Genomic DNA, 223,759 nt, shown 5'->3' on the forward strand with positions numbered 1-223,759 from the left:
TGTTGAGCGTATAGAGCGTCCGCTCCTCATGGACCGCTGCCGTGTTGATCACGATACGCCGGGGCTTCGCGGGGAGCTGGGCGATGATTTCCGAGATGCGCAAGGGCAGGTACTGCAGGCTGCCTGATGCATAGAGCACGTCAAAGCCACTGGCATCGCGAAAGTCCGTGGTAAAGCTCAATTGGTCGGTTGCTTCACGCTGGACGGCCAGGTCCTGGCCGGTCTTCACGACACCGGGCACGTCGCAGACCGTCCAACGCAGGTCCGCCGGAAAGGGCAGCACGCGACGGAACGCGTAGTACTTGATGCCCACGTGCCCGCCCAGGTCGAACACGCTGCGCATGCCGTCGTCCAGCGCGCGGCTCAGCCAGAAGAGGCCCGGGTAGTCGTAGAAGTAAACCTGATGGCTGTAGAGCGCCTTGGCGGCCTCGGCGTTGTCGTAGCCGATCGCCTTGGAGGGGGGCGCGCCGGCTTCGGCGGCTGCAAAGCTCTCGAAGGAGCCCATGAAGAGGTTCTCTTCACGGTTCTCCAGGAACTTGCGACGGTAGGCGGCTTCCCGGACGGAGGAGGGCAGCAGACTCGACAGCATGGGACCCCTTTGGTGTCAATGTGAAATGCCGTACGCATTTTGCACTTTGAAACACAAAGTATTCAACTATTCGCCTCTTTTTCCACATTTCTTCGAGTTTTAGCTTGCCCGGTCGCCTATTGGGCTTTGTAGCCTGCGTTTTCGATCGCCAGGATGATGTCCTGTCGCGGGTGACCGCTCATCACGTCGACGTGGCCGGTTTCGAGGTCGACCGTGACCTGCGCTTCCGGATCGATGGTCTGTACCGCCTGCTCGACCATGCTGACGCAGTGGCCGCAGCTCATGCCCGTGACCTGGAACTTCTGGCTCATCGTGGATGCTCCTTCATGTAGACAAGGCCTCCAGTTTGAACCTTCTCACGATGTCAATGTCCAGCGAGGGGGCGCTGGGGGCAGAGGACTGACGGGCGTGTCCTCGATCAACTGGCAGAGGCGCCGCAGCGTGATGGAGCCCTGGCGCGGATCGAGTATGGCCCCGGGAATGCGAAGCCGGAAGGCGTCCTCGACGGCAAAGACCAGTTCCAGCTGATCGAGTGGCTTGAGGCCGAGGTGGGCCAGGGCCACGTCGGGTCGGAGCACCTCTCGCGGCAGGCGGAAGTCGTTCTCCAGGATGGTCGCGATAGTGTTGAAGGTCGGCGAACTCATGGTCTGGATCTCCTTGCTCCGCGGGCTGCGCTGTCGGCACGACGGTCATGAAAAAGGCCGCGCAAGCGGCCTGCTGTCGTATCCTGATCGGTCGTTTATCGCGTCGTTGTGCTGACGGCGTCCTGACCCTCGCGTGCGGTAAAAACACGTACCTTTTTTCACCTCACATCCCATGCGAATCCTCCTGGTCGAAGACGATGCCGTGCTGCGCAGCGTGATGCTGCGGAGCCTCGGGGATGCAGGCCACCGCGTCGATGTTGCTGCGAGCGTGGAGGAGGCCGACCACCTCTGGCGCGTGCAGACCTTCGATGCCGTGTTGCTCGACCTCAACCTGCCCGCGACGGCCAGCCCGACCAGCGGTCTTGCGAGCGGACTCACGGCTCTGCGCCATGCGCGCGCACGGGGCGACCGCACGCCGGTGCTCGTGCTGACGGCACGCGATCGCACGGAGGAGCGCATCGCGGGGCTGGACGCCGGTGCCGACGACTACCTGGGCAAGCCCTTCGATCTGGCCGAGGTCGAAGCCCGCCTCCGGGCACTGGTGCGGCGTGCGCAGGGCACGGAGGACATCGCCACGCTCGGGCAACTCCGGCTGGATCGCAGGGCCCGGCGCTTCGGAATCGGCGGCGTGCCGCTCGATCTTCCGGCACGCGAGTTCGAGGTGCTCTGGGAGCTGATGAGCCCACCGGGCCACACGATCAGCAAGCGGGAACTGTCGGACAAGCTTTCGACCTTCGACGAGTCGCTGGGCGACAACGCGCTGGAGGCCTTCATTTCGCGCTTGCGCAAGAAGCTGGTCGGCAGCGGCGCTGCGATCCGCACGCTGCGCGGGATCGGCTACCTGCTGGAAGCGGAAGTGTGAAGTTGCGCGCGACGGCAGGGGCCGGCGCAGGCCCGGCGCCCTCGCTGACCGCGCGTGTGCTTCGGCGCGTGCTGTTGCCGCTGGCCCTGACCTGGCTGGTCGGCACCGCGGTGGCGCTGTTCGTTGCCAGCTATTTCACCGAGCAGGCTTTCGATCGCGAGATGCTCGACGACGCCTATGCGGTTTCGGCCAATGTGCAGGCGGGCGAGCGCGACATCGAACTGCTGTTGTCGCCACGCGAAGTCAACAGCGTCCTCTTCGACCAATCGGAAACCGTGTTCTTCGCCGTGCTGCGGCCGGACGGATCATTGCTCGCCGGGCACGCGGGCCTGGAGGCGCCTGCGCCGGAAGAGGGCACGCGCTACCGGTTCTCGCGCGTCGTCTACCAAGGCAAGGAGCTGCGCGCCGTGGTGTTGAACCACGAGACACCCAACGCCTATCGCGTGGTGATCGCACAAACCACGCGCGCGCGCGCCGTACTGGTCGAGCGGCTGCTGATCTTTTCGCTGGCGCCGCAACTCGTGTTGCTGACCCTGCTTGCGGCCTGGCTGTGGCGCGGCATCGAACGCGAGCTTCGCCCACTCGGCGAACTGCGCCAGACGCTGGAACAGCGCGATGCCCACGACCTCGCGCCGGTGCCGGTGGCGCGCAGTTCACGCGAGCTCGAACAGTTGGGTGACACACTCAATGCGCTGCTGGACCGACTCGCCCAGAGTGCTTCCGCGCAGCGGGAGTTCGCGGGCAATGTCGCACATGAACTTCGCACGCCGCTCGCCGGCATTCGCGCGCTGGCCGACTACGGCCTGGCACAGCGGACGCCGGCAGTGTGGCGTGAGCAGCTGGAGCACATCGCCGCAAGCCAGGCGCGCGCCAGTCATCTGGTGGACCAGTTGCTTGCGCTCGCGCTGGCCGATGAAGGGCGCACAGGCCTTCAGCGCGAGCCGCTTCGGCTGGATCAACTGGTGCAGGAGGCGGTGCTTCGGCATCTCGCGCGCGCCGACGCGCGCGGCGTGGATCTGGGCGCCCTGGGCCTCGATGAACCCGTGACGGTGGAGGCCAATGCCGCGTTGGTCGAGGGCATCCTCGACAACCTGATCGACAACGCCCTGCGCTACGGCGGCCGCACGATCACCATCGAACTGACGGATTCCACGCTGGCCGTGGTCGATGACGGACCGGGCATACCGCCAGAGGCCCAGCGCGACCTGATGCAACGCTGGGCACAGGGCCCCGCCGGCCAAAAGCTCGGACAAGGCGCCGGCCTCGGCCTAGCGATCGTGGCCCGCTATGCAAAGCTGCTCGGCGCAGAACTCAGCTTCGCAAAGGCGTCCGACGAAGGCGGCCTGAGAGTCAGCGTAGCCTTCACCCCGAACTGAACCCACCTCTCCGTACGCAATACCAGGAACCCCGCGGAACCGGCTCGGCCGGGCCGCTGGGGTTGCCCCCGGCAGGGGGTGGCGGCCACACGAAGTGGGCAAGCCTGGGGGCGAGCCTAGAGTACAGGGTAGTCGATGTACCCGGCCTCGCCACCGCCATAGAAGGTGTTCTTGTCCCACGCGTTCAGCGGCGCCCCTTCGCGGAGACGACGCACGAGGTCGGGATTGGAGATGAACGGCTTGCCGAATGCGACCAGATCGTCGCCTTCCTTCAGTGCCTCTTCGGCCAGCGGCTTGTCATAGCCGTTGTTCACCATCCATGCACCCTTGCCGCCGGCCGCGCGATAGGCCGCCTTGAGGGCCTCGTAGTCGAAGGGGCGATCCTCGATCTCGCGCGGGCCGCCGGTCGCGCCTTCGATGACGTGGATGTAGGCAAGGCCGAGCGGGCCGAGCTGCCTCACGACGTAGTCGAACAGCGGCTGCGGATCGTCGTCGTGCACGTCGTTGGCAGGCGTGACGGGCGACAGGCGGATGCCAGTCTTGCCGCCGCCGACAGCATCGACTACGGCACGCGTCACTTCGAGCAGGAGGCGTGCACGGTTCTGGATGCTGCCGCCATAGTCGTCCGTGCGCTTGTTGCTCCCGGTCTTGAGGAACTGGTCGAGCAGGTAGCCGTTGGCTCCGTGGATCTCTACGCCGTCGAAGCCCGAGGTCTCGACCGCACTGCGCGCGGCAACCGCATAGGCATGCACGATGCCCGGCAGTTCGCTCGCATCGAGCGCGCGGGGCGCGGAGGTTTCCGTGAAGGTAGGGACGCCGTCCTTGATGAGCACGGTCTTGGTCCTGGCTGTGATCGCGGAAGGCGCGACGGGCTTGGCCCCTTCGGGCTGCAGCTCGGTGTGCGAGACGCGGCCCACGTGCCAGAGCTGCACGACGATCTTGCCGCCTTCGGCGTGCACGGCGTCGGTGACGCGCCTCCAGGCGTCGAGCTGCTCGGTGCCATAGAGTCCCGGCACGTCCGCATAGCCTTGACCCTGGTGACTGATCGCAGTGGCCTCTGTGATCAGAAGGCCGGCACTCGCGCGCTGCGCGTAGTAGGTGGCCGTGATGTCGCGCGGCACCGCATTGGGCGAGCGGTTGCGCGTGAGAGGCGCCATGACGATGCGGTTGCTCAGCTTCAGGTCGCCGGCCTGGACGGGGTCGAAGAGGGAGGACATTGTTGGTGCTGCTGGTTGATGTAAGGAACGACGGAGAGGGTAAACGGCGCACGTCAACCGCGCTGTCGCGGGGTTGTCGATTTGCTGGTAGGCGATGCCGCAGAATGGCTGCGGACCCATGACGCCGACCGCCGCCACGCTCACGCCTGCACAAGCATTGCGCCTGGCGCTCGCGTTGTCGCTGGGGGCCGCGGTGTCGCTGGGCATCACGCGCTTCTCCTATGGCCTGTTGCTGCCGCCCATGCGCGCGGACCTCGGGTGGAGCTACACGCTGGCGGGCGGGATGAACACTGGGAATGCCGCGGGGTATCTGTTCGGCGCGCTGATGATGCCGGCCTTGATGCGGCGCTTCGGGCCGGTTCGCCTGCTGGTGGGCGGTGCGGCATGGGCAAGCCTTTTCATGGTGGCGAGCGGCTTCTTCAATTCAGCGCCCGCATTGCTGATTCAGCGTCTGCTTGCCGGGCTGGCGAGTGCCTGGGTATTCGTCGCGGGCGGCTTGCTGGCGGCGCGGCTGGGCACCTTGCAGCCGTCGCGATCGGGCTTCCTGCTGGGCGTGTACTACGGCGGCACGGGGCTGGGCATCACGCTGTCGGCGCTGCTCGTGCCGGCGGTGTTGCAGGCCGCCGCGACGACACCGCACGGCTGGGCATGGGCGTGGTGGGCCCTGGCGGCGGCGAGCTTCATTGCGACGGCGGTGATGGCATTGGCGATGCGGGCGCTGCCCGAGGAAGCGCGCGCCCATGTGCCTGCGCCGTCGCCGGATGCAGCAGGGTCGACGCCGACGCCGGTGTACCGCTTCGGCTGGGCGCTCGCGGGCTACACGCTCTTCGGTGCCGGCTATATCGGCTATATGACCTTCGTGATCGCGCTCTTGCGCGAGCAGGGCGCGAGGCCGGGAGAGATCACGACGTTCTATGCCCTGCTGGGCGTCGCGTGCGTGGCATCGTCGCGGCTGTGGGCGGGGTTGCTCGATCGCTTCCGAGGCGGTGGGCCGCAGGCGGTGCTCAACGCCTTGCTCGGCGTCGCCACGATATTGCCGGTGCTCAGCCCCGCGTGGCCGATGGCGATGGCTTCGGGCCTGCTGTTCGGCGCGGTGTTCCTGTCGGTGGTGGCATCGACCACGGCACTCGTCCGCCACAACCTTCCTGCCGCGCAGTGGGCGACCGGCATCAGCGCTTTCACCATCGCCTTCGCGCTCGGCCAAATCGTCGGCCCGACCGTGACCGGCTGGATCTCCGATGGCGAAGGCGGCCTGGCCCGCGGCCTGATCGCCTCCGCAATCATGTTGTGGACCGCTGCCCTGATCGCATCACGCCAACGAGCGCTACGCGATCCGTGAAACACCGCGGAACCGGCTCCGCCGGGCCGCAGGTGTTGCCCCCTCGAAGGGGGTAGGCGGCCACACGAAGTGGGCAAGCCTGGGGGTGGGCCTATTTTTGGGGTGGGCTACTTGATCAGGCCTTCAGCCTTCATGGCCTCCTGGACCGCAGGGCGCGCGGCAACGCGTGCATGCCACGCCTTGAGGTTGGCGAATTCGGCGATGTCGACACCTGTCGGCTGCGCCCAGTTCGTGACGGTGAACAGGTAGCCGTCGGCAACCGTGAACTGCTCGCCCATCAGGTAGTCCTTGCTCGCGAGCTGGCCATCGAGCCATTCATAGCGCGACTTGAGCTTGGTCTTGAAAGTGGCCTTGGCTTCTTCGGGCATGTTCGGGTTGAACAGCGGCGAGTAGCTCTTGTGGATCTCGGTGCCGATGAAGGTCAGCCACTCCTGCAGGCGATAGCGCGACATCGTGCCATTGGCCGGCGCGAGATTCTTGCTGGGCGCCAGGTCTGCGATGTACTGCACGATCGCGGGGCCCTCTCGCAGGCGCGTTCCGTCGTCGAGCTCCAGCATGGGCACATAGCCCAGCGGATTGATGCCGTAGTAGTCGGTGCCGTCCTGCAGCTTGTGGCTCTTGGTGCTGGCCAGCATGGGTTCGAAGGCGACCCCGGCTTCACGCAGCGCGATGTGAGGGGAGAGCGAGCAGGCGCCCGGCGAGTAGTAAAGCTTCATGCGAAAACTCCAGTGAATGGCGACATGCGATTTTGCAAGCGGACGTCGATGCTAGCGGGTCCGGGGCACGCGTTTTTGTCCTACGGCTGCTCGCGCGCCGCGACTATGGGTGTCGGCGCGTCCGCTTTCTAAGCTTGCGCCGCTGTGGTGGATGGACCCATCGCCAGGAGTCGTTCATGTTGAAGTACGCCATCATCTTTGCCGTCGTCTCATTGATTGCCGGCGCGCTGGGCTTTGGCGGCGTTGCCGCGGGTGCGGCGGGTATTGCCAAGGTGCTGTTCGGTCTGTTCCTGATCCTTGCCGTGGCCTTTCTCGTGCTCGCAGCGTTGGGGGTGGGCGCAGTGAAGAAGGCGTTGGACTGACGATGGCAACGTCCCCGATGCGTGGCCGGGCGTGCGGCCCCTGGTGGTGCTGTTGCAGAGCCCCGCGCACCGCGTCATGCGGGTGCTCCACGTGACGCAATCTCGTTGGCAATTGCCTGTACGGCGCGAGCGCGCGCAATCCTGATTCATTCAACCCATCCAGTGGAGGCTGTGCCGCAGGTGCAGGGAGGATCATGCATTTTTCACACGTCGAAGCGGTGCTCGAGTACGAAGTCTCCGCACCCTCGCACTTGTTGCTCAACATCGAGGCGGCGCGCAGTGGCGCGCAGGCGCTGATCAGCGAGGATCTGGTGATCGAGCCCGCGGTCGAGATGCAGGCCTTCTGCGATGAGGGCAATGGCAATCGATTCATTCGCTTCGATGCCACGCCGGGGCTACTGAAGATTCGCTACAGGGCCAGCGTCCGGCGCGCGCACGTGGAGGTGCCGACCGATCTGCAGGAAGTGCCGGTGAACGAGGTGCCCAACGAAATCCTGCACTACATGATGCCGACGCGCTATTGCGAGTCGGACCTGATGTCGCGCTGTGCGCAGCAGTTGTTCGGCGACCTGCCGCCCGGGATCGGACGCGTGCAAGCGATCGTCGACTGGATTCACGAGAGCATCACGTACGAGCCGGGAAGCAGCGACTCGACCACAACGGCGTGCGAAGTGTTCGTCGAGCGTGCCGGCGTATGTCGCGATTTCGCGCACCTGGGCATCACGTTCTGCCGCGCACTCAATATTCCGGCGCGGCTGGTAGTGGGCTACGTCTGGTTCGATGAGCCGCCGCAGGATTTCCACGCCGTCTTCGAAGCCTGGCTGGGCGGGCAATGGGTGCTGTTCGACGCAACGCGCATGGCGCCGGTCGACCGCCTCGTGCGCGTGGGCACGGGGCGCGATGCGAAGGACGTCGCGTTCTGCACGATCTTCGGTCCGGTCACCATGACGGGCAAGACCTTGGCGGTGCGCGAACTCCAGGACGAAGGCGCGGCGGTGCAGGCGGAACCGGAGCCGAGCGGCCTGCTCGTCGGCATCGAAAAGCCCGTCCCTGTGATGCCGCACGATGCCGGGGACAAGGGGCAAGCTGCGGCACATGTCGTTGCCGTAGAGAGCTGAGGCTCGTCATGCTATCGAAATGATAGCACCAGATCGAGATTGGACGCCGGCCTCCGCGGGCTTTGCGAGTTCGGACCGCATGTCCCCAAAGGAGGCACGAAGCCGCTGCGGCGATTAAAATTGGCGCCCCTTTCCGCAGCGCACGCGACAGTGCGCCACTCCCATGCTCTATCCCGAAGAATTCGATGTCATCGTCGTCGGTGGCGGCCACGCCGGCACCGAAGCCGCGCTGGCTTCTGCCCGAATGGGCGCCCGCACCTTGCTGCTCACCCACAACATCGAAACCCTGGGGCAGATGAGCTGCAATCCGTCGATCGGCGGCATCGGCAAAGGTCATCTTGTCAAAGAAGTCGACGCGCTGGGCGGCGCGATGGCCATCGCGACGGATGAGGGCGGGATCCAGTTTCGTATCCTCAACTCGAGCAAGGGACCGGCTGTGCGGGCGACACGCGCACAAGCGGACCGCGTGCTTTACAAGGCCGCAATCCGCCGGCGGCTGGAGAACCAGCCCAATCTGTCGTTGTTCCAACAGGCTGTCGACGACTTGATGATCGAGGGCGACCGGGTGGTCGGTGCCGTCACGCAGGTGGGTATTGCATTTCGTGCGCGCGCCGTCGTGTTGACTGCCGGGACATTCCTTGATGGCCGCATCCATGTCGGACTTGACAACTACCAAGCCGGACGCGCGGGCGACCCGCCTGCGGTCAGCCTGTCGGCGCGGCTCAAGGAACTCAAGCTGCCGCAGGGGCGGTTGAAGACGGGGACCCCGCCGAGGCTCGACGGCCGAAGCATCGACTTTTCGAAATGCACCGAGCAACCAGGTGACGGAATGCCCGGCGGAGCCGGGCCGATGCCCGTATTCAGCTTCATGGGGCGGGCCGACATGCATCCGCAGCAGATGCCCTGTTGGATCACCAACACCAATGCGCGAACGCACGAGATCATCCGGTCCGGCTTCGATCGCAGCCCGATGTTCACCGGGAAGATCGACGGCGTCGGGCCGCGCTATTGCCCGAGCGTCGAAGACAAGATCAATCGGTTCGCGGACAAGGAAAGCCATCAGATCTTCCTGGAACCGGAAGGGTTGACCACGAACGAGTACTACCCGAACGGGATCTCGACCAGCCTGCCATTCGACATCCAATATCAGTTGGTCCGCTCCATGGCGGGATTGGAGAACGCACACATCTTGCGGCCGGGCTACGCAATCGAGTATGACTACTTCGATCCGCGCGAACTCAAGAGCAATTTCGAGACGCGTGCCATTCAGGGCCTTTTCTTCGCCGGTCAGATCAATGGCACGACCGGGTACGAGGAAGCGGCGGCTCAAGGGCTTTTCGCCGGCATCAATGCTGCGCTGCAGTGCAGGGGAGAGGCGGCTTGGCTGCCCCGTCGCGACGAGGCCTACTTGGGAGTGCTGGTCGACGACCTGATCACGAAGGGCGTGACCGAGCCTTATCGCATGTTCACGAGCCGGGCCGAGTTCCGCTTGCAGCTGCGCGAGGACAATGCAGACATGAGACTCACGGAAGCGGGGCGCAAGCTGGGTTTGGTCGACGACGCGCGTTGGGATGCTTTCTCGCGGAAGCGGGATGCTGTTTCACGTGAAACACAACGCCTTCGTTCCATCTGGGTGAATCCGCGGAATCTGCCGGCCGCCGAATCGGAGCGCGTCCTGGGCAAGGCCATCGACCACGAATACAACCTGGGCGATCTGCTGCGCCGGCCCAATGTGAGCTACGAGTCGTTGATGTCGCTGGACGGCGGGAAATACAGTTCGGGCGAGGCTCTTTGTGAATCTGAGATCGAGCAGATCGAGATCGCGGCCAAGTACTCGGGCTATATCGATCGTCAGCACGACGAGGTCGAGCGGGCCGCGCATTTTGAGAATCTCAGGTTGCCCGTGGATCTGGACTACGGTCAGGTGAAGGCATTGAGCTTCGAGGTGCGACAAAAGCTCACCAAGCACCGTCCCGAAACGCTTGGCATGGCTTCGCGAATCTCTGGTGTGACGCCGGCCGCCATCTCGCTGTTGATGATTCATCTGCGCAAGGGCGGTCACCGCGCATTCGTCCGTGACGCGGCGCCCGAGCCCCATGCCGCAGAATGAGCCAGGAACAACAATTGCGCGATGGCGCTGGGGAGCTTGGCATCGAGTTGACCGGCCAACAAAGCGAACAGCTTTTGGCGTACGGCGCGCTCATCCTGAAGTGGAACAAGGTTTACAACCTGACCGCACTTCGAGACCCTGCAAGTGTCCTGACCCATCATCTGCTCGATAGCCTCTCAATCATTGCACCTCTTCGGCGAGAGCGGGTAGATGGGGCCAGGCTTCTGGACGTCGGCGCCGGCGCCGGCCTGCCAGGCGTGGTAATCGCGATTCTTCGGAGTGATATCGACGTGACCTGTCTGGATGCAGTGGCCAAGAAGGCTGCATTCGTCCAGCAAGTCGCGTCCGAACTAAATCTGCGCAACCTCCATGGGCTGCACGCCCGCGTGGAGACATTGACCGGAAGCTACGACATCATCAGCTCCCGGGCCTTTGCGTCGCTGCCGGATTTCGTTGCTGGATCGTCGCATCTGCTGGCGCCGACTGGTCTCTGGCTCGCCATGAAGGGCAGGGCGCCCGACGACGAAATCACCCAGTTGTCGGCCGGGATCCAGGTGTTTCACGTGGAACAATTGTCCGTTCCGGGCCTGGATGCCGAGCGCTGCGTGGTCTGGATGCGAAAACCCGCCGCCTGACAGGCGTTCGCCGCGTCGACCTCGCTTAGACTCGACGCACTCCCTTCTGAGGCAATTCTTCATGTTCGGCATCGCTGACTACGGCGCGTTCGTCGCGGCCATCATCCTTTTTCTTGCGATTCCCGGACCGGGAAATCTGGCCTTGATCACATCGACCAGCAAGGGCGGAATTCGCGGCGGACTGGCCGCGACCATCGGCGTGATTGCCGGCGACCAAGTGCTGATGTGGGCAGCAGTCGCGGGCGTAGCAACGCTCCTGACCGCCTACCCTGCGGCGTTCAGCGCTGTCCAGTGGCTGGGTGCTGCTTACCTGGCATGGCTCGGCTTCAAGATGTTGCGTGCCAAGCCGGGAACCGCCCCCATCCTCAACATCAAGCCGCGTCAATATCTCCGCCAGGCCTTGACGATCACGCTTCTGAATCCGAAGGCCATCGTCTTCTATATGGCGTTCTTCCCGCTATTCGTCGACCCAGCCCGTCACCAGGGCCTCACGACTTTCGCCGTCATGGCGCTGACAATAGCGGTCCTGACCTTCCTTTACGGGTTCACCGCCACCTTGCTGACGCACTTCCTGGCCGAACGCATGCGCGCCAACCCACGCATCTCGGGGACGCTCAACAAGCTGGCGGGGGTCTTCCTGATCGCTTTCGGCGTCAAGCTGGCGATTTCCAGGTGAGCATGAAAAGCCCGCAAGCCTGCGTTTCCCCGTCCGCCCTCGAAAAGGGCATCTGACCATGGCAAAGATCTTCTGCATTGCGAATCAGAAGGGCGGTGTCGGCAAGACCACGACCACGGTCAATCTCGCTGCCGGCCTGGCGAAAGTTGGCCAACGCGTCCTCATGATCGACCTGGATCCGCAGGGCAACGCGACTATGGGCTCCGGCATCGACAAGCGCCAGCTCGAAACGACGGTGTATGACGTGCTGCTCGAATCGGCCTCCGTGGCCGAGGCGCGAGTGAACGCCGAGAAATGCGGCTACGACGTCCTGGGCGCCAATCGCGAACTCGCCGGTGCCGAAATCGAAATGGTCGCCCTCGACCGTCGCGAAAAGCGACTCCGGACTGCGCTGGCAGGCGTCGGCGCCGAGTATGACTTCATCCTGATCGACTGCCCGCCGAGCCTGAGCCTGCTCACGCTCAACGGGCTGTGCGCCGCACATGGCGTGATCGTGCCGATGCAGTGCGAGTACTTCGCCCTCGAAGGGCTGACCGACCTGGTCAACACGATCAAGCAGGTCCACGCCAACCTCAACAAGAACCTGCAGATCATCGGCCTGCTGCGCGTGATGTTCGATCCGCGTATCACGCTGCAGCAGCAGGTCAGCGAGCAACTCAAGGCGCATTTCGGCGACAAGGTCTTCGACACGGTGATCCCGCGCAACGTGCGACTGGCGGAAGCTCCCAGCTACGGACTACCGGGCGTGGTGTTCGACCCACCGGCCAAGGGCAGCCTGGCCTTCGTGGCTTTCGCTCAGGAACTGGTCGAGAAAATGCCTCCAGCAAGCGCGTTGGCGGCGGAGGCATCTGCGCCGGCGCCCGTGCCCATGGATCCGCCGCCGGTGGCAGTCCAGATTCCCGACGGTCCCTGAGGCCGTCGGCTCGGTCCATTTCCTCATTTCACCAGAGATGCCCGTCACCAAAATCCTGCTGCTTCCCGGTTGGCAGAACAGCGACCCGGATCATTGGCAGAGCCGGTGGGAAGCGATCTACGGTGATCACCGCGTCGAGCAACACGACTGGATGCGTCCCTTGCGCGGCGACTGGTCGGCCCGTCTCGAAGAAGAGATCCTCGCGGCGTCGGGACCGGTCGCCTTGGTGGCGCACAGTCTCGGATGCATCCTCGTTGCCGCATGGGCTGCCCATTCGCGAAACGCAGACAAGGTGCGCGCCGCGCTGCTGGTCGCTCCCGGCGACCTGGAGCGCGACGACGTCCGCCAGATGATTCCCGGCTGGGCACCTATCGTCCGCCAACCGTTGCCGTTCCCGACCTTGCTGATCGCCGCTCAGGACGATCCCTACTGCGACGCGGTCCGCTCCCGGCAAATGGCCCGCGACTGGGGCGCACGCTATCTCGATGCGGGCATGCGCGGCCACATCAACAGCGAATCCGGCCTGGGCGATTGGCCCGAAGGGCGCGCGCTATTGAACGACCTTTTGAAAGAAGACTGATCTCCATGGTCACCAAAAAACCCAAGGGCCTCGGCCGCGGACTCGAAGCCCTGCTCGGGCCGACCTTCAACGGGCCGGACAACGCGACGACTGAAGACACGCCGCCGCCCAACCCCACAACGCTGAACCTCGACCAGATGGTGCCCGGCGTCTATCAGCCCCGGACACGCATGGACGAGGGGGCGCTGTATGAGCTCGCGGAGAGCATCAAGGCGCAGGGCATCATGCAGCCGATCCTGGTCCGGCGCCTGGACGCGGAAGCTGCGCGAACCAAGAACGCCGAATTCGAGATCATTGCGGGCGAGCGGCGCTTCCGTGCGGCAAGCCTGGCAGGGCTCGAGAGCGTGCCCGTGCTGGTACGGGACGTGCCGAACGAGGCCGCCGCTGCCATGTCATTGATCGAGAACATCCAGCGCGAAGACCTCAATCCACTGGAGGAAGCCCAAGGCCTGCAACGCCTGGTAGCCGAGTTTGGGCTCACTCACGAATCGGCAGCGCAGGCGGTGGGCCGCTCGCGAAGTGCTGCCAGCAATCTGCTCCGACTGCTGAACCTCGCCGAACCGGCGCAGGCGATGCTCATGGCCGGCGACATCGACATGGGCCACGCCCGTGCACTGTTGTCGCTCGACAAGGGTACGCAGATCACGGCGGCGAACCAGATCGCCGCCAAGAAGCTGTCGGTGCGCGAGGCGGAAGCGCTGGTCAAGAAGCTGGCGGCCGAGTTCAGTCTCACGCCATCAACTCGCCGCGGCGTGGCCGAGAAATCGCGCGACCTTCTCCGCGTGGAAGAAGAGCTCGCCGACCTCCTCGCGGCCGAGGTCGAGGTTCGCATCAAGAAGCGCAGCCGTCGCGGTGGCCGCATCGAGGAGAGCGGCGAACTCGCGATTCATTTCGGGTCGCTCGATGCTCTCAACGGACTGATCGACCGCATCCGCCAAACGGCATAGCTCGCGCGCGTCTGATCCCTGGCTTTCCGGGCGATTGATTCATCCGGTTACTTCAGCATATTCTCTGGTTCAGTTTTTAACCAGAAAGTACTAAGAGGGATCCGGCCATGGACAACACGAGACTTTCGCTCGCGGCCTTCGCCTTGGGCGCCATCTTCCTGACCGGTTGCGAAACCACGGACATGCAGATGGGCAGCCAGAGCGCGAAGACGGTGGCGACCGGCAGCGCGGCGGGCAGCGCATCGGCCAACACGAACACCGCGCTCGAGAAATGCGCAACGCCGCTCGGCACGGTGTCCCTGGTCGAGAACCAGTCGGCCGGCTGGTACACCATCCTGCGCAACGAGTACAAGCTGCCGCCCACGGCCAACTTGCTGCGCCTGCTGGTGCAGCAATCGAACTGCTTCGTGGTGGTCGAGCGGGGCGCGGCCGGCATGAACGCCATGTCGCGCGAGCGCCAGCTGATGCAGTCCGGCGAGATGCGCCAGGGCAGCAACTTCGGCGCCGGTCAGATGGTCGCCTCCGACTACGGACTGTCGCCGGAGATCGTCTTCAGCAACCAGAACGCCGGCGGCATGGGAGGGGCGCTGGGTGGGCTGGTGGGCGGTCGCTACAGCGGCGTGGTCTCCGCAGTCGGCGGGAGCATGCAGACCAAGGAGGCGAGCGCGATGCTCACGCTCGTCGACAACCGTTCCGGCGTCCAGGTCTCGGCGTCGGAAGGCAGCGCGTCCAAGACCGATTTCGGCGCCTTCGGCTCGGTCTTCGGCGGAAGCGGCGCGGCAGGGCTCGGCGGCTACACCAACACGGCGGAAGGCAAGATCATCAGCGCGGCGTTCATGGACGCGTTCAACCAGATGGTCATCGCCCTGCGCAACTACAAGGCGCAGACCGTGCAAGGGCAGGGCCTCGGCGGGGGCGGGCGCCTGGGTGTCGATGGCGGGGCGGCGCCCTCGCAAACCTCGGCACCGGCCGCAAAGCGCACGGGCAACGGAAGCAGCACGAAAAAATAAGGCATCGCTCAGGGCGTGCGAAAGCCCGGCGGCTCTTTCGAGCCCCGGGCTTTTGTCTTGGTCGGCGGCGGTTGCTACAGACTGAAGATCTTGCCGGGATTCATGATGTTCTTCGGATCGAGCGCGCGCTTGATCGTCCGCATCATGTCGACCGCCCCCACGCCGGCTTCGGTCACCAGGAAGCCCATCTTGTGCAGGCCGACCCCATGCTCGCCCGTGCAGGTTCCTTCGAGGGCGAGCGCGCGCGACACCAGTGCGTGATTCAGCTTCTCGGCCGTCACGCGTTCTTCAGGCGCGTTGGGGTCGAGCAGATAGCCGAAATGGAAGTTGCCGTCGCCCACGTGGCCGACGAGGAAGTAGGGGATGCCGCTGGCATCGGCCTCCGCCACCGATTCGAGCAGGCAATCGGCCAGGCGCGAAATCGGCACGCAGGTGTCGGTCGAAATCACGCGACAGCCGGGGCGCGATTGCACCGCGGCGAAATAGCTGTTGTGCCGCGCGGTCCACAGGCGCGTCCGCTCTTCAGGCGTGCTGGCCCATTCGAAGGCATTGCCGCCGTGGCCACTCGCCAGCTCCTGCACGGTCTCGGCCTGCTCCTTCACGCCGGCCGGCGAACCGTGGAACTCCATCAGCAACATCGGTTCCTCGCGCAGGCCCAGCCTGGAATAGGCGTTGACCATGCGCACGGAGTTCTTGTCGATCAGTTCCACGCGCGCGATGGGCACGCCGAGCTGGATGATCTCGATGGTGGTGCGCACGGCGGCCTCGATGCTGGGGAAGGAGCAGATCGCCGCCGACACCGCCTCCGGAAGCGGGTAGATGCGCAGGGTGATCTCGGTGATCACGCCCAGCGTGCCTTCGCTTCCGACGAGCAGCCGCGTGAGGTCGTAGCCCGCCGACGACTTCTTCGCGCGCGTTCCGGTGCGGATCACTTCTCCGCTGGCGGTGACCACTTCGAGCGCGAGGACGTTCTCGCGCATCGTGCCGTAGCGAACGGCGTTCGTGCCGCTCGCGCGCGTCGCCGCCATGCCGCCGAGCGAGGCGTCGGCACCGGGATCGATCGGGAAGAACAAGCCCGTGCTCTTGATCTCCTCGTTCAGTTGCTTGCGCGTGACGCCGGGTTGCACCGTCACGGTCAGGTCATCGGCATTGACGGACAGCACCCGGTTCATGCGGCTCACATCGATGCTGATCCCGCCCTGTACGGCCAGCAGATGCCCTTCGAGCGAGGAGCCGACGCCGAAGGGGATCACCGGCACGCTGTAGTCGCTCGCGAGCCTGACGGCATCGGCCACATCCTGAGTGCTCTCGGCAAAGATCACGGCCGAGGGCGGCGGTGCATCGAAGGACGACTCATCGCGACCGTGCTGCGAGCGCACTGCCAGCGCGGTGGAGCATTGATCGCCGAAGCGGGACTTCAGGGCCTCGATCAGTGCATCCGGCACCTCGCGCAACGCGATCTCCGGCGTGAGATGGGAAAGAGCGGCGGGGGCGTTCATCGAGACGATCTCCTGAAGGGTCTAACATTCTACGAACCGCATTCCCAAAAGCTACAAAAGACACCCCATGGGCAATCGACTCACACAGATCGCGACGCGCACCGGCGACGACGGCACCACCGGCCTCGGCGACAACACCCGCGTGCCCAAGGACCACCTGCGCGTGCACGCGATGGGGGATGTCGACGAACTCAATTCGAACATCGGCGTGCTGCTTTGCGAGCCGATGCCGGCCGCCGTGCGCGAGCTCCTGGTCGACGTTCAACACCAGCTCTTCAACCTGGGAGGCGAGTTGTCGATGCCCGGCTTCACCCTGCTCAAGGCGGAGGCGCTGCTTCAACTGGACAACGCGCTCGCCGAACACAACGCCGCATTGCCGCGCCTGGCCGAGTTCATCCTCCCGGCAGGTACGCGCGCGGCCTCGCTCGCGCATGTGTGCCGCACCGTGGCCCGGAGGGCGGAGCGCGCTGTTGTCGCGCTGGGTGCAAATGAAGAAATCAACGACGCGCCGCGCCGCTACCTCAATCGCCTGAGCGATCTGCTCTTCGTGCTGGCGCGCGTGCTCAATCGCGTCGACGGTGGTGATGATGTGTACTGGAAGAGCGAACGCATGGCGCGAGCCGCTGCTGACGAGCCGGCCCCTGGCAACACACCCTGACCCCGCCAGGGTCCGCCCCGGCTTTACCTGGCTTCACCTTGCGCGTACATGCGCAGGGCGAGCGCGATACATGCGCATCCCACACTGGACTCCTCATCAACGCAGAAGGAGTTCCAGAATGAACAAGTCAAAGAGCATGGCCGTTGCCGCCGCAGCGCTCGCGATGTGCATGGCGGGCAGTGCCTTCGCGCAGGAGCCCCGTTTCGACCGCGGTCCCGATCGCAATGATCGCCAAGAGCAGCAATACCACCGCGACGACGGCCGGAACAACGGCGTCTACCAGCGTCACCAGGACTTCCGTCCCGGCCCACAATACAGCCGCCCGGCCTATCCGAACCCGCACGTGGAATGGCGCAGGGGCGGCCGCGTTCCCGGCGAATACCGCGGCCGGACCTATGTCGTCAACGATTGGCGCGGCCACCGCCTCTATCAGCCGCCGCGCGGTTACCAGTGGGTCGGTGTGGGCGGCGACTTCGTGCTGGCCGCCGTCGCCACCGGCCTGATCGCGCAGATCATCGCCGGGCAGTGATCAGCGGCTTCAGGCCGCAGTGGAGGGCGCCATCTGAGCGCACACGTTGCGCCCGGTGATCGTGAGGCGCAGCCCGCCGCCGTGCCATTCGAGCCAGTTGAGTCTCACGTAGGCATCGATGTCGTTGTCGTCGATCTGGTCGGCCTGATGCTGCTGCAGGTGACCGACCGTGGCGGGCAGGCCCTGCCGCAGTCGTTCACGGTCCGCAGCTTCGGCAGCCGCCTTGGGGGACACACGCGTCTGGGAATTCGATGCCATGGCTGATTCGATCTGATCGCTGAGGAAATCGCACCAATGTACGCTTCCTGCGAACTTCGTCACGGACCTTTTCCACGTTCTGTCGCAGGGCAAACACTGACACGCGTCTCCCAGGCGACCTACTTGGGCTGTTTCAGCAGCTTGCTGACCTCGTCCACGTTGTCCTGAATGCGGCGGCGCACCACGTCGAAAGCCTCGGCCTGCGACTTCGCCGCCATCTCCGACAGTTCCCGGATGTCATCGAGCGCCTGCTTGAATGCGGCCTTGCCCATGGCATCGAGCTTGGCAAGGCCCTCGCGCGGATCGGTGCCCTTCATACCCTTCATCGTGCCTTGCCATTCCTCGATCGAGGTCTTGAGCATCTCGGTCTGGCGCTGGACCACGGCCTGCAGACCCTGGTAGGACTTCTCGTTGGCCTGCACGAGTGCCTGCAGGTCCTTGCGCCCACTCTCGACGATCGCGCCTGCGGCGCCCGCCAGCGGGAGGTTCTGCAGCCGTTCCGCCATGCCCTTCAGCGGCTTGACGAACGCTTCCTGCACGTCTTCCACGCTCGGGCCGCCCATGGGCCGGGCTTTCTTGGCGGCGGTGGTGCTCGATTTGCTGGTTGCCATGGTGCGATGTCTCCAGTTTGGTGTTGGGACTTGGACGATACGCCCACACCGTGGTCGGATGGAAGCCCCGGTGCGGGAACTTGAGGTTTCGCACGCATGTGCTAAATTCCGCGCCATGGACGCAAAGACCCAGAAAAGCGAACTGACCCGTGCCGCCATCGTCGGTGCGGCGATGGATGTCGCCTCGGCAGAGGGCCTGGAGGCCATCACGCTGCAGGCGGTCGCCGGTCGCCTGGGCCTGTCCAAGAGCGGGGTCTTCTCACGCGTGGGCTCGCGCGAGGCCCTGCAGAAGGCGGTCATCGAGGAATATGGGCGCCGCTTCCTCGCCGACGTGTTCGTCCCCGCCATGCAGAAGCCGAAAGGCCTGGCGCGCCTGAACGACATCGTCGAGCGCTGGATCGCCCGCATGCGCGATGTCGAGATCGAGACCGGCTGTATCTACACCGCTGGCGCCTTCGAACTCGACGACCGTGAGGGCGAACTGCGCGACCACCTCTTGGCCGAAGTGTCGCGCTGGCGAGCCGCGCTACGGCGTACCGTGACCCAGGCCGTCGAGACCGGCGAACTCAAGCCCGACACCGATCCGGCCCAGCTGGTCGGTGAAATCTACGGCCTCGTGATCGGGTTGCTGCACGACGCGCGTTTCCTGCGCGACCCGCGAGCGGCGGACCGCGCCGCGCTGACCTGGCAGCGGCTGCTTGCCAGCTACAAGGCCTGAGCTTCAGGTTCGACGTCATTCGTTTTTGGCACGTACAGATTTCGCACGATCGTGCGATAAATAGGAGAAATACCATGATGATTGCCGCTCTCTTTCTCGGCGCCTGCGGGCTCGCAATGGGCACGCGGGCTCTTGTCGTAACGCTGCGCCGTCTTCCCGGAAGCAATGAGGACTCGGTCTGGTACTGAGGGAGCCGTCATGACCACCTCCGCCTCCAACACGGCGCCCGGCGCCGCTTCCAGTTACTACGGCGCGAGTCCGTGGGTCCGCACCTTGCGCCTGGGGCTCAGCGCCTCACAGCGCATCTGGCCGACGCTCGGCGTTCGCGCCGCCTACCGGCTCTTCGGCACACCCTTGCCGCCCAAATGGCTGAATCGGCGCCACGGCCCCGACGCGCACTGGCACCGCGAAGCCTGGTCGTACGAGAACGCCAGCATCGGCATCTACACGCCAGCGGTCGTTCCCATGGAAGCGCCGCAGGTGCTGCTGGTGCACGGCTGGGGTGGCCATGCGGGCCAGATGCTGCCGCTCGCCAGGGCAATGGCGGCCTCGGGCTTCACGCCGGTGCTGGTCGAGATGCCCGCCCATGGCCGCAGCGCCGGGACGGTGAGCAACCTGCCGCAGTTCGCTCGTGCGATCGACTACGTGGCCGCGCGCCTGGTTCAGCGGGGAGGCACGGTCAAGGCCGTGGTCGCCCACTCGCTGGGCGCGAATGCGCTGGCCTATGCGGCCAGCCGTGGCTTACCGGTCGAGCGGCTGGTCCTCGTGGCGCCGCCGGCGTCGCCGCATGAATTCACGCGCTACTTCGCGCAGGTGTTCGGACTCAGCGAAGGCACGCGGGCCGCCATGCAGCGACTGATCGAAGCGCGGGAAGCGATCTTGATGCCGCTCCTGGAGCCGGCAGCGGTGGGTCCGCGCATCGGCCTGCGGACCCTGGTGGTTCACGACCGCGAAGACCGGGTGAACCGTTTCGAGGACGGTGTGGCGTACCGCGACGCCATCCCTGGCGCGCAACTCGTCGCCACGCAAGGCCTGGGGCACCGTCGCATCCTGAAGGAAGCGGCAGTCGTGAAGGCCGTGGCCACGTTCGTCACGCAGCCCTGAAAAAGGGCGCTCAGCGCGCCGCGAGCGCCGCGTCGGGCAGTTCGATCTTGACCTCAAGCACTTCGAGATCGTCCTGCTTCTCGAGGTGCACCTTGATGTCCTCGGCCTTGATCGACACGTACTTCGAGATCACCGCGATCAGCTCGCGCTGCAATTCCGGCAGGTAGTCGGGGCGTTTGCTGCCGAGGCTGCTGCGTTCGTGCGCGAGGATGATCTGCAGCCGTTCCTTGGCGACGCTGGCAGTCTTCTTCTTCTCGCCGAGCAAAAAGGAAAAGAGGGACATTGGCTACCTCGTTCCGAAGATTCGTTTGAAGAAGCCGGGCTTCTCGGCATCGACGAAGCGCATGGGCTTCTCTTCGCCGAGGAAACGTGCCACCACGTCGGTGTAGGCCTGGGCCACGTCGGTGTCCTTGTCGTGGATCGCCGGCACGCCCTGGTTGGAGGCCTGCAGCACGCTTTCGGATTCGGGGATCACCCCGATCAGCTTGATGCGAAGGATGTCCTGGATGTCCTCCAGCGACAGCATCTGCCCGCCCGCCACGCGGTTGGGGTTGTAGCGCGTGATCAGCAGGTGTTCCTTGATCGGCTCGCCGCCTTCCTTCGCGCGCTTGGTCTTGGAGCTCAGCATGCCCAGGATGCGGTCGGAGTCGCGCACCGACGACACCTCGGGGTTGGTCACGATCAGCGCCTCGTCGGCGAAGTGCATCGCCATCAGCGCGCCGGTTTCGATGCCGGCGGGCGAATCGCACACGATGTAGTCGAAGCCCTGGTCGGCGAGCTCCTTCAGGATCTTCTCGACGCCCTCCTGGGTCAGCGCATCCTTGTCGCGCGTCTGCGAGGCGGCCAGCACGAACAGGTTGTCGCACTGCTTGTCCTTGATGAGCGCCTGGCTCAGGTTGGCCTCGCCCTGGATCACGTTGATGAGGTCGTACACCACGCGCCGCTCGCAACCCATGATCAGGTCCAGGTTGCGCAGTCCCACGTCGAAATCGATCACGGCCGTCTTCTTGCCCGCGAGCGCGAGCCCCGATGCAAAGCTCGCGCTCGTGGTCGTCTTGCCGACGCCGCCCTTGCCCGAGGTCACCACCACAATTTTGGCCATTGCCATTCCTTCTTATGTTCGTTCGTTTCAGTAATTCAGTTGGGCGCCCGTCGGGTCAGACGATCGGATCCATCACGATCTTCTTGCCGTCCAGCGAAATCTGTGCCGGCTTGCCCGCGATCTCGGGAGGCAGCGCGACTTCGACCGTGCGGTAGATGCCGGCAATGGCCACGAGCTGCGCTTCCAGGCAGGTCGTGAAAATGCGCGCCTCGGTGTTGCCGCGCGCTCCTGCGATCGCCTTGCCGCGCAACGGCGCGTAGACATGGACGTTGCCGTCGGCGATCACTTCCGCGCCGAAGCTCACCACGGCGGTCACGATGACGTCGCCGCCTCGTGCGTAGACCTGCTGGCCCGAGCGCAGCGGCTTGTCGATGATCAGCGTGCCGTTGGCCGGCACCGGCACTTCGCGGACGATCTGCGGCGCTTCGCTCACGGGCTCGGCCGGGGGAGCGGACGATCGGGGCGCAGGTGCGACCGGCATCGCGGTGATCGAAAGTCCGGCGGCGCGTGCCGCGGCATTCTGCGCATTGCCGCCGCCTCGCACGGCCACGGGCTGGGTCTGGTGGCGCGCGAGCAGTGCCCGCAGTGCCGTGAAGTCGAGTTCGGCCTCGGCTTCCGCCTCCTCATCCTGCAACAGCGAGAGGTCGATGACCACCGGCTCCTGTTCGAAGAAGTCGGGCGAGTCCGCCAATTGGGCGTCGAGCGCCTCCGCCAGCACGTCGAGATCAGCCGTCTTGAGGATGACCGCGATCAGCGGCAGCGTTGCGCTCTTGAATTCGAATACCGCCTTGGTGCGCGCGGCGGAAGCATCGGCCATGGAAAACGTAGGTTCGAAAAGCGTCCGAGTCTAACTGGCACTGGGCTCCGACGGCCTCAAACGCTCGAATGTGGCTCACGGTGCACAACAGCTCTTGCACGACGTTGCACTTTCCGTCGGTCGCGGCCCTCAGTCGCGCGACCGCCCCAGCAGCGCATAGAGCAGGATCGCGCCGAAGGTCGCCGTGCCGATGCCGCCCAGGGCGAACTGGCCGAACTTCAACGTGAAATCGCCCGTGCCGAGGATCAGCGTGATCGCCGCCACGATCAAGTTCTTGTTCTGCGAGAAGTCGACGCGGTTGTCCACCCAGATCTTGGCACCCGCGACGGCGATCAGGCCGAACACTACGATGCTCACGCCGCCCATGACGGGCAGCGGAATGGCCTGCACCAGTGCGCCGAACTTGGGGCTGAAACCCAGCACCAGCGCGATCAGGGCCGCGACCACGAACATCGCCGTCGAGTAGATCTTGGTCGCCGCCATCACGCCGATGTTCTCCGCGTAGGTCGTGACACCCGTGCCGCCGACCGCGCCGCTCACCATGGTCGCGATGCCGTCGCCGATGAAGGCGCGCCCCAGGCAGGGGTTGAGGTCGCGCCCCGTCATCGCGCCGACAGCCTTGAGGTGGCCGAGGTTCTCCGCCACCAGGATCACTGCCACCGGCGCGATCAGCAGGATGGCGTTGACCTCGAACACGGGCGACGAAAACGTCGGCATGCCGATCCAGGGCGCGGCGGCGAGCGCAGTCAGGTCGATCGGCTTGCCCAGCCCTAGGCCGTTGGTCAGCACCGCGTAGATCAGGCTCGCGACGATCAGGCCCATGAGGATCAGCAGGCGCTGGATCATCCCGCGCGTGTACACAGCGATCAGGCCCACGCACAGGAAGGTCAGCGCCTGGATCCACGTGTCGAAGCCCGTGGGCGCCATGTTCTTGATCGGAACGCTCGCCAGGTTGAGCCCGATCACCGCGACCACCGCGCCCGTGACCACTGGCGGCATCAGCCGCTCGATCCAGTGGACCGCGACGTCCTGCTCGACTTCCTCGACCTCGATGCCTTCGAGACCGCGCACCGGCGCGCGCTTGGTGTGTCGCTCGTTGGTGAAGTGCACCAGAACGCCGATCAGCGCGTAGATGAAGCCGCAGGCGATGATGCCGCCCAGCGCCACGCCCAGGTTGGCGTTCGGACCCGAGCCCGAATAGCCGCTGGCCGCGATCACCACGCCGATGAAGGCGAAGCTCGATCCCAGGTAGCTGGGCACCCGGCCGCCCGTGATAAAGAAGAAGAGCAGGGTGCCGATCCCGCTCATCAGGATCGCGATGTTGGGATTGAAGCCCATCAGGATCGGCGCCAGCACCGTGGCGCCGAACATCGCAATCACGTGCTGCACGCCCATCGCCGTGGTCTGCCCCCAGGAGAGGCGCTCGTCGGGCGCGACGATGGTGGCAGCGCTGGCAGTCACCTTGCGCCAGCGGGGAAGGTAGGAATCGCTCATGGTTTTCTTCTCCTCGGTTGTTTGTCTTGTCGGAGCGGGCGCGGGGTGGGCCCGATCAGCCGCCGCGCGGCGCCAGCACGGCCATGGTGATGCGCGAGACGCAGGTCAGCTCCCCGTCTTCATTCGTCAGGTCGATCTGCCAGACCTGCGTGGTACGACCGCGATGCACGGGTCGCGCAGTGCCGGTCACCCAGCCCTTCGATGCGGACTTGAGGTGGTTCGCGTTGATGTCGAGCCCGACTGCGCGATGGCCTGCCGGCGCCGAGTAGTGGGCACCGCACGATCCCAGCGTTTCCGCCAGCACCACCGAGACGCCGCCATGGAGGATGCCATAGGGCTGCCTCGTGCGCTGGTCCACAGGCACGCGGGCCCGGATGAAATCGTCCCCGATCTCGAGGAACTCGATGCCGAGGTTCGACACCGCGGTGTCGACGTGGCTGCGGGTGAGTTCGTCGATCGAAATCTCTTTTTGCCAGATGCGCATGAGGTGTCTCCAGTTCTGATGGGTCAAAACTATAGCGATTGGCGGCGGAACGTCGCGCCCATGGCTGACAGTGCGATCGCCCGCCGTCGGCCTAAGCTGCCGGCATGACCCGTGCTCGACGATGGATTGCCGGCCTGGCCGCGGCGGCGGCCGTGCTTGTGGTCGCTCTCGCGGTGCTGGTCCGAGCGCTCTTGCCGAGCGACGAACAGCTTGCGGCCGACCTGTCCGCGCGCTTCGAGAAGGCTTCCGGGATCGGCCTGCGTGTCGGCGCGGTGCACTGGGCGCTGCGGCCTTCGCCCGTGGTGATACTGGAAGACCTCGCCACCGTGCAGCCCAGGCCGATCACTGTGCGCCGCGTCGTGATCCGGCCGCATCTCGCTGCGTTGTGGAACCGCAAGATCGCCATCGACACCGTGGAGGTCGACGGGGCCGTGCTCCCGCGCGCCTCTGTGCGCGCGTTTCGCGGCCGCTGGCAGGCGGACGACACCACGGCCGTGCTGGCGGGCGCATGGACGCTCGCGGAGATTCCGGTCGAACGCGTGCGACTGCGCGACGTGGTGTGGATCGATCGCCGCGACATTGCGCTGGCCTACGACGCGGACATCCGCTTCGATCCGCACTGGCGGCCGCGCGAGGCGCGACTCAGTCGACCGGGGGTGACGCCGCCGGCGACCCTGCGCCTCGAGCGCGAAGGAGGGCAGGAGCGGTGGCGCACGCTCGTCGATGTGGGCGGCGGCACGTGGAACGGCCTGGCGGAGTTGCAGGACGCGGGCCAAGACCGTCTGCGCCTGACCGCCCAACTGGCGCCGAGCAACGTCGACATCGACGCGCTCGTGCGGGCCTTCGGGCGCCACAGCGTCGTCGAAGGCAAGATCCAGGGGCAGACCTCGGTCGATGCCCAGGGCGGCAACCTGACGGAACTCGTCGGTAGCCTCCATACGCGCACAAGATTCAGCGTCGCGCCCGCGACCCTGACCGGCTTCGACCTCGCCAGGACGGTCACCACCGGCCGCGGCAGCCGCGAAGGGCAAACGAAGCTCGACACCCTCACCGGCACGCTCGACACCCAGTCCACCGACGAGGGCGTCGTGTTGCGTTATATCGACCTGAAGGCGCATTCAGGCGCACTGGCCGCAAGCGGCAGCGCCACCGTGATCAACCGGCGCCTCGATGGCGAGGCGGCGGTCGACATCGTCGACGGTGTGGTCGGTGTACCGCTCAAGCTGGGCGGCACGCTCGATGATCCGAAACTCTCGCTCACCGGCGCAGCGCTCACGGGCGCCGCCGTCGGTACGGCGGTGCTGCCGGGCGTCGGCACCGCGATCGGCGCGCGCATCGGCCAGGAAATGGACAAGCTGCTGGGCAACGAAGACCCCGCAAAGAAGCGCCGCTGAGGGTTTCCGTCGCTTCCGGGGGTGGATCAAAATGCCGGGTTTCGACGATCCAGCCATCCAGAGGGCTCCCGCCATGCACGTCAGCTATTCGGTCTTCACGGAAACGAGTTTCTGGTTGATGGTGGTGGTTTCCGTCGTGCTCCCCTTCGGCATCTACGGCGTGCTGATCGCCAAGAAGGCGATCTCCCGCAAAACCGTGCTTGTGCTGGGCTTTTCGCTGGTGGCGATCGCGGGCGTGGACGTCTTCTTTCTGCAGCGGATGGCCAACGTCGCGGCGGTCACGCCCTCGCTGGCGGACGATGTGCTCTTCGTGTCGGAGTTGCGTGTGGCGCTGTACCTGCTGCCCGCGCTGTTCGCAGGCCTCGGCATCAACGTGATCTCCCACGTCCTGACGATGCACCTGGTCGCCGCGGAGAAGCGGTTCGCCGAACAGCAGGCGGACGAATCCGCCTCCGAGGTCTAGCCGAACGCTGCGGGCGTCAGAACGCTTCCCAGTCGCCTCCGGCCGAAACCGCAGCGGCCGCGACCGCAGGCTTGCGTTGCGGTGCCTTGATCGACTTCGGCATGGCGGGCGCTGCGGTGGCTACGGTGCGCTGCCTGGCCGACGCGGGCTGACCGCCCTCCAGCCTGAATACGCTCACGACCTGCGAGAGGCTGCCGGCCTGCTCCTGCAGCGATGCGGCGGCTGCGGCGGCTTCCTCGACCAGTGCCGCGTTCTGCTGCGTCACCTGGTCCATTTGCGTGATCGCCTGGTTGATCTGCTCGATGCCCGAGGTCTGCTCCTGGCTCGCCGCGGTGATCTCGCCCATGATGTCGGTCACCCGCTTCACGCTGTCGACGATCTCTTCCATCGTCTTTCCCGCTTCGGCCACCTGCTTGCTGCCTTCCTCGACCTTCTCCACCGAGTCGCCGATCAGCGTCTTGATTTCCTTGGCTGCCGCTGCGGAGCGTTGCGCGAGGTTGCGGACTTCGGAAGCCACCACTGCGAAGCCTCGGCCTTGCTCACCGGCGCGTGCTGCTTCGACAGCGGCATTCAGCGCCAGGATGTTGGTCTGGAAGGCAATGCCATCGATCACGCCGATGATGTCGACGATCTTGCGCGACGAGGCGTTGATCGAGCCCATGGTGTCCACCACCTGCGAGACCACGCTGCCGCCCTTGACCGCGACTTCGGAGGCCGAGACGGCCAACTGGTTCGCCTGGCGCGCGTTGTCCGCGTTCTGCTTGACGGTGCTGGTGAGTTCTTCCATCGAGGCCGCCGTCTGCTCCAGCGAACTGGCCTGCTCTTCGGTGCGCGACGACAGGTCCTGGTTGCCCGTCGCGATCTGTGTGCTCGCGCTGGAAACATTCGCGACCACCCCATGCACCTGCTGCAGCGAGCTCTTCAGCGCGGTTCGCATGCGGTCGATAGCGCGGAGCAGGTGGCCGGTCTCGTCATTGGCATAGCTCGTTTGCGGCGCGCCGGTCAGGTCCATCTCGGCGATGGCTTGGGCCATTTTCTCGGCCCGGCGAAGCGGCCGCGTGATGCTGCGCGTGAGGAACCAGGCGAGCAAGCTGCCCAGGACCAGTGAAAGCGCCGTGCAGATCGTCAGCAGCGTGCTCGTCTGCGCACGAAGATCCTGGCCGCGCTGTGCGGCGGCATCGAGCTGGGCGCGCTGCAGGTCCACCATCTGCTGGACCCCTGCGAGGTAGTTGACCGATGTCGGTTCGAAGCGAGAGGTGAACACGCGGTTGGCCCCCTCCAGGTCGCCCGCCAGCTTGAGCTTGCTGACTTCCTCGCGCGCCGAGAGGTATTCCTTGCGCAATTCGCCGACCTTCTGGAACAACTGGCGTTCCTCGGGCTTCACCATCTGGCCTTCGATGAATTTCTGAAGTTCGTTGGTGTCCTTGATGGACTGGGCCGTGGCCGGTGCGAAATAGGCGATCAGGCTCGCGTCGCTGCTCTTGGCGATCGCGGCGGCGCGTTGTACGCCGGACGTGGTGTGGCGCAGCCAGTCGGAGCCCGCGCGTTCGGTCTTGACGCTGTCGTTGACCATGCCGTCGATTTCGACGCCCAGCTGGCGCAGCTTCAGCACTGCAAAGACACTGCTCGCCAGGAACAGGGCGAGGATGGCGCCCAGCACAATGGCCAGGCGTCTGCCAATCGAAACATTGCTCAAAAACATGATCGTGATTCCAGAAGTGAAGCGGGAGGTCGCAGAGAGGGATATCGGCGGAAAGCCGACAAACTTGAGCGGACCTCCTCGCATGCTCCTCACGCATGTCGAGCGGGATGCGAACCTGCCGGTTCGCGCCGGCTTAGAACTTGTACGTGACTGCCAGGTACGGAACGATCGGATTGACCTTGAGGCTCGACTGGCTCGTGGCCACCGGCAGGCCCGCGACCGAGGTGGTGAGCTTGGCCGTCGTCTTCAGCGGGATGTACGACACCGAGAAGGCCATGCCCCAGTGCTGGTCGAACTGGTAGGCGGCACCGATGTTGAACACGGCGGAGAACGAGCTGTCGAGTTTGGCCGTGGTGGAGGACAGGGCGACAGGCGCGCCGATACGGGTGGCAAGCGCGCCCTGCAGCCCGGGCGTGAGCTTCACGTCGTTGTACGAGACGTAGGTCGCGCCGAGGCCGACGTAGGGGCGGAACTTGGCGTCACCTTCGAGGAAGTAGTACTTGGCGAGCAGCGTGGGGCTCCATTGGCGCGCTTCGCCGAGTTCGCCGATCGGGCTCAGCGTGCCGGCGCCCTGGAGCTTGAACTTCGGCGGAATGCCGATCACGCCTTCGACCGCCCAGTGGCTGTCGATGAAATACGTTGCATTGAGGCCCAGGGTGTCGGAGTTGTCGACCGTGGCGCCGGAGCCCGGCACCACGGCAGGGCGGGGCGCGGTGAAGGTCAGGGGTTCGCTGGAGTCCCTGGGCGCGAAATGCAGCCAGCCGGCGCCGACTTGCCAGTCGCCAGCCTTTTGCGCCATTGCACTGCCCGATCCGAACGCGGCAACGGCAGCCAGCGCAAACAGTTTTGTCTTCATCATGAAAGTCACATCTTGGTTGGGGGAGTCTTTAGGATGCGGTGCCGTTTAATTAATTGGCCTCGCCCCGTCACCTGTGCAGCACAGGCCGGCAAAGGCGTGCGGCAACCGAGCCAGCACTCACTTTACGCCCGCTGAAGGCGGAATGCCGCTACAGACTCGAAGATCCTGGACTCTCAATTTTTCCGAGCGACAGCCGATATGGAGACTGGTTCTCCAGGGATCTTCTGACCAGGGATCATTCGGCCCGCCTTCGTGCGGGCCTTCTTTTGCCTGCTGCCGGTTCAGGGTCGCCGTTCGGCCCAGCCGTGGCGGCGCACAGCCTCGTGTCGCGCCACCTTGCCTTGGCGGAAGAAGCTCGCCCAGTCGCTTCGCTCGCGCGCTTCGATGCTGATGAGTTCGTCGGCGACGGTTACCAGTCGCAGAGCGTCCTCGCCGGGCAGTCCCCGTGACGAATCGAGAAAGCGGAGCTGGCAGTCGCCCACGCCGATCGCATCGCCGTTCCGCAGGGCGCGTTCCACCACGCGCGCCTGGTTCACGAAGGTGCCGTTGCGGCTTGCCATGTCGCACACGACGAAGCGGTCGCCCGCCCAGCGAATGGCCGCGTGATGGCGGCTCACCCCGAGGCTGTCGATGTGCACCCCGCATGTCGGGTCGCGTCCGATCGTCGTGATCGGCCCTTTGATGTTGACCTGCCGAACGCTGCCGTGCGGTGTCAGGACGATGACTCTGGACATTTCATTCTCACTGCTCGATGGTTGGAAGTGCTTGCATTTCGGCTGTCTGTCTCGTTTCTTGAAGTCCCGCGGCCCATCGGTCGCGACGTTGCCGAAGGGAGTACCCGAAAGTGCGACATCCGTCGCGCTACGGCACGAAAAAGGGCCGCACGAAGCGGGCGGTAACATCGTTCGAGCGGCAACCCCTGCCGCCGGCTGGAAGCTCGCCGCGGAAGGCGACGTGCATGTAGCCGCGCACGTGACCCGGGTCCAGGGGCAGACCTACAACGCGGCCGTTGAATCGGCGCTCGACAGGCTGTTCGCGGGCTTTCCGCCGAAGGGCGCGACTGCGCGCTGACGCGAGATCAGTTCAGGCCGCGAGCCGCGAGTTCCGCCGACAGCGCGGGCGCGCTGGTGAATTCGCAGGCCTGCAGACCGGCACGAAGCGCACCGGTCACGTTCGCTTCGACATCGTCGATGAAGAAGGTCTCGGCGGCCGGCACGCCCAATGCCTCGACGCAGCGCAGATAGGCCTCCGGAGCCGGTTTCGTCGCGCCGAACGATGCCGTGGCGTGGATGGTGTCGCCGAACAGTGCAGCCACCTCGGGACACAACGTGTCCATGTGCAGGGCGAGCAGGCGGCAGTTGTTGGTGAGGATCGCAATCCGCCGACGCGTCGAGACGACCTGCGCAAGGCGCAGCACGTCGGCATCCAGCGTCATCGCCGCGCGCCGCGCATCCAGCCAGGCGCCGAGCGTGACGGGAGTGCCCAGGTACCGGCCCAGTTCGTCTAGATAGTCTTCGTCGCTGATCAGCCCCGCATCGGCACGCGATTCCAGGCCGGTGCCCCAGATGGCGTGGCGCACCGCCTCGGCACTTCGGTGCGTCGATGCCGCCAGGTGGCCGACCCGCGCGGCGCGGTCGTAGCGGCAGAGCACGCCATCCAGGTCGAACAGCACGAGGGAGATCGCTGCGCTCATGAGCAAGTCCGGCGTAGCGCGTGACGTCGACCGCTAACCCGTGGCCTGACAGGCCGCGCGAATGATGCGATTCGTGGGATTGGGCTCGACGTCGACGAACAGCATCGGACGTGGATTCCCCGCATAGTCGGTCACCTGGTGCGGCGGCCCCCGCCACAGCGGCACGGGGTAGAAGGTCGCGAACAGGTACTCCGCCTTTCGCGCACGGCAGTCGAAGACGACCCGCGATTCGTAGGAGCGGTAGGGCACCTTCTCCCAGTTCGTGCGCTGCTTCGCGCGACTCACGCGCACGTTCATGGTCTTCATCGTGCCATCCGCTCTGATCGCGACGGGGTCGACCTCCACCGTGTCCACCGACGCATCGCGTGGATTGCCCGTCACGGTGAACCAATTCGTCTGAGCCTGGGCCTGGCAACCTATCAGGCCAAGCAGCACGAGCCACCTTCTCACGTCGATTTCCTTTGCTGGCGATCTCGTGCGGATTCTAGCCAGCGGTCCGATGCACGACGCCGCTCAGTCGACCCGAACCACCTCCGGATGGGGGGCGCCATGCAGGCGCTCCACCTCGGCCGCGCGCCGCGTCAGCACGGCCCGCTGGTTGATGTAGCCCTTGTCGGTGATTTCGCCCGCATCGATGTCGGGCGGAGACCCAAGTACCAGCGCGCGAACGGGGCACTGCGAAGAGCCGCCGCCCGCGTCGCGCAGATCGCGCATCACGCGTTCCAGCGCGGCACGCCATTCCTCGCGCGGCCGCGGCGCCCCTTGCGGGCTGGGAAACACCAGCATGCCGATTTCATGCCGGTCGTGGCCGGTGATCACGACGTCCTGTGCGAGCGGCGCGAGCCGCGAGACCAGGTCGACGCGCAGGGTTCCCACCGACACCCAGGTCCCGCTCGTAAGCTTGAAATCCTCGGCCACACGCCCGTGGAACATCACGCCGCGTTCGGGGCGCTTCGTGTCCGTCAGGTAGCCGGCATCGCCGATCCGGTAGTAGCCCTCGTCGTCGAAGGCTTCGGATGTCTCGCGCGGCGCGTTGCGATAGCCGGGAAACACCGAAACGCCCTTGATCCGCATCTCCAGCTTGTCGCCATTGGGAACGAACTTCAGTTCCAGCCCGGGCAAGGGCACGCCGATGCACCCTGCGCCTTCGAGCCGCCAATGCGCGGAGGTGATGGCGGGTGAAGTCTCGGTGGCGCCCCATGATGTCGTGAGCCACAGCGGGCGTGCAGGCCGGGCGCGCCGGGCGACGGCCTCCAGGCGCTGCCACGTGGAGGGCGCGAGCGCCGCCGCCGCGTAGAAGGCCAGGCGCAGCCGCGACATGATTTCCGCCGCCAGTGCGTCGTCGGCTTCGAGGAAAGGCAGCAGCATGTCATAGCCGCGGGGCACATTGAAGAGCAGCGTGGGCCGCACTTCGCGCAGGTTGCGCAAGGTCTTCTCGATCAGTCCCGGCGCGGGTCGACCCTCGTCGATGTAGAGCGCGCCGCCGTGGCACAGCACCATGTTGAAGTTGTGGTTCGCGCCGAAGGTGTGGCTCCAGGGCAGCCAGTCGACCAGCACCGGCTTCTCGTCCTTCAGGAAGCGCCAGGTCTGGGCCATCATCTGCTGGTTGGCGCACAGCATGCGGTGCGTGTTGATCACCACCTTCGGGCGGCCCGTCGAGCCGGAGGTCAACAGGTACTTCGCGTGATCGTCGGGAAGGATCGCCTCGAAGGCCTGCAGGACGGCCGGCGTCTCCTGCGCCTGCGTCAATCGGTCGAAGGGCAGGGCGCCGCGATGCGTGTCGGCATGCCGGCTGAACACCTTCACCGCGTCGACATCGCAGCCCGACAGCGACGGGCCGTAGACCTTCGCGTCGGATGCGTAGATCAGCGCCGGATCGAGCGCGCGCAGCATGCCGTGCAGCCGCGTCGGATCCTTCGCCATGCGCGAATAGGCGCTGGACAGCGAGCACGCGGTGCGGCCGATATGCATCGTGGCAAGCATCAGCACGGCATGGTCGATCGCGTTGTCCGAGAGGATCACCACCGGCCGGTTCTTCGGGATTTCCAGGTCCAGCAGGCTCTGCGCGACTGCGCCCACCACGCGGCGCAATGCGCGGTAGTCGAGCGCGCGCCAGCCTTCGCCTGTGTCGTCGCGTTCCGCCAGCGCCAGTGCGCCAGGCGTCTCCCGCGCCCAGCGTTCCAGCCATTCGCCGATGCAGCGGGCATAGGGCTTGAGCGCGACCGGCGAGCGCAATGCGAAGGAGCCGTCGTCGAAATCGATGCGCACGGTGCGCGGCGGCGCGAGCTGGCTCTCGTCGTCCAGGAAGTCAGAAGTGGTCATTGTCTTGTTGTCTCCTTGAGGGCCACATCCTCCTCCAGAACGCTCGCGGAACCGGCTTCGGGGTCCAGGGCGGGGGCGAGCTTCTTCTCTTGAATCAGGTTCAGCAGCAGGGTGTCGCGCGCGGTTTCGAGGTCGCTTGTGCAGCGCTCGCCCAATTCCGCCGCCACGCCTTCAGTCACTTGCTGCTTGAGTTCGGCTGTCATGGCGGGCGCTCCAAGGTCGTGCCACCAGTCCTCGATCGGCCCGCCGAGATGGTCGAGCAGGTGCGCGATGCCGCCGGCGCCGCCCGAGAGATGGAGGTTCATGAAGGGCCCCATCACCGCCCACCTCAATCCGGGCCCATGCGCGATCGCCGTGTCGATGTCGGCAACGGACGCCACGCCCTGCTCCACCAGATGGAAAGCCTCGCGCCACAGCGCAGCCTGCAGCCGGTTCGCGATGTGGCCCTTGACCTCGCGCTTCACGTGGATCGGCCGCTTGCCGATCGCGCGGTAGAACGCCATCGTGCGTTCGATGGTCTCGGCGGAGGTGTGCTCGCCGCCGACCACTTCCACCAACGGAATCAGGTGCGGCGGATTGAAGGGGTGCCCGAGCACCACGCGCTCCGGATGCCGGCATCCGGACTGCACGCCCGTGATCGCCAGCCCTGACGAACTAGAGGCGAGCACGGTGCGTGGCGGCGCCGCCGCATCCATGCGGCGGAACAGTTCGATCTTGACGTCGATGCGTTCCGGGCCGTTCTCCTGCACGAAGTCGGCGCCGGCCACGGCGTCCTCGAGCCGATCGTGAAATCGCAGCCGATCGACCGATGCGCCGTCGGCCAGCCCGAACCGCTCCATCGTCGGCCAGTGCTGCGCGACAGCCGTACGCAGCCGCGCTTCGGCGTCGGGCGAGGGGTCGGTCGCATCCACATCGAGTCCACGCGCGAGGAAGTACGCCGCCCAGCTTGCACCGATCACGCCCGTGGCGACGACCGCCACGCGCTTCACCGGGGCCGTCGCCGTGCTCATCGCAGGTTCCGCTCGGACGCGGCGGAAGCGAACTCGGGCAATGGCAGGCCCCTGCGCGGCAGGCCCATCATCTCGCGCGCCTCGGCGGGCGTGGCCGGTTCCATGTCCATCTCGCGGATGACTCGCACGATGCGTTCGGTGAGCTGCAGGTTGGTGGCCAGTTCGCCATGGCGGTAGTACAGGTTGTCTTCCAGCCCCACGCGCGCATGGCCGCCCAGGAGCAGCGCGCTGATGTTCGCCTCGAGCTGCGACGGCCCGATGCCGCTGACGCAGAAGATCGCGCCCTTGGGCAAGGTGTCGACCATCATCTGCAGGTGACGCGGCGAAAAGGGCATCGCATTCTGGAAGTTGCGGTGCACGTTCATCACGAGGTTGATGAAGTAGGGCTCCTCGTCCAGCCCTTCGTTGATCAGCGTGGTCGTGTCCTGCAGGATGTGCGTGGGGCTGAACACCTCCCACTCGGGCTTGATGCCGCGCGCCTTCATGCCGGCTGCCAGCTCGCGGCCCTTGGACAGCGGCGTGTCCATCAGGATGTCGCGCCCTTCGAAGGAGAGATTGAGCGTGGTCGCGTCCAGCGTGCACATCTCGGCGCCGGCGTCCATGCCCTTGATGCGCTCTTCCCACGCGATCTCCCACCGATTGCCCGGCAGCGGCTTGACCATGTCCCCATGTACGCCGCCACCCGTGGAGTTGTTGACCACGATGTCGCAACCGGCCGCGCGGATGCGCGTGTTGATGTCGCGATACACGTCGGCATTGCAGGTGGCGCCGTCGTCGGGCCGGCGCGCATGGATCGCGGCCACGCTGGCGCCGGCATTCCAGCAACGCACCACGTCCTCCGCGATCTCGGCCGGCTGGGTGGGGAGGTGGGGGTTCTGCGACTTGTGCGCCATGCCGCCTGTGGGGGCGATGGTCACGATCACCTTGCGCTTCGACATGCGTTTTCTCCTGTGAACAGCGGGGTATTATTTTTGGCTGCCTCCACCCTGGCAGTCATCGCGACGACATTTGGGATCAGGGTTTACGAGGCGCCGGAGCGTTCATGCATCACCACAAGCCGACCGAGAGACAACAAGCGGCATCCCTTTCGCTTTCGATTTCCACGCTGCTGGAGTTGTCGGGCTGGTTTCCCCAACTCGAGCGCGAGGCGCAGGCGCGCGTGCTCGAAGACATGCGCGAAGAGCGCGTTGCCGCCGGCGCCGCGCTGTGCCGCCGCGGCGAGACGCCGCTGCATTGGTACGGCACGCTGGAGGGCCTGCTCAAATGGTCGCTCACCTCGGACGACGGCCGCTCGGTGACCTTCGGCGGGCTCTCGGTCGGCAGCTGGTTCGGCGAAGGCACGCTGCTGCGCGCCGTGCCGCGCACCGCCGACATCATCGCGCTGCGCGACAGCCGCGTCGCGGTCCTGCCGGTCGACACCTTCGAGTGGCTGCATCGCACGCAGATGAGCTTCAACCACTTCCTGCTGGTGCAGATCAACGAGCGCCTGCACTGGTTCATGGGCAACTATGCGGCGCAGCGCCTGCTGGATGCCGACAGCCAGGTGGCGCGCGCGCTGGCGGGGCTGTTCCATCCGTGGCTCCACCCGTTGGGGCAGACGCACCTGGAGACCTCGCAGGAAGAGATCGCGAACCTGTCGGGCCTGTCGCGACAGCGCTGCAACGCGGCGCTGAACCGCTTGCGCGAGGCCGGGCTCCTGCGCATCGAATACGGCGGGATCACCGTGATCGATCTTGAAGGATTGCGGCGGTTCATCGACCAGATCTAGGCAGCGGGCGCACCCGACGGGCGCGCCTGCAAGCATCGATGTTCCCGGCTATGCTGCGCCACTTCGCCTCCCCACGTCCTTGCCATGCCGCCTCGTCTGACTGCCCAGGATTTCGATCAGGAACTGCTCATACTCTTCGACGCCTACGTCCACGGCGATCTGGACCGACGTTCGTTCCTGAGCCAGGCCAAGGGGTTTGCGAAGGCGGGGGTCACCGCCACCGCGTTGCTGGCGGCGTTGAGCCCCGATTTCGCCGCCGGACAGCAGGTGCCGCCTGGCGATTCGAGGCTCAAGGCCGAGCGCGTGAGCTATCCGTCGCCTTCCGGCAGCGGCACCGTCCGCGGCTACCTGGTCCGGCCGGCGAGTGCCGGAGAAAAGCGCCTGCCCGCGGTGCTCGTCATTCACGAGAACCGCGGTCTCAACCCGCACATCGAGGACATCGCGCGGCGCCTTGCACTCGACGGCTTCATGGCGTTCGCACCGGACGCCTTGTCACCGCTGGGTGGCTATCCGGGCGACGAGGACAAGGCGCGCGAAGCCTTCGCCAAGCTGGACCAGGCACATGCCCTCAATGACTTTCTGGCGGCCGCGACCTGGCTGAGATCGCGACCCGATGCCACCGGCAAGCTCGGCGCCGTCGGCTTTTGCTACGGCGGCGGCATCGTCCACCAGCTTGCGATCCGGCTGCCCGACCTCGACGCGGGCGTCCCCTTCTACGGCAACACGCCCGTACCCGCGGAAGCGGCCAAGGTCAAGGCAGCGCTGCTCATCCAGCGCGCCGAGATCGACGATCGAATCAATGCGGCTTGGCCTGCCTATGAAGCGGCCTTGCGTTCAGCGGGCGTGCGTTTCACGGCCTATCAGTACCCCGGGACGCAGCATGGCTTCAACAACGACACCACGCCGCGCTACGACGCGGCGGCGGCGCGGTTGGCCTGGTCGCGCACGGTCGACTTCCTGAAGGCGCAGCTGGGAGGGGCCGGCTAGTACCTGCCTCGTCACTGCGTGATGGGCCTGGAGCCATCCGCAGGCAGGACGATCGTCGAATTGCCGTCGGGCGAGGTGATCGTGGTCGAGTCGCTTCGGGGGAGCGGTGCGTTGTCCGGAATGACGACTGTTGCGCGGTCGCCGGGCGAGGAGACATCGATCGTGGGGGCGACCCCGCCACCCTGGGCCTGATCCATGGCTCTTCCCGCATCGCGTATGCAGGCGTCGCGTGCCGGGCGGGGCAGGTTGCCGCTGTTGCAGTACGCCACCGCCCGGTTGTAGCGCTGCGTCGCTACGTCGGGGTCGTACTGGGCCAGCGCAGGCATGCTGGCCGTCAGGGCGGCGCAAGAGATTGCGGCATGCACAGGGAAACGGGTCATGGTGCTGCTCCTCGCGATACTAGATATAGCGCGCCACGGACATGCTAAGAGCCAAGCGTGATCGCCACAAGTCCGGCTCGCCCTAGCGGTAGATGACCGCGCGTCGATAGCCGCGGCGCGCAACGCCCGCATAGGACAGGGGCGTCAGCGGCATGCCGATGACGTCGATGAAGACCGACACTTCGGCCGCCTTGGCGGGGACCTTGCCCTCCAGCACCCGGATTGTGTAGGACAGCGTGTCGCCCTTCAGCACGGGCGACTGCAGCACCGCCACGACCTGGTGCAGCGAATTGCCCTCGACCATCGAGATGTCCGCATTGGGCGGATCCGAGAGAAAACTGTCCTTGCCCTTGCTCCAGAACGGCACGAAGGCAGCCGTCTGCATGTTGCCGGCAATCCGTTCCGGACGGTCGGTAAAGAACACGGTGACAGGGCTGACACCCTTCAGCGTCAACAGTCCGACGGCCTTGTCGTAGGTCATGCCCTTGGCCGTCTGAACGAACAGGAAGTCGGCCTGCTTCACGCCGTCGGCGGCTTGCGCCAGGGCGGACCTCAGCGTGGATGCCGAAGCGAGCAAGGACGCGGAAGTCACGATGCTGCGGCGAGTCGTCATGAGAAGCCCCTGTTGTGTTGCGCATTGTTGCATTCGTCCGTGAATTGTGGGCGGGCCTGCCGAGCAAGACAACTGGTTGCCGGCGCCCAAAGGTCGAGTTCGTCCCGCCGCTGTCACAAAATGGCGGTGCCGAACGTCTTGGCACTGATGAACGACCCCACCGACACCTTCACACGCCTTCGCCCTCGGCTGCAGGGCATCGCCTATCGCATGCTCGGCTCGACGGCCGAGGCCGAGGAAGTCGTGCAGGACGCCTGGCTGCGCTGGCACGAGGCGGAGCGGGAGCGCCTCGACAGCACCGAGGCATGGCTGGTCGCCGTCACCACGCGACTGGCCATCGACAGGCTTCGCTCCGCGAAAGTCCAGCGCGAGCACTACATCGGCACCTGGCTGCCCGAGCCCTTGCTCTCCGAATCTCCGACCACCCCGGAACAGATGCTGGAGCGCGCCGATGACGTATCGATCGCTTTCCTGGCCGTGCTGGAGCGGCTGGCGCCCGAGGCCCGCGCCGCCTACCTGCTGCGCGAAGTCTTCGACACCGACTATGGCGAGGTGGCCGCAACCCTCGGCAAGAGCGAGAGCGCCTGCAGGCAGCTCGTCCACCGAGCCAAGGAACAACTGAAGGACCAGCGGCCACGCCACGCCGTCCCGCGCGACAAGCAGCTTCGCTTGCTGCAGGGATTCGCCGATGCCGCGACACGTGGCGAGTTCGCCGCGCTGAAGGCGATGCTGGCCGACGACGCACAACTCATCGGCGATGGCGGCGGCAAGGTGCCCAGCTTCGGCGTGCCTTTGCTCGGCGGCCAGCGCATCGCGCAGCTCTATCTCGCGGCCAACCTGCGGCACGGCGACGCGGTGCGCTTCGAGGTCGTGATGCTCAACGGCGAGTGGGGCCTGCTGCGCTTCATCAACGGCGAGCTGGAGTCCGCCCAGGCCATCGAAACCGACGGCGAGCGGATCGTGCGCATCCATGCGCAGCGCAATCCGGACAAGCTGGCGCGTATCGTCGCGGCGCTTGGCCTCGGGGCTGGCGGCACCCCTCAGCTGCGCTAGAGATATTTCTTGTCATCCCGTCACATCGGGGCGCTGCGGCACGTCTTTCAGGTGTGGATGGCTGCAATGTGGCGCCGTCCTCGATCTCCCAACGAACCGAAGGACTGACATGAAGGTTGTGATCATCGGAGGCAGCGGCCTCATCGGGAAGAAACTGTCGGCACTGCTGCGGCAAGCCGGTCATACCGTGTCGACGGCATCACCCTCGTCGGGCGTCAATGCCGTGACGGGCGACGGGTTGGATCTGGCGCTGGCAGGGGCGCAGGTCGTGGTGGACGTCACGAACTCCCCTTCGTTCGAAGACGAGGCGGTGATGCAGTTCTTCCAGGCCTCGACCCGGAATTTGCTGGCTGCCAGCGCCAAGGCAGGCGTGCTTCATTTCGTGGCGGTGTCGGTCGTCGGTGCGGATCGACTTCCGGCCAGCGGCTACCTGCGCGCCAAAGTGGCCCAGGAGTCGCTGATCGAAAGCGGGAAGGTGCCGTACACCATCGTGCGCGCAACGCAGTTCTTCGAGTTCCTGATGCCCATCGCTCACGCGAACACCAGCGGGCAGACCGTGCGGGTGCCGTCCGCGAAGCTGCAACCGATTGCGGCGTCCGACGTGGCCGCGGCGCTCGCCGAAGTCGTGAATCGCGAGCCCCTGAACGGGACGCTGGAAATCGCCGGCCCTCAAGCCGTCCCGCTCGACGACCTGATCCGGCAGGTCGTGAAGGCCGAACGGGACGCCCGGGATGTCGTCACGGATGCCGACGCCACCTACTTCGGAACACCGCTGGACGACGACTCGCTGACCCCCGGCGGCAAGCCGTGGATCGGCGCGACCTCGCTCGCTACCTGGCTGGCGACGGAACCCGCCATGCGCTGAGCGCGAACGCGCCTCTCAGCCAGAGAAGGTCACGACCCCGTTCGACAGGTCGTACATCGAAGCGACGATCTTGATCTGCCCCTTCTTTTCGAGGTCGGCGAGGATGGGGCTGCCGCTGCGCAGGGTGTCGATCGTCAGTTGCACGTTGGAGCGCGCCACCGCATCGACGAAGGCGGGGTTGCTGCCGGTCCGTTCGCCTGCATAGGTGGTCGCGGCGATGGCCGGCTTGATCGTGTCGAGCAACCCGGTCAGGTTGCCGAGCTGCACGTTGTCGATCGCGCCACGAACGGCGCCGCAGGCGGTGTGGCCCATCACGAGCACGACCTTGGCACCGGCGGCCGCGCAGGCGAACTCGAGGCTGCCCATCAGGTCCTTGTTGGCGATATTGCCGGCGACGCGCGCGTTGAAGGTGTCGCCGATCCCCATGTCGAGCAGGATTTCGGCGGGCGCGCGCGAGTCGATGCAGCTCAGGATCACCGCGGCGGGATACTGGCCCGAGGCGCTCGAACGCTTCTGCGCGAGGTAGTCATGCGTCTGCAGTTTGCCGGCCCGGAAACGCTTGTTTCCCTTCTTCATCATCTCGATGACCTGATCGGGCGTCAGCGCATCGCGCTGGGCCTTGGTCAGCGATGCCGCCTGTGCATCCTCGGTCCGCAGGCCGATGCCGGCCATCAGCACCGCGGCGCCGGCACAGCCGCCGGCCTTCTTCAGCCATGCGCGCCGGCCGCCGGCGGTTGCGTTGTTGTCTGCCTCGCAGCAGCGATCTGTCGATGTCATGAAAGGTCCTTCTCGATTACCAACCGAACTGTTGCTGCCGTCCGCCGTGGATGTTGCCTGCGATACCCCCCGCGATGCCGCCGATGGCTGCACCCGTCCAGGCGTCGCCACCCGCGATCGCCGCGATGCCGGCGCCGCCCGCGGCACCCATGGCTGCGCCGCTCATCGTGCCCTGCTGCCTCGGCGTCATGTCCGTGCAGCCCGCGGCGAGCGCGACGGCCGCGACCACCATGGCCAGTTTGATGTGCTTCATTTCGGAACTCCTTATTTACTCTTCTGCAGGCCGGGCACGGCCATCTCGAACCAGATGATGTCCAGCACCGGATGCCGCATCTTGGTCGGGTTGGCCGCATACCAGCGGTCGACGCCCTCGCGCACGCTGTCGAGCGTCTGGCCCTCCATGCCCTTGGCGAGGCGCGGCAGGAAGCTCTGCGCGTCCGAGGGCGGATTGCCTGCGTGATAGGCACTCTGGACCTGGACCATGTTGGCCAGGCCGACGAGGTACGCCTTCTTGACGGCTTCGCTCGAGGTGCTCCATTGCTCACCCGTCACGATGGGGATCTCGCCCGCCTGCGCCGGGATCGACAGCAGGCCCAGCGACAGGCACGTTGCGGCCAGTGCTGCGCGCGCTCGCGTGTTCGATTTCATGCGTTCTCCGTTCGTATCGATGTGATGGAGCCCATCAGCTCTTGGGCGCCGGCACCGGCGTCTCGGTGCGACGGATCTTGCCGCCGCCTTGCACGCTACCCCGGACCTCGGTGTTGCCAGTGCCGAGGACGCGCTGCTCGCAAGCGGCGCGGGCGCTCTCCGGCTGGCGCTGGCAGCGCTTGAGTGCGTTCTGGTCATAGCCGCCCGTGCTGGTCAAGGTCCCTTGCCGCTGGGCTTCCTGCGCTGCCGCGGCTTCGCGGAAGCAGGCTGTGCGGTCGACACGGGGATCGTTGCACTTCGTGGTCGCGGCCGTCGTGTCGGGTTGCGCGGCGAGTGCGCTTCCGGCGCAGGCCCATGCGCCAAGCGCGAGCACCGCGGTCAGGATCGGGCGAGACAATGCGTTCATCGAGACCTCCAGGTTCAAGGGCCAAACAGGTTGGGAAAACTATCGGCCGCGACGGCGAGCGTGCGCGGCGTACGCACGAGTGTTCTCCTTGGAATTTTGTTTGTCCATGCATCTCACAGATATGCGTCATCCGTCATCCGCATAGTGATTGCCCGGAACGTCAAAGGCGCGCGAGATCCGACCCTGCGCGGCCGAACCGTGCGCGGTCGCAGACCGTGGATCAGACGCCCAGGAGTTCCTCGAGCACCGCCGGCGAAGCCAACAGCTCCGACGACGCGCCATGCCGCACGATGCGGCCTTTCTCCATCACGACGGCCTGGTCGGTGTGCCCGAGCACCTTGCGCCAGTCACGATCGACGATCAGCGTCGCGATGCCGGTTGCGCGAATGTCGCTGATGACGCGCCAGATCTCGGCCACGATCAGCGGCGCCAGCCCTTCGGTGGCTTCGTCGAGGATCATCAGGCGCGGATTGGTCATCAGCGCGCGGCCGATGGAGAGCATCTGCTGCTCGCCGCCCGACAGTTGCTGTCCGCCGTTCGAGAGGCGTTCCGTGAGCCGCGGAAAGGTCGCCATCACGCGATCGAAGGTCCACTCGCGCTTGCCGTCGATGCCGGCGCGCGCGCTCATCACGAGGTTCTCGCGCACCGAGAGATTGGGGAAGATCCCGCGGCCTTCGGGCACATAGCCGATGCCCCGGCGCGCCATCTTTTCGGGCACCCAGCCGGTGACCTCCTGCGCATCGAGCCGCACGTGCCCGGACGCGGGACGCACGTAGCCCATCAGCGATCGGATCAGCGTCGTCTTGCCCATGCCGTTGCGGCCGAGCAGGCCGACCGACGTGGCAGCGGGAATCTCGACATCCACGCCCCGCAGGATGTGGCTGTCGCCGTAGTAGGTGTTGAGGCCTTGGATCTGGAGCATTTCAGTGATCCTCGCCGAGGTAAGCGGTGCGAACCTCGGGATTGGTGCGGATCGATGCCGGATCACCCGTCGCGATCACCGTGCCGTTGACCATCACGGTGATGCGGTCGGCGATGCGGAACACCGCATCCATGTCGTGCTCCACCAGCAGGATCGCGTGCGAGTCCTTGAGGCGAGTCAGCAGCGCCAGCATGCGTTCGGTCTCCTCCGCGCCCATGCCGGCCAGAGGTTCGTCGAGCAGCAGCACGCGCGGATTCGTCGCCAGGCACATCGCGACTTCGAGCTGGCGCTTGGCACCGTGGCTCAGCGTGCCCGCGATGCGATCGGCCACCGCTTCGAGCCCGGCCGCGGCGAGGGATTCGCGCGCGGCCGAATTGCTGTCGGCGCAGCGCTTGGACGATTGCCAGATGGCCCAGGGCCGTGGCGTCGCAGCCTGCGCCGCGAGGCGGCAGTTTTCGAGCACCGTGAATTCCGGAAAGATCGTGGTGCGCTGGTAGCTCCGCCCCACGCCGGCCAGCGCACGGCGGAACTGCGCGCGCTTCGTGATGTCTTCGCCGTCGAGCGAGATGCGCCCGTCGGAGGCGCTGATCTCGCCAGAGAGCATGTTGATCAGCGTGGACTTGCCCGCGCCGTTGGTGCCGATCACCGCGTGCACCTCGCCGCGGCGCAGGTCCAGGCTCACCGCGTTGACGGCGACGAGCCCGCCGAAGCGGCGCGTCAGCGTGTTGACTGCCAATAGCGTGCTCATGCCGCGCCCTTTGGCGACACGCGGGCCGCAATGCCGATGATCCCCTTGGGCAGCAGGGCGACGAAGGCGATGATCGCGAGGCCGAGCGTGAGCTGCCAGTGATCGGCCAGCGGGCCGACGATGGCCTGTGTCGACAACAGCTCCTTCAGCAGCGTGAACGCCACCGCGCCGATCACGGCGCCGCGCAGGTGGCCGAGGCCGCCCAGGATGATCATCAGCAGCACTTCGCCGGAGTTGTGCCACGCCAGCAGCTCGGGGTTGACAACGCCGTCGCGCGACGCGACGAGAAATCCCGCGAGCCCCGCCAGCGCGCCGGCGATCACGAAGGCTGCAAGCTTGTAGCCGTAGACCGGAAAGCCGGCCGCGCGCATGCGCTGCTCGTTGACGCGAATGCCCGCCAGCGCGGCGCCGAAGCGCGAGCGCCGGATCAGCGCGAGAAGGCCGTAGGTCCCCGCGAGCGCGGCCAGCACGAAGTAGAACTGCACGTAGCGGTTCTCCATGTCGAGCGCACCGAGCGCAGGGCGGATGTACATGTAGATACCGTCGCTGCCGCCGCCGAGCGCAGTGTCGTGGAACACGAAGAAGGCCATCTGCGCGAAGGCCAGCGTCACCATGATGAAGTACACGCCGCGCGTGCGCAGGCTCAGTGCACCGACGAACAGCGCGTAGGCCGCCGCGGAGCCCATCGCCAGCGGCAGCAGCAGGGCGATCGAGCCGCCTTCCTTGCCCGAGCCGAGCACCGTCGCGTAGGCGCCGATGCCGTAGAAGGCCGCATGGCCGAGGCTCACGAGGCCGGTCATGCCGACCAGCAATTCGAGGCTCAGCGCGAAGATCGAGAGGATCATCACCTTCACGATCAGGTCCGACATGTAGGGGCTCAGCATCGGGCCGAGCACGGCCAGCGCGAGGGCGCAGACGAGAGGAACAACTTGGGAGAAGCGCTGCATGTCAACGAATTCCATTCCAGGAACACCGCGGAGCCGGCTTTGCCGGGCCGCTGGTGTTGTCCCCTGCGAGGGGGGTGGCGGCCACACGAAGTGGGCAAGCCTGGGGGTGTGTCATAGTTTTCGGCCCATCAAGCCCTCGGGGCGCCAGATCAGCACGATGGCCATCAGGACATACACGCCCATGCCGCTCAACTCCGCGAAGAACACCTTGCCGAAGGTATCGACGAAGCCCACCAGCAGCGATGCCACCAGCGCACCGGTGATCGACCCGATGCCGCCGATCACCACCACCACGAAGCAAATGATCAGCACGCTCGCCCCCATGCCCGGATACACCGACGACATCGGCGCGGCGATCATCCCGGCCAGCGCCGCCAGCGCCACGCCGGCCGCGAACACGATGCGGTACAGCCGGCGGATGTCGATGCCCAGCCCGCGCACCATGTCGCGATTGCTCGCACCAGCGCGGATCATCATGCCCAGGCGCGTGCGGTTGACCACGTAGTACAGCCCGACCGCCAGCACCACGCACGCCGCCGAAGCGAAGAGCCGGTACCACGGATAGCTCATGAGATCGCCCAGCGCGAAGCTGCCTTCGAGCCAGGGCGGCGCCTTCACGCCGTGCACGTCGTTGCCGATCAGCAGCGAGCGCAGTTCCTCGAAGACCAGGATCAGCCCGTAGGTCATCAGCACCTGCTGCAGATGGTCCCGTTGATAGAGATAGCTGAAGAACGCCCACTCCAGCACATAGCCGAAGATGGCCGCGAGCACCACGCCCGCCACCAGCATCACGATGAACTGGTCACCGAACAGCGGCGACAGCGCGAACGCCATGTAGGCGCCCAGCATGTAGAAGCTCCCGTGGGCGAGATTGATCACCCCCATGATCCCGAAGATCAGCGTCAGCCCGGAAGCAACCAGGAACAGCAACAGCCCATACTGAACCGAGTTCAGGCACTGAACGAGAAAGGTACCGAAGTCCAAGGTGCAGCTCTAGGTTAATTCGTTGAGAGACGTCGGCGCCCCTTCGAAAAACACCGCGGAACCGGCTCCGCCGGGCCGCAGGTGTTGCCCCCGGCAGGGGGTTGGCGAAGCGACACGAAGTGCGCGAAGCCTGGGGGCGAGCTACATCTTGCAGCCGCGGGCCGGGTCAGCCAGGTTCTTGACTGCGATGTTCACCACCTTGTTCTCGTTGCCTTCGACCTTGCGCAGATAGATGTCCTGCACCGGGTTGTGCGCCTTGTTCATCGTGAAGGTGCCGCGCGGACTGTCGATCTTCGCCTTCTCGATCGCGGCGGCGAACTCGGCCTTCTTCGAGATGTCGCCCTTCACGGCGGTGAGGCCGACGGCAAGCATCTGCGCCGCGTCATAGCCTTGCACCGCATACACATCGGGCTGCAGCTTGAAGGACTTGGCATAGGCGGTGCGGAAGCTGGTGTCGCGCGGCGTATTCAGGCCATCGGCATAGTGCAGCGTGGTCTGCATGCCTTGTGCGGCGTCCCCTTGCGCTTCGAGCGTGCCGTCTGTCAGGAATCCCGGGCCAACCAGCGGGATGGTCTTGTTGAGACCCGCCGCCGCGTAGTCCTTGACGAACTTGACCGCGCCGCCGCCGGCGAAGAAGGCATAGACCACATCGGGCTTGGCCGCCGCGATCTCGGTCAGCAGGGCCTGGAACTCGACGTTCGGGAAGGGCACGGTGAGCTGCTTCTCGACCTTTCCGCCGGCTTTTTCGAAGCCTTCCTTGAAGCCCCCCACCGACTCGTCGCCGGCCGCGTACTTCCAGGTGATGGTCATGGCCTTTTTCTTGCCCTGCTTGCCGGCGACTTCGCCCATCGCATAGGCCGGCTGCCAGTTCGAGAACGAGCTGCGGAAGATGTTCTGCGCGCACATCGGCCCGGTCACGGCGTCGGCGCCGGCGTTGGGCACGATCAGCACGGTGCCGCTTTCCTTGGCCGCCTTGGCCATCGCCATCGCCACGCCGGAGTGCACAGTGCCGATGATCACGTCGACGTTGTCGCGCTTGATGAGCTTGTTGACGTTGTCCGTCGCCTTGGCCGGATCGGATTCATCGTCGACCTTCACGAATTCGATCTCGCGGCCGCCGAGCTTGCCGCCCTGTTCCTCGATGCGCAGCTTGAAGCCGTTCTCGATGGCCACGCCGAGTGCCGCGTACGTGCCGCTGTACGGAAGCATCATGCCCACCTTCAGCTTGCCCGTTTGGGCATGTCCCAGCGTGGCGATGGTGGCCAGCGCCAGGGCTGTCAGCGTGGTGCGTGCGATGCGGATGCTCATGGAGGAACTCCTTGCGTTGAAAAATCAGGTGGTTGCGGCCGGGGCCGGTTCGAAAATCCAGGGACACCTCGCCCAATACCTGAGGCGTCAATACTTTACAGGTAAACTATTTATCTCTCAATTAAGAGTTTTCCCTGACAGCTCGTTCAGGAACGAGACGGTCGCAACTATCGCCGTTTCGGGCTGGTCGCGGTGCGGGGAATGCCCGCAGTCCGGGATCTCCACCAGCCGCGTTTGCGGCACCCGCTCGGCGATGCCGCGAATCTGCCGGAGCGTGCCGTACTCGTCGTCGATTCCCTGGATAGCAAGAACCGGGCAACGGATGGTGCCCAGCTCCGCCTCGATGTTCCATTGGCGGAAGGGCGGGTGCAGCCAGATGCGATTCCAGCCCCAGAAGGCGGAATCGACGTCGTCGTGGTAGCGGCCGAGCTTCTGCGGCAGGTCCGTGTCGAGGTAGGCCTGGCGTGCCAGCTCGATGTTGGCGACCGTCACATCTTCCACCAGGATGTGCGGGGCCAGCACGACGAGGCCGGCCACTCTCTCCGGAAAACGCGCGGCGTACAGCAGCGAGATGGAGCCGCCGTCGCTGTGGCCGAAGAGCCAGGGCTTTTCTTCGAGGCCGATGGCCTCGAAGAAGGCCGGCAGCACCTCGTGCGCCTGGCGGTGCATGAAGTCCACATCCCAGACCTCGTCGGCGTCGCGCGGCGTCGAGCGGCCGTAGCCGGGCCGCGAGAACACCAGGCCGCGGAAGCCGCCGGCTTCGCACAGCCGCTCGGGGAAATCCTTCCACATCGCGATCGAGCCGAGCCCTTCGTGCAGGAAGACGAGCAGCGGCGCATCGGTGCGTTCCGGGGCGATGCGCACATATTCGATGCGCACGTCCTTTCCCCGCCAGCGGATGGCGGCAAATTCGGAGCCGGTCGTCACGCCTTCTGCTCCCGCTCGCGAAGGCGGAAGCGCTGGATCTTTCCGGTGGCGGTCTTCGGCAGTTCGTCTACGAACTCGATGAAGCGCGGGTACTTGTACGGCGCGAGACGTTCCTTGACGAAAGCCTTCAGCTCATCTTCGCCGACCGACTGGCCGTCCTTGCGCACCACGTAGGCCTTGGTCTTGGTCAGCCCGTCCGCGTCTTCCTTGCCGATCACCGCCGCCTCCAGCACCGCCGGGTGCTGCATCAGCGTGGCCTCGACCTCGAAGGGCGAGACGTAGATGCCGCTGACCTTCAGCATGTCGTCGCTGCGTCCCGCGTAGGTGTAGTACCCGTCGGCATCGCGCGAGTACTTGTCGCCGCTCTTGGTCCAGCCGTCGCGGAAGGTGTCGGCGCTCTTCTCGGGATTGGCCCAATACATCAGCGCGCTGCTCGGGCCCTTGATGTAGAGGTCGCCCACTTCGCCGACGGCGACGGGTTTGCCGTCCTCGCCGCGCAATTCGATCTCGTAGCCTTCGACCGGCTTGCCGGTGGTGCCATAGCGGATGTCGCCGGGCCGGTTGGAGATGAAGATGTGCAGCATCTCCGTCGAGCCGATACCGTCGACGATCTCGCAGCCGAAGTGCTGCTTGAAGCGCTGGGCGATCTCGCCCGGCAGCGCCTCGCCGGCCGACGAGCACATGCGCAGCGCGACGGCTTCGCGCGCGGGCAGGCCGGGGGAGGCGAGCATGCCGGCGAAGCCTGTCGGGGCGCCGAAGAAGACCGTGGGCTTGCGCGCGCCCGTCCAGCGCTTGAAAGTGGCGTCGGGCGTCGGGCGCTCGGCCATCAGCAGGACGGTGGCGCCGACCGAGAGCGGAAAGGTCAGCGCGTTGCCCAGCCCGTAGGCGAAGTACATCTTGGCGGCGGAGAAGCAGATGTCGTCTTCCGTCAGGCCGAGCACCGGCTTGCCGTAGAGCTCCGCCGTCCACCACGGATTGGCGTGCGTGTGCACCGTGCCCTTGGGCTTGCCTGTCGAACCGGAGGAATAGAGCCAGAAGGCATGGTCCTGCGGCGCGGTGGGCGCCGGCGCGGCCAGCGGCTCGCTCGCCGCGATGGCAGAGTCGAGGTTGCGCGCGCCGTCGGGCAGTGGCCCGGTGGGTTGCGAGACGAACAGCGCGCGAACCGCGTTCGGCCCCTTCGACATCGCCTCCTGCAGCACCGGCAGCAGCGCGCCGGAAACCAGCGCCGCCGTCGCGCCGCTGTGGCTCAGCATGTAGGCGTAGTCGTCCGCGGTGAGCAGCGTGTTGACCGCCACCGGGACCACGCCGGCATAGAGGCTGCCGAGAAAGCTCACCGGCCAGTCGCTGCCATCGAGCATCAGCAGCAGCACGCGGTCCTCGCGTCGCACGCCCTCGGCGAGCAGTGCGGCGGCGAGGCGGCGCGAGCGGTTTTCGAGCTCGCCGTAGCCGAGCGCACCGCGGTCGTCGACGTAGGCGGTCTTCTGGGCGCGGCCGCGGTTGAGCGCGAACAGGTGCTCCGCGAAGTTGAAGGGGTTCGGCAAGCTCATCGTATGTCTCCTCGGGTCCGTCGCGAAAGTGGGCACGGGCTACTGCAGCCCGAGCTGCGCCAGCACGCCGGGGCTGGCCTGCACCGCACTGCGGCGGTGATAGAAATCCAGCGCGCGCAGGCCACCCAGTTCGGCACCGCCGCCCGCGCGGCCGGGTCCGCCGTGCAGTGACATCGGCATCACGTTGCCGTGGCCGGTCTGGGCCTGGGCGACGTCGGGCGTGATCACGTGGACGCGCCCATGGCTGGATGCAAGCTGCACCGACACCAGGCCGAGCGCGACTTCGTCGGCCCCGTAGAGCGATGTCACCAGCGAACCCTGCCCGCGATGCGCGAGCGCCATCGCATGATCGAGGTCACGGTAGGGCAGCAGCGTGGCGACCGGGCCGAAGACCTCGACGTCGTGCACGCGGTCGGCCGCGTCGGCATCGCGTGCGCCCAGCAGCACCGGGCCGATGCAGGCGGCGACGGCCGGGTCGGCATCGACCAGCGGCTTCGCGCTGCCGTCATGCAGCACGTCGGCTTGGGTCTTGAGCGATTCGAGTCCTTCGCGCACCGCGCCGAGTTGCGCCCGGCTCACCAGCGAGCCCATGCGCACCGTCTCGTTGCGCGGATTGCCGACCGTGATGCCGGCCAGCTTGGCGCCGATCGCCTCGGCCGCCGCGTCGTAGACCGAGGCGGGGACCAGGATGCGGCGGATCGCCGTGCATTTCTGGCCAGACTTCACCGTCATTTCACGGACGACTTCGCGCACCAGCAGGTTGAAGGCGTCCGAGCCCGGCGCGCCATCGGGCAGCAGGAGTGCGGAGTTCAGGCTGTCGGCCTCGATGTTCACCCGCACGGAGCGCTGCGCCACGGCAGCGTGCGAGCGGATCACCGCCCCCGTCCCGGCCGAGCCGGTGAAGGAGACCACGTCGAAGGGTTCGAGCTGGTCCATCAGCCCATTGGAGCTGCCGCAGATCACCGACAGCGCGCCGGCGGGCAGCACGCCTGCCTCGACCACGTCGCGCACCATCCGCTGCGTGAGCCAGGCGGTCGAGGTCGCGGGCTTCACGATGACAGGCACGCCGGAAAGCAGGGCAGGCGCCGCCTTTTCCCACAGGCCCCAGGACGGAAAGTTGAAAGCGTTGATGAACAGCGCGACGCCGCGCGTCGGCACCTGCAGGTGCTGCGACATGTACACCGGCTCCTTGCCGAGCTTCACCGCATCGCCGTCGCGCAGCGCGCGCACGTCGCCGAGCGCATCGCCCCACTTCGCGTACTGGCCGATCGTGAAGATCGCGCCGTCGATATCGACGGCCGAGTCGTTCTTCACGGTGCCGGAGTTCGCGGTGGCGATCTCGTAATAGCTGTCGCGATTCGCCTGCAGCACCTTGACGATGGCCCCCAGCAGGCCCGCGCGCTGGCGGTAGGTGAGGGCGCGCAGCGCCGCACCACCCGTTTCACGTGCGAAGCGGAAGGCTTCCGGCAGATCGAGCCCGGTCGCATCGACACGGGCCAGCTCGGTGCCCAGCACCGGGTCGAACAGCGGCGTCCCGCCGCCGCTGCCGGCCTGCCATTGGCCGGCGACGTAGTTGGAGAGAAGTTCGGTCATTTGGTGAACTGGATTTGCCCCTCGGGGAGCAGATAGAGAACCAAGGCGCGGCCTTGCGCGACAGTGGGGTGATGGGCGCTGCCCGGCGGGTAGACGCACCAGCCCGCCGGCCGGCCGTCGAAGGTGGCGTCGCCTTCCAGCGGCATGATCAGATCGATCTCGCCATTCGGATGCGTGTGGTGCGGCCCGGCGATATCGCGCATGTCGACCACGTCGACCGAGAAGCGGTTCAAAGCGTCCTCGGCCTTGAACACCCGCCCATAGCGGATGCCGCCACCTTCACGTTCGCAGAGCCAGCCCTCCGCCACGCCGTCGATGCAGGCGTGCTTCAGGTTGTCGAAGGTGGGGCTGCCGGCGCCGTGCTGTGAATTGAGCCAGCGGTCGAGTTCTTCATCGAGCGGTCGACCGGCGATCTGCGTCGCGACATCGGCGACGAGCTGATGGAAGGCTTGCTTGGACATGGCGATTTCTTCGTTGCGTGGGGAACAAACTTGCGGCAATCGGCTGTGTGCAGTATCTTGCCTGTGTACGAACCATAAGCATGCAGTCAAATGGTGTCAAGCAATATAGTGCATGAGACCGTGTTTACCCTGACGAACCCATCGACGACAGCCAGAGACGCCCAATGAACGAGCGAGCCGACGACGCGGTATTGACCGTGCCCACCGACGCGACCATCCCGCCCGAGGAGGCCAAGAACCCTCTGCTTGTCGCGCTGGGGGAGCGCGTGCGCAACCTGCGCGCGCGCCGCGGCCTCACCCGCAAGGCGGTGGCGCAGGCGGCCAACGTGTCGGAGCGACACCTGGCCAACCTCGAATACGGCATCGGGAACGCCTCGATCCTGGTGCTGCAGCAGGTCTCGACTGCGCTTCAGTGCTCGCTGGCCGAGTTGGTGGGCGACGTCACCACCATTTCGCCCGAATGGCTGCTGATCCGCGAGCTGCTGGAGCACCGCGGCGAAGCCGACCTGCGACGCGCGCGCATCGCGTTGGGCGAACTGCTCGGTACTGCCGCGGGCGATCCGGCCCGGCAGCGTCGCATCGCGCTGATCGGTCTGCGCGGCGCCGGCAAGTCCACGCTGGGCCAGATGCTGGCGGACGATCTCGACGTGCCTTTCATCGAACTGAGCCGCGAGATCGAGAAGTTCGCCGGCTGCAGCGTGCGCGAGATCCACGACCTCTACGGCACCAACGCCTATCGTCGCTACGAGCGGCGCGCCCTCGAGGAGGCGGTGCAGATCTACAGCGAAGTGGTGATCGCCACGCCGGGCGGCATCGTCTCCGATCCGGCCACGTTCAACCAGCTGCTCGCCCACTGCACGACCGTCTGGCTCCAGGCCGCCCCGGAAGAACACATGGGCCGCGTCGCCGCGCAGGGCGACACCCGTCCGATGGCGGCCAGCAAGGAAGCCATGGACGACCTGCGCCGCATCCTGAGCGGTCGCGCCGCCTTCTATTCGAAGGCCGACCTCAGCGTGGACACCACCGGGCACGACCTGCCGGAAAGCTTCCAACTGCTGCGCACCGTGGTGCACGAGATGATGAGCCACGAAGGCTGACCCGGCCTTCCAAGGAGCTGTAAAAAATCCATTCCAGTGTTGACGCGCTTCAAAACATGCAGCATGATGCATGTTCCGGCGATCGACAAATGCACTATTGTTCCTCGCCACCGAACCTTCAAGGAGACTTCGACATGGCCGAAACCGCTGCTCACCCTGCCCGCGTGGACTACCGCACCGACCCGACGCAATACCGTCACTGGAAATTGAGCGTCGAGGGCCCGGTCGCGCGCCTCTCGCTCGACATCGCGGAAGACGGCGGCATCCGTCCCGGCTACAAGCTCAAGCTCAACAGCTATGACCTGGGCGTCGACATCGAACTCAACGATGCGCTGAACCGCGTGCGTTTCGAGCATCCCGAAGTGCGCTCGGTCATCGTCACCAGCGCCAAGGACCGCATCTTCTGCTCGGGCGCCAACATCTTCATGCTGGGCGTCTCCAGCCACGCCTGGAAGGTGAACTTCTGCAAGTTCACCAACGAGACCCGCAACGGCATCGAAGACACTTCGAAGCACTCGGGCCTGAAGTTCATCGCGGCCGTGAACGGCGCCTGCGCCGGCGGCGGCTACGAACTCGCGCTGGCCTGCGACGAGATCGTCCTGGTCGACGACCGCTCTTCTTCCGTCTCGCTGCCCGAAGTCCCCTTGCTCGGCGTGCTGCCCGGCACCGGCGGCCTGACCCGCGTGACCGACAAGCGCCATGTGCGCCACGACCTCGCCGACATCTTCTGCACCAGCGTCGAAGGCGTTCGCGGCCAGCGTGCCGTCGACTGGCGCCTTGTCGATGCCATCGCCAAGCCGGCCCAGTTCGGCGCCGTCGTGCAGGAGCGCGCCGCCAAGCTCGCAGAAGGCAGCGACCGTCCGGCCAACGGCAAGGGCGTGAGCCTCACCCGCCTCGAGCGCGAAGAGGGCGCCGACAGCCTGCGCTACGAGCACGTGACCATCGAAATCGACCGCGCGCGCCGCACCGCGACGTTCACCGTCAAGGCACCGAAGGGCACGCAGCCCACGGACATCGCCGCCATCGAGGCGGCAGGCGCCGCATGGTGGCCGCTCGCGATGGCCCGCCAACTCGACGACGCCATCCTCAACATGCGCACCAACGAGCTCGACATCGGCACCTGGCTGCTCAAGACCGAAGGCGACGCGGAGGCCGTGCTCGCCAGCGACGCCACGATGCTCGCGAACAAGGACCACTGGCTGGTGCGCGAAACCATCGGCGCGCTGCGCCGCACGCTGGCCCGCCTCGACGTGTCGTCGCGCAGCCTCTTCGCGCTGATCGAATCGGGCTCCTGCTTCGCCGGCACGCTGGCCGAGATCGCCTTCGCGGCCGACCGTGCCTACATGCTCGCGCTGCCCGACGATGCCGAGAAGGCGCCGAAGATCACGCTCGACGAGTTCAATTTCGGCTTCTTCCCCATGGTCAACGACCAGAGCCGCCTGCAGCGCCGCTTCTATGAAGAGAGCGCACCCATGGAAGCCGCCCGTGGCGCTGCCGGCAAGCCGCTCGACGCGGACGCTGCACTGGCCCTCGGCCTGATCACGATGGCGCCGGACGACATCGACTGGGATGACGAGATCCGCATCGCCATCGAGGAACGCGCCGCCATGTCGCCCGATGCGCTCACCGGGCTCGAAGCCAACCTGCGCTTCGCGAGCCAGGAGAACATGTTCACCCGCATCTTCGGCCGGCTCACCGCCTGGCAGAACTGGATCTTCCAGCGTCCCAACGCCGTAGGCGAAAAGGGCGCGCTGAAGGTCTACGGCACCGGCGAAAAGGCCGGCTTCGATTTGAATCGGGTATGACCCCCAGGCTCGCGCACTTCGTGTCGCTCTCCACCCCCTTCCAGGGGGCAACGCCTGCGGCCCGGCAAAGCCGGTTCCGCGGCGTTTCCCGAATTGTTTGCCAACGTTCTTTCCATAGTTAAAGGCCCCGCCATGAGCACGATCAACTACAGCGAGAAGATCCCCAACAACGTCAACCTCGGCGAGGACCGCACGCTGCAGCGCGCGCTCGAAGGCTGGCAGCCGAACTTCATCAACTGGTGGGACGACGTCGGGCCAGACGGCTCGACCAACTACGAGGTCTACCTGCGCACGGCGGTGAGCGTCGACCCGCAGGGCTGGGCGCAGTTCGGCCACGTGAAGATGCGTGACTACCGTTGGGGCATCTTCCTGAACCCGGGCGATGCCAACCGCGAGATCCATTTCGGCGACCACAAGGGCGAAAAGGTCTGGCAGGACATCCCCGGCGAACACCGCGCCAACCTTCGCCGCATCATCGTCACGCAGGGCGACACCGAACCCGCGTCGGTCGAGCAGCAGCGCCACCTGGGCCTCACCGCGCCCAGCATGTACGACCTGCGCAACCTGTTCCAGATCAACGTGGAAGAAGGCCGCCACCTCTGGGCCATGGTCTACCTGCTGCACAAGCACTTCGGCCGCGATGGCCGCGAGGAAGCGGAGGCGCTGCTGCAGCGCCAGTCCGGTGACCAGGACAACCCGCGCATCCTGGGCGCCTTCAACGAGAAGACGCCCGACTGGCTGGCCTTCTTCATGTTCACGTACTTCACGGATCGCGACGGCAAGTTCCAGCTGTCGGCTCTCGCCGAAAGCGCCTTCGATCCGCTCGCGCGCACCACCAAGTTCATGCTGACCGAGGAAGCGCACCATATGTTCGTGGGCGAAAGCGGCGTGTCGCGCGTGCTGCAACGCACCGCGCAGGTCATGAACGAACTCAAGACCGATGATCCGCAGAAGGTGCGCGCGGCAGGCGCCATCGACCTCGGCACCATCCAGCGCTACCTGAACTTCCACTACAGCGTCACCATCGACCTTTTCGGCGCTGACCAGTCGAGCAATGCCGCCACCTTCTACAGCTCCGGCCTCAAGGGCCGCTACGAGGAAGGCAAGCGCACCGACGACCACGTGCTCAAGGGCCAGACCTACAAGGTGCTCGAAGTCGTGAACGGCCAGCTCGTCGAGAAGGAAGTGCCGATGCTCAACGCGCTCAACGAAGTGCTGCGCGACGACTTCATCAAGGACTCCGTGGCCGGCGTCGGCCGCTGGAACAAGGTGCTCGAGAAGGCCGGCATTCCGACCCGCCTCACCGTGCCGCACAAGGCTTTCAATCGCCAGATCGGCGCCTTGGCCGGCATCAAGATGTCGCCGGAAGGCCGCGTGGTGAACGAGCAGGAATGGGCCGCGAAGAAGGATGAGTGGCTGCCGACCTCCGAAGACTTCGCTTTCGTGGCATCGTTGATGGGTCGCGTGGTGGACCCCGGCAAGTTCGCAGGCTGGATCGCGCCGCCGGTGATGGGCATCAACCGTCAACCAGTCGATTTCGAATACGTCCGCTTCGGCTGACCGGATTGACTCCTTCCCCCTCTGGGGGAAGGCAGGGATGGGGGCACACGGCGTACCCACGACCAACCGAGCGTGCCMCCACCCCAACCCTCCCCCAGAGGGGGAGGGAGGAACAGGAGAAGAACATGGACATGGCCGTCGAAGTGAACGTCATCAAGCAGCACCTGATCGACCCTGAAATCTGCATTCGGTGCAACACCTGCGAGGCGACCTGCCCGGTCAACGCCATCACGCACGACGACCGCAACTACGTGGTGCGCGCCGACGTGTGCAACGGCTGCATGGCCTGCATCTCGCCCTGCCCCACAGGCTCCATCGACAACTGGCGCACCATGCCCGTGGCGCGCGCCTATTCGATCGAAGAGCAGCTGACCTGGGACGAACTGCCCGCCGAACTCTCGCCCGAGCAGCTCGAAGCCGAAGGCGTGGCCTCGCCGGACGATGCACTGGTGCAGGTCGCGGCCGCTTCGCCGCAGCCGCCGACCGCGCCGGGCGAAGTGGCCTTCAATTCCGCGCAATACGGTGCGACCGTGCCGCCGTGGTCCGCCGCGCACGCGTACACCAATCTGTTCCCGCCGAAGGCGCCGACCACAGCCACCGTCGTCGGCAACTTCAACTGCACCGAGGCCGGCTACGAGAACCAGACGCACCACATCGTGCTCGACTTCGGCACCATGCCCTTCCCGGTGCTCGAGGGCCAGTCGATCGCGATCATCCCGCCCGGGCTCGACGCCAACGGCAAGCCGCACTTCGCGCGCCAGTACTCGATCGCCAGCCCGCGCAACGGCGAGCGGCCCGGCTACAACAACATCTCCCTGACCGTGAAGCGCGTCCTGGAAGACCACCAGGGCAACCCGGTGCGCGGCGTGTGCAGCAACTACGTCTGCGACCTGAAGGTCGGCGACAAGGTGCAGGTCATCGGGCCCTTCGGCTCGTCCTTCCTGATGCCGAACCATCCGAAGTCGCACATCGTCATGATCTGCACCGGCACCGGCAGCGCACCCATGCGCGCGATGACCGAATGGCGCAGGCGGCTGCGCAAGAGCGGCAAGTTCGAAGGCGGCAAGCTCCTGCTTTTCTTCGGCGCGCGCACGCAGCAGGAACTGCCGTACTTCGGCCCGCTGCAGACCTTGCCCAAGGACTTCATCGACATCAATTTCGCCTTCTCGCGCACGTCCGGCCAGCCCAAGCGCTACGTGCAGGACATGATGCGCGAGCGCGCCGCCGACCTCGTCGAGTTGCTGAAGGACGGCCAGAGCCACTTCTACGTGTGCGGACTGAAGAGCATGGAAGAGGGCGTCGTGCTCGCGCTGCGCGACGTGGCGACCGACGCGGGCCTCGACTGGGACACGGTCGGCGCGAGCCTCAAGCGTGAAGGTCGGCTGCACCTCGAAACCTATTGATGTCCTGATGAAATTCGCCGACTTCCACGCGGGCCAGGTCATCGAGGCCGGCCCGTACCTCGTGACCGAGGCGGAAGTCGTGCAGTTCGCGCAGGCCTATGACCCGCAGTGGTTCCACACGGACGAGGTGGCCGCAGCGGAAGGTCCTTTCGGCGGCCTCATTGCGAGTGGCTGGCATACCAGCGCGATCGCGATGCGGCTCGTGACCGATGCCGCGCTCGCGGGGTCCGAATCCTTCGCTTCGCCCGGCTTGCAGTACCTCAAGTGGCCCAACCCGGTGCGGCCCGGTGACAGTCTGCGGCTCATGGCCGATGTGGTCGAGGCGCGGCGATCGGAGAAGCGGCCGACGCTCGGCATCCTGCGCTGGCGCTGGCGGTTGTTCAATCAGAAGGAAATGCCTGTGCTGGATCTGGAGGCGACCAGTCTGTTCAGGCTGGGCGAGGAACTTCGAACCGATCGTGCGTGACGCCGTATTCAGGCACGCGGCCTGAGTTCAACCCCTCTCGACGTAACCCCGCTCCATCGCCAACTCCTGATCCTCGAAGATCGCCATCGCCGTCTTCATCCGCTCGAAGCCGAACTTGCGATAGAAGTCTTCCTTGCCCGGCACCGCATACAGGATGATCTTTCGGTGCCCGCGCGAGAGGTCAACGAGCCGCCCAACGATCTCCTTGCCGAGCCCAGTGCCCTGGTGACTCGGCAGCACCGCCACATCGCAGATGTACGAGCAGTCGACCCCGTCCGCCAGCGCCCGTCCCACGCCGACGAGCTTGCCATCGTCGTACGCGAGGCTCCTGAACATGCTGTTCGCGAAGGCGATCTTCAGGCCCTCGGGGCTCTTGTCGCCCAGTGGCGCCGCCCGATAGAGGGCGCACAACTCATCCCAATCGAGCGTTTCCAGCGAATCGGACCAGACAAGTGACATGACGGGTTCCTGACGAAACCCGGCATCTTAGGTTCCTGGCGTCGCCACCGAGTCCGTATGGGCGATGGCCGCCTGCACCTATATCGTGACCAGCACCGCAGCAGGGACTCATCTATGCGATGGCCTAGCCGAAGCGCTACGCCATCGCCTGTGGCGCGTACACGTTCACGCTGATCGTCACGCTCGCCGCCAGTGGCGAGCATTCGCTTTCGCTGCTCACCGCGCGGTTCTGGGAGACGCTGATCGGCGGCGCACTCGGTCTTGCGGCGGCGTCCTACATCTTTCCGTTGCGCGAACGCACCACGCTATAGCGCTGCGGGATTCCACCAAGGATTTGATTCGCCCCGAGCGGCGCATACTGGCGGCAGACCCGCGAAAGCCCTAACCCCAAGAGCAGCGGGCAGCAGCCAGGAGACAAGCCTTGCAGCGAACCGATATCGCCAATCCGACCTACTTCCACAAGGTCGTGGATTGCCAGTACGCCTGTCCGGCGCACACCCCCGTCCCCGAATACATCCGGCTGATCGCGCAGCGCCGCTACGGCGACGCCTACATGGTCAACTGGGTCTCGAACGTCTTTCCCGGCATCCTCGGGCGCACCTGCGACCGGCCTTGCGAGCCCGCATGCCGCCGCGGACGGGTCGAGGAGAGCAACGCCAAGGACCCGGAGCCGGTGGCGATCTGCCGGCTCAAGCGGGTGGCCGCCGACATGAAGGAGGACGTGCGTTCGCGCATGCCGACCGTGGCGCCGCGGAATGGCAAGCGCATCGCCTGTGTGGGCGCCGGGCCCGCCTCGCTCACCGTCGCCCGCGATCTCGCGCCGCTCGGCTACGAGGTGACGGTGTTCGACGGCGAGGCCAAGGCAGGCGGTTTCATCCGCACCCAGATCCCGCGCTTCCGCTTGCCCGAATCGGTGATCGACGAGGAGACCGGCTACATCCTGGACCTGGGCGTCGAGTTCCGCAGCGGCGAGCGCATCGAATCGATGAAGGCACTGATGGCGCAGGGCTGGGACGCGATTTTCATCGGCTGCGGCGCGCCGCGCGGGCGCGACCTCGAGGTGCCTGGACGGCAGGAGGCCGCGGCCAGCATCCACATCGGCATCGACTGGCTCAATTCCGTCTCGTTCGGGCACGTGACCAGCATCGGCCGGCGCGTGATCGTGCTGGGCGGCGGCAACACGGCGATGGACTGCTGCCGCTCCGCGCGACGCCTGGGCGGCACCGACGTCAAGGTGATCGTGCGCAGCGGCTTCGAGGAGATGAAGGCCTCGCCCTGGGAAAAGGAAGACGCGCAGCACGAAGGCATTCCCATCATCAACTTCCATGTGCCCAAGGCCTTCGTCCATGAGAACGGCAAGCTGACGGGCATGCGCTTCGAGATCGTCCGCGCGGAGTACGACGCGCAGGGCCGCCGGTCGCTCGTGCCGACTGGCGAGGAAGAAGCCTTCTTCGAGTGCGACGAAGTGCTGGTGGCCGTGGGGCAGGAAAACGCCTTCCCGTGGATCGAGCGCGATTGCGGCATCGACTTCGACAAGTGGGGCTTGCCGAAGCTCGATGCGACCAGCTTCCAATCGTCGGTGCCGAACGTGTTCTTCGGTGGCGACGCGGCCTTCGGTCCCAAGAACATCATCACCGCCGTGGCCCATGGGCACGAGGCGGCGGTGTCGATCGACCAGTTGCTGCACGACGATCCGGTCCACCCGCGTCCGCCGCCGATGACCAACCTGGTGTCGCAGAAGATGGGCATCCACGAGTGGAGCTACGACAACGACACCTCCAACGACCTTCGCTACAAGGTGCCCTGGGCCAAGGCCGAGAAGGCGCTGGCCAGCATCCGCGTCGAGGTGGAACTCGGCTTCGATGCCGCCACCGCCTTCAAGGAAGCCGAGCGCTGCCTGAACTGCGATGTGCAGACCGTGTTCACCGAGACGGCCTGCATCGAATGCGATGCCTGCGTGGACATCTGCCCGATGGACTGCATCAGCTTCACCGAGAACGGCGACGAAGTGGAATTGCGCGCGCGGCTGAAGGCACCGGCGCTCAACCTCGCACAGGACCTGTACGTGTCCGGCGGGCTGAAGACCGGCCGCGTGATGGTCAAGGACGAGGACGTCTGCCTGCACTGCGGCCTGTGCGCCGAGCGCTGCCCCACGGGGGCGTGGGACATGCAGAAGTTCCTGCTAAAGATGACGCCGGCCGGGACGAGGCGGAAGGCGGCGGAGATCGCCGCATGAGCACAGTTCGCCAGATCGAGGCCGTCAACGACTTCGTCATCAAGTTCGCCAACGTCAACGGCTCGGGCTCGGCCTCTGCCAACGAGTTGTTCGCCAAGGCAATCCTGCGCATGGGCGTGCCGGTGAGCCCGCGCAACATCTTCCCGAGCAACATCCAGGGCCTGCCGACCTGGTATGAAGTGCGCGTGACCGAGAGCGGGCACCTGGGCCGGCGCGGCGGCACCGACATGATGGTCGCGATGAACCCGCAGACGTGGGACGCCGACGTGGCCGAACTGGAGCCGGGCGGCTACCTGTTCTACGACAGCACGCGGCCGCTGCCGCCGTCGAAATTTCGCGACGACATCCGCGTCATCGGCATGCCGCTGACCGAGATCTGCAACGCGGTCTACCACGACCCGCGCCAGCGTCAGCTCTTCAAGAACATCGTCTACGTGGGCGCGTTGGCGATCCTCCTGGGCATCGAGCCGGAGGTGGTCGAGAAGCTTTTCGGCGAGCAGTACAAGGGCAAGGAAAAGCTGCTGGCTTCCAACGTGCAGGCCCTGCACCTCGGCTGCGACTTCGCGCGCGAGAACCTGCGCGAGCCCGTGGGTCTCAGAGTGCGGCGCGCCGATCGCGTGGGCGACCGCATCTTCGTCGACGGCAACAGCGCCGCGGCGCTGGGCTGCGTGTATGGCGGCGCCACCGTCGCGGCCTGGTATCCGATCACGCCTTCGTCGTCGGTGGCCGAGGCCTTCCAGAAGTACTGCGCCAAGTTCCGCGTCGATCCGGCCACCGGCCAGAACCGCTTCGCCATCGTGCAGGCGGAAGACGAGATTGCCTCCATCGGCATGGTGGTCGGCGCCGGATGGAATGGCGCGCGCGCCTTCACCGCGACCTCGGGGCCGGGCGTCTCGCTGATGACCGAGTTCATCGGGCTGGCCTACTTCGCGGAGATCCCCGTCACGCTCGTCAACGTGCAGCGCGGCGGTCCCTCCACCGGCATGCCGACGCGCACGCAGCAGGCCGACATCCTGTCCTGCGCCTACGCCTCGCACGGCGACACGAAGCACGTGCTGCTGTTCCCCGAGGATCCGCACGAGTGCTTCGAGCACGCCGCCGCGGCGCTGGACCTCGCCGACCGTCTGCAGACGCCGGTGTTCCTCATGACCGATCTCGACATCGGCATGAACCAGCGCCTGTGCAAGCCCTTCGAGTGGGACGACAGCCGCGCCTACGACCGCGGCAAGGTCATGACGGCCGAGGAACTCGAAGCCGGCCGTGACTTCGGCCGCTACAAGGACGTGGACGGCGACGGCATTCCCTGGCGCACGCTGCCGGGCACGCACCCGAGCAAGGGCAGCTTCTTCACACGGGGCACCACGCGCGACCCCTATGCGCGCTACTCCGAACGCGGACCCGACTACGTCTACAACGTCGAGCGCCTGCTGAAGAAGTTCGCGACGGCCGCCACGCTGGTGCCGCAACCCGTGTTGCGGCCCGCATCCGCGAAGACCACGCTCGGTGTGATCCATTTCGGTTCGACCAGCCCGGCCATGCAGGAGGCGCTCGAAACGCTGCAGGCCGACGGCATCCACCTCGACGCGATGCGGCTGCGCGCCTTTCCCTTCCCGCAGAGCGTGCAGGACTTCATCGCGCAGCACGAGCGCGTGTTCGTGGTCGAGCAGAACCGCGACGCGCAGATGCGCAGCCTGCTGGTCAACGAGCTGGGCATCGACCCTGCCCGGCTGGTGCCGGTGCTGCATTTCGACGGCACGCCCATCACCGCGCGCTTCATCGCCGAGGCCATCAGCCGCACCATCGAGACCCAGGAACTCGCATGACCTACCTCGCCAAGCCCCGTCTGCGCCACCCCACGCTGGCCACCAACAAGGTCGGCTATACGCGGCGCGACTACGAAGGCAAGATCTCCACGCTGTGCGCCGGGTGCGGCCACGACTCGATTTCCGCCGCGATCATCGAGGCCTGCTGGGAGCTCGATATCGAGCCGCACCGCGTCGCCAAGCTGTCGGGCATCGGCTGCAGCTCCAAGACGCCGGACTACTTCCTCGGCGCCTCGCACGGCTTCAACACGGTACATGGCCGCATGCCCAGCGTGCTGACCGGCGCCAACCTGGCCAATCGCGATTTGCTTTACCTCGGCGTGTCGGGCGACGGCGATTCGGCCTCGATCGGCCTGGGCCAGTTCGCCCACGCGATGCGGCGCGGCGTGCGCATGGCCTACATCGTCGAGAACAACGGCGTCTACGGCCTCACCAAGGGCCAGTTCTCGGCCACGGCCGACCAGGGCTCGAAGAGCAAGAAGGGCGTCGTCAACACCGACAGCCCGGTCGACCTCGTCGCCATGGCGCTGCAGCTCGGCGCCAGCTACGTGGGACGCGGTTTCTCGGGCAACAAGGCGCAGCTCGTGCCGCTCATCAAGGGCGCGATCAGCCATGGCGGGGCCGCCTTCATCGACGTGATCAGCCCCTGCATCGCCTTCAACAATCATCCGGGCAGTACGAAGAGTTACGACTACGTGCGGGAACACAACGAGGCGGTCAGCCGCATCGACTTCATCAGCGGACGCGAGGAAATCTCGGTGGACATGGCGCCGGGCGAAGTGCTCGATGTGCGCCAGCACGACGGCACGCTGCTGCGGCTGCGCAGCCTGCATCCGGACTACAACCCCGGCGACCGCTTCGCCGCCATGGCCCACATGCAGCGCCACCAGGAGATGGGCGAGATCGTGACGGGGCTGCTCTACGTCGACCCCCTGGCGACGGACCTGCACACGGCGCTCAACACCAGCGACCGACCGCTCAACAGCCTGGGCCCCGACCAGCTCTGTCCCGGCGCGAAGGCCCTGCAGCGGCTCAACGACGCCTTGCGCTGAAAGCCGGCATGGCGCACCATTGCCGATTCTTCGGGGGAAGGACATGGCCGAACGCACTGTGTTTCAGTCCATTTCGCGCAAACACGTCACCAGCCTAGGCCCACAGGCGAGCGTGCGCGATGCCGCCTGCGTGATGACGCGTGCCAATTGCGGCAGCGTGCTCATCATGGAGCCGCCGGACATCCTGCTGGGCATCCTCACCGAGCGCGACCTGATGACGCGCGTGTTGGCGCGGGGCCTCGACCCCGAGCGCACCACGGCGCGGGAGGTCATGACGCCCAATCCGATCTGCGTGCCCCCGGAAACGCCGGTGTCCGACGCGGTCGTGCTGATGCTCGAACGGGGCTTTCGGCATCTGCCGCTGGTCGCGGGCAAGAAGATCCTGGGCGTGTTCTCGGTGCGCGACGCACTGCCGAGGGAGCTGGGCACCGCGCTCAGCCAGACCGAGTTCAACGAGCAGGTGAACGACGTCCTGGGTTAGGGGACCGCCCCAAAGGGCAATGCGAGATGTCCTTCGGGGCAATGGAGCAATGACGACTTCGCCCGTTAAGCTGGCGCGCTAGTTGCTGCCGTCGAAGGCAGTGCAATGGCAGCCGGTGAGGTGAAAGTTCAATGAAATTGTCTTCGGCAACGTCCTGGCGCCATCGGTGCGGCTGGGTGGCGGTCTGCGCGGCCCTGCTGCTGGCCGGTTGCAACTCCATGGCGCCGATCAATCCGCCGATCGATCGCGTGGACATCGACGGCGGCTACCGCGTGGCCAACATCCTCAAGCGCCGGCACGGCGTCAGCAACGACAGCAAGACGCTCTTCGTCCTGACCTTCTCGGGCGGCGGTACGCGCGCTGCTGCCTTCTCCTACGGCGTGCTGGAGGAACTGAGACGGACCGACGTCATGGTCAATGGCACGCCGCGCAACCTGCTCTCTCAAGTGGACCTGATGACGGGCGTGTCCGGAGGCAGCTTCACCGCGCTGTCGTATGCGCTGTACGGCGACAAGCTCTTCACGGAATACGAGCCGCGCTTTCTCAAGCGCGATGTGCAGGGGGGGCTGACCTCCCGCACGCTGAATCCGACCAACTGGTTCAAGCTGGCCAGCGCGGACTACGGCAGGTCGGAGCTGGCGGCCGACTACTACGACGAGATCCTGTTCAACGGCGCCACATTCGACGACCTGCTGACCAGGCCGACGCCCGCGACGGCCGTGACCGGCACCGACCTCTCGACCGGCGCGCGCTTCCAGTTCTCGCAGGAACACTTCGACCTGCTTTGCTCCGACCTCGGCAAGGTACGGCTGGCCCGGGCCGCCGCCACCTCGTCGGCGGTGCCGGTGGTGCTGTCGCCCGTCACCTACCGGAACTACGGCGGCCACTGCGGCGCCGTGATGCCCGCCTGGGTCAAGGACGTGACCGATCCCGCGGCCCAGGCGCGCCCCTCGGGCCGGGCGTTGCTGCGCTACCGCGACATGCAGGCCTTCGAGGACAGCGCGAACCGGCCGTACCTTCACGTCGTCGACGGTGGCGTCGCGGACAACCTCGGCCTGCGTGGCGTGATCGAGGCGCTCGAAGAGCTCGAAGCGAGTCCGGCCTTCCAGAAAGAGATCGATTTCAGGCACCTCCGGCGCATCGTCGTGGTTGTGGTCAATTCCCGGTCCGCGCCGGCCACCAACTGGGACCGCAGTCCCCGCGCACCGGGGATCATTTCCCAGGCGCTGCAGTCGTCGAGCGTGCCGATCGATCACTTTTCCTACGAATCGGTCGAACTCCTGAAGGACATCGCACAGCGCTGGGCCGACGCGCGCAAGTTCGAGATCGCCGACAAGCGGCTCGCCGGCATGTCCAAGGCACAGGCCGAGGCCGACGTGCCCGACCTTCGCTTCGATGCGATCGACGTGAGCTTCGATTCGATCACCGACCCCCAGGAGCGCCGCTATTTCATGGAGCTGCCGACCAGCTTCGTGCTGTCCAACGAGGAGGTCGACAAGCTTCGCGCACTCGCCGGGCGGCTGCTGCGCGAGGCGCCCGGCTACCGCGACCTGATCCAGTCCGTGGAAGACCCGGCCACCCCGGCGCAGCGCGCGGCGCGGCAGCAGTAGGCGGCGCCACGACGCGGCGGGCCGATGACACTCCAGCAGATCATCCTGCTCACGATGCAGGTGAGCGTGATCATCACGGTCTTCGGCTTCGGCCTGGATGCGAAGGTCGACGACCTGCTCTACGTGGTGCGGCGGCCGGTCCAGCTGCTGCGCGCGCTCGCCGCGATGTTCGTGGTGATGCCGCTGCTGGCCCTGGGGCTCGACAAGGCCTTCGAGTTCCGGCTGGAGGTCGAGATCGCGCTGGTGGCGCTCGCCTTGTCGCCCGTGCCGCCGCTGCTTCCCAGGAAGCAAGACAAGGCGACCGGCGACGGCTCCTCCGGCATCGGGCTGATGGCGACCATGGCGCTGCTGTCGATCGTGATCATCCCGCTGGGTGTGTCACTGACGGGGCCGGTGTTCCATCGCAGCTTCGAGATGCCGCCCGCCACCATCGCCAAGCAGATCTTCATGGTTGCGATCCTGCCCCTGGTGGCCGGCATGGTCGTGGGCGCCCTGTTGCCGAGCAGGGTGCAACAGATCTTCAAGCCGATCCGCCTGATCGCAAACATCCTGATCCTGGCGACAGCGCTGCTCATCGTCTGGGCGAGCAGGCAAGCGGTGATGGCGCAGGTGGGCGACGGGACGCTCTATGCCCTCGTCATCTTCATCCTCGTGGGCCTGGCCGCCGGCCATCTCCTGGGCGGTCCGGCGCCGCGCGACCGCGCGGTCCTGGCCCTGTCGACCGCCTCGCGCCATCCCGGCATCGCGCTTGCGCTGGCCAGCGCCAATTTCCCGGATGTGCACGGCGTGACGGCCACCGTGCTGCTGTACTTGCTGCTGAACCTGGTGTTGTCGATTCCCTATGTGCTGTGGCAGAAGCGGCGCCTGGTTGCCGCGGGCGCAGGCCCTTGAGTTGCTCGCGGATACGAATCGAATCGCGTTTGCACCAAAGTGCCATAGCGGCATCGGGACGAGCGTCGTAGTCTGGCGCCGAACGCGCCGATCCCAGACCACTCCTCCACGGCATCCACCATCCAGGAGATCGCCTTGACACACAAACTGCTCGCCGTGGCCCTGCTGGGGCTGTCACTCGCCGCGCCCGGCATCCAGGCGCAAACCAACCCGGCACCCGCAGCGCAAACGGAGAACCCGGTCAATCCGGCGTCGGTCCAGGCGCTCAAGGACATGGGGACCTTCCTGCAGTCGCTCAAGCGCTTTCATGTCACCACGGAATTGACCGGCGAGATTGTCCTGGCCGACGGCCAGAAGCTGCAGCACACGGCCCATGCCGACATGGATATCCAGCGCCCGAACAAGCTGCGCGCCCGCATGTTCACCGCCCGCAACGAGCGCATCGTCGTCTTCGACGGGCAGCGCGCAACCCTGTATCTCCCTTCGCAGAAGTACTACTCCACCGTCGATTTCAGCGGCAACCTGGGCGATCTGGTCCAGAAGCTGGAGGCCAGGTACCGCGTCGAGATTCCGCTGAGCGACCTCTTCCTGTGGGGCACGCCGGCCGCGCCGCTCGACAAGATCGAATCGGCCATGAACGCCGGCCAGGATTTCATCGGTAACGACCTGTGCGACCACTTCGCCTTCCGCCAGGGAAGCTACGACTGGCAAATCTGGATCGCGACCGGCGGCAAGCCGCTGCCGCGCAAGCTCGTGATCACCAATCGGGCCGACGACGCGCGGCCGCAGTCGGTGTCGCTCATCGAGTGGAACCTGAACCCGACCTTCAAGGACGACGTGTTCCGCTTCACGCCGCCCCAGGGTGCGAAGGCGGCTGAACTTCGTTCGCTCGAAGCAAAGTGAGGGGCGTCAAATGAACCACACATTCAGCAAGCTGTTCCTGTTGCCGGTGGCCGCGCTCTTCGTGGCCGGCATCGCGCTGGCGCCGGATGCGATGGCAAGACCCGGGGGTGGCGGAGGTGGCGGTGGCGGAGCCCATGCCGGGGGCGGCGGCGCAAGAGCCGGCGGCGGCGGTGGAGCGAACCAGCAGGTCAACAACGTCAACCGCGACGTGCGTGCCACCAACGTGCGGAACACCAGCGTCAACAACGTCAACGCGAACGTGAACCGGAACGTGAACGTGAACGTCAACAACACCCGTGGCGGCTGGGACAACGACTACCACCCGGTCGCGACCGCCGCGGGGGGGGCCGGCTGTGTCCCGGTGAACTATGGCGGGCTGATCTACCAGCAGTGCGGCACCGTGTGGTACCAGCCGCAGGGTACCCAGTACGTCGTCGTCAATCAGCCTTATTGAGTTTCGGGATCCTCAGCGGATCGCCGTGAGTTCGAGTTCCTCGTCGATGTAGAAGGCCGCGCCGCTGGCGCCACCGCGCGTGTTGGCCGTGAACCGCACCACGCGGAAAAGCTCCGGCGACCACCATGCGCTGGCGCGGTAGGCACCGGTTGCAAGGCTGCCGCCGCCTGCGACTGCCTTGCGAATCACGTAGCCGCGGTAATCGATGCGCAGCAGGCGCCGCTCCGTGCCGGCGACGAGCCTTGATTCCGCACTCGCAACCTGGGCATCCAACCGGAATTCGACGGAGCCGGCGCCCGCCGCCTTGCCCGTGTACTGCACATGCCATTGGTCGCCTTCGCGCATGCGACCGGGGCGAATCCACCCGCCGGGCGGCATGGCCGAATCGAACTCGCCGGCGATCGGCGATGCGATTTCGAGCACCTCGCCGTTGCGCCGTTCCACCCAGGCGCCGTTGTTGTAGCTGAGCGAGTCCTCGGCGGCCGCATCCGCGCGGTAGACGACCTTGCGCGTGATGCCGGTCAGGCGATCGGTCAGGAGATAGTCGATCTGTGACCAGCGCGCGGCAGAGCTGGATGGACCCTGGTCACCAGGCGATGCGATCGGCGAATCGGCCGGCCCCGGGCTCGGCCGTGTTGCGATGGGCGGCGGAGCCGGGGCTTTGGGCGCGGCTTCGATATTGAAGCCCGGACGCGGCTCTTGCGCGATGGAAGCCGGAACTTTGCGGACGGCCGCCGTCGGCTCAAGTGGCGCAATGCGCGCTTGCCATTCGATGCGACCCGCGCGGCGGCTGAGTGCTTCCACCAGGCGGGAAGGCACGGCGAAGTTCAGGTTCTGCGACTCCTTCAGGCCAGAAGTCGTGATGCCGATCAGGCGGCCATGCGCGTCGAAAAGTCCGCCGCCGCTGGAGCCGGGCGAGATCGGGGCGCTGGTCTGCACCATGTTCAGGCGGCCGTCCTCTGCGCGCCGCAAGCCGGACAGCAAGCCGTCGCTGATCGTCTGTTCGAGGCGGCGCGGCGCGCCAACGGCGTAGACGCGCATCCCGGGGCGAAGGCTGGATTCGGGTGCCAGCAGCACGCTCGGGGCCTGGAGTCTCAAGACCCGCAGGAGGCAAAGATCGTGCTCGGGATCGACCTCTGCCTGCTGCGCGGTCAACTGGGTGTCACCCCGGCGGACGGCAAAGCGGGCCGCATCGCGCAACACGTGGCAGTTGGTGACCAGGGTGTCGACTGCGATGACGACCGCACTGCCTGAGGCGATAGGCTTCCCCTGCGCATCAGCGGCGTAAACGACCCAGATGCTTGGCGTGACGCGCTCGAACAGTTCCGCCGCATCGAGCGGCGTGTCCGACATCTCGATCAACTGCTGCGCGGCGCCCAGGCTGCAGCCCAGCACCAACAGGGCCGCACCGACCCCACGTTTCCAGTTGCCTCGTGACATTCCCTCTCGCACCCTCGTGATCCTGTCTCGGAATGTTACGGCTGCTGCGCGCAGGGTCGCAGTCATGGGCCCAGGAAGTGCATGCGACGTCAGCGAAATACCACAGTCGCGAGCTCTGAAGGCGTCAGCTTCGCTTGGCCACTTGCGCTGCCGTCTCCGCGTTCTCGCGCGCGATCCTGCGAGCCGCTTCGAGGTCGCGCCCCAGGAAAAAGCCCAGCAGGGTCCGGATCGCCGCGATGGCGCCAAGGCGCCCGAGCTCGTCCCAACTCGGCGATACCACGGTCGACACCAGGTCGGAGGCGAGCAGGAATTCCAGGCCCACCATCACCCAGCGCGAGAGCCCTTGCCAGACGGCCAGGGAAACCTCGTTGGGCGGTCTGCGCGCAGCAAATCCCGCGATCAGATTGATGACCGCCATCAGTGCCCCGAGGGCGAGCAGCACCAGCGTTGCGGCTTCGAGCAGTTGCGACAGTACGCGGGCAGACTGGTGCAGCACTTCTTCCATGGGCGAGCGCGGGGCTAGAGGCTGCTGCTCGTACGGACGGAGTCCGGCGTGGCCGGTGCGCCGATTGCCGGTGAAAGCATCGCCGCCTTGGGTGGCTGTGGCTTCGGCTCGCAAGCGGCGAGGGTGGCCAATGCCGCGCAGACGGCTACAAGGGCGAGAGTGCGGTAGTTCATGTCGTCTCCTTCACGGCTCCTTGCCTGCATTCAATGGATAGCCCACCTCTCTCCACGCCTTCATGCCGCCGTCCAGCGCCACGGCGCGCATGAAACCCATGGAGCGCAGCGTCGCGGCGGCGAGGGTCGAGATGTAGCCCAGCTCGCAGCAGGCCAGGATGCGCCGCGTAGGGTCCGGCAGGTCCTGGTTCACGCGCAGCTCGAGCTGGCCGCGCGGCAGCAGCCGGGCGCCGGGGATGTGGCCGGACTCGTAGGCATCGCGTTCGCGCACGTCCAGCACGATGAGATCGTCTTCGGCGGCTTCGACCCGCGACTTGAGTTCGGACAGCGACATGAAAGGCACCGACGACGTCGCCTCCGCGAGCAGGTGCGCGACGGTCTTGCCGCCGCTCATGTTCGTGCGCAGGGCCTCGGTGATGTGCGTGGGCATCGTGAGGTTCAGGCTGCGCATCATCTCGACGAACTCGGCGCGGTCGCGCTTCTGCAGGCGCGGGTTGGTCGCGATCTCATCCGCGATGGTCGAGTGGCCGCGGCCCTTGTAGTCGTGCGCCGGGTACACGTGCAGCGCAGGGTCGAGGTGCAGCAGTCGATTGAACAGGCTGTCGTACAGGGCCTCGGGGTCGCCGCTGGGCAGGTCGGTGCGGCCGGTCCCGCCGATGAGCAGCGTATCGCCGGTGAAGACACGGTTCTCCACCTGCAGGCACATCGAATCGGCCGTGTGGCCCGGCGTGTGAAGCGCCTGCAGCCGCAGCTTGCCGAGCACCACCATTTCGCCGTCGCCGATGCGCATGTCGACGAAAGGTGCGGGGCTTGCGCGGTGCATCACCACAGGTACGTCCAGCTGGCGCGCCAGCTCCTTCGTGGCCGAGAAGTGATCGGCGTGCGTGTGCGTGTCGATGAGGTAGCGGATGCGCACGCCATCGCGCGCGGCGAGCGCGATGTAGTGGTCGATCTGGCTCAGCTCCGGATCGATCAGCGCTGCGACGCAGGTCTGGTCGCAGCCGACGAGATAGGACTGGCAACCACCGGTGGGGATCTGTTCGAAGACCATGGGCGTCCGGCGGTTTGGCGGTCCAGGGAGCGGGGTGGGTCAGCCCGGTTGCTTCACGACGCGCAGGTAGGGCTTCGGTGCCTTCCAGCCCTCGGGGAAGAGCTTCTTCGCATCGTCGTCCGACACCGAGCCGGCAATGATCACGTCCTCGCCGTTCCTCCAGTTGACCGGCGTGGCCACCTTGTGCGCTGCGGTGAGCTGCATCGAGTCGAGTACGCGCAGGATCTCGTCGAAGTTGCGGCCGGTGGTCATGGGGTAGGTGAGCATCAGCTTGATGCGCTTGTCCGGGCCGATGATGAAGACCGAGCGCACCGTCGCATTCGTTGCCGCGGTGCGGCCTTCGGACGTGCCGGGTTCCTCCGCGGGCAGCATGTTGTAGAGCTTGGCCACCGCAAGGTCGGTGTCGCCGATCATCGGGTACTTGGGCAGGTAGCCCTGCGTTTCCTCGATGTCCTTGGCCCAGCGGTCGTGGGCGTCGACCGGGTCGATGCTCAGGCCGATGAGCTTCGCGTTGCGCCGGGTGAACTCGGGTTCGATCTTCGCCATGTAGCCGAGCTCGGTGGTGCACACCGGCGTGAAGTCCTTGGGATGCGAGAACAGGATGGCCCACTTGTCGCCGATCCAGTCATGGAACTTGATTGGCCCTTGCGTGGTGTTGGCCGTGAAATCGGGGGTGACGTCGTTGATGCGCAGTGACATGTTCGCTCCTGTGATGGTCGGGTGCCGAGTCGTCGGAAAGTACACCACGATCCGATGGCGCGTACAAGTCCGGTCCCGGGCTCTGTGCTTTCCCGCATTGAACAGGGGCGGCCCGGCACGTTAGGCTCGTCGGGTGAACTCCACCGCTCCACCCTTCATTCCCCGGATCCGTCTCTACCAGGATTGGCTGCGCGACCAGCGTGGTCTCTGTTTCGACTCGTACGATGCGCTGTGGCGCTGGTCGGTCACCGATCTGCCTGCGTTCTGGCAGAGCATCTGGGACTACTTCGACATGAAGTCGCCCACGCCGGCGAGCACCGTGCTGGTCGACGCGCACATGCCCGGCACGCGCTGGTTTCCCGGGGCGCAGGTCAATTACGCGCGCGAAGTGCTGCGGCATGCGGATGCGGCGCACGCGGCCGGCATGCTGGCCATCGTCAGCGACAACGAACTCGGCGAAGTGCGCGAGATGTCGTGGCCCGAGCTGCGTCGCCAGGTCGCGGCCTTCGCGCTGACCTTGCGCGAACTCGGCGTGATGCGCGGCGATCGCGTCGCGGCCTATCTGCCCAACGTGCCGGAGGCGATGGTTGCCTTCCTCGCCTGTTCCAGCATCGGCGCCGTGTGGAGCGTCTGTGCGCCCGACATGGGCACGGCCGCGGTGCTCGACCGCTTCCGCCAGATCGAGCCCAAGGTACTGATCGCGACCGATGGCGTGCACTACGGCGGCAAGCCGCTCGACCGCAGCGCCGTCGTGCAGGAGCTGCGCTCGGCACTCCCGAGCGTGCAGAACCTCGTGCTCGTGCGCACGCCCTTCGCGGCGAAACAGATCCCCGCCGAAGCCGAATGGACGAGCGCTATCGCGCGCAACGACGAAGCGACCGCCGCCTTCGAGCCCGAGTGGCTGCCCTTCGACCACCCGATCTGGGTCGTCTATTCCAGCGGCACCACCGGCCTGCCCAAGCCGATCGTGCATGGACAGGGCGGCATCCTCATCAACATGTATGCCTGCGGCCTGCACCACGACATGGGGCCGAGCTACAGCGCCAACAACTTCGGCGAGCGTTACCACTGGTACAGCTCGACGGGCTGGGTGATGTGGAATTCGCAGCTCTCGGGGCTGGCGTTCGGATCGACCATCTGCATCTACGACGGCAACCCGGCCGGCAGCAAGGAGAAGCCCGACTGGGGCGTGCTCTGGCGCTTCGTGGCGCGGCACAAGGTGACCTTCTTCGGCGCCGGCGCGGCCTACTTCACCAACTGCATGAAGGCCGGACTGCAAGCGAAGGACTGCGGCGACATGCACCGCGTCCGCGCGCTCGGCAGCACCGGCTCGCCCCTGCCCGAAGAAGTCCAGCGCTGGGGCACGGCGCAGGTGCTGGCGGCCGGATCGCCTGCGGTGTGGTGGTACAACATTTCGGGCGGCACGGACTTTTGCGGCGGTTTCGTCGGCGGCCATCGCGAACTGCCTGAGGTGCCTGGGCAGATGCAGTGCCGTTACCTCGGCGCATCGGTCGAGGCCTGGAACGAGGCCGGCGAGCCGGTGATTGGCGAAGTCGGCGAACTGGTCTGCACCAAGCCCATTCCCTCCATGCCGCTCTATCTCTGGGGTGACGAGGGCAACGCCCGCTATCTGTCGAGCTACTTCGACACCTACCCCGGCGTCTGGCGCCATGGTGACTGGATCAGGATCGGCGAGGACGGCGGATGCATCATCTACGGCCGCAGCGATGCCACCATCAACCGTCAGGGCCTGCGCATGGGCACGAGCGAGATCTACAGCGCCGTCGAGGGCCTGCCCGAGGTGCTCGACTCGATGGTGGTCGACCTCGAATACCTCGGCCGCGAAAGCTACATGCCGCTGTTCGTGGTGCTGCGGCCGGGCGTCGCGCTCGACGACGCCATGCGCACGAAGATCAACAACGCGATCAAGACCTCGCTGTCGCCACGCTTCGTGCCGAACGACGTCTTCCAGGTCGCGGAGATTCCACGCACGCTCTCGGGCAAGAAGCAGGAACTGCCGATCAAGAAGCTCCTGCTCGGCCAGCCGATCGACAAGGTTGTGAACCGCGAGGCGATGGCGAATCCCGGGAGCCTGGACTGGTACGTGGCTTTCGCTGCGCGGCACTGAGCCGATTCGCCTCGGGTGCCATTCGAACTGCTCCAGGGAGAGATTCAGCGCTGGTCCGAAGTCATCCTGCTGGCGGGCATCCCCCAGCAATGAGCTGCGCCGTTCTTCACGCCCAGTACAGCCGCATCGGGTTGTCCACCAGCAGCTTGTGCTGCAGCTCCGACGTCGGCGCGATGCGGGGAATCATGTCGACCAGCGTGCCGTCGTCCGGCATGTGCGTCTTGAGGTTGGGGTGTGGCCAGTCGGTGCCCCACAGCACGCGGTCCGGAAATGTCTCGACCAGCCGCCGCGCAAAGGGAACGACGTCGTCATAGGTCGGCGGACCCGAGACCGACAGACGCTCCGGGCAGCTCACTTTCGACCAGATGTTCGGGTGCTCTCGCAACAGTTGAACGAAGTGCTCGAACTGCGGGCCGTCGACCGGCTGGCCGACATCGGGCCGGCCCATGTGGTCGACTACCACGATGGTCGGCAGACGCGTGAAGAAGTCCCGGAGCTCGGGCAGGTCCTGCGCCTCGAAATAGACGACCACGTGCCAGCCCATGGGCGCGATGCGTTCGGCGATGCCCATCAGCACTTCGCGCGGCGTGAAATCGGCGAGGCGCTTGAGGAAGTTGAAGCGAACACCGCGCACGCCGGCCTCATGGAGCAGGTGAAGTTCGGCATCGCTCACGTCCGGGGCGACCGAGGCAACGCCACGCGCGCGACCCTTGGAATGCGCAAGGGCGTCGAGCTGGGCGCTGTTGTCGTTGCCGTGGCAGGTGGCCTGCACGATGACGTTGCGCTCGAAGCCGAGCAGGTCGCGCAGTGCGAAGAGTTGGTCCTTCGAGGCGTCGCAGGGCGTGTATTTGCGCTCGGGCGCAAAGGGAAACTCCGCGGCCGGTCCGAAGACATGGCAATGCGCGTCGACCGCGCCGGGCGGGGGCGTGAATTGCGGCTTCGACGGATGGGGGTGAAATGAGAGCCAGCCTTTGTCCATGGTGCCAGTCGATCCTCGTTTGCAAGACAGCGCATCTTGCGCGGATTCTCCGGTGCGAGCGAGACCGGAATCGCGCTAGCTGCCAGCGGGTTTCGGCATGGCGGCCGGCTACAGCCACTTTCCGTCGGAAGGCATCTGGATGCGGGTCTCCGGGGTGCCGCCGTCGATCAGCGCGCCGACGAAGATGCTGAGCACCGAGATGAAGATGCTCGCGAACAGCGCCGTCCAGAAACCGGAGACCCTGAAGCCCTTCACGAGTGCCGACACCAGCAGGATCATCAACGCATTGATGACCAGGATGAAGAGCCCGAAGGTCACCAGTGTCAGCGGCAGCGTCAGGATGATGAGCAGCGGCCGGACGATGGCATTCGCGAAGCCGAGCAGCAGGGCCGAGACCACGAGCGAAGAGGCGCTCTCGAAGGTGATTCCCTTGAAGATGTGGCTGGCCACCCAGAGCGAAAAGGCGGTGATTGCCCAGGTGATCAGGAAGGGGGCCAGGGAATTCAGCATGTGGTCGCTCTTGGTCGTTGGTATGACCGGACGATCATATCGGCGGCCGCGGCGGAGCGGTCGAGCACACGTGGCGGCAAACGTGTACGTGAACGTACACGTTGATGTACAATCGCGCCATGGCCGATGTTCCGGAAACCTTCACCGTTCGGGAAGCCGCCGCTCGTCTCGGCGTCACGCCGCGCACCCTCAAGTACTACGAGGAGCTCGGCATCGTGATGCCCGTGCGCAGCGAGAGTCGCTATCGCCTCTACGAGGCCGCCGATCTCGAGAAGCTGGCGCGCGTGCTGCGCATGCGCTCGCTCGGCTTCTCGCTCAACTCGATCACCGAGATGATCCAGAAACCCTTCGAGCCCGCCGCCGGTGGCGGGCTCCCACGGCTTTCCGACGCATCGCTGCAGGAACTGAAGGAGACGCTGGTCAAGCAACTCGACGCGCTCGATACCCGCGTCGCGCAGGTCCGCCGCGAACTGAAGGAAGCCGCCACGCTGCAGGCGCAACTGCGGCGTGACCTCGACTACGTGGAGCGCCGGCTCAAGGGCGAGCCGCTCGAATCGGTGCTGGAAGAGCGCCGTCGCGCGGAACCTGTCCGGCCCACAGCGCGAAAGGTTCTGAAGAAGTGAGCGCGTCGGCTCCTGCGTCAGGCGAGCGCCGCTTCGACATCGCCGCGCTGATGCCGTGGGTCATCGCGATGGTGACCGGCATCGACTATTTCGACAACGCGCTGTTCGCCTTCTTCGCGAGCTACATCGCCGGCGGCGTGAGCGCTTCTGCCGACGAACTCGTCTGGGCATCGAGTGCCTATGCGCTCGGTGCGGTGCTGGGCATCCTGAACCAACACGCCTGGGTCGAGCGCCTGGGCTATCGCCGCTATCTCGCGATCTGCATGTTTGCCTTCGCCATCGGCGGCGTGTGCGCCGCGCTGGCCGACAACTCGGTGCAGCTCATGCTGGCGCGGGGCGTCCAGGGTTACTTCGTCGGGCCCATGCTGGGCGCTTGCCGGATCCTGATCCAGATCGGCATTCCGCTTCAGCGGCGCGCCAAGGCGCTCAAGTCCTTCATGGTGCTGATCGTGTTCAGCGGCGCGCTGGCGCCGATCATCGGTGCCTGGCTCGTCACCCATTTCGAGTGGCGCTCGCTGTTCCTCTGCACGGCGCCGGTCGCGGTGCTCACGGGCGTGATGGCGCTGTGGACGCTGCCGGACATCGGCGACGTCGCGCCGCACGAACGCACCGCGCCGCATCATGCGGCCTATGTCGTGTTCGCGCTCGCACAGGCGGCGCTGCAGGTCGTGCTGACGCGTTCGCATTTCGAGCTGTTCTTCGGTTCGCCGACGCTCATCGGACTCGCCCTGGCGGGCATCGCCGGACTCGCCTGGTTCGTGTACCACCAGTGGCAGCATCCCGCACCGCTCGTCCGGCTCGACGTGCTGCGGCACTCGACCTTCCAGGTCGGGCTCGCGCTCTACGTCGTCTATTACTACCTGTCGACGGGCTTCAGCTACCTGTTGCCGCGGCTGATGGAGGGCGGCCTCGGCTTCTCCGTCGGCGATACCGGTTACTTCACCGGAGCGACATCGCTCGCGTCGGGCCTGCTGCTCTTCGCCTATCTGAAGTTCTCGGCTCGCGTCGCGCACAAGAAATGGCTGATCGTGACGGGCTTCGGCATCGCGGCGCTGGCCGGCTGGCTCTTTGCACGCATGTCGCCCGAGGTGGGAAGGTTGCAACTCATGGGCCCGCTGTTGCTGCGCGGCCTGATGATGCTGTTCGTCGTCCTGCCGGTCGCGAACATCACCTTCCGCGCCTTCGGCGCGGAGGACTTCGCCCACGGCTACCGGCTCAAGAACCTGGTGCGCCAGCTCGCCATCTCCTTTGCAACCGCGACGGTGATCGCGCTGCAGCAGCACCGTGTAGCGCTGCACGAAACCCGGCTCGCCGAATCGGCCAGCGCGTCCAACCCCACCTTCGTGCAATCGCTCGACATGCTGACGCGAGGTTTCGCGGCCGGCGGCCATGCCCTAGGCGAAGCGCACGCGCTGGCACTGGCCACGCTTTCGCGCGTGCTCGAACAGCAGGCGACCTTCGTGGCCTCGCTCGATGGCTTCCAGGTGATGGCGGTGATCGCGCTGGTGTGCGGTGTATTCGCGGCCTGGCAGCGCGAGATCGACTGAGGCGCGAAAAGTACCCCTGCCGACGCTTCTGTGCGTTTCGCTGATGCAGCGAAACGTCGGCGCCGTTGCAGTGGTTTCACGAAAAAAACCCGAACAGTGGCAGGACTGCTTGTTCGTTGAGCATCTCAATGGAAGCCAAGCGGAATGCGGCTCCGGCGAGATGCTCAGCTGGTTATCCACAGAGTCATGCACCGCCCAAGGGGAAAAGAAAGTCTTGACTTTCGTATTTTGGTGCAGTGCACAACGCCCTTTCTTCATTGGGAACAGCACGATTTGCGTGCGTCGGGACGGCGCAGCGCAGCAAGCCATGTTGGTGCGTCGCCTGTAATCTTTTCCACAGCGGGATGCAAGCGGTAACTCACTTGCCCCTCGGCCAAGTCGCGCTTCTCGCTTTTCCTTTTCAATTGAACCGATGGCGTGTTTCCGGGAATGAACGACCGGACCGGCACGCTCCGTCCCGGTCCATCTTCAAACCGCCGCGCGGAGTACAGTGGACCGACCGCCCCCCGAGCAAGAGTCTCCCATGCCGAGCATGCCCCGCGACGCCATCCGGACGCAGGACGATGCGCTGCCGTCGCTGGCCGAACGCGCCGAGGCAGGCCTCATCGACCGGACCGCGAACGGCGAGTTGCAGGCGTTCGAGCAGCTTTACCGCGCCTACCATCCGCGGCTGACGCGTTTCCTGGACCGTGTGACACGGCGGCCCGGCCTCGTCGGTGAACTGCTCAACGACACGATGCTGGTCGTCTGGAACCGTGCCGGAACCTACAACGGCCGCAGCAAGGTGTCGACCTGGATCTTCGCGATCGCCTATCACAAGGCCATCAAGGCGCTGAGCCGACTGGACGAGCCGGTGGAGGATGACGGCAACGACGATCGCGCCGCGCCGCTGGAGACGGGTCCTGAATACCACGCGACGCAGTCGCAATTGCGCGGGGCACTCGCGCAGGCCCTGGGGCATCTCTCGCACGAACAGCGGGCGGTGGTCCACCTGACCTATTTCCACGGCATCGGCTGTCGCGAGATCAGCGAAATCGTCGGCTGCCCGGTCGACACCGTGAAGACGCGAATGTTCCATGCACGGCGCCGGCTGAAGACCCTGCTGGCCGGTGAGCTGGAGGACTGGCTGTGACCGGCCGGGTGGTCTATCTCGACACCGACGTGCACCAGAAGGTGCAGTCGTTGCTGCCCTGGTACGTTGGTGCGAGCCTCGACGCGGAGGAGCGCGCCCGCGTCGAAGCGCATCTTGCGGAATGTCCGCATTGCCAGGCCGAACTGGCCCTGGAGCGGGCGCTTCATGTCGCCTATCCTGTGGATGTCGATGCGCCGGCTGATGTCGACCAGGGCTTCGCGGCCTTGCGCGAGCGCATCGCCGTCACGGCGCCGTCGCGGCAAGGCCGTGGCCTGGTCGCGCGGCTCAGGGATCGCTGGCGCGAATGCCCGCCGTGGACGCGCTGGGCGTTGCTGGCGCAGTGTGTTCTTGTCGCGACCCTGGGCGGCATGCTGATGGTCCTGCCGATCGCTCCCGAACAGCGATTCCGCGCGCTCGGTGAGCCGGGGGGCGCGCCCGGCGCCGCCGCCGGCAACCTCATCGTCCGATTCCGTCCCGAGGCCACGGAGCAGGAAATGCGACGCGTGCTGCGCGACAGCCAGGCCCGGCTGGTCTACGGACCGACCACCACCGACGCCTATCTGCTGGCCGTGCCGGCCGGCCTGGAAGGCGCGGCGGTGAAGCAGTTGCGGCAGGAGCACGCCGTGCTGCTCGTCGAATCGCTCGGCGGCCGGGCGGTGCCATGAAGTGGCTTGTCTTCGCCTGGCTGATCGCCCTTGTCGCGATCCAGCCGATCGCCCGTGCCGCGCCGGGCGATCAACCCGGGGCGTCGCCGGCTGTCGGCCAGCAGGTGCTCTTGCTGTTGCGCCTGCCGCCCGAGCACTATCGACCTGAAAGCGCTTACTCCGGGGGCTACGGTGACGGCCCCGCCCACGGCGCGCGCCGCCGAGTGGCCGCCGAACTCGCGCGCGAACACGGCCTGACGCTGGTCACCGACTGGGCGCTGCCCTTGCTGGGCGTGGACTGCTTCGTGATGATCGTGCCGGACGACCAGCAGCCCGAACGCGTGGCGCAAGACCTCGCGCGTGATCCGCGCGTGGCCTGGGCCCAGCAGATGAACGTCTTCCGGGCGCGTGGCCACGACGACCCGCTGTACCCGCTCCAACCCGCGGCGCAGGCATGGCACCTGGTGGAGCTGCATGAGATCTCGACCGGCCGCAACGTGCGGGTCGCGGTTGTCGACAGTCGCGTCGACGAACAGCATCCGGACCTCGCGGGCCAGGTGGCATTGAAGGAGAACTTCGTCGATGGCCGCGGAGACCTTCCCGAGGACCACGGTACGGCAGTCGCCGGCATCATCGCGGCGCGTGCCGATAACGGGCTCGGCATCGTGGGCGTGGCACCGAACGCACGCCTGCTGGCGCTGCGTGCCTGCTGGCAGGAAAGCAGCCAGAGCACCGTGTGCACGAGCCTGAGCCTTGCGATGGCGCTGCACTTCGCGATCCTGCACGACGCGGACATCATCAACCTGAGCCTCAGCGGCCCGCCCGATCGCTTGCTCGACAAGTTGCTGGACGTGGCGCTCGCGCGCAGGATCAGCGTCGTCGGCGCGGTCGACCGAAGCTTTCCGGACGGTGGCTTTCCGGCTTCTCATGCCGGCGTCGTGGCTGTCGCCGACGACACCGGCGAGCCGGCCTTGTCGGGTGCCCTGGTCGCGCCGGGGCGCGATGTGCCGACCACGCTGCCCGGTGCCCGATGGAACCTCGTTTCGGGCTCGTCCTACGCGGCAGCCCATGTGGCGGGACTGTTCGCCCTGATGCGCGAGCGGTCGCCGCAGCAGCAGGCCGATTCCACCCTTGCCAGCGTGGTTCATTCCCCCGGCGGAGGCATCGACGCATGTGCCACACTGGCACGTGTCGCAGGCTTGGATGCCTGTGTCCGCACCGTGACGCGCTCCACGACGCCCTCCAATACCCGTCAGTGACATGCTGGCCACCGGTCTGCGTGTCGTGCTGGGCCACTCGCTGCTCATGGCCTGCGGTGCCGCACTCGCGCAGACCGGTGGCAGCATCGCCTTCCTCACGGACTATCGCTACCGCGGCGTGTCCCTCAGCGACGAAAAGCCGACCCTCAGCCTGGGTCTCGCGCACGACGATCCGAGCGGCTGGTATGGCGGCGCGTCGTTCACCGGCGTTTCGCTGTACCCATCCAGGCGCGAGCTGCAGGTGCTGGGCTATGCGGGGTATGCCGGCCGGCTGTCGGATCGACTCGGCTGGGAGGCGGGGGCGACCTTCGCTCACTACACCGGCGACTCGCGCTACGACTTCGGCGAAGGGTTCGCGGGACTGAGCGGCGAACGGTGGAACACGCGCCTGCACTACGCGCCCGACTACTTCGGCAGCGGCACGCGGACCGTCTACGGCGAAGTCAATCTCGGCATTCCGCTTTCGCCGATGACACGCGCGACCGCCCACCTCGGCGCACTGGTCAACGTCGGCGGAACCCGCAACCCCACCGACAGCGGTACAAGCCTCGATGGCAGCCTGGGACTGGCCGTCGCCCGCGATGCGTGGGAGGTGCGGCTCGACTGGATCGCCGGCGGCCGCGGCGGCTACTACCCGACCGCCTACGGGCGCGCGGGCGGCAGCACGCTGGTGCTGAGCGCGTCGCTCTCCTTCTGAATTCCCCGGCCTGTTGAACCTTTCGGCGCCGGTGCGGAATACACCGACTCCAGCAGAAAAGGAAATGCAATGAACGCCAATCGCCTGAAGTTGTACCGGCTCGCGTGCGCGAGCGCGCTTGCGTTGACCGCCTGCGGCGGCGGAGGCGGCTACGGAGGCGGCGGCGCCTTCGTTCCAGTCGCCGGCATGAGCGGTGCTGTCGCCACCGGCGCGAGCTATGTCGCAACCAACCTCGTGTCCGACCTTTCCATGACGAACAGCAGCCTGTACGGCAACGCCAATGCGGACACGCGTCTGGTCAAGGCATGGGGCGTCGCCTTCAATCCGCAGGGCTTCGTCTGGGTGGCGAACAACGGGTCGTCGACCTCGACGCTCTATGACGGCAACGGTGTTCCGCAATCGCTGGTGGTGGCGATTCCGCCCGGCGGTTCAGGCAACGCGGCGCCGACCGGTATCGTCTTCAATGGTCATCCTGACTTCACCATCACCGAGAACGGAAAGTCCGGCCCGAGTGCCTTCATCTTCGCGGGCGAAGCGGGCACCTTGTCGGGCTGGTCGCCCGGGGTTGACATGACGAATGCGGTCAAGGTCTTCGACGACGGCGGCGCGGGCACGGTCTTCACGGGACTGGCGCTCGCCGCCCAGGGCGCATCGGACGTGCTGTACGCGGCGGACTTCAGCCATGCGAAGGTGGAGATGTTCGACACGGCCTTCGCAAAGGTCACGACGTCCGGCAGCTTCGTCGATGCCGCGCTGCCGCCCGGCTACGCGCCATTCGGCATCCAGGCGATCGGCGGCCTGATCTACGTGAGCTATGCCAGGCAGGACGCCGCGGCGCGCAACGCAGTTCCCGGTGCCGGCCAGGGTGCCGTCGATGTCTTCGACACGGCCGGGAATCTCGTCAAGCGCCTTGTTGCGCCCGGCGGTGCACTCAACGCGCCGTGGGGCATGGCCATGGCGCCGGCCGACTTCGGTCCCATGAGCAACGCATTGCTGGTGGCCAATGCCGGGGATGGAAAGATCAACGCGTTCGATTCGGCGTCAGGGGCATTGATGGGAACGCTCTCCGGCGCCGATGGAAATCCGATCATGATCGATGGTCTTCTCGGCATCGCATTCGGAAACGGCCTCAACAACCAGCCCAGGAACACGCTTTTCTTTGCCGCGGGTCCCGGCGGCGGAGCACATGGCGTCTATGGGCGAATCGACAATCGCTGAAGCTTCACTCATGAAGGAGCAACTCACCATGAAACGCGCAATGGCTGTGTTCATCTCGGGCCTCTCTCTGGTTTTCAGCCTGTCCGCGCTGGCGGCTGGTGGCGGGGGCGGTGGGGGAGGAGGAGGCGGCGGCGGCGGTGGCGGTGGCGGTGGCGGCCCCGGCGCAACCGAAGTCAATCCGGATCCCGACTTCAGGGGCGGAATGGCGGCCGTCGACAAGGAAGACTGGAAGCAGGTGGTGGCGCACATGACGGTCTACGTCGCGCGCAGCCCGGGTGACGCCGACGCCTGGAACGAGTTGGGCCACGCGCATCGCAAACTGGGCGACATGGACACCGCACTGAGCGCCTATGACAAGGCGCTGAAGATCAATCCGAAGCACAAGGGCGCACATGAGTACCTCGGCGAGGCCTACCTGCAGATGGGGGATCTCCGCCGTGCCGAGCAGGAGTTGAAGGTGCTCGATTCGCTCTGCTTCTTCCCGTGCGAGGAATACACCGACTTGAAATCGGAGATCGCCAAATACCGCAGCCGGCAAGCGAAGACGGGATCCTGACGCCTTGAATCCACGCGCCGGCGCCCTGGTACTGATGCTTTCAGTGGCGCCGGGCGTCTCGCCGGCGATTGCGCAGCAGGCCAAGGTGGAGGCGCGTGGCGAGGGCGAGTCCATCCATGTGACGGCGTCTGCCGAGATCGAGGCAGACCCGCGCACCGTGTGGAATGTCATCACCGACTACGACCATCTGGCGGAATTCATTCCCTACGTCCGCAGTTCCCGCGTCGTGCTGCGCGACGGTGACCGCGTCGTCGTCGAGCAGTCGGGGGAATTCACCTTCCTGTTCTTCAGGCAGCGGGTGCAAACGAAACTGAACGTGGTCGAGTCCCCGCCGCAGCGGGTCACGGCGCGCGCCATCGGTGGCAGCGGCAATCTCAGGGAGATGGAGGGCAGCTACTCTATCGAGACCCTGGCCGCAGGCACGGTGCGCCTGTCCTATTCGGGGCGGCTGGTGCCCGACTTCGCGGTTCCTCCGCTCATCGGCAGGATGGTGGTGCGCAATGTGTTCGCAAATCAGTTCAATGCGATGGTGGGCGAGATCTTGCGCCGCGATGCGGAGAAGGCGCGCTGAGCTGTCTCTCAACTACCGTTTCTGACGCTGGGCGCCGTGCTGATCTGTGTGGCCTGCTTCTTCTGGGTCCAGGGCCTCGTGCGTGATGCCGGGGACCGCGCGCTGCTGTTCGACATGGACAACGCCATCCAGCGCCTCAACCAGAGTTCAGGAAGCCGGAACCCGGTAGTGATAGCGGTAGAAGTCTTCGAACCCGAGGTCGGCATACAAGCGTCGCGCAGCTTCGTTCTCCTCGCGCACTTGGAGGTAGGCGGACTTCGCGCCTGATTCGTGGCCCCAGTGCATCAGCGCGCATGTCAGCATGCGGCCGTGACCGCGCCTGCGCCGGGTCGGATTCACGACGATGTCGTACAGACCCAGCGCACCGCGTTCGACCACGGCCAGCCCGAAGCCGATTGCCTCGCCCTGTTCATGCAGCGTTGCGAATGCGCTTGGCAATGCGATGGACCGCACGATGGCATGGTGCAGTTCATCTTGCGGCGGTGTCACGCCATTGGCCGCGGCGATGCCTTCCAGCCAGGCCGGCAACGGCGTGGTTGAAATGCTGATCGAAGGGTGCATCGCCGCGGCGGACAGCGACGCTCGTGCAACCTGCGTCGGATCGAAGAAGGCGTAGCCCTCGTCCTCCAGCGCCTTGTCGGCTTCGGGAGGCGCCAGTGGAGAAAGACGGAACACCGCCGGCAGGCCATGCCGCTCGTAGAAGGCTTCGGCTGCCGCGCGCACGCCCTCGAAAGAGGCATGGGGCTCTGCGGCATTGACCGAATTCGCGCGCTTGGTATAGCCGCCGGCCATGCGAAACAGCCAGCCATTGAAGAGCACAGTCTGTCGCGCAGGCCATGCGTTGAAGCTGCGTTCTTCGAGGGCACGGACTGCCGTCAGGTCAAGCAGGGTCATGCGTACTACGGGGCCATGCTGCCGCGTACCTGAGTCCTGAGGCCGCGGTTGTTCTCGAAGGACACGTTCAACGACGACCCGTCGAAGCGCAGGTCGAAGACCGCCACATCGCCCTCGCTCAGCGATCGCGAAATGATCCTCAAGCTTTGCGGATCGACCCAGCTTCCCTTGACCGCGATCGGCGTGCCGGCGACTTGCTCGGCGATGCGGTAGTAGCCGTCGAGCCCGATCGGGCCGGTGACCGGCCCACGTGGCGCACCGCCTCGCCCGCCGTCGTAGACGATCTCGTAGCTCGGGTTGGCGGACGCCAGGTCGAGCCTCAGGCGCGACACGCCGAGCGAGTTCCGGTCGAACTGCCAGGTCTTTCCGGAGATCGTCGCTGCAAGCGCCGGCGCAGGCGTCACCGCGCTCGGCTTCTCCACGGACGCATCCCGGATGCGATCGGCCAGGAGCCGCTCCGCGGCGCTGTTCGCGGGCAAGGGCTGCGTCGAGCGGGCCGAAGCCGCGATCAAGTCGATCAAGGTGGCGGGCGGATAGTGACGTCGGCCGGTGACCACCGCCACGACGTCGATCTCGGGCAACACGATGATGAGCTGCCGGTTGAAGCCCACTGCCATGTAGGCGTGCTTCTCCGGAATGGTCCACCAGCCTTTGGCATAGCGGAAGGCCGGCGCGCTGCCGAAACCCATGTCGACGGATGCCTGAAACACCTGCCCGACCCAGGCGGCCGGTAGCAACTGGCGCCCATTCCACTGACCCTTGCGCAGGTAGAGATAGCCGATCTTCGCCATGTCGCGGGGCTGCAGGTAGAGCCCCCAGCCACCGATCTCGATGCCCTGGGGGTCCTTGAGCCAGCGGACGTCGCGGATGCCCAGCGGCTCGAACAGCCGGCCCTGTGCATAGGCGAGGGTGCTGCCGCCGGTCTTCATGGCGAGAATGGTCGACATGAGGTGCGAATTGCCGCTGTTGTAGTTGAAGCCGGCACCCGGCGCCTGCGCCATGGGGCGGTCGAGGACGAAGCCTTGCCAGTCACGGCTGCGGCTCATCTGGATCATGGTTTCGGGCACCGAGGCGTCGAGCTTCTCCTTCCAGTCGAGGCCGGAAGTCATGTCGAGCAGATGGCCGATGGTCATCGCCTTCTTCGATGCATCGAGGTTCTCGATGCTGCGCTCGGGAAAGAACTTCAGCACCGGCTCGTCCGGCGAGGCGATCAGGCCATCCTGGATGGCCATGCCGGTGAGCGTGCCGATGACGCCCTTGGTGGTCGAATTCACCGCATGCTTGAGCCCGGCGCGAAACGGTGCGTAGTAGGCCTCTGCGACAAGCCTTCCATGACGCGTGACGAGCAGGCTGTCCACGGCGTTCGCCGCGCCGAAGTCGACGAGCGTTGCAAGGGCTGACGAATCCATGCCCTGCGATTCCGGCGAGCTCTCCGCCCAGCCAGCGGTCGGCCAGACCTCGGGTTCGACGGCCCGGGCATTGCCGAGCAGCAGGATCGCAAACTGGAAGGCGCACGCCAGGCGCAGCATCGAAGTTGTCCTGGATCGCACGCGCATGATCGGCTCCGGGTTGTTTGCGCAGGATCATAGGGGCCAGCCCCCGCTGCATGCCAGCTGAGTGGCGGGATCGCGCTCAAAGGTCGTCGAAGCCCGTGCTGCCCGAATGGTCCCGCGATTGCCACTCGGCGAGCCAGCGTTCGACGCGCGTGGCCACACGGTCGAGGGCGACCTTCCTGTCCCGGTCGAGGTTGGAAAGAAGCATGCGGCAACGGAGCACGCCGCCCTCGCGCAGCTCCGCCACGCCGCCGTGGGTCTGGTCTTCGCCCCGCGTGAGCTGGAGATCGAAGGTCCACCCTGCCGGCAGGTCGGGCGAGATTTCGAGATTGGCATGGGTGTCGGTCATCAAGCCCCCTCCAAGGGCCAAAGAGGACTTGGCAGCATACGCGTTGTCGCTGACGGGAATCCTTCAATTCACATGAGGATGGCGTGCTCTTTCGTAAAGCGTGCGCGCAAGCTCGCGATGCCGGGCGAGCAGGGGCTCGAGCGCCACGTCCGTGAAGCGGCCGTCGCGAATCCGCACGCGCCCGTTGATGACGTTCAGGGCCGCCGCACCCGGCTGGCAGAACACCAGTGCGGCCACCGGATCGTGCCCCGCGCCCGCATGCCCCACGCCGCGCAGGTCGAAGGCCACGAGGTCGGCCGACATGCCCGGCGCGAGGGCGCCGATGTCGTCGCGGCCGAGCACCCGGGCGCCGCCGAGGGTCGCGATTTCCAGCGCCTCGCGGGCTGTCATCGCCGCCGGCCCGAAGCCCACGCGCTGCAGCAGCATGGCCTGGCGCGCCTCGCCGAGCATGTGGCCGCCATCGTTCGATGCGCTGCCGTCCACGCCGAGCCCGACCGGCACGCCCGCGCGGCGCATCGCCCCGATGGGCGCGATGCCCGAGGCGAGTCGCATGTTCGAGCAAGGGCAGTGCGCCACCCCGGTTCCCGTACGGCCGAAGAGCGCGATGCCGGCCTCGTCGAGCTTGACGCAGTGCGCGTGCCACACGTCACGGCCGACCCAGCCCAGGTCCTCGGCATATTCGGCGGGTGTCATGCCGAACTTCTCGCGCGAGTAGGCAATGTCGTTGTCGTTCTCGGCCAGGTGGGTGTGCAGCGACACGCCGCGTTCGCGCGCCAGTTCGGCCGACAGGCGCATCAGGTCGCGGGAGACCGAGAAGGGCGAGCACGGCGCCAGCACGATGCGGCGCATGGCATGGCGCGAGGCATCGTGCCAGCGGCCGATGAGCCGCTCGCTGTCGCGCAGGATGGCGTCTTCGCTCTCGACCACCTCGTCGGGCGGCAGGCCGCCGAGGCTGCGGCCCACGCTCATGCTGCCGCGCGAGGCGTGGAAGCGCATGCCCATCGCGTCCGCCGCCTCGATCGAGTCGTCGAGCCGTGCGCCGTTCGGAAAGAGATAGAGATGGTCGCTGGTGGTCGTGCAGCCCGAGAGCATCAGTTCGGCCATCGCGGTCTGTGTCGAGACGCGGATCATCTCGGGCGTGATGCGCGCCCACAAGAGGTAGAGGTGGGTGAGCCAGCCGAAGAGCTCGGCGTCCTGCGCCTCGGGCACGGCGCGGGTGAGGCTCTGGTACATGTGATGGTGCGTGTTGACCAGGCCCGGCATCACCACGTGACCGCGCATGTCGATCGACTCGGCCTGGCCATTGCGGAGCGCTTCGGCGTAGGTCGCGGGCATCTCGGCGGTGGGCCCGACCCAGGCCACGGCCGGACCCTCGGTGACGACGGCGCCGTCCGGTATCTCGCGCCGTGCCGCGTCCATGGTCACGAGCACGTCGGCATGCTGGAGGATCAGCGGGCGGTATGGGGTGGTGGACGCGGTCATGGGCGGAATTCTGCATCCGGGCCGCGAAAAATTGCGTCGACACCCTGTTCGCCGGCGATGTTCGTGCCGATAGAACGGAGTGACCACAACCACGCGGGCCGATGCCACCTACCGAATCCTGATGCGCGAAGGCTGCAGGATCGTCTACGGGCAAATGCCGCTGCCGGAGTTCCTGGACCTCATGCGACAGGCGCGTGACAGCGAGGTGCTGCACGCCGGCGTGGCGCGGATGCTGGACGCGACTGCCGTGATCGGGTCGCCCGAGGCCCTGGCGCGCATCCGCCGGCAGGAAACGCCGGCGGCCGTCCAGCGCGTGCGCGCGCAACTCGGCCGCGCGGCGCTGCGGCTGGATCCGTTTGCGCTGCGTTGGCTCGCGGCCGGCGAACATGGGCCGGCCAGCCTTGCGCTGTTCGTCCTGCTGACCGGCATCCGGCCTCGTTACTACCATGGGACGAGCCGGGATCTCCCGCGTGACGCGAATGCCTTCCGGCGCTGCCGCCTGCTGATCGAACAGGTGCCTTCGCTGCGGCACGCATTGCCGGTGCTGGCCCAGCGCATCGCCGACCCGGGCGTTGCGGAGTGGGCGGCCGTTGCCGAGGCCTGGGACGATCTTTGCGCGCAGATGGACCATGAGGCGCCCAACTGGCGCAGCGGGCCGGTCAAGGCGCAAGGCGTGACGGCGATGCTCGCCTGCTTTCGCGAGCTGGAGTTCGCCTGAACTTCAACCCCGGAGGCTGCGTGCGCTGCCGCCGCGCGATCGCCGCGCCAGGAACCGGCGCAGCCAGGAGTTCGCACGCGGCCCTTGCCCGGGGAGCGCGGCCGCTTCGCGTTCGTGGAAGCCGCTCCATTCGGCCCGGATCGCCTCGTTGAGCGCCGCCAGGTTGGCCGCGTTGTATTGCCAGAACGCGGCCACCACGAAATGGCCCGCGCGCTCGCCCTTGGGCTTGGGCGTGATCACGATGTGCTCCGCGCCGATGCTCTGCAGCAGCGCCGATCGCGACCCGGCGAGACGGATGCCGTCCCCATAGCCCTCGATGTCGCGGTTCAGGATGAAGCTCACGACCGACACGGTGGAAAAGTGCGTGGCGATGTAGGCCACCAGTTCCAGCAGGATCACCCGGCCGAGTCGCAGTTTCTGCAAGGCGCGGCTGCCCTCGGCGCTCGAAGGCGTGTAGTACTGGATGCGCACCTCGGTGCCGCCGCGGCTGATGGGCATCGGGTCCACCGTGCCGACATGGATGTCGCCGTAGTACGCGAAGATGGGTGCGCCCAGCACGCAAGGGCCGAAGTCGGCCCCCGTGAAGCGCAATGCTTCGATGCTCATGTGTTCGCCGGCCTCCTCGTTCTTGTGGTCGTTGCGCAAGGGCTCCGCATCCGCAGGATGCCTGTGCTGCGCTGCAGGGGATTTTCCTGTGGAATGTTCGATTTGAATTGGCCGAACAGCGGGGTGTTTCCCCGCAGTGGCTGCGCGGCTACTTGTCGGTGGCCGGCGCGTGCGAGGGGATGTCGCTACAGTGCCCGGCTGCTCGCGCGAAGCGCCTGCATCCGATTTTTCCAAGAACAAAGACATGGCCATGCCTTCTCCAGCCCGAGCGTCCGGCTCACTCGCGGCTCCCGCACTTTCTCCCGATTTCGCCGCAGCGTCGGCTCCGTCGCGCGCTCGCCTGGTGCTGCTGGGCCTCAGCCTGATCCTGATCGCGTTCAACCTGCGCCCGGTATTCGGCAGTCTCTCCGTCCTGCTGCCCGAGGTGATGAAGGACACAGGGCTGACGCCGTGGGGCGCGAGCCTGCTCACGACGCTGCCGCTGCTGTGTCTGGGCGTGTTCGCCGCACCCGCACCGGCGCTCGCCCGGCGCTTCGGCCCGGAACGCACCTTGCTCGGCGCATTGCTCCTGATCAGCATCGGAACGCTGATGCGCGGATCCGGCAGCCTGCCGATGCTTTTCTTCGCCTCCGCCATGGCCGGCGCGGGGATCGCGGTCGCCAACGTGCTGCTGCCGGGCCTGGTCAAGCGCGATTTCAGCAGCCATGCCGCGATGATGACGGGTTTCTACACACTGGCCGTGTGCGCGGGCGCGTCGAGTTCCGCCGCGTTCACCGTGCCGTTGGAGCATGCCTTCGGCGGTTCGTGGACGGCGGCACTGGCCATCTGGGCGCTGCCGGCCGTTCTGGTCCTGCTGCTATGGGCGCCGCAAGCGATGGCGGCGCGCCCGCGTCAAGCCCACGCCGGTGCGCACACCGGCAGCCTGTGGCGCGATCGGCTGGCCTGGCAGGTGACCTTCTTCATGGGGCTGCAATCCGCGCTGGCGTACATCGTGATGGGATGGCTGGCGCCGATGCTGCGCGAACGCGGCCTGGACAGCGCGACGGCCGGCTATGTACTGGGCGTTTCGATCCTCGTGCAACTCGCGACCTGTCTCGTGACCCCTTCGATCGCCGCGCGCTGCCGCAATCAGCGCGGGCTGGCACTGGGCCTCACGCTCATCATCCTGCTGTCGATGCTCGCGTTTCTCTTCGCACCGCTGGAGGGCAAGTGGTTCTGGGCGGTGATGCTGGGCTGCGGACAGGGCGGCTCGTTCGCGCTGGCACTGAGCCTGATCGTGATGCGCTCGCCCGACGCCAACGTGACCGCGCGGCTGTCGGCCATGGCGCAAGGATGGGGCTATGTGCTCGCCTCCACCGGTCCGCTCATCGCGGGATTGCTGCGCGGCTGGACAGGAGGGTTCGAGTCCTCCGCCGCGTTGATGGTCCTCCTTGCAGCGGGCATGGCGTGGAGCGGCTGGGGCGCCGGCCGCCGCCTGCACGTGCGGCCGGGCGGTTAGCCCGCGTTGCCCTTGCGCGAGGCTTCGTAGGCGGCACGCGTCTCTGCATTGGGCGGATAGGTGCCCGCGAGCTTCGCGCCGCCTTCGATCCGCGCGAGGATGAAGGCCTCCATCTTTTCCTGCTCCGTCGCGTCGCGCGCGACTTCCTCGGCAAGATGCTGCGGAATGACGACCACGCCTTCGTCATCCCCGACCACCACGTCGCCCGGGTACACCGCCACGCCGCCGCAGCCGATCGGCACGTTGAGGTCGATCGCGTGATGGTGGATCAAGTTCAGCGGCGCGCTGCCGCCAGCGCAGAACACGGGGAAATCCATCTGCGAGATCGGGCCGCTGTCGCGCACCGGTCCGTCGGACACCAGGCCCGCCGCGCCGCGCACCTTGAGGCGCGTCGTGAGGATCTGCCCGCCCGAGGCCACTCGGGTCTCGCCCCGGCAATCGATGACCAGCACGTGGCCGGGCGGCACGCTCTCGATGCCCTTGCGCTGCGGATGGTTCGGATCGTCGAAGGCGCTGATCTGGTCGAGGTCCTCGCGCGCCGGGATGTTGCGCATCGTGTAGGCCGGACCGACGAGGTTGCCGCCCGAGGGCCTGGTCAGGCGGCCGACGCCTTGCAGGTACACGTTGCGGAACCCGCGCTTGAAGAGCTGGGTGCAGAGCGTGGCGACGCTCACGTGACGCAGCAACTCGCGCGCTGCGTCGGAGAAGGGAGTGGGTGTGGTTGCTTCGGTCATGATGTTTGAAGTCTGTATGCAATGGAAGAGTGCGGTTCATCAGGAACACCGCGGAACCGGCTCTGCCGGGCCGCCGGTGTTGCCCCCTGCAAGGGGGTGGAGAGCGACACGCAGTGCGCGAGCCTGGGGGTTAGTTTGGTGTTGCTCCCGATTTGCGGACCAGCTCGCCCCACCGCGGGATTTCCTTCTGCATCAGCGTCGCAAGTTGTGCGGGCGAGCCGGCGACGACTTCCATGCCCAACTGGTTCGTCAGCTTGTCCTTGACGTCGGGCATCTGGAGGATCCTGGTGATCTCGGTCGAGAGCCGCTCCTTGATCGGCGGCGGCAGGTTCTTCGGGGCATACACCGCTTGCCACGAGGCCATCTCGAAGCCCGGCACACCGGCTTCGGCCATGGTGGGCAATTGCGGCGCGAGGGCCATGCGCTTGGCGGTCGTGACTGCGAGCAGCTTCAGCTTGCCGCCTTGCACCAATGGCAGCGCCGCCGTGATCTGGTCGAACATGAAGGTGACCTGGCCGGACGACACGTCGAGCATCGCCGGCGGCGTGCCCTTGTAGGGAATGTGCGTGAGCTTCACGCCGATCATGTCGCCCAGCATCTCGCCCGCGAGGTGGGTCGAAGTGCCGGCGCCCGAGGAGGCGAAGGTGCGCTTCGACGGATCCTTCTTCAGCAATGCGATCAACTCGGCCACCGAGTTCACACCGAGGTTCGGATCGACGATCAGCACGTTCGGCAGGAAGGCGACGAGCGAGATCGGCTCGAAGTCCTTCACCGGGTCGTAGGGCAGGTTCTTGTAGAGGCTGGCGTTGATTGCGTGCGTGCTGATGGTGCCGCCGAAGAGCGTGTAGCCGTCGGGCTTGGCCTTCGCGACGTAGCTCGCACCGACCGCGCCGGCGGCGCCGGGCTTGTTGTCGACCACCACCGGCTGGCCGAGCGCCTCGCCGAGCTTCTGCGCGATGACGCGGCCGATGACGTCGGTCGAGCCGCCGGGCGTGAACGGGACGACGTAGGTGATCGGCCGGCTCGGCCATACATCGGCCTGCGCCAATGCGATGGAGGGGAGTGCGATGGCGATGCCGGCGCCGCCGAGGGCCTTGAGTACCGCGCGTCGGCTGGTGGTGTTCTGGATCATGGGCTTGTCTCCTGTCTCTCTCTCGTTGTGAATGCGGCGATCAGTCGACGCCGATGTTCTTGTCGCGGATGACGCGGCCGTAGCGCGCGCGGTCGGTATCGATCAACGCCTTGAGTTCCGCCGGGCCGGTTCCACGAGGGACGGCGCCTTGCTCGACGAGCGTCTGGCGCGTCTCGGCCACCGCCAGCACGGTCTTCACGTCGGCTGCCAGCTTGTCGACGATCGCCTGCGGCGTTCCTGCCGGTGCGAGCAAACCGATCCACGAGCCCGATTCGGCATTGGGGACACCGGCTTCGGCGAGCGTCGGCAGATCGGGCAGCGTGGGCGAGCGGGCGCTGCCCGTCACCGCCAGGCCGCGCAGCTTGCCGGCCTTGATGTAGCTCGCGGATTCGAGGATGGAGGCGAACAGCACATCGACGTGCCCGCCCATGAGATCGGTCATCGCCGGCGTGCCGCCCTTGTAGGGCACGTGGGTCATTCGCACACCCGCCGCCGCGGCAAAGATCTCGCCCGTCAGGTGCGGCGAGCCGCCGCTGCCGGAACTCGCGAACATCAGCTTGTCGGGCGAGGCCTTCGCGAGCGCGACGAACTCCGTGACGTTCTTCGCAGGCAAGGTCGGGCTGACCATCATCACGAAAGGCAGCTCCGCCACGAGCGACACCGGCGCGAACGCGCGGTCGGGGTCATAGGGCATCTTCTTGTAGAGCGAGGGATTGATGGACTGCGTGCCGACGTTCCCGATCAGCAGCGTGTAGCCGTCGGGCTTGGCCTTGGCGACCATCTCCGCACCGACCAGTCCGGCCGCGCCGCCGCGGTTGTCGACGACCACGCCCTGGCCCCATTTCTGCGCGAGCTTCTGCGCCAGCAGCCGCGCGCCGAGATCGGTGCCGCCGCCCGCGGGGAAGGGCACGACGATGGTGACGGTGCGGTTCGGATAACCATCCGTCGCAGGCGCGGCGGGCGGCGTTTGCGCGTGGACCGCCGCGGCGCAGGCCAACAGAAGGGGAAGGGCGCCGCCAAGGCGCCGCAGGGAATGGCTCATGTCTGTCTCGCTCCAGGTTGGAAGGGATGGCGTCCGGCGCGCCGTCAGTGGATCTCGGGCTCGCCCTCTGTCGGGGCGTTGCCTGTGTCCTCGCGATAGTCCGGCGCCAGGAAATCGAAGTCGCAGCCGGTGTCGGCCTGCTGTACGTGCTTGAGGTACATCACGCCGTAGCCCCGGCTGAACTTGGGGATCGGCTTGCGCCATTCGGCGCGGCGGCGTGCGATCTCTTCGTCGCTCACCTGCATGTCGATGCGGCGCGCGTCGATGTCGAGCGTGACGAGATCGCCGTCGCGCACCAGCGCGAGCGGGCCGCCCACGTGTGATTCGGGTGTGACGTGCAGCACGCAGGCGCCGTAGCTGGTGCCGCTCATGCGCGCGTCGCTGATGCGGACCATGTCGCGCACGCCTTCCTTCAACAGCTTCTGCGGAATCGGAAGCTGGCCCCATTCGGGCATGCCGGGGGCGCCCTGGGGGCCCGCACTCTGCAACACGATCACGCTGTCCTTCGTCACCGGCAATGCGGGGTCGTCGATGCGCGCGGCGAGGTCGTCGTAGTTCCTGAAGACGACGGCCGGCCCGGTGTGGCGGCGCAGGTGCGCTTCCATCGCGGCGGGCTTGATCACCGCGCCATCCGGCGCGAGATTGCCGTGCAGCACGGCCAGCCCGCCGCTTTCGAGCAGGGCTTCGGTGCGCGGGCGGATCACGTCGGCGTTATAGGTGCGCGCGTCCTCGATGTTCTCCGCCAGCGTCCGGCCGTTGCAGGTGCGCTGGCTGCCGTCGATCAGGTCGCCCATCTCGCGCAGGAAGGCGCGCAGGCCGCCGGCGTAGAAGAAGTCTTCCATCAGGTACTTGCCGCCGGGGCGCAGATTCGCGATCACCGGCGTGCTGCGTGCGAGCGCATCGAAGCGCGCGAGGTCGAGCGCGACACCCGCGCGGCGCGCCATCGCGATCAGGTGGACGATGGCGTTGGTCGACCCACCGAGGCCCAGCACGGCGGTGACGGCGTTGTCGAAGGACGCCGCCGTCAGGAAGTCGAGCGGCTTCAGGTCTTCCCACACCATGTCGACGATGCGGCGGCCGGTGTGCGTGGCCATCATCGCGTGGCGCGAATCGGCGGCGGGGATGGACGAGGCGCCCGGCAAGGTCAGGCCGAGCACCTCGGCGGCGCTCGTCATGGTGCTGGCCGTGCCCATGGTCATGCAGGTCCCGGGCGAGCGGGCGATGCCGTCCTCGACGTCCTGCCAGTCCTGCTCGGTGATGTTGCCCGCGCGCAGCTCGGCCCAGTACTTCCAGGTGTCGGAGCCCGAGCCGAGGTACTGGCCCTTGTAGTCGCCGCGCAGCATCGGCCCGGCCGGCATGAAGATGGTCGGCAGGTTCATCGCCAGGGCGCCCATCACCAGGCCTGGCGTGGTCTTGTCGCAGCCGCCCATCAGCACGCAGCCGTCGGCAGGGTAGGAACGCAGCAGTTCTTCTGCCTCCATCGCGAGCAGGTTGCGATAGAGCATGGTCGTCGGCTTCTGGAAGGCCTCGCCGAGGCTCATGGCGGGGATCTCCACCGGAAAGCCGCCCGCCTGCCACACGCCCCGTTTCACCTCTTCCGCGCGCTGGCGGAAGTGCGTGTGGCAGGAGTTCATGTCGCTCCAGGTGTTGAGGATGGCGATCACCGGTTTGCCGAGGTAGTCGTCGCGCGAGAAGCCCATCTGCGCGGTGCGCGAGCGGTGGCCGAAGCTGCGCAGGTCCTTCACGCCGTACCAGCGGTGCGAGCGGAGATCTTCGGGCCGCCTTCGTTGGGCGGGCGAGGGCGACGGGGAAAGCGGATCGGTCATGGGCTTGTCTCTTCGCGCTTTCGGCCGGATGCCGGATCAAAATGGTAGCGCTGTCATTTCATCATAAGACCGAATTCGGCATGCGGTCAACAGGGTATTTGCACCGAGGCGGGTCGCGTCAGGCGCTCGCGCGTTCGACCAGCGAGAAGCCGATGTCGATGACCTTCGCGTTGACCGGCCGCCCCTCGGCCCGGTCCATGATGAAGCGCGCGGCCTGCCTGCCGATGGCGGTGCCGTCGATGCGCACCGTCGAAATCGCCGGATGCGCATGGCGCGCAAACCCGAGGTCGCCGAAGCCCATGGCTGCGACGTCCTGCGGCACGCGCAGGCCGCGCGCCTGCGCTTCGGTGATCACGCCGTGGGCGAGGGCGTCCGAGCTGCACACCGCCACGTCGAGGTCCGGGACCTGGGCGAGCAGGTCCGAAAACGCAGCCCGTCCGCTGCCCAGCGTGGTCGGTGCCGCGACGATGCAAACCTGCGGCGCGCGGCCGCCCAGCGCCTTCCAGGCTTGCTTGAACCCTGCACATCGCAGGTTGGCCCGTTGATCGTCGCCCGTGATCACCGCAGGGCAGCGATAGCCCTTGTCGTGAAGGAATTTCGCTATGTCAGCGCCTACTTTCTCGTGGGAAAAGCCCACGAGCATGTCGACGGGCGTCGGGGTCAGGTCCCAGGTCTCGACGACCGGAATGCCCGAGGCGAGCAGCCGCCTTCGGCCTTCCGCCGACCGCATGATCCCGGTGAGCACGATGCCATCGGGGCGGCGCCCGACGATGGCGTCGATCAGCGCATCCTCCCGCGAGTTGTGATAGCCGGCCTGACCCAGCATGAGTTGGTAGCCGCCTTCTGCCAGCGCTTCGGTCAGCGCCTGGATGGTCTCCAGGAACACCGTTCCGGCGATGGTCGGCACCAATGCTGCCACCAGCCGGCTGCGGTTCGATGCCAGTCCGCCGGCCAGCAGGTTGGGAACGTACCCTGTCCGCTCGACCGCCAGCCGTACCTTTTCCCGCGTCTTGGGTGATACCAGATCCGGCGTGTTGAGCGCTCGCGATACCGTGATGGCAGACACCCCGGCGAGCTTGGAAACGTCTTCGAGGGTGATGCCGCCGCTACGGCGGCGTGTCGGGCGATAGGTGGGATCAGACAAGGTCTCGGCTTTGAAATGTCGGCGCTAACATCATGCTGACGCATCGCCGCATTATGGGCAAACCGTGCGCTGGTCGTCGCGATCGTGTTTTCGGACCCATCCTATTTGCGCTGCGTATTGCCGTCTGTCTACTTCGCCCTCGCAACGATGGATTCACGAAGGGAGATGGCAATGTCGATGATTCAACAGGAACCCGCCTGCGGGAAATATCTAGGCAAAACTCGCGCTTCGCACGGCATCGGCCGAAGCCTCGCCTCGACATGGCGGTCCGCCATACGAGCAACTCCACTGGAGACCTTTACCGCCTGGGATTGGATAGTTTTCGTGTTCCGAGTCGCAGGCGGTGTCGTTGGCTTCTACTGGGTCACATTGATCGTGATACGGGAGCAGTCTCCCTGGCTTTTCGACTAGGGCATGTGGCCACGGCTGGCAAAGGCTACCTTGCTGCCGTCGAGCCCAGGCTAGAGTCCCAGGTCGCTGAGACCTGGGTGATCATCAGGGCGCCGGCCCAGCGGCCACGAGAATTTGCGCTCGCTCTCCTTGATCGGCAGATCATTGATGCTCGCGTGGCGATGCACCATCAGCCCCGCCTCATTGAACTCCCAGTTCTCGTTGCCATAGCTGCGGAACCAGTGGCCGGAATCGTCATGCCACTCGTACGCGAAGCGCACTGCAATGCGCGGACCGCCGAAGGTCCACAGTTCCTTGATCAAGCGGTAGTCGAGTTCGCGGGCCCATTTGCGCTCGAGAAACGCCTGCGCCGCAGCACGGCCGACGCAGAACTCCGCGCGGTTGCGCCAGCGCGTGTCCTCGCTGTAGGCCAGCGCGACGCGCGCCGGGTCGCGCGAGTTCCAGCCGTCCTCGGCCAGGCGCACCTTCTGCACGGCCGTTTCATGGGTGAAGGGGGGTAGCGGTGGGCGGGTTTCCATGGCAAGTCCTCTCGTTAGGCAGGGTTGGCAAATCCGGTTTCGCGATCAGCCCAGATCGAACTGCGCGCCGAAGGCCGCGCAGAACTCCGGCGTGCCGCTGATCGACATCGTCACTGTGTGCCGGGGCGTCGCCGGCCGGCCGGCACGCACGCGCACACGATGCGCGTCTTCGTCGAATTCGATCGTCTCCGCGATGGTGACTTCCTGCATCCCCTGCAAGTCGTAGTCCCAGTCCCCACCATCGCCCACCGGACCCCGGCGTCCGGGAAAAGTGGCGTGTGCCCAGTCCAGCACCTGCACGATCTCGGCATGCAACGCCGCGACTTGCTGCGGGCCGGTGGTCGCCATGGCGTCGAACACGCCGACGCCCTCGGTGTCCTCGCTGTAGTCGAAATCCAGGTAGTCGAGTGTCATCGGGTCAAAGCTACATCAAATCCCGCCCGTGAGTCACGGTCCCGGCGCGGCGCAGGCCCCATCGCGAAAAGGGCGGTGCCGGACGCTCACGACTTCTCTCCAGCCTCGCCCGGCCCACCCAGCGCCTTCGACACGGCCACCAACCCCAAGGCCAGCCGGCTCGTGCTCTCGGTGTACTCCCGCTGGGCCTGCAGCCAGGTCCGTTGCGCATCGAGCTGTGTCAGGAAGTCCGTCAAGCCATGGTCGTAGCGGACCTGCGCCAGTTGCAGCGACTCGCGGCTGCTGCGCTCCCGCGCGGCGAGTTGCACGTTGCGCTGCCGTTCCGCGGTGTAGACGCTCAGGGCGTCGTCGATCTCCTGCCAGGCCTTGAGCACGGTCTGGTGGTAGGTCACGGCGGCTTCCTGCTGCTGCAGTTCGCGCAGGGTCACGGTCGCGCGGCGACGGCCGCTGTCGAAGATGGGCATCTGCAGGCTCGGGCCGATCGACCATTGCCGGGCACCCCAGTCGCCGAAGTTGCTGCTGGTCACCGAGTCGAAGCCGAAGCCCGCGCCCAGCGTGACGCGCGGGTAGAGGTCGGCGACGGCGACGCCGATGTTCGCGGTGGCCGCGTGCAGTTGCGCCTGTGCGAGCTGGATGTCGGGGCGGCGCAGCGCCACTTCCGATGGAAGGCCCAGCGAGAGGTCCGGCAGCGCGCTGGCGGGTGTATCGGGCCGGGCGGCCAGTTCCGCGCGCAGGGCGCCTGGCCGCTCGCCGACGAGCAGCGTGATCTGGTTGAGCGCCTGCACCTCTTGCGCCAGCAGTTGCGGCACACGTGCGCGCAGGTCGGCCGTCTGAGCGTTCTGGCGCGTCACGTCGAGGTCGGTCGTCAGCCCGCCGTCGGCGCGCGCCTTGACGAGCGACAACGTTTCCTCGGCGGCCTTGACGTCGTCGCGCGCCAGCCGGATCTGCTCCTGCACCGAGCGCAGCTCGAAGTAGTGGCGCGCCAGTTCGGCCTGCACGCTGAGTTGCACCTGCGCGAGCAATGCGCGCGATGCAGTGACGTTGGCATCGGCGGATTCGACCGAGCGCCGCACGCGGCCCCACAGGTCGATTTCCCACGAAGCGTCGAAGCCTGCCTGATAGAGGTTGTGCGGCTCGCTCAGGGTCTTGATGAGTTCGTCACGATTGGCAGGGTTGATCGCGCCGACGAGCCGGGTCGGTTCGCCGAACTCGCTCTGCCGTTGACGCAGCACGCTCGCATTGACGCCGACTTGCGGCCCCTGCTGCGACTCGACGATGCGCAGCTGCGCGCGGCTCTGCGCGAATCGCAATGAGGCGGTCTGCAAGTCCTGATTGGCTTCGAGCGCGCGCACCTCCAGCGCATCGAGCACCGGATCGCCGAAGGTCGACCAGCCGATCGGCGCCGCCGCGGCGGTTGCTGCGTCGAGCTGGGGATTGACGAGATCGTCGGAGCCGCCGTGCCAGGTCGAGAAGGTGGCTGGTGCCTGCGGCGTTTCCGGCTTGAAGTCCGGGCCCACCGCACAGCCGCCGAGCGATGCGGCAGCGAGCACGGCGGCAAGGAGCGAAGCGCGAAGGGACAAGGGCGAAGTCTTCATGATCTGCCTTTCAATGCCCTCAGGAGCAACCGAGCGCGATATCGGGAATCCCGCGGATCCGGCTCTGCCGGGGCGAGGCTGGGGGGCGAGCGTCATACCAATCGATGGCGGAACAGCCATGCTGCGAGTGGCAGCGTGATGGCTGCTATGACGCAAAGGGGAATGAGGTTGTGCCAGACGGTCATCAGCCCGACCCCTTCGAGGTACACGCGCTGAACGAGGTCGATCGCAAATCGCAGCGGGTTCGCCATGGTCGCGATCTGCAGCACGCGCGGCATGTTGCTCACGGGCGTGGTCAGGCCCGACAGCAGCATCATCGGCATGATCAGCACGAAGGTGTAGAGCATGGCCTGCTGCATGTTGGCCGACACCGCCGAGATCGAGAGCCCGATGCCCACGCTCGCGATGGTGAACATCGACAGGCCGATGTAAAGCGTGACGAAGGAGCCGGCCATCGGCACCCTGAACCACAGCAGCGTGATGAGCAGCACGAGCGTGGACTGCACCAGCCCGATCGCCACCGGCGGGAGGGCCTTGCCGATCATGATCTCGGTGGGCGACAGCGGCGTCACGAGCAACTGGTCGAAGGTGCCCTGCTCGCGTTCGCGCGCCACGGAGAGTGCGGTCAGCAGCAGGGTCTGGATCATGCTGAGCGCGGCGATCATGCCGGGCATGAAGTTCCAGCGCGTCTCCAGGTTGGGGTTGAACCAGGCGCGCGATTCGATCGAGACGGGCGCGTGGAGGCCGCCGTGTCGTTCCCGCCATTCGTCGTTGAAGTTGGTCACGACCGAGTTGACGAAACCCGCCGCCGAGCCCGCGGTGTTGGAGTTGCGCGCATCGATGATGACCTGGATCGATGCGGTCTCGCCCGCATTGAGCTGGTTCTCGAACTGCTGTCCGATCTGGATCACGACCAGCGCGTCCTGCGAATTGACGATGGGCGCAATCTCGTTGGGCGACGTGAGCGTCGCGGCGCGCCGGAAGACACCGGTGCCGTCGAGCTTGGCGATGAGGGCGGTCGATGCGGCGCTGTGGCTCTGGTCGAGCAGGGCGTAGTCGACGTGGTTCAGGTCGTAGGTAGCGGCGTAGCCGAAGAGCAGGCTTTGCATCAGCGCCGGCACGATGAGGATGACGCGACTGGACGGGTCCTTGAGGATTGCCAGCAGCTCCTTGCGACACAGGTTGGCGACGCGCCGGACGAAATCGAGAAATGCGTTGTCCATGGTCTTCAATCCAGCTGCTTGCGAGTCACGACGCGCGCGACGCCCAAGAGCACCACCGCGTAGACAATCAGGATCGCGCAGTTCCTGAAGATGAGCGGCCACACGTTGCCGGCGAGGAAGAGCGTCCGCACCAGTTCCATGAAATACGTCGCCGGGAGTGCCTGGCCCACGATGCGGACGACCGTCGGCACATTGCGCAGGTCGAAGAGAAAGCCCGACAGCATCAGCGACGGCAGGAAGCTGGAGATCAGTGCGACCTGGCTCGCGAGAAACTGGTTGCGCGTGACCGACGAGATGACGAGACCCACGCCTACCGCGACGAGCAGGTACAGCATCGCGCTGACGACGATGGCGGCGAGCGATCCGTACATGGGCACCTCGAACAGGAAGCGCGCGGCGACCAGGCACAGCAGCAGTCCGACCATGCCGATGCCGAAGTACGGAATGATCTTCGCCAGCAGGATCTCCACCGGCCGCACCGGCGTGACGAACAGCGCCTCCAGTGTGCCGCGCTCCCATTCGCGCGCCATCACGAGCGCGGTGAGAAATGCGCCGACCAGCGTCATGATGAGCACGATCAGTCCCGGTACGAGATACCACGTGCTGGTATTGGCGCTGTTGAACCACAGCCGCTGTTCGATGGCGACCGAGCCAATGCCGGGCGCCGTGCTGCGGCCGCCCTCGTCGGCCAAGCGCAGCGGGTACTGGGCGAGCGCGCCGCTTGCGTAGCGCAGCACGATGGCGGCCTTGTTCGCATCCGCGCCGTGCACGATCACCTGGATGCGTGCGTCGCCGGCCGCGAGCCGGCGCGAGAAGTCGCTGGGCACGCGCACGATGCCGTCGACTTTGCGCTCGTGCATCAGCACTTCGGCTTCGCGCATCGAAGTCAGCATGACGGGCGAGATGTAGGGCGTGAGCTGCAGGCCCGAGACCGCCTGCACCGCGGTGGGCGAGGTGTCTTCGAGCACGACGGCCATCGGCGCGCTCTTCACGTCGAGCGAGAGCCCGTAGCCGAAGATCAGGATCAGGATGATCGGCAGCAGGATGCCGATCGCGAGGCTGCTCGGATCGCGCAGCAGTTGCCGCGTCTCCTTGCGCGTGAGCGCGATCAGCCGCGGCCAGAAGCGGCTCTGCGTCGCGCCGGCCTGCGTGGGCATGTTCATGCGCTTGCTCCGGCCGTGGGCGCGCGGGCGGTATCGCGTGCCTGCGTGACGATGTCGATGAAGGCCTCTTCCATGCTGAGACGGCCGTCCGGCGCGCTGCCGGCCTGCACGCGCACCTGCTGCGGCGTGCCGATGGCAAGCAACTTGCCGGCGTCCTGGATCACGATGCGGTCGCAGTACTCCGCCTCTTCCATGAAGTGCGTGGTGATGATCACCGTCACGCCCGCCTCGGCCAGCGCCGTGATGCGACGCCAGAACTCGCGCCGGGCCAATGGGTCGGTGCCGCTCGTGGGTTCGTCGAGGAACAGGATCTCGGGCTCGTGCAGAAGGCCGGTCGCCATCGCGAGCCGCTGCTTGAAGCCGCCGGGCAACTGGCCGCTGGTGGCATTCTCCTGGCCGAGCAGGTCGAACTGCTGCAGCACCGTCTGCATGCGGTCGCGAAGATGCTGTCCGCGCAGGCCGTACGCGCCGCCGAAGAACTGCAGGTTCTCGGCGACAGACAGATTGCCATAGAGCGCGAACTTCTGCGAGACGTAGCCGATGCGGGCGCGTGCCTGTGCGCGCGCGGTCCGCAGGTTGACGCCTGCAACCTGCAGGAAGCCGCTGCTGGCCGGCAGCAGTCCACAGAGCATGCGGAAGGTGGTGGTCTTGCCTGCGCCATTGGGGCCGAGCAGGCCGAAGATTTCGCCGCGGCGCACGTCGAAGCTCATGCTCGCGACGGCAGTGAAGTCGCCGAACTTGCGCACGAGATCCTTGACCTGGATGACGACCTCCTCGTTGTCGGCGCCGGCCGGGACGACTTCGGGCGGCGGGTGCGCAGCAACAGAGGCCTGCTGGGCGCGCAGGAGCACCATGAAGCCGTCTTCCAGGCGCGCCGGCACCGGCTCAACGGGCGCGCCGTCGAGCAGCGCATCCACTGCGGCGGCGTCCGCGTCGGGTCGGCGGATGAAGCGCACCTCCCCGCCCTGCGGCACCGCATCGATGATCGTCGCGCCTGCATCGAGCAGGTGCGCCTGCAAGGTGCGCGGCGCGACGCCTTGCGGTGGTGTCGTGACGAAGCAGAGATCCTTTGCGTTGTCGCGGATCTCGCCGGGCGCGCCTTGCGCGATCAGCTTGCCGCCACGCAGCACGAAGACCTGTGCGCAACGCTCGGCTTCGTCCAGGTAAGCGGTGCTGACGATGACCGACAGATGCTCGTCGTCGACGAGCTGCTGCACGATCTCCCAAAGCTCGCGCCTCGAGAGCGGATCGACGCCGACCGTCGGCTCGTCGAGCAGGAGCAGCGCGGGCGAGCGCACCAGCGTGCAGGCCAGGCCCAGCTTCTGCTTCATGCCGCCGGAGAGCTTGCCGGCAGGGCGCGAGGTGAAGCGGCCGAGATCGGTCATCTCCATCAGGCGCGCATAGCGCTCGTGCCGCTCGGCCTTGCTTACGCCATGCAGGTCGGCATAGAGATCGAGGTTCTCCTGCACGCTCAGGTCCTCATAGAGCCCGAAGCGCTGCGGCATGTAGCTGATGCGATCCTGCACGGACTGGGGATGCCTGGCGACGTCGATGCCGAGCACCTGCAGCGATCCCTCGTCGGCGCGCATCAGGCCGGCGGCCAGGCGCAGCAGCGTGGTCTTGCCGGCGCCGTCGGGGCCGACCAGCGCGGTGAGCTTTCCGGCAGGCACTTCGAGCGATACGTCGTCGAGCGCTCGAACCGGGTCCGCCACGCCCTTGACCTGGAAGCGCTTGTGCAGGCCGCGGCCCGCCAGCGCTGGCGCGGGGGTGTCCATCAGGGCTTGCTCCCCGCAGTCGTCCCGCTTCCGTTGCCATCGAGCGCGAGTCGCACCGTCGCGGGCATGCCGAGGCGCAGCCGGTCTTCCGGATCGTCGGCCAGTACGCGGATCTCGTAGACCAGGCTGCTGCGCAGTTCTTCCGTCTGCACGGTCTTGGGCGTGAACTCGGCAACCGAGGAGATGAAGCCGACCTTGCCCTGCAGCGGTTGGCCCGGATGGCTGTCGGTCGTCAGCGTCGCGGCCATGCCGGGCTTGACGCGGCCGAGGTCGGCTTCGGTCACGTAGGCGCGCACCCACTTGGGATCGGTGATCGCCAGCGTGAACACCGGCCGCTGCGGCGAAGCCATGTCGCCCGGCTCCATCAGCCGCGCGCGAACCACGGCATTGATGGGCGCCTTGAGCTGCGCCTCCTGCAACTGGTGCCTGAGCACGCCGAGCGCCGCGACCGCGACCTCGAGTTGCGCCTGTGCCTGCGCGATGTCCTCCTTGCGGGGCCCCGTCACCACGAGCTGCTGCGCCTTGCGGGCGTTCTCGAGTTGCGCCAGTGCGACCTTGTGACGGGCTTGCGCGGCATCGAGGTCCTGCTGGCTGACGGCGCGGCCCACGGTGGTCTGTCGAATGGATTGCAGCCGCTCCAGTTGCTGGCGTGCCAGTTCGGCATCCGCCGCGGCGGCCGCGACCTGTGCGCGGGACTGGGCGATTTCCTCGGGGCGGCTGCCGCTCTTCAGGCGCTGCAGCGCCTGCGTCTGCACGGCGATCTGCGCCTCGGACTGCGCGAGTTGCAATTGCAACGTGCGGGTGTCCAGCTCGCCTAGCACCTGGCCGGCCTTGACTTGGTCGCCCTCCTGCACGTTGAGCTTGTCGATGCGCTCGCTGCCATTGAACGCGAGCGACACTTGCCGCAGGTCGACGTTGCCGTAGAGCACCAGGCTGTGCGGATCGGTGGAAGGCCGGTTGAAGTACCACGCCGCGAAAGCGACACCTGCCAGGAGAACGATGGCACCCACGAGGATCGGCTTCTTGTTCATGGTCCCTCTTGCAACCGGATGACGGTGCGTTGTCGATGAAGTAGACTGATCATATTAAATTTGAATTCAAATTCAAACTACAGGGTTGTATCCAGGGTTATCCAAATGCCAGCGTCTGCCAAGAGGAAATCATCAGCGCCCGTGAAACGCGGGCAGCGTCCGGATGGTGACGCGACGCGCCAGCATCTGCTCGAAACCGCCGGGCAGGTGTTTGCCGAGCGCGGCTTTGCCGAGACCACGAGCAAGGAAATCTGCGAACGTGCCGGTGTGCCGCTCGCTTCGGTCAACTACCACTTCGGCAGCAAGGAAGGCCTGTACGAGGCCGTGCTCCTTGCTGCCCATCGACAACTGATGGGCCTCGAGGACCTGGCGGCGCTCGCGGCGGGCATCGACGATCCGTCGCAAAGGCTGCGCACGGTGCTGTCGCATCTCGTCAATCTGTCGTTGCGCGCCGCGGGGCCGTGGGGGTTCCGGATCGTGCTGCGCGAAATCATGACGCCTTCTGCAGCAATGCCGGTGTTGGTCGAAAAGGCGATTCGTCCCAAGTCGCAGTTCATGCGCGAGATGGTCAGCAGCTACATGGGGCTGCCGCCTGAGCATCCGACCGTCCAGCGCGGGCTGGTGTTCGCCTTGCTGCCTTGCCTGGCGATCATGGTCGTGCCGAGGGAGGTGCCCGCGAAGCTGCTGCCGGCCATCGCGAGAGACAGCGTCGGCCTCGCGGACGAACTCATGTGCTACGTGATGGCGGGACTGGACGCGATGGCGCGCGCGCAGCGGCCGAAGGGGAAGACGCAGAAGACCGAGAAGAAGCTGGTACGCCCGCCTGCGCGAGAAGCCAGGCGCGAAAAAGCGTGAGCGCCGGGCGCTCGTCGTGTGTGACGGGCGTCACCAGGAAATAGCTCCGCTCACCATGCAATGGCCGATCGCAGGCGATGACGAGTTCGCCCCGCGCGAGCTCCGCCTGGATCAGCATGCCCGGCATCAAGGCCACGCCAAGTCCGTGCGCCGCGGCGATCGCCAGCATCGAGAACAGCTCGTAGCGCGGCCCGCTGTGCGCGCGCGATGAATCCACGCGCTGCGCATCGAACCACTGCCGCCAGCCGTCGGGACGCGTGCTTTGCTGCAGCAACGGCATCCGCGCCACCGCCGCCGGCGACAGCGGCTTGCGCCCGCTGAGAAGCGCCGGGCTGCAAACCGGTACGACATCCTCATTGAGCAGCACGGTGGACTGCGTGCCGGCCCAATTGGCCGTCTGCGCGGCCGTACCGGCGTAGATCGCGGCGTCGAAAGGCGTGTCGTTGAACAGGAACGGTCGCGTGCGCGTCTCGATGTGCACCGTGATGTCCGGATGCCTTGCCGCGAAATCCGGCAGACGCGGAATCAGCCAGCGTGTCGCGAACGTCGGCACCGCCGCAAGCTGGAGCGAACCGCCCTGGCCCTGCCGCGCCATCGCATCGAGCGTGTCGCGCTCCATGGTGTCGAGCTGCCGCGCGATCTGGCGCGCGTAGTCTGCGCCGGCCGGCGTCAGCGCGACGCCGTGCCGTGTCCGACGGAACAGCGCCATGCCGAGGAAGGCTTCCAGCGCGGTGATCTGGCGCGACACGGCGCTCTGCGTCAGTGCCAGTTCCTGTGCGGCGCGCGTGTAGCTCTCATGGCGCGCGGCGGCCTCGAAACAGATCAGGGCCTGCGTGGAAGGGATCTTTCGGCGCATGGTATGCGGTGCCTACATAGTTGAGGGTCGAAGTTCACCTATGGAACGACAGAGTGCGATTGTGCTTTGAAGTGAGCAGAACGCATAACTGGGTGTCGAATCATCGTTTGCGCTCGTCACCCCGCGCGCTTACGATCTCGGCCAGCCTCAGCACTTCAGAACTTCCACCCCGGAGACATCACATGGCCAAGCACGCCGCATTTCATTGGGACGACCCTCTTCTCCTCGACCAGATGCTCACCGACGACGAGCGCATGGTGCGCGACGCCGCCAACGCCTACTGCCAGGAGCGCCTCGCCCCGCGCGTGATCGAGGGTTTCCGCAACGGCGAAACCGATCCGGCCATCTTCCGCGAGATGGGCGCCCTCGGCCTGCTCGGCCCGACCATCCCCGAGCAATACGGCGGCCCCGGCCTCAACTACGTCTGCTACGGCCTGATCGCCCGCGAAGTCGAGCGCGTGGATTCGGGCTACCGCTCGATGGCCAGCGTGCAGAGCTCGCTCGTGATGGTGCCGATCTACGAATTCGGCTCCGAAGCGCAGAAGCAGAAGTACCTGCCCAAGCTTGCCACCGGCGAATGGATCGGCTGCTTCGGCCTCACCGAGCCCGACCACGGTTCCGACCCCGGCAGCATGGTCACGCGCGCCAGGAAGGTGCCCGGCGGCTATTCGCTCACCGGCGCGAAGATGTGGATCAGCAACAGCCCGATCGCCGACGTCTTCGTCGTGTGGGCCAAGGAAGTCAGCGAGAGCGGCGCCGTCGGCCCGATCCGCGGCTTCGTGCTCGAGAAGGGCGCGAAGGGCCTGAGCGCCCCCGCCATCCACGGCAAGGTGGGCCTGCGCGCCTCGATCACCGGCGAGATCGTGATGGACAACGTGTTCTGCCCCGAAGAGAACGCCTTCCCTGAAGTTCGAGGCCTCAAGGGTCCGTTCACCTGCCTCAACAGCGCCCGCTACGGCATCTCCTGGGGCGCACTCGGCGCCGCCGAAGACTGCTGGCACCGCGCACGCCAGTACACGCTGGATCGCAAGCAGTTCGGTCGCCCGCTCGCCGCCAACCAGCTCATCCAGAAGAAGCTGGCCGACATGCAGACCGAGATCACGCTGGGCCTGCAAGGCTGCCTGCGTCTCGGCCGCATGAAGGACGAGGGCACGGCGTCGGTCGAAGTGACCTCGCTGCTGAAGCGCAATTCCTGCGGCAAGGCCCTGGACATCGCACGCCTGGCCCGCGACATGATGGGCGGTAACGGCATCAGCGACGAGTTCGGCGTGGCGCGTCACCTGGTCAACCTGGAAGTCGTGAACACCTATGAAGGTACGCACGACATTCACGCGCTCATCCTGGGCCGCGCCCAGACCGGCATCGCCGCGTTCGCGAACTGATGTCCACCCCCGCCGCGCAAGGTGCCCTCGCGGGCATCAAGGTCCTGGACCTCTCCCGCGTGCTCGCGGGTCCGTGGTGTACGCAGATCCTTGCGGACCTGGGCGCGGACGTCGTCAAGATCGAACGCCCTGGCGTCGGTGATGACACGCGCACCTGGGGCCCGCCCTTCCTGAAGGATGCGGAAGGCAGGGACACCAACCAGGCGACCTACTTCACCGCCTGCAACCGCAACAAGCGCTCGGTCACCATCGACATGGCGACGCCCGACGGGCAAGCCTTGCTGAAGCAGATGGCCGCGCAGAGCGACATCGTGGTCGAGAACTTCAAGACGGGCGGCCTCAGGCAGTACGGGCTGGACTACGACAGCCTCAGCGCGCTGAACCCGCGCCTCGTCTATTGCAGCGTGACGGGATTCGGCCATGACGGCCCGCATGCCTCGCGCGCCGGCTACGACCTGATGATCCAGGCCACGAGCGGCATGATGAGCATCACCGGCCGTCCCGATGAAGCGCCGGGCGGCGGGCCGCTGCGCGTGGGCGTGGCGCTCACCGACCTGTTCACCGGCGTCTACGCGAGCACCGCGATCCTCGCGGCGCTCGAAGTCCGCCACCGCACCGGCGAGGGCCAGCACATCGACATGGCGCTGCTCGACGTCGGCATGGCGATCCTTGCGAACCAGGCGAGTGCCTTCCTCAACACCGGCGTGGCGCCGCAGCGGCAGGGCAACAGCCATCCAAGTCTCGCGCCGTACCAGGACTTCCGCACCAAGGACGGCGCGATGCTGCTGGCCATCGGCAACAACGGCCAGTTCACGCGCTTCTGCGAAGCGGCCGGCCATGCGGAATGGGCGAGCGATCCACGCTTTGCGACCAACACGCTCCGGGTGAAGCATCGCGAGGTGCTGATCCCGCAGATGGAAGTCGTGACCCGCACCCGCACCACCGCCGAGTGGATCGCCCTGCTCGAGGACAAGGCCGTGCCCTGCGGCCCGATCAACGACATCGCGCAGGCTTTCGACGACGACCAGGTGAAGGCGCGTGGCCTCGCCGTGAGCCTGCCGCGCGATGCGGGCGACGGCATCGCGCAGATCGTCGGCGTTGCGAGCCCCCTGCGCCTGAAAGGCACGCCGCCGGTGCTGCGCCATGCGCCGCCCGCGTTGGGGCAGCACACCGACGAGGTGCTGGCCGAACTGGGCATCGACGAGAAACGCCGCGCTGCGTTGCGCGGGGCAGGCGTGGTGTGAGCCACGCGGGCACGGCCGGCACGCAGCGCTCGACGCGCGCCGCCGCCGCGCCTGCACCCGACACGCTGACGCCGGCCGACCGCTACGAAGAGCTCTTCGTGGCGGTCCAGTCCAACCACGTCTTCGCAGACAGCAAGAGCTTCGTCGACTGCGCGCCGCGCTTCGATCCGGCCGACATCCTCGCGGCCTACCGTGCTCAATCGCCGCAGCCCGGCTTCGATCTCGCGGCCTTCGTGCATGCGCATTTCGATGTGATCGACCAGGCACCTTCCGACTACGTGTCGGTGCCCGGACAGCCCATCGCCGCGCATATCGACGATCTGTGGAACGTGCTTACGCGCTATCCGCAAGACCATCCGGAACAGTCGTCCCTGCTGCAACTGCCGCATCCATACATCGTGCCGGGCGGGCGCTTTCGCGAGCTCTACTACTGGGACTCGTACTTCACCCTGCTGGGCCTGAGCGGCGGAGATCACGTGCAGCTCATGCGTGACATGCTGGAGAACTTCGCCTACCTCATCGACACTTACGGGCACGTGCCGAACGGGACGCGCATCTACTACCTGAGCCGCTCGCAGCCCCCGGTGTTCGCGCTGATGGTCGAGCTGGCGCAACAGCAAGGTGTTGCGAACGCCGTGGACTTCCTGCCGCAACTGCGCAAGGAGCATGCGTTCTGGATGAAGGGCAGCGATGGTCTCGCGGAAGGGCAAGCGGCCCGGCGCGTCGTGCGCCTGCCCGGCGGCGCGATGCTCAATCGCTACTGGGACGAACGCGACACCCCGCGCGAGGAGTCGTGGATCGAAGACATGACGACCGCGCAATCGTGCGAGCGCGAGCCTGCGGAGCTTTATCGCGATATCCGCGCGGCCTGCGAATCGGGCTGGGACTTCAGCACCCGCTGGCTGCGATCGCCGCCGCCGCACAGCGGGAAGCGAAAGCAGGTCCACGTTCGCGCGGGAACGGCTCCGTCGCTGTCGAGCATCTGCACCACTGACATCCTGCCAGTGGATCTCAACGCCTTCCTGCACAAGCTGGAGTCGACGATTGCCGTGCTCGCGGAAAAGGCCGGCGATGCCACTGCCGCGCAGGAGTTCGCGCAGCGCGCCGACGATCGCAAGGCCGCCATCGCCGATTGCTTCTGGAGCCCGACGCACAACGCCTACTTCGACTTCGACTGGCGCCGGGGCGAGCTCCGCGATTGCCTGACTGCCGCCTGCGTCGCGCCGCTCTTCGTGGGCGTGGCGGATCCGGCGCATGCACAGGCATTGGCGGAGACCGTGTCGCGACGGCTGCTGGCGCACGGCGGGCTGTCGACCACCGAATGCGGAAGCGACCAGCAATGGGACCAGCCCAACGGCTGGGCAGCCCTGCAATGGATGGCTATCCGCGGCCTGGCCGACTATGGTCATGACGCTCTCGCGGTCACGATCGCCAGTCGCTGGCTCGCGACGGTGGCGGCCGTCTATGAGCGCGAGGGCAAGCTGGTCGAGAAGTACGCGATGCGGCACATGGAGCACGAGGGCACCGAAGGCGGTAGCGGCGGCGAATACCCGCTGCAGGATGGCTTCGGCTGGACCAACGGTGTCACGGCCGCGTTGCTCGCCCGGCAGCCGCAGCACACCGCGCATGACTGCGTGGCGCATTCCACGGCGCCGCAGCATCGCTGACGAGTTCGCGGCCGGCCGGCGCGAACGCGCCTAGCAATCCTGGAATCTCGCTGCGGCCGACACCGAGGTCGCTCAACTCGCGTTCGCTCATGGCGCGCAGCAGGCGCTGGTCCTGCCGCACGCGGCGCACCGCACGAAAGCTCTCCAGAACGGCGGCGAAGAGTGTGGGCTTGGGCGAATGCATGGAAGGCTCCTTGAACAGGGCCTCATGGTGCAAGCTCGCGTGCTATTGTGGAAGTTGAGATTTCTGTGGTCACCGATCAGTCTTCCTGATGAGACAACTCAACCTCGATCAACTCCGCACCCTGGTGTCCATTGTGGATCTCGGCACCTTTTCGGCTGCCGCCCAGGCGCTGCACCTGGCGCAACCGACCGTCAGCCTGCACATCAGCGAACTCGAATCGCGGCTCGGCGCCAGGCTGGTCGTGCGGGGCAGCCGACGCGTCACGCCGACGGCAGCCGGCGCCGCGCTGGTGGAGCGGGCCCGTCGGCTACTGCGCGACGCCGACGACGCGGTGGATGCCGTGCGGCGCCAAGCCGAAGGGCGCGTGGGCCGCGTGCGCCTCGGCACGTCGACCGGTGTGGTCGTCGACCTGCTGCCACAGGTGCTCGAAGCGCTCGAAGAGCAGCACGCCGGCATCGACGTGGAGGTCAGCATCCTGGGTTCGTACGAGGCGATGGCCAGGCTTGCTACGGGCACGCTGGACATCGGCCTTGTCGCCATGCCGCAGCCGCCCTTGCGTGACCTGGTGGTCACGCGCTGGCGCAGCCAGCCGATGAAGGCCTTCGTTCCCCGCAAATGGGAGGCACCGAAGCGGGCCACACCGAAATGGCTGGCCGCACAGCCGCTGATCTTCAACGACGCGACCACGCACATGTACCGGCTCACGATGGAATGGTTCGCCGCGGCGGGCGAAGCGCCGCGTGCGCGCATCGAACTCAACTACGACGCCGCGATGCGCAGTCTGGTGGCTGCCGGCTACGGCGCTGCCGTACTGCCATTGCAACCGGGAACGGACGATCTGGTAGGCGAGCGCATGCGCATCCTGCCGCTGAGCCCGCCTCTCACGCGCAGGCTCGGCATCGCGCACCGGCCGCGGCCTTCGCTCGACGGCGCCACCGAAAGCGTGCTCCAGATCCTGGAGCGATTCAGCCAGCGCTAGCGCGAGCGAAGGTTCAAAGGGCTCGTCCGACGACGGCGAAGGCGAACACGAGGACGCCGAGCGCGAGGTTCACCGCGACCAGCTTGCGGATGATGTTGAGATTGGCCGCCGCGACCGGCCATTCGCGGGCGGCGACCGCACGCTGAAGCCGCGGATACGGCGCGATCCGGATGTGCAGGAACAGCGCCATCATCAGAAGGCCGACGGCGAGCATGGCATGCACGCTCCAGTGAACCCGCGCGAACCCTCCCGACATCCACACCATGAGCAGTCCGCTCAGGAGCAGCACGACGATGGCGGTCGAGACGCCGACGAAGAAGCGCGAGAGCGTTGCAGCGAGGAAAGGCAATCGCATCGGCGGCTCGAGCGTCGCTACGGCAGCCGGCCGGACGCCGAAATGCATCAGCGCCATGCCGCCGACCCAGAAGGCGGCGGCGAGCAGGTGGAGGAAGAGGAGGGTGGCGATGGTCAGGGACATGCCGCAGCGTAGACCAGAACGGAGCGGGCAAGAAAAGCGGGCAATTGCGTTGCTCGCGGCACTGCCGACCGGCTGTATCTTTTCCTGTTCATTCATATTGAGGAGGTGATCTGAAGCGTTGATACCTAGCATCAGAGCCCCACACTTCCGACTGGAGTCCGTGATGCCCGTAGATATCACCAAGCCGCTCGATGACATCGTCGTCAGCAATCAGGAAAAAGCCTTCCTCCTCGATCTCCAGGCCAACATTCTGAAAGGTCATGGCCGCGAACACGTCGCGCTGATGTTCCTGGCGATCAAGGATGTGACCAAGGCGCGGCAATTCCTCCATCATTTCCCGGTTTCCAATGCCTTCGCGCAACTCGAAGAGGTCAAGGAGTTCAAGGCCTCGCGTTCGCCGGGCGGCGTTGTGCGACTCGCCTTCCTCAGCAAGGCCGGTCTTGATCTGCTCAGTCATGGACCGAAGTTCTCTTCGTTCGGTCTTTTCGCGAACGGGATGGCCGCCGATGCCGCCGTGCTTGACAGCGGCACAACCTCTTCGTGGCAGCACGAACTGACGCTGCCGGTCCATGTGATGCTGCTTGTCGCGTATCACGAAGTGACCGCGTTCGAACGCATTGTCGGCAAGCTCGTCGACGATTTGAATCAACCTGCGAGCGGCTTCGATGTGACGTTCGTTCAGGAAGGGTCGGCCTACAAGAACGGTGACGACGTAGGCATCGAGCACTTCGGCTACGTGGATGGTCGGTCCCAACCGCTGATGCTCAAGAGCGAGCTCAACGCGGAACCGCATGCCGTGTACGACCCCACTTCACCCCTTGAACAGTTCATCCTGCCCGATCCCCTGCATGGCGGGTCGTTCGGCAGCTTCCTCGTATTCCGCAAGCTCGAACAGAACGTGGCCGGGTTCAACCATGCCGAAGACGCCTTGGCCGTGACGATGGGCCTGACGGGGCCCGACGCCGAGCGAGCGGGCGCGCAAGTGGTGGGACGCTTCGAGGATGGCACGCCTTTGACCCTGCACAAGAGCGAAAACGGCGTACCTGTGGTGAACGACTTCGACTATGCGAGCGATGCCGGTGCAAGATGCCCATTCCAGGCGCATATCCGCAAATCGAATCCACGCGGCTCCAGTCCCGGAGGCTTGGTGTTCGACAAGAAGGTGCAGATGGCGCGGCGGGGGATCACGTATGGATGCCGGCTTCAGGACCCTGACTCGAAGGAGTTCATCGACAAGCCGAACGACGGTGTCGGCCTGCTGTTCATGAGCTACCAGGCGTCGATTGAAAACCAGTTTCACTTCATGCAGACACAGTGGGTGAATTCCCCCGACTTTCCGCATTCCGGCGTCGGCATCGACCCGGTCATAGGGCAAGGCAGCTCGACGCTCGCTCAAACCTGGCCGCCAACCTATGGTTCCGCCGCTGGCGGGGTACCCAGTCTCTTCAAGGGATTCGTCACGCTCAAGGGCGGTGAGTATCTTTATGCGCCGTCGGTGAGCGGACTCAAGGCGCTATAGGGCAGCGCGGGTGCCCCCCCACCGGCGCTGCCAGGTTCGGCGCCTCAGTCGACCTTGATCCCGGCCGCCTTCACCACCTGCTGCGCCTTGGCGGTCTCGTCCACCAGGAACTTGTCGAACTGCGCCGACGGCATGGTGAAGGGCTCCGCGCCGAGCTTGTCGAGCCGATCCTTGAGATCGGGCGCGGCCATGATCTTCGCCACCTCGGCCTGGAGACGGTCGACGATGGGTTTTGGCGTCTTGGCCGGTGCGAAGAGTCCGACCCAGAACAGGTACTCGGAACCGGGCACGCCGGCCTCGACCGTGGTCGGCACCTGCGGCAACGCCGACGAGCGCTTTCCGGTGCCGACGGCCAGCGCCTTGAGTCGACCGTCCTTGATGAGCGGCAGCGCGGACACCATGGGCGCGAAGAACCAGTCGATGCGTCCGCCCATCACCTCCGTCATGGCTTCCGGCGTGCCCTTGAACGGCACGTGCTGGGCCTGCAGGCCGGCGGCAAGGCGGAACACCTCCGCGTTCATGTGCGTGGCCGAGCCGTTGCCTGCCGAGCCGTAGTTGAACGCGCCGGGCTTGGCCTTGACCTGCGCGACCAGATCCTTCTCGTCGACGAAGCGGTTGGGCGGAGTGACGAGCACATTGGGAAGGCTCGCCAGCGGCGTGACGCCCGCGAAGTCCTTCAGCGTGTCGTAGGAGAGGTTCGGGTAGATCGACGGATTGACCAAGTGCCCCGCCGAGTGGATGAGCAGCGTGTAGCCATCCGCCGGTGCCTTGGCCACCTGCGCCGCGCCCAGCGTGCCGCCGGCGCCGGGCTTGTTGTCGATGATGACGCTGGTCCCCAGCGCCGGGCCCAGTCTTTCCGCCATCAGTCGCGCCACGATGTCGGTGCCGCTGCCCGCCGTGAAAGGAACCACGACGCGGATCGTCTGGCCGCGCGGCCAATCGCCCTGCGCCTGGGCACTGGCGAAGGCACAGAGTGCGAGGGCGGCGGTGAGAAGCTGGCGTCGGCCGGGGAGGAATGTCTTCATGGGCTGTCTCCGTTGGAATCGTTGAGGAATGAAGTACGACGTGGGCGAGGGGCGCGCTGTTTCAGGCGGGCGGGGGCGCATTCGCCATCACCAGCGCCACTAGAACGGGGCGGTTGGTGCGATTGACGAGTTGCCGCTTCTCGCCGGGCGCGAAGCGGCAACTGTCGTAGGGACCGAGTTCCTGCTCGTCCGGCCGGCCGTCGAGTTCGGACACGACGGTGAGCCGGCCCTCGAGCACGAGGTAGAGCTTCTCCATCGGCGAGCCGTCGAGCGTGGTGTGGCCGCCGGGCAGGATCTGGCTGATGCCCATCCACATCTGCGTCGAAGGGCCGGCGTCCTTGCCCTGCAGGCGCAGGCAGCGCATGTCGAAGTGGTTGGGCGCCTCGTAGGCGGGCGCCGCGTCGAATCGGGTGACGTGCATGGCTGGCTTCTCCTCAGGGACGCAGCACGACGCGGTCGGTGCTGCCCGACAGTACGAGTCGGTACGCATCGAGTGCCTCGTCGAGCGCGAAGGCGCGCGCGACGGGGAAGGGCTTCAGCGTGCCGCGCTCGAAGCCCTCGCGCATGGCGTCGAGCTGTGCGGTCGATGCGATGCAGTCCATCGCGAGCGAGTCGATGCCGACAAAGGTGTGCATCCCGCGGTAGAACGCGAAGATGTCGAAGGGCACCGCGCGGTCCTGGGTCGAGATCAGGATCTGCGTCGCACCCTTGGCCATCGACTTGTTCGCGGCTTCGAAGTAGGCGCTGCCGACCGTGTTGTAGGCGATGTCCACGCCGCGTCCGTTCGTCAGCTCGCGCACCCGGGCGGCGATGTCGCCCTGCGTGGCGTCGACCACATCGACGGGGGAGTTCGCGAAGCCTTCGAAAGGTCCGGCGCTTCGCTGCACGGCGATCACCCGGGCACCGCCCTGTGTCGCGAGTTGCACCGCAGCCTGGCCGACCTTGCCGTTGGCGCCGAGCACCAGCACGGTCTGGCCCGGCTGCGGCATGCCGCTGCGGCGAAAGCCTTCGTAGGCGGTCACAAAGGGCACGCCCACGGCGCCTGCCTCGTCCATGGAAATGCTGCGTGGCCGGTCGCGCAAGGCAGCCACCGGAAGCAGCAGGTAGCGCGCATGCGAGCCGTCGCGCGTGATGCCGACGTCGCCGCCCGATCCGTAGACCTCGCGACCGACCCACTCGCCAGGGCCATCGATCACGATGCCGGCGAAATCACGCCCCGGCGTGCGCGGAAACACGGCTTGCGGCATCAGGCCCAGCGCCGCTTTCACGTCGCTCGGATTGACCGCGGCGGCACCGACCTTCACGACGGCGAAGCCGGGCTTCGCAACGGGCTGAGGTTGGGGCGCCGCTTCGAGCTGAAGCGTGTCGAGGTTCGCGGCCTTCTGGCTCACGCGCAGCGCACGCGCGCTGTCGTTGATCACCGCGCTCATTGAGTAACCTCCGTGCTCCGCACTGCGGTGCGAGCTTGCTTGGAGCGGTCCGGCGCGGCGCTCATGACCGGACCTCCCGCAGTCCCAGCATCGCGCGCGCCTCGCGCGCATTGGCGACTTCGCCGCCCAGGCTCTCGATGATGTCGCGCGCCTTCGCCACGAGCTGCGCGTTGCTCTGCGCGAGCACGCCCTTCTCCAGGTAGATGTTGTCCTCCATGCCGACGCGCACATGGCCGCCGAGCAGCCAGGCCTGCGCCACGATCGGGAATTCCATGCGCCCGATGCCGAAGGCGCTCCAGAAGGCGCCGCGCGGCAGCATGTCGCGGGCGTACAGCACGGTCTGCGGCGTGGCCATGAAGCCGTACTTCACGCCCAGAACCAGCGTCCACATCGCAGGCCCTTCGAGCGTGCCGTCGGCGATCAGGTCCAGTGCCATGTGGATGTCGCCGGAGTCGAAGATTTCGAGCTCGGGCTTCACGCCGGCATCGCGGATCACCTTTGCCATGCGGCGCACGTTCTTCGGCGTGTTGATGACGACGTCGGGCCCGGAGTTCATCGTGTTCAGGTCGAGCGAGCACACATCGGGCTTGATCAATGCGATGTGCTCGACGCGCTTCTCCGGCAGCAGCAGCGTGCTGCCCGGGGCGGCGACCTTGGGATCGTCCTCACTCGGGATGAACCGGCCGCCCGGGCCGGTGGTGAGGTTGATGATGAGTTCGCGGTTGGCACGGCGGATGCGGTCCACCACGTCGCGGTAGAGCTCGACCTGCATCGAGGGGCGGCCGGTCTCGGGGTCGCGCACGTGGATGTGGACTTGTCCGGCGCCGGCTTCCGCAGCGGCCAGGCATTCGTCCGCGATCTGCGCCGGGGTAATGGGGAGGTGCGGCGTCTGCTCGGGCTTCACCAGGTTGCCGGTCACCGCGCAGGTGATGAGAGTCTTGGTGTTCACAGATGCCGCCCTCCGTCCACCACGATGCGCGTGCCGGTGACGAAGCGAAGCGTGGTCGCGAGCGCTTCGACCGTGGCGGCGACGTCCTCGGGCAGGCCGATCCGGCCGAGCGGCGTGGTGTTCGCCATCTTGGCCTTGAAGTCCTCGCCGCGGCCCGGCACGAACGCGGATTCGACCGCGCCCGGCGATACCGACACTACGCGCACGGCTGGCGCGAGTGCCTTGGCAAGCGCATCGCCCACGACGTCGAGCCCGGCCTTCGCGGCGACGTAGGCAAGATTGCTGCCCACACCGGTGAAACCGGCGATCGAGGAGATGTTGACCACCAACCCATCGCCGCTGGCCTTGAGCAAAGGCGCGAAAGCGCGGATGGTGGCGAACACGCCGCGGAAGTTGGCGCGCAGCAGTTCGTCGATGAGTTCGTCCGTGAGTGCGTCGAGATCGGCAGCCGGCACCGGCTTTGTGTGGCCCGCGCTGTTGACGAGGATGTCGCAACGGCCATACGCGGCCTGCACATCGGAAGCGGCACGCTGCAAGCTGGGCGTATCGACGATGTCGGCGCGGATCGCGCAATGGTGCTGGCCGGCATCGCTCGGCAGCGCTGCGGCGCGGGCGTCGGCATCTTCGGCCTTGCGATGCAGCAACACGCAAGTCGCGCCGAGCGCGGCGAGGCGGCCAGCCGTCGCGTAGCCGATCGCGCCGAGGCCGCCGGTAATGACCGCGACCTTGCCGTCGAGTCTGGATGTGGGGTCAAAGCTCATGAGGTTCCCAGGAATGAAGTCAGCGTTGGAAAAGATGCAATCAGGGAGCTGCAGCGGAACCGGCTCCGCCGGTCCGCCAGCAGCAGGGGGTTGGCGGCCACACGAAGTGGGCAAGCCTGGGGGTGTTCAAGGTTCAGTGGGGGTGTTCAAGGTATCGGCGGGCGAGGGAACTTCATCTCGCCCGGTTCGAGCACGAAGTCGTGCTGGAGGGTTGCTTTCAGGCCGTCCTGTTGAAGCTCGTAGCGACCGATCAGCTTGCGCGTCACGCCGAACACCGGATCGCTTTCGAGGTTCTCGTCGTCGTCCGCGAACACCTGGGTGATCAGCACCTTGTGGCCCGGTTTGCTGACCATGAAATGCAGGTGCGCCGGGCGATTCGGATGCCGCAGTTGCGCGCGCAGCAGTTCGCCGCAGGGCCCGTCGGTCGGCACCGGGTACCCGGCCGGCCGCACGCTGCGAAAGTGGAAGCGTCCCTCCGAGTCCGTCTTGAAACGGCCACGCAGGTTCATCTCATCCTGCTCCGCATCCTGGTTCTCGTAGAGGCCGACGGGGGAGGCCTGCCAGACGTCGACGGTGGCGCCGCCCACGGCCTTGCCGTCGGCGGTGCGCACGGTGCCCGATACCTCCAACGGAACGCCGCCCGGCGTCTCGGAGCGCGCGATGTCCTCGCCCGAGTCGCAAATGGGCGCGTTCGCGCGCCAGAAGGGGCCCAGCAGGGCAGCGGGCGATTCGCCTTGCGGGTCCTGGTTGTTGAGCAACGCGACCAGCGTCGAGACGCCGAGCAGGTCGGCTGCCAGCACGACCTCGTTCTTGGTCTCGCCGCTGGCCTGGCCGATCGCGACCAGGAAGCCGAGCGCGTGCTCGAACTCGTCCTCGGTCAGCTTCACTTCCTGAACGAAGGCATGGAGATGGCGGGTCAGCGCGGCGATCACGGTCCGAAGGCGCGGGTCGGGGGTGCGCTCCATGGCGTGGAGCGCCATCTGCAGCACGGAGTCGGGGGTGGTGACGATGTTCATGGGGCTTGGTGGTTTATGCAAACGTTTGCAAATTAAACTCCAGTTCGACCGGAACGTAAAATCCAGGTATCCCATTGCCCATTCTGGAAATCGGGTTAAAAGAAGCGAACTCGCCCGTTCAATCGTTTGCACTCATGAACCCTTCGGCAACTTCCACCGTCACGATCCGCGACGTCGCGCAGGCCGCGGGCGTGCATGTGTCGACGGTGTCGCGCGCGCTCAATCCCGCCAAGCGCGGGCTCATCAGCGTGGAGGTGCTGCGCGTGGTCGAAGAGGCGGCGCTGAAGCTCGGCTACCGGCCCAACCGCGCGGCGTCGGCGTTGCGCACTGGGCGTACGCACACCATCGGCGTGCTCGTGCCGGACATCACCAACCCGGTCTTTCCGCCCATCCTGCAAGGCATCGAGGCGAGTGCTGCGGCGCGCGGCTATTTCGTCTTCGTGACCAACGTGGTCGACCACGCGCTGGCCCGCCCGATCGTCGAGCGCATGCTGGCGCAGCGCGTCGATGGCCTCGTCATGGCGACGGCCACGCGCGACGATCCGCTCGTCGACTACATCGCCAAGGCCGGCATGCATGCCGTGCTCGTGAACCGCGCCGACGAGACGGGGCGCCTGCCCGCCGTCGTGAGTGATGACCGCCTCGCGATGAAGCTCGCCGTCGACCACCTCGTGTCGACGGGGCATCGCCGGATCGGCCACCTCGCCGGGCCCCAGAACATTCCGACGGGCGTGGGCCGTCGCCAAGGCGTGGAACAGGCTCTGCGCGATCGCGGCCTCGAAATGGCCTGCGTCGTCGAGTGCGAAAGCTACAGCCGCGAAGCGGGCCGCGTGGCGATGAAGCAGTTGCTCTCCGCTCCATCGATGCCCGACGCCGTGGTGTGCTGCAACGATCTCGTGGCGCTGGGCGCGTACGACGCGCTTCGCGAGCAAGGCATCCGCGTGCCGAGGGACATCTCGATCACCGGCCACAACGACATGCCGCTGGTCGACATGGTGAATCCGCCGCTCACGACGATCCGCCTGCCGCACCGCGAACTGGGCTGGCGTGCGGCGGAGATGCTCTTCGACGAAATCGAAGGCAAGGCGCTGTCAGCCTCGACGGTGGTGCTGCGGCCGGAGCTCATCGTTCGCGAATCGACACGCGACCTCGCGGGCGGCGCCTGATCAGCGCGGCTTCTGAAAACCGCCTTCGATCCATGCCTCGGCGCTCGCGGCGCTCAGCCTGAAGTCCGGCCGCACGCGCGCCTCGCCGACCGCATCGCCGGATTCATCGTGCGCCCGGAGCACCGCATGCGGATTGTCTTCGTCGGGCACGATCTGCAGGGACACGCGAATGCGCTCCGAGCCTATGCCTACGTTCACGCTCTTGTTGAGTCGCGCGTGCAATTGCTGCTCGTGCCGGCGCAGCACTTCGGACGCAGTCTTCACCAGCGTGTGAAACGCCGGGGCGTCCAGCGGCTTGGGGTTCTTCTTGTCGCGACCCATGGTCCAGGGGCCGACCAGCGCGGGCTCGGGATCACCGTGGCGCGTCATCGAGACGGCCCAGCCGTCGTCGTCCTCGTTCTTGATGACCCTCGCGGTCCAGAGTTCGTCGCTCCAGAGGGTGGCTTCCTGTATCGGGGCGGCAGTGTCTGCAATGTCTGTCATGGTGGGCGCGTTCGCGCGGTTCAGAAAATGGAAAGGCCGGTGCGCGCGACGAAGAGTTCGAGGGCCTTCATGCCGAGCAGCGAGTTGCCCGTCGCATCGAGCGCCGGCGACCAGACGCACAGCGCGAGCTGGTCCGGCACCACGGCAACGATGCCGCCGCCCACCCCGCTCTTGCAGGGCAGTCCGACAGAGAAGGCGACGTCGCCAGCGGCGTCGTAGGTGCCGCAAGTCAGCATCAGCGCGTTGATGCGGTGCGTGTGTCGCTCGGTCGTGATCTCGGGGTCGCCGTCGAAGGGATGGGCGCCGTCGCGGCACAGGAAGGTGGCCGCCCTTGCGAGTTGCACGCAGCTCATACGGATGGCGCACTGGTGGAAGTACATGTCGAGCACTTCGGCGACGGTGTTGTCGATCTTGCCGAAGCTCTTCATGAAGTTGGCCAGCGCCACGTTGCGGAAGCCGGTCGCGGCTTCGGACGCGGCAACCTCGTCGTCGAAGCCGATCGGCTCGCCGCACAGGCTGCTCATGAAGGCGAGAAGGTCGGGCTTGGCATGGCCCCGGCTCACGAGCCGGTCGGCCACCGCGATCGCACCCGCATTGATGAAGGGGTTGCGCGGCTTGCCCTGCTCGTTCTCCAACTGCACGAGCGAGTTGAACGGGTTGCCCGAGGGCTCGCGGTTGATCCGCTCCCACAGCGCATCCCCCATGCAGCGCATGGCGAGTGTGAGCGTGAAGAGCTTGGAGATGCTCTGGATCGAGAAAGGCGTCGCCGCGTCGCCCGCGGAGGCTTCCACGCCCTCGCGCGTCCGCAGCGCGATGCCGAATTGTTCGACCGGAACGCGCGCCAGCGCCGGGATGTAGCACGCGACCGCGCCGCCGGCGCCCAGTTGGGCGCGCATTTCGGCATTGATCTCGTCGAGGATGGGTTGAAAGTTCATGACCTCAAGGCCGGCCGCCGGTTCACCAGCACGATGCCGAGCGCCACACCGGTCAGCGCCAGCACGAGTTGCAGCGTCAGCGACTCGGACAGTAGCACCACGCCGAACACCAGCGCAAACAGCGGCGTGAGAAAGGTGAACGACGAAATGCGCGTGGCCGGGTAGTGCCGCAGCAACCACATCCAGGCCAGGTAGCTCGCGAAGGCGCCGATGGCGGTCTGCAGCGCGATCGAGAACCACGCGTAGGTCGAATAGGAAAAGCCCCAGCGCTCGCCGAGCAGAAGCGAGAGCACCGGCGACACCGCCGCGGTGACTGCGATTTGATAGAAGAGCGTCTTCTCGGCGCTCGCCGTGGCGAGCTTCGTGGTGCGGATCGCCATCGTCGTGAGCCCCCACAGCACGCCCCCAGCCAGTGCGAGCGCATCGCCGTGCAACTGGCTCGACGTGCTGTGCCCGAAGCTTTCGCTGAAGGCCAGCACCACGCCCGCGAAGGCGATTGCCAGCCCGACCCACTGCAGGCCGTGCAGCCGTTCCGACGGCACGATGCGCGGCAGGAGCAACGCGACCACGAAGGGCGCGGTGTAGAGAAACACCGTGAGTCGCGAGGCCGAGGTGTGCTGCAGCCCGATGTAGATGCAGACGAATTCGCCTGCGAAGAGCGCTCCCGCCAGCAGCCCGCCAGGCAGTGTGCCGTCGCGCTCGAAGAGCGGCACCCCACGCCACCTGCACCACAGCCACAACAACACGACCGCGCCCGTCATGCGGATCGACGCCTGCCACAGCGGCGGCACTTCGGTGACGGTTGTCTTGATGAGGATCTGCTGCAGCCCCCAGAAGGCACAACAAGCGATCAAGAGGGTGGTGGCGCGGCTGTCGAGGTGTTCCTTGCGATCGATCATTCTTTGTCTTGTTCTGGATTTGAAGCGGGGAGAGTCAGGGAGCGGCCAGTGGATAGGGCGGCTTGTCGTGCGTGCCGATCGTGAGGTCCGGCACCACGGTCTCGACGTCGGGCATCGCCTTCGCCGCTTGTTCGAGCCGCCGCGCCAGCTCACGCGTTGGCACGCAGCCTTGCAGGTAGATCCAGCGCCGCTGCACCGTCACCCACACGCTGCTGCGTCGTACACCCGGCACGGCTTCAAGCGTCTTGCGCACTTCGGGTGCGATCGCCTTGTCGTAGCGGTAGGCGTTGCTGTCCTTGCAGCGGCCGGCGAGCCAGCAGCTCGTGCCTCGTTCGAGCCGGCTGTGCATCTGCGAGCGCGCCTCCGATGCCGTGTAGAGCGGACCGAGCGGCACCGGGCATGTCTTCAGGCCCGATGAAACCTGGAAGAAGGGATCGTCGAAGAAGTTGGTCCGGGCATCGCCTTCGGCGCCGTGGGCCGTCAGGGCGACGCTCGCGCCCGCGACCAGCAGCACAGCCAGAGATGGCGCGCGCGCGAACATCCGGCGACAACTCACCGGACTCTTCAAAGCGGATGCTCGGTATAGAAGCGTCCGCCGTGAAAAAGCAATGGCGAGGCGCCGGGACTGTGCGAGCAACGTTCCACTTCCCCGACGAAGATCACGTGGTCGCCTTCGTCATAACGACTGCGATTGAAGCATTCGAAGCTCGCGGCCGAGCCCACCAGCACCGGCGCGCCGCCGACGCCTTCGGTGTAGGCGACATCGGCCCAGCGATCGACGTCCTTCGTCGCAAAACGCTCTGCCAGGTTCTTCTGGCTGGCCGCGAGGATGTTGATCGCGTAGTGCGACCCGGTGCTGAGCGCGGCCATCGATGCCGCACTGCGCGCAAGGCTCCACAGCACCAGCGGCGGATCGAGCGAGACGGAGTTGAATGAATTGGCCGTGAGGCCGACCAGTGCACCGTTGCCGGAGCGCGCGGTGACGATCGTCACGCCGGTCGCGAACATGCCGAGGGCTGCGCGGAACTCGTCAGTCGAGAAGGAAGGCGGTTGCGCCTGGGCGGGTGCGGTCACGGGGAAGCGGCGAAAGTGAGGGTCTATTCTGGCTGATATCAAGCTCGCCCCCAGGCTTGCCCACTTCGTGTGGCCGCCCACCCCCGACCGGGGGCAATACCTGCGGCCCTGCGGAGCCGGGTCCGCGGTATTCCTGGACTCCCGATCTAGCCGAAGAACCAGTAACCGACTGCGATCGCGGCCAACACGCCCGCCAGCTCGGCGAGCAGCGCGCAGCCTACCGCGTGCCGTGCCCGCTGGATGCCGACCGCACCGAAGTACACGGCCAGCACATAGAAAGTGGTCTCGGTGCTGCCCTGGATGACTGCGGCCACCAGCGCCGGAAAGCTGTCGACGCCATGGGTCTTCATGGTCTCGATCAGCATCGCGCGTGCTGCGCTGCCAGAAAAAGGCTTGACCAGCGCGGTCGGCAATGCATCGACGAAGCGCGTATCCCAGCCGGTCAGCGACACCAGCCAGCGGATGCCTTCGAGTGCGAGATCGAGCGCGCCCGAGGCGCGCAACACGCCCACGGCACAGAGCATGGCAACGAGGTAGGGCAGCAGGTTCTTCGCGACGTCGAAGCCTTCTTTCGCACCTTCGACGAAGCACTCGTAGACCTTCACGCGCCGTATCGCGCCCACCAGCAGGAAGGCCACGATCAGGCCGAACAGCGTGAGGTTGCCGAGCAGCGAAGAGAGCGATGCCAGCGCCGCCGCCGACAACGTGGCCAGCAGCGCCATGAAGCCGCCGAGCAGCAGCGCGCCGGGCAGGAGATACGCGAGCACGACCGGGTCCCACAGCTTCAGCCGCTGCATGAAGGCGACCGACAGCAGGCCTACCAGTGTCGACGCGCTGGTCGCCAGCAGGATCGGCAAGAACACCATCGTCGGATCGGCGGCGCCCAACTGCGCGCGGTACATGAAGATCGTGACCGGCAGCAGCGTCAGCGATGACGCGTTGAGCACCAGGAACAGGATCTGCGCGTTGCTGGCTGTCGTCGGGTTCGGATTCAGCGTCTGCAGTTCGCGCATCGCCTTCAGGCCGATCGGCGTCGCCGCGTTGTCCAGACCCAGCGCGTTCGCCGCGAAATTCAGCGTGATGAGGCCGAGCGCCGGATGGCCCACGGGCACCTCGGGCATCAGCCGGCGAAACAATGGACCGAGCAGTCGCGCCAATCGATCGACAATGCCCGCCGCTTCGGCAATGCGCAGGAAGCCGAGCCACAGCGTGAGCGTGCCGAAGAGCAGCACCATCACTTCGACGGAGAGCCTGGCCATCGCGAACAGGCTCTCGACCACGGTGGCGAACACGGTGGCGTCGCCGCCGATGAGCCAGCGCCCGAGCGCAGCCACCGCTGCCGTTAGAAAGAAGCCAAGCCACAGACCGTTGAGCACGCGAATCCCTTGCTGCGAATGCGCGCCGATCATAGGGTGAGCGTCGCGCGTCCCCGCTCGCAGGCTACATTCGCCGCCATGAATTTCACCCGAAGGGAACTGAACCGCGCGGCGCTGTGGCTGGCGCTGGGCAACTGGGCCGCACCGTTGCGCGCACAAACGCAGCCGGCGCCGCGATGGGCATCGAACCCGTTCACGCTCGGCGTCGCGAGCGGCCAGCCGCGACCGGACAGCATCGTGCTGTGGACCCGCCTTGCGCCGGCCGACGACGAAGAGAGGGCTCGCATGGCGAAGACGACGTGCACCGTGCGTTACGAGATCTGTTCCGACGCGGCCTTGCGCCGACCTGTCGCCCGAGGCGAAGTGGTGACCGACGCATCGCGGGCTTTCAGCGTGCACGTCGACGCGCGGGGCCTCCAGCCGCAACGCGACTACTGGTATCGCTTCACGTCCGGCAACGCGGTGAGCCCTGTCGGCCGTGCGCGCACCGCGCCGGCGGTCGACGCGGATGTGCGGCGACTGCGATTCGCACTGGCCTCCTGCCAGCACTACGAGCAGGGCTACTTCAAGTCGCACGGAGAAATCGCCGGTCGCGACCTGGACTTCGTGCTGTTCGTCGGCGACTACATCTACGAAGGCAGCAGCCCCAACTATGAAATCCGCAAGCACGGCACGCGCACGCCGTACACGCTGAACGCCTATCGCGAGCGCCACGCCCTCTACAAGGGCGACGCCGACTTGCAGGCCGCGCATGCGGCGCATCCATGGATCCTGACCTGGGACGATCACGAAGTCGTCAACGACTATGCCGGCGACCGTGAACCGGCGCGCGACGATCCCGAGCGATTCCTGCGTCGCCGCGCCGCGGCCTACCAGGCCTACTTCGAGCACATGCCGCTGCGAGTGCCGCCGCAGGGCAGCGCGATGCGCATCTATGATCGCTGCGCCTGGGGGCGCCTGGCCGAACTCTGGACGCTCGACTGCCGGCAATATCGGAGCCGTCACGCCTGTCCCGATGCGGAGCGGGATGCGGGCCGGTCGCTCGTCGGCTGCGCCGAACTGGCGGATCGCACCCGCACGATGCTCGGCGCCGAACAGGAACGCTGGCTGGGGCAGGGTCTCGCAGCTTCGACGGCGCGATGGAAGCTGCTCGGCCAGTCCTCGCAGATCAGTGCGTCCGGCTTCGAAACGCCCGAGGGGCGCAAGGTCTGGACCGATGGGTGGGACGGCTATCCCGAGGCGCGCCGGCGTCTGATCGAGGGCGCCCACAAGACGGGCGTTGGCAACCTGGTGGCGTTTGGTGGCGATGTGCACCGGCACGTTGCGGCGGACCTTCGCGTCGTGCCGAACGACCCCACCTCACCGATCGTCGCGAGCGAATTCGTGGGCGGCTCCGTGACTTCGAAAGGCGCCAGCATGGCTGCCATGGCGCGCATGCGGCGGGACAACCCCGACGTGGCCCATGCGCGGGGCGACCAGCGCGGCCATGCGTTCATCGAGGTCACGCCGCAAGCATTGGAGTGCGAGTTCCGGGCGACCGCTCACCCCGTGTTGGCCGATGCCTCGTTCTTTTCGCAAGCCCGCTTCGCGGTCGAGGCGGGTCGCGCGGGCGTTCAGTCGGCGTGAAGCATTTGCTGCGTGCGCCGAACCTCTCGGTCCGCATCGTCTGATCAGAGGCGGGCTTCGGCCCGCCCGATGCCCGGAAACTCGACGACGACCGTGTCGCCCTTGCTGACCGGCAGCACGCCCACCCATGAGCCCGTGGTGACCACCGTTCCGGCCGGCATGGTGGCGCCGTCCCTCGTCACGTGGCGAAGCCAGATCGGCAGCAGCCAGGCGGGATCACGCAGCGAATGGGTGCCGGTCCGCACATCGAGTGCCCGGTCGGCGATGCGTGTCTCGCAGCGTTCCGTCATCCAGTCGCGCGCGGCATAGGGCACCCATTCGCCCAGCACCAGCGCGCCGTGCGATTGCTGGTCCGCGAGGCGAAGCAGGGCGGTGGCCTTTGCCGGGTCCTTCCAGCGCGAATCCACGATCTCGATCGAGACCGTCATGGCATCGATCAACGCCGCCGCCGTCTCCGGAGTGAGCGAAGCGGCGCGCTCCGGCGTCACGGCTTCGCCGAGCCGCAGCGCGATCTCGGACTCGATGCCGGGCGCATTGAAATGCATGTCGCTGTAGTTGGCGGGGCTGCTGCGCACGCCGGGTGGCGGCAGCGGCGCGTGCGTCAGCACGGCCTCGCGCGAAGGTCCGCCGGACTTCCAGTGACCGGGCTCCTTCGTTTCAAACCAACCCATCGCTCCCGCCACGCGGTCCTGCACACCGTAGGCCTGCTCGGCATCGCCCACGCTGTCCTTCCATGCCGCCGCATCCATTGCGCGGCCTTCGCGCCATGCCGATGCCAGTGCTGCAGCCAGGCCGGTCATGCGTCGACCTTCACCTTGCCGTCCTTGACGACGCGGGCCCATTTGTCGATCTCGCTCGAGATGAACTTGGCGAACTTGTCGCGCGAACCGCCGCCGTCCTCTGCGCCGTAGGTGTCGAGCCGTTCCTGCACATCGGGCATCGCCAGCACCGTGTTGACGTCGCGATTGATCTTGTCGGCGATGCCGGCCGGCAGCTTGCCGGGGCCGGCGAGCCCGTACCAGGTGGTGGCCTCGAACCCGTCGAAGCCTTGCTCCTGCATCGTCGGAATACCCGGATGGCCCTTGGCGCGCTTGAGCCGAGTCTGCGCCACGCCGATGACCTTGCCGCTCTTCACGTGCGGCGTCGCGGCGGTCATCGTCTCGAAGCTGTACTGGATCTGGCTGCCCATCAGGTCGGCGAGCAGCGGTCCGCTGCCCTTGTAGGGCACATGCATTGCATCGACCTTGGCCTGCAGCTTGAACATCTCCAGCGCCAGGTGCTGTGCCGAACCGGATCCGGCCGAGCCGAAGCTGACCTTGCCCGGTTCCGCGCCGCACAGCGCGACGATGTCCTTCACGGTGACGGCTTTCTGCGTGGGGCTCGCGATCAGCAGATTGGGTGTCACGCCGACCAGCACGATGGGCACGAAGTCGCGCTCGACGTTGTAGCGCAGCTTGGGCTGGAGGCTGGGCGCGAGGGCATGGCTGTTGATGTGCGCCATCAGCAGCGTGCTGCCGTCGGCGGGCTGGGTCGCCACGTACTCGGCTGCCAGCACGCCGGCGACGCCGCCCTTGTTCTCGACGATGACCGTCTGGTTCCACATCACGGACAGCTTCTGCGCGACCACGCGGGCCAGCGCGTCGGTGCCGCCGCCCGGCGGAAAGCCGACCACGATGCGCACGGGGCCCGAAGGCCAGTCCTCCGCGAACACGCTGGGCGCCGCGAGGGTGGCCGCCGCCGCGCCCGCGGCCTGGATGAAGGATCGACGTTGCATGGTGTCTCCGTTGTGTCTTGAATGCGTTGTCGGCGCTCAGGCGGCCTTCTGCAGGGCGGCCTGCGCCGCATGCCCGGCGAAGTAATCCATCGTGGCCTGCACGCCGCTGCCGGCAAGCTTCACGCCGGAGAGCTTCAGCCCCATCTCGACACCCGCGACCATGGCGACGAGCGTCAGGTCATTGCTGTCGCCGAGGTGGCCCATGCGGAACATGCGTCCCTTGAGCTTGCCCAGCCCGGTGCCGAGCGACAGGTCGAAGCGCTGATGGATGAGGCGGCGCACCGCATCCGCGTCGACGCCCTCCGGCGTGATCACGCCGGTGAGCACCGGCGAGTAGACGGCCGGATCGGCGCACTGGATCGGCAGGCCCCATGCATTCACCGCGGCGCGCACGCCGGCAGCCCAGCGCTGGTGGCGCGCGAAGACGTTGTCCAGGCCTTCGCCGAGGATCATGTCCAGCGCCTCCGAGAGGCCGTAGAGCAGGTTGGTGTTGGGCGTGTAGGGCCAGTAGCCGTCCTTGTTCATCTCGACGATCTCGTCCCAGGCCCAAAACGAGCGCGGCAGTTTCGCGCTCTTCATGGCTTCGAGCGCACGCGGCGAGATGGCGTTGAAGCTGATGCCCGGCGGCAGCATCAGGCCCTTCTGCGAACCGCTGATGGTGACGTCCACGCCCCATTCGTCATGACGGAAGTCGGCGCTCGCGAGGCCCGAGATGCTGTCGACCATCAGCAGCGCCGGGTGGCCCGCCGCATCGATGGCGCGGCGCACCGAGGCGATGTCGGAAGTGACGCCGGTCGAGGTCTCGTTGTGCACCACGCACACGGCCTTGATCTTCTTCTCCGTGTCCTTGCGCAGGCGCGCCTCGATCAGGTCGGCCTGCACGCCGCGGCGCCAGCCCGCCGCGTTCGGAAGGTGTTCGTCCGTGCCACCGTAGGCGAGGAATTCGGTCGAGATGCCCAGCCGCGTCGCCATCTTCTGCCACAGCGACGCGAAATGGCCGGTCTCGAACATCAGCACGTGGTCGCCCGGGCTCAGCGTGTTCGACAGCGCGGCTTCCCACGCGCCGGTGCCCGAGGCCGGGTAAATGATGACGGGATGCTGCGTCTTGAAGATCTGGCGGATGCCCGCCAGTACCTGTCGGCCCAGGGCGCCGAATTCCGGACCGCGATGGTCGATGGTGGGCAGGCTCATCGCGCGCAGGATGCGGTCGGGCACCGGGCTCGGACCTGGGATCTGCAGGAAGTGCCTGCCGGTGGGGTGGGAGTCGAGTTGAAGCATGTGGCCGTCCTTTCGCGGGCAGTTTTGCATTCAAAACACAAAAATGCATGCTGGTTATCCACTACGCCAAGGGATTGAGGCGGTCGAAATTTGCATTCAAAATGCAGCTGAAGGAATTTGAACCATGGCGGAAGTGATCGAGATCTCGCGGCTCGCGCTGCATGACCAGGTGGCATCGCGGCTGCGGACCATGCTCATCGAAGGCCATATCGCGCCCGGGGCCAAGCTCAACGAGCGCGAGCTGTGCGAGCAGTTGCGCGTCTCGCGCACGCCGCTGCGCGAAGCCATCAAGCTGCTGGCGGCGGAAGGACTGGTCGACCTGCTGCCCAATCGCGGCGCGGTGGCGGTCAAGCTGACCGAGGCCGACGTGGTCAACACCTTCGAGCTGCTGTCGATGCTCGAGGCGATGTCCGGCGAGCTGGCGGCGCAACGCATCACCGACGCAGAACTGGCCGAGCTTCGTGCGCTGCACTACGAAATGATGGCCTGCTTTTCACGGCGCGACTTGTCCGGCTACTACCGCATCAATGCGCGCATCCACGCGGCGATCAATGAGGCGGCCAAGAATCCGGTGCTGGCGAGCACCTACCGCTCCACCAACGCCCGCGTGCAGTCGCTGCGCTTTCGCACCAACCAGAACGAGACCAAGTGGGCGGATGCAGTCGCCGAACACGAACGAATGATCGAGGCGCTGAGCGCGCGCGATCCCGCCGCGATGCGCCAGGTACTGATCGAGCACCTGAACCGCAAGCGCGACACCGTGCTGGAGCTCCTGCGCGCAGGCGAAATCTATCCACGGTCCAACGCGGCCAAGAGCTGAACACCCCATGCGCATCGAGCCCGCGAGCCATCTCCAGCCAGCCGGTACCGTCCTGCCTCCCAACGAAACCTGCGAGGCGCTGGCCAGACGCCTGGCGGCGGAGACGCAAGGCGAGGTGCTGTTCGACGACGCATCGCGCGGCCGCTATGCGACCGATGCGTCCATCTACCAGATCATGCCGGTCGGCGTGCTGGTGCCCAAGACCGAGCGCGACATCGCGACGGCCATCGACGTGGCGCGCGACCTCAAGGTGCCGGTGCTGGCGCGCGGCGGCGGGACCAGCCAGTGCGGCCAGACGACAGGCGCGGCCCTGGTGATCGACAACAGCAAGCACTTCCGGCGCGTGCTGGACCTCGACGTCGATCGCCGCACCGTCATTGTGGAGCCGGGCATCGTGCTCGATCACCTGAATGCGCAGCTCAAGCCGCACGGGCTCTGGTATCCGGTCGACGTGTCCACCAGCGCACAGGCCACGCTGGGCGGCATGGCGGGCAACAACTCCTGCGGCTCGCGCTCCATCGCCTACGGCAACATGGTGCACAACGTCGCGGGGGCCAGCGCGTGGTTGTCCGATGGAGAGCTGGTGGAGTTCGGCCCGGTCTCGAACCTGGGCGCACGGGCGAGCGACATCGCGCTGCATGTCCGGCAACTGGTGCTCCAGCACCGCAGCCAGATCCACGCGAACTGGCCCAAGGTTCTGCGCCGGGTCGCGGGCTACAACCTCGACATCTTCGACAACCAGAGCGAGAAGCCCTACACCAAGGACGGCAGCGTCAACCTCGCGCACCTGCTGATCGGCGCCGAAGGCACTCTGGCCTACACGCGCAGCCTGACGCTCAAGCTTGCCGAACTGCCGCGCTCGAAGGTGCTGGGCATCGTCAATTTCCCGACCTTCCACGCGGCGATGGATTCGGCGCAGCACATCGTGAAGCTCGGGCCCACGGCGGTCGAGCTGGTCGACCGCACGATGATCGAGCTGAGCCTTGCGAACCCCGCCTTCAGGCCCACCGTCGAGACCGCGCTGATCGGCAAGCCCGCGGCCATCCTGCTGGTCGAGTTCTCGGGCAGCGACAAGGCATCGTTGCTGCCGAAGCTGAAGGATCTGGTGGACCTGATGGGCGAACTCGGCCTGCCGGGCAGCGTGGTCGAGATGCGCGACGACGCGCCGCAGAAGAACCTCTGGGAAGTCCGCAAGGCGGGGCTCAACATCATGATGAGCCTCAAGGGCGACGGCAAGCCGGTGAGCTTCATCGAGGACTGCGCGGTGCCGCTGGAGCATCTGGCCGAATACACCGACGGTCTGACCGAGGTGTTCGCCAGGTACGGCAGCCGTGGCACCTGGTACGCGCACGCCTCGGTGGGGACGTTGCACGTGCGGCCCATCCTGGACATGCGCACGGACGGCGCTTCCAAGATGCGCGCCATCGCGGAAGAAGCGAGCGCGCTGGTGCGCAAGTACAAGGGCGCCTTCAGCGGCGAGCACGGCGATGGGCTGTGCCGCGGTGAATGGATCGAGTGGCAGTTCGGTCCGGCCATCAACGAAGCGTTCCGCTCGATCAAGCAGAAGCTCGACCCGATCAATCTCTTCAATCCCGGCAAGATCATCGATCCGCCGAAGATGGACGACGGCGCCCTGTTCCGCTTTGCGCCGGCGACCGCACCGAAGCCGTATAAGCGCATCCCGCTCACGCCAGTGCTCGACTGGTCCGCATGGAATGTGCAGGCCGACCCCGTGACGGAAGTGACCACGGCCCCGGGCACCGGCGGCGACGTCACGGGCGGCTTCGCCAAGGCCGTCGAGATGTGCAACAACAACGGCCACTGCCGCAAGTTCGACGCCGGCACGATGTGCCCGAGCTACCGCGTGACGCGCGACGAGCAGCACCTGACGCGCGGCCGCGCCAACACGCTGCGCCTCGCGGTCTCGGGCCAGCTCGGGCCCGACGCCTTCACCAGCGAAGCGATGCACGACACGATGGACCTGTGCGTCGGCTGCAAGGGCTGCAAGCGCGACTGCCCGACGGGCGTCGACATGGCGAAGATGAAGATCGAGTTCCTCGCCCACTACAAGAAGAAGCACGGGCACACGCTCAAGGACAAGCTGATCGCCCGGCTGCCGGACTATGCCCATGCGGCGAGCCGCATGCCCTGGCTGCTGAACCTGCGCAATACGGTGCCCGGCGCACGCTGGCTTGGCGAAAAGGTGCTGGGGCTTTCCGCGAAACGCTCGCTGCCCGCGTGGCGCAGCGACACCTTCTGGCGCGCGAACGATGCATCGATGTTCGCGAGCCGCGAACAGGCAATCGCCGCCGCGCGGGAAGGGCAGAAGGTGGCGGTGCTCTTCGTCGACACTTTCAACGGCACCTTCGAGAGCGAGAACGCCCTGGCTGCCGCGCGCGTGCTCAAGGCCGCAGGCTATGTACTGCACACGGTGCAAAAGGACGGTGGCCATCATTGCTGCGGTCGCACCTACCTGGCCAACGGCATGGTGGACGAAGCCAAGGCCAAGGCGGGCGCGCTGATCGACGCGCTGCTGCCGCTGGCCGATGCCGGCATCGCGATCGTCGGCCTCGAACCGTCGTGCCTGCTCACATTGCGTGACGAAACGCTGGTCATGGGGCTGGGGGCCAAGGCGCGGACGGTCGCCGGTCACGCGTTGCTCTTCGAGGAATTCATCGCGCGCGAAATGAAGGCTGGCTGCTTCCAGTTGGCGCTCAAGCCGGTCGACAAGCCGATCCTGCTGCACGGCCACTGCCACCAGAAGGCCTTCGGCGCCGTGAGCCCAATCCTCGACGTGCTCAAGCTGATTCCGGGCGCCAAGCCGGAATTGATCGAGAGTTCATGCTGCGGGATGGCGGGCAGCTTTGGCTACGAGGCCTCGCATTACGAGGTTTCGATGCAGATGGCCGAAGCCAGCCTGCTGCCCGCCGTGCGCAAGAACCCTGACGCGATCGTGGTGGCCGACGGCACGAGCTGCCGCCACCAGATTGCCGACGGCGCGCAGCGCGAAGCCGTCCATGTGGCGCGGCTGCTCGACGCGCAGCTCGCCTGATACGTTCGGCGGGCTCTACGAGACGTCGATGAGCAGGTCGGGCCGGAAGTTTTCCTGTTCGCCCTTGCCCACGTAGCCCAGCGGATTCGCGACGACGCGACAACCGTCCTTCACGTAGTCGAACTGGCAATGCAGGTGCCCGTGCAGCCAGAGGTCGGCCTGGGGCAGCAGTTCGTCGAGGGAATTGCAGAAGCCTGCGGTGCCGGGACTCAAACCGTAGCGCGGATCGGCGCTCGCGAGGGTCGGGGCGAAATGGGTGATCGCCACCGTGGTACCGTCGAACTCTTGGGCGAGTGCGTTGCGTAGCCAGGCCTGGCACGTCAGTGAGTGCTCTCTCATCTCTTCCGCCAGGAAGATCTGTCCAGCGCGAAGGGTGGCCGCCTTGTGCAAATAGAAGTTGGCAGCGCGCATCGCCTTGCCACGCTTCTTGAGCGCCTCCGACAGGCTGTCGGTCCGTTCGACCAGCGCGTCGAAGTCGGCCCAGAGCGTGGTGCCGATGAAGCGCACGCCATCGATGACACGGGTCTCGCGTTCGAGCCAGCCGATGTCGAGCGCGTCGCATGTTTCGCGCAGCCGGGTGTGGATCTCGTCGAAATCCGCGTTGTCGTATTCGTGGTTGCCCGGGATGTACAGCACAGGGGTCGGCCAGCCGCGCCGAGGGGAAAAGCGCGCCAGGCCGAAATCGGGCTCGGTCAGGCTGGAGCCGGTCTGGTACGAGCCGATATCGCCGGCGAGTACCAGCAGGTCGGCGCCCGGGGCCGGCGCGATCTGAAGATGCGGATGGACTTCGATGTGGAGGTCCGAGAGCAGCTGGAGCTTCATGGATGCAGTCTAGGTGATGGGGTTATGCGGTTTGCGCATGATGTTCGCCTTGGGATATTGGGGAAAACCCTTAATCTAGGTTCATCTTCAATACAGGCGCGCGCCAAGGCCGCGCAACATCATGTTCAGCTTGATCGCCCAAGTGGCCCGTTTTCTTCGTCCCGTTCGTGAAGCCAGCCCGTCCAGCCACGCCGCCGTGCTGATGGAAAGCGCCGGCCGCCGGGCCGGCGTGGATGCCCACCAGGCCCAGGAACTGCGCGTCGCCGCGAGCGCGTGGCTGAGCGTCGTTCGCTGACCCTGTGCTTCTCGTTCACCGTTCCGGCGTCGCCAGCTCCTCGGGCGCCAGCGCGAAGGCAGCGGAAGCCGATCGCAACAGCGCCTGACGCAGCCATTCGTGCGCGCGGCCATGCTGTGCGCGCCGGTGCCATACGGCATCCACGTGCACCATGGGCTGGTCGAAGGGCAGTTCGCGCAGAACCAATTGTTCGTCGATGCCGGTCACGCGCACAAAATGCCGCGGCAGGACGGTCAGCAGGTCGGAGTTGGCCACCACCCGGCCGGCCGTGAAGAACTGGTTCACAGTGACCACGATTCGCCGCTCGCGCCCCATCGCACCCAGCGTCTGGTCGATGAATCCATAGGGGCGGCCCGAAAAGCTCACCAGCAAGTGGCGCGCCCCACAGTAGTTGTCGAGCGTCAGTGGCTGCGCCGCCAGCGGATGGTTTCGGCGCATCACGCAGACGTACTCCCCGACATACAGCCTCTGCGTCTCGAAAGCCACGCCGACGCCCGACTGTCCACGGGCTGCGAGGCTCGCGATCACCGCCGGAAAGTACCCGATCGCCATGTCGACTTCCTCGTTTTCCAGCATGCGCCGAGGATCCCGCGTGGTCAGCGGCAGCACGCGCAAGGAGACGGCCCGGGCTTCCCGTTCGATGATCTCCACCAATCCCGGCATGAGTTCGGCCGCGGTGGCATCCGCCATGGCGAGCAGGAAGTTCGTGTCCGAGGTGCCCGCGTCGAATTCGCCGGGCGCCAGCGTGTGTTGCAACTGCCTCAGCGCATCCCGAACGGTCGGCCACAGCGCCAGCGCGCGCGGTGTCGGCTCGACACCGGCACCCGCGCGGTGCACCAGTTCGTCACCCAGGACTTCACGCAAGCGCCGCAGCGCATTGCTGACGGCCGGCTGCGTGAGGGAGAGATTCCGCGCGGCGCGCGTCAGGTTGCGCTCGGCCATCACCTCGTCGAAGACGCGAAGCAGGTTGAGGTCGAGCGTTCGAAAGTTGACGTCCATTGATATCGTGAATGATAAACATCAAGAAGATAAAGTGGCAGAACACTAGGGTATCCCCTAATATCCTCCCATCGGCTTCGGCCCTTCGTTCTTTAGGAGGAACGCATCATGACCAGCTTCGTACACGTTGATACCCCCGCAACCCACCCCGGCGTCGTTCGCGCCGAGGCAGTGATCCAGCGCATCCGCAGCGCGCGCCGCGGCTTTGACGGCGCGCGTGGCCTGGCAGCCTTCCTTTTGGCCGCGATCGTCGCTTCCCTTCTCGTCGTCGCCGACAGGTTGATGGCCACCTCGGAAGAGGGTGGCTTGTTGGTGGCCTGGGTCGTGCTCTGGGGCGTGGCTTTCGTGGCCATCGCGCTCTTTGCCGGCACCGCACGCTCCCTGGCAGCCCGCGTCGTCGGCTCCGCCCGTGGCGCCGCTTGCCGCCGCGCCGCAGCACGGGCCGACGAGGAATTCATGGCCTACGCCAAGCATGACCCTCGCATCCTGCGCGACCTGCAAGCCATCGCCACCCGCCAGGAAGCCGCCGAGGACGTCGTGGCGTCCGTCGACCTCAAGACGCAAGCCCTGGAACGCGTCGCCAAGCGCGCCGACAATGTCCGCGCCCCGACGCTCCACGAAGCGATGCGCCGCGTAAATCTCGGCCAGTACTACTGAACCCACCCGCCCGCTCCGGCAGGCTAAAAAGCAAAAAGCCCCGCATCGCGGGGCTTTTTCGTTGGTGAAACACCGCGGAACCGGCTCAGCCGGGCCGCTGGTGTTGCCCCCGGTCAGGGGGTAGGCGAAGCGACACGAAGTGCGCGCAGCCTGGGGGCGAGCTCAAGCCATCAAGCGCTGCTCGATCGCCGCTTTGGTGGCCGGCAACTCCTTCGGCAGGTGGTGCGCGAGTTGCTGGAACAGTTCCGCGTGCAGTTTCAGTTCGGCCAGCCAGGCCGCCTTGTCGATGCTGGTGACGGTCTTGAACTGCTCGGCGCTGAAATCCAGGCCCGTCCAGTTCAAGTCCTCGTAACGGGGGCTGACGCCGAACACGTGCTCGCTGCCGTCGGCCTTCTGCTCGATGCGGTCGATCATCCACTTCAGCACGCGCATGTTCTCGCCATAGCCTGGCCAGACGAACTTGCCGTCGTCGCCCTTGCGGAACCAGTTGGTCGTGTAGATCTTCGGCAGGCGCGCGCCCGAGGCCTCGAGCTTCTTGCCCAGGTCCAGCCAGTGCTGGAAGTAGTCGCTCATGTTGTAGCCGGCGAAAGGCAGCATCGCGAACGGGTCGCGCCGCACCACGCCTTGCTGGCCAGCGGCGGCAGCGGTCGTTTCGGAGCCCATCGTGGCGGCCATGTAGACGCCCTCGACCCAGTCGCGGGCCTCGGTCACGAGCGGCACCGTGGTCGAGCGCCGGCCGCCGAAGATGAAGGCGTCGATCGCGACACCCTTCGGGTCGTCCCAGGCGTCATCGAGGGCCGGGTTGTTGATGGCGGCGACGGTGAAGCGCGCATTCGGGTGTGCCGCCTTGGCGCCGGTTTCCTTGGCGATAGCGGGCGTCCAGTCCTTGCCCTGCCAGTCGATCGCATGCGCCGGGGCCTCGCTCATGCCTTCCCACCAGACGTCGCCGTCATCGGTCAGCGCAACATTGGTGAAGATCACGTCGCGGTCGAGACTGGCCATGCAGTTCGGATTGGTCTGCATGTTGGTGCCGGGCGCGACGCCGAAGTAGCCGGCCTCGGGGTTGATGGCGTGCAGCTTGCCGTCTGCACCAGGCTTGATCCAGGCGATGTCGTCGCCGATGGTCGTCACCTTCCAGCCGTCGAAGCCGGCCGGCGGGATCAGCATCGCGAAGTTGGTCTTGCCGCAGGCGCTCGGGAAGGCGGCCGCCACGTGGTACTTCTTGCCTTGGGGATTGGTCACGCCGAGGATCAGCATGTGTTCGGCAAGCCAGCCCTCGTCGCGGCCCATGTTCGATGCGATGCGCAGCGCGAAGCACTTCTTGCCGAGCAACGCATTGCCGCCGTACCCCGAGCCGTAGCTCCAGATCTCGCGCGTCTCGGGGTAGTGGACGATGTACTTCGTCTTGTTGCAGGGCCAGGCCACGTCCTTCTTGCCGGCTTCGAGTGGCGCACCCACGGTATGCACGCAGGGCACGAAGTCGCCATCGTCGCCGAGCACGTCGTACACCGCCTTGCCCATGCGGGTCATGATCTTCATGTTGACCACGACATAGGGGCTGTCGGACAGCTCGATGCCGATGTGCGCGATCGGCGAGCCCAGCGGACCCATGCTGAAGGGCACGACATACATCGTGCGACCCTTCATGCAGCCATCGAACAGCGGCTGCAGCGTGGCGCGCATCTCCGCCGGGGCCATCCAGTTGTTGGTGGGGCCGGCGTCCTCCTTGTTGGCGGAGCAGATGAAAGTGCGGTCCTCGACACGTGCGACGTCGCTCGGATCGGAGGTCGCGAGGAAGGAGTTGGGCCGCTTGGCCGGATTGAGCTTCTTGAAGGTGCCGGCGTCGACCATCAGTTGGCACAGGCGGTCGTATTCCTCGGTACTGCCGTCGCACCAGTAGACCTTTTCGGGCTTGCACAGCGCGGCCATGTCGGCCACCCAGGCGATCAGCTTCGCGTTCTTGACGTAGGAGGGTGCCTGCATGGCAAGACCCTTCAGCGGTGCGTTCATCGTCTATCTCCTAAGTTGAAAATCGTCTTTTCGAACGGGACTCGGTGCCTGGGTTTGGCGAGATCCGTTGGAAAAAACGCTTCTGTCTCGGGAGAGCCGCCTGGATGGCAGCCTGCACGGACCGGAAATCGGGGGCCGGCGGCAGTGCCGGCCCGCACAGGCCTGGGCGCTTCGAGCGACAGCGAGGGCACGGAGTGCCCGACGCCGCGGCCCAGGTTCAGGCCACGTAGATGGCGATTGATGCCAGGAGAAGCATCAGCACCCCGCCAGCCAAAGGCAGCACGAGGGGCATCAGGTGGACGATCGACTCGACCGCGTCTTTTTCGACGGCGGCGGCCTGGCCAGGCTCGACAGGGGTGGGGTTGGACATTGGTGTTCCTTGCGTTCTCAAGACTGAAGCCATTTTACCGACGGGTCCCGGCACCCCGGTGTAGGGGGTTGCCCAGACCTCCTGATCCACCTCAACGCTGCTCGACGGCCTCGAAACCCGCCCCGCGGAGGGCGTCCAGCACGGCCGACAGGTGCTCGCGGCCGCGCGTCTGCAGCACCAGTTCGATGTCGACGTTCTGGGCCGCCAGCATTGTGAACGCGCGCTGGTGGTGCACTTCGTCGATGTTGGCGCCTGCTTCCGCTACCGTGGCCGTGATGTGGGCCAGCGAACCCGGGACGTCGCGGGCGCTGACCCGCACGCGCGCCAGCCGCCCGGCCCGTACCATCCCCCGCTCGATGATGGCCGCCAGCAGCAGCGGATCGATGTTTCCGCCCGACAGCACCAGGCCCACGCGCTTGCCCCGGAAACGCTCCGGATGCCGGATCAGTGCGGCGAGCCCGGCGGCGCCGGCGCCTTCGACCAGTGTCTTCTCGATTTCCAGCAGCATCAGGACCGCCTGCTCGATGTCGCCCTCGTCGACCAGCAGCAGGTCGTCGACCTGGCTAGCGATGATTTCTCGCGTCAGGACGCCCGGGGTGCCCACGGCGATGCCCTCGGCGATCGTGCTGGCGCCCTGTGGGTGATGTGTGCCCTGGACGGCGTTCACCATCGCTGGAAAACGCGTGGTCTGGACGCCGACGATCTCGATGCCCGGCCTGCGCGCACGCGCGGCGATGGCCATCCCGCTGATGAGGCCCCCGCCGCCGACCGACACCACCAGCGCGTCGAGCTCGGGCTGCACGTCCAGCATTTCGAGCGCCACCGTTCCCTGTCCGGCAATGATCGCTTCGTCGTCGTAGGGGTGGACGAAAGTCAGGCCTTCGCGCTCCGCCAGCGCCAGGGCGTGGGCGCGCGCGGCGTCGAGCGTGTCGCCGTGCAGCACGACTTCGGCACCGAAACCACGGGTCCGCTCGATCTTCACGCCGGGCGTGAAGCGCGGCATGACGATCAGTGCGCGCAGCCCGAGGCGCTGCGCGTGGTACGCCACGCCCTGGGCGTGATTGCCCGCTGACATGGCAATCACGCCACGCGTCCCGCCTTCCGAGAGATCGACCAGCTTGTTACAGGCGCCGCGCTCCTTGAACGACGCCGTGAACTGCAGATTCTCGAACTTGAGGAACACCTGCGCCCCGACGATTTCGGACAGCGTGCGTGATTCGACGCAGGGCGTGTCGAGTATCTGGCCTTGCAGGCGACTCGCGGCGCGTTCAATGTCTTCGATTCCCACCATCCCCGGAATTGTGGCGCCTGAAGTGCAACTTCGGCGCTGTTACCCTTCACGAGGCTTCCACAAGGCAAAACTCTGCGCTATGGTCGCGCTCAGATTCAGTTTCACCTCAATGGGGGTTCCCCGATGGTCAAGCGTTCCGGCGTCGATGTCGTGGCTGCGGCTTCCCGCGGCCATGCATTGCCATCGCCCGGACTCAAGGAAGCGCCGGTGCTCGAGCTCATGTGCTCGCATTTCGTGCTCACCCTGGCGGCCAAGCAGGGGCCACGCTTCAATGTGCGCCGCGACCTGAACGGGCTGCTGTCGCTCACCGGCCGCCATCTCGTCTGGCCCTTGCCCGTGTTGCAACGGCTCCGCGAGTTTCTCGGGCGACGATGCGCCGGCAACGAAATCTGGAAGGGCGTCGAGGACTTCGATGGTCGCACGCTGCTGGAGCGCCACGGCGTCTGGCGCGGGCCCTATGAGGAAGGCACGCTGTTCTTCTATCTGGACGAATACGCCAAGGACCAGCCGAAGGACCTGCTGTCGGTGCTGTCGGTCACGCGCGACTGGCTCACCCATGCCCTGCGCAAGCAATCGACCCTGGTCGAGAAGAACATCGACGCGCTCGCCGGCTTGCTGCAACTCAACAAGGCCGAGCGCGCGCTCCTGCTCTACGGAACGCTCGCCCGCTACCAGCGTGACCTGCGCTCGCTGCTGGTCGAGTTCAAGGTCAACAACGCGCCCGAAGCCTATGCCGCCATCGCGGAAGTGGCCGGCGTCAACGCAAGCGAGGTGGGCGAGGCCCTGCGCGCGGGCTCGCGCCTGGAGCGCATCGGCCTGGTCGAGAACCTGATCTCGGAGCACAACATCACCGACCTCGCCGATCTCATGAAGGTCAGCGAGAAGCTTCCCCCGGTGCTGATGCGCGAATACCGCGACCGCAACGAACTCATGGCCGTGTTCACCCGCCCTTCGGCCAAGAGCGCGCTGTCGGTGCACGACTTTTCCTTCGTCGAGGACGATGCGCAAATGCTCGTCACGCTGTTGCGCGCGGCGGTGGCGCGCAGGGAGCCGGGCGTCAACGTGCTGCTCTACGGCCCGCCGGGCACCGGCAAGACCGAACTGGCCAAGGTCGTCGCGCAGGCCGCGGGCCTTGAACTGTTCGAAGTCGAATACGCGGACCGCGACGGCAATTCGCTGTCGGGCCGCGACCGCTATCGCTCGCTGCAGATCGCACAGGTGTTCCTCAAGGGCAGCGAGCAGGCCGCGCTGCTCTTCGACGAAGTGGAGGACGTCTTCCCTCCGATCAGTACCGAGGCGGCGCAGATCATGGCGCGCGCCGAGCAGATCCCCTCGCCGACCACCGGCAGCGTGAGCGGCAAGGCCTGGGTCAACCAGATCCTCGAATCGAATGCGGTGCCGACGCTGTGGGTCACCAACCGCATCGAGCAGATCGACCCGGCGTTCCGCCGTCGTTTCGCCTACCACCTCGAACTCAAGTCGCCGCCGCCCGGTGCGCGCGAGCAACTGGTGCGCAAGACGCTCGAAGGGGTCTCTGTGTCTGAAGCCTTCACCGCCAAGCTGGCGGGCCGCAAGGGCCTCACGCCCGCGCAGATCCGTACGGCGGTGCGCTTCGCCGAACTGGCGAAGACAGAAGGCAGCTCGGTCGAGATACTGATCGAGCGCCAGCTCAAGAATGCCGACCTGGCGCTGGGCACGCTCGACAGCCTCGGCGCGCGCCGCAGCGTCACGACCTACGACCTCGACATGCTGAACGTCGAGACCCGCTTCGAGATTCCGCGCATCGTCGAGGCGCTCAAGGCGCGCGGCCACGGCACGCTGTGCTTCTACGGCGCGCCGGGCACCGGCAAGACGGCACTCGCCGAACACATGGCCAAGACGATCGGCCGACCGCTGATCGTCAAGCAGGCGAGCGACCTGATGAGCAAGTACGTGGGCGAGACCGAACAGAACATGGCCGCGATGTTCAAGGAGGCGGAAGCCGAGAAGGCGATCCTCCTGCTCGACGAGGCCGACAGCTTCCTGCAGGACCGCCGCGGCGCACAACGCACCTACGAAGTGACCGAAGTCAACGAGATGCTGCAGGGCATGGAGCGCTTCGACGGCATCTTCGTGTGCACCACCAACCTGCTCGACCGCATCGACCAGGCGGCGTTGCGCCGCTTCACCTTCAAGATCAAGTTCATGCCGCTCACCGGTGACCAGCGCGAGCGCATGTTCGTCACCGAGGCACTCGACGGCGACGCGCTGCGCCTCACGAGCGAGATCAGGCACCGGCTGGCCAGGCTCCCGCAGCTTTGTCCCGGCGATTTCGCGGCGGTGAAGCGCCAGACGGATATCCTTGCGGTTTCGTTCTCGGCCGGCGAGTTCCTGGACCAGCTGGAAGCCGAGCATCGGATCAAGCCCGAGGTGCGCGAATCGCGTGGCATCGGCTTCGTCCAATAAGGCAAACACGCATGCGGCGCCGGACGCCGGTGCGCGCAAGGGAAAGCAATCGATGAGGGGTTTCCGGACCATGGGCCCGGCGCGCTGCGCCGCGGCCGCTGCCACGCTGGCTGTTGTTGCAATGCTCGCCGCGTGCGGCGGCGGTGGAGGTGGTGGGGGCGGCGTGGCCTTGCCCGTGGCCGCGGCGCCCTCGGCGCCCAGCGATGCATCGATCGTGCCGTCGTCGAGCGTTGCGGGGCAATGCGCCGCGCCGCGCTTCGGCGTCGATCCGGACACAGGTGCCGCGTTCCCGGACAAGCCCGGGTCGGTGGCCACCGAGAAGAGCTGGATCCGGGCATGGATCGATGAAACCTACCTGTGGTTCAACGACGTGCCGAGCGTCAACCCCACCGACTACACGACGCCCATCGACTACTTCTCGGCACTGAAGACGCCCAAGACAACGGCGAGCGGGCGCGCCAAGGACCGCTTTCATTTCACTTCCGATACCGCGGCCTACCGCGCCCTGTCGCAAAGCGGCGTCGAAGTCGGCTACGGCTTCGAGCCCGCCATCCTGAGCCCTGCGCCTCCGCGCGATATTCGCGTCGCCTACACCGAACCCGCTTCACCGGCGTCGCAGGCCGGGATCGACCGTGGCGCGCAGGTCATTGCGATCGACGGCATCGACGTCGCCGCCGGCTCGAATGTCGCCGGGCTCAATGCGGGCCTCACCCCGACGCGCGAAGGCGAGGCGCACAGCTTCACGCTGCGGGCGCCCGATGGCGGCGAACGCAGCGTCACGTTGACCGCCGCCCGGATCACGCGCACGCCGGTCCAGAACGTGAAGACGGTTTCGACCTCCGGCGGGCCGGTGGGCTATCTGCTCTTCAACGACCACATGGCCACCGCGGAATCGCAACTGATCGCGGCCGTCGATCAACTCAAGGGCGCGGGCATCGTCGACCTGGTGATCGACATGCGCTACAACGGCGGCGGCCTGCTCGACATTGCGAGCGAGCTTGCCTTCATGATCGCCTCGCCCGCTGCAACGACGGGAACCGTGTTCGAACGCCTGCAGTTCAACAACAAGAACCCGTTCGGATTCACGCCCGCGCAGGCGACCGTGCCCTTCTACGCGACCACGCGCGGATTTTCGACCTCCGCGGGCCAGGCGCTGCCGCAACTCGGCCTGTCGCGCGTCACCGTGCTCGCGGGCCCCGACATGTGCTCCGCCAGCGAGTCGGTCGTCAACAGCCTGCGAGGCGTGGGCGTGACGGTCAACCTCATCGGCGGCGCGACCTGCGGAAAACCGTACGGCTTCTTCCCGCAGGACAACTGCGGCACCACCTACTTCGCGATCCAGTTCCAGGGCGTCAACCAGCAGGGCTTCGGTGACTATGGTGACGGCTTCACTCCGACCTGCGCAGTGGCCGACGACTTCGGCCACGCACTGGGGGATCCGACGGAAGCGCGCCTCGCTGCCGCGCTCAGCTTCAGGGAAACCGGCGCCTGCCCGACGCCGTCGTCCAACAAGCTCGATGTCGCGCGCAGCAAGGCAGAGACGGGCGGCACGCCCTATCTCGTCAGATCGCCGATGCGCGAAAGCCGCCTCGTCACGCACCCCTAGCGCCCGTCGGTCAGAAGCTGGAACAGACGCGGAGCACGTCCGCTCCGTAGGCCTCCAGCTTCTTGCTGCCGATGCCGCTGATGCCTTGCAGATCTTCCAGCGTGGCCGGCGCTCGCTCGGCGATGGCCGCCAGCGTGGCGTCGTGGAAGATCACATAGGCCGGCAGGTTGTGCTCGCGTGCGACTTCGCCGCGCCAGGCCTTGAGTGCGGCAAAGCGAGCCTGGCCTGCCGTGTCGAGTGACGCAGCGGCGGGTGAAGGCGCACCGCGCGCTGTCTTCTCCCGACGCGGCTTGCGCTCCGCCGGCGAAGACACCGATTCGCGCAGCATCACCTGGACCTCGCCCTTCAGCACCGCGCGCGAGCCGTCGGTCAGTTGCAACGTATTGAAGGCCTGCGCATCGACCGACAACGCGCCGGTCGCGATCAGCTGGCGCAGCACGCCACGCAACTGCGGCTCGCTGAACTCGCTGCCGATGCCGAAGGTGCTCAAGCGTTCATGCCCGAACTGCTTGACCTTCTCGGTCTCCTTGCCGCGCAGGATGTCCATGATGTGCCCGGCGCCGAAACTGATGCCGCTTTGCTGCTGCACACGGTAGATGGTCGACAGCAGCTTGCGCGCCGCATCGGTGCCGTCCCACACCTGCGGCGGGTTCAGGCAGTTGTCGCAGTTGCCGCAGGGCGTGCTCTTCTCGCCAAAGTAGCCGAGCAGCCGAACGCGCCGGCAGTCGCTGGCTTCGGCGAGCGACAGCAGGGCGTCGAGCTTGCCGCGCATCACCTGCTTGAATTCCTCGCCGGCGGGGCTCTCGTCGATCATGCGGCGCTGGTTCACCACATCCTGCAGGCCGTAGGCCATCCAGGCATCGGCAGGCGCGCCGTCGCGGCCGGCACGGCCGGTTTCCTGGTAGTAGCCCTCGATGTTCTTCGGCATGTCGAGGTGGCCGACGAAGCGCACGTCGGGCTTGTCGATGCCCATGCCGAAGGCGATGGTCGCGACCATGACGATGCCTTCTTCGCGCAGGAAGCGGTCCTGGTGCTTCTGGCGCAGCGCGGCGTCCAGCCCTGCGTGATAGGGCAGGGCGTTGATGCCCGCGTCGCTGAGCGTCTGCGCGACGTCTTCCACCCGCTTGCGCGACTGGCAATAGACGACGCCCGCGTCGCCTTCGTGCTCGCGCTCGATGAAGCGCAGCAGTTGCGTGGTGGCTTCCTTCTTCTCGACGATGGTGTAGCGGATGTTCGGCCGGTCGAAGCTGGAGACGAACTGGCGTGCTTCTTCCAACTGGAGCCGCTCGACGATGTCCGCGCGCGTCAATGCGTCGGCCGTGGCGGTGAGCGCGATGCGCGGCACGCCGGCATAGCGCTCGTGGAGCACGGTCAGCGCGCGGTACTCTGGCCGGAAATCGTGGCCCCATTGGCTCACGCAATGCGCTTCGTCGATCGCGAACAGCGAGAGCTTGCCGCGCTCGTTGAGCGAATCGAGCTGCGACAGGAAGCGCGGCGTCGTCACGCGTTCGGGTGCCGCGTACAGCAGCGTGATCTCGCCGCGCAGCATGCGGCGCTCGACGTCCTGCGTCTGCTCCCAGTCCAGCGTGGAGTTGAGGAAGGCCGCGTTCACGCCGGCCTCGTGCAGTGCGCCGACCTGGTCGTGCATCAGCGCGATCAGCGGCGACACCACCACCGTCACGCCACGGCCTGCACGCTGGCGCGCGATGGCGGGGATCTGGTAGCACAGCGATTTGCCGCCGCCGGTCGGCATCAGCACCAGCGCGTCGCCGCCCGCTGTGACGTGGTCGACGATCGGCGCCTGGGGGCCGCGAAAGGCTGCGTAGCCGAAGACCTCCTGGAGGATCTGCTGCGGCTCGGGCGAAAGTGACGAAAGTGGCAAGGCGGACAAGATGCTATGGTTTTGATAGCTGCTCGCGCCCGCGGGGCGGGGGACCTGAAGCCCGGGTGGGCTCCGAACAGCACGCGTCCTCCCGGACCGCGCGCCGTGATTGTCTCAGCCTTCCCCGGCGCCGCGCCTCGCGGACTGGCATGCGCCTTGCGAACGTGGCTCTCGTTCGCTGCTGCGACTTCCTGTCTAGACAGCTTTTGGTGCATGAAACCGCTTTCGCGCACTGAGCAAGTGCAAGACGGGACTTGATCCGGATCGCAATTTCGGGTTAACCTGTATATACAGGTGCATCGCAGCGAATGAAACTCGGCGACCTGCTGGAATCCGCCCCCCATTCCGGGCCCAGCGAGCCGAACTTTTTGAAACGCAACAGGAGAACCTTGATGGTCATGACGGTCGGAAAAATCGCCTCGCTGATGGCGGCAGGTGCGTGCATCGCAGGCATGGCGGCGAGCGCCAACGCCGAGGAAACCAAGATCACCCTCGGCATGTCCGGCTGGACCGGCTTCGCGCCGCTCACGCTGGCCGACAAGGCCGGCATCTTCAAGAAGAACGGGCTGGACGTCGAACTGCGCATGATCCCGCAGAAGGACCGCCACCTCGCGCTGGCTTCCGGCGCCATCCAGTGCGCGGCCACCACGGTCGAGACGCATGTGGCCTGGAACGCCAACGGCGTGCCGATCGTGCAGATCTTCCAGATGGACAAGTCCTACGGCGCCGACGGCCTGGCCGTTCGCAACGACGTCAACACCTTCGCCGACCTCAAGGGCAAGGCGATCGGCGTCAGCGCACCGGGCACCGCGCCCTACTTCGGCCTGGCATGGATGCTCAACAAGAACGGCCTGACCATGAAGGACGTCAAGCTGGTCTCGCTCGAGCCGCAGCCCGCCGCCCAGGCCTTCGTCTCCGGCCAGAACGACGCCGCGATGACCTACGAGCCCTACCTCTCGACCGTGCGCGCCAACCCCGCCGCCGGCAAGATCCTCGCCACCACCCTCGACTACCCGATGGTGATGGACACGGTAGGCTGCGCACCCACCTGGCTCAAGACCAACGCCAAGGCCGCGCAGGCGCTGGCCAATTCGTACTTCGAGGCCGTCGAGATGATCAAGGCCGATCCGGCCAAGTCGAACGAGATCATGGGCGCCGCCGTCAAGCAGACGGGCGAGCAGTTCGCCAAGTCCTCGGCCTATCTGCGCTGGTCGGACAAGGCTGCCAACCAGAAGTTTTTCGCCACCGACATCGTTCCTTTCATGAAGGACGCGCAGGTCATCCTGCTGGAGTCGGGCGTGATCCGCAAGGCGCCTGACGACCTGGCCGCCACCTACGACATCAGCTACATCAAGTAAGAGACCGCCATGGACGCGACGCCTGTCATGAACTCTCCCAAGCCATTGGCATCTGCCGGGCCGGTCGCGTCGGCGGCGCCGCGCCGGCAACGCGCGCTGGCCCCACTCGAACCCGTCAGCGCGCGTGCGCGCTGGCTGCTCGGGCTGGGCTTCTTCGTGCTCTTCGTGGTCGTCTGGGCCTTTTTCACGCTCGGCGGCTTCGTGTCGCCGACCTTCCTGGCCAGCCCGATCACGATGCTGAAGGAGGGCGTGCTCCTCTTCACCGAATACAACTTCATCCACGACATCGGCATGACGGTGTGGCGCGTGTTCGGCGGCTTCGTGCTCGCGACCCTGATCGCGGTGCCGCTGGGCATCGCGATGGGCACGTGGAAGAGCGTCGAAGCCTTCTTCGAGCCCTTCGTTTCCTTCTGCCGCTACCTGCCGGCCTCGGCCTTCATTCCGCTGCTGATCCTGTGGGCCGGCATCGGGGAGGCGCAGAAGCTGCTCGTCATCTTCATCGGCTCGGTGTTCCAGGTCACGCTGATGGTGGCCGTCACCGTCGGCAGCGCACGCCGCGACCTGGTCGAGGCCGCCTACACCTTGGGCGCGAACAGTCGCGGCATCGTCATGCGGGTGCTGATTCCGGGCGCCGCGCCGGGCATTGCCGAGACGCTGCGCCTCGTGCTGGGCTGGGCCTGGACCTACGTCATCGTCGCCGAGCTGATCGGCTCGTCTTCCGGCATCGGCCACATGATCACGGACAGCCAGGCACTGCTGAACACCGGGCAGATCATCTTCGGGATCATCGTCATCGGCGTGATCGGGCTGATTTCCGACTTCGCCTTCAAGGCCCTGAACCGCCGTCTGTTTGCGTGGAGCACCATCTGATGAACCAGCTTTCCGTTCGCGGCGTGTCCCGCACCTTCACCGGCACGCGCGGCCAGAAGACGCAGGCGCTGCTGCCCATCGACTTCGAAGTGCGCGAGAACGACTTCGTCACCATCCTCGGCCCCTCGGGCTGCGGCAAGTCCACCCTGCTGCGCATCGTCGCGGGACTCGACTATCCGACCGACGGCCGTGTGCTGCTCGACGGCCAGACCATCGAAGGTCCGGGCGCCGACCGCGGCGTGGTGTTCCAGAGCTACACGCTCTTCCCCTGGCTCACGATTGCACAGAACATCCGCTTCGGCCTGCGCGAGCGCGGCATGAGCGAGGCCGAGCAGAAGGAGCGCAGCGACTTCTTCATCGCCAAGGTCGGCCTGCGCGGCTTCGAGAACCACTTCCCCAAGCAGCTTTCGGGCGGCATGCAACAGCGCACAGCGATCGCACGTGCGCTGGCCAACGACCCGAAGATCCTTCTGCTGGACGAGCCTTTCGGCGCGCTCGACAACCAGACCCGCGTGCTGATGCAGGAACTGCTGCTCGGCATCTGGGAGTCGGCCCGCAAGACGGTGCTCTTCGTTACGCACGACATCGACGAGGCGATCTTCATGGCGAACCGCGTCGCCGTGTTCAGCGCGCGGCCCGGCCGCATCAAGACCGAGATCGCGGTCGACTTCCCGCATCCACGCCACTACACGATCAAGACCTCGCCCGAGTTCATGGAGATCAAGGCACGCCTCACCGAAGAGATCCGCGCCGAGTCCATGGCTGCCGCAGAACACTGATTCGCATCGCCCGAAAGACCCCATGACCGCAGCCAGCCTTCGCAAAGCGCCCGAGCCACGCCAGACCGCACGCAAGTCCGCGGGCGCGGAAGCGCGCGAGGCGGCCAACTCGACGCTGCCCGCGATGGCGCTATATGAGCAGGTGAAGGCCTTCATCACGCACAAGATCCAGGACGGCTCCTGGGCGGCGGGCCATCGCCTGCCGTCGGAGAGCGAACTGGTCGCGCAGTTCGGCGTTGCGCGCATGACGGTCAATCGCGCATTGCGCGAGCTGGTGGAACAGGGCCGCATCGTGCGGGTCGCGGGAGTGGGCAGCTTCGTGGCCGAGGACAAGCCGCAATCGACGCTGCTGCAGATCGCCAACATTGCGAGCGAGATCCGCGATCGTGGCCACGACTACCGCTGCGAGTTCCTGGTGGCGGAGCGCATCGCGGCATCGCCCGATGTCGCGGTATGGCTCGACTTGCGTCCCGGCGAGTCGGTCTTCCACACCGTGTGTCTCCATCTGGAGAACGACATCCCGGTTCAACTCGAAGACCGCTACGTCAATCCCCGCGTGGTGCCGAACTTCCTCGACCAGGATTTCTCGACCATCCCGCCGAGCGAATACCTGGTGCGCAACGTGCCCTTCGACCAGATCGAACACGTGGTCGATGCGGTGCTGCCGACGCCCGAGCAGGCGGAGCGTCTCGGCATGCCGGTGACCGATCCCTGCCTGCTGCTCACGCGCCGCACCTGGACGCGCACCACGCCGGTGACGATGGTGCGCTGCCTGCATCCCGCGTCTCGCTACCGGCTTGGCAGCCGGTTCCGCGCCGACGGCAACCCTTCCTTCGGCTGATCGAGGCCGGCCCGTACCGCTTCGGCCCCATGCCGCAACCACTTGTATAGACAGGTAGCCCTCCATGAACCACACCACACCCTCCGACGCCGCAACCCTCGTGCTCACACCCGGCGAGGTCGATCTGGCGGCACTGCGTCGCGTGCACGCCGGCGGTGTGCAGCTCACGCTCGATCCTTCGGCGCGCGCAGGCCTCCTGGCCGCACAAGCGACGGTCCGCAAGATCGTCGAGTCGGGCGATGTGGTCTACGGCATCAACACCGGCTTCGGCAAGCTGGCGCAGACCATCATCCCGACCGAGCGCCTGGCCGAGTTGCAACGCAACCTCGTGCTGTCGCACAGCGCCGGCACGGGCGAGCCGCTGGCCGCAGGCGTCGTGCGGCTGGTGCTCGCGACCAAGGCCGTCAGCCTGGCGCGCGGCCACTCCGGCGTACGGCCGGAGATCGTCGATGCGCTGCTCGGCCTGTGCAATGCGGGCCTGTTGCCGCGCATTCCGTCCAAGGGTTCCGTTGGTGCATCGGGTGACCTGGCGCCGCTCGCGCACCTGGCCTGCGTGCTGATCGGCGAGGGTGAAGTTACGACGCCGCAGGGCGAAGTGATCGGTGGTGCCGAGGCCCTGCGCCTCATCGGCCTGACGCCCTTCGTGCTCGGCCCCAAGGAAGGTCTCGCATTGCTCAACGGCACGCAGGTGTCGACGGCGCTCGCGCTGACCGGTCTCTTCGGCGCCGAGGACGTGTTCGCAGCCGGCCTGATGGCGGGCGCGTTGTCGCTCGAAGCCATCCAGGGGTCGATCAAGCCTTTCGATGCACGCATCCACGCGGCGCGTGGGCAGCCGGGACAGATGGCCGTCGCCGGCGCGGTGCGCGAACTGCTCGACGGCAGCGAGATCGTGCCGTCGCACGCCGACTGCGGACGGGTGCAGGACCCGTACTCCATCCGCTGCGTGCCGCAGGTGATGGGCGCCTGCCTCGACAATCTCTTCCATGCCGCACGTGTGCTGCGCACCGAAGCCAATGCCGCATCGGACAACCCGCTGGTCTTCGACAACGGCGACGTGATCTCCGGCGGCAACTTCCACGCCGAGCCGGTGGCGTTCGCGGCCGACATCATCGCGCTGTCGATCAGCGAGATCGGCGCGATCTCCGAGCGCCGCATGGCGCTGCTGCTCGACAGTGGCCTGTCGGGCCTGCCGCCTTTCCTGGTGCGCGACGGCGGCGTCAACTCCGGCTTCATGATCGCGCAGGTCACGGCCGCGGCGCTGGCCTCGGAAAACAAGTCGCTCGCGCATCCCGCGAGCGTCGACAGCCTGCCGACTTCTGCGAACCAGGAAGACCATGTGTCGATGGCGACCTTCGCGGGCCGCCGCCTCGCCGACATGGTCGAGAACACGGCCGTAGTCGTCGGCATCGAAGCCATGGCCGCAGTACAAGGCATCGAACTCAAACGTGGGCCCAAGAGCTCGCCGACCCTTGAGTCGGAGTTCACAGCCATTCGCGAGCGTGTCCCGTTCATCGACCAGGACATCTTCTTCGCACCGTGCATCGAAGCCATGCGCACCTGGGCGCGCCAGAGCCAGTGGCCCGACGCCGTGCAGTCCATCCTCCCCAGCCACGCCTGAATCAACGATCAAGTTCCGTCATCGAAAGGACACTCGCCATGAACGCACCCGACAAATTCCTCGCCGCCAAGGCAGATCCCCGCCATGACGCGAGCCGCGTGATCCGTTCGCCTCGCGGCAATACGCTGACTTGCAAGAGCTGGCTCACCGAGGCGCCGTTCCGCATGCTGCAGAACAACCTCGACCCCGAAGTCGCGGAGCGTCCGCAGGACCTCGTGGTCTACGGCGGCATCGGCCGTGCGGCGCGCGACTGGGCCTGCTTCGACCAGATCCTCGCCTCGCTCAAGGAACTCAACGACGACGAGACCCTGCTGATCCAGTCCGGCAAGCCAGTGGGCGTATTCAAGACCCATGAGAACGCACCGCGCGTGCTGCTCGCCAACTCGAACCTCGTGCCGAAGTGGGCCACCTGGGAGCACTTCAGCGAGCTCGACCGCAAGGGCCTGATGATGTACGGCCAAATGACTGCTGGCAGCTGGATCTACATCGGCAGCCAGGGCATCGTGCAAGGCACCTTCGAGACCTTCGTCGAAGCCGGTCGCCAGCACTACAACGACGACCTCTCGGGCAAGTGGATCCTGACCGCCGGCCTCGGCGGCATGGGCGGCGCGCAGCCGCTGGCGGCCACGCTCGCCGGCGCCGTGTCGCTCAACATCGAATGCCAGCAGGCCAGCATCGACTTCCGCCTGCGCACGCGCTACCTCGACAAGCAGGCAAAGGACATCGACGACGCGATCGCGCTGATCAAGCAGCACACGGCCGCCAAGGAAGCCGTGTCGATCGGCCTGCTCGGCAATGCGGCCGAGATCCTGCCCGAGCTGGTGAAGCGCGCCAAGGCCGGCGGCATCAAGCCCGACCTCGTGACCGACCAGACCTCCGCGCACGACCTCGCCAGCGGCTACCTGCCGATCGGCTGGACGCTCGCCCAGTGGGAGGCCGCGAAGGCCGACGCGACGCAGCACCCCACGCTGCGCAAGGCGGCCGCCAAGTCCTGCGCGGTGCACGTGCAGGCCATGCTCGACTTCCAGGCGATGGGCATTCCAACCGTCGACTACGGCAACAACATCCGCCAGGTCGCGCTCGACGAAGGCGTGAAGAACGCCTTCGACTTCCCCGGTTTCGTGCCGGCCTACATCCGTCCGCTGTTCTGCGAAGGCAAGGGCCCGTTCCGCTGGGTGGCGCTCTCGGGCGATCCGGAAGACATCTACAAGACCGACGCCAAGATCAAGGAACTGTTCCCCGAGAACAAGCACACGCATCGCTGGCTCGACATGGCGCGCGAACGCATCGCCTTCCAGGGCCTGCCCGCGCGCATCTGCTGGCTAGGCCTGGGCGAGCGCCACAAGGCCGGCCTCGCGTTCAACGAGATGGTGAAGAACGGCGAGTTGAAGGGCCCGATCGTGATCGGCCGCGACCACCTGGACACCGGCTCGGTCGCCAGCCCCAACCGCGAGACCGAATCCATGAAGGACGGCTCCGATGCCGTCTCCGACTGGCCGCTGCTCAATGCGCTGCTCAACACGGCGGGCGGCGCGACCTGGGTCAGCCTGCATCATGGTGGTGGCGTGGGCATGGGCTACTCGCAGCACTCCGGCGTGGTGATCGTCTGCGACGGCACCGACGCCGCCGCCAAGCGCGTCGAGCGCGTGCTGTGGAACGACCCGGCCACGGGCGTGATGCGCCATGCCGATGCCGGCTACGACATCGCCGTCGAGACCGCGAAGAAGCAGGGCCTGAACCTGCCCATGATCAAGTAAGCAGCGCCGGGCGACGGAGAGTGACAGTGCATCGCTTCGACATCGCCTCGCTGTCCGCGGCTCCGTGGAAGAACGGCGGCGGCGTGACGCGCGAGATCGTCTGCTCCCCGCCCGGTGCCGGCATGGAGGGCTTCGACTGGCGCGTGAGCATCGCGACCATCGACAAGCCCGGGCCGTTCTCGGCCTTCGCCGGCGTGGATCGCGTGATCATGCTGCTGGATGGGGCGGGCGTGCATCTTCGCGCGCCGGATGGGCATCTCGACCATCGGCTCGAAGTCCCGCATGTGCCGTTCGCCTTCAGCGGCGACGTGGCGCTGGATTGCGAACTGCTTGGTGGCACATCGACGGACTTCAACGTGATGTCGCGCCGAGGCCGGCTGCGTGCGGACGTCCGGGTGTTGCGGGAGAGCGAGCCCATCGCGCCAGTCGATCGCGGACTTCTACTGGCGCTGCGCGGGCAGTGGCAACTGAACGGCATCGTTTGCGAGCCGGGCGCCGGCCTCTGGTGGGACGGCGAACTTCAGGCGTGGCACGCCATATCGGGCGACGCCGATGCCGCACTCGTCGCGGTGCGGCTCGAACCCACGACAACTTCCAGCGACGGAGCACCATGACCCATTCCGAACTTCCCTCAGCCGACGGCGTCTGGGAACATCTGCGGATCGCCCCCGGTACGCTCGCCGACGAGAAGACGGTCGACGCAGAAGCGGCCATCGTCGTTGCCGCCGGAAAGATCGCGTGGATCGGCGCCAGCGCCGACTTGCCCGGTGATTTCGCCGCGCTGCCGCGATTCGATGGCCGCGATGCGCTCGTCACGCCGGGCCTGATCGATTGCCACACGCACCTGGTCTATGGCGGACAACGCGCCAACGAGTTCGCGATGCGGCTCGCCGGTGCGACCTACGAAGAGGTTGCGAAAGCAGGCGGCGGCATCGTCTCTTCGGTGCGGGCCACGCGCGAAGCCGACGAAGACACGCTCTACGCACAAGCTGCGCAGCGCCTCGAACAGTTGCTCGCCGACGGCGTGTGCGCCATCGAGATCAAGTCGGGCTACGGCCTTGCGCTCGAACACGAGCGCAAGCAGTTGCGCGTGGCGCGTCGGCTGGGCGAGACGCATGACGTCACGGTGCGCACCACCTTCCTCGGCGCACATGCACTACCACCCGAATACGCGGGCCGCAGTGGCGACTACATCGATCTCGTCTGCAACGAGATGCTGCCAGCGCTGGCAGCCGAAGGATTGGTGGACGCGGTGGACGTCTTCTGCGAACGCATCGCCTTCTCGCTGGCCGAGACCGAGCGCGTATTCCAGGCCGCCAAGGCGCTGGGCCTGCCGGTCAAGCTGCATGCCGAGCAGCTCTCGGACATGGGGGGCGCCGCGCTGGCGGCACGCTACGGTGCGCTGTCCTGCGATCACATCGAGCATCTCTCCGCCGAAGGCATTGCCGCGATGCGCGAGGCCGGCACGGTGGCGGTGCTGCTGCCGGGCGCCTACTACACGCTGCGCGACACACACCTTCCGCCGATCGAGGCGCTGCGTGCTGCCGGGGTTCCGATGGCGGTGTCCACCGATCACAACCCCGGTACCTCGCCCGCGCTGAGCCTGCTGCTGATGGTCAACATGGCCTGCACCTTGTTCCGCCTGACGGTGCCCGAGGCGCTGGCCGGCGTGACCCGTCATGCAGCGCGTGCGCTCGGACTGCAGGACACGCACGGCGCGCTGGCGGCCGGCCGGCCTGCCAACTTCGTGCTGTGGCAGCTTCGCGAGAGTGCGGAACTGGCGTACTGGTTCGGCCAGCAGCCCGCGCGCACGATCGTCCGGCAAGGCCGGATCGCGTCCGTGTCGCAACGCTGAGTCGGGAAAGACATGTCATCGACCTCTCTCTTCGCTGCCGACGCGCTGCTGCCCAAGGGTTGGGCGCGCAATGTCCTGCTTGAATGGAATGCCGCCGGCGAACTGTCGGCCGTCACGCCGGACTCCGCGCCCGGCGGCAACACGCCACGCGCATCGGGACCGGTGCTGCCCGGCATGCCCAACCTCCATTCGCACGCCTTTCAGCGCGCCTTCGGCGGCCTGACCGAATTCCGCGGCGCTGCGCAGGACAGCTTCTGGAGCTGGCGCACGCTGATGTACCGCTTCGCCGCGAAGATCTCGCCGGAGCAGGTCGAAGCGATCGCCACTTGGCTCTACATCGAGATGCTCGAAGCCGGCTACACCTCGGTGTGCGAATTCCACTACCTGCATCACGATGCCGACGGAAAGCCTTACGCGGATGACGCCACGCTCGCACTTGCGCTGATGCGCGCCGCGCGACGCGCCGGCATCGGGCTCACGCTGCTGCCGGTGCTCTACCAGACCAGCGGATTCGGCGCACTGCCGCCCAGCGAGGGCCAGCGACGCTTCATTCGTTCCACCGAATCGATGCTGCGCCTGCTGGAGCGGCTGCATCCGCTGTGCCAGGAGCAGGGTGCCCGACTCGGCCTCGCGCCGCATTCCCTGCGCGCAGTTCCCCCCGAAGGCCTTCGCGATGTGATTGTGGGACTGGACGCGATCGATGCGACCGCACCGATCCACATCCACATCGCCGAACAGACCGGCGAAGTCGATGCCTGCGTGGCATGGAGCGGTCAGCGCCCGGTGGCCTGGCTGCTCGACCACGCGCCAGTCGATGCGCGCTGGTGCCTCGTGCACGCAACCCACATGGATCCGGACGAGTACCGCCGCGCGGCCGCGACGGGTGCCGTCGCGGGGCTTTGCCCGACAACCGAAGCCAACCTCGGCGACGGCATCTTCGATTTCAACGCATGGCGCGCGGCCGGCGGACGGTGGGGCATCGGTTCCGACAGCCACGCCTGCGTCAATGCCGCGGAAGAACTGCTGATGCTGGAATACGGCCAGCGCCTCTCGACCCGGCAGCGCAACGTGGGCGCCGACGCCGCGCATCGCGAAGTCGCGACCGCGCTGACGCTTTCAGCGGTGCAGGGCGGTGCACAGGCCGCGGGCCGCGCCGTTGGCGGACTCGCGGCAGGCCAGCAGGCCGACTTCGTCGTGCTCGACGCGGCGCATGTGGCGTTGCAGGGCCTTGCCGCGCCGGAAATGCTTTCGTCGCACGTGTTCGCGAGCCATCGAACGTCCGCCATCGACGCCGCATGGGTCGCCGGCCGGTCGCAGGTCACCGCCGCACGCCATGTTTTGCACGACGAAGCCGCAGCGGCCTTCGTGGCCGCGCGCAGCCAACTTCTCGCCAAGGATTGAGCCCCATGCCTTTCACCACCACCGAACCTCCGTTCCGCTTCCGTCGCGGCACGCGTCCGTTGCTGATCTCGATGCCGCACGTCGGCACCCACGTGCCGCCGCAGCTCGCGGCGCGCCTCAGCGACGAGGCACGCCGCGTGCCCGACACCGACTGGCACCTGGAGCGCCTGTACGACTTCGCCGACGAACTGGGTGCGTCGGTACTTGTCGCGACGCATTCGCGCTACGTGGTCGACCTCAACCGTCCGCCCGATGGTGCGAGCCTGTACCCGGGGCAGAGCGTCACCGGCCTGTGCCCGGTCGATACCTTCGACGACACGCCCCTCTATCCCGCAGGCGATGTGCCTGACGATGCCGAGATCGCGGCGCGCCGCGAAGCGATCTGGCAACCCTATCACCGGCAGTTGGCCGACGAACTCGCGCGCATCAAGGCGCAGCACGGCATCGCCGCGCTGTGGGATGCGCATTCGATCCGATCGGTGTTGCCGCGCTTCTTCGAGGGCAAGCTGCCCGACCTGAACCTGGGCACCGCCCAGGGCGCCAGCTGCGATCCGGCGCTTGCGCAGGCGCTGCTGGGTGTCGCCAGGGAGGCGACCAGTTTTACGAGCGTGCTCAACGGGCGCTTCACCGGCGGCTACATCACGCGCCATCATGGCCAGCCTGCGCAGGGCGTGCACGCGGTGCAGCTCGAGATGACGCAGTGCAGCTACATGCAGGAGGCATTGCCCTTCGACTATCTGCCCGAGGTTGCGGCCCGCGTGCAACCGCATGTGAAGCGCCTGCTCGCCACGGTGCTCGATTTCGTCGAAGCGCGTCGCAGCTGAGCGCGCCCCGATCGCGGGCGAACTGCCCCCTCCGCGCGCGTCCGTCGGGCGCGCCAGATCCTCATCAACTGCCGAACCCCGGGAAGGTTTTCGATCCATGAACGCTGCCGCCATTCGCGATCTCGTGCGCCCCGAGGTGCCCGCGCTTCCAGCCTACAACGCGGGCCTGTCGTCGGAGGCCGTGCGTTCGCGCTACGGCGTCGACCGGATCGCACGCCTCGCGAGCAACGAGAACCCGTTCGGCGCGAGCCCCGCGGTCGCGCGTGCGCTGGCAGGACTGGCGCTGCGCGTGGGCACGTACCCGGATGCGAATTGCACTGCATTGCGGGGCGCCATTGCCGAACGGACCGGCGCGAGCACGGAGCAGATCATCATCGGCAACGGCTCCGAGTCCATCCTGCAGATGCTTTGCCAGGCCTTTCTCTCGCCCGGCGACCGCGTGCTCACGCAGCGACCCGCCTTCGGCCTGCACGAGATCTATCCGCGGATGATGGGTGCGCAGGTCGAGTTGCTGGCGCTCACGCCCGCGCTCGAATTCGATCTCGAAGCCTGGTGCGAGGCGCTGGCACGCGGACCGAAGATCGCGATGCTGGCAAATCCTTCCAACCCCGTGGGGTGCATGTTCGATGCGCAAGCGTTTACTCGACTGGTCGACGCGACGCCAGCCGGGACGCTGCTGGTGATCGATGAGGCTTACTACGAATACGCGCAGCGTGAACGCAGCTTTCCCGATGCGCTGGCGGTGCTGCGTGCCCAGCAGCGTCCGTGGATCGTGCTGCGTACCTTCTCGAAAGCCTGGGGGCTGGCGGGTCTGCGCGTCGGCTACGGCATCGCATCGGACGCCTCGCTGATCCAATGGCTCGACCGGGTGCGCACGCCCTTCAATGTCAACGAGCCTGCGCAGGCCGCTGCGCTGGCCGCATGGGGCGACGAGATCTTCATGACGCAGACGGTCGCGGAGACGGTGAAGCTGCGCGAAGCGCTCGTCGAACAACTGCACGCGCTGGCGCTGCCCGGACTGCGCATCGCGCCGTCGGCGGCCAACTTCCTGTTCATCGACCTGGGGCGGCCCAACGGGCCGGTGAATGAGGCGCTCCTGGCGCGGGGCATCATCGTCAAGCCGTGGAAGGAAGCAGGCTTCGAGAGCTTCATTCGCGTGTCGATCGGCTCCGCGGACGACAACGCGCGCTTCCTTCGCGCGCTGGGCGAGATCGGCGTATCGCAGGCGTAGGGGCGCCGACAAGACCCGCCGCCGCGGCGGGACGGGAGGCGCTTTCTACAATCGGGCGCATGAAGCCCATCGCCTACACCCGCGCGCAGCAACTGCCCGCCATCCTCGCCCAACGCATCGCCATCCTCGACGGCGCGATGGGCACGATGATCCAGCGCTTCAAGCTGACGGAAGAGCAGTACCGCGGTGAGCGGTTCAAGGACTTCCCACGCGACGTCAAGGGCAACAACGAACTTCTCTCGCTGACCCGGCCCGACGTGATCCGCGACATCCATGAAAGCTACCTGGCCGCCGGCGCCGACCTGATCGAGACCAACACCTTCGGCGCGACCCGGATCGCGCAGGAAGACTACAGGATGGCCGATCTCGCGCGCGAGATGAACCTCGAATCCGCCAAGCTCGCGCGCGCCGCCTGCGACAAGTTCAGCACGCCGGACAAGCCGCGCTTCGTCGCTGGCGCCCTCGGCCCGACGCCCAAGACGGCGAGCATCAGCCCCGACGTGAACGACCCTGGCGCGCGGAACGTGAGCTTCGAGGAACTGCGCGCGTCCTACTACGAGCAGGTCGAGGCGCTGGTCCAAGGCGGCGCCGACGTGATCCTGGTCGAGACGATCTTCGACACGCTCAATGCGAAGGCCGCGCTGTTCGCGGTCGACGAGTATTTCGAAGCCAGCGGCGAGCGCCTGCCCCTCATCATCAGCGGCACCGTCACCGACGCTTCGGGCCGCATCCTCAGCGGCCAGACCGTCACGGCGTTCTGGCACAGCGTGCGGCACGCGCAGCCACTGGCCATCGGCCTCAACTGCGCGCTCGGCGCCGCGCTGATGCGGCCCTACATCCAGGAACTGGCGCGCGTGGCGGACGACACCTTCATCAGCTGCTACCCCAACGCCGGCCTGCCCAATCCGATGAGCGAAACGGGCTTCGATGAAACGCCTGACGTGACCTCGCGCCTGCTGCACGAGTTCGCGGCCGAGGGGCTGGTCAACATCGTCGGCGGTTGCTGCGGCACGACGCCTGAACACATCAGTGCCATCGGGCAGGCGGTCGCTCCGATTGCGGGCCGCACTCTTCATCGCGCCGCCTTCTACAGCGAAGCGGCCTGAGCGCCTCGCACCGCGTCGAAGTCCCGGCGCATGTGAAGCCGGGATGAAGAAGCTCTCCAAACGTTGAGTCGGTGCACGTGCCGGCCTGATGTGCCGTTGTCAGCGTAGGCCGTGGCCGATTGACAACAGCTCGGCGGGCCACCTACCCTGACCAGCAAAGGAAAAACGACATGCACACATTGACCCGGCGATGGATCGGCATCGGCACCATCGCCCTGGCGCTTCCATTGGCTGCCACGGCCCAGCAAGCTTTCACTCGGGGAGGTGTCAACTTGAGAGCCGGCCCCGGCGACAACTATCCGCTCGTCGCCTCATTGTCGCCCGGACAACCGCTGCAGGTGATGGGCTGCACCAGCGGCTATGGCTGGTGCGACGTGGTGCTGCCCGATGGCCTCCGCGGCTGGTCCTATGCGGCGAGCCTCGACTACGCCTACCAGGACCAGCGTGTTCCGCTGGCGACCTATGGCGCGGTCATTGGCGTTCCGCTCGTGACGTTTGCGATCGGCAGCTACTGGGGCAGCTATTACCGTGACCGCCCCTGGTATGGCCAGCCGCGCTGGTGGGGCGGGCGTCCACCGCCGCCTCCGGGTCCAGGCTGGCGCCCGCCGCCACCGCCCGTCCCGGGCTGGCGTCCCAATCCGTGGCCGGGTTATTCGCCGCATCCGCCGGGCTTCAGGCCGCCTCCTGCACCGGGCTTCCGCCCACCTCCATCACCCGGCTTCCGTCCGCCACCGCCCCCGGTTGTTCGTCCGATTCACGGAGGTGGGCCCCGGCCTCCCGGCCCGCCGCCCGGGCAGGGCGGAGGAGGAGGAGGTGGTGGTCATGGTGGGGGCCACGGAGGGGGCCACGGTGGCGGTGGGCACGGAGGAGGAGGCCATGGCGGTGGTCACGGCGGTGGCCAGGGCGGCGGACGCGGCCAATAGCCGCTGACCCTGCTCAGTCCTTCTTGCGGGCGATCAGCGCGACGAAGCGCTGGGCGCCCAGGCCCAGGGGCCGTTCGCGCGACCACACCACGTCGACCCACAGGTCGATCCCGTTCGACAGGTTCTCGAACGGGATCTCGACCAGCGCGCCTGCCGCCACGTGTGGCCGTGCGAAGTTGCGCGGCAGCCAGCCCCATCCGAGTCCGGCCGTGATCAGGCTCAGCGCCGCGAGCGCGTTGTCGGTGCGCCAGACGTGACGCGCGTAGACGAAGCGCGGATCACTGGTCGCGAGATCGCGTCCGGCAACGACGATCTGCCGCGTGGTCGTCAGATGCACTTCCCGCAGCCGGCCGCCGGCTGCGGCGAGCACGGGATGGTCGGGCGCCATCACGGCCACCATCGTGTCGCTGGCCACTTCCTGGAAGGCTTCTCGCCCGTCGAGGCTGGGGCGCTCGAACACCAGGGCGAGCTGGGCGCGTCCGCTGTGCAGCAGCGCCAGCGCGTCGGCCTGCGGCGCCGCGAGCACTTCCACTTCCAGCGACGGGTACTCCCGCGCCAGCGCGGCCAGCGGTCCGCTCCAGGGCGCGGCGAGAAGTTCGGGGGCGATGGCGAGGGTGAGCCGGTTTTCGAGCCCCTGCGTGAGCGCGAGCGCCTGCACCTGGAGCTGCTTGAGCTGCGCCGCGAGCAATCGCGCCTGGGGTTCCAGCGACCGCGCAGCGGCGGTTGGCTGCGGTTCGCGGCCGCTGCGGTCGAAGAGCTGCAGGTCGAGCTCGGCCTCGAGGTTCGCGATCGCCATGCTCACGGCGGACGGGACCCGGCCCAGCGCCCGCGCGGCAGCCGAGAACGACCCGTGATCGATCACGGCGAGGAACACTTCGACGTTGTCGCTGGAGAAGCTCATCGCACGATCTCCCGATCTGTCAGTGAAATTGATAGAAGATGACTTTATATATCAGACGGGCACACATAAAGTCCATCCTGTCACCAACCAGCACGGGATCGAATTCATGCAAGGGCTCAAGCGCCGCGTCGTCTACATCACGCTCTACGAAGGCATCGCCATCGTCGCGGCAAGCGCCGGGGTGGCGCTGATGTCGGGTCAGGGATTGGGCCATTCGGGCGTGCTGGCCGTCATCGCCTCGGCCATCGCGGTGCTCTGGAACCTGAGCTTCAACGCCCTGTTCGAGCGCTGGGAATCCCGGCAGGCGGTGCGCGGCCGGAGCCTGAAGCGGCGGATCGCCCACGCCATCGGGTTCGAGGGCGGCCTGGTTGCCTTCCTCGTGCCGGTCTTCGCCTGGTGGCTGGATGTCAGCCTGTGGGAAGCGCTGGTGATGGACCTGGGCCTGGTCGTCTTCTTCCTGATCTACACCTTCGTCTTCAACTGGGCCTTCGACATGCTCTTCGGCCTGCCGGCATCGGCTGCCGGCGCAGCCCAGCCGGCGTAAAATCCGCGGCTCCCAAGGAGCGTTGCAGCGCCGCCGTCTTCCCTCGAGGCGGCCGCGTCAGGCTTGGGCTTCCAGCCATTGGATTGCAACGACGCTCGCCTGAGTTCCATGTCTTGCAGGTGAGCCCATGTCCTCCGATTCCTCTCCAGTCCTCGTTCCCCCCATGAAGCTGTCCGGCCTCGAGCCGGTGCAGATCGGCGAGGGCGCGCTGTTCGTCAACATCGGCGAGCGCACGAACGTCACAGGCTCCAAGGCCTTTGCGCGGATGATCCTCAACGGGCAGTTCGAGGAGGCCCTCGCCGTCGCGCGCCAGCAGGTCGAGAACGGCGCGCAGGTGATCGACATCAACATGGATGAGGCCATGCTCGACAGCAAGGCCGCGATGGTCCGCTTCCTGAACCTGATCGCCAGCGAGCCCGACATCGCGCGCGTGCCGATCATGGTCGACAGCTCGAAGTGGGAAGTGATCGAGGCCGGCCTGCGGTGCATCCAGGGCAAGGGCATCGTGAACTCGATCAGCATGAAGGAGGGCGAGGACCAGTTCCGCCACCACGCCCGTCTGCTGCGTCGCTACGGCGCGGCGGCGGTGGTCATGGCCTTCGACGAGAAGGGCCAGGCCGACACCTACGAACGCAAGATCGAGATCTGCAAGCGCGCCTACCGCATCCTGGTCGACGAGATCGACTTCCCGCCCGAGGACATCATCTTCGACCCGAACATCTTCGCGATCGCCACCGGCATCGAGGAGCACAACAACTACGCGGTCGACTTCATCAATGCCACGCGCTGGATCAAGGAGAACCTGCCGGGCGCGAAGGTGTCGGGCGGCGTGTCGAATGTGAGCTTCAGCTTCCGCGGCAACGACCCGGTACGCGAGGCGATCCATACGGTGTTCCTGTACCACGCTATCAAGGCGGGCATGGACATGGGCATCGTCAACGCCGGCATGGTCGGCGTCTATGACGACCTCGAACCCGAGCTTCGCGAGCGTGTCGAAGACGTGGTGCTGAATCGTCGTCCCGATGCCGGCGAGCGCCTCGTCGAAGTGGCCGAGACCGCGAAGAGCGGCGCCAAGGACGAGAGCAAGAAGCTCGAATGGCGCGGCACGCCGGAGCACCCGGTGCATGTGAACCAGCGGCTGTCGCACGCGATGGTGCACGGCATCACCGACTTCATCGTCGAGGACACCGAGGAGGCCTACCAGCAGATCCTCGCCAAGGACGGCCGGCCGCTGCACGTGATCGAAGGCCCGCTGATGGACGGCATGAACATCGTGGGCGACCTGTTCGGCCAGGGCAAGATGTTCCTGCCGCAGGTGGTGAAGTCGGCGCGCGTGATGAAGTCGGCGGTGGCCCACCTCATCCCCTACATCGAGGAAGAAAAGCGCCAGGACGAGGCCGCCGGCCGCGATGTGCGGACCAAGGGCAAGATCATCATCGCCACCGTCAAGGGCGACGTGCACGACATCGGCAAGAACATCGTCACCGTCGTGCTCCAGTGCAACAACTTCGAGGTGGTGAACATGGGCGTGATGGTCCCCTGCCACGAGATCCTGGCGCGTGCCAAGGTCGAGGGCGCGGACATCGTGGGGCTCTCGGGCCTCATCACGCCGAGCCTCGAAGAGATGCAATACGTCGCGGGCGAGATGCAGAAGGACGATCACTTCCGCATCAGGAAGATCCCGCTGCTGATCGGCGGCGCTACCACCAGCCGCGTGCACACGGCAGTCAAGATCGCACCGCACTACGAAGGGCCGGTGGTCTACGTGCCCGACGCCTCGCGCAGCGTGAGCGTGGCGCAGTCGCTGCTGTCTGAACAGGCGACGAGCTACATCAACGAGATCAACGCCGACTACGACAAGGTGCGCCACCAGCACGCCAACAAGAAGCAGGTGCCGCTGTGGCCGCTCGCGAAGGCGCGCGCCAACAAGACGCCGGTCGACTGGTCGAGCTACCTGCCGCCGGTGCCCAAGTTCATCGGCCGGCGGGTGTTCCGCAACTTCGACCTGACCGAACTCGCCAAGTACATCGACTGGGGCCCGTTCTTCCAGACCTGGGACCTGGCCGGGCCATTCCCCGCAATCCTGAAGGACGAGATCGTGGGCACCGAGGCCGTGCGCGTGTATGCCGACGGCCAGCGCATGCTCAAGCGGCTCATCGAAGGCCGCTGGCTCTCGGCGAGCGGCGTGATCGGCTTCTGGCCGGCCAACACTGTCAACGACGATGACATCGTGCTCTACACGGACGAATCGCGCACCGAGCCCGCGCTCACCTGGTACGGCATGCGCCAGCAGACCGAGAAGCAGGTGATCGAGGGCGTGATGCGGCCCAGCCGCTGCCTCGCCGACTTCGTCGCGCCGCGCGAGAGCGGTCTGAAGGACTACGTCGGCATGTTCGCCGTCACCGCGGGCCTGGGCGTCGAGAAGAAGGAGAAGTACTTCGTCGACGACCTCGACGACTACTCGGCCATCATGCTCAAGGCGCTGGCCGACCGGCTGGCGGAGGCCTTCGCCGAGGCCTTGCACCATCGCGTGCGCACCGACCTCTGGGGTTATGCCTCCGACGAGACGCTCAGCAACGAGGACATGATCGGCGAGAAGTACCGCGGCATCCGCCCCGCGCCCGGCTACCCCGCCTGCCCGGACCACAGCGTGAAGCGCCCGATGTTCGACCTCCTGAACTGTGCGGACATCGGCATGACCCTGACGGAAAGCCTCGCTATGATGCCGGCCGCCAGCGTCAGCGGCTTCTACCTGAGCCATCCCGACGCGACGTACTTCAACGTCGGCAAGATCGGGCACGACCAGTTGCAGGATCAGGCCGCGCGACGCCACGAAAGCGAATCGGATCTCGAGCGGCTGCTGGCACCGAATCTTTGACACGGGCAGCCGGTGCCACCATGGCCGGCGCGGGGGAACTCACATTCAGAAGTTGATATTTGCTGCCGCGCACTACGCGGCGTTGGCGGTATTCGTTGCCGGTTGCTGGGGTATCGGACGGATGCTGCTCGTGCGCATCGGCGTGCCGATGCGCCGCGATGTCTGGCTCGAGACGGCGATGGCCATCGCGACCGGCATCGGGATCGTCATCTGCGTCTTCCAGGCCTTCGCGATCGCAGGCAGGTTCAACGCGATCGTGGTGTGGACGGTCGTCGGCATCGGCGTCGCCGTGGCGCTGGTGCAGACGCCGGGCTGGCTGCGGGAGGTGCGTGCGCGCGAGGTGCCCGCGGCGCTGTCCTGGCTCGAGAAGCTGGGCATGGTCGTGCTGGCGGTGCTTGCTGTGCCGACGCTCGTTGCGCCCCTGGGTCTGCCCGTGGCGTTCGACGAACTGATGTACCACCTGCCGTACGCGCGCGAGGTAGCGCGGACCGGCTCACTGGGCATCTACGACTGGCTTCGTTATCCCTGGTTCCCGTACAACTACAACCTGCTCTACGCCGCGGCGCTGATGGTCGGCGACGACGTGCTGCCGCATTTCGTGAATGGGCTCGCGGGCTGGTTGTCGGTCTGGATCGTCTACCGCTTGGGCGTGGTCCACGTGAATCGCGTGGTGGCCTGCGTCGGTGCCGCGATCTGGCTCGGGCTGGGCGACTACTCCGGCGCGCTGATCGACACCAGCGTCGCGCTGTTCGTGCTCGCGACCTGCGTGGCCCTGTGGTGGTGGCGCGAATCGCCACGGACCGGCGCGCGCTGGCTGGCGCTCGCGGCTTTCTTCCTGGGTGTCGCGGCCGGCTCGAAGTACCAGGCGCTGACCGTCACGCCGCTGGTGGCTGTGTTCGTGCTGTTGCACGAGCGCCGTCCGCGCGTGCTGGCCGTGGCGCTGGTCTGCTTCCTGATCCCCTGCGTGTACTGGTATGTGCGCAACGCGGTCATGACCGGCGACCCCTTCAATCCGATCGGCGCGCGCGTCTTCGGCTTCACCAACTGGAACATGCAGGACTACCGCATGCAGTTCCAGGACGTGCACGAGCATTCGAACCCGCCGAACCTGTTGCTCTGGGCCGTGCTGGCCGTGCCTTTCAGCGCCTACTGGAAGCGCTCGGCCGCGCTGCGCGCCGCCGCGGTGTTCTGCGTCTACTCGCTGTTCGTCTGGAGCCTGACCTCGCGCTATCCGCGCTACCTGACCGCGTCCCTGCCGATCCTGGCGCTGACCGCCGCCGTGGGATGGCAGACCATTTTCGGCGCCATCGCACTCCGGATGCGCAGGGCGATGCCGCAACGCGATCTCGGCGGCGGCCTCGACCGGGCGGGGCGCTGGCTTGGCGTGGCGCTGCTGGTGGTCCTGGTGACTTTCTCCGTCCACCAGACCCGAAGGAAGGCGGCCCTCTTCGCGATCACACCGCTCGAGCGAGAAGCGGTGCTGCGCAGGCACGTCCCCGGCTACATGGTCATGGACTACCTGCGCCAGCACACGACGGGCCGCGTCTATCAGATCGCCCTGATCGAGGCGACCTACTACGGCCCCAATCCGGTCTGGGGCGATGCGCTCGGGCCCTGGCGATACTCGGACTTCATCGTCCTGCCCCCGCCCGATTTCGCGCGCAAACTCGCCGGACTCGGATTCGAGGCCATCGCCATCGACGCGGCGAATGCGCCGCTGCTGGAGGCCCAGCCGGGCTTCCTTGACCAATTCGCCCTGATGTACGAAAAAGACGGCGCCAAGGCCTATCGCAACCTCCAATACAAGAATGACCGGAAGCCCTGATCCACACGCCTTGCGCATCGCCGCCGTGATCCCCTGCTACAACGAGGCACTCTCGATCGCGCAGGTGGTGGATGAATTCCGCGCGGCGTTGCCTGAGGCGGAGATCCACATCTTCGACAACAACTCGACCGACGGCACCGCCGAGGTCGCCAAGGCGTGCGGCGCCGCGGTCACGCACGTGGCGCTGCGCGGCAAGGGCAACGTGGCGCGCCGCATGTTCGCGGACGTCGAGGCCGACGTCTACGTGATGGTCGACGGTGACGCCACCTACGACGTGCGCGACATCCGCCAGCACATCGAGATGCTGGTCGAGGGCAACCTCGACATGGTGGTCGGCTCGCGCGTCGACGACGGTGCGGACGTCCAGACCTACCGGCGCGGCCACCGCTTCGGCAACCGGCTCCTCACCGGCGCCGTCGCGAGCCTCTTCGGGGGGCGGCTGACCGACATGCTCTCGGGCTATCGCGTGTTTTCCAGGCGCTATGCCAAGTCCTTCCCGGCAGTGTCGGAGGGCTTCGAGATCGAGACCGAGTTGACGGTCCATGCACTGGAACTGCGCATGCCCTTCGCCGAGGCGCCCGTGCTCTACCGCTCGCGACCCGAAGGCTCGGAGAGCAAGCTGTCGACCTACAGCGACGGCTGGCGCATCCTCAAGACCATCTGCAAGCTCTTCGTCAGCGAGCGGCCCTTGCTCTTTTTCAGCAGCTTCGCCGGCGTGCTCGCGCTGGTATCGGTGATCCTCGCCGAGCCGCTGCTCACAACCTACCTGCGCACGGGGCTGGTTCCTCGCCTGCCGACCGCCGTCTTCGTGACGGGCACGATGCTGGTGGCGATGCTGGCCTTCGTCTGCGGCGTGGTGCTGCACACGGTGACGATCGGCCGGCAGGAAGCCAAGCGGCTGCGCTACCTGGCCATTCCGGGCGTGCGGCATCGCAGCTCGCCATGAGGGCGCGAAAGGAATTCCTCTTCTTTGCAATCGTCGGCGCGGTCGGCTTCGGCGTCGACCTTGCCGTGCTCTATCTGGTTGCGCCGCTGCTTGGCTGGTACGGCGCGCGGGTGGTGTCCTTCGTTGCCGCCGCGACGACGACGTGGGTGCTGAACCGGCGATACACGTTCACTGCACGGGCGTCCGACGCATCGCTGCTGCGCGAATACGCGCACTACCTGTTGACCATGCTGGCCGGCGCATTGGTCAACTACGCGGTCTATGTCCTGACCTTGCACTGGCTGAGCGGGCCGCTCGCGCCGGCCGTCGGCGTTGCACTCGGCAGTTGCGCGGGCCTCGTGGTCAACTTTCTGTCGGCCCGCTACCTGGTCTTCAAGTCCGCGCGCAAGCACTGAGTTGCGTCACTCCCTCTCCCAGAGGGAGAGGGGGCAAATCAGTGCGCTGTGGAGACTACGACGGGGATTTCCGTCGCCGGCGGCGTATTGCGGCTGCGCCCGCAGCGCACGATGCCGTCGATCATCACCATTCCCACGCCCGGAATGTCGCCGAGCTGCACGCTTTCGAGCAGCCCCGGCGCAGGCGAATGCTGCGCACGGTCCATGAAGACGAAATCCGCCGCACGGCCGACCTCGATCAATCCGCAGTTGAGCTTGCGGATGCGCGCCGTATTGCCGGTCGCGAAGCAGAACACCAGCTCGGCGGGGATGTTCGCGATCGACGACAGCATCGCCACCATGCGCAGGATGCCCAGCGGCTGCACGCCCGAGCCGGCCGGCCCGTCGGTACCCAGGATCACGCGATGCGGACACTTGAGATCGAGCGCCGCCTTCGCCGCCGCAATGGCGACGCGCTCGTTGCCGTTGTGCACGATCTCGATCGCGCGCGACGACTTCTCGCACAGCTCGCACACATGCGCCTCGGGCAGCGACGTGTGGCCGCCGTTGATGTGGCCGATGACGTCGGCATCGGCTTCGAGCACCACGTCCTTGTCGATCAGGCCGGAGCCGGGGATGGAGGGCCCGCCCGTGTGGATGGTGCTCTGGATGCCGTACTTGCGCGCCCACGCCACCATCTCCTTGGCCTCGTAGCCGGCCTTGACCGAGCCCAGTCCGACCTCGCCGAGCAGGCCCACGCCGGCCTCGGCCAATTCCTTGAAGTCGCTCTCGACCATGCCCTTCTCGATGATCGGCGCGCCGGCCAGCACCTTGACGCCGCCGGGGCGGAAGTTGTCGAAGGCGCGCTGGGCGGTGATGGCCAGCGCCTTGAGGCCGACGATGTCCTTGGGGCGGCCGGGCAGGTGCACCTCGCCGGCGGAGATCATCGTGGTCACCCCGCCGTTCATCGTCGAATCGATCCAGCCGATCTGGCCCTGGCGCGGCGTCCAGTCGCCGAAGACCGGGTGCACGTGGCTGTCGATCAGGCCGGGCGCGACACAGGTCTTCTTGCAGTCGATCACGGTCTGCGCGCCTTCGAGGTCGCAGTCCTTTTCCTTGCCGACGGCAACGATCAGCCCGTCATTCACGACGATGGTGTCGGCGTCGAGGATGGGCTTGTCGATATCGCCCGAGAGCAGCAGGCCTATGTTCCGGATGACGACCTTGCCCGACTTGGCGCCGGTTGCGACTTCTGCCATTTCTTGTCCTCTGCGTGGGGTGGAATGATTGGCTCGTCGGAAGCTCCGGCATCGACCGTGCGCAGCACCGTCTCGATCACGAAGTCTTCCCAGTGCGCGACCGCCTCCGCCGTTTCCAGCGGCTCGCCGAGGAAGGCGGTCAGCGTGTGGCGGTTCGACGTATAGAAGTAGCCGGTCGATGCGATCAGCAGGTAGAGGTCGCGCGCCGCCACGTCATTGCGGAACAGCCCCTGCGCGACCCCGCTGGCAACGATCTCCTCAATGATCGAGATCGCGCGCGACGAATACTCGCGCGCCCGCAGCGACTTCGCGATATGCCGCCCCTTGTGCAGGTTCTCGGTGTTCAGCAGCGTGACGAACTCGGGGTTCTTGCGGTAGTAGCCGAGCACGAATCGGATCACCGCGGTGAGCGATTCGACCGGCCGCGTGGCGTCGAGGTCGATGGCCGCCTCCGCGTCGTCCATGCGCCGGTAGATGCCTTCGAGCACCGCGATGAAGAGGCCTTCCTTGCTGCCGAAGTAGTAGTAGATCATGCGGTCGTACGACTTCGCCGCCTTCGAGATCTTCTCGACGCTGCCGCCGTCATAGCCGTACTTCGCGAACACCTTGGTCGCCGCGCGCAGGATGCTCTCGCGCGTGGCCTGCGCCGCCGCTTCGCGCACGCCGGTGCGGCGCGTCGCGGCCCTGGGTGCGGTCTTGCGCTCGGCCATGGATCAGGGGGCGCGAACGAACAGGCGGCCGCCGCCGGGCCGCCCCAAGGCGAGCCGCGCCGCCCCCTCGGGCGGTGGAGTTACACGCGCGCAGCGAGTGAAAAGCCGGGGGGCAGTCATTTTTCGGCGAAGGCGCGTTCGACGACGAAATCGCCTGGCGTGGAGGTGTTGCCCTCCTTGAACCCGCGCGCTTCGAGGATGTGCTTCAGGTCGACCAGCAGGCCCGGGCTGCCGCAGAGCATCACGCGGTCCTCGGCGGCATTGAGCGGCGGAAGGCCGAGGTCGTCGGTGAGCTTGTTGCTCTCGATCAGCTCGGTGATGCGGCCCATGTTGCGGAACTCCTCGCGCGTCACGGTCGGGTAGTAGAGCAACTGCTTCTCGATCATCTCGCCCAGGACCTCATGCCTGGGCAGGTGGTCGGTCACGAGGTCGTGATAGGCCAACTCGTCGATCTGGCGCACGCCGTGCACCAGGACGACCTGCTCGAACTTTTCGTAAGTGTCGGGGTCTCGGATGATGCTCATGAACGGTGCCAGGCCGGTGCCGGTGCCGAAGAGATAGAGCCGCTTGCCGGGGAGCGTGTAGTCGATGAGCAGCGTGCCCGTGGGCTTGCGGCCCACGATGATGGTGTCGCCCACCTGGATGTGCTGGAGCTTCGAGGTCAGGGGGCCTTCTTCCACCTTGATGCTCAGGAACTCCAGGTGCTCTTCGTAGTTGGGGCTGACGATGCTGTAGGCACGCAGGAGCGGCTTGTTGTTGACCTTCAGGCCGATCATCGTGAAGTGGCCGTTCGAGAAACGCAGGGCCGGATCGCGCGTGGTGGTGAAGGTGAACAGGCGGTCGGTCCAGTGGTGGACGCTCAACACACGTTCTTCGCTGAATGCACTCATAAGGGTCAGGAATGGTTATGAACGAAAAAGGGAACCCCCGATTGTCGGCGACTCGGCAGTGCCCGCGAAAACACCATTGCAAGCATCGGGCCTGTTTGCTACATTGATCTTCAATGTAGTGATTGCCACATGAAAGTGTAGGGAATGCTACACAAACGTCACTTCCAGCACAAGCGTCAGTGCAAGAGGGTCTTCGGCACAGATGTTGCACGGCCCCTTGCCTGATTCCCACGAGACGCCCGCGATGACCGAACACACGAAGACAGACGGATTGCCCGGCATGGACATGCCGGTGTTGCCCGAGGCCATGGGGCGTGCGCCCCTGCGCAACGAGAAGATGAGCGCCAGCAAGGTGGAGTGCAATGCCTGCCCCGTGCTGTGCCAGATCTCCGACGGGCGAACGGGCGCGTGCGACCGCTACGCCAACCGCGATGGCGTGCTGGTGCGCGTCGATCCGGTGGTGTTGCTACGCCGAGAACTGACGAGCGAATCGCCCGCGCTCGTGCCCTTCGCCCGCGTCAACGCCGAACTCGACGAGTCGGAGCGCACCGCCGAGCCGGTCGCCGACCCGGACTGGAACGGCGATCTCCTTCGCGCCGACGAGGTCTTTGTGACCGGCGTGGGCTCCTCCACAACCTATCCCGACTACAAGCCCGCACCCTTCATCGTGGCCTCGAAGGCCCAGGGCGTCGACATGGTCACGGTCGTCACCGAAGGCATCTTCAGCTACTGCAGCTTCAAGGTGAAGATCGATACCGACCGCTTTCTTGGCGCCGAGCAGGCCAATGTGCGCTATCGCGGCGAGGTGGTGGGCCACGTCACTACCGCCGAGTACGGTTCGCAGATGCTCTCGCTCGGCGGCGTGCACCACCTCACCGGCGGCAGCAAGAAAGAGGGCCGCATGACGGCCGAGCTCATGCAGTTGCTGGGCAACAAGAAGCCGGTCGAATGTGTCATCGACGGCGGCGCCAGCATGGTGATCCAGGCCGGCAAGGCGCCGATCGTCAACGGCGTGGAAGAGCGGCGCATGCGCGTGGGCTGCGGGTCCGCGGCCGTTGGCATCTTCGCGCGCCAGTTGTTCGGCCATGCCGACGAAGTGGTGGTGGTGGACGACCACATCACCGGCGTCCTCACCGAGCACCAGGCCGGGCGCTGCCTCGACATGCCGGCATCGGGCATCCAGATGCGCGGGCGCAAGTCGACACCGGGGCGCTACTTCCAGGTCGCGAACCCGGGCAACGGGTGGGGCGGCACGGACATCGACGATCCCCTCTCCATCATCGAAGGCTGGGAAGAAGGCGTGGCGCGACCAGGCCTGCGCCTCCTGATGACCTCGACCACCGGCGAGCATGCGCAGTGGTACGTGCTCGACGAGCAATTGCAGCCCGTCGAGCAGGAGATGCCCGGCGAAGTGCGCCGCATCGTGGAGCGCATCGGCGAGAACTGCGAACCTTCGCTGTGCACGGTGCTGTTCCTCGGTGGTGCGGGCGGCAGCCTGCGCGCCGGCGTGACGGAGAACCCCGTGCTGCTCACCCGTGCGATCAAGCGCGCACTGGTCAACGTGACCTGTGGTGGCGCGCCGGCCTATGTCTGGCCCGGCGGCGGCATCACCGTGATGGCCGACGTGCTGCGCATGCCCGACAACAGCTTCGGCACGGTGCCCACGCCTGCGATCGTCGCGCCGATCGAATTCAGCATGCGGCGCGAGGACTACGCCGCGCTCGGCGGCCACATGGAGCATGTGTTCTCGCTCGAACAGGCGCTCGCTCGCGGTGCCTGGCAGGACGACGGTGCACCACTGGCGCGCCAATGGCTGCGCATGGATGCGGCCAATCCCTGGCCCTTGGGCCAGCCGCCGATGCTCGGCTAGAAATGACTGCCCCCCGGCCTGCCACTGCGTGTGCTTCGCCACCCCCCTTGGGGGAGGCGCGGCACGCCTTGGGGCGGCCCGGCGGCGGCCGCATCTTTGCTTCATGGACGTCGGCGAAATGACTGCCCAACGAACAGCGCTCGACGGCGGACGCTGGCATCTCAACCACGGCCCCATCGACATCATTGCCGAGGCGTACGGCGATGCGGTGGAAGTTGCGGTGGCGCATGAGCACGTGTGGCGACGTTTCCGTACGCTGCTCGACGAACTGGTGGCGGAGCTGCCCTTGCTGCGTCAACCGGTCGGCACCGATTGCGTCTTGCGCGGCCCTATCGCGCGGCGCATGTGGAACGCGTGCGTGCCGTTTCGCTCGGGCTTCATCACGCCGATGGCGGCGGTCGCGGGGTCCGTGGCGCAAGAACTGGTCGCGTGCTATGACCGACCCGGCATCGAGCGCGCCTGGGTCAACAACGGCGGCGACATCGCGCTGCACCTTGCGCGTGGCCACTCTGCGAGCGTCGGCCTCTTTGCAGACATTGCCCAGTTCGACCTGCGCGACCAGGGCCCGCTCCGGACGGATGGGCAGTTCGAGATCACTGCCGAACTGCCGGTACGCGGCGTCGCCACCAGCGGCTGGCGCGGCCGCAGTTTCTCGCTCGGCATCGCCGACAGCGTGACCGTGCTCGCCGCCACGGCGGCAGAGGCCGATGCCGCGGCTACCGTCATTGCCAATGCAGTCGATGTCGAAGATCCAGGCATCCACCGCTTGCCCGCCAGCCAATGCAAGGACGACAGCGACCTCGGCGACATCCCCGTGACGACGAACGTCGAGGTGCTTGCGCCCGTGCAGGTGCGTCGCGCACTGGAGGCGGGCGCTGCGTGCGCCGAAGCGCTTCAGCGCAAGGGGCTCATCTGGTCGGCCGTGCTCGTTTGCCAGGGGCAATGGCAGGTCGTGCAACCCTTAAGCTCGCAGACCCGCGCGACACCGCAGCAAATTGCGGGTAGCGGTGCAGCGGGTGCAGTTGGTTCAGTATTTGCTTAACGAAAAGCAGGACTACTTTTCATGATCGATATACGCCGTGTCTTCACCCAGGTCGAGCACATCCACCACGAGTTCGGACCGCGCGCCGCAACGCCGCTGGTGCGTGGTGCCATCGGCGCGGTGCTGACCAATCCCTTCGCTGGCCGCTACGAGCCCGACATCCTGCCGATGATGAAGTTGCTCGATCCGGTCGGCGTCGACATGGCGCACCGCCTGCGCGCCGCGATGGATGTGCCCGTCGAGCGCATCGCCACCTATGGCAAGGGCGCCATCGTCGGCGCGGCCGGCGAACTGGAGCATGGCGCGCTGTGGCATGTGCCCGGCGGCTATGCGATGCGCGAGCTGCTCGGTTGGAAGGGCGACCGCGACGCCTACCGCCAGGGCAAGGCCGAGGAGAAGACGGGCCAGCCCGGCAATGCGCTGTCGATCGTGCCGTCGACCAAGAAGGTCGGGCCTCCGGGCGCGACGCTCGATGTGCCACTGACCAACATCAATGCCAGCTATGTGCGTGGCCAGTTCGACGCGATCGAGGTGCGCGTGCCGGGTGCGCCGGCCGCCGACGAGATCGTGTTCATCCTCGCAATGAGCACCGGCTACCGCGTGCATGATCGCGTCGGCGGCCTGCGTGCAGAAGACATCAGCAAATGGGATGGCCTGCGCTGAGCGCACCATTCGAATCCAGAGACAAGGAAGAAATCCCATGAGTGCCAATATCCGCAAACTCGTCATCCAGGTCGACGAGACCCGCAAGGAAATGGGCAAGACCATCGATCCGCCGACTCGCCGCGCCGTCGCCATCGCCGTCATCGAGAACCCTTACGCGGGCCGCTATAGCGAATCGCTCGACGACCTGATCGCCATCGGCGAAGAGCTCGGCGCGCTGCTCGGACAGAAGGCCGTTGCGGCGCTCGGCATCGAGCCGGGGCAGGCGCAGAGCTACGGCAAGGCCGCGATCGTCGGCGAGGCCGGCGAACTGGAGCATGCCGCCGCCATCCTCCATCCCAAGCTCGGCGCGCCGCTGCGCGTCGCAGTCGAGAAGGGTGCTGCGCTCGTACCTTCCGCCAAGAAGCGCGGCACGCTCGGCACCGCGATCGACGTGCCACTGGGCCACAAGGATGCGGCCTTCGTCCGCAGCCATTTCGATGCCGTCGAGGCGCGCGTGTCGGACGCACCGCGCGCCAACGAAATCGTGGTCGCCGTCGCCGTCACCGACAGCGGTCGCCCGCTGCCACGCATCGGCGGTTTGCAGGCTTCCGAAATCAAGGGCGAAGACGGCCTTCGCTGAACCACTCGTCGCATCATCTCGTTTTCATGTTCGTACCCAAGGAGCTCCCGATGAACCCACTGCGTCTTGCCTTCAGCGCTGCCGCCGTTGCCACGCTCGCCACAGCACTCGTCCCCGCCCACGCGCAGGGCGTGATCAAGATCGGCGAGATCAACAGCTACAAGGCACAACCCGCCTTCCTCGAGCCCTACAAGAAGGGGATGGAACTCGCCGTCGATGAAATCAACGCCGCCGGCGGCGTCAACGGCAAGAAGATCGAGCTGATCAGCCGCGACGACAACGCCAACCCCGGCGATGCGGTCCGCGTGGCCGAGGAGCTGGTCTCGCGCGAGAAGGTCGACATGCTGGCGGGCACCTTCCTGTCCAACACCGGACTCGCGGTCACCGACTTCGCGAAGCAGAAGAAGTTCTTCTTCCTCGCCGGCGAGCCGCTGACCGACAAGATCACCTGGCAGGGCGGCAACCAGTACACCTTCCGCCTGCGCCCGGGCACCTACATGCAGGCCGCGATGCTCGTGCCCGAAGCGGTCAAGCTCAAGAAGAAGCGCTGGGCGATCGTCTACCCCAACTACGAGTACGGGCAGTCGGCCGTCGCCGCGTTCAAGCAGTTGATGAAGGCTGCCCAGCCCGACGTGGAATTCGTCGCCGAGCAGGCCGTGCCGCTGGGCAAGGTCGATGCAGGCAGCGTGGTGCAGGCGCTCGCGGATGCCAAGCCCGATGCGATCTTCAACGTGCTGTTCGCCGCGGACCTCTCGAAGTTCGTGCGCGAAGGCAACACGCGCGGCCTGTTCAAGGACCGCGAAGTCGTGAGCGTGCTGACCGGCGAGCCCGAGTACATGGACCCGCTGAAGGACGAGGCGCCCACCGGGTGGATCGTGACCGGCTACCCGTGGTACGGCATCACGACGCCTGCGCACAAAGCCTTCGAGCAGGCCTACCAGGCCAAGTACAAGGACTACCCGCGCCTCGGCTCGGTGGTGGGCTACAGCATGATCAAGTCGGCCGCTGCCGGTATCGCCAAGGCCAAGAGCACAGATTCCGACAAGCTGGCCGCGGCCTTCAAGGGCCTGCAGGTCGACACGCCCTTCGGCAAGATCACCTACCGCCCCGAGGACAACCAGTCCACCATGGGCGCGTTCGTGGGCCGCACCAAGAACGATGGCGGCAAGGGCGTGATGGTCGACTACGTGTACCTGGACGGCGCGGACGCGAAGTACCAGCCGTCGGCCGCCGAGATCAAGAAGTCTCGCGCTGCTGATTGAGTGGAGCGAACGGGCCATGAGCTTCTCCGGTTTCATCGTCCAGCTCCTCAACGGGCTGGCGAGCGCGTCGTCGCTGTTCCTCGTGGCGGCAGGCCTGTCGCTGATCTTCGGCGTCACGCGGATCGTGAATTTCGCGCATGGCTCGTTCTTCATGGTGGGCATCTACATTGCCTACACCCTGGTCGATCGACTGGGCACCGGCGTGGGCTTCTGGCCCGCGCTGGTGATGGCGGCACTGGCGGTTGGCGTGCTCGGCGCGCTGATCGAGGTCGTGCTGCTGCGGCGTATCTACAAGGCGCCTGAACTTTTCCAACTGCTGGCGACCTTCGCGCTGGTGCTGGTCATCAAGGATGCGGTGCTGTGGGTGTGGGGGCCCGATGAATTGCTCGGGCCGCGTGCGCCGGGCCTCTCGGGCTCGGTCACGATCCTCGGGCGGCAGTTTCCTTCCTATGACCTCTTCCTGATCGTCGTGGGCCCCGTGGTGCTCGGATTGGTCTGGATGCTGCTCACGCGCACGCGATTCGGCACGCTGGTTCGCGCCGCGACGCAGGACCGCGAGATGGTGAGCGCGCTCGGCGTCAACCAGGCGTGGCTCTTCACCGCGGTGTTCGCGCTCGGCGCGCTGCTGGCCGGACTGGGTGGCGCATTGCAGTTGCCGCGCGAGCCCGCGACGCTGGAGATGGACCTCAACACCATCGGCGCCGCCTTCGTGGTCGTGGTAGTGGGCGGCATGGGCTCGATTCCCGGTGCCTACGCTGCGGCGTTGCTCATCGCCGAGATCAAGGCGATCTGCATCTGGCTCGGTGTCGTCGACATCTTCGGCATCAGCGTCTCCTTCTCCAAGCTCACGCTGGTGGTGGACTTTCTCGTGATGGCCGTCGTGCTCGTGTGGCGGCCTTGGGGCCTGTTCGGCCGGCCGCAAGCGCCGAGCCGCTATGTGGGCATGCAGGAGGAGCCGCTGCGCCGTCCCAGCAAGGCCTACCTGATTGCCGCGGCTGTGTTCGGGCTCGTGCTCGCCGCGATGCCCTTCATCACGGCGGGCTCGCCCTACACGACGGTGCTGATGATCGACCTGATGATCGCGGCGCTGTTCGCCACCAGCCTGCACTTCATCATGGGGCCTGCCGGCATGCACTCCTTCGGCCATGCCGCCTACTTCGGCCTGGGAGCCTATGGCGCGGCGCTGCTGGTGCGCGCCAGTGGGATGCCGATGGAGCTTGCGCTGATCGTCGCGCCGCTGGTGGCCGCCGCAGGTGCCTTCGTCTACGGATGGTTCGCGGTGCGGCTGTCGGGCGTCTATCTCGCGATGCTCACGCTCGCGTTCGCGCAGATCACCTGGGCCATCACCTACCAGTGGGACAGTTTCACCGGCGGCAGCAACGGGCTCACCGGCGTCTGGCCTTCCGCCTGGCTGTCCGACAAGCGCGCCTACTACTGGCTGACGCTCGTGCTGGTGGCTTTCGGCGTGTTGTGGCTGCGCCGCGTGCTGTTCTCGCCCTTCGGCTATGCGCTGCGCGCGGGCCGCGATTCGGCGCTGCGAGCGGATGCGATCGGCATCGACGTCAAGCGCATGCAGTGGGCCGCGTTCGTGATCGCAGGCACTGCGGCGGGACTGGCCGGTGCGCTCTATGCATTCTCGAAGGGCAGCATCTCGCCGGAGTCGCTCAGCGTCGGCAAATCGGTCGACGGACTGGTGATGGTGCTGCTGGGCGGCATCCAGACGCTGGCAGGCCCGGTGGTAGGCGCCGTCACCTTCACCTGGCTCCACGACACGGTGGCGCGCAATACCGATTACTGGAGAGCCATGCTGGGCGGGATCATCCTGTTGCTCGTGCTGCTGTTCCCGCAAGGCATCGCAGGCTTCGCGAAGCAGCTTTTCGATCGCCGGCGTCATGTCGCTGAAGCGGGCACGGACCTGCAGGAGGCCAAGGCATGAGTCTCCTCAGGGTCCATGAACTCGGCAAGTCCTTCGGCGGCGTGAAGGCGGTCGATGGCATCAGCTTCGACCTCGCGGCCGGCGAACTGCTGGCGCTGATCGGCCCCAACGGCGCCGGCAAGTCCACCACCTTCAACATGGTGAACGGGCAATTGAAAGCCGACCGCGGCTCGATCCTGCTGGACGGCCAGGAACTCGTCGGCCGCAAGCCGCGCGAGATCTGGCGCATGGGCGTCGGCCGCACCTTCCAGATCGCCGAGACTTTCGCGTCGCTCACCGTGGTCGAGAACGTGCAGATGGCCTTGCTGTCGCACGACCACAAGCTGTTCTCGACCTGGCGGCGCGCGGCGGACCACAAGCGCGACGAAGCCCTGGCGCTTCTCGAACAGGTTGGCATGAAGGCGCAGGCCGATCGCCCCTGCAGCGTGCTCGCCTACGGCGACGTGAAGCGCGTCGAACTCGCGATCGCGATGGCCAACAGCCCCAAGCTCCTGCTGATGGACGAGCCCACCGCCGGCATGGCGCCCAAGGAACGCAACTCGCTCATGGCATTGACCAAGCAACTCGTCATCGACCGCGGCATGGCCGTGCTCTTCACCGAGCACAGCATGGATGTCGTGTTCGCCTATGCCGACCGCATGATCGTGCTGGCGCGCGGGCGGCTGATCGCGCAGGGCAAGCCGCTAGAGATCCGCGACCATCCGAAAGTGCAGGAGGTCTATTTCGGCAGCGGCAAGACCTTCGAGAAGATTGCAGAGAAGGCCGCCGCGGTGAATGCGGCGGTGGGAGAACACGCATGAGTTCGCATGAAGTGTTGCTCGAAGCGAAGGCGCTGTGCGCATGGTACGGCGCCGCGCAGATCCTCTACGACGTCGACCTGGATGTTCGTCGCGGCGAGGTCGTCGCGCTCATGGGGCGCAACGGCGCAGGCAAGTCGACCACGCTCAAGGCGCTGATCGGCATGCTCGGCAAGCGTCGCGGCGCGGTGCGCTTCCTGGGTCACGACATCTCGAAGAGCGAGCCGCATCACGCCGCGCGCATGGGCCTGGGCTTCGTGCCCGAGGACCGCCGGGTGTTCACCGACCTCAGCGTCATGGAGAACCTCGAAGTCGGCAAGCAGGCTGCGCGCCGCTGGAGCGACGGCACCGATGCGCCGCTGTGGACGCCGGAGCGCCTGTTCAAGCTGTTCCCCAATCTCGGCGAGATGCCGAACCGCCCCGGCGGCCGCATGAGCGGCGGCGAGCAGCAGATGCTGACCGTGGCGCGCACGCTGATGGGCAATCCCTACCTGGTGCTGCTCGACGAGCCCTCCGAAGGTGTCGCACCGGTGATCGTCGAGCAGATGGCGAACATGATCCTGGAGCTCAAGGCGCAGGGCGTGAGCATCCTGCTGTCGGAGCAGAACATGCACTTTGCCGAGCTGGTCTCCGATCGTGCGTACGTGCTCGAGAAGGGCCAGATCCGCTATCACGCGTCGATGGTCGAGTTGGCCGCGAATGAAGAAGTCCGCCGCGCCTATCTGAGCGTATGAACGAAGCTCTCCCCCAGGCTTGCCCACTTCGTGTGGCCGCCCACCCCCTCGCCGGGGGCGACACCACCGGCCCGGCGGAGCCGGTTCCGGGGTGTCTCCCGACTAGCTTTCTTAACCTGAGGAGCAAGACATGTACGACACGCAACGCAGATCTCTCTTGAAAGCGACCGCTGCCTTCGGGCTCATCGGTGGACTGGGCGCGTCGGCGCCGCTCTTCGCGGCCGCGAAGATCAAGCCGGCGGCCAACTCGGCGCTCATCGTGGTCGACGTGCAGAACTGCTTTATCGACGGCGGCACGCTGCCGGTGAAAGGCGGCGCGGAGGTGGTGCCCGTCATCAACAAGCTCGCGGGCGCGTTCCAGAACATCGTCGTGACGCAGGACTGGCACACGGCCGGCCATGCCTCGTTCGCGAGCACGCATCCGGGCAAGAAGCCGTTCGAGAGCACGAAGCTGAGCTACGGCACGCAGGTGCTGTGGCCGGACCATTGCGTGCAGGGCACCGATGACGCGGCGCTCAACAAGGACCTGAAGCTGCCGACCGCGCAGATCATCATCCGTAAGGGCTTCCACAAGGACATGGACAGCTACTCCGCGTTCGAGGAAGCCGATCACAAGACGGCGACCGGGCTGGCCGGCTACCTCAAGGCGCGTGGCATCAAGACGGTGTTCGTCACCGGTCTTGCCACCGACTTCTGCGTGGCATGGACTGCGATGGACGCGCGCAAGGCCGGCTTCGATGTCTACGTGATCGAGGATGCGACGCGGGCGATCGATCTCAACGGCTCGCTCGCAGCCGCGTGGAAGCAGATGGCGGCCAAGGGCGTGAAGCGCATCCAGTCCTCGGACATCGACGTCGTCTGAGGCCGTCGAGCGGAATGCCCGGGTTCGAACTGAAGGTCAACGGACGCAGCGTCGAACTCGCGGCGTCGCATGAAGCGACGCTCCTGAATGTGTTGCGCAACGACCTGGGCCTGAACGGGCCCAAGTTCGGCTGCGGGCTCGGGCAGTGCGGCGCCTGCACGGTGTGGGTCGATGGCGTGGCGGCGCGGGCCTGCGTGATTCCGGCGCACGGCGTCGCGGGGCGCGAGATCACGACGCTCGAAGGCCTCGGCTCGCGGGATCGGTGGCACCCCGTCCAGCAGGGCTTCGAGGACGCACAGGCCGCGCAGTGCGGCTATTGCCTCAACGGCATGGTGATGCAGGCCGCGGCCTTGCTCGCGCGCGATCCGAATCCGAGCGAGGCGCGCATCCGCAGCGAGCTCTCCGGCAACCTCTGCCGTTGCGGCACGCATGTGGAGATCGTGGCTGCCGTGCAGCGCGCCGCGGTGCTGATGGCAAAGGGCGCCGACACGTGACGCGTCGCGCCGACCAGCCTCGCACGCGCAGCGAATTCCTCCATGCCGATGGCGTGCTCGTCATCGTGCGCGAGACACCGCCCGCGCCGCCGCCGGCCAAGGGCCAGCCCGCGCTGGTGGCGGGCAACCCCGCCGAAGGGCCGGAGGTGCTGCTCGCAATCTGGGACGACGGCAGCGTCACCGCGCTGAACGGCCACGTCGACCTTGGCACCGGCATCCAGACGGCGCTGTCGCAGATCGTGGCGGAAGAGCTCGACGTGCCGATGGCGCAGGTCCGCATGATGCTGGGCGACACGGCGCGCGTGCCCAACCAGGGCGCGACGATCGCGAGTGCATCGATCCAGATCCACGCCGGCCCCTTGCGGCATGCGGCCGCGCAGGCGAGGGCCTGGCTGCTCGCGCAGGCGGCCGAGCACTTCGGCGTACAGGCCGATCTGCTGGAGGTGCGCGACGGGCGCATCCAAGCGGGTGACGATCCCGTCTTCAGCATCGGCTTCGGTGAACTGGTGGCTGGCGAGCGCTCGGTATTGCAGCTCGACACGGTCTCGCGCGTGAAGAACCCGTCGGACTATCGCGTCGTCGGCACATCGATGCCTCGCGTCGACATTCCGGCGAAGCTGGCGGGCGATCTGGTCTTCGTACACGACATGCGCGTGCCCGGGATGCTGCATGGTCGCGTGGTGCGTCCACCGTATGCGGGCGCCGACCACGGCGACTACATCGGCAACACTCTCGAGTCGGTCGACGAATCGTCCATCGCGCACATTCCCGGCATTCGGGCCGTGGTCGTGATCCGCGACTTCGTCGGCGTCGTCGCGGAGCGCGAAGAGCATGCCGAACAGGCGCTGCGCGAGCTTCGCGTGACATGGAAGGCATGGCCCGGTTTGCCGTCGCTGGACGACCTGGAAGGTGCACTGCGCGCGAATCCCGCGACGCAACGATTGCTGGTCGATGAAGGCGATGTGGACGGTGCGCTCGCAGCGGCCGCGAACCCGATGCCGCGCACCTACGTGTGGCCGTACCAGATGCACGCGTCGATCGGACCTTCGTGCGCATTGGCGCACTGGGAGCCCGGCGGTGACGGCGGTTTCAGGCTGCGCGTATGGGCCGGTTCGCAAAACCCGCATGTGCTGCGCGCCGATCTCGCGAAGCTGATGGGCATCGAGGACGTGGCGGTCGATGTTGTGCGGATGGAGGCGGCGGGCTGCTACGGCCGCAATGGCGCGGATGACGTGGCGGCCGATGCCGCGCTGCTCGCGCGTGCCGTCGGTGCGCCGGTGCGCGTGCAACTCACGCGCGAGCAGGAGCACGCATGGGAGCCCAAGGGCGCGGCCCAGCTCATGCAGATCCAGGGTGGGCTCGACGCCGACGGCAACGTCGCCGCCTATGACTTCGAGACCTCCTATCCGTCGAATGGTGCACCGACGCTCGCGCTCCTTCTCACGCGCACCATCGAGCCCATCGCGCAGGCTTTCGAGATGGGTGACCGGACGGCGCGGCCTCCCTATGCCTACGGCAATCTGCGCGTCAAGGTCAACGACATGGCGCCGATCGTGCGCGCCTCATGGCTGCGCGGCGTGTCGGCATTGCCGAGTTCGTTCGCGCACGAGTCCTACGTCGACGAACTGGCCACCGCGGCGGGCGTCGATCCGGTCGCGTTCCGGCTGCGTCATCTGCACGATCCGCGCGCGGCCGACCTGGTGCGCGAGACCGCGCAGAAAGCCGGCTGGCGCATGCGCACCGGTCCGCAGGAAAACGCGGATGGCGGCCTGGGGCCCGGCGGCGACATCCTGTTCGGCCAAGGCTTTGCCTACGCGCGCTACGTCCACAGCAAGTGGCCTGGCTTCGGCGCGGCGTGGTCGGCATGGGTGGCGGACGTCGAGGTCAACCGGAAGACGGGCGAGGTGCATGTGCGCCGCGTGGTCGTGGGACACGATGCCGGGCTGATGGTCAATCCGGCCGGGGTCGAGCACCAGATCCACGGCAACGTGATCCAGACCACCAGCCGTGCGTTGAAGGAGCGCGTGCAGTTCGCGCCGCAATCGGCGGCGGGCGCCGAATTGCTGCCGGGGGTGAGGCCTTCGGGTGTGGTCGCGAGCCGCGAGTGGGGCAGCTATCCAATCATCAACTTCCGCGAAGTGCCGGTGATCGAGGTGATGCACATGCAGCGCCCCGGCGAGCCGCCTCTGGGCGCGGGGGAGTCATCGTCGGTGCCGGGCACGGCGGCGATTGCGAACGCGATCTTCGATGCGACGGGCGTGCGCTTTCGGGCGCCGCCGTTCACGCCGGAGGTGGTGCGGGCGGCCCTGAATCCTCTCCCTCCCCCTCTGGGGGAGGGCTGGGGTGGGGGCAGGCGGGCTGTCGATGGGGACGCCGTCGTGCCCCCATCCCAGCCTTCCCCCAGCGGGGGAAGGAGCCAACTGCCATCCGCGCCGTGGCCGCGGCGCAGGGGGCTCTGGGCGGGCGCCGGCGCGCTGGTCGTTGGGGCCATCGGCGTCATCGCCGGACTGCTGGGCTGGCGCTCCGCGATCGCGCCGGTCTCACTCAGCGCGCCGGTCTACAGCGAAGCCACCATCGAGCGCGGCCGCACACTGGCCGCGCTGGGCGATTGCGCCGTCTGCCACACCGCACCGGGCGGAGTGATCAATGCCGGAGGCCGTCCGATGGAGACGCCCTTCGGCACCATCTACACCACCAACCTCACGCCCGATGCCGACACAGGTCTGGGCCGCTGGTCGTTCAGCGCTTTCCAGCGCGCCATGCGCGAGGGCGTCTCGCGCGACGGGCATCACCTCTACCCCGCGTTCCCCTACACCGCTTTCGCGAAGACGACCGACGATGACCTGCAGGCGCTCTATGCCTACTTCATGTCGCTGCCGCCGGTCAGCGCCGAAACGCCGAAGTCGCAATTGAAGTTCCCCTTCGGCCTGCGCCCGCTCATGGCGGGCTGGAATGCGCTCTTCCACGATCCGTCGCCGCTTCAACCCGTCGCGACACAGGGCGCCGAATGGAATCGCGGCGCCTACCTGGTCAACGGCCTCGGCCATTGCGGCGCCTGCCACACGCCACGCAACGCGATGGGTGCGGAGCAGGGCGACAAGGCTTACCTGTCAGGTGCGATGGTCGATGGCTGGGAGGCGCCGGCGCTGACTTCGCTCTCGACTTCGGCAGTACCCTGGAACGCGGAGGCGCTCTACGGCTACCTGCGCAACGGCCATGCGCGGGACCACGGCGTCGCGGGCGGTCCGATGGCGGAGGTGGTGCGGGAGCTCGCTGCCGTGCCGGACACCGACATCCGCGCGATGGCGACGTATCTCGCGTCCTTCCAGCCGAGCGTCGACGGTCAAGCCGCATCGGCGCAGGCGCAGCGCGTCATCGCCACCGCGGCCAGCAACGAAGGCCGGCTGCTCGGCCCGGCTCAACGCATGTTCGACAGCGCCTGCGCGGCCTGCCATCACGACGGCGACGGACCCACGCTCCTGGGCGTCAATACGCCGCTGGCGCTCAACAGCAACCTGACGAGCGCGCGGCCCGACAACCTGCTGCGCACGATCCTCGATGGCGTGCGCGAACCGGCTTCGCGCGACATCGGCTTCATGCCTGCCTTCCGCGATGCGCTTGACGATGCCCAGGTCGCCGAACTTGCCGGCTACATGCGTGCGCGCTTCGCACCCCAGGAGCCGCCGTGGACCGACCTGCCGCAGCGCGTCGCCCGCGTGCGGGCCGCAACTCCGGCCGCGACGGCGCCCTGACAGTCCCGTACGATCCGGGGCAACAGCCGAATCGACGAATCGTTCTTCTGGAGCCCCTCGCATGACCTCGATGCTTTCGCCCGCCCAGTCCCTGCCTCGCGATGCCGATCGCGCCACCTTGGTGGGACGCGTCTGGCTGCCGGACGTCGGCCCGGTGCTCGTCGCGGTGCACGAGGGCGGACTGCACGATCTCACGCGCATCGCCGCGACCGCGAGCCAGTTGCTCGAACTCGATGATCCCGTGGGCGCCGTGCGGCAGGCCTTGCGCGACGACAGGACCTCGCGCGTCGCCTCGCTCGAAGCGGCGCTCGCCAACAGCGACGAAACCCGCCGCGATACGCAGCACCCGTGGCTGCTCGCGCCCTGCGACCTGCAGGCCGTGAAGGCCAGCGGCGTGACCTTCATCGCGAGCCTGCTGGAACGCGTCATCGAGGAGCAATCGCGCGGCGACGCGTCCAAGGCCGAATCCATCCGCGCCGCGCTCAGCGGCGTCCTGGGCGACAACCTTGCCGGCGTCGTGCCTGGCTCGGCACAGGCTGCCAAGGTGAAGGACGTGCTGATCTCGAAGGGCGCGTGGTCGCAGTACCTGGAGGTGGGCATCGGCCCGGACGCCGAGATCTTCACCAAGGCGCCCGTGCTGGCCGCCGTCGGCACCGGCGCCGATGTCGGCATTCATTCGGGGTCGGTCTGGAACAACCCGGAGCCCGAGGTCGTGCTGGCCGTGAACAGCCGCGGCCAGACGCTCGGTGCCGCGCTCGGCAACGATGTCAACCTGCGCGACTTCGAAGGCCGCAGCGCGCTGCTGCTCGGCAAGGCCAAGGACAACAACGCCTCCTGCGCGATCGGACCCTTCATCCGTCTGTTCGACGAACACTTCGGCATCGACGACGTCCGCCGCGTCACGGTCGCGCTGCGCGTGGTCGGGCCGGAAGGGTTCACGCTCGAAGGATCGAGTTCGCTATCGAAGATCAGCCGCGATCCGCTCGACCTCGTCTCGCAGGCGATCGGGCCGCACCATGCGTACCCCGACGGCCTGATGCTGTTCCTCGGCACCATGTTCGCGCCCACGCAGGACCGGCACGGTCCGGGGCAGGGCTTTACGCACGTGGTCGGCGACCGTGTGACCGTCTCGGCGCCCGAACTCGGCGCACTGGAGAACCGCGTCGTGCATTCGGACCAGGCGCCGCGCTGGACTTTCGGGATTGGCGCGCTGATGCGCAATCTTGCGGGGCGCGGGGTCATTTGATCGCCCCCAGGCTCGCGCACTTCGTGTCGCTCTCCACCTCGATTTGAACGCCTTCCGTGAGGCCTTCTGGTGCAGTACTGGCGAAGCCCGCTGCTGGCCCTGATGGTCATGCGCGAGGTCGGCGCTTATCTTCTGGTCGGGCTTCGCACAAGGCTCGCCCGAGGGGTAGGGACAGCCGCCAAGGGAGAGCCAGACGACGAGGCGGCGTGGCCTGTGCTCACCTCACAACTAGCACCTCTGACGGCAGTGAATAGACGACGCGCTGATGCGCCGGTGCTCACGCACCCCTCAGGGGCGGTTGTAGCCGCGGAGGCTGCTAGGTTTCTCAACCCCTCGCGCCTCCGTAGCACGAAACGCGGCATCGTACTGGCGGCTCAACCCTTGATCGAGATCGGCTGTCGATCGACGCGTACGATCGGGCTCCTCTCCAACTTGGGTTGGGGAGCGTTGCTGTTGACCGCTCAGACGTTCTGAACAACACTTCGTTCATTTGTGCGCTCCAGCACGTCTAGGGAGACTGCTGCACAGACGTTACTTTTCAAGAGACCACTATGCCTCGCTATGGACTGTCGCCTGAGATTCTTGAAGGTCTGAAGCCGTTGTCCGAGTACCGCCCAGAAGAACTCGCTGCGTTTCTCGATCAGCTTGAGCGCGAGGTCCCAGTGAGTTTGGCTATTGACGGCGCATTACAAAAATTTTGCAGAGACGCGGGCCTACTCCAGGACAAATCTGAGCGAGATAGATTGTTGTTGTGCGAGTCCCTAACTGGCGTCCATTACCTCCGGCTCGCCCCCAATTCAAACTTAGAAGGATTTCTCCGCGATGTCGAGTCGGCTTGGCAATCCGAGAAAATTTCAGCAGGCGATTTAGAATGGTTCACTGCAAATATTCGAGTAGTTTGGCGTAGCAGAGTCTTGAGGGCTTCAATTAAAGCGTGGACGTTGATCAGCGATCACGACAAACTATATTTGAGTAGTCGAATATTTACGGATATCAGGCCAGTCTTCGAAGATGATGTCGCTGAACCTATGTTGGCCTCACTAGTGATGCACTCTCTAAAGATCACCTTAAGGGTGAATGGAAAATCGGAGAGCATATACATCGCCGTGGACAATCAAGATTTAATGGAATTAAAAAATACCGTCGATAGGGCGATCAAAAAGGCCAAAGTTGTGACTACGGAAATTGTAAGCGGTGGGTTTGGCCCAATGCTTGAAGTCCCGCTGGAGAATGCAAATGATTGAAGAGCAGTTTGCAAGCTTCTTTAAGGCGTCGTGCGCAAATATATTTCTCAGTGGGGCCAAGGGCTTAATCGATCCGGATGTAATGGATATATACCAAAGTCGTCGCTACTTGGGCGGAATTGGAACAATTGCCGGCTATAAGACTGCGCCCGAGCCTCGGACGATTAATGAATCCAAAGGCCAGGATCTGAACGAAGGATTCTTCATTGTTGAGAAGAGAAGAAGCGTTCAGGCCTTAGTGGAACGACGCCCGTTCTACAGTTATGAGTCGCTGAATGCTCCGCCGTCCAAGGTGGAGAGCGTAGTAGTGACAAGGATTGGTTCAAAAAGGCCGAGGTCTTTCTCGGACGACGCCTTGGTGATTGTTAATGAGAAAGACTGGGTCGGACCAAAAACGTCTGCTAATCGAGCGCGCGAGAAGTTTTCGCCCTCAAAGAAACTGTGTCAGTTTGTCATGCCAGGGGACGACGCAATTGCAAGTGCCGGCGATTTGGAGACTGGAAATGGGTCGTTTTCCGTTGCCTCTCAAGCGAAAGTGCATGAGGCTAAATCTCGGCACGTCGAACAATCTCTTTTTGGCTTACTTCAAACTATTGCGGATTCACGAAGTCTCGCTCAGCAATTACAGCCATACTTGCTTTCGGATGGCCGCAGATTAACCGAGCCGTTTGCCAAGGCGATGCTATTTCGCGTGCAGGTTGGACTTTTTCAGTCTTTGGAGTTTCTGGGGGAGCTCTATATCGAAATGAAGGAGAGCAAGATTTCTGCGAATAACTGGAAGGTGGAAACCTCGGAGGATGGCATCATGGCACTGCACGTTACGCCAAAGACTCAGGTGTCGAAGGAGAAGAAACGCCGCAGAGCTAAGACGGTTAAGCTAAGAATGGCCTACGACGGTGAGTAGCAATGACAGTTTTTCGAATTGCGCATATATCGGATATGCACTTCGGGCGATATGAAGATTGGCTGAATCCTCTGGAAAAAGAAACGGGAGCTTCAGGACGCGCGAAAGCGATAATTCGTCACTTAAGCAGAAGCAGAAATTTGGATGACGCGGCGAAAATATTCTATCCGTCGACATTCAATCCCGATGCGGCTGCTAAGCTGTTGCATTTTCTTGCCAATGAGGCTGATGAACTTGATGCAATTCTGGTAACGGGAGACTTGGCAACTACGGGTCATGCGTTTGACCTTGAGTTGGCCAAAAATTACTTCCACGGCCTCGTCCCAAGCGAGTGGAATCCGAATGAAGAAGGGTTGCCGTCTTTACTGAGCGACGGCGAACTTGCAGTAGTAACGCTTCCTGGAAATCACGATCGCTATGCAGGTGTAGGAAACCAGCCAAGTTCAAAAAACTTTGAGAAGCATTTTGGACGCTTTTGGGATTTCGAGCGAAAAAAGGTCTATGGCGTCGCCTTGCCACATGCAGAGACTGGCCGAGTACGCGTGTCATCTCAAGTGTTGGATGATGCGATGTTGATATGCTTCTTAGTTGATTTTTCTCTGGAGGACTCACATGCTGGAAAGGGTGGGGCGGGGTTCATTGGCCAAGGTCGTGTGGCGGGCGGGGCATTAATTGAGCTTGTTAAGGCAACAATCGAAGCTCGCAAGGAAGCACTGAGTGATGGATTTGAAGCGGCGATAGTTTGGGCTGTTCATTTTCCCCCGGAATTCCCTGATGTGGAAGAAGACCTATTGCTGTTGGATTCTGAAAAACTGACCAACGCGGCCTCACAATGTGGCGTTTCAATTTTATTTGCAGGACACACTCATGAGACTCTTCTTTATCGATTCAATCACGATAACGGAATTGTAATTTGCTCTGGGCCAACTACCGGGGTGAGTGCTCATGGTCTATATTCTTTGTCGATCATTGAGCTTGAGGTAAGCGGGCGCACAATTAAGGCGATTGCAAAGCACTTCGCTTGGGATGAGTATGAATTCCGTGAGCAATGTTCTTTCCCTACGCAATAGGGAATAGGGCGCGGGGTAGACGATGGAAGGATTGCAAGGACGTTTTCGGGCTGGATGTACTTGTTCTTGGCTATTGGTTAAGGGGTGGACCCAATGCTAGCGATGGCGAGTTGGTAGTTGCGTTCTGCCGGCTATTGCCCGGCCACCGCTAGTGCTCGCCGGTACTGCACGGCCTCGCCCACGTGTGCGACTTGCACCTCGCCCGCATTGGCTAGGTCGGCGATGGTGCGGGCCACCTTCAGCGCTCGATGGGTGCTGCGCGCGGACCAGCCGAGTTTGGCCGCTGCGATATGCATGAATTTCAGCGCCTCAGGCGCCAGTGATGCATGCCGGTTGATCTCGGCGCCTTGCAAGGCCTGGTTGGTCTTGGCCTGTCGCGCGATGGCGCGTTCGCGTGCCTCGGCTGCGCGGGCGCGAATCGAGTCGGTCGCTTCGCCGGCGGGTGCGTTGAGCAGTTGCTCCGCCGACACGGCGGGCACCTCGATGTGGATGTCGATGCGGTCCAGCAGGGGGCCACTGAGCTTGCCCTGGTAGCGCGACACCTGATCCGGCGTGCATCGGCAGGCCTTGAGCGTCGAGCCGAGATAGCCGCAGGGGCAGGGGTTCATCGCCGCGATCAACTGGAACCGCGCGGGGAATTCCGCCCGGCGGGCGGCGCGGGCGATCGTGATGGTTCCGGTTTCCAGGGGTTCGCGCAGCGCCTCCAGGGAGGCTCTTCCGAATTCTGGGAACTCGTCCAGAAAAAGCACCCCGTGATGCGCCAGCGAGATTTCTCCGGGCGGGCCGCGGCGGTGAACCGCCGCCCACCATGGCCACGGCGCTCGCCGTGTGGTGCGGGCTCGAAGTCGGCCGGCGCATCCAGCGGTCGGTCGCGAAGCGCCCGCCGAGACTGGCAACGGCCGCGCTTTCGAGCGCTTCCTGGACGCTCATCGCGGGCAGCAGGCCGGCGAATCGCTGTGCCAGCATCGACTTGCCCGAGCCGGGCGGGCCGACCATCAGCACGCTGTGGCCGCCAGCGGCGGCGATCTCCAGGGCGCGCTTCGCGCCTGTGTGGCCCTTCACATCCGCGAGATCCGCGTGGCGCACGGTCGGAGCCTGGGGGGCTGCGGGGAGCACCCTGGCCCAGCCGTCATCGCCGACCGGCTCGGGCGGCGACGCACCTTCGGCCGGCGGGAGGAATTGCCGCACGACGTCAAGAAGGTGCCGCGCCCCGTAGACCTCGGCGTCCGGCACCAGCGCGGCTTCCTGCGCGCTATCGGCCGGCAACACGAGCCGCGTCGCGATCCCGCGCGCATGCAACGCGAGGGCCATGGCGAGCGCACCACGGACGGGCCTGAGCTGCCCCGAAAGCGAGAGTTCGCCGGCGAACTCGTGTCCGGCGAGCCGGGGCGCCTCGATCTGCCCGCTGGCCGCCAGGATGCCCAGGGCGATCGGCAGGTCGAAGCGTCCGGAGTCCTTCGGCAGGTCTGCCGGGGCCAGGTTCACCGTGATCCGTTTGTTGTTCGGAAATTCGAGACCGGCGTTCTGGATGGCGGATCGCACGCGTTCGCGGGCTTCCTTGACTTCCACATCGGCAAGTCCGACCAGCGTGAAGCTGGGCAAACCATTCGCCAGATGCACCTCAACCGTGACACTGGCCGCTTCGAGGCCCAGCAAGGCGCGGCTTTGCACCAAAGACAAACTCATTCTTCTCCCTATCCCCAAGATGGTGCGCCCATCTCTTGTTTCATTGTTACTACGTGCATCCTTGACCGCTACTTGGCTCTGCAAGCTTTTTGACAGTTTGGCACGCTCCCTGCTTTGACATGGTTTCCAAACCACTTTCAAAACACTCCGAGGAGTCACTCGATGATGCACCGTAAATCCGTTCTGGTCCTGGCAGTGGGCGCCCTTGCCGCCCTGCCGATGCTCGCGAGCGCGCAGACTGCCGACGCAGCCGCAACGCCCCCGGCTCCGAACCTCACGGGCAACGTCTCGATCACGACGAACTACAAGTTCCGCGGTCAGGACCAGGACACCATCGGACACAACGGCCTCGCCAAGACCAGCTGGTTCAAGCCCGCCATCCAGGGCGGCCTGGACTATGCCTTCGGCGACAGCGGCTTCTATGTCGGCAACTGGAACTCCAGCGTCAACTGGCTGCAGGGCAACTCCGTCGAGATGGACTTCTACGGCGGCTACAAATTCAAGGGCGGCCCGATCGACTGGGACGTCGGCGTCTACCAGTACTACTACCCCGGCAACACCGCGGGCAACACCACCGAGATCTACGGCGCGGGCACCTGGGCCGACGAGCGCTTCGGCGCGTTCACCGCCAAGTACTCCTGGACCGTCTCCAATGACTACTTCAACTACGCCGGCAACCAGGGCGGATCGAACCTGGACGGCCAGAACACCGGCTACCTGAACCTCGCCTACACGAAGGAGATCATTCCGAAGCTGACCTTCAAGACGGCCATCGGCTACACCTTCTTCACCAGCGACATCAAGAGCCTGGGCTACAAGGACTACCTGGACTACAACGTCGGCGTGTCCTATGACTTCGGCAGCGGCCTGGCGCTCGGCGGCTGGGTGCAGGGCGGCAACAACCAGAGTGCCTTCAACCTGGTGGCGTCGCCGGGCATCCCCACGGGCACCGTCTTCGGACCGATCGGCCAGACCACCTTCTCGCCGAATGTGACGCGCTTCATCCTCACGCTGACCAAGACCCTGTAGTCACAGAAGGCGTGCCCCTGGGTTGCGCCGTCCCTTTCATCTGTAGGAGAAACATCATGAAGCTGGTCACAGCCATCATCAAACCCTTCAAGCTCGACGAAGTGCGTGAAGCGCTGTCGGCGATCGGCGTGCAGGGGATCACGGTCACCGAGGTCAAGGGCTTCGGCCGCCAGAAGGGCCACACCGAGCTGTACCGCGGCGCGGAGTACGTCGTCGACTTCCTGCCCAAGGTCAAGATCGAAGCGGCCGTGGCCGACGAGCTGGTAGAGCGCGTGATCGAAGCCGTCGAAGCCGCTGCACGCACCGGCAAGATCGGCGACGGGAAGATCTTCGTCTACGACCTGGAGCAGGTCGTGCGCATCCGCACCGGTGAAACGGGCCGCGAAGCTCTCTGACACGCAAGGCACGAAAGACAAACCGAAATGAAAAAATTCCTTGTATCACTCGCGCTCGGCATGAGCGTGCTGGCGGCCGCCACATCCGGCTTTGCACAGACTGCAGCGGCGCCCGCGGCACCGGCTGCCACGGCACCCGCTGCTGCTCCCGCGGCCGCGGCACCCGCAGCGGCCCCGGCTGCCGCCGCTGCTGCAGCGGCTCCCGATGCCGCCGCCGCGCCTGCGGCTGCGCCCGCCGCGGCACCCGCACCCTCGTTCAACAAGGGTGACACCGCCTGGATGATGGTCTCCACATTGCTGGTGATCATGATGACGATCCCCGGCCTCGCACTGTTCTACGGCGGCCTGGTCCGCAGCAAGAACATGCTGTCGGTGCTGATGCAGGTCATGGTCACCTTCTCGATGATCGTCGTCCTGTGGCTGATCTACGGCTACAGCCTGGCCTTCAGCGAGGGGAATGCCTTCATAGGGGGCTTCGACCGGCTCTTCATGAAGGGGATCTTCGATGCGGCCACCGGCGTGTTCGCACCCGGCGCGACCTTCAGCAAGGGTGTCTACATCCCCGAACTGCTGTTCGCCGCGTTCCAGGCCACCTTCGCCGGCATCACCTGCTGCCTGATCGTCGGTGCCTTCGCCGAGCGCGCGAAGTTCTCGGCCGTGCTGCTGTTCATGGTGATCTGGTTCACCTTCAGCTACGCACCGATCGCGCACATGGTCTGGTTCTGGATGGGTCCGGACGCCTACGCGAGCAAGGAAGTCGTCGACGCGATGAACGACAAGGCCGGCCTGATCTGGCAATGGGGCGCGCTCGACTTCGCGGGCGGCACCGTGGTGCACATCAACGCGGCCGTCGCCGGTCTCGTGGGTGCCTTCCTGATCGGCAAGCGCATCGGCTACGGCAAGGAATCCTTCACGCCGCACTCGCTGACGCTGACCATGGTCGGTGCCTCGCTGCTGTGGGTGGGCTGGTTCGGTTTCAATGCCGGCTCCGCACTCGAAGCCGGCACCAGCGCCGTGCTGGCCTTCATGAACACCTTCTCGGCCACCGCTGCCGCAGTGCTCGCATGGTGCATCGGTGAAGCGCTGATGCGCGGCAAGGCTTCGATGCTGGGTGCCGCCTCGGGTGCCGTCGCCGGCCTCGTGGCGATCACACCCGCAGCCGGCAATGTCGGCCTGATGGGTGCCATCGTGGTGGGCCTCGTCGCTGGCTTCGCCTGCCTCTGGGGCGTCCATGGCCTCAAGAAGCTGCTCGGCGCTGACGATTCGCTCGACGTGTTCGGCGTGCACGGTGTCGGCGGTATCGTCGGCGCGCTGCTGACCGGCGTGTTCAACACCCAATCCCTCGGCGGCCCCGGCCTCGTGGGCGACTGGGTCACGGCCAGCGTGATCTCCAACGGCATCGGCGCACAGGTCTGGATCCAGCTCAAGGCCGTGGTGCTGACGATCGTGTGGTCGGGCGTCGTGTCCTTCATCGCCTACAAGATCGCCGACATCACCATCGGCCTGCGTGTGAGTGAAGAGGAAGAGCGCGAAGGCCTCGACATCTCGTCGCACGGCGAAACGGCGTACAGCCGCTGATCTTCGTCGGGCCGCCCCGCGCGGCCCGATCCGACAAAGAGTTTTCTGCGAGAGTCTCCTCTGGATGTTCGGCCCGCTCGTGCTTCGGCACCGGCGGGCCTTTTTTCGTCCGACATGTTTTCCCCTTAAGCTGCGCCCATGTGGACCACGCTGAACGACAGCCTCAGCCAGCTCGGCGAATCGCCGTTCTGGCATCCGGTCGAGCGCTCGCTCTACTGGCTGGACATCCCGGGACGCGCGGTGCTCCGCACACGCGGCGACATGGCCAGGCCGTCCGTGGAGCGATGGAACCTTTCGACCGAGCCCGGCTGCATGGCGCCCGCACGGAACGGTGGCCTGGTGATCGCGCTGCGCGACGGCATCTATCGGGCGCGCGAATGGGCCGGTGAACTCGAACCGCTGGCAAAGGTCGACCACGACGTGCGCACCATGCGCTTCAACGATGGCAAATGCGATCCGCAGGGCCGCTTCTGGGCAGGCACCCTCAACGAGGCCAAGGACCGCCCCAACGCCGCGCTCTATTGCCTCGACGCCCGTGCCGGCCGCGCGCCGGCGTTGAGCCAGATGGCCAACGAGGCGACCACCGCCAACGGCCTGGCCTTCGCGCCCGACGAACCCACCCTCTACTGGGCCGATACCGCGGCACACGTCGTGCGCGCGTGGAGCTGGGCGGCGCGGCCCAACCGGCTGTCGAATCCGCGCGTGTTCCACCAGTTCGCCGACAAGCCCGCGGGGTGGACGCCTGAATCGCTCGTCCGCTACGAAGGCCGCCCCGATGGCGCCACGGTCGACGCAGACGGCCACTACTGGGTGGCGATGTTCGAGGGCGGGCAGTTGCTGCGCTTCGCGCCATCGGGCGAGCAGGTGGCCGCACTGCCGACGCCCGTCCAGTGCCCGACGATGCCGTGCTTCGGCGGAGACGACCTGCGCACGCTGTTCGTCACCAGTGCGCGACGCGGACGATCAGTTTCTGAACTCGAGCAGCGGCCGGCGTCGGGCCACGTGCTGTCGATTCGCGTGGCCACGCCCGGTTTGCCCGTGAGCTTCTTTGAGGATTGACCCATCGGCTGGCTGTAGGATCGCCGGCATGGATCCAGCCATCAGCCAGATCATCGAGCGCATACGCGCCGCTGCCGCCGACGCGACGATGCTGCGCATCCGTGGGGGCGGCACCAAGGACTTCCATGGCGAGCCGCCGCAAGGCGAGCCGCTCTCCACGACCGAGCTCACAGGCATCACCAGCTACGAGCCGAGCGAACTGGTCGTCACGGCGCGCGCCGGCACGCCGCTGGCCGAACTCGAAGCCGTCCTTGCCGGGCAGGGGCAGTGTCTGCCCTTCGAACCGCCGCGCTTCGGCGTGGGCGGGACGGTCGGGGGCATGGTCGCCGCCGGACTCAGCGGGCCTGCGCGCGCGAGCGTCGGGTCGGTGCGCGACTACGTCCTTGGCACCACGCTGGTGAACGGGCGAGGCGAGGTGCTCACGTTCGGCGGGCAGGTCATGAAGAACGTCGCGGGCTATGACGTGTCGCGCGTGCTCGCGGGATCGCTGGGCGTGCTCGGGCTCATCGCCGAAGTGAGCCTCAAGGTCCTGCCGGTCGCGCCTGCCGAGGCGACGCTCGAATTCGCCTGCAGTCAGGCCGATGCGCTCCGGTTGCTCAACGAATGGGGCGGTCGCCCGCTGCCGCTGAACGCGAGCGTTTGGCGCGAGCGTGACGGCGTCGGCGTGCTTTCGCTGCGCCTGCGCGGCGCGGTGGCTGCGGTCGAGGCGGCGTGCGCGCACCTGGGCGGAGAGCGCCAGGACAGCGAGCGTACCGCTGCCGGCTGGCAGTCGCTGCGCGACCAGCAGCATCCGTGGTTCGGCGGTCGCGGTGCGCGCGATCTCTGGCGCCTGTCGGTGCCGCAGACGGCGCCGGTCCTCGACATCGACGCCACGCCCTTGATCGAATGGCATGGCGGACAGCGCTGGTATCTGGCGCCACCCGACCAGCGTCCGCAACTGCGTGCGGCGGCGCATGCGGTCGGCGGCCATGCGACGCTGTTCATGCCGTCGGACATCCACGGTCACCGCGTGCTCGGCCGGTTCGATACCCTCAGCCCCGCCGTCGAGCGCATTCATCGCGCATTGATGAAAGAGTTCGATCCTCACGCCGTCTTTCACCGTGGACGGCTTTACCCCGCAGACTGACCCCACGCATGCAAACCGAACTCGCTCCCGAATTCCAGGGCACCGCCGACGGCCGCGAGGCCGAGGCGATCCTTCGCAAATGCGTGCATTGCGGCTTCTGCACCGCCACCTGCCCGACCTACCAGTTGCTCGGCGACGAGCTCGACGGGCCACGTGGGCGCATCTACCTGATCAAGCAGGTGCTCGAAGGCAAGGCGCCGACGCGCAGCACGCAACTGCATCTCGATCGCTGCCTGACCTGTCGCAATTGCGAGAGCACCTGCCCGAGCGGCGTGCAGTACGGCCACCTCGTCGACATCGGCCGCAGGATCGTCGACGAGAAGGTGCCGCGCCCGCCGCTCGAAAGGGCAGTGCGCTGGACACTGAAGGAGGCGCTCCCTTCGCCGCTGTTCGCGCCTGCGATGAAGCTTGGCCAGTCGGTGCGCGGCCTGCTTCCTGCGAAGCTCAAGGCCAAGGTACCCGCCCCGCAGCCTGCCGGCAAATGGCCCACGCGCACGCACACGCGCAAGATGCTGATGCTCGCCGGCTGCGTGCAGCCGTCGATGGCGCCCAACATCAACAGCGCGACCGCGCGCGTGCTCGACGCGGCCGGCATCCAGGCGGTCGTCGCGCCCAGCGCGGGGTGCTGCGGCGCGGTGAAGTTCCACCTCAACGACCACGAGGGCGGCAAGGCGCAGATGCGCGCCAACATCGATGCGTGGTGGCCGCAGGTCGAGCGCGAGGAGGTCGAGGCGATCGTGATGAACGCCTCGGGCTGCGGCGTCACGGTGCGCGAGTACGGGCACACGCTCAAGGACGATCCGGCCTACGCCGCCAAGGCCGAGCGCATCAGCGCGCTCACCCGTGATCTGAGTGAACTGCTGCCCGGGCTCGTGCCGGCGCTGAAGGGACGCGTCAGCGCACCGGCCGGCGTGGTCGCCTACCACCCGCCCTGCACGCTGCAGCACGGCCAGAAGCTGCGCGGCGGTGTCGAAGTGAACCTGCGCGCGCTGGGCTTCGACGTGCAGGTGGCGCGGAGCGAATCGCATCTTTGCTGCGGCTCGGCCGGCACGTATTCGGTCCTTCAGCCCGAACTGGCCTATCCGCTGCGAGACCGCAAGCTCGGCCACCTGAACCAGCTCAGGCCGACGACCATCGTGTCGGCCAACATCGGCTGCATCACGCACCTGCAAAGCGGCAGCGAGACGCCAGTGCGGCACTGGGTCGAACTGCTGGACGACGCGTTGTCGGACACGCCGGCGGACTGATCGCACAAGGACTGGGGTTCTGGTCCGACTCTCGGAAAGGTGGCGTGGGAAGAGGATGCGCGCATGTTCACTACGGGGAGTGCCCGTCATGCACGCTTCAATGCATTCCATTCTGCGCGGGGCCGTCGTTTGCGCCTGCGCCCTTGGGCCCTGGCTGGCCAAGGCCCAGCCCGCCGTCGTGCCTGTTGAAGTTCCTGCCGCCGCGGCGCAATACCGGTGCGGTGGCATCGGCACGGACGAATCTGTCGCCATGCGCGCCGCGATGAAGGACTATCCGCTTTCACTGCTGTTCGCTCGAGCGAGCGGCGCCTATCTGGCGGACGTCGCCGTGACGGTCAAGGATTCGAGCGGCGCCACTGCCCTGGCGATGCAGGCGAACGGCCCCGTCTGCCTGGTCGACCTCCCGCCCGGCCGCTATAGCGTGGAGGCGGCCGTCGGCGGCGTGACCAAGACGCAAGTCGTCACGTTGGGCGGTGGCTCGAAGACCGCGGACTTCAGGTTTTGACCCACCCCCGTTGCTTGCTCACTTCGTGTAGCCGCCTCCCCCCTCCAGGGGGCAACACTGGCGGCCCGGCGAAGCCGGTTCCGCTGTGTTTCCCGAAGGGGCGGCTGCGTGCGGAGCGCTTATGCGCCCAGGGCTGTCTCGATGTCGCGGGTGATGGACTCGGGTTTGTCGAGAGGCGCGTAGCGGCGGATGACCTGTCCGTCCTTGCCGATCAGGAACTTGGTGAAGTTCCACTTGATGGCCGTGCTGCCGAGGAAACCGGGGGCTTCCTTCACCAGCCACTTGTAGAGCGGCGCGGCGTTCGAGCCGTTGACGTCGATCTTCTCCATCATCGGAAAGCTGACGCCGTAGTTCTCGACGCAGAAGGCGCCGATCTCCTCGTTGGTGCCCGGGTCCTGGTTGCCGAACTGGTTGGACGGGAAGCCGAGCACCGCGAGGCCCTTGGACGAGTACTTCTCGTACAGGGCCTCCAGCCCCTCGAACTGTGGCGTGAAGCCGCATTTGCTGGCGGTGTTGACGATCAGCAGCACCTTGCCCTTGAACTTGGAAAGCGGCACCGGCTTGCCATCGATCTGGCGGGCTTCGAAGTCGTAGACGCTGGTCATGGCTTGTCTTTCTGAAGGAATGAACGCCGATCATCCTCGCCGGCCGGCGATCGCGCAAACGCGGACCAGAGGGCGGCCAGCACGATCAGCGCGCCGCCGATCCAGATCCGCGCGTCCATCGTCGCCGCGCCCAGCGCGACCGACGAGCTGCTGGCGAACAACACCTCGGACAGCATGATCACCGAGGTCGCGCTCGCCGCGAGCCGCGCGGCGCCGTACTGAAGGCAGACGTTGGCAAAGATGAAGGCGACACCGAGCAGCAAGGCCCAGCCCCACCATGCCGGTGCGGCCAATGGCGGCGGGTCGATCGCGCCAAGCACCGTCCCCGCCAGCGCCGTCGCGCCGGCCACCAGCGCGCAGCCGCAGAACATCGCGAGCGCACGCGATTCGCCGGGCGCATGGCGCATGCGGCGCAGCAGGATGTTGGTCACTGCGAAGCTGAAGCCGGCCGCGACGCCGAGCCAGTCCGGCAGGCTCGACGGGATCGGCCAGTCGGTCTCCGGCGTCTTGAGGACGACCGCGACGCCGACCAGCGCGAGCGCCACGCGCGCCAGCGCCGGGGGTGTCGGACGCTCGCCAAGGAAGACCCAGGCCAGCAGTACGCTCCACAGCGGCATCAGGTAGAACAGCAGCACCACGCGCACGACATCGCCCTGCGTCACCGCCCAATTGAATCCGACATTGGTGAAGCCTGCGGCCAGGCCCAGCAGCACGAGCCCGGGGTGCCGCGCGAAGACGTGCCACGTGCTGCGGCGCAGCAGCGCCATGGCCAGTGCGATCGCGGCATAGATCAGGCAGGTCGCCCACACCGGATGGAGACCGTGGTTTTCGATCTGCCGGAAGGGAAACCAGGAGACGCCCCAGACGAAGGCGTTGAAGATCAGCGCGATGGCGGGCAAGACGGGATCAGTGGTGCTTGTCGCTGCGCGCGATGGCGAGCAGGTGCTCGACCTCTTCGGGGTACTTGCGGAGGTTGCTCTGGTGCCAGCGCTTGATGACCCACATGAAGCCGGCCACCACGACGCCGAAGGCGGTGATGGCCGCATACGCCGACATGCCGAGGCCGGTGCAGGCGCTGTAGAACGCGCCGAGGATCAGGATGCAGGATTGCTCGTTGAAGTTCTGCACCGCGATCGACCGGCCCGCGCCCATCAGGTTGTGGCCGCGGTGCTGGAGCAGCGCGTTCATCGGCACGACGAGGAAGCCGCCGAGCCCGCCCAGCAGGATCAGGAAGGGCACGGCCAGCCAGATGTTGCCGATGAAGTTCATGCCGATCACCAGCACGCCCATGCCGATGCCCAGCGGGATCACGCGCGTCGCCATGTCGAGCCGCATGCGCACCGAGGCGACGATCGCGCCGACCGCGGTGCCGATCGCCACCACGCCCGTCAGCGACGAGGCCTGCGCCGTGTTGTAGCCCAGCGCCAGCGAGGCCCAGGCCAGCACGATGTACTTGAGGTTGCCGCCCGCACCCCAGAAGAGAGTAGTCGTTGCCAGGGAGATCTGGCCGAGCTTGTCTCGCCAGAGCCGCGAATTGCAGTGCCAGAAATCGGGCAGCAGCGCCGCCATGTTGCGGACGAAGCCGTGCTGCGGATTGGCGCGCAACGGCCGCATCTCCACACCCGTGCCGGGGATGCGCGTGTTGAACCACGCGGCCAGGATGTAGACCAGGATCAGCGCCGAGATCGCCGCTTCGGGCGCCGAGTCGATGCCGGTGTCGATACCGGGGATGTCGAGCGCCAGCAGGTGGCTCGACAGCGCATGGCCCACCAGTTGGCCGCCAAGCACGATGCCGAGAATGATCGATGCGATGGTCAGGCCCTCGATCCAGCCGTTGGCCTTGACCAGTTGAGACGCGGGCAACAGTTCGGTCAGGATGCCGTACTTGGCCGGCGAGTACGCCGCCGCGCCCAGGCCCACGATGGCGTAGGCAAACAGCGGGTGCGAGCCGAACAGCATCATCACGCAGCCCACCACCTTGATCGCGTTGCTGATGAACATGACCTTGCCCTTCGGCAAGGCGTCGGCAAAGGCGCCGACCAGCGGCGCGAGCGCGACATAGAAGATGGTGAAGATCGGGACCAGCGCGGCGCGCTGCCATTCGGGTGCGCCGTTGGTTCGCATCAGTTCCACGGCAGCAACGAAAAGCGCATTGTCGGCCAGTGACGAAAAGAACTGGGCCGACATGATCGTGTAGAAACCGCGCTTCATCGATGGGCTGGCTGGCCAGAAAGTGAGACTGCTGGCGATAGTGGAAGAGGGGCAGCTTAAGTGCCGGCTGCGCGGTTATAGCATGGGGGTGCGGTGTCAAAATGGCGTGACGCGCCCTTCACTCTGGGCGCGTTTGTGTGAGTGTTTCCTGTTTTACTCAGGGTTTTTTGCCGTGCCGCGTCCGATCCTCGCCACTGTTCATATTGCTGCACTGCGGCACAACCTCGACCGCGCGCGCCGCGCCGCGCTCGATTCACGGGTGTGGGCCGTCGTCAAGGCGAATGCCTACGGCCACGGCATCGAGCGCGTGTTCGATGCCTTCCGCGCCGCCGACGGCTTTGCGCTGCTCGACCTCGACGAGGCCGCGCGCGTGCGCGCCCTCGGCTGGCGCGGCCCCGTGCTCCTGCTCGAAGGCGTTTTCGATGCGCGCGACCTGGAGTTGTGCTCGCGCCTCGACCTCTGGCATACCGTGCACTGCGACGAGCAGATCGACATGCTGGCGGCCCACAAGACGCAGGCGCCGCAGCGCGTCTTCCTCAAGATGAATTCGGGCATGAACCGCCTGGGCTTTGCGCCCGAGCGCTTTCGGTCGGCGTGGACACGACTGAACGCGCTGCCGCAGGTCGACGAGATCACGCTGATGACGCACTTCAGCGATTCGGACGGCCCGCGCGGCATCGCACACCAGATCGACGTCTTCGAACGCACCACGCAGGACCTGCCGGGCGAGCGGTCGGTCGCCAACAGCGCGGCCACCCTGCGCCACGCGGCAAGCACGCGCGCGGACTGGATCCGTCCCGGCATCCTGCTGTATGGCAGCGCACCCGACTATCCCGAACACGATGCGGCGCACTGGCAGCTTCAGCCGGGCATGACGCTGTCCACGCGGTTGATCGGCGTGCAGAACCTGAAGGCGGGCGACACCATCGGCTACGGATCGAGATTCACGGCAGAAGGCCCGTTGCGCGTCGGCGTTGCCGCGGTCGGCTATGGCGACGGCTACCCGCGCCATTGCACCACCGGCACGCCGGTGCTGGTGAACGGCGTGCGCACGCGCACCCTGGGGCGCGTGAGCATGGACATGGTCACGGTCGACCTCACGCCGGTTCCGGATGCGGGCTTCGGCAGCGAGGTCACGCTGTGGGGCCGCGCGTCCAACGGCGCGCTGCTGTCCATCGACGAAGTGGCGCAAGCGGCCGGCACCGTTGGATACGAGCTCATGTGCGCCGTGGCCATGCGCGTGCCGTCGGCGGTCGATTGAAGGCCGCTGCTTGAAGGTTCTTTCGGACTGGCGCTCCGTGCGCCTGTGGGAGACGCAAGTCGAGCGTGACCTGCACCGCACTTACAACCTCCGCACGCACGGGCTGCTGATCGGGACCTTCACGCTGTTGCTGATGTGGCTGGTGTCGCACCTGCAGATGCGACTCGGTGTGGAGTCGCTGGCCACGCGCTACTTCGTGACGTTGGGGGTGGGTTATCTCGCCTACCTGCTGGTCTTGCGCTGGTGGGCGGGAAGGCTGGTGCAACGCAACACCCGGATCGACCCCGACCTGCCGGACCCCGGCGTCGGCGAGTGGCCGTCCGCGCATGGCGGGGCGGTGGACGTGGGCTCAGGCAGCGGCATCTCCGACGTTGCCAGCGGCGCGCTCGATGTCGTGGCTGGCGCCGACGAAGGTGCAGTCATCGTCGTGCCGGTGCTGGCGGTCTTCCTCATCTGCGTCGCGATCCTGTTCGGTGCGGGCGCGCTGGTGCTGCTCTATTTCGGCTGGGACGCGCTGCTGGCCGTTGCCGTAGAGGTCGCCTTTTCGTATGTGTCCGCACGCGTCGCGGTGCGCGTGGCGCGCGAAGGCTGGCTGGCCGTCGCGGTGCGGCTGACATGGAAGCCGCTGCTGGGGGCCCTGTTGTGCGCGGTGGTGCTCGGCGCGGTGATCGACCGCTTCATGCCCGAGGTGCACTCGCTACCCGGAGCCGTGCGTGTCCTTCTGAAGCGTTGAAAACTGGGTCAGTTCAACGTTGATACGAATCAACCAACGGTGCAAGAGCCTCAGTAAGTTAAGACCTGACCTCTTGTCGTACTACTGCCCTGGATACCGGAATTTGAAGGTCACCGCGTCCCGACGACACGGCCAGTTGATGCTCAGTCGCCCACTTCTCAAAGCGTGCTTGAAGCGAAGGCTGATGTGAGTAGGCATCGAGTCTTCTCCCTCGGCTCAAGAAGAAAGCGCTTCAGCGATCACCATCAGTTCGGCGCCCCAAGATGGCTCGAGGATAAAAAGCAGCGACTGGCCGGAGTTCACCCTTGCTGCGAGCGCATCTAGCTTCGATGGCGCTGCCAGCTGCTCGCCAGCACATGACATTGAAATCCAATTTATGCGTTCGCCAACTTCACTCTCAGTAAGGTGAACATTGCGACCTTGGACAAGCAATCGGGAAACCACATTCTGCGTCTGCATATCAACCACTCTGAACGCGGCAACTTGAGATAGCGTGACCACGGAAAACTCGCCGTCTGCCTTCTCAAAACCCAGTTCCAACTTGGTGGTTGCCGCTTTGTACGAGACGTGTCGAAGCTCGGCGTCGTGGAACGTAGCTAGCTGTTCAATATCTACAGCGGTCATATTGTTGGGCAGGTATTTGGAGTACGGACTTGCGGCCAAGGCGAAAGAGGAACGCCTGGGCCTCGTTTTCCATCATCCCAATTGTGCCCGTGTGGACGCCCTACGCCGTGGTCGGGATGCCAATCGATGTCGATAGCAGGCCTGCCGTCCGGACCAAACAGCCGTTCTTGACCATTGCCAGGATTTGTATGCCACTCTCCTGGATCACCGGTGGACGGTGTTTTTGTTTGAAATGTGTTCTGGCTTGCCCACCATGCCCCGGCAACGACTGCCGCCTCTCCGACGTAAGGTAGAGCGGGTATCAGGCACATTGGGCACAAGCCCAAGGGGTCGCTGTTCCGCAGCGGATTCCCGCCCACGTAGCCGAATCTGTTCCAGCCGCCATCGAGTCCAATCGGATCGGATTGGTTATATCGTCCGGTTGCCGGGCTGTAGGAGCGGAAGTAGTTGTAGTTGAGGCCTGACTCCTTATCGTAGTACTGCCCCGGAAACCGCAAATTGAACGTCACCGGCGTCCCGATGACACCACCAGTTCCCGGCGCCGCAAAACGATTGGCCGCAGTCGTCGGTTGCTCATCCCCAAAGGCGCTGAACGCCCACTGCCACACCGGCTGCCCGCTGTCGTTCGTGAGTTTCCTCGGAGTGTTCAAGTGATCGCTGTGCACCGCGTACTTCGCGCCATTGATGATGGCCACCATCGGCATCGCGCCGGAGGGCGTCGGCAGATAGATGTACTGCGTGCTGCCCGAACTGTTCGCCCCGCCCGTACCCGTCTCCGCGATCAGATTGCCGCCCTCGTCATAGACGAACGCAAAGCCCAGCTTCTCCGCATCCGTCGTGTTCGGTGCCCAGAACTGCGCAAAGAAGGCAATCAGTGCCTGGAAGAATCCTGGATCGTTCTCGTCGCCCTCCGCTGGCGGATACAGGGGCTCCGTCTTGAACACACGCTGCCCGAGCATGTTGTGCGCGTAGCGGACGGTCGGGCTCGCGTCGGTGGCGCCGGTCGTCACCGCACTGAGCCTTCCCTCGGCGTCGTAGGTGTATCTGCGCAGCCCATCGCCCACGAGATCGCCGTTGGCGTTGTATTGGTAGGCCACGCTGGTGGCCGCACTTCCAGTGGTCTGGCTGAAGCCGGTGAGCTTGTTGCTCGCGCCCTCGACGCCGTAGCTGCGGCTGGTCGTCACGCCGTCGAGATTTCGGATGCTGCTCGTCCGGTTGCCATTGGCGTCATAGGTGAAGCCGGCTGTATGCCCGATGCGGTTGAAGCTGGTGATGCGGCCCGCGGCGTCATAGCCGACGTTCCACTTGGCGTTGCTTGTCACGACGGTGCTATGGGTTGGGTCTGCGTCGGCGGGCTGCAAGAGTGTTTGTCTCAGGCTTGAGATACGTCCTGCGCCGTCGTACGTATAGCCACTGACAATGTCCGTTCCGTGGTCCACCCAGGTCACTCGATTGGCAGCGTCATACCTGAACCGTCCACCCAAAGATGGGTTCACGAAAGGCCACCCCCACCAAGCTGGGCGGCCATCAGGCCGCGACTGGATGTTGCTGACCACATAGGTCCCGTTCCACTTGATATGGCGCAGAACTCCGGTTGCGTCGTACTCATACGTGAGCACGCCGCCGTTCGGATAGGTAATGCTCTCCAGCAGCCCGCTCGCCTTGTAGCCGTAGCCGACGTGTTGCACGAGCCCGCTCGTGAGGGTCTGGCGCTTCGAGGTGACGCGGCCGAAACTGTCCCGTGTGTAGGCGGTGGTGCCACTTCGATCAACGATCTCGGAGAGGTAGCCGATGCTCGATGGGCTGAGGTCGTACCGAAGGGTGCTGGTCTTTCCATCGGCGAACGTCAGGCGCGTCGGGCGACCGAGGGCGTCGCGCTGAATCTCGGTGGCTTGGCCGAGGGCGTCGACGATGCGGATGGGTAGGCCCAAGCTGTCGTATTGGGCGCTGCGGAGGCCGGCGTCGGCGCTGGACTCGCTGGCGGCGTTGCCCTGTGCGTCGGGGGCGTAGTTGGTCGCGACGCCCTTGAAGTCCTTGGCCTGGATGATGTTGTCGAGCGCGTTCCAGGACAGGGTGGCTGTGGCGTTCGTCGCATTGGTGATGGCTGTCACGCGGCGTAGTCCGTCCAGACGGTAGCGGGTGCTCTGGTTCAGCCCGTTGGTCTCGGTAACCAGTTCATTGTTGAGGTCGTACGCGAACATTTCGATCTGGTCGGTGCCTTCCGTCTTTCTGGTCACGCGGCTGAGGCTGTCGATCGTGCGGGCGACGGTCCAGGCGATGTTGCCGGTAGCATCCCTGACCTCTTCGGAAGTGCGGTTGCCCATGGCGTCGAGCGTGAACGCGCCGGACTCGCCGCGGTTATTGCTCCAGCCCGTCAGGCGGTGAGCACTGTCGTAGGTATAGGAGAGCACCAAGCCTGAAGGTAGCGTGAGCGTAGCCAGAGTCCCGGTTGGATGGTACGTAAACTTTGTGGCCGGCAAATTGCCCACTTGCTGTCCGAGCAAGCGGTCGCCCTCCCAGGTGTAGGTGGTGACCAAGCCGTTGGGAGCCTTGCTGGTGATGATGCGGTTGGCGGTGTCGTACTCGTACGACGTGATTTGCCGCAGTGCGTTCGTGACCGCAAGTAGATTGCCGCGTGTATCGTAGTCGTGCGTGGTCACGGCGCCGTTGGGAGCTGTCTCGGTGCGGACCAAGTTTTGAGTGTTGTAGGTCCATTGCCAGGTTTGGACCTTGTGAGGCATCACTCCAGTATGGGTGATGGACTTGCTCAGGAGTTTGCCGGCGCTGTCGTAGGTGTAGGTCCTTCTGCGACCGTTCTCTTCAATGAGCGTCGGCAAGGGGCGCGTGGCATCCCATTCGATATTGGTGACGCGCTCCTCACGGGTGCCAACGGCTTCAACGCGCGATGTTTCCAGGCCGCGGTTGTTGAATGCGTGGCTAGTGACATTCCCCTCGTTGTTGGTCTGGCCGGTAAGTTGCCCGCGAGGGCTATAGGTGAACGTGGAATTGCTCGCAGGACATGCCGGCGCTGGGTCGCCTTGAATTCGCACGATGCGCTTGACCCCGTTCACGACCACAAAGTGATAGGTCGTCTGCTTGCCGAAGGCATTCGTGACGGTGGTGGTGCCGTCGGCGTTGTAGGTCACCTGCGTTTGCTCGACGCCACCGGCATGGACGGTGCTGATGCCGCGGCCCTTGCTGTCATAGGCGAACGTGGCAAAGCGTATGCCCAGTTCATCGGTGATGCCTGTGAGAAAGCGCGGGTAGGCCGCGTTTTCATAGTGATAAGTTCGCACCTTCACTTGTGCGTCAATCGTCCTGACTGCGGACAGTAGCCGCGTCGCGGTGTCGTAGTTGTACACAACGCTGATACCGGCGGCACTAAGTGTCAGCGGCTGGAATTGTGCATCCTGGGTGAAGCTCAGGCTGTTGCCAAAGTTGTCGGTCACTGTGACGGCGCCATTGGCCGCGTAGCTCAGGCTGTGGCTGTGACCGTCGACGCGAGTCTGTTTCACCAGTCGTCCGTTGGCATCGAAGGCATGGTAGGTGCCGTCCCGATCCACATACAGCCAATGGGTGCCGCTCTGCGTGAGTCGCCCCAGTTCATCCGGATCGGCGGTGATGGTGGAGCCGTTCCGGGCGAATGGCGACTCGCGCCCGTTCGAGAAAATCAGCGTGATTCTGGCGGCTTCTATTTGCAGGCGTGTTGCGTAGGAGTGGCGCCAGTAGCCGTCGGCGCTGTTAAAGATGCGCGCAAAACGCAGCGGGTGGTTGGCCCCTGCATTCCGGTAGTCTTCCTCCTCCTGCACCTTGTTGCCCATCGCGAAGTTGATGGGGTTGCCGACGCAGGTCGGCGGCCCGTCCCGGTCAGTACCGTCGCCCTTGTTCTTCTCCGGAATCAAGTCTGGGCTTTCCTCGGATAGGATGCAACTACCACTGGCTCGATCTGCGACTCGCCCTTCAGGGCAAGTGCACATTGTGTGGTTCAGTCCTGTTCCCGTCCTGAGGGAGTCGTCATAAATTATTGGTACAGACCGCTCCGGTCGCGGCTGCGTCCTCGGGGAGTCGCCACACATGGCGCTGATGGTAAAAGTGTTCTCGACTCCCGGGTCGCAATGACCATAGTCAGTGGGAGAGCAGAAGGAGGATTCGAAACCCGCTCCGGGGCAATAGTTGTACGTGACTCTGTTTATCGCCGTTATGGCGGGACAGACTTCGGCCTCCGTTGCAACATCGATAGTGAGCGGGTTTATCGGAAAGTTGCGTCGTACTTCCGAAAATTCTCCGTACCTCGCCGGCCACCTCACGGCGTCTGCATGGCTAGGGCTATGCAGGGAAAAAAGTGCCAAGACCAGCGCAGCGCCATAGCCCCGGCACACAGCCCGAGCCGCATCTGCAAGCCGCAGCCACACGAAAACAGCCGCGCTGAGCGTGCGCATCCCGAATTTTTCTAGCATTGATTCCCCCTGTGAAGCCGGGCCGCTCTTGCGAGGCCTCCTTCGACTTCTGATTGGCCTGCGTCCCGGCCGCAGGCGGCACGAGTCCGGTCGTGCTATCGGACCGCAGACGGTTGTCGATTGGCTGACAACTGCGCCCACGGTAGCCGCTCAGCCGATGCCGGACAAGCGTGAATCGCGAGGGGATTTCTCTAACTTTGTCGGAATCTTCCGAATGTCGATTTGGTCAGTAGAGCTTTAATTGCCTGGCGCGCAAGCGCGCGAGGCCCAGCAGCGCATCGGTGAACGGCGTCTGCACGCCGGACCGCTGCCCCAACTCCCGCACCGCCGAAACCAGCGCATCGAGCTCGACCGCACGCCCGGCTTCGACGTCCTGCAGCATCGAGGTCTTGAACGCACCGAGCTTTCGCGTGACCGCGTGCCGGTCCTCGGGGCTCTCCGCGATCGGCACGCCGATGCGTGCGCCGATCTCCTTGGCCTCCAGCATGATCGTGGAGATGAAGCCGCGCACCAGGTCGTCGTTGAGGATGACGTCGGTCGTCGCGCCGGTCAACGCGCTGATGGGGTTGACCGTCATGTTGCCCCAGAGCTTGTACCAGACGTCCTTCTGGATCTGTGGCGAGAGCTTCGTGTCGATGCCCGCGCGCGCCAGCAGGTCACGCAGGGCTTCCGCGCGCGGTGTCGCTTCGCCCGAGGGCTCGCCGATGATCAGGCCGTTGCCGAAGTTGTGCCGTACCACGCCGGGCGCATCGAGCGCGCAGCTCGCATGCACCACGCAGCCGATGACGTGCTTCGCCGGAATGGCCGCGTCGATCCTGCCGCCCGGGTCGATGGCCTCCAGTTGCGCGCCGGCGAGACTGCCGCCGAAACCGCCCTGAAGAAACCACCACGGCACGCCGTTCATGGCCGTGAGCACGATCGTGTCGGGGCCGAGCAGCGGCGCGATCTGTTGCGCCACCGCCGGCAGTGCCGGCGCCTTGACCGCCACCAGCACCAGTTGCTGTACGCCCAGCGTCTTCGGATCGCTGCTCGCGTTGACCGGCACGGCCGCGCGCGAACTGCCGCTCACCAGCGTGAGTCCGTCGCGCTTCAGCGCTTCGAGCGTCGCGCCGCGCGCCACCACGTCGAGCTCGCAGCCCGCCTGCGCGAGCTTCACCCCGATCCAGCCGCCGATGGCACCGGCGCCGTAGATGCAAACCTTCATGATTCAGTCAGTTCTTGTAGGAGTCGTCGATGCGGTCGACCTGGCGGACCAAGGCGTCGAACACGTCTTGCCCTGCGCCGTGGTTGGGATTGAACTGCAGCGCGTCGCGCGTGCACCTCTTCGCGATGTCCTCCGACACCGGGATCGCGGCGCCCATCGAGAAAGTCGCCATCTGGATCTCACAGGCGCGCTGTAAGGTCCAGAGAATCGCGAACGTCTGCGGCAGCGTCTGCCCCCAGGCCAGCAGGCCGTGATTGCGCAGGATCACCGCCTTGCGGTCGCCGATGCTCTTCAACAGTCGCGGTCCTTCGTCGGCGTGGATCGTGATCCCCTCGAAGTCGTGGTACGCCACCATGTCGTGCAACTGCGCGGTATAGAAATTGGTCTGCTGCAGCCCGCCCTGCAGGCAGGCCACCGCCACGCCGGCCGTGGTGTGCGTGTGCATCACGCAGTGCGCACCGGGCAGGCTGTCATGAATCGCGGCATGCACCGTGAAGCCGGCAGGATTCACCGGCCAGGTCGAACCGTCGAGCACCTTGCCCTGCAGGTCGATCTTGACGAGATTGCTGGCCGTCACTTCGCTGTAGTGCAGCCCGAAGGGGTTGATGAGGAACTGCTTCTCGCCGCCCGTCACGCTGTCGGGCAGCCGCACCGTGATGTGGTTGTAGATCATCTCGGTCCAGCCCAGCATCGCGAACACCCGATAGCAGGCCGCAAGCTGCAGCCGCGCCGCACGCTCGTCCGGATGGAGGGAGGGATGGACCAACGCCGAAGACGGCGTGGCAGCAAGTATGTTCATGTCAGCTCCTTCAATATCAAAAAGCCCCATCCCAACCCGATCCCGGAAATACCGCGGAACCGGCTTCGCCGGGCCGCAGGTATTGCCCCCTGCAAGGGGGTGGGCGGCTACGCGAAGCGAGCAAGCCTGGGGGTGTACTTATGCCTCTGCTGTGAAACCGATCTTCTTGACGATCGGCGCCCACATGGCGGTGTCCTTCTTGAGCAACTCGGCCAGCTCGGCGGGGGTCGACCACATCGGCTCCAGTCCGAAGCCGTGCAATCCATCGATCACATCCTTGTTGGCCAGTGCCGTCTTCATCGCGGCATTCAGGCGGTTCACGGTTTCCGGCGCCGCCTTGGCCGGCAGGAAGAAGGCGAACCATTCGCTGAACGCCATGTCCTTGAGCCCCTGTTCGCCGAAGGTCGGCACGTCGGGCGCGAAGGCGCTGCGCTTGGTGCCCGAGACGCCCAGGATGCGCACCTTGCCCGTCGGCAGATGCTGCGTGATGTCGCCGATCGGGCCCGAGACGGCCGAGATGTTGCCACCGAGCAGGTCGAGCATCGCAGGCTGCGTGCCGCGGTAGGCCGCATGCTTGAGATCGACGCCGGCGTTCTTGCCCAGCAGTGCGCCGATGAAGTGCGGCGTGGAGCCCGCAGCGGGCGAACCGAAGTTGCCGGCGGCAGGATTCGCCTTCACCCATTCCAGGAACTCAGGCACCGTCTTCACGCTCGCCGGGACAGCGGGGCCGACCGCAAAGCCGAAGTCGAAGATGCAGGCCAGCGACACCGGAGACAGGTCGGCCACCGGGTCGTACGGCAGCTTCTTGTAGATGTGCGGATAGATCGTGAGGATCGAGGTCGGCGTCTGCAGGATGGTCGCGCCATCGGCCGGCTGGCTCTTGACGTAGGTGACGGCGATCTGCCCGCCCGCGCCGGTGCGGTTCTCGACCACCACCGACTTGGCGTAGTCGGGCGCGAGCTTGGTCGCGAGGCGCCGGCAGGTGGTGTCCGATGTACCACCGGCCGCGAAGCCCGTGATGATGCGGGCGGTCTCGAGCGTCGCTTGCGCAAAGGCCTGCTGGCCGATGCTCGCGAGCAGCGCGGAGGCGCCGGTGGTTTGCAGCAGGCTACGGCGGGTGAAGTTCATGCGGATGTCTCCAAGGGTGGTACTTCAGGACTCGTCGCGCAGCCAGGTGACTGCGCCGGAGTGGGTCACGGCGCCCTGGTGGCCAGGGCGCACGGTGAGCGCATATTTTTCCAGCAAGCCGCCATGCCGTACCCCCACGTTTACCTCACGTTTCGCCAGCCGCGCTGTGATTTCCTCGCCCGTCAGCTCCACCGCGATGCTGCGGGATTCCGCCCGCGCGTCGATCGCGATCACGTCGCCATCCGCCAACGCGGCGATCGGGCCGCCGTCGGCCGCCTCGGGGCCGGCGTAGCCGATGCACAGCCCACGCGTCGCCCCTGAAAAGCGCCCGTCGGTCAGCAGCGCCACCTTGTCGCCCATGCCCTGCCCGTAGAGCAGCGCGGTAATGCCGAGCATCTCGCGCATGCCGGGGCTGCCCTTGGGGCCTTCGTTGCGGATCACGATCACGTCGCCGGGCTCGTAGCGGCGGTTCTGCACTGCTGTCTGCGCTTCTTCCTCCGAATCGAAGACGCGTGCGGGGCCGCGGTGCACCAGCGTCTTCAGCCCGGCGGTCTTGAGCAACGCGCCGTCGGGGCACAGATTGCCCTTGAGCACGGCCAGTCCGCCGTCGCGCGAGATCGGATCACCCGCCTTGCGCACCACGCGGCCGTCGGGCTCGGCTGCATCGGCGACTTCCTCGGCCAGCGTGCGGCCGGTGAATGTCATTGCGTCGCCGTGCAGGAAACCTTGCTCCAGCAGCGTGCGCAGGATCACGCCGGCACCGCCGATGTAGAACACGTCGCGCGCGAGGTACTTGCCGCCGGGACGCAGGTCGGCGATGAGCGGCGTCCGCGCGAAGACCTCGGCGACATCGTCGAGATGGAACTTGATGCCGGCTTCGTGGGCGATGGCCGGCAGGTGCAGCGCTGCGTTGGTCGAGCCGCCCGTGGCCGACACGACGGCGCAGGCGTTTTCGAGCGCCTTGCGCGTCACGATGTCTCGCGGAAGGGGGCTTTCGCCCATCACGGCACGCATCAGCGATTTCGCGGCACGGCGCATCAGCGGCGCGCGTTCGCTGAAGACGGCCGGCACCATGCTGGAGCCGATCGGCGCGAGCCCGAGCGCCTCGGAGACCATGCCCATGGTGTTGGCGGTGAACTGGCCCGCACAGGCGCCGGCGGTGGGCAGGCAGGCACGGCTCATGGCTTCGAGCTCGTCGGCGGTGGCGTCGCCCGCCAGCACCTTGCCGATGGTCTCGTAGGTGTCGACGACGTTGAGGTCGCGGCCGTCGGGTCCGGGCATCTGTCCCGGCAAGGCGGAGCCGCCATGCACGAACACGCTCGGCACGTTGCAGCGGACCATGCCCATCATCAGGCCCGGCAGGTTCTTGTCGCAGGCGCCGATGGCGAAGATGCCGTCCCACTGGTGTCCGCGGGTCGAGGCCTCGACGCTGTCGGCGATCAGCTCGCGCGAGATCAGCGAGAAGCGCATGCCCGAATGCGCCATCGTGAGGCCGTCGCTCACCGACACCACCGGGCACTCGTGCGGCGTTCCACCGCCGGCATAGATCCCGGTCTTGGCGTGCTGCGCCTGCTCGCGCAGGTTCAGGTTGCAGGGGCTCATCTCGCCGCCGGTGTGGAACACGCCGATGTGCGGGCGCGCGATGTCCTCGTCGTCCTGCCCCAGCGCATGCAGGAAGCTGCGCGTGGTCGCACGGATCACGCCGTCGCGGATGGTGGCGGAGCGGAAGGGCTTGCCGCTCTTGTTCGCGGGATCGGTCATCGCGTCAGTACGTGCCGCTCGGCGCCACTGCCTTCGCGCCGTCCTTGAAGCGGGCGGCCAGCGCGCTGGTGGTGCGCACCAGCAGGTTGGTGTCCAGCCCGACGGCGACGAAGAGCGCGCCGAGGTCGAGGTACTTGCGCGCGAGCGCCTCGTCGGGCGACAGGATGCCGGCCGCCTTGCCGGCGCGGTTGATGCGCGCAATGGCGTCTTCGATCGCCGCCTGCACCTCAGGGTGGCCGGGGTTGCCGATGTGCCCCATCGACGCCGAGAGGTCGGCCGGGCCGATGAAGACGCCGTCGATGCCCTCGATGGCCGCGATGGCGTCCAGGTTGGACAGCGCCTCGCGGGTCTCGGCCTGGACCAGCAGGCAGACCCGCTCGTTCGCTTCCTTCGCATAGGCGGGGTAGCGGCCCCAGCCCGAAGCGCGCGCGCCGCCCATTCCGCGGATTCCATCGGGCGGATAGCGCATCGCCCGCACCAGGGCCTTGGCCTGCTCCGCCGTGTCGACCATCGGCACCAGCAGCGTCTGCACGCCGAGGTCGAGGTACTGCTTGATCAGCGCTGTGCCGGCGTCGCCATGGCCGAGCGGCACACGCGCGATCGCATTCACGCCCGGGTAGGCGGCGATCGCCTGCGCCTGCTGCAGGATGCTCTGCAATCCGTTGGGCGAATGCTCGCCGTCGATCAACAGCCAGTCGAAGCCGGCGCCGGCGCAGATCTCCGCGCTGTACGAATCGGCGAGGCCGAGCCAGAGGCCGATCTGCGCGCGCTTGGCGGTGATTGCTTGCTTGAAGAGGTTCGCGGGGGATTGCATGGGGCGTCTTTCAGATGAAGCGGAAGGCAATGGAGCCGAGAGGGCCGTAGTCGGCGTGGAAGGTGTCGCCGGGCACCGCAGTCGTGGGACGGGTGAATGAACCGCCGAGCACCACCTCGCCGGCCTCCAGGCATTCGTCCCACGGCGCGAGCTTGTTGGCAAGCCAGGCCACGCCGGTTGCGGGATGGTTGAGCACGGCCGCGGCGACGCCGGATTCCTCGATGACGCCGTTCTTGTAGAGCAGGGCGCTGACCCAGCGCAGATCGACAGCATCCGGCTTCACCGGCCGGCCGCCAGTCACGATGCCGGCATTGGCCGCGTTGTCGGCGATGGTGTCGAACACCTTGCGCATGGCCTTGGTGTGGCGGTCGAACTGCTCGATGCGCGCATCGATGATCTCGATGGCCGGCACCACGTAGTCGGTGGCCGCCAGCACGTCGAAGATCGTCACGTTCGGCCCCTTGAGCCGCTTGCCCAGCACGAAGGCCAGCTCGACCTCCACGCGCGGCGCGATGAAGCGCTTGAAGGGAATGTCACCGCCCTGCTCGAAGAACATGTCGTCCAGCAGCGTGCCGTAGTCGGGCTCGGTGATCTGGCTGGCCTGCTGCATCGCGCGCGAGGTGAGGCCGATCTTGTGGCCCTTGACAACGCGGCCCTCGGCGATCTTGGCCTTGACCCATTCGCGCGAGACCGCATAGCCGTCCTCGACGGTCATCTCGGGATAGCGCTTGGAGAAATGCTCCACCTGCACGCGCGACTTCTCGCTCTCGTGGAGTTCGGCGGCGAGCTGCTGGATGACCTTGGGCGCGAGCATGGCGGGTGGGCCTGTTCTATTTGTTGAAGAGCGGGTGCAGGTTGCTGAGCTTGCCGTCGTAGACCTGGCCGGGGCTTTCGTCGATCTGCAGCGTGATGCCGATGTGGCGCTGCGCGAAGACCGGCTCGAAGTGACGCTTCACCTGTTCGAGCAACGTATCGCCGACGCGCTTCTTCACCGCCTCGGAACGCCCCGCCGCCATGCGCAGGTTGAGATACACGAAGGCGTAGTCCGCCTTGCCATCGGCCACCGCGTAGTGCGCGGCGGGATAGGCGAGAACACGCGTGCCGCCGGTGGGGTAGACCTGCTTGCCTGCCTCGTCGCGCTGCTCGAGCATGGCGTCGGCCAGCGTGCGGCACAGCGCCGACATGTCGGTCTCGGGCTCGATGTTCGGGGTGTAGAGGATCACGAGATGGGGCATGGCTTGCGCTCCTCAGGCAGTGCTTGCATTCGCGGGCAGCGGCGTGACCGGGAAGATCGCATTGATCTGCCCCGTGCCCGAGCTGCCGAAGTAGGGCGTGACGATCTCCGCCGGCGCCTCGTAACCGTCCCAGCCGAGCAGGCCGAGCAGCATCGCGGTGTCGTGCATGTCGCCTTCGCCCCAGCACTTGTCGGCGTACATCGGCAGCATGCCGATGAAGGTCTTCCAGTCGCCGGCCTTCCAGAGTTCGACCACGCGGTGGTCCACCTGTTCGAGGAAAGGGTCGTACACCTTGTGCATGAACTCCGGGGCGCGTCCGTTGTCCGCGAAGTGATGCGAGAGCGAACCGCTTGCGAACACGGCCACCGTGCCTTCGTACCGCTCCTCGATCGCGCGGCGCACGGCAAGGCCGAAACGGCCCGACTCGTGCAGGTCATGCCAGTCGCACCAGCCGCTGATGCTGATCACCTTGTAGTGCTGGTCCGCGTTCATGTAGCGCATCGGCACCAGCGTGCCGTATTCCAGGTCGAGCGTGGTGTCGCTGTGCGCGCGGCTTTTCACACCCATCTCGTTGGCCATGTCGCCGATCAGGTGGCCGAGCTGCGGATTGCCCGGGTAGGCGTAGGGCATGTTCTTGATGAAGTGCGGCAACTCGTTGCTGGTGTAGATGCCTTCGAATTTCGGACCGCAGTTGATGTGGTATTCGCTGTTCACTTGCCAGTGCACGTCGAAGACCACGATGGTGTCGACGCCGAGCGCGCGGCAGCGGCGGTCGATTTCCTTGTGGCCGTTGATCGCCGCATCGCGGCAACCGAAGTTCGGACCCGGGAACTCCGACAGGTACATCGACGGCACATGCGTGATCTTGGCTGCGAGTGCGAGCTTGCCCATCTCAGACTCCCCAGTGCGGAATGTGATGCGATCCCAGCGACACCGCGACATTCTTCGGTTCGCAGAAGACCTCATAGCTCCACGTGCCGCCTTCGCGCCCCGTGCCCGAAGCCTTGGTGCCGCCGAAGGGCTGGCGCAGGTCGCGCACGTTCTGGCTGTTGACGAAGCACATGCCGGCTTCCACCGCTGCTGCCACGCGATGAGCCTTCCCGATGTTCTCGGTCCACACGTAGCTCGACAGGCCGTAGGGGATGTCGTTGGCAAGACGGATCGCGTCGGCCTCGTCCTTGAACGGAATCAGGCAGGCGACCGGCCCGAAGATCTCGTCCTGCGCGATCTTCATGCGGTTGTCGACGTCGGCGAAGACGGTCGGCAGCACGTAGTTGCCCTTCTTCACGCGATTGGGCAACTCGGGCGCGCCGAGGCCGCCGCACAGCAGCGTCGCGCCTTCCTTCGGGCCCAGCTCGATGTAGCTGCGCACCTTGGCGAGATGAGCCTGCGAAATCATCGGGCCGACGACGGTCTTCTCGTCGAGCGGATCACCCACCGAGATGCGCCTGGCGCGCTCGGCGAACTTCGCGGCGAAGTCGGCATAGATCGACTGCTGCACCAGGATGCGCGAGCCGGCCGTGCAGCGCTCCCCGTTGTTGCTGAAGATCATGAACACGGCCGCATCCAGGGCGCGGTCGAGGTCGGCGTCGTCGAAGATCACGAAGGGGCTCTTGCCTCCGAGTTCCATGCTGAACTTCTTGAGGCCCGCGCTCTTGACGATGCGGTTGCCGGTGGCCGTCGAGCCCGTGAAGGAAATCGCCCGCACGTCGGGGTGCGCCACCAGCGGCTCGCCGGCTTCCTTGCCGTAGCCGTGCACGAGATTCAGCACGCCGGGCGGAATGCCCGCTTCGAGCGCCAGTTCACCGAGACGCGCGGCGGTGAGCGGCGAGAGTTCGCTCATCTTGAGCACCGCGGTGTTGCCGAAGGCAAGGCAGGGTGCGACCTTCCACGTGGCCGTCATGAAGGGCACGTTCCACGGCGAGATCAGCGCGCAGACACCCACGGGATGGAACAGCGTGTAGTTGAGGTGCGTCGGTGTCGGGTAGGTGTGGCCGTCGACGCGCGTGCACATCTCGGCGAAGTAGTAGAAGTTGTCGGCCGCGCGCGGCACCAATTGCTTGCCGGTCTGCGCGATCACCTGGCCACAGTCATTGGTCTCGGTCTGGGCGATCTCGGGGACGTTCTTCGCGATCAGGTCGCCGAGCTTGCGGATCAGCTTCGCGCGTTCGGGCGCAGGCAGGCCGGCCCACTTCGGAAAGGCATCCTTTGCTGCCGCGACGGCGGCGTTCGCTTCGGCCTCGCCACCCGAGGCGACTTCCGCCAGCACTTCCTGCGTGGCGGGATTGACAGTCTGGAAGTAGTCGCGGCCTGCGACCGGCTTGCCGTTGATGAGGTGATCGATCTGCATGGCGTGTCTCGTTCGAATCCGTGGTGATGCCGCTCAGGCCGCGGCAATGGTGTTGATCAGCGCGCCGATGTGCTCGATCTCTGTCACGACGACGTCGCCGGGCCGGCAGTCGACAACGCCGTCGGGCGTGCCGGTGAGGATCAGGTCCCCAGGCGACAGCGTCATGAAAGCGCTGAAGTACTCGATGAGAAAGGGCGCGTCGAAGATCATGTCCTTCGTGTTGCCCGATTGCGTGACCTTGCCGTTGACCGTGGTCTGGAGTGCGAGCGCCATGGGGTCCGGCACGTCTTTCGCGTCGACCAGCCAGGGGCCGATCGGCGTGCAGGTGTCGCGGTTCTTCACGCGCAGGTTGGGGCGGTACCAGTTCTCGAGGTAGTCGCGGATGGCGTAGTCGTTGGCGACGGTGTAGCCGCCGATGAAGTCGTAGGCATCGTCGCGCCGCACCTTGCGTGCCGTCTTGCCGACCACGATGGCGAGTTCGCATTCGTAGTGCATGAACTGCACGTCCGACGGACGATAGGTGAGCTGGCGGTGGCCGGTGAGCGTGCTCTCGCCCTTGATGAAGACCAGCGGTTCCTCGGGCGCCTTGAACGCCAGCTCCTTGGCGTGGTCAGCGTAGTTGAGCCCCAGCGCGAGGATGGTGCGCGGGCGCGCCACCGGCGCCAGCGGCGGCAGCCACGTCACGGCATCGGCCGCCAGCAATCGACCATCTGCCAGCCGCAGCCGGCCGCCGTCCTCCACGGCGTCTTGCACCGCGCCTTCGAACAGGATGCGCGCGTGCTTCATGCTTCTTCCTTCACCAGCGTGTTGACCAGTGTCTCGAAGCCCGGCGCGCTGATCTCGATGCGGTCACCGGGCCGCGCCAGCGGACGACCGGCATCGCAGCCGAGCATCAACACCTCGCCGTGCGAGAGCGTCATGAACGCGCCCACGTCGGTCAGCAACTGCGAGGCGCTGCGCACCGTCTGCGAGAAGTCGACCGATTGCTTCAGCTCGCCGTTGATGCGCACTTCGAGCCTGAACTGCGCCGGGTCGGCCACCTCCTGCGCATCGCGCATCGCCGGGCCGATGCCCAGGAAGCCGTCGACGCACTTGAACTTGACCGGCGGGCGGAAGAAGCTCGCATGCGGGATCGACAGGTCGTTCATGAGCACGAAGCCTTCGACGTCGTTGTCGGCGCCGATCACCATCGCGATGGTGGCACCGACCTCGACCGCATCGACCGTCGCAGGCACGGTGATCGGGCTGCCATGCGGGCTCCACGTGTTGGCCGTCTTGACGTAGAGCACCGGCGCCTTGGGCGGCGCCTTGTAGGGCGGCTGGTTCATCTGCGGCGCCAGTGCATCGACCTCCGCGCGGAAGTTGAGCAGCACGCCGTAGACGGTGCCTGTGGGGAGATAACTCATGGTTGTTCCAATGCGATGAGTTCGTCGAGCAGCGCATAGAGTTTGGCGAGCTTCTCCTTGCCCATCGTTTCCTCCATCCAGGCGTAGTGCGCCTCGATGCTGGTGGACAGCGTCTTCACCAGCTTGCGGCCCTGTGCCGTGGCTTCGACCACGGTGCGGCGCTGGTCCTCGGGGTCGCGGCTGCGCGTGATGAGTTCGTCGCGCTCCATGCGCGCGAGAACGCCGGTCAGGCTCGGGCCGAGGATGTAGGCCTCGCGCGCCACGCGGCCGGTTTCGACCGCGCCGTGTTCACCGAGCACGCGCAGCACGCGCCACTGCTGGTCAGACAACGCATGCTCGCGCAGGCTGGGCCGCGTATGGGCCATCACGGCCTCGCGGGCCTGCAGCAGCAGGCGGGGCAAATTGCGATGGGTGAAGGGCGTGCTCATGGGGCCTCGATTTATTTAACATGTTAAATGAATGAGCTTTCCGGGTACTTCGGGATAACCCTTTGGCAAATCGATGGCTGCTAAAAGTGTTTCTCATTATTGACAAATAGGCAGTTTTGTACAGAATGAGAAACACTTATGCCTGAACCTGGTCCAGAGCTCACCAGCCAATCCGCCGCAGCGCTCGCCGCCATCGCTGCCGCCGTGCACGCGCGTCGCAAGGATCTGGGCGTCAGCGCGGTCGCGGCGGCCGAGGCCGCCGGCATCTCGCGCGTGACCTTGCACCGCATCGAAAAAGGTGAGCCCGCAGTCACCATGGGCGCCTACCTGCGGGTGATGGCGGCGCTGGGCCTTCAACTGGAGGCCGGGCTGCCACGGCAGCCTGCCGAAACGCCTCGCGCCGGTTGGCTTCCCGCGCGCATCCGGATCGCGGACTATCCCTGGCTCAAGCAACTCGCCTGGCAGATCCACGGCCCGCAGGAACTGACACCGCGCGAAGCCCTGGGCATCTACGAGCGCAACTGGCGCCACCTCGACCCCGCGACGCTTTCGGCGGCAGAGAAGGACCTTGTCGAAGCCCTGCGGCTCGCACTGGGAGGCGATGCCATTGTTTGAACGTCCGCACCATCGCCGCATCGCGCGCGTACTCCGGGCACTCGACGGGGAGAGATTGCGCCAATGGGGTTGCCTGTTTGGCGGCGGCACCGCGATCGCGCTGCGCTTCAACGAGTACCGCGAATCGCTGGGCATCGATTTCCTCGTCTCGGACCTGTCGGCATACCGCGAACTGCGACAGACCATCACCTCTGTCGACGGATGGAAGGCCATCCAACGCGGCGGTGCCGAAGAGGTGCAGGCCGGCGAATGGCGAGCCGATCAGTACGGCATCCGCACCCGTCTGCAACTCGATGAACAGCCGATCAAGTTCGAGATCGTGTTCGAGGCGCGCATCGCGCTGGCACCACCCGGCAAGGCCGACGAACTGTGCGGCGTACCCACGCTCACGCCGCTGGACATGGCTGCGAGCAAGCTGCTCGCCAACTCCGACCGTTGGGCCGACGATGGCGTGTTCAGCCGGGACCTGATCGACCTCGCGATGATGAAGCCGGCCTTGCCGCTGCTGCGCCTCGCGGTCGACAAGGCCGAAGGTGCGTATGGAGATGCCATCCGCCGCGATCTGCAGCGCGCCATCGACCGCATGGGCGAGCGCACGGGATGGCTGGAGCGATGCACACAAGTGATGGGCATGACCGATGCGCCGGCGCAGGTTTGGCAGCGCGTCCGGGCGTTGAGACGGGTGCTTGCCTAGAAGTCGATTCGTCGCTACGCAGGCGCCTTGCCCTTGACTGCCCAGGCGAGCGCCGCGTAGGAGCGTGGGCCATCCGCGTCGCCGTCGAGGTAGGCGGACTCCACTGCTTCGCGCAGCCGCGCACGCTCGTCAGGGCCCAGCGTGGCGAGGTATTCCGCGGCCGGCCCCTCCTTGCCCTCGAAGGGCGTCCAGTAATCCGCGAATGAAGCGAACTCCATGCGGATGGAGAGCGTCGTCTCCTCCACGCCCTTGAAACCCGCGTCTCGCCACGCCTTGGCCAGTTCGCCGGGCCGTGTCATCGGCCGCGTGTAGTTGCGGGCGCGTCGCACCCTCGCTTCCGGATCGAGTGCGGCGGCGGTGTCGAAGAACATGCGGTTGGAGACGAAACCGCCCCGCGCGTCCCAGACCGTTGCGCCGACGATGCTCCCGGGCTTCGCGACCCGCCGCATTTCGGCAATGGCCTTGCCCGGCTCTGGAACGAAGTGGAGCACAAGAAGCGAGAGCACGCGGTCGAAGCTCCGGTCGGCGAACGGCAGCGCGCAGGCGTCGGCCACATCGAAGACGATGCGCGGATCCTGGTTGTGGCGCCTGGCATGCGCGATGTAGGGCTCGGCGAGGTCCACGCCGCGCACCTCGCCGGCGCCGGTGCGGCGGGTCACGGCAAAGGCCAGGTGGCCCGTGCCGCAACCGACATCGAGCACCCGTTCGCCGTCGGCGGTGCCGACGAAGTCCAGGAAGGGCAGGGCGAGCTGGCGGCTCCAGCGCCCCATCGTCCGCTCGTAGCCGTCACCGTCGGTGGCGGCAAAGGTCGAAGAAGTGGTGGTCATCGGCTGTCCCTTCGTCAACGCCACAAGACGCCGGAGATCATCATCACCAGCCCGACGATGCTGATCCCCCAGATCGCCGTGCGCAAATAAGCGATGCCCGCGCAGTAGACCGGGATGTACAGCACGCGTGCCCAGAAGAAGACTTCCGCTCCCGTCGCGATCTTCGGACTGGTGGAGCCCGATGCGTGGGCGACCAGTGCAATCGCGGCAAAGAGGATGAAGTTCTCGAGCGTGTTTCGGGCCGTGCGTTCGGCGCGTCCCGCCAAAGGCGTGACCAGCGGCAGGTTGTCGCGGTTTCCCAGCGCGATCAGGGTCCCGGGGACCGTCCAGCCGCGGACCCGTACCAGGCTCGCGACCAGCAGCGTGAGCCACGTGAGGATGGCCATGTAGATCACGAGCGTCAGCGTGGTGGTCATTTCGAGGTCTCCTTCTCATATTGGGGTTGCCAGTGTGCGGGCGCGAGACATTCTGCGCCGGGCCAGTCGGCGCGCCCAGCGCGTCCCTACACTCGACGCATGGCCAAAGAGAAAACGCTTTACGTCTGCAGCGAATGCGGCGGCACCAGCCCCAAGTGGCTCGGCAAATGCCCGAGCTGCGGCGCCTGGAACACATTGATCGAACAAGTCGGCGCTCCTGCGGGCGGGCCCTCCAACAATCGCTTCGGCACGCAGTTCGCGGCGCTGGCGGGATCGGCCGAGCTGGCGACCCTCTCCGAGATCGAGGCGACCGACATTGCACGCACGCCGACGGGCATCGACGAGCTCGACCGCGTGCTGGGCGGTGGCATCGTGGATGGTGGCGTCACGCTGATCGGCGGCGACCCCGGCATCGGCAAATCGACGTTGCTCCTGCAAGCAGTCGATGCGCTGCAGCGCGCCGGCCGCAACGCGCTCTACGTCACCGGCGAGGAAAGCGGCGCGCAAGTCGCACTGCGCTCGCGCCGGCTCGGACTGGAGCACTCGCAGGTGCAGGTGCTGGCCGAGATCCAGTTGGAGAAGATCCTCGCCACGCTCGACGCCAATCGTCCGGCGATCGCAGTCATCGACTCGATCCAGACCGTCTACTCCGACCAGCTCACTTCAGCGCCCGGCTCGGTCGCACAGGTGCGCGAATGCGCCGCGCACCTCACGCGATTCGCCAAGGCCAGCGGCACCGCGATCGTGCTGGTCGGCCATGTCACGAAGGAGGGCGCGCTGGCCGGCCCGCGCGTGCTGGAACACATGGTCGACACGGTGCTGTATTTCGAAGGCGACACGCATTCGAGCTTCCGCCTGGTGCGCGCCATCAAGAACCGCTTCGGCGCCGTCAACGAGATCGGCGTCTTCGCGATGACCGAGCGCGGGCTCAAGGGCGTCACGAATCCCAGCGCGATCTTCCTGAGCCAGCATGCCGAGCCGGTGCCGGGCAGCGTCGTGCTGGTCACGCTCGAAGGCACGCGGCCGATGCTGGTCGAGATCCAGGCGCTGGTCGACAACGGCGGGCCGAGCCCGCGGCGGCTGTCGGTGGGCCTGGACCGGGATCGCCTGGCGATGTTGCTCGCAGTGCTGCACCGGCACGCGGGCGTGGCCTGCATGGACCAGGATGTGTTCGTCAACGCGGTGGGCGGCGTGCGGATCAGCGAGCCGGCGGCCGACCTGGCGGTGATGCTGTCGATCACGTCGAGCCTGCGCGGCAAGCCGCTGCCCAAGGGCTTCATCGCGTTCGGTGAAGTGGGCCTGGCCGGCGAGGTGCGGCCGGCGCCACGCGGGCAGGAGCGATTGCGCGAAGCCGCCAAGCTCGGATTCAGCGTGGCGGTGGTGCCGAAGGCGAACGCGCCGCGCAAGGGCTCGAAGGAGATCGAGGGGCTGACGATCCACGCGGTGGAGCGGATCGAGGAGGCGTTGGACATCGTGCGGCAGATGCAGTAGCAAATAGCGCTGGCATACTGCGTGCCCCCTTATGGCGGCTCGGCGGGCGGGCGCAAGCTCGGCCGATTTCTCGCAAGAGGTTGCCCGGTAAGTCCAACTCGTCGAGCTGCCGCCTCAATTGGACTCGGAGCGGCGGTTTCTGCAAACCGCAATCTCTTGGGAGGCCTAAAAAATGGCTAAGTCTGGTCGCGTCGCCGCGAGTTCTTCCAACAGCTCCAAATCCAAAAGGCGCAAGGCCGTTGAACGCCGACAGGCGACAAGTCCCGCGCCTCAGTCAGCCGGCATGAACAAGGCGGCCCGCGAAGCAGCGCTACGCGTCGAGGACCAGTTCAAGCGTTCAACGCGGCACATCGAAGACGGATGACGACCAGCGTGCGCTAGAGATAGCGGTCGAGCAAGTTGAACATTGCCCACCCGCTAGAGGTGTTACAGAGCGTCAAATGGGTGCACCTTCTTCCCCTATGAGGCGTTGTCTGCAAGAACGGCATCTCGCCACCTCTTGGAAAAGCAACTATGAGCCTCAATCGTTCTGCATTCAAATGGGCTGCGGCGGCTGCCTTGGTCGCCGGCTCCTTCTTGGCTGCTGCTTCGGCCAACGCCGAGGTAAATTGGTCCATCGGCATCGGCGCGCCTCTGTATTACGAAGCACCGGCACCCGTCTACACGGCACCTCCGCCGGTCTACTATGAGCCGCCCCCTCGCGTGTACTACAGGCCACCGCCGCCGCCGACGTATTACCGTCCAGCGCCTGTGTACTACGGCCCCCCGCCGTCCTACTACGAACCAGAATACAGGGGCGGCTATCGCCATCGGCATCACGAGCGACGAGATTGGCGCGACCACGACCACTGAGACCGGTCCAGTTGTCTTTCAGTCTGAAAGGCCCTACGCGCTTCCCCTCACATCATTGGAAATGGGATGCCTACGATGGCCTTGACGGTCAAAGAGAACACTGGCTCATCCTCTTCTGAGGTTTCGGATTGCGCGAAGCCGACCTCGAAGTAGGGACTGGTACTCGACAGGTCAGTGTGCGCGGCTACGAATGCGAAGCACATCAGAAATTCACTTTCGTACTGGCGCGCTTCTGCGCCGAAATCAATGGTGAGTAGGCGCCACGCACCTTCGCCCCTGAGGAATGGCGCGATTAGCTGCACGGCTCGTTTACCGAGGTAGGACCTGCTCTGAACCACCGAGATGGCCTTCGCCACGCCGAGGAGGTTGGGACGATTGCCTTCTTCGGGGACCACGATTTCTGTCTTGTCAGGAAGGGTAGCCATCCACTCGTCGTGGGGCGCCATCGCCGACATCCGGCTGACGCGAACAAACTCGCCAAGCTGCGTTGGGAATCGTCTGGCTTGCCCCGCCCCTCCGGTCGCGACGGAGTTCGTATTGAGTGTCACGTGTGCTCTCCAAGGATGGAAAGCACTCAATCTATCGGGCGCTGCCGGCTTCAGAACTCCGATTCTTGCTCTGGAATCCCATCCAAGCCGCTGCCCAAGGGCTTCATCGCGTTCGGGGAAGTGGGGCTGGCCGGCGAGGTGCGGCCGGCGCCGCGCGGTCAGGAGCGATTGCGCGAAGCAGCCAAGCTCGGGTTCAGTGTGGCGGTGGTGCCGAAGGCCAATGCGCCGCGCAAGGGCTCGAAGGAGATCGAGGGGCT

217 protein-coding genes, 4 pseudogenes and 1 riboswitch (2 of these 222 only partly in view) are annotated in these 223,759 nt (G+C 66.2%); of the genes and pseudogenes, 110 read left to right on the forward strand and 111 right to left on the reverse strand.

The features are described 5' to 3' along the window. The 3 genes from AC1D3B_RS14350 to AC1D3B_RS14360 all read right to left on the reverse strand — a co-directional run. Positions 1-589: the 5' portion of a TIGR04325 family methyltransferase gene (locus tag AC1D3B_RS14350; RefSeq protein ID WP_478191335.1), read on the reverse strand. 182 nt of this gene lie to the left of the window's left edge; the window shows 589 of its 771 coding nt (coding positions 1-589); it begins with the start codon at positions 587-589; its stop codon lies off the left edge, out of view. Between the two features lie 116 nt (positions 590-705). Beyond that, positions 706-900 carry a heavy-metal-associated domain-containing protein gene (locus AC1D3B_RS14355; protein ID WP_435517153.1) on the reverse strand — a complete coding sequence of 65 codons (195 nt, stop codon included), beginning with the start codon at positions 898-900 and terminating at the stop codon, positions 706-708. A 45-nt stretch (positions 901-945) separates the two neighbouring features. Then, positions 946-1,233, reverse strand: a complete 288-nt coding sequence (locus tag AC1D3B_RS14360; RefSeq protein WP_478191336.1) for an acyl carrier protein — start codon at positions 1,231-1,233, stop codon at positions 946-948. A gap of 172 nt (positions 1,234-1,405) precedes the next feature. Here AC1D3B_RS14360 and AC1D3B_RS14365 point away from each other — a divergent pair, with 172 nt between their 5' ends. Both AC1D3B_RS14365 and AC1D3B_RS14370 read left to right on the forward strand, forming a co-directional pair. After that, positions 1,406-2,095 carry a response regulator transcription factor gene (locus AC1D3B_RS14365; RefSeq protein ID WP_478191337.1) on the forward strand — a complete coding sequence of 230 codons (690 nt, stop codon included), beginning with the start codon at positions 1,406-1,408 and terminating at the stop codon, positions 2,093-2,095. A 2-nt stretch (positions 2,096-2,097) separates the two neighbouring features. Next, entirely contained in the window at positions 2,098-3,471 is a 1,374-nt protein-coding gene (locus AC1D3B_RS14370) for a sensor histidine kinase (RefSeq protein ID WP_478191597.1), read from the forward strand. Between the two features lie 116 nt (positions 3,472-3,587). On the opposite strand, the gene AC1D3B_RS14375 is transcribed toward AC1D3B_RS14370, so the two are convergent. Further along, entirely contained in the window at positions 3,588-4,688 is a 1,101-nt protein-coding gene (locus AC1D3B_RS14375; RefSeq protein ID WP_478191338.1) for an alkene reductase, read from the reverse strand. A 118-nt stretch (positions 4,689-4,806) separates the two neighbouring features. Here AC1D3B_RS14375 and AC1D3B_RS14380 point away from each other — a divergent pair, with 118 nt between their 5' ends. Beyond that, on the forward strand, positions 4,807-6,027 hold the full coding sequence (locus AC1D3B_RS14380; protein WP_478191339.1) for a YbfB/YjiJ family MFS transporter: 1,221 nt from the start codon (positions 4,807-4,809) through the stop codon (positions 6,025-6,027). 107 nt (positions 6,028-6,134) lie between these two features. Here AC1D3B_RS14380 and gstA read toward each other — a convergent pair whose 3' ends face one another. Beyond that, a complete protein-coding gene (gstA, locus tag AC1D3B_RS14385) occupies positions 6,135-6,743 on the reverse strand; it encodes a glutathione transferase GstA (protein ID WP_478191340.1) in 609 nt (202 codons plus the stop codon). A 176-nt stretch (positions 6,744-6,919) separates the two neighbouring features. Between gstA and AC1D3B_RS14390 the strand changes: the two genes are divergently transcribed. From AC1D3B_RS14390 to AC1D3B_RS14430, 9 genes are all read left to right on the forward strand, one after another. Beyond that, entirely contained in the window at positions 6,920-7,105 is a 186-nt protein-coding gene (locus AC1D3B_RS14390; protein WP_478191341.1) for a DUF1328 family protein, read from the forward strand. A gap of 194 nt (positions 7,106-7,299) precedes the next feature. Further along, the gene (locus tag AC1D3B_RS14395; protein WP_478191342.1) at positions 7,300-8,223 is read left to right on the forward strand and encodes a transglutaminase-like domain-containing protein; all 924 of its coding nucleotides are present in this window, start codon (positions 7,300-7,302) and stop codon (positions 8,221-8,223) included. Between the two features lie 163 nt (positions 8,224-8,386). Continuing rightward, a complete protein-coding gene (gene mnmG, locus AC1D3B_RS14400; protein ID WP_478191343.1) occupies positions 8,387-10,333 on the forward strand; it encodes a tRNA uridine-5-carboxymethylaminomethyl(34) synthesis enzyme MnmG in 1,947 nt (648 codons plus the stop codon). Next, positions 10,330-10,968, forward strand: coding sequence for a 16S rRNA (guanine(527)-N(7))-methyltransferase RsmG (gene rsmG / locus AC1D3B_RS14405; protein ID WP_478191344.1), 639 nt, complete (start codon positions 10,330-10,332; stop codon positions 10,966-10,968). Before mnmG ends, rsmG begins: the two co-directional genes overlap by 4 nt. Positions 10,969-11,029: 61 nt before the next feature. Beyond that, on the forward strand, positions 11,030-11,644 hold the full coding sequence (locus AC1D3B_RS14410) for a LysE family transporter (protein WP_478191345.1): 615 nt from the start codon (positions 11,030-11,032) through the stop codon (positions 11,642-11,644). Between the two features lie 58 nt (positions 11,645-11,702). After that, positions 11,703-12,557, forward strand: coding sequence for a ParA family protein (locus AC1D3B_RS14415; RefSeq protein WP_478191346.1), 855 nt, complete (start codon positions 11,703-11,705; stop codon positions 12,555-12,557). A 37-nt stretch (positions 12,558-12,594) separates the two neighbouring features. Next, positions 12,595-13,137, forward strand: coding sequence for an RBBP9/YdeN family alpha/beta hydrolase (locus tag AC1D3B_RS14420; protein ID WP_478191347.1), 543 nt, complete (start codon positions 12,595-12,597; stop codon positions 13,135-13,137). 5 nt (positions 13,138-13,142) lie between these two features. Further along, positions 13,143-14,084 (forward strand): ParB/RepB/Spo0J family partition protein, encoded by a 942-nt coding sequence (locus tag AC1D3B_RS14425; RefSeq protein WP_478191348.1) that lies wholly within the window; start codon positions 13,143-13,145, stop codon positions 14,082-14,084. Positions 14,085-14,191: 107 nt separating this feature from the next. Beyond that, positions 14,192-15,094 carry a CsgG/HfaB family protein gene (locus AC1D3B_RS14430; protein ID WP_478191349.1) on the forward strand — a complete coding sequence of 301 codons (903 nt, stop codon included), beginning with the start codon at positions 14,192-14,194 and terminating at the stop codon, positions 15,092-15,094. Positions 15,095-15,168: 74 nt separating this feature from the next. On the opposite strand, the gene AC1D3B_RS14435 is transcribed toward AC1D3B_RS14430, so the two are convergent. After that, complete coding sequence (locus tag AC1D3B_RS14435) at positions 15,169-16,593, reverse strand: FAD-binding oxidoreductase (protein WP_478191350.1); 1,425 nt, start codon at positions 16,591-16,593, stop codon at positions 15,169-15,171. A 67-nt stretch (positions 16,594-16,660) separates the two neighbouring features. Here AC1D3B_RS14435 and AC1D3B_RS14440 point away from each other — a divergent pair, with 67 nt between their 5' ends. Further along, the gene (locus AC1D3B_RS14440; RefSeq protein WP_478191351.1) at positions 16,661-17,251 is read left to right on the forward strand and encodes a cob(I)yrinic acid a,c-diamide adenosyltransferase; all 591 of its coding nucleotides are present in this window, start codon (positions 16,661-16,663) and stop codon (positions 17,249-17,251) included. A gap of 118 nt (positions 17,252-17,369) precedes the next feature. Then, positions 17,370-17,780, forward strand: a complete 411-nt coding sequence (locus AC1D3B_RS14445) for an RcnB family protein (protein WP_478191352.1) — start codon at positions 17,370-17,372, stop codon at positions 17,778-17,780. 9 nt (positions 17,781-17,789) lie between these two features. On the opposite strand, the gene AC1D3B_RS14450 is transcribed toward AC1D3B_RS14445, so the two are convergent. Then, positions 17,790-18,038 (reverse strand): hypothetical protein, encoded by a 249-nt coding sequence (locus AC1D3B_RS14450; RefSeq protein ID WP_028249804.1) that lies wholly within the window; start codon positions 18,036-18,038, stop codon positions 17,790-17,792. Between the two features lie 119 nt (positions 18,039-18,157). Further along, positions 18,158-18,649, reverse strand: coding sequence for a TIGR01841 family phasin (gene phaP / locus AC1D3B_RS14455; protein WP_478191353.1), 492 nt, complete (start codon positions 18,647-18,649; stop codon positions 18,158-18,160). A 115-nt stretch (positions 18,650-18,764) separates the two neighbouring features. Between phaP and AC1D3B_RS14460 the strand changes: the two genes are divergently transcribed. Next, positions 18,765-19,367: a TetR/AcrR family transcriptional regulator gene (locus tag AC1D3B_RS14460; RefSeq protein ID WP_478191354.1), complete on the forward strand. Its 603-nt coding sequence runs from the start codon at positions 18,765-18,767 to the stop codon at positions 19,365-19,367. 198 nt (positions 19,368-19,565) lie between these two features. Continuing rightward, positions 19,566-20,471, forward strand: a complete 906-nt coding sequence (locus AC1D3B_RS14465) for an alpha/beta hydrolase (RefSeq protein ID WP_478191355.1) — start codon at positions 19,566-19,568, stop codon at positions 20,469-20,471. Between the two features lie 10 nt (positions 20,472-20,481). Here AC1D3B_RS14465 and minE read toward each other — a convergent pair whose 3' ends face one another. The 5 genes from minE to AC1D3B_RS14490 form a co-directional block, all read right to left on the reverse strand. Then, complete coding sequence (gene minE / locus AC1D3B_RS14470) at positions 20,482-20,754, reverse strand: cell division topological specificity factor MinE (protein WP_478191356.1); 273 nt, start codon at positions 20,752-20,754, stop codon at positions 20,482-20,484. 3 nt (positions 20,755-20,757) lie between these two features. Beyond that, positions 20,758-21,573 (reverse strand): septum site-determining protein MinD, encoded by an 816-nt coding sequence (gene minD / locus AC1D3B_RS14475; RefSeq protein WP_478191357.1) that lies wholly within the window; start codon positions 21,571-21,573, stop codon positions 20,758-20,760. A gap of 55 nt (positions 21,574-21,628) precedes the next feature. After that, a complete protein-coding gene (gene minC / locus AC1D3B_RS14480) occupies positions 21,629-22,390 on the reverse strand; it encodes a septum site-determining protein MinC (protein ID WP_478191358.1) in 762 nt (253 codons plus the stop codon). Between the two features lie 129 nt (positions 22,391-22,519). Further along, positions 22,520-23,884, reverse strand: coding sequence for a solute carrier family 23 protein (locus AC1D3B_RS14485; protein ID WP_478191359.1), 1,365 nt, complete (start codon positions 23,882-23,884; stop codon positions 22,520-22,522). Between the two features lie 55 nt (positions 23,885-23,939). After that, the gene (locus AC1D3B_RS14490) at positions 23,940-24,368 is read right to left on the reverse strand and encodes a PaaI family thioesterase (RefSeq protein WP_478191360.1); all 429 of its coding nucleotides are present in this window, start codon (positions 24,366-24,368) and stop codon (positions 23,940-23,942) included. 104 nt (positions 24,369-24,472) lie between these two features. Here AC1D3B_RS14490 and AC1D3B_RS14495 point away from each other — a divergent pair, with 104 nt between their 5' ends. Together AC1D3B_RS14495 and AC1D3B_RS14500 are read left to right on the forward strand one after the other, a co-directional pair. Then, positions 24,473-25,762, forward strand: coding sequence for an AsmA family protein (locus tag AC1D3B_RS14495; RefSeq protein WP_478191361.1), 1,290 nt, complete (start codon positions 24,473-24,475; stop codon positions 25,760-25,762). 31 nt (positions 25,763-25,793) lie between these two features. Continuing rightward, the gene (locus AC1D3B_RS14500) at positions 25,794-26,225 is read left to right on the forward strand and encodes a hypothetical protein (RefSeq protein ID WP_478191362.1); all 432 of its coding nucleotides are present in this window, start codon (positions 25,794-25,796) and stop codon (positions 26,223-26,225) included. 16 nt (positions 26,226-26,241) lie between these two features. On the opposite strand, the gene AC1D3B_RS14505 is transcribed toward AC1D3B_RS14500, so the two are convergent. From AC1D3B_RS14505 to AC1D3B_RS14515, 3 genes are all read right to left on the reverse strand, one after another. Continuing rightward, positions 26,242-27,927, reverse strand: coding sequence for a methyl-accepting chemotaxis protein (locus AC1D3B_RS14505; RefSeq protein ID WP_478191363.1), 1,686 nt, complete (start codon positions 27,925-27,927; stop codon positions 26,242-26,244). Between the two features lie 133 nt (positions 27,928-28,060). Further along, a complete protein-coding gene (locus AC1D3B_RS14510; RefSeq protein ID WP_478191364.1) occupies positions 28,061-28,786 on the reverse strand; it encodes an OmpW/AlkL family protein in 726 nt (241 codons plus the stop codon). Positions 28,787-29,067: 281 nt separating this feature from the next. After that, positions 29,068-29,520, reverse strand: a complete 453-nt coding sequence (locus tag AC1D3B_RS14515; RefSeq protein WP_478191365.1) for an FHA domain-containing protein — start codon at positions 29,518-29,520, stop codon at positions 29,068-29,070. Between AC1D3B_RS14515 and AC1D3B_RS14520 the strand changes: the two genes are divergently transcribed. Then, the gene (locus tag AC1D3B_RS14520; protein WP_478191366.1) at positions 29,507-29,857 is read left to right on the forward strand and encodes a hypothetical protein; all 351 of its coding nucleotides are present in this window, start codon (positions 29,507-29,509) and stop codon (positions 29,855-29,857) included. The genes AC1D3B_RS14515 and AC1D3B_RS14520 overlap by 14 nt on opposite strands. A 7-nt stretch (positions 29,858-29,864) precedes the next feature. Here AC1D3B_RS14520 and AC1D3B_RS14525 read toward each other — a convergent pair whose 3' ends face one another. From AC1D3B_RS14525 to AC1D3B_RS14545, 5 genes are all read right to left on the reverse strand, one after another. Further along, entirely contained in the window at positions 29,865-30,479 is a 615-nt protein-coding gene (locus tag AC1D3B_RS14525) for an HAD family hydrolase (protein ID WP_478191367.1), read from the reverse strand. A gap of 33 nt (positions 30,480-30,512) precedes the next feature. Next, positions 30,513-30,929, reverse strand: a complete 417-nt coding sequence (locus tag AC1D3B_RS14530) for a surface-adhesin E family protein (protein WP_478191368.1) — start codon at positions 30,927-30,929, stop codon at positions 30,513-30,515. A gap of 63 nt (positions 30,930-30,992) precedes the next feature. Continuing rightward, positions 30,993-32,801 (reverse strand): feruloyl-CoA synthase, encoded by a 1,809-nt coding sequence (locus AC1D3B_RS14535; protein WP_478191369.1) that lies wholly within the window; start codon positions 32,799-32,801, stop codon positions 30,993-30,995. Further along, positions 32,798-33,811, reverse strand: a complete 1,014-nt coding sequence (locus tag AC1D3B_RS14540; RefSeq protein WP_478191370.1) for a 3-hydroxyacyl-CoA dehydrogenase NAD-binding domain-containing protein — start codon at positions 33,809-33,811, stop codon at positions 32,798-32,800. The genes AC1D3B_RS14535 and AC1D3B_RS14540 overlap by 4 nt, the downstream gene beginning before the upstream one ends. After that, positions 33,808-34,749 (reverse strand): beta-keto acid cleavage family enzyme, encoded by a 942-nt coding sequence (locus AC1D3B_RS14545; protein ID WP_478191371.1) that lies wholly within the window; start codon positions 34,747-34,749, stop codon positions 33,808-33,810. Before AC1D3B_RS14545 ends, AC1D3B_RS14540 begins: the two co-directional genes overlap by 4 nt. 104 nt (positions 34,750-34,853) lie before the next feature. On the opposite strand from AC1D3B_RS14545, the gene AC1D3B_RS14550 reads away from it, so the two are divergent. Together AC1D3B_RS14550 and AC1D3B_RS14555 are read left to right on the forward strand one after the other, a co-directional pair. Then, on the forward strand, positions 34,854-35,579 hold the full coding sequence (locus AC1D3B_RS14550; protein WP_478191372.1) for a Crp/Fnr family transcriptional regulator: 726 nt from the start codon (positions 34,854-34,856) through the stop codon (positions 35,577-35,579). 84 nt (positions 35,580-35,663) lie between these two features. Continuing rightward, positions 35,664-36,566, forward strand: coding sequence for a dienelactone hydrolase family protein (locus AC1D3B_RS14555; protein WP_478191373.1), 903 nt, complete (start codon positions 35,664-35,666; stop codon positions 36,564-36,566). Positions 36,567-36,577: 11 nt separating this feature from the next. On the opposite strand, the gene AC1D3B_RS14560 is transcribed toward AC1D3B_RS14555, so the two are convergent. Beyond that, on the reverse strand, positions 36,578-36,946 hold the full coding sequence (locus AC1D3B_RS14560; RefSeq protein WP_478191374.1) for a hypothetical protein: 369 nt from the start codon (positions 36,944-36,946) through the stop codon (positions 36,578-36,580). 82 nt (positions 36,947-37,028) lie between these two features. Next, complete coding sequence (locus AC1D3B_RS14565; RefSeq protein WP_478191375.1) at positions 37,029-37,559, reverse strand: hypothetical protein; 531 nt, start codon at positions 37,557-37,559, stop codon at positions 37,029-37,031. A 147-nt stretch (positions 37,560-37,706) separates the two neighbouring features. Here AC1D3B_RS14565 and AC1D3B_RS14570 point away from each other — a divergent pair, with 147 nt between their 5' ends. Both AC1D3B_RS14570 and AC1D3B_RS14575 read left to right on the forward strand, forming a co-directional pair. Further along, positions 37,707-38,612: an RNA polymerase sigma-70 factor gene (locus AC1D3B_RS14570; protein ID WP_478191376.1), complete on the forward strand. Its 906-nt coding sequence runs from the start codon at positions 37,707-37,709 to the stop codon at positions 38,610-38,612. Between the two features lie 109 nt (positions 38,613-38,721). After that, positions 38,722-39,477: an SDR family oxidoreductase gene (locus tag AC1D3B_RS14575; protein ID WP_478191377.1), complete on the forward strand. Its 756-nt coding sequence runs from the start codon at positions 38,722-38,724 to the stop codon at positions 39,475-39,477. Positions 39,478-39,492: 15 nt separating this feature from the next. On the opposite strand, the gene AC1D3B_RS14580 is transcribed toward AC1D3B_RS14575, so the two are convergent. The 13 genes from AC1D3B_RS14580 to AC1D3B_RS14640 form a co-directional block, all read right to left on the reverse strand. Further along, positions 39,493-40,254, reverse strand: coding sequence for a carbonic anhydrase family protein (locus AC1D3B_RS14580; RefSeq protein ID WP_478191378.1), 762 nt, complete (start codon positions 40,252-40,254; stop codon positions 39,493-39,495). 16 nt (positions 40,255-40,270) lie between these two features. Next, positions 40,271-40,507: a hypothetical protein gene (locus AC1D3B_RS14585; protein WP_478191379.1), complete on the reverse strand. Its 237-nt coding sequence runs from the start codon at positions 40,505-40,507 to the stop codon at positions 40,271-40,273. 11 nt (positions 40,508-40,518) lie between these two features. Continuing rightward, positions 40,519-40,902 carry a hypothetical protein gene (locus AC1D3B_RS14590; RefSeq protein WP_478191380.1) on the reverse strand — a complete coding sequence of 128 codons (384 nt, stop codon included), beginning with the start codon at positions 40,900-40,902 and terminating at the stop codon, positions 40,519-40,521. Between the two features lie 34 nt (positions 40,903-40,936). Further along, positions 40,937-41,308: a hypothetical protein gene (locus AC1D3B_RS14595; protein ID WP_478191381.1), complete on the reverse strand. Its 372-nt coding sequence runs from the start codon at positions 41,306-41,308 to the stop codon at positions 40,937-40,939. Between the two features lie 220 nt (positions 41,309-41,528). Beyond that, the gene (locus AC1D3B_RS14600) at positions 41,529-42,230 is read right to left on the reverse strand and encodes an ABC transporter ATP-binding protein (protein ID WP_478191382.1); all 702 of its coding nucleotides are present in this window, start codon (positions 42,228-42,230) and stop codon (positions 41,529-41,531) included. Between the two features lies 1 nt (position 42,231). Continuing rightward, positions 42,232-42,978 carry an ABC transporter ATP-binding protein gene (locus AC1D3B_RS14605; protein WP_478191383.1) on the reverse strand — a complete coding sequence of 249 codons (747 nt, stop codon included), beginning with the start codon at positions 42,976-42,978 and terminating at the stop codon, positions 42,232-42,234. Continuing rightward, positions 42,975-43,925: a branched-chain amino acid ABC transporter permease gene (locus AC1D3B_RS14610; protein WP_478191384.1), complete on the reverse strand. Its 951-nt coding sequence runs from the start codon at positions 43,923-43,925 to the stop codon at positions 42,975-42,977. Before AC1D3B_RS14610 ends, AC1D3B_RS14605 begins: the two co-directional genes overlap by 4 nt. Positions 43,926-44,036: 111 nt before the next feature. After that, on the reverse strand, positions 44,037-44,909 hold the full coding sequence (locus AC1D3B_RS14615; protein ID WP_478191385.1) for a branched-chain amino acid ABC transporter permease: 873 nt from the start codon (positions 44,907-44,909) through the stop codon (positions 44,037-44,039). A 141-nt stretch (positions 44,910-45,050) separates the two neighbouring features. After that, the gene (locus AC1D3B_RS14620; protein WP_478191386.1) at positions 45,051-46,217 is read right to left on the reverse strand and encodes an ABC transporter substrate-binding protein; all 1,167 of its coding nucleotides are present in this window, start codon (positions 46,215-46,217) and stop codon (positions 45,051-45,053) included. 117 nt (positions 46,218-46,334) lie between these two features. Further along, positions 46,335-47,144, reverse strand: a complete 810-nt coding sequence (locus AC1D3B_RS14625; RefSeq protein WP_478191387.1) for an alpha/beta fold hydrolase — start codon at positions 47,142-47,144, stop codon at positions 46,335-46,337. Beyond that, complete coding sequence (locus tag AC1D3B_RS14630) at positions 47,141-48,691, reverse strand: benzoate-CoA ligase family protein (protein WP_478191388.1); 1,551 nt, start codon at positions 48,689-48,691, stop codon at positions 47,141-47,143. The genes AC1D3B_RS14625 and AC1D3B_RS14630 overlap by 4 nt, the downstream gene beginning before the upstream one ends. 39 nt (positions 48,692-48,730) lie before the next feature. Further along, on the reverse strand, positions 48,731-50,284 hold the full coding sequence (locus AC1D3B_RS14635; RefSeq protein WP_478191389.1) for a 3,4-dehydroadipyl-CoA semialdehyde dehydrogenase: 1,554 nt from the start codon (positions 50,282-50,284) through the stop codon (positions 48,731-48,733). After that, positions 50,281-50,745, reverse strand: coding sequence for a 4-hydroxylaminobenzoate lyase (locus AC1D3B_RS14640; RefSeq protein ID WP_478191390.1), 465 nt, complete (start codon positions 50,743-50,745; stop codon positions 50,281-50,283). Before AC1D3B_RS14640 ends, AC1D3B_RS14635 begins: the two co-directional genes overlap by 4 nt. Positions 50,746-50,909: 164 nt before the next feature. On the opposite strand from AC1D3B_RS14640, the gene AC1D3B_RS14645 reads away from it, so the two are divergent. From AC1D3B_RS14645 to AC1D3B_RS14665, 5 genes are all read left to right on the forward strand, one after another. Beyond that, positions 50,910-51,842, forward strand: coding sequence for a helix-turn-helix transcriptional regulator (locus AC1D3B_RS14645; RefSeq protein WP_478191391.1), 933 nt, complete (start codon positions 50,910-50,912; stop codon positions 51,840-51,842). 134 nt (positions 51,843-51,976) lie between these two features. After that, complete coding sequence (boxC, locus tag AC1D3B_RS14650; RefSeq protein WP_478191392.1) at positions 51,977-53,647, forward strand: 2,3-epoxybenzoyl-CoA dihydrolase; 1,671 nt, start codon at positions 51,977-51,979, stop codon at positions 53,645-53,647. A 132-nt stretch (positions 53,648-53,779) separates the two neighbouring features. Beyond that, the gene (boxB, locus tag AC1D3B_RS14655) at positions 53,780-55,207 is read left to right on the forward strand and encodes a benzoyl-CoA 2,3-epoxidase subunit BoxB (RefSeq protein WP_478191393.1); all 1,428 of its coding nucleotides are present in this window, start codon (positions 53,780-53,782) and stop codon (positions 55,205-55,207) included. Positions 55,208-55,332: 125 nt separating this feature from the next. Then, entirely contained in the window at positions 55,333-56,610 is a 1,278-nt protein-coding gene (gene boxA, locus AC1D3B_RS14660) for a benzoyl-CoA 2,3-epoxidase subunit BoxA (RefSeq protein WP_478191394.1), read from the forward strand. Positions 56,611-56,617: 7 nt separating this feature from the next. Next, positions 56,618-57,076: a MaoC family dehydratase gene (locus AC1D3B_RS14665; RefSeq protein ID WP_478191395.1), complete on the forward strand. Its 459-nt coding sequence runs from the start codon at positions 56,618-56,620 to the stop codon at positions 57,074-57,076. Positions 57,077-57,103: 27 nt separating this feature from the next. Here the strand turns inward: AC1D3B_RS14665 and AC1D3B_RS14670 are convergent, their stop codons facing one another. Further along, positions 57,104-57,535 (reverse strand): GNAT family N-acetyltransferase, encoded by a 432-nt coding sequence (locus AC1D3B_RS14670; RefSeq protein WP_478191396.1) that lies wholly within the window; start codon positions 57,533-57,535, stop codon positions 57,104-57,106. A 421-nt stretch (positions 57,536-57,956) separates the two neighbouring features. Between AC1D3B_RS14670 and AC1D3B_RS14675 the strand changes: the two genes are divergently transcribed. The 8 genes from AC1D3B_RS14675 (at position 57,957) to AC1D3B_RS14710 (ending at position 66,985) form a co-directional block, all read left to right on the forward strand. Further along, positions 57,957-59,771 (forward strand): FAD-dependent oxidoreductase, encoded by a 1,815-nt coding sequence (locus AC1D3B_RS14675; protein WP_478191397.1) that lies wholly within the window; start codon positions 57,957-57,959, stop codon positions 59,769-59,771. Beyond that, positions 59,768-61,594, forward strand: coding sequence for a 2-oxoacid:acceptor oxidoreductase subunit alpha (locus AC1D3B_RS14680; protein ID WP_478191398.1), 1,827 nt, complete (start codon positions 59,768-59,770; stop codon positions 61,592-61,594). The genes AC1D3B_RS14675 and AC1D3B_RS14680 overlap by 4 nt, the downstream gene beginning before the upstream one ends. After that, positions 61,591-62,646 (forward strand): 2-oxoacid:ferredoxin oxidoreductase subunit beta, encoded by a 1,056-nt coding sequence (locus AC1D3B_RS14685; RefSeq protein WP_478191399.1) that lies wholly within the window; start codon positions 61,591-61,593, stop codon positions 62,644-62,646. The genes AC1D3B_RS14680 and AC1D3B_RS14685 overlap by 4 nt, the downstream gene beginning before the upstream one ends. Positions 62,647-62,689: 43 nt before the next feature. Beyond that, positions 62,690-63,127, forward strand: a complete 438-nt coding sequence (locus tag AC1D3B_RS14690) for a CBS domain-containing protein (protein ID WP_478191400.1) — start codon at positions 62,690-62,692, stop codon at positions 63,125-63,127. Positions 63,128-63,258: 131 nt separating this feature from the next. Next, positions 63,259-64,737 (forward strand): patatin-like phospholipase family protein, encoded by a 1,479-nt coding sequence (locus AC1D3B_RS14695; protein ID WP_478191401.1) that lies wholly within the window; start codon positions 63,259-63,261, stop codon positions 64,735-64,737. A gap of 24 nt (positions 64,738-64,761) precedes the next feature. After that, entirely contained in the window at positions 64,762-65,628 is an 867-nt protein-coding gene (locus AC1D3B_RS14700; RefSeq protein WP_478191402.1) for a bile acid:sodium symporter family protein, read from the forward strand. Between the two features lie 135 nt (positions 65,629-65,763). Next, positions 65,764-66,531 carry a DUF2092 domain-containing protein gene (locus tag AC1D3B_RS14705; protein ID WP_478191403.1) on the forward strand — a complete coding sequence of 256 codons (768 nt, stop codon included), beginning with the start codon at positions 65,764-65,766 and terminating at the stop codon, positions 66,529-66,531. 10 nt (positions 66,532-66,541) lie between these two features. Then, positions 66,542-66,985 carry a hypothetical protein gene (locus AC1D3B_RS14710; protein ID WP_478191404.1) on the forward strand — a complete coding sequence of 148 codons (444 nt, stop codon included), beginning with the start codon at positions 66,542-66,544 and terminating at the stop codon, positions 66,983-66,985. A 12-nt stretch (positions 66,986-66,997) separates the two neighbouring features. On the opposite strand, the gene AC1D3B_RS14715 is transcribed toward AC1D3B_RS14710, so the two are convergent. The 5 genes from AC1D3B_RS14715 to AC1D3B_RS14735 form a co-directional block, all read right to left on the reverse strand. Next, a complete protein-coding gene (locus AC1D3B_RS14715; protein WP_478191405.1) occupies positions 66,998-68,425 on the reverse strand; it encodes a S1C family serine protease in 1,428 nt (475 codons plus the stop codon). Positions 68,426-68,549: 124 nt separating this feature from the next. Beyond that, positions 68,550-68,930 (reverse strand): DUF1622 domain-containing protein, encoded by a 381-nt coding sequence (locus AC1D3B_RS14720; RefSeq protein ID WP_478191406.1) that lies wholly within the window; start codon positions 68,928-68,930, stop codon positions 68,550-68,552. 14 nt (positions 68,931-68,944) lie between these two features. Beyond that, on the reverse strand, positions 68,945-69,103 hold the full coding sequence (locus tag AC1D3B_RS14725; RefSeq protein ID WP_478191407.1) for a hypothetical protein: 159 nt from the start codon (positions 69,101-69,103) through the stop codon (positions 68,945-68,947). 10 nt (positions 69,104-69,113) lie between these two features. Then, the gene (locus AC1D3B_RS14730; RefSeq protein ID WP_478191408.1) at positions 69,114-70,154 is read right to left on the reverse strand and encodes an MBL fold metallo-hydrolase; all 1,041 of its coding nucleotides are present in this window, start codon (positions 70,152-70,154) and stop codon (positions 69,114-69,116) included. A 39-nt stretch (positions 70,155-70,193) separates the two neighbouring features. Next, on the reverse strand, positions 70,194-70,853 hold the full coding sequence (locus AC1D3B_RS14735; RefSeq protein WP_478191409.1) for a peroxiredoxin: 660 nt from the start codon (positions 70,851-70,853) through the stop codon (positions 70,194-70,196). Positions 70,854-70,986: 133 nt separating this feature from the next. Between AC1D3B_RS14735 and AC1D3B_RS14740 the strand changes: the two genes are divergently transcribed. Beyond that, positions 70,987-72,981: an acetoacetate--CoA ligase gene (locus AC1D3B_RS14740; RefSeq protein WP_478191410.1), complete on the forward strand. Its 1,995-nt coding sequence runs from the start codon at positions 70,987-70,989 to the stop codon at positions 72,979-72,981. A 106-nt stretch (positions 72,982-73,087) separates the two neighbouring features. Here the strand turns inward: AC1D3B_RS14740 and AC1D3B_RS14745 are convergent, their stop codons facing one another. Further along, a complete protein-coding gene (locus tag AC1D3B_RS14745; protein ID WP_478191411.1) occupies positions 73,088-73,960 on the reverse strand; it encodes an amidohydrolase family protein in 873 nt (290 codons plus the stop codon). Positions 73,961-74,068: 108 nt separating this feature from the next. Then, on the reverse strand, positions 74,069-74,470 hold the full coding sequence (locus AC1D3B_RS14750) for a phage holin family protein (RefSeq protein WP_478191412.1): 402 nt from the start codon (positions 74,468-74,470) through the stop codon (positions 74,069-74,071). Positions 74,471-74,589: 119 nt separating this feature from the next. On the opposite strand from AC1D3B_RS14750, the gene AC1D3B_RS14755 reads away from it, so the two are divergent. The 10 genes and pseudogenes from AC1D3B_RS14755 to AC1D3B_RS14800 form a co-directional block, all read left to right on the forward strand. Continuing rightward, positions 74,590-75,093, forward strand: a complete 504-nt coding sequence (locus AC1D3B_RS14755; RefSeq protein ID WP_478191413.1) for a MerR family transcriptional regulator — start codon at positions 74,590-74,592, stop codon at positions 75,091-75,093. 50 nt (positions 75,094-75,143) lie between these two features. Continuing rightward, positions 75,144-76,640: an MFS transporter gene (locus AC1D3B_RS14760; RefSeq protein ID WP_478191598.1), complete on the forward strand. Its 1,497-nt coding sequence runs from the start codon at positions 75,144-75,146 to the stop codon at positions 76,638-76,640. 523 nt (positions 76,641-77,163) lie between these two features. Beyond that, on the forward strand, positions 77,164-77,772 hold the full coding sequence (locus AC1D3B_RS14765; RefSeq protein ID WP_478191414.1) for an RNA polymerase sigma factor: 609 nt from the start codon (positions 77,164-77,166) through the stop codon (positions 77,770-77,772). Continuing rightward, complete coding sequence (locus tag AC1D3B_RS14770) at positions 77,769-78,437, forward strand: anti-sigma factor family protein (protein ID WP_478191415.1); 669 nt, start codon at positions 77,769-77,771, stop codon at positions 78,435-78,437. The genes AC1D3B_RS14765 and AC1D3B_RS14770 overlap by 4 nt, the downstream gene beginning before the upstream one ends. Then, complete coding sequence (locus tag AC1D3B_RS14775) at positions 78,434-79,675, forward strand: S8 family peptidase (RefSeq protein ID WP_478191416.1); 1,242 nt, start codon at positions 78,434-78,436, stop codon at positions 79,673-79,675. The genes AC1D3B_RS14770 and AC1D3B_RS14775 overlap by 4 nt, the downstream gene beginning before the upstream one ends. A 1-nt stretch (position 79,676) precedes the next feature. Next, on the forward strand, positions 79,677-80,372 hold the full coding sequence (locus tag AC1D3B_RS14780) for a TorF family putative porin (RefSeq protein WP_478191417.1): 696 nt from the start codon (positions 79,677-79,679) through the stop codon (positions 80,370-80,372). A 69-nt stretch (positions 80,373-80,441) separates the two neighbouring features. Then, positions 80,442-81,590 carry a TIGR03118 family protein gene (locus AC1D3B_RS14785; RefSeq protein WP_478191418.1) on the forward strand — a complete coding sequence of 383 codons (1,149 nt, stop codon included), beginning with the start codon at positions 80,442-80,444 and terminating at the stop codon, positions 81,588-81,590. A 28-nt stretch (positions 81,591-81,618) separates the two neighbouring features. Further along, entirely contained in the window at positions 81,619-82,146 is a 528-nt protein-coding gene (locus AC1D3B_RS14790; protein ID WP_478191419.1) for a tetratricopeptide repeat protein, read from the forward strand. Between the two features lie 4 nt (positions 82,147-82,150). Further along, complete coding sequence (locus tag AC1D3B_RS14795) at positions 82,151-82,717, forward strand: SRPBCC family protein (RefSeq protein WP_478191420.1); 567 nt, start codon at positions 82,151-82,153, stop codon at positions 82,715-82,717. Between the two features lie 48 nt (positions 82,718-82,765). Next, positions 82,766-82,867, forward strand: a pseudogene (locus tag AC1D3B_RS14800) (PKHD-type hydroxylase); the annotation flags it as partial. Here AC1D3B_RS14800 and AC1D3B_RS14805 read toward each other — a convergent pair. The 4 genes from AC1D3B_RS14805 to AC1D3B_RS14820 form a co-directional block, all read right to left on the reverse strand. Further along, a complete protein-coding gene (locus tag AC1D3B_RS14805; RefSeq protein WP_478191421.1) occupies positions 82,865-83,611 on the reverse strand; it encodes a GNAT family N-acetyltransferase in 747 nt (248 codons plus the stop codon). The pseudogene AC1D3B_RS14800 and the gene AC1D3B_RS14805 overlap by 3 nt on opposite strands. 5 nt (positions 83,612-83,616) lie before the next feature. Continuing rightward, the gene (locus AC1D3B_RS14810) at positions 83,617-85,140 is read right to left on the reverse strand and encodes a serine hydrolase domain-containing protein (RefSeq protein WP_478191422.1); all 1,524 of its coding nucleotides are present in this window, start codon (positions 85,138-85,140) and stop codon (positions 83,617-83,619) included. Between the two features lie 103 nt (positions 85,141-85,243). After that, entirely contained in the window at positions 85,244-85,513 is a 270-nt protein-coding gene (locus AC1D3B_RS14815) for a hypothetical protein (RefSeq protein ID WP_478191423.1), read from the reverse strand. A 63-nt stretch (positions 85,514-85,576) separates the two neighbouring features. Next, positions 85,577-86,995 carry an 8-oxoguanine deaminase gene (locus AC1D3B_RS14820; protein ID WP_478191424.1) on the reverse strand — a complete coding sequence of 473 codons (1,419 nt, stop codon included), beginning with the start codon at positions 86,993-86,995 and terminating at the stop codon, positions 85,577-85,579. Positions 86,996-87,074: 79 nt separating this feature from the next. On the opposite strand from AC1D3B_RS14820, the gene AC1D3B_RS14825 reads away from it, so the two are divergent. Then, complete coding sequence (locus tag AC1D3B_RS14825; RefSeq protein ID WP_478191425.1) at positions 87,075-87,713, forward strand: hypothetical protein; 639 nt, start codon at positions 87,075-87,077, stop codon at positions 87,711-87,713. 3 nt (positions 87,714-87,716) lie between these two features. On the opposite strand, the gene AC1D3B_RS14830 is transcribed toward AC1D3B_RS14825, so the two are convergent. After that, a complete protein-coding gene (locus AC1D3B_RS14830) occupies positions 87,717-88,319 on the reverse strand; it encodes a hypothetical protein (protein WP_478191426.1) in 603 nt (200 codons plus the stop codon). Between the two features lie 250 nt (positions 88,320-88,569). Here AC1D3B_RS14830 and AC1D3B_RS14835 point away from each other — a divergent pair, with 250 nt between their 5' ends. Further along, entirely contained in the window at positions 88,570-89,817 is a 1,248-nt protein-coding gene (locus AC1D3B_RS14835; protein ID WP_478191427.1) for a CynX/NimT family MFS transporter, read from the forward strand. Here AC1D3B_RS14835 and AC1D3B_RS14840 read toward each other — a convergent pair. The 12 genes from AC1D3B_RS14840 to AC1D3B_RS14895 all read right to left on the reverse strand — a co-directional run bounded on the left by AC1D3B_RS14840 (position 89,814) and on the right by AC1D3B_RS14895 (position 103,825). Next, complete coding sequence (locus AC1D3B_RS14840) at positions 89,814-90,551, reverse strand: ribonuclease activity regulator RraA (protein ID WP_478191428.1); 738 nt, start codon at positions 90,549-90,551, stop codon at positions 89,814-89,816. The two genes, AC1D3B_RS14835 and AC1D3B_RS14840, sit on opposite strands and share 4 nt — an antisense overlap. Before the next feature lie 130 nt (positions 90,552-90,681). Next, positions 90,682-91,683, reverse strand: a complete 1,002-nt coding sequence (locus AC1D3B_RS14845; protein ID WP_478191429.1) for a Bug family tripartite tricarboxylate transporter substrate binding protein — start codon at positions 91,681-91,683, stop codon at positions 90,682-90,684. A 40-nt stretch (positions 91,684-91,723) separates the two neighbouring features. Beyond that, the gene (locus AC1D3B_RS14850; RefSeq protein ID WP_478191430.1) at positions 91,724-92,725 is read right to left on the reverse strand and encodes a Bug family tripartite tricarboxylate transporter substrate binding protein; all 1,002 of its coding nucleotides are present in this window, start codon (positions 92,723-92,725) and stop codon (positions 91,724-91,726) included. Between the two features lie 44 nt (positions 92,726-92,769). Further along, positions 92,770-94,551: an L-arabinonate dehydratase gene (araD, locus tag AC1D3B_RS14855; RefSeq protein ID WP_478191431.1), complete on the reverse strand. Its 1,782-nt coding sequence runs from the start codon at positions 94,549-94,551 to the stop codon at positions 92,770-92,772. Positions 94,552-94,669: 118 nt separating this feature from the next. Then, positions 94,670-95,695 (reverse strand): LacI family DNA-binding transcriptional regulator, encoded by a 1,026-nt coding sequence (locus tag AC1D3B_RS14860; protein WP_478191432.1) that lies wholly within the window; start codon positions 95,693-95,695, stop codon positions 94,670-94,672. Positions 95,696-96,156: 461 nt separating this feature from the next. Then, positions 96,157-96,624: a nuclear transport factor 2 family protein gene (locus AC1D3B_RS14865; RefSeq protein ID WP_478191433.1), complete on the reverse strand. Its 468-nt coding sequence runs from the start codon at positions 96,622-96,624 to the stop codon at positions 96,157-96,159. A 45-nt stretch (positions 96,625-96,669) separates the two neighbouring features. Beyond that, a complete protein-coding gene (locus AC1D3B_RS14870) occupies positions 96,670-97,038 on the reverse strand; it encodes a hypothetical protein (protein WP_478191434.1) in 369 nt (122 codons plus the stop codon). Positions 97,039-97,124: 86 nt separating this feature from the next. After that, positions 97,125-98,633, reverse strand: a complete 1,509-nt coding sequence (locus tag AC1D3B_RS14875) for an efflux transporter outer membrane subunit (RefSeq protein ID WP_478191435.1) — start codon at positions 98,631-98,633, stop codon at positions 97,125-97,127. Positions 98,634-98,725: 92 nt separating this feature from the next. Next, complete coding sequence (locus tag AC1D3B_RS14880) at positions 98,726-99,856, reverse strand: ABC transporter permease (RefSeq protein ID WP_478191436.1); 1,131 nt, start codon at positions 99,854-99,856, stop codon at positions 98,726-98,728. A gap of 5 nt (positions 99,857-99,861) precedes the next feature. Continuing rightward, positions 99,862-101,013 (reverse strand): ABC transporter permease, encoded by a 1,152-nt coding sequence (locus AC1D3B_RS14885; protein ID WP_478191599.1) that lies wholly within the window; start codon positions 101,011-101,013, stop codon positions 99,862-99,864. A 2-nt stretch (positions 101,014-101,015) separates the two neighbouring features. Further along, positions 101,016-102,794: an ATP-binding cassette domain-containing protein gene (locus tag AC1D3B_RS14890; RefSeq protein ID WP_478191437.1), complete on the reverse strand. Its 1,779-nt coding sequence runs from the start codon at positions 102,792-102,794 to the stop codon at positions 101,016-101,018. Further along, positions 102,794-103,825, reverse strand: coding sequence for an HlyD family secretion protein (locus AC1D3B_RS14895; RefSeq protein ID WP_478191438.1), 1,032 nt, complete (start codon positions 103,823-103,825; stop codon positions 102,794-102,796). The genes AC1D3B_RS14890 and AC1D3B_RS14895 overlap by 1 nt, the downstream gene beginning before the upstream one ends. A 105-nt stretch (positions 103,826-103,930) precedes the next feature. On the opposite strand from AC1D3B_RS14895, the pseudogene AC1D3B_RS14900 reads away from it, so the two are divergent. After that, positions 103,931-104,506: pseudogene (locus AC1D3B_RS14900) on the forward strand (TetR/AcrR family transcriptional regulator); the annotation flags it as partial. Positions 104,507-104,552: 46 nt separating this feature from the next. On the opposite strand, the gene AC1D3B_RS14905 reads toward AC1D3B_RS14900, so the two are convergent. Further along, the gene (locus AC1D3B_RS14905) at positions 104,553-105,536 is read right to left on the reverse strand and encodes a LysR substrate-binding domain-containing protein (protein WP_478191439.1); all 984 of its coding nucleotides are present in this window, start codon (positions 105,534-105,536) and stop codon (positions 104,553-104,555) included. 182 nt (positions 105,537-105,718) lie between these two features. On the opposite strand from AC1D3B_RS14905, the gene AC1D3B_RS14910 reads away from it, so the two are divergent. Genes AC1D3B_RS14910 through treF form a run of 3 tightly spaced genes read left to right on the forward strand, consistent with a single transcriptional unit; the run spans position 105,719 to position 109,829 of the window. Further along, positions 105,719-106,918 (forward strand): acyl-CoA dehydrogenase, encoded by a 1,200-nt coding sequence (locus AC1D3B_RS14910; protein WP_478191440.1) that lies wholly within the window; start codon positions 105,719-105,721, stop codon positions 106,916-106,918. After that, positions 106,918-108,162 carry a CaiB/BaiF CoA transferase family protein gene (locus AC1D3B_RS14915; protein WP_478191441.1) on the forward strand — a complete coding sequence of 415 codons (1,245 nt, stop codon included), beginning with the start codon at positions 106,918-106,920 and terminating at the stop codon, positions 108,160-108,162. The genes AC1D3B_RS14910 and AC1D3B_RS14915 overlap by 1 nt, the downstream gene beginning before the upstream one ends. Beyond that, the gene (treF, locus tag AC1D3B_RS14920; protein WP_478191442.1) at positions 108,159-109,829 is read left to right on the forward strand and encodes an alpha,alpha-trehalase TreF; all 1,671 of its coding nucleotides are present in this window, start codon (positions 108,159-108,161) and stop codon (positions 109,827-109,829) included. The genes AC1D3B_RS14915 and treF overlap by 4 nt, the downstream gene beginning before the upstream one ends. Here treF and AC1D3B_RS14925 read toward each other — a convergent pair. Further along, the gene (locus AC1D3B_RS14925; RefSeq protein WP_478191443.1) at positions 109,747-110,013 is read right to left on the reverse strand and encodes a DUF1127 domain-containing protein; all 267 of its coding nucleotides are present in this window, start codon (positions 110,011-110,013) and stop codon (positions 109,747-109,749) included. The genes treF and AC1D3B_RS14925 overlap by 83 nt on opposite strands. A gap of 88 nt (positions 110,014-110,101) precedes the next feature. Here AC1D3B_RS14925 and AC1D3B_RS14930 point away from each other — a divergent pair, with 88 nt between their 5' ends. Further along, complete coding sequence (locus tag AC1D3B_RS14930) at positions 110,102-110,992, forward strand: LysR family transcriptional regulator (RefSeq protein WP_478191444.1); 891 nt, start codon at positions 110,102-110,104, stop codon at positions 110,990-110,992. Between the two features lie 13 nt (positions 110,993-111,005). Here the strand turns inward: AC1D3B_RS14930 and AC1D3B_RS14935 are convergent, their stop codons facing one another. Together AC1D3B_RS14935 and AC1D3B_RS14940 are read right to left on the reverse strand one after the other, a co-directional pair. Then, positions 111,006-111,470 carry a CopD family protein gene (locus tag AC1D3B_RS14935; RefSeq protein ID WP_478191445.1) on the reverse strand — a complete coding sequence of 155 codons (465 nt, stop codon included), beginning with the start codon at positions 111,468-111,470 and terminating at the stop codon, positions 111,006-111,008. 88 nt (positions 111,471-111,558) lie between these two features. Continuing rightward, positions 111,559-111,927, reverse strand: coding sequence for a hypothetical protein (locus AC1D3B_RS14940; RefSeq protein ID WP_478191446.1), 369 nt, complete (start codon positions 111,925-111,927; stop codon positions 111,559-111,561). Positions 111,928-111,966: 39 nt separating this feature from the next. Here AC1D3B_RS14940 and AC1D3B_RS14945 point away from each other — a divergent pair, with 39 nt between their 5' ends. Next, complete coding sequence (locus AC1D3B_RS14945; RefSeq protein ID WP_478191447.1) at positions 111,967-112,989, forward strand: Dyp-type peroxidase; 1,023 nt, start codon at positions 111,967-111,969, stop codon at positions 112,987-112,989. A 44-nt stretch (positions 112,990-113,033) separates the two neighbouring features. Here the strand turns inward: AC1D3B_RS14945 and AC1D3B_RS14950 are convergent, their stop codons facing one another. The 6 genes from AC1D3B_RS14950 to AC1D3B_RS14975 form a co-directional block, all read right to left on the reverse strand. Continuing rightward, complete coding sequence (locus AC1D3B_RS14950) at positions 113,034-114,014, reverse strand: tripartite tricarboxylate transporter substrate binding protein (RefSeq protein WP_478191448.1); 981 nt, start codon at positions 114,012-114,014, stop codon at positions 113,034-113,036. Between the two features lie 61 nt (positions 114,015-114,075). Continuing rightward, a complete protein-coding gene (locus tag AC1D3B_RS14955) occupies positions 114,076-114,435 on the reverse strand; it encodes a cupin domain-containing protein (RefSeq protein WP_478191449.1) in 360 nt (119 codons plus the stop codon). A gap of 13 nt (positions 114,436-114,448) precedes the next feature. Continuing rightward, the gene (locus AC1D3B_RS14960; protein WP_478191450.1) at positions 114,449-115,444 is read right to left on the reverse strand and encodes a quinone oxidoreductase family protein; all 996 of its coding nucleotides are present in this window, start codon (positions 115,442-115,444) and stop codon (positions 114,449-114,451) included. 61 nt (positions 115,445-115,505) lie between these two features. Then, positions 115,506-116,393 carry a beta-keto acid cleavage family enzyme gene (locus AC1D3B_RS14965; RefSeq protein WP_478191451.1) on the reverse strand — a complete coding sequence of 296 codons (888 nt, stop codon included), beginning with the start codon at positions 116,391-116,393 and terminating at the stop codon, positions 115,506-115,508. Continuing rightward, on the reverse strand, positions 116,390-117,154 hold the full coding sequence (locus AC1D3B_RS14970) for an SDR family NAD(P)-dependent oxidoreductase (protein WP_478191452.1): 765 nt from the start codon (positions 117,152-117,154) through the stop codon (positions 116,390-116,392). Before AC1D3B_RS14970 ends, AC1D3B_RS14965 begins: the two co-directional genes overlap by 4 nt. Positions 117,155-117,300: 146 nt before the next feature. Beyond that, complete coding sequence (locus AC1D3B_RS14975) at positions 117,301-118,170, reverse strand: dioxygenase family protein (RefSeq protein WP_478191453.1); 870 nt, start codon at positions 118,168-118,170, stop codon at positions 117,301-117,303. Positions 118,171-118,304: 134 nt separating this feature from the next. Here AC1D3B_RS14975 and AC1D3B_RS14980 point away from each other — a divergent pair, with 134 nt between their 5' ends. Beyond that, positions 118,305-119,336, forward strand: a complete 1,032-nt coding sequence (locus AC1D3B_RS14980) for a LacI family DNA-binding transcriptional regulator (protein WP_478191454.1) — start codon at positions 118,305-118,307, stop codon at positions 119,334-119,336. On the opposite strand, the gene AC1D3B_RS14985 is transcribed toward AC1D3B_RS14980, so the two are convergent. The 6 genes from AC1D3B_RS14985 to AC1D3B_RS15010 form a co-directional block, all read right to left on the reverse strand. Next, a complete protein-coding gene (locus AC1D3B_RS14985; protein ID WP_478191455.1) occupies positions 119,337-119,819 on the reverse strand; it encodes a hypothetical protein in 483 nt (160 codons plus the stop codon). 20 nt (positions 119,820-119,839) lie between these two features. Further along, a complete protein-coding gene (locus AC1D3B_RS14990) occupies positions 119,840-120,754 on the reverse strand; it encodes a glutaminase (protein ID WP_478191456.1) in 915 nt (304 codons plus the stop codon). After that, the gene (locus AC1D3B_RS14995; protein ID WP_478191457.1) at positions 120,751-121,653 is read right to left on the reverse strand and encodes a DMT family transporter; all 903 of its coding nucleotides are present in this window, start codon (positions 121,651-121,653) and stop codon (positions 120,751-120,753) included. Before AC1D3B_RS14995 ends, AC1D3B_RS14990 begins: the two co-directional genes overlap by 4 nt. 34 nt (positions 121,654-121,687) lie before the next feature. Beyond that, a complete protein-coding gene (locus tag AC1D3B_RS15000; RefSeq protein WP_478191458.1) occupies positions 121,688-122,209 on the reverse strand; it encodes a BON domain-containing protein in 522 nt (173 codons plus the stop codon). Positions 122,210-122,217: 8 nt separating this feature from the next. Continuing rightward, positions 122,218-122,661, reverse strand: coding sequence for a flavin reductase family protein (locus AC1D3B_RS15005; protein ID WP_478191600.1), 444 nt, complete (start codon positions 122,659-122,661; stop codon positions 122,218-122,220). 212 nt (positions 122,662-122,873) lie between these two features. After that, positions 122,874-124,103: a nucleoside recognition domain-containing protein gene (locus AC1D3B_RS15010; RefSeq protein ID WP_478191601.1), complete on the reverse strand. Its 1,230-nt coding sequence runs from the start codon at positions 124,101-124,103 to the stop codon at positions 122,874-122,876. A 78-nt stretch (positions 124,104-124,181) separates the two neighbouring features. Here AC1D3B_RS15010 and AC1D3B_RS15015 point away from each other — a divergent pair, with 78 nt between their 5' ends. Continuing rightward, entirely contained in the window at positions 124,182-125,729 is a 1,548-nt protein-coding gene (locus tag AC1D3B_RS15015) for an alkaline phosphatase D family protein (protein WP_478191459.1), read from the forward strand. Positions 125,730-125,773: 44 nt separating this feature from the next. Here the strand turns inward: AC1D3B_RS15015 and AC1D3B_RS15020 are convergent, their stop codons facing one another. The 3 genes from AC1D3B_RS15020 to AC1D3B_RS15030 are packed head-to-tail and all read right to left on the reverse strand — an operon-like array spanning position 125,774 to position 128,781. After that, positions 125,774-126,529, reverse strand: a complete 756-nt coding sequence (locus AC1D3B_RS15020) for a fumarylacetoacetate hydrolase family protein (protein WP_478191460.1) — start codon at positions 126,527-126,529, stop codon at positions 125,774-125,776. Further along, positions 126,526-127,503, reverse strand: a complete 978-nt coding sequence (locus AC1D3B_RS15025) for a Bug family tripartite tricarboxylate transporter substrate binding protein (RefSeq protein WP_478191461.1) — start codon at positions 127,501-127,503, stop codon at positions 126,526-126,528. The genes AC1D3B_RS15020 and AC1D3B_RS15025 overlap by 4 nt, the downstream gene beginning before the upstream one ends. Positions 127,504-127,539: 36 nt before the next feature. Further along, positions 127,540-128,781, reverse strand: a complete 1,242-nt coding sequence (locus AC1D3B_RS15030) for a pyridoxal-phosphate-dependent aminotransferase family protein (RefSeq protein ID WP_478191462.1) — start codon at positions 128,779-128,781, stop codon at positions 127,540-127,542. Positions 128,782-128,905: 124 nt separating this feature from the next. On the opposite strand from AC1D3B_RS15030, the gene AC1D3B_RS15035 reads away from it, so the two are divergent. Together AC1D3B_RS15035 and AC1D3B_RS15040 are read left to right on the forward strand one after the other, a co-directional pair. Further along, entirely contained in the window at positions 128,906-129,601 is a 696-nt protein-coding gene (locus AC1D3B_RS15035) for a GntR family transcriptional regulator (RefSeq protein ID WP_478191463.1), read from the forward strand. 7 nt (positions 129,602-129,608) lie between these two features. Further along, on the forward strand, positions 129,609-132,653 hold the full coding sequence (locus AC1D3B_RS15040) for an FAD-binding and (Fe-S)-binding domain-containing protein (RefSeq protein ID WP_478191464.1): 3,045 nt from the start codon (positions 129,609-129,611) through the stop codon (positions 132,651-132,653). Between the two features lie 15 nt (positions 132,654-132,668). Here AC1D3B_RS15040 and AC1D3B_RS15045 read toward each other — a convergent pair whose 3' ends face one another. Beyond that, the gene (locus AC1D3B_RS15045) at positions 132,669-133,475 is read right to left on the reverse strand and encodes a metallophosphoesterase (RefSeq protein WP_478191465.1); all 807 of its coding nucleotides are present in this window, start codon (positions 133,473-133,475) and stop codon (positions 132,669-132,671) included. Between the two features lie 121 nt (positions 133,476-133,596). Here AC1D3B_RS15045 and AC1D3B_RS15050 point away from each other — a divergent pair, with 121 nt between their 5' ends. Next, complete coding sequence (locus tag AC1D3B_RS15050; RefSeq protein ID WP_478191466.1) at positions 133,597-133,770, forward strand: hypothetical protein; 174 nt, start codon at positions 133,597-133,599, stop codon at positions 133,768-133,770. A 15-nt stretch (positions 133,771-133,785) separates the two neighbouring features. On the opposite strand, the gene AC1D3B_RS15055 is transcribed toward AC1D3B_RS15050, so the two are convergent. Then, positions 133,786-134,769 (reverse strand): LysR family transcriptional regulator, encoded by a 984-nt coding sequence (locus tag AC1D3B_RS15055; RefSeq protein WP_478191467.1) that lies wholly within the window; start codon positions 134,767-134,769, stop codon positions 133,786-133,788. A gap of 108 nt (positions 134,770-134,877) precedes the next feature. Between AC1D3B_RS15055 and AC1D3B_RS15060 the strand changes: the two genes are divergently transcribed. Continuing rightward, positions 134,878-135,426: a hypothetical protein gene (locus AC1D3B_RS15060; protein WP_478191468.1), complete on the forward strand. Its 549-nt coding sequence runs from the start codon at positions 134,878-134,880 to the stop codon at positions 135,424-135,426. A gap of 162 nt (positions 135,427-135,588) precedes the next feature. Here AC1D3B_RS15060 and AC1D3B_RS15065 read toward each other — a convergent pair whose 3' ends face one another. The 3 genes from AC1D3B_RS15065 to AC1D3B_RS15075 form a co-directional block, all read right to left on the reverse strand. Next, the gene (locus AC1D3B_RS15065; RefSeq protein WP_478191469.1) at positions 135,589-137,436 is read right to left on the reverse strand and encodes a phosphoenolpyruvate carboxykinase (GTP); all 1,848 of its coding nucleotides are present in this window, start codon (positions 137,434-137,436) and stop codon (positions 135,589-135,591) included. 217 nt (positions 137,437-137,653) lie between these two features. After that, positions 137,654-137,806, reverse strand: coding sequence for a hypothetical protein (locus AC1D3B_RS15070; RefSeq protein WP_478191470.1), 153 nt, complete (start codon positions 137,804-137,806; stop codon positions 137,654-137,656). Between the two features lie 91 nt (positions 137,807-137,897). Further along, positions 137,898-139,097, reverse strand: coding sequence for a threonine ammonia-lyase (locus AC1D3B_RS15075; protein WP_478191471.1), 1,200 nt, complete (start codon positions 139,095-139,097; stop codon positions 137,898-137,900). 123 nt (positions 139,098-139,220) lie between these two features. Between AC1D3B_RS15075 and AC1D3B_RS15080 the strand changes: the two genes are divergently transcribed. Then, complete coding sequence (locus tag AC1D3B_RS15080) at positions 139,221-141,542, forward strand: ATP-binding protein (protein ID WP_478191472.1); 2,322 nt, start codon at positions 139,221-139,223, stop codon at positions 141,540-141,542. A gap of 52 nt (positions 141,543-141,594) precedes the next feature. Then, on the forward strand, positions 141,595-143,148 hold the full coding sequence (locus tag AC1D3B_RS15085) for a S41 family peptidase (RefSeq protein ID WP_478191473.1): 1,554 nt from the start codon (positions 141,595-141,597) through the stop codon (positions 143,146-143,148). Positions 143,149-143,158: 10 nt separating this feature from the next. On the opposite strand, the gene recQ is transcribed toward AC1D3B_RS15085, so the two are convergent. Then, the gene (gene recQ, locus AC1D3B_RS15090; protein ID WP_478191474.1) at positions 143,159-145,039 is read right to left on the reverse strand and encodes a DNA helicase RecQ; all 1,881 of its coding nucleotides are present in this window, start codon (positions 145,037-145,039) and stop codon (positions 143,159-143,161) included. Positions 145,040-145,422: 383 nt separating this feature from the next. Here recQ and AC1D3B_RS15095 point away from each other — a divergent pair, with 383 nt between their 5' ends. The 13 genes from AC1D3B_RS15095 to AC1D3B_RS15155 all read left to right on the forward strand — a co-directional run bounded on the left by AC1D3B_RS15095 (position 145,423) and on the right by AC1D3B_RS15155 (position 159,593). Continuing rightward, positions 145,423-146,388 carry an ABC transporter substrate-binding protein gene (locus tag AC1D3B_RS15095; protein ID WP_478191475.1) on the forward strand — a complete coding sequence of 322 codons (966 nt, stop codon included), beginning with the start codon at positions 145,423-145,425 and terminating at the stop codon, positions 146,386-146,388. Between the two features lie 27 nt (positions 146,389-146,415). Beyond that, positions 146,416-147,258, forward strand: coding sequence for an ABC transporter permease (locus AC1D3B_RS15100; protein ID WP_478191602.1), 843 nt, complete (start codon positions 146,416-146,418; stop codon positions 147,256-147,258). Further along, positions 147,258-148,037: an ABC transporter ATP-binding protein gene (locus AC1D3B_RS15105; protein WP_478191476.1), complete on the forward strand. Its 780-nt coding sequence runs from the start codon at positions 147,258-147,260 to the stop codon at positions 148,035-148,037. Before AC1D3B_RS15100 ends, AC1D3B_RS15105 begins: the two co-directional genes overlap by 1 nt. Before the next feature lie 124 nt (positions 148,038-148,161). After that, positions 148,162-148,878: a histidine utilization repressor gene (gene hutC, locus AC1D3B_RS15110; RefSeq protein ID WP_478191603.1), complete on the forward strand. Its 717-nt coding sequence runs from the start codon at positions 148,162-148,164 to the stop codon at positions 148,876-148,878. Positions 148,879-148,942: 64 nt separating this feature from the next. Then, positions 148,943-150,496 (forward strand): histidine ammonia-lyase, encoded by a 1,554-nt coding sequence (gene hutH, locus AC1D3B_RS15115; protein WP_478191477.1) that lies wholly within the window; start codon positions 148,943-148,945, stop codon positions 150,494-150,496. A gap of 38 nt (positions 150,497-150,534) precedes the next feature. Further along, a complete protein-coding gene (gene hutU / locus AC1D3B_RS15120) occupies positions 150,535-152,253 on the forward strand; it encodes a urocanate hydratase (RefSeq protein WP_478191478.1) in 1,719 nt (572 codons plus the stop codon). Positions 152,254-152,279: 26 nt separating this feature from the next. After that, on the forward strand, positions 152,280-152,867 hold the full coding sequence (locus AC1D3B_RS15125; RefSeq protein WP_478191479.1) for a HutD/Ves family protein: 588 nt from the start codon (positions 152,280-152,282) through the stop codon (positions 152,865-152,867). Further along, on the forward strand, positions 152,864-154,108 hold the full coding sequence (hutI, locus tag AC1D3B_RS15130; RefSeq protein WP_478191480.1) for an imidazolonepropionase: 1,245 nt from the start codon (positions 152,864-152,866) through the stop codon (positions 154,106-154,108). Before AC1D3B_RS15125 ends, hutI begins: the two co-directional genes overlap by 4 nt. A gap of 12 nt (positions 154,109-154,120) precedes the next feature. Further along, positions 154,121-155,509: a formimidoylglutamate deiminase gene (locus AC1D3B_RS15135; protein ID WP_478191481.1), complete on the forward strand. Its 1,389-nt coding sequence runs from the start codon at positions 154,121-154,123 to the stop codon at positions 155,507-155,509. Between the two features lie 5 nt (positions 155,510-155,514). After that, entirely contained in the window at positions 155,515-156,333 is an 819-nt protein-coding gene (gene hutG / locus AC1D3B_RS15140) for an N-formylglutamate deformylase (protein WP_478191482.1), read from the forward strand. A gap of 97 nt (positions 156,334-156,430) precedes the next feature. Next, the gene (locus tag AC1D3B_RS15145; RefSeq protein ID WP_478191483.1) at positions 156,431-157,564 is read left to right on the forward strand and encodes a histidinol-phosphate transaminase; all 1,134 of its coding nucleotides are present in this window, start codon (positions 156,431-156,433) and stop codon (positions 157,562-157,564) included. Between the two features lie 59 nt (positions 157,565-157,623). Further along, positions 157,624-158,670, forward strand: a complete 1,047-nt coding sequence (locus AC1D3B_RS15150; RefSeq protein WP_478191484.1) for a homocysteine S-methyltransferase family protein — start codon at positions 157,624-157,626, stop codon at positions 158,668-158,670. 170 nt (positions 158,671-158,840) lie between these two features. Continuing rightward, complete coding sequence (locus tag AC1D3B_RS15155; RefSeq protein ID WP_478191485.1) at positions 158,841-159,593, forward strand: SH3 domain-containing protein; 753 nt, start codon at positions 158,841-158,843, stop codon at positions 159,591-159,593. 13 nt (positions 159,594-159,606) lie between these two features. On the opposite strand, the gene AC1D3B_RS15160 is transcribed toward AC1D3B_RS15155, so the two are convergent. After that, positions 159,607-160,494 (reverse strand): LysR family transcriptional regulator, encoded by an 888-nt coding sequence (locus tag AC1D3B_RS15160; RefSeq protein WP_478191486.1) that lies wholly within the window; start codon positions 160,492-160,494, stop codon positions 159,607-159,609. Between the two features lie 106 nt (positions 160,495-160,600). Between AC1D3B_RS15160 and AC1D3B_RS15165 the strand changes: the two genes are divergently transcribed. From AC1D3B_RS15165 to AC1D3B_RS15185, 5 genes are all read left to right on the forward strand, one after another. Beyond that, positions 160,601-161,038 carry a PACE efflux transporter gene (locus AC1D3B_RS15165; RefSeq protein ID WP_478191487.1) on the forward strand — a complete coding sequence of 146 codons (438 nt, stop codon included), beginning with the start codon at positions 160,601-160,603 and terminating at the stop codon, positions 161,036-161,038. 8 nt (positions 161,039-161,046) lie between these two features. After that, a riboswitch (S-adenosyl-L-homocysteine riboswitch) is annotated at positions 161,047-161,142 on the forward strand. Positions 161,143-161,165: 23 nt separating this feature from the next. Beyond that, a complete protein-coding gene (gene metH, locus AC1D3B_RS15170) occupies positions 161,166-163,916 on the forward strand; it encodes a methionine synthase (protein WP_478191488.1) in 2,751 nt (916 codons plus the stop codon). A gap of 52 nt (positions 163,917-163,968) precedes the next feature. Beyond that, complete coding sequence (locus tag AC1D3B_RS15175) at positions 163,969-165,741, forward strand: ArnT family glycosyltransferase (RefSeq protein WP_478191489.1); 1,773 nt, start codon at positions 163,969-163,971, stop codon at positions 165,739-165,741. Next, complete coding sequence (locus AC1D3B_RS15180) at positions 165,725-166,687, forward strand: glycosyltransferase family 2 protein (RefSeq protein WP_478191490.1); 963 nt, start codon at positions 165,725-165,727, stop codon at positions 166,685-166,687. Before AC1D3B_RS15175 ends, AC1D3B_RS15180 begins: the two co-directional genes overlap by 17 nt. Continuing rightward, positions 166,684-167,082, forward strand: a complete 399-nt coding sequence (locus AC1D3B_RS15185; protein ID WP_478191491.1) for a GtrA family protein — start codon at positions 166,684-166,686, stop codon at positions 167,080-167,082. The genes AC1D3B_RS15180 and AC1D3B_RS15185 overlap by 4 nt, the downstream gene beginning before the upstream one ends. A 38-nt stretch (positions 167,083-167,120) precedes the next feature. On the opposite strand, the gene AC1D3B_RS15190 is transcribed toward AC1D3B_RS15185, so the two are convergent. From AC1D3B_RS15190 to AC1D3B_RS15200, 3 genes are all read right to left on the reverse strand, one after another. After that, positions 167,121-168,320, reverse strand: a complete 1,200-nt coding sequence (locus AC1D3B_RS15190; protein ID WP_478191492.1) for an amidohydrolase family protein — start codon at positions 168,318-168,320, stop codon at positions 167,121-167,123. Continuing rightward, positions 168,266-169,030, reverse strand: coding sequence for a TetR/AcrR family transcriptional regulator (locus AC1D3B_RS15195; protein WP_478191493.1), 765 nt, complete (start codon positions 169,028-169,030; stop codon positions 168,266-168,268). Before AC1D3B_RS15195 ends, AC1D3B_RS15190 begins: the two co-directional genes overlap by 55 nt. A 116-nt stretch (positions 169,031-169,146) precedes the next feature. Next, complete coding sequence (locus AC1D3B_RS15200; RefSeq protein ID WP_478191494.1) at positions 169,147-169,920, reverse strand: ferredoxin--NADP reductase; 774 nt, start codon at positions 169,918-169,920, stop codon at positions 169,147-169,149. A gap of 244 nt (positions 169,921-170,164) precedes the next feature. Here AC1D3B_RS15200 and AC1D3B_RS15205 point away from each other — a divergent pair, with 244 nt between their 5' ends. From AC1D3B_RS15205 to AC1D3B_RS15275, 15 genes are all read left to right on the forward strand, one after another. Further along, complete coding sequence (locus AC1D3B_RS15205; RefSeq protein WP_478191495.1) at positions 170,165-171,790, forward strand: 6-hydroxynicotinate reductase; 1,626 nt, start codon at positions 170,165-170,167, stop codon at positions 171,788-171,790. Positions 171,791-171,908: 118 nt separating this feature from the next. Next, positions 171,909-172,832: a UPF0280 family protein gene (locus AC1D3B_RS15210; RefSeq protein WP_478191496.1), complete on the forward strand. Its 924-nt coding sequence runs from the start codon at positions 171,909-171,911 to the stop codon at positions 172,830-172,832. 21 nt (positions 172,833-172,853) lie between these two features. Then, positions 172,854-173,495 carry an amino acid synthesis family protein gene (locus tag AC1D3B_RS15215; protein WP_478191497.1) on the forward strand — a complete coding sequence of 214 codons (642 nt, stop codon included), beginning with the start codon at positions 172,854-172,856 and terminating at the stop codon, positions 173,493-173,495. Between the two features lie 37 nt (positions 173,496-173,532). After that, a complete protein-coding gene (locus AC1D3B_RS15220) occupies positions 173,533-174,117 on the forward strand; it encodes an amino acid synthesis family protein (RefSeq protein WP_478191498.1) in 585 nt (194 codons plus the stop codon). Positions 174,118-174,167: 50 nt separating this feature from the next. Beyond that, positions 174,168-175,379, forward strand: coding sequence for an ABC transporter substrate-binding protein (locus tag AC1D3B_RS15225; RefSeq protein WP_478191499.1), 1,212 nt, complete (start codon positions 174,168-174,170; stop codon positions 175,377-175,379). 16 nt (positions 175,380-175,395) lie between these two features. Further along, a complete protein-coding gene (locus tag AC1D3B_RS15230) occupies positions 175,396-177,315 on the forward strand; it encodes an ABC transporter permease (protein ID WP_478191500.1) in 1,920 nt (639 codons plus the stop codon). After that, the gene (locus AC1D3B_RS15235) at positions 177,312-178,115 is read left to right on the forward strand and encodes an ABC transporter ATP-binding protein (protein WP_478191501.1); all 804 of its coding nucleotides are present in this window, start codon (positions 177,312-177,314) and stop codon (positions 178,113-178,115) included. The genes AC1D3B_RS15230 and AC1D3B_RS15235 overlap by 4 nt, the downstream gene beginning before the upstream one ends. After that, a complete protein-coding gene (locus AC1D3B_RS15240; protein ID WP_478191502.1) occupies positions 178,112-178,846 on the forward strand; it encodes an ABC transporter ATP-binding protein in 735 nt (244 codons plus the stop codon). Before AC1D3B_RS15235 ends, AC1D3B_RS15240 begins: the two co-directional genes overlap by 4 nt. A gap of 130 nt (positions 178,847-178,976) precedes the next feature. Then, positions 178,977-179,708, forward strand: a complete 732-nt coding sequence (gene pncA, locus AC1D3B_RS15245; RefSeq protein WP_478191503.1) for a bifunctional nicotinamidase/pyrazinamidase — start codon at positions 178,977-178,979, stop codon at positions 179,706-179,708. Between the two features lie 14 nt (positions 179,709-179,722). Then, on the forward strand, positions 179,723-180,202 hold the full coding sequence (locus AC1D3B_RS15250; RefSeq protein WP_478191504.1) for a (2Fe-2S)-binding protein: 480 nt from the start codon (positions 179,723-179,725) through the stop codon (positions 180,200-180,202). Next, positions 180,199-183,954: a molybdopterin cofactor-binding domain-containing protein gene (locus AC1D3B_RS15255; RefSeq protein ID WP_478191505.1), complete on the forward strand. Its 3,756-nt coding sequence runs from the start codon at positions 180,199-180,201 to the stop codon at positions 183,952-183,954. The genes AC1D3B_RS15250 and AC1D3B_RS15255 overlap by 4 nt, the downstream gene beginning before the upstream one ends. A 61-nt stretch (positions 183,955-184,015) precedes the next feature. Then, entirely contained in the window at positions 184,016-185,200 is a 1,185-nt protein-coding gene (locus AC1D3B_RS15260; RefSeq protein ID WP_478191506.1) for a fumarylacetoacetate hydrolase family protein, read from the forward strand. A gap of 551 nt (positions 185,201-185,751) precedes the next feature. Beyond that, positions 185,752-186,444, forward strand: coding sequence for a hypothetical protein (locus tag AC1D3B_RS15265; RefSeq protein ID WP_478191507.1), 693 nt, complete (start codon positions 185,752-185,754; stop codon positions 186,442-186,444). Continuing rightward, positions 186,437-187,348: a hypothetical protein gene (locus tag AC1D3B_RS15270; RefSeq protein WP_478191508.1), complete on the forward strand. Its 912-nt coding sequence runs from the start codon at positions 186,437-186,439 to the stop codon at positions 187,346-187,348. The genes AC1D3B_RS15265 and AC1D3B_RS15270 overlap by 8 nt, the downstream gene beginning before the upstream one ends. 2 nt (positions 187,349-187,350) lie before the next feature. Next, a complete protein-coding gene (locus AC1D3B_RS15275) occupies positions 187,351-188,418 on the forward strand; it encodes a metallophosphoesterase family protein (protein WP_478191509.1) in 1,068 nt (355 codons plus the stop codon). A gap of 131 nt (positions 188,419-188,549) precedes the next feature. Here the strand turns inward: AC1D3B_RS15275 and AC1D3B_RS15280 are convergent. Then, positions 188,550-190,104: pseudogene (locus AC1D3B_RS15280) on the reverse strand (YifB family Mg chelatase-like AAA ATPase). A 165-nt stretch (positions 190,105-190,269) separates the two neighbouring features. Between AC1D3B_RS15280 and AC1D3B_RS15285 the strand changes: the two are divergent. The 7 genes from AC1D3B_RS15285 (at position 190,270) to AC1D3B_RS15315 (ending at position 197,043) form a co-directional block, all read left to right on the forward strand. Then, positions 190,270-191,133 carry a TorF family putative porin gene (locus tag AC1D3B_RS15285; protein WP_478191604.1) on the forward strand — a complete coding sequence of 288 codons (864 nt, stop codon included), beginning with the start codon at positions 190,270-190,272 and terminating at the stop codon, positions 191,131-191,133. A 56-nt stretch (positions 191,134-191,189) separates the two neighbouring features. Continuing rightward, entirely contained in the window at positions 191,190-191,528 is a 339-nt protein-coding gene (gene glnK, locus AC1D3B_RS15290; RefSeq protein ID WP_028249673.1) for a P-II family nitrogen regulator, read from the forward strand. Between the two features lie 27 nt (positions 191,529-191,555). After that, positions 191,556-193,106, forward strand: a complete 1,551-nt coding sequence (locus AC1D3B_RS15295) for an ammonium transporter (RefSeq protein WP_478191510.1) — start codon at positions 191,556-191,558, stop codon at positions 193,104-193,106. A 138-nt stretch (positions 193,107-193,244) separates the two neighbouring features. Continuing rightward, entirely contained in the window at positions 193,245-194,165 is a 921-nt protein-coding gene (locus AC1D3B_RS15300; RefSeq protein ID WP_478191511.1) for an SMP-30/gluconolactonase/LRE family protein, read from the forward strand. A gap of 28 nt (positions 194,166-194,193) precedes the next feature. After that, the gene (gene glcE, locus AC1D3B_RS15305) at positions 194,194-195,291 is read left to right on the forward strand and encodes a glycolate oxidase subunit GlcE (RefSeq protein ID WP_478191512.1); all 1,098 of its coding nucleotides are present in this window, start codon (positions 194,194-194,196) and stop codon (positions 195,289-195,291) included. A gap of 8 nt (positions 195,292-195,299) precedes the next feature. Then, complete coding sequence (gene glcF, locus AC1D3B_RS15310; RefSeq protein WP_478191513.1) at positions 195,300-196,538, forward strand: glycolate oxidase subunit GlcF; 1,239 nt, start codon at positions 195,300-195,302, stop codon at positions 196,536-196,538. A gap of 100 nt (positions 196,539-196,638) precedes the next feature. Beyond that, a complete protein-coding gene (locus AC1D3B_RS15315) occupies positions 196,639-197,043 on the forward strand; it encodes a carboxypeptidase-like regulatory domain-containing protein (RefSeq protein ID WP_478191514.1) in 405 nt (134 codons plus the stop codon). A 119-nt stretch (positions 197,044-197,162) separates the two neighbouring features. On the opposite strand, the gene AC1D3B_RS15320 is transcribed toward AC1D3B_RS15315, so the two are convergent. Genes AC1D3B_RS15320 through lplT form a run of 3 tightly spaced genes read right to left on the reverse strand, consistent with a single transcriptional unit; the run spans position 197,163 to position 199,859 of the window. Then, positions 197,163-197,648 (reverse strand): glutathione peroxidase, encoded by a 486-nt coding sequence (locus AC1D3B_RS15320; RefSeq protein WP_478191515.1) that lies wholly within the window; start codon positions 197,646-197,648, stop codon positions 197,163-197,165. Further along, on the reverse strand, positions 197,645-198,547 hold the full coding sequence (locus AC1D3B_RS15325) for a DMT family transporter (protein ID WP_478191516.1): 903 nt from the start codon (positions 198,545-198,547) through the stop codon (positions 197,645-197,647). Before AC1D3B_RS15325 ends, AC1D3B_RS15320 begins: the two co-directional genes overlap by 4 nt. Before the next feature lie 7 nt (positions 198,548-198,554). Continuing rightward, the gene (gene lplT / locus AC1D3B_RS15330) at positions 198,555-199,859 is read right to left on the reverse strand and encodes a lysophospholipid transporter LplT (protein WP_478191517.1); all 1,305 of its coding nucleotides are present in this window, start codon (positions 199,857-199,859) and stop codon (positions 198,555-198,557) included. A gap of 172 nt (positions 199,860-200,031) precedes the next feature. Here lplT and alr point away from each other — a divergent pair, with 172 nt between their 5' ends. Both alr and AC1D3B_RS15340 read left to right on the forward strand, forming a co-directional pair. Continuing rightward, positions 200,032-201,120, forward strand: a complete 1,089-nt coding sequence (gene alr, locus AC1D3B_RS15335) for an alanine racemase (protein WP_478191518.1) — start codon at positions 200,032-200,034, stop codon at positions 201,118-201,120. A gap of 10 nt (positions 201,121-201,130) precedes the next feature. After that, positions 201,131-201,853: a hypothetical protein gene (locus tag AC1D3B_RS15340; protein WP_478191519.1), complete on the forward strand. Its 723-nt coding sequence runs from the start codon at positions 201,131-201,133 to the stop codon at positions 201,851-201,853. A gap of 216 nt (positions 201,854-202,069) precedes the next feature. Here AC1D3B_RS15340 and AC1D3B_RS15345 read toward each other — a convergent pair whose 3' ends face one another. The 14 genes from AC1D3B_RS15345 to hpaR form a co-directional block, all read right to left on the reverse strand. Next, a complete protein-coding gene (locus AC1D3B_RS15345) occupies positions 202,070-202,477 on the reverse strand; it encodes a hypothetical protein (RefSeq protein WP_478191520.1) in 408 nt (135 codons plus the stop codon). Then, positions 202,474-206,379: an RHS repeat-associated core domain-containing protein gene (locus AC1D3B_RS15350; RefSeq protein ID WP_478191521.1), complete on the reverse strand. Its 3,906-nt coding sequence runs from the start codon at positions 206,377-206,379 to the stop codon at positions 202,474-202,476. The genes AC1D3B_RS15345 and AC1D3B_RS15350 overlap by 4 nt, the downstream gene beginning before the upstream one ends. Before the next feature lie 781 nt (positions 206,380-207,160). Then, entirely contained in the window at positions 207,161-208,138 is a 978-nt protein-coding gene (locus AC1D3B_RS15355) for a 2-dehydropantoate 2-reductase (protein ID WP_478191522.1), read from the reverse strand. 7 nt (positions 208,139-208,145) lie between these two features. Further along, entirely contained in the window at positions 208,146-208,937 is a 792-nt protein-coding gene (locus tag AC1D3B_RS15360) for a class II aldolase/adducin family protein (protein WP_478191523.1), read from the reverse strand. A 138-nt stretch (positions 208,938-209,075) separates the two neighbouring features. Then, the gene (locus AC1D3B_RS15365; protein ID WP_478191524.1) at positions 209,076-210,065 is read right to left on the reverse strand and encodes a Bug family tripartite tricarboxylate transporter substrate binding protein; all 990 of its coding nucleotides are present in this window, start codon (positions 210,063-210,065) and stop codon (positions 209,076-209,078) included. Positions 210,066-210,089: 24 nt separating this feature from the next. Continuing rightward, positions 210,090-211,826, reverse strand: coding sequence for a dihydroxy-acid dehydratase (gene ilvD, locus AC1D3B_RS15370; RefSeq protein WP_478191525.1), 1,737 nt, complete (start codon positions 211,824-211,826; stop codon positions 210,090-210,092). A 4-nt stretch (positions 211,827-211,830) separates the two neighbouring features. After that, positions 211,831-212,640 carry a 4-hydroxy-2-oxoheptanedioate aldolase gene (hpaI, locus tag AC1D3B_RS15375; RefSeq protein WP_478191526.1) on the reverse strand — a complete coding sequence of 270 codons (810 nt, stop codon included), beginning with the start codon at positions 212,638-212,640 and terminating at the stop codon, positions 211,831-211,833. 10 nt (positions 212,641-212,650) lie between these two features. Beyond that, the gene (gene hpaH, locus AC1D3B_RS15380; protein WP_478191527.1) at positions 212,651-213,454 is read right to left on the reverse strand and encodes a 2-oxo-hept-4-ene-1,7-dioate hydratase; all 804 of its coding nucleotides are present in this window, start codon (positions 213,452-213,454) and stop codon (positions 212,651-212,653) included. Positions 213,455-213,470: 16 nt separating this feature from the next. Then, positions 213,471-213,875, reverse strand: coding sequence for a 5-carboxymethyl-2-hydroxymuconate isomerase (locus AC1D3B_RS15385; protein ID WP_478191528.1), 405 nt, complete (start codon positions 213,873-213,875; stop codon positions 213,471-213,473). Positions 213,876-213,887: 12 nt separating this feature from the next. Further along, positions 213,888-214,766, reverse strand: a complete 879-nt coding sequence (gene hpaD / locus AC1D3B_RS15390; protein ID WP_478191529.1) for a 3,4-dihydroxyphenylacetate 2,3-dioxygenase — start codon at positions 214,764-214,766, stop codon at positions 213,888-213,890. 1 nt (position 214,767) lies between these two features. Further along, positions 214,768-216,225 carry a 5-carboxymethyl-2-hydroxymuconate semialdehyde dehydrogenase gene (gene hpaE / locus AC1D3B_RS15395; protein WP_478191530.1) on the reverse strand — a complete coding sequence of 486 codons (1,458 nt, stop codon included), beginning with the start codon at positions 216,223-216,225 and terminating at the stop codon, positions 214,768-214,770. 33 nt (positions 216,226-216,258) lie between these two features. Further along, positions 216,259-217,011, reverse strand: a complete 753-nt coding sequence (locus tag AC1D3B_RS15400; RefSeq protein WP_478191531.1) for a fumarylacetoacetate hydrolase family protein — start codon at positions 217,009-217,011, stop codon at positions 216,259-216,261. After that, entirely contained in the window at positions 217,008-217,631 is a 624-nt protein-coding gene (locus tag AC1D3B_RS15405) for a fumarylacetoacetate hydrolase family protein (protein ID WP_478191532.1), read from the reverse strand. The genes AC1D3B_RS15400 and AC1D3B_RS15405 overlap by 4 nt, the downstream gene beginning before the upstream one ends. Continuing rightward, a complete protein-coding gene (hpaR, locus tag AC1D3B_RS15410) occupies positions 217,628-218,059 on the reverse strand; it encodes a homoprotocatechuate degradation operon regulator HpaR (protein ID WP_478191533.1) in 432 nt (143 codons plus the stop codon). Before hpaR ends, AC1D3B_RS15405 begins: the two co-directional genes overlap by 4 nt. 138 nt (positions 218,060-218,197) lie before the next feature. On the opposite strand from hpaR, the gene AC1D3B_RS15415 reads away from it, so the two are divergent. Further along, positions 218,198-218,674, forward strand: a complete 477-nt coding sequence (locus tag AC1D3B_RS15415) for a helix-turn-helix domain-containing protein (RefSeq protein ID WP_478191534.1) — start codon at positions 218,198-218,200, stop codon at positions 218,672-218,674. Next, positions 218,667-219,368, forward strand: a complete 702-nt coding sequence (locus AC1D3B_RS15420) for a nucleotidyl transferase AbiEii/AbiGii toxin family protein (protein ID WP_478191535.1) — start codon at positions 218,667-218,669, stop codon at positions 219,366-219,368. The genes AC1D3B_RS15415 and AC1D3B_RS15420 overlap by 8 nt, the downstream gene beginning before the upstream one ends. Before the next feature lie 14 nt (positions 219,369-219,382). Here AC1D3B_RS15420 and AC1D3B_RS15425 read toward each other — a convergent pair whose 3' ends face one another. Both AC1D3B_RS15425 and AC1D3B_RS15430 read right to left on the reverse strand, forming a co-directional pair. After that, positions 219,383-220,195: a class I SAM-dependent methyltransferase gene (locus AC1D3B_RS15425; protein ID WP_478191536.1), complete on the reverse strand. Its 813-nt coding sequence runs from the start codon at positions 220,193-220,195 to the stop codon at positions 219,383-219,385. Positions 220,196-220,209: 14 nt separating this feature from the next. Further along, entirely contained in the window at positions 220,210-220,611 is a 402-nt protein-coding gene (locus AC1D3B_RS15430) for an MAPEG family protein (protein ID WP_478191537.1), read from the reverse strand. A 99-nt stretch (positions 220,612-220,710) separates the two neighbouring features. On the opposite strand from AC1D3B_RS15430, the gene radA reads away from it, so the two are divergent. Both radA and AC1D3B_RS15440 read left to right on the forward strand, forming a co-directional pair. Beyond that, positions 220,711-222,102 carry a DNA repair protein RadA gene (gene radA / locus AC1D3B_RS15435; RefSeq protein WP_478191538.1) on the forward strand — a complete coding sequence of 464 codons (1,392 nt, stop codon included), beginning with the start codon at positions 220,711-220,713 and terminating at the stop codon, positions 222,100-222,102. Positions 222,103-222,615: 513 nt separating this feature from the next. Next, positions 222,616-222,954, forward strand: coding sequence for a hypothetical protein (locus tag AC1D3B_RS15440; protein ID WP_478191539.1), 339 nt, complete (start codon positions 222,616-222,618; stop codon positions 222,952-222,954). A gap of 47 nt (positions 222,955-223,001) precedes the next feature. Here AC1D3B_RS15440 and AC1D3B_RS15445 read toward each other — a convergent pair whose 3' ends face one another. Next, positions 223,002-223,502: a hypothetical protein gene (locus AC1D3B_RS15445; RefSeq protein WP_478191540.1), complete on the reverse strand. Its 501-nt coding sequence runs from the start codon at positions 223,500-223,502 to the stop codon at positions 223,002-223,004. Positions 223,503-223,571: 69 nt separating this feature from the next. On the opposite strand from AC1D3B_RS15445, the pseudogene AC1D3B_RS15450 reads away from it, so the two are divergent. Further along, positions 223,572-223,759, forward strand: a pseudogene (locus tag AC1D3B_RS15450) (DNA repair protein RadA) (its annotated part continues 61 nt past the right edge of the window); the annotation flags it as partial.

Source organism: Variovorax sp. P5_A3 (assembly GCF_056400665.1).

Bases quoted from the DNA above. Each gene is read 5' to 3' on its own strand.
- AC1D3B_RS14355 (WP_435517153.1), bottom strand. From the start codon at position 900: ATGAGCCAGAAGTTCCAGGTCACGGGCATGAGCTGCGGCCACTGCGTC.
- AC1D3B_RS14360 (WP_478191336.1), bottom strand. From the start codon at position 1,233: ATGAGTTCGCCGACCTTCAACACTATCGCGACCATCCTGGAGAACGAC.
- AC1D3B_RS14365 (WP_478191337.1), top strand. From the start codon at position 1,406: ATGCGAATCCTCCTGGTCGAAGACGATGCCGTGCTGCGCAGCGTGATG.
- AC1D3B_RS14375 (WP_478191338.1), bottom strand. From the start codon at position 4,688: ATGTCCTCCCTCTTCGACCCCGTCCAGGCCGGCGACCTGAAGCTGAGC.
- AC1D3B_RS14380 (WP_478191339.1), top strand. From the start codon at position 4,807: ATGACGCCGACCGCCGCCACGCTCACGCCTGCACAAGCATTGCGCCTG.
- gstA (WP_478191340.1), bottom strand. From the start codon at position 6,743: ATGAAGCTTTACTACTCGCCGGGCGCCTGCTCGCTCTCCCCTCACATC.
- AC1D3B_RS14390 (WP_478191341.1), top strand. From the start codon at position 6,920: ATGTTGAAGTACGCCATCATCTTTGCCGTCGTCTCATTGATTGCCGGC.
- AC1D3B_RS14395 (WP_478191342.1), top strand. From the start codon at position 7,300: ATGCATTTTTCACACGTCGAAGCGGTGCTCGAGTACGAAGTCTCCGCA.
- mnmG (WP_478191343.1), top strand. From the start codon at position 8,387: ATGCTCTATCCCGAAGAATTCGATGTCATCGTCGTCGGTGGCGGCCAC.
- rsmG (WP_478191344.1), top strand. From the start codon at position 10,330: ATGAGCCAGGAACAACAATTGCGCGATGGCGCTGGGGAGCTTGGCATC.
- AC1D3B_RS14410 (WP_478191345.1), top strand. From the start codon at position 11,030: ATGTTCGGCATCGCTGACTACGGCGCGTTCGTCGCGGCCATCATCCTT.
- AC1D3B_RS14415 (WP_478191346.1), top strand. From the start codon at position 11,703: ATGGCAAAGATCTTCTGCATTGCGAATCAGAAGGGCGGTGTCGGCAAG.
- AC1D3B_RS14420 (WP_478191347.1), top strand. From the start codon at position 12,595: ATGCCCGTCACCAAAATCCTGCTGCTTCCCGGTTGGCAGAACAGCGAC.
- AC1D3B_RS14425 (WP_478191348.1), top strand. From the start codon at position 13,143: ATGGTCACCAAAAAACCCAAGGGCCTCGGCCGCGGACTCGAAGCCCTG.
- AC1D3B_RS14430 (WP_478191349.1), top strand. From the start codon at position 14,192: ATGGACAACACGAGACTTTCGCTCGCGGCCTTCGCCTTGGGCGCCATC.
- AC1D3B_RS14435 (WP_478191350.1), bottom strand. From the start codon at position 16,593: ATGAACGCCCCCGCCGCTCTTTCCCATCTCACGCCGGAGATCGCGTTG.
- AC1D3B_RS14440 (WP_478191351.1), top strand. From the start codon at position 16,661: ATGGGCAATCGACTCACACAGATCGCGACGCGCACCGGCGACGACGGC.
- AC1D3B_RS14445 (WP_478191352.1), top strand. From the start codon at position 17,370: ATGAACAAGTCAAAGAGCATGGCCGTTGCCGCCGCAGCGCTCGCGATG.
- AC1D3B_RS14450 (WP_028249804.1), bottom strand. From the start codon at position 18,038: ATGGCATCGAATTCCCAGACGCGTGTGTCCCCCAAGGCGGCTGCCGAA.
- phaP (WP_478191353.1), bottom strand. From the start codon at position 18,649: ATGGCAACCAGCAAATCGAGCACCACCGCCGCCAAGAAAGCCCGGCCC.
- AC1D3B_RS14460 (WP_478191354.1), top strand. From the start codon at position 18,765: ATGGACGCAAAGACCCAGAAAAGCGAACTGACCCGTGCCGCCATCGTC.
- AC1D3B_RS14465 (WP_478191355.1), top strand. From the start codon at position 19,566: ATGACCACCTCCGCCTCCAACACGGCGCCCGGCGCCGCTTCCAGTTAC.
- minE (WP_478191356.1), bottom strand. From the start codon at position 20,754: ATGTCCCTCTTTTCCTTTTTGCTCGGCGAGAAGAAGAAGACTGCCAGC.
- minD (WP_478191357.1), bottom strand. From the start codon at position 21,573: ATGGCCAAAATTGTGGTGGTGACCTCGGGCAAGGGCGGCGTCGGCAAG.
- minC (WP_478191358.1), bottom strand. From the start codon at position 22,390: ATGGCCGATGCTTCCGCCGCGCGCACCAAGGCGGTATTCGAATTCAAG.
- AC1D3B_RS14485 (WP_478191359.1), bottom strand. From the start codon at position 23,884: ATGAGCGATTCCTACCTTCCCCGCTGGCGCAAGGTGACTGCCAGCGCT.
- AC1D3B_RS14490 (WP_478191360.1), bottom strand. From the start codon at position 24,368: ATGCGCATCTGGCAAAAAGAGATTTCGATCGACGAACTCACCCGCAGC.
- AC1D3B_RS14495 (WP_478191361.1), top strand. From the start codon at position 24,473: ATGACCCGTGCTCGACGATGGATTGCCGGCCTGGCCGCGGCGGCGGCC.
- AC1D3B_RS14500 (WP_478191362.1), top strand. From the start codon at position 25,794: ATGCCGGGTTTCGACGATCCAGCCATCCAGAGGGCTCCCGCCATGCAC.
- AC1D3B_RS14505 (WP_478191363.1), bottom strand. From the start codon at position 27,927: ATGTTTTTGAGCAATGTTTCGATTGGCAGACGCCTGGCCATTGTGCTG.
- AC1D3B_RS14510 (WP_478191364.1), bottom strand. From the start codon at position 28,786: ATGATGAAGACAAAACTGTTTGCGCTGGCTGCCGTTGCCGCGTTCGGA.
- AC1D3B_RS14520 (WP_478191366.1), top strand. From the start codon at position 29,507: ATGACTCTGGACATTTCATTCTCACTGCTCGATGGTTGGAAGTGCTTG.
- AC1D3B_RS14515 (WP_478191365.1), bottom strand. From the start codon at position 29,520: ATGTCCAGAGTCATCGTCCTGACACCGCACGGCAGCGTTCGGCAGGTC.
- AC1D3B_RS14525 (WP_478191367.1), bottom strand. From the start codon at position 30,479: ATGAGCGCAGCGATCTCCCTCGTGCTGTTCGACCTGGATGGCGTGCTC.
- AC1D3B_RS14535 (WP_478191369.1), bottom strand. From the start codon at position 32,801: ATGACCACTTCTGACTTCCTGGACGACGAGAGCCAGCTCGCGCCGCCG.
- AC1D3B_RS14540 (WP_478191370.1), bottom strand. From the start codon at position 33,811: ATGAGCACGGCGACGGCCCCGGTGAAGCGCGTGGCGGTCGTCGCCACG.
- AC1D3B_RS14545 (WP_478191371.1), bottom strand. From the start codon at position 34,749: ATGTCGAAGCGCAAGGTGATCGTGACCATCGCCCCCACAGGCGGCATG.
- AC1D3B_RS14550 (WP_478191372.1), top strand. From the start codon at position 34,854: ATGCATCACCACAAGCCGACCGAGAGACAACAAGCGGCATCCCTTTCG.
- AC1D3B_RS14555 (WP_478191373.1), top strand. From the start codon at position 35,664: ATGCCGCCTCGTCTGACTGCCCAGGATTTCGATCAGGAACTGCTCATA.
- AC1D3B_RS14560 (WP_478191374.1), bottom strand. From the start codon at position 36,946: ATGACCCGTTTCCCTGTGCATGCCGCAATCTCTTGCGCCGCCCTGACG.
- AC1D3B_RS14565 (WP_478191375.1), bottom strand. From the start codon at position 37,559: ATGACGACTCGCCGCAGCATCGTGACTTCCGCGTCCTTGCTCGCTTCG.
- AC1D3B_RS14570 (WP_478191376.1), top strand. From the start codon at position 37,707: ATGAACGACCCCACCGACACCTTCACACGCCTTCGCCCTCGGCTGCAG.
- AC1D3B_RS14575 (WP_478191377.1), top strand. From the start codon at position 38,722: ATGAAGGTTGTGATCATCGGAGGCAGCGGCCTCATCGGGAAGAAACTG.
- AC1D3B_RS14580 (WP_478191378.1), bottom strand. From the start codon at position 40,254: ATGACATCGACAGATCGCTGCTGCGAGGCAGACAACAACGCAACCGCC.
- AC1D3B_RS14585 (WP_478191379.1), bottom strand. From the start codon at position 40,507: ATGAAGCACATCAAACTGGCCATGGTGGTCGCGGCCGTCGCGCTCGCC.
- AC1D3B_RS14590 (WP_478191380.1), bottom strand. From the start codon at position 40,902: ATGAAATCGAACACGCGAGCGCGCGCAGCACTGGCCGCAACGTGCCTG.
- AC1D3B_RS14595 (WP_478191381.1), bottom strand. From the start codon at position 41,308: ATGAACGCATTGTCTCGCCCGATCCTGACCGCGGTGCTCGCGCTTGGC.
- AC1D3B_RS14600 (WP_478191382.1), bottom strand. From the start codon at position 42,230: ATGCTCCAGATCCAAGGCCTCAACACCTACTACGGCGACAGCCACATC.
- AC1D3B_RS14605 (WP_478191383.1), bottom strand. From the start codon at position 42,978: ATGAGCACGCTATTGGCAGTCAACACGCTGACGCGCCGCTTCGGCGGG.
- AC1D3B_RS14610 (WP_478191384.1), bottom strand. From the start codon at position 43,925: ATGCAGCGCTTCTCCCAAGTTGTTCCTCTCGTCTGCGCCCTCGCGCTG.
- AC1D3B_RS14620 (WP_478191386.1), bottom strand. From the start codon at position 46,217: ATGAGCATCCGCATCGCACGCACCACGCTGACAGCCCTGGCGCTGGCC.
- AC1D3B_RS14630 (WP_478191388.1), bottom strand. From the start codon at position 48,691: ATGAGCTTGCCGAACCCCTTCAACTTCGCGGAGCACCTGTTCGCGCTC.
- AC1D3B_RS14635 (WP_478191389.1), bottom strand. From the start codon at position 50,284: ATGACCGAACTTCTCTCCAACTACGTCGCCGGCCAATGGCAGGCCGGC.
- AC1D3B_RS14640 (WP_478191390.1), bottom strand. From the start codon at position 50,745: ATGTCCAAGCAAGCCTTCCATCAGCTCGTCGCCGATGTCGCGACGCAG.
- AC1D3B_RS14645 (WP_478191391.1), top strand. From the start codon at position 50,910: ATGAACGAGCGAGCCGACGACGCGGTATTGACCGTGCCCACCGACGCG.
- boxC (WP_478191392.1), top strand. From the start codon at position 51,977: ATGGCCGAAACCGCTGCTCACCCTGCCCGCGTGGACTACCGCACCGAC.
- boxB (WP_478191393.1), top strand. From the start codon at position 53,780: ATGAGCACGATCAACTACAGCGAGAAGATCCCCAACAACGTCAACCTC.
- boxA (WP_478191394.1), top strand. From the start codon at position 55,333: ATGGACATGGCCGTCGAAGTGAACGTCATCAAGCAGCACCTGATCGAC.
- AC1D3B_RS14665 (WP_478191395.1), top strand. From the start codon at position 56,618: ATGAAATTCGCCGACTTCCACGCGGGCCAGGTCATCGAGGCCGGCCCG.
- AC1D3B_RS14670 (WP_478191396.1), bottom strand. From the start codon at position 57,535: ATGTCACTTGTCTGGTCCGATTCGCTGGAAACGCTCGATTGGGATGAG.
- AC1D3B_RS14680 (WP_478191398.1), top strand. From the start codon at position 59,768: ATGAGCACAGTTCGCCAGATCGAGGCCGTCAACGACTTCGTCATCAAG.
- AC1D3B_RS14685 (WP_478191399.1), top strand. From the start codon at position 61,591: ATGACCTACCTCGCCAAGCCCCGTCTGCGCCACCCCACGCTGGCCACC.
- AC1D3B_RS14690 (WP_478191400.1), top strand. From the start codon at position 62,690: ATGGCCGAACGCACTGTGTTTCAGTCCATTTCGCGCAAACACGTCACC.
- AC1D3B_RS14695 (WP_478191401.1), top strand. From the start codon at position 63,259: ATGAAATTGTCTTCGGCAACGTCCTGGCGCCATCGGTGCGGCTGGGTG.
- AC1D3B_RS14700 (WP_478191402.1), top strand. From the start codon at position 64,762: ATGACACTCCAGCAGATCATCCTGCTCACGATGCAGGTGAGCGTGATC.
- AC1D3B_RS14710 (WP_478191404.1), top strand. From the start codon at position 66,542: ATGAACCACACATTCAGCAAGCTGTTCCTGTTGCCGGTGGCCGCGCTC.
- AC1D3B_RS14715 (WP_478191405.1), bottom strand. From the start codon at position 68,425: ATGTCACGAGGCAACTGGAAACGTGGGGTCGGTGCGGCCCTGTTGGTG.
- AC1D3B_RS14720 (WP_478191406.1), bottom strand. From the start codon at position 68,930: ATGGAAGAAGTGCTGCACCAGTCTGCCCGCGTACTGTCGCAACTGCTC.
- AC1D3B_RS14725 (WP_478191407.1), bottom strand. From the start codon at position 69,103: ATGAACTACCGCACTCTCGCCCTTGTAGCCGTCTGCGCGGCATTGGCC.
- AC1D3B_RS14730 (WP_478191408.1), bottom strand. From the start codon at position 70,154: ATGGTCTTCGAACAGATCCCCACCGGTGGTTGCCAGTCCTATCTCGTC.
- AC1D3B_RS14735 (WP_478191409.1), bottom strand. From the start codon at position 70,853: ATGTCACTGCGCATCAACGACGTCACCCCCGATTTCACGGCCAACACC.
- AC1D3B_RS14745 (WP_478191411.1), bottom strand. From the start codon at position 73,960: ATGGACAAAGGCTGGCTCTCATTTCACCCCCATCCGTCGAAGCCGCAA.
- AC1D3B_RS14750 (WP_478191412.1), bottom strand. From the start codon at position 74,470: ATGCTGAATTCCCTGGCCCCCTTCCTGATCACCTGGGCAATCACCGCC.
- AC1D3B_RS14755 (WP_478191413.1), top strand. From the start codon at position 74,590: ATGGCCGATGTTCCGGAAACCTTCACCGTTCGGGAAGCCGCCGCTCGT.
- AC1D3B_RS14760 (WP_478191598.1), top strand. From the start codon at position 75,144: ATGCCGTGGGTCATCGCGATGGTGACCGGCATCGACTATTTCGACAAC.
- AC1D3B_RS14765 (WP_478191414.1), top strand. From the start codon at position 77,164: ATGCCGAGCATGCCCCGCGACGCCATCCGGACGCAGGACGATGCGCTG.
- AC1D3B_RS14775 (WP_478191416.1), top strand. From the start codon at position 78,434: ATGAAGTGGCTTGTCTTCGCCTGGCTGATCGCCCTTGTCGCGATCCAG.
- AC1D3B_RS14780 (WP_478191417.1), top strand. From the start codon at position 79,677: ATGCTGGCCACCGGTCTGCGTGTCGTGCTGGGCCACTCGCTGCTCATG.
- AC1D3B_RS14785 (WP_478191418.1), top strand. From the start codon at position 80,442: ATGAACGCCAATCGCCTGAAGTTGTACCGGCTCGCGTGCGCGAGCGCG.
- AC1D3B_RS14790 (WP_478191419.1), top strand. From the start codon at position 81,619: ATGAAACGCGCAATGGCTGTGTTCATCTCGGGCCTCTCTCTGGTTTTC.
- AC1D3B_RS14805 (WP_478191421.1), bottom strand. From the start codon at position 83,611: ATGACCCTGCTTGACCTGACGGCAGTCCGTGCCCTCGAAGAACGCAGC.
- AC1D3B_RS14810 (WP_478191422.1), bottom strand. From the start codon at position 85,140: ATGCTGCGCCTGGCGTGCGCCTTCCAGTTTGCGATCCTGCTGCTCGGC.
- AC1D3B_RS14815 (WP_478191423.1), bottom strand. From the start codon at position 85,513: ATGACCGACACCCATGCCAATCTCGAAATCTCGCCCGACCTGCCGGCA.
- AC1D3B_RS14820 (WP_478191424.1), bottom strand. From the start codon at position 86,995: ATGACCGCGTCCACCACCCCATACCGCCCGCTGATCCTCCAGCATGCC.
- AC1D3B_RS14830 (WP_478191426.1), bottom strand. From the start codon at position 88,319: ATGAGCATCGAAGCATTGCGCTTCACGGGGGCCGACTTCGGCCCTTGC.
- AC1D3B_RS14835 (WP_478191427.1), top strand. From the start codon at position 88,570: ATGCCTTCTCCAGCCCGAGCGTCCGGCTCACTCGCGGCTCCCGCACTT.
- AC1D3B_RS14840 (WP_478191428.1), bottom strand. From the start codon at position 90,551: ATGACCGAAGCAACCACACCCACTCCCTTCTCCGACGCAGCGCGCGAG.
- AC1D3B_RS14845 (WP_478191429.1), bottom strand. From the start codon at position 91,683: ATGATCCAGAACACCACCAGCCGACGCGCGGTACTCAAGGCCCTCGGC.
- AC1D3B_RS14850 (WP_478191430.1), bottom strand. From the start codon at position 92,725: ATGAGCCATTCCCTGCGGCGCCTTGGCGGCGCCCTTCCCCTTCTGTTG.
- araD (WP_478191431.1), bottom strand. From the start codon at position 94,551: ATGACCGATCCGCTTTCCCCGTCGCCCTCGCCCGCCCAACGAAGGCGG.
- AC1D3B_RS14865 (WP_478191433.1), bottom strand. From the start codon at position 96,624: ATGGAAACCCGCCCACCGCTACCCCCCTTCACCCATGAAACGGCCGTG.
- AC1D3B_RS14870 (WP_478191434.1), bottom strand. From the start codon at position 97,038: ATGACACTCGACTACCTGGATTTCGACTACAGCGAGGACACCGAGGGC.
- AC1D3B_RS14875 (WP_478191435.1), bottom strand. From the start codon at position 98,633: ATGAAGACTTCGCCCTTGTCCCTTCGCGCTTCGCTCCTTGCCGCCGTG.
- AC1D3B_RS14880 (WP_478191436.1), bottom strand. From the start codon at position 99,856: ATGGACAACGCATTTCTCGATTTCGTCCGGCGCGTCGCCAACCTGTGT.
- AC1D3B_RS14885 (WP_478191599.1), bottom strand. From the start codon at position 101,013: ATGCCCACGCAGGCCGGCGCGACGCAGAGCCGCTTCTGGCCGCGGCTG.
- AC1D3B_RS14890 (WP_478191437.1), bottom strand. From the start codon at position 102,794: ATGGACACCCCCGCGCCAGCGCTGGCGGGCCGCGGCCTGCACAAGCGC.
- AC1D3B_RS14895 (WP_478191438.1), bottom strand. From the start codon at position 103,825: ATGAACAAGAAGCCGATCCTCGTGGGTGCCATCGTTCTCCTGGCAGGT.
- AC1D3B_RS14905 (WP_478191439.1), bottom strand. From the start codon at position 105,536: ATGCGCCGAAAGATCCCTTCCACGCAGGCCCTGATCTGTTTCGAGGCC.
- AC1D3B_RS14910 (WP_478191440.1), top strand. From the start codon at position 105,719: ATGGCCAAGCACGCCGCATTTCATTGGGACGACCCTCTTCTCCTCGAC.
- AC1D3B_RS14915 (WP_478191441.1), top strand. From the start codon at position 106,918: ATGTCCACCCCCGCCGCGCAAGGTGCCCTCGCGGGCATCAAGGTCCTG.
- AC1D3B_RS14925 (WP_478191443.1), bottom strand. From the start codon at position 110,013: ATGCATTCGCCCAAGCCCACACTCTTCGCCGCCGTTCTGGAGAGCTTT.
- AC1D3B_RS14930 (WP_478191444.1), top strand. From the start codon at position 110,102: ATGAGACAACTCAACCTCGATCAACTCCGCACCCTGGTGTCCATTGTG.
- AC1D3B_RS14935 (WP_478191445.1), bottom strand. From the start codon at position 111,470: ATGTCCCTGACCATCGCCACCCTCCTCTTCCTCCACCTGCTCGCCGCC.
- AC1D3B_RS14940 (WP_478191446.1), bottom strand. From the start codon at position 111,927: ATGACTGAGCAGATCAAGACCGGCCTTGCTGAGGAAGGCGAGTCGCAC.
- AC1D3B_RS14945 (WP_478191447.1), top strand. From the start codon at position 111,967: ATGGCCGCCGATGCCGCCGTGCTTGACAGCGGCACAACCTCTTCGTGG.
- AC1D3B_RS14950 (WP_478191448.1), bottom strand. From the start codon at position 114,014: ATGAAGACATTCCTCCCCGGCCGACGCCAGCTTCTCACCGCCGCCCTC.
- AC1D3B_RS14955 (WP_478191449.1), bottom strand. From the start codon at position 114,435: ATGCACGTCACCCGATTCGACGCGGCGCCCGCCTACGAGGCGCCCAAC.
- AC1D3B_RS14960 (WP_478191450.1), bottom strand. From the start codon at position 115,444: ATGAGCGCGGTGATCAACGACAGCGCGCGTGCGCTGCGCGTGAGCCAG.
- AC1D3B_RS14970 (WP_478191452.1), bottom strand. From the start codon at position 117,154: ATGAGCTTTGACCCCACATCCAGACTCGACGGCAAGGTCGCGGTCATT.
- AC1D3B_RS14975 (WP_478191453.1), bottom strand. From the start codon at position 118,170: ATGAACATCGTCACCACCCCCGACTCCGTGCTGCAGATGGCGCTCCAC.
- AC1D3B_RS14980 (WP_478191454.1), top strand. From the start codon at position 118,305: ATGAACCCTTCGGCAACTTCCACCGTCACGATCCGCGACGTCGCGCAG.
- AC1D3B_RS14985 (WP_478191455.1), bottom strand. From the start codon at position 119,819: ATGACAGACATTGCAGACACTGCCGCCCCGATACAGGAAGCCACCCTC.
- AC1D3B_RS14990 (WP_478191456.1), bottom strand. From the start codon at position 120,754: ATGAACTTTCAACCCATCCTCGACGAGATCAATGCCGAAATGCGCGCC.
- AC1D3B_RS14995 (WP_478191457.1), bottom strand. From the start codon at position 121,653: ATGATCGATCGCAAGGAACACCTCGACAGCCGCGCCACCACCCTCTTG.
- AC1D3B_RS15005 (WP_478191600.1), bottom strand. From the start codon at position 122,661: ATGTTCGCGACCGGCGTGACGATCGTCACCGCGCGCTCCGGCAACGGT.
- AC1D3B_RS15015 (WP_478191459.1), top strand. From the start codon at position 124,182: ATGAATTTCACCCGAAGGGAACTGAACCGCGCGGCGCTGTGGCTGGCG.
- AC1D3B_RS15020 (WP_478191460.1), bottom strand. From the start codon at position 126,529: ATGACCGGCCTGGCTGCAGCACTGGCATCGGCATGGCGCGAAGGCCGC.
- AC1D3B_RS15025 (WP_478191461.1), bottom strand. From the start codon at position 127,503: ATGCAACGTCGATCCTTCATCCAGGCCGCGGGCGCGGCGGCGGCCACC.
- AC1D3B_RS15030 (WP_478191462.1), bottom strand. From the start codon at position 128,781: ATGCTTCAACTCGACTCCCACCCCACCGGCAGGCACTTCCTGCAGATC.
- AC1D3B_RS15035 (WP_478191463.1), top strand. From the start codon at position 128,906: ATGGCGGAAGTGATCGAGATCTCGCGGCTCGCGCTGCATGACCAGGTG.
- AC1D3B_RS15040 (WP_478191464.1), top strand. From the start codon at position 129,609: ATGCGCATCGAGCCCGCGAGCCATCTCCAGCCAGCCGGTACCGTCCTG.
- AC1D3B_RS15045 (WP_478191465.1), bottom strand. From the start codon at position 133,475: ATGAAGCTCCAGCTGCTCTCGGACCTCCACATCGAAGTCCATCCGCAT.
- AC1D3B_RS15050 (WP_478191466.1), top strand. From the start codon at position 133,597: ATGTTCAGCTTGATCGCCCAAGTGGCCCGTTTTCTTCGTCCCGTTCGT.
- AC1D3B_RS15055 (WP_478191467.1), bottom strand. From the start codon at position 134,769: ATGGACGTCAACTTTCGAACGCTCGACCTCAACCTGCTTCGCGTCTTC.
- AC1D3B_RS15060 (WP_478191468.1), top strand. From the start codon at position 134,878: ATGACCAGCTTCGTACACGTTGATACCCCCGCAACCCACCCCGGCGTC.
- AC1D3B_RS15065 (WP_478191469.1), bottom strand. From the start codon at position 137,436: ATGAACGCACCGCTGAAGGGTCTTGCCATGCAGGCACCCTCCTACGTC.
- AC1D3B_RS15070 (WP_478191470.1), bottom strand. From the start codon at position 137,806: ATGTCCAACCCCACCCCTGTCGAGCCTGGCCAGGCCGCCGCCGTCGAA.
- AC1D3B_RS15075 (WP_478191471.1), bottom strand. From the start codon at position 139,097: ATGGTGGGAATCGAAGACATTGAACGCGCCGCGAGTCGCCTGCAAGGC.
- AC1D3B_RS15080 (WP_478191472.1), top strand. From the start codon at position 139,221: ATGGTCAAGCGTTCCGGCGTCGATGTCGTGGCTGCGGCTTCCCGCGGC.
- AC1D3B_RS15085 (WP_478191473.1), top strand. From the start codon at position 141,595: ATGAGGGGTTTCCGGACCATGGGCCCGGCGCGCTGCGCCGCGGCCGCT.
- AC1D3B_RS15095 (WP_478191475.1), top strand. From the start codon at position 145,423: ATGGTCATGACGGTCGGAAAAATCGCCTCGCTGATGGCGGCAGGTGCG.
- AC1D3B_RS15100 (WP_478191602.1), top strand. From the start codon at position 146,416: ATGAACTCTCCCAAGCCATTGGCATCTGCCGGGCCGGTCGCGTCGGCG.
- AC1D3B_RS15105 (WP_478191476.1), top strand. From the start codon at position 147,258: ATGAACCAGCTTTCCGTTCGCGGCGTGTCCCGCACCTTCACCGGCACG.
- hutC (WP_478191603.1), top strand. From the start codon at position 148,162: ATGGCGCTATATGAGCAGGTGAAGGCCTTCATCACGCACAAGATCCAG.
- hutH (WP_478191477.1), top strand. From the start codon at position 148,943: ATGAACCACACCACACCCTCCGACGCCGCAACCCTCGTGCTCACACCC.
- hutU (WP_478191478.1), top strand. From the start codon at position 150,535: ATGAACGCACCCGACAAATTCCTCGCCGCCAAGGCAGATCCCCGCCAT.
- hutI (WP_478191480.1), top strand. From the start codon at position 152,864: ATGACCCATTCCGAACTTCCCTCAGCCGACGGCGTCTGGGAACATCTG.
- AC1D3B_RS15135 (WP_478191481.1), top strand. From the start codon at position 154,121: ATGTCATCGACCTCTCTCTTCGCTGCCGACGCGCTGCTGCCCAAGGGT.
- hutG (WP_478191482.1), top strand. From the start codon at position 155,515: ATGCCTTTCACCACCACCGAACCTCCGTTCCGCTTCCGTCGCGGCACG.
- AC1D3B_RS15145 (WP_478191483.1), top strand. From the start codon at position 156,431: ATGAACGCTGCCGCCATTCGCGATCTCGTGCGCCCCGAGGTGCCCGCG.
- AC1D3B_RS15150 (WP_478191484.1), top strand. From the start codon at position 157,624: ATGAAGCCCATCGCCTACACCCGCGCGCAGCAACTGCCCGCCATCCTC.
- AC1D3B_RS15155 (WP_478191485.1), top strand. From the start codon at position 158,841: ATGCACACATTGACCCGGCGATGGATCGGCATCGGCACCATCGCCCTG.
- AC1D3B_RS15160 (WP_478191486.1), bottom strand. From the start codon at position 160,494: ATGAGCTTCTCCAGCGACAACGTCGAAGTGTTCCTCGCCGTGATCGAT.
- AC1D3B_RS15165 (WP_478191487.1), top strand. From the start codon at position 160,601: ATGCAAGGGCTCAAGCGCCGCGTCGTCTACATCACGCTCTACGAAGGC.
- metH (WP_478191488.1), top strand. From the start codon at position 161,166: ATGTCCTCCGATTCCTCTCCAGTCCTCGTTCCCCCCATGAAGCTGTCC.
- AC1D3B_RS15180 (WP_478191490.1), top strand. From the start codon at position 165,725: ATGACCGGAAGCCCTGATCCACACGCCTTGCGCATCGCCGCCGTGATC.
- AC1D3B_RS15185 (WP_478191491.1), top strand. From the start codon at position 166,684: ATGAGGGCGCGAAAGGAATTCCTCTTCTTTGCAATCGTCGGCGCGGTC.
- AC1D3B_RS15190 (WP_478191492.1), bottom strand. From the start codon at position 168,320: ATGGCAGAAGTCGCAACCGGCGCCAAGTCGGGCAAGGTCGTCATCCGG.
- AC1D3B_RS15195 (WP_478191493.1), bottom strand. From the start codon at position 169,030: ATGGCCGAGCGCAAGACCGCACCCAGGGCCGCGACGCGCCGCACCGGC.
- AC1D3B_RS15200 (WP_478191494.1), bottom strand. From the start codon at position 169,920: ATGAGTGCATTCAGCGAAGAACGTGTGTTGAGCGTCCACCACTGGACC.
- AC1D3B_RS15205 (WP_478191495.1), top strand. From the start codon at position 170,165: ATGACCGAACACACGAAGACAGACGGATTGCCCGGCATGGACATGCCG.
- AC1D3B_RS15210 (WP_478191496.1), top strand. From the start codon at position 171,909: ATGACTGCCCAACGAACAGCGCTCGACGGCGGACGCTGGCATCTCAAC.
- AC1D3B_RS15215 (WP_478191497.1), top strand. From the start codon at position 172,854: ATGATCGATATACGCCGTGTCTTCACCCAGGTCGAGCACATCCACCAC.
- AC1D3B_RS15220 (WP_478191498.1), top strand. From the start codon at position 173,533: ATGAGTGCCAATATCCGCAAACTCGTCATCCAGGTCGACGAGACCCGC.
- AC1D3B_RS15225 (WP_478191499.1), top strand. From the start codon at position 174,168: ATGAACCCACTGCGTCTTGCCTTCAGCGCTGCCGCCGTTGCCACGCTC.
- AC1D3B_RS15230 (WP_478191500.1), top strand. From the start codon at position 175,396: ATGAGCTTCTCCGGTTTCATCGTCCAGCTCCTCAACGGGCTGGCGAGC.
- AC1D3B_RS15235 (WP_478191501.1), top strand. From the start codon at position 177,312: ATGAGTCTCCTCAGGGTCCATGAACTCGGCAAGTCCTTCGGCGGCGTG.
- AC1D3B_RS15240 (WP_478191502.1), top strand. From the start codon at position 178,112: ATGAGTTCGCATGAAGTGTTGCTCGAAGCGAAGGCGCTGTGCGCATGG.
- pncA (WP_478191503.1), top strand. From the start codon at position 178,977: ATGTACGACACGCAACGCAGATCTCTCTTGAAAGCGACCGCTGCCTTC.
- AC1D3B_RS15250 (WP_478191504.1), top strand. From the start codon at position 179,723: ATGCCCGGGTTCGAACTGAAGGTCAACGGACGCAGCGTCGAACTCGCG.
- AC1D3B_RS15260 (WP_478191506.1), top strand. From the start codon at position 184,016: ATGACCTCGATGCTTTCGCCCGCCCAGTCCCTGCCTCGCGATGCCGAT.
- AC1D3B_RS15265 (WP_478191507.1), top strand. From the start codon at position 185,752: ATGCCTCGCTATGGACTGTCGCCTGAGATTCTTGAAGGTCTGAAGCCG.
- AC1D3B_RS15270 (WP_478191508.1), top strand. From the start codon at position 186,437: ATGATTGAAGAGCAGTTTGCAAGCTTCTTTAAGGCGTCGTGCGCAAAT.
- AC1D3B_RS15275 (WP_478191509.1), top strand. From the start codon at position 187,351: ATGACAGTTTTTCGAATTGCGCATATATCGGATATGCACTTCGGGCGA.
- AC1D3B_RS15285 (WP_478191604.1), top strand. From the start codon at position 190,270: ATGCACCGTAAATCCGTTCTGGTCCTGGCAGTGGGCGCCCTTGCCGCC.
- glnK (WP_028249673.1), top strand. From the start codon at position 191,190: ATGAAGCTGGTCACAGCCATCATCAAACCCTTCAAGCTCGACGAAGTG.
- AC1D3B_RS15295 (WP_478191510.1), top strand. From the start codon at position 191,556: ATGAAAAAATTCCTTGTATCACTCGCGCTCGGCATGAGCGTGCTGGCG.
- AC1D3B_RS15300 (WP_478191511.1), top strand. From the start codon at position 193,245: ATGTGGACCACGCTGAACGACAGCCTCAGCCAGCTCGGCGAATCGCCG.
- glcE (WP_478191512.1), top strand. From the start codon at position 194,194: ATGGATCCAGCCATCAGCCAGATCATCGAGCGCATACGCGCCGCTGCC.
- glcF (WP_478191513.1), top strand. From the start codon at position 195,300: ATGCAAACCGAACTCGCTCCCGAATTCCAGGGCACCGCCGACGGCCGC.
- AC1D3B_RS15315 (WP_478191514.1), top strand. From the start codon at position 196,639: ATGCATTCCATTCTGCGCGGGGCCGTCGTTTGCGCCTGCGCCCTTGGG.
- AC1D3B_RS15320 (WP_478191515.1), bottom strand. From the start codon at position 197,648: ATGACCAGCGTCTACGACTTCGAAGCCCGCCAGATCGATGGCAAGCCG.
- lplT (WP_478191517.1), bottom strand. From the start codon at position 199,859: ATGAAGCGCGGTTTCTACACGATCATGTCGGCCCAGTTCTTTTCGTCA.
- AC1D3B_RS15345 (WP_478191520.1), bottom strand. From the start codon at position 202,477: ATGACCGCTGTAGATATTGAACAGCTAGCTACGTTCCACGACGCCGAG.
- AC1D3B_RS15355 (WP_478191522.1), bottom strand. From the start codon at position 208,138: ATGAAGGTTTGCATCTACGGCGCCGGTGCCATCGGCGGCTGGATCGGG.
- AC1D3B_RS15360 (WP_478191523.1), bottom strand. From the start codon at position 208,937: ATGAACATACTTGCTGCCACGCCGTCTTCGGCGTTGGTCCATCCCTCC.
- AC1D3B_RS15365 (WP_478191524.1), bottom strand. From the start codon at position 210,065: ATGAACTTCACCCGCCGTAGCCTGCTGCAAACCACCGGCGCCTCCGCG.
- ilvD (WP_478191525.1), bottom strand. From the start codon at position 211,826: ATGACCGATCCCGCGAACAAGAGCGGCAAGCCCTTCCGCTCCGCCACC.
- hpaI (WP_478191526.1), bottom strand. From the start codon at position 212,640: ATGCAATCCCCCGCGAACCTCTTCAAGCAAGCAATCACCGCCAAGCGC.
- hpaH (WP_478191527.1), bottom strand. From the start codon at position 213,454: ATGCTCGCGCCCAAGGTCATCCAGCAGCTCGCCGCCGAACTCCACGAG.
- AC1D3B_RS15385 (WP_478191528.1), bottom strand. From the start codon at position 213,875: ATGCCCCATCTCGTGATCCTCTACACCCCGAACATCGAGCCCGAGACC.
- hpaD (WP_478191529.1), bottom strand. From the start codon at position 214,766: ATGGGCAAGCTCGCACTCGCAGCCAAGATCACGCATGTGCCGTCGATG.
- hpaE (WP_478191530.1), bottom strand. From the start codon at position 216,225: ATGCAGATCGATCACCTCATCAACGGCAAGCCGGTCGCAGGCCGCGAC.
- AC1D3B_RS15400 (WP_478191531.1), bottom strand. From the start codon at position 217,011: ATGAAGCACGCGCGCATCCTGTTCGAAGGCGCGGTGCAAGACGCCGTG.
- AC1D3B_RS15405 (WP_478191532.1), bottom strand. From the start codon at position 217,631: ATGAGTTATCTCCCCACAGGCACCGTCTACGGCGTGCTGCTCAACTTC.
- hpaR (WP_478191533.1), bottom strand. From the start codon at position 218,059: ATGAGCACGCCCTTCACCCATCGCAATTTGCCCCGCCTGCTGCTGCAG.
- AC1D3B_RS15415 (WP_478191534.1), top strand. From the start codon at position 218,198: ATGCCTGAACCTGGTCCAGAGCTCACCAGCCAATCCGCCGCAGCGCTC.
- AC1D3B_RS15425 (WP_478191536.1), bottom strand. From the start codon at position 220,195: ATGACCACCACTTCTTCGACCTTTGCCGCCACCGACGGTGACGGCTAC.
- AC1D3B_RS15430 (WP_478191537.1), bottom strand. From the start codon at position 220,611: ATGACCACCACGCTGACGCTCGTGATCTACATGGCCATCCTCACGTGG.
- radA (WP_478191538.1), top strand. From the start codon at position 220,711: ATGGCCAAAGAGAAAACGCTTTACGTCTGCAGCGAATGCGGCGGCACC.
- AC1D3B_RS15440 (WP_478191539.1), top strand. From the start codon at position 222,616: ATGAGCCTCAATCGTTCTGCATTCAAATGGGCTGCGGCGGCTGCCTTG.